The 226750-nt window shown below is 64.9% G+C and carries 202 protein-coding genes and 1 tRNA gene (1 of these 203 cut by a window edge); 111 read left to right on the top strand and 92 right to left on the bottom strand.

Features of this window, described 5'->3' with window-relative positions:
• Positions 1–217 carry the 3' end of a 3-oxoadipyl-CoA thiolase gene (pcaF, locus tag ACOIX3_RS01605; protein ID WP_420968096.1) on the top strand. 992 nt of this gene lie to the left of the window's left edge, so the window shows 217 of its 1209 coding nt (coding positions 993–1209); the start codon falls outside the window, past its left edge; the stop codon is at positions 215–217.
• A 22-nt stretch (positions 218–239) separates the two neighbouring features.
• On the opposite strand, the gene ACOIX3_RS01610 is transcribed toward pcaF, so the two are convergent.
• Both ACOIX3_RS01610 and ACOIX3_RS01615 read right to left on the bottom strand, forming a co-directional pair.
• Complete coding sequence (locus ACOIX3_RS01610; RefSeq protein ID WP_420968097.1) at positions 240–1538, bottom strand: MFS transporter; 1299 nt, start codon at positions 1536–1538, stop codon at positions 240–242.
• A 347-nt stretch (positions 1539–1885) separates the two neighbouring features.
• Positions 1886–3013, bottom strand: coding sequence for a LysR family transcriptional regulator (locus ACOIX3_RS01615; RefSeq protein ID WP_420968098.1), 1128 nt, complete (start codon positions 3011–3013; stop codon positions 1886–1888).
• Between the two features lie 29 nt (positions 3014–3042).
• Between ACOIX3_RS01615 and pcaH the strand changes: the two genes are divergently transcribed.
• The 5 genes from pcaH (at position 3043) to ACOIX3_RS01640 (ending at position 6169) form a co-directional block, all read left to right on the top strand.
• On the top strand, positions 3043–3744 hold the full coding sequence (pcaH, locus tag ACOIX3_RS01620; protein ID WP_420968099.1) for a protocatechuate 3,4-dioxygenase subunit beta: 702 nt from the start codon (positions 3043–3045) through the stop codon (positions 3742–3744).
• Positions 3745–4347 carry a protocatechuate 3,4-dioxygenase subunit alpha gene (pcaG, locus tag ACOIX3_RS01625; RefSeq protein WP_420968100.1) on the top strand — a complete coding sequence of 201 codons (603 nt, stop codon included), beginning with the start codon at positions 3745–3747 and terminating at the stop codon, positions 4345–4347.
• Between the two features lie 147 nt (positions 4348–4494).
• The gene (locus ACOIX3_RS01630) at positions 4495–4818 is read left to right on the top strand and encodes an ArsR/SmtB family transcription factor (protein ID WP_420968101.1); all 324 of its coding nucleotides are present in this window, start codon (positions 4495–4497) and stop codon (positions 4816–4818) included.
• 10 nt (positions 4819–4828) lie between these two features.
• Positions 4829–5293 (top strand): SRPBCC domain-containing protein, encoded by a 465-nt coding sequence (locus ACOIX3_RS01635; RefSeq protein ID WP_420968102.1) that lies wholly within the window; start codon positions 4829–4831, stop codon positions 5291–5293.
• A 21-nt stretch (positions 5294–5314) separates the two neighbouring features.
• Positions 5315–6169, top strand: a complete 855-nt coding sequence (locus tag ACOIX3_RS01640) for a shikimate dehydrogenase (RefSeq protein WP_420968103.1) — start codon at positions 5315–5317, stop codon at positions 6167–6169.
• Here the strand turns inward: ACOIX3_RS01640 and ACOIX3_RS01645 are convergent.
• Positions 6148–7056 (bottom strand): LysR family transcriptional regulator, encoded by a 909-nt coding sequence (locus ACOIX3_RS01645; RefSeq protein WP_420968104.1) that lies wholly within the window; start codon positions 7054–7056, stop codon positions 6148–6150. The genes ACOIX3_RS01640 and ACOIX3_RS01645 overlap by 22 nt on opposite strands.
• A 99-nt stretch (positions 7057–7155) precedes the next feature.
• On the opposite strand from ACOIX3_RS01645, the gene ACOIX3_RS01650 reads away from it, so the two are divergent.
• The 4 genes from ACOIX3_RS01650 (at position 7156) to ACOIX3_RS01665 (ending at position 10383) form a co-directional block, all read left to right on the top strand.
• The gene (locus ACOIX3_RS01650; protein ID WP_420968105.1) at positions 7156–8181 is read left to right on the top strand and encodes a polysaccharide deacetylase family protein; all 1026 of its coding nucleotides are present in this window, start codon (positions 7156–7158) and stop codon (positions 8179–8181) included.
• Positions 8182–8196: 15 nt separating this feature from the next.
• Entirely contained in the window at positions 8197–8586 is a 390-nt protein-coding gene (locus ACOIX3_RS01655) for a VOC family protein (protein ID WP_420968106.1), read from the top strand.
• Entirely contained in the window at positions 8579–9112 is a 534-nt protein-coding gene (locus ACOIX3_RS01660) for an ester cyclase (protein WP_420968107.1), read from the top strand. Before ACOIX3_RS01655 ends, ACOIX3_RS01660 begins: the two co-directional genes overlap by 8 nt.
• A gap of 101 nt (positions 9113–9213) precedes the next feature.
• Complete coding sequence (locus tag ACOIX3_RS01665; protein WP_420968108.1) at positions 9214–10383, top strand: Gfo/Idh/MocA family protein; 1170 nt, start codon at positions 9214–9216, stop codon at positions 10381–10383.
• Between the two features lie 205 nt (positions 10384–10588).
• Here ACOIX3_RS01665 and ACOIX3_RS01670 read toward each other — a convergent pair whose 3' ends face one another.
• From ACOIX3_RS01670 to ACOIX3_RS01685, 4 genes are all read right to left on the bottom strand, one after another.
• On the bottom strand, positions 10589–11899 hold the full coding sequence (locus ACOIX3_RS01670; protein WP_420968109.1) for an ABC transporter substrate-binding protein: 1311 nt from the start codon (positions 11897–11899) through the stop codon (positions 10589–10591).
• A 275-nt stretch (positions 11900–12174) separates the two neighbouring features.
• Positions 12175–13731, bottom strand: coding sequence for an MDR family MFS transporter (locus ACOIX3_RS01675; RefSeq protein ID WP_420968110.1), 1557 nt, complete (start codon positions 13729–13731; stop codon positions 12175–12177).
• A 6-nt stretch (positions 13732–13737) separates the two neighbouring features.
• Entirely contained in the window at positions 13738–14913 is a 1176-nt protein-coding gene (locus tag ACOIX3_RS01680) for an HlyD family secretion protein (RefSeq protein ID WP_420968111.1), read from the bottom strand.
• Complete coding sequence (locus ACOIX3_RS01685) at positions 14906–15388, bottom strand: MarR family winged helix-turn-helix transcriptional regulator (protein WP_420968112.1); 483 nt, start codon at positions 15386–15388, stop codon at positions 14906–14908. The genes ACOIX3_RS01680 and ACOIX3_RS01685 overlap by 8 nt, the downstream gene beginning before the upstream one ends.
• Positions 15389–15586: 198 nt before the next feature.
• Between ACOIX3_RS01685 and ACOIX3_RS01690 the strand changes: the two genes are divergently transcribed.
• Positions 15587–16072 (top strand): Fur family transcriptional regulator, encoded by a 486-nt coding sequence (locus ACOIX3_RS01690; protein WP_028338147.1) that lies wholly within the window; start codon positions 15587–15589, stop codon positions 16070–16072.
• Between the two features lie 314 nt (positions 16073–16386).
• On the top strand, positions 16387–17343 hold the full coding sequence (locus ACOIX3_RS01695; protein WP_420968113.1) for a DMT family transporter: 957 nt from the start codon (positions 16387–16389) through the stop codon (positions 17341–17343).
• Positions 17344–17722: 379 nt separating this feature from the next.
• On the opposite strand, the gene ACOIX3_RS01700 is transcribed toward ACOIX3_RS01695, so the two are convergent.
• A complete protein-coding gene (locus ACOIX3_RS01700; protein WP_420968114.1) occupies positions 17723–18598 on the bottom strand; it encodes a sulfurtransferase in 876 nt (291 codons plus the stop codon).
• A 318-nt stretch (positions 18599–18916) separates the two neighbouring features.
• On the opposite strand from ACOIX3_RS01700, the gene ispG reads away from it, so the two are divergent.
• The 7 genes from ispG (at position 18917) to ACOIX3_RS01735 (ending at position 27488) form a co-directional block, all read left to right on the top strand.
• The gene (ispG, locus tag ACOIX3_RS01705; RefSeq protein WP_420968115.1) at positions 18917–20206 is read left to right on the top strand and encodes a flavodoxin-dependent (E)-4-hydroxy-3-methylbut-2-enyl-diphosphate synthase; all 1290 of its coding nucleotides are present in this window, start codon (positions 18917–18919) and stop codon (positions 20204–20206) included.
• Positions 20207–20448: 242 nt separating this feature from the next.
• Positions 20449–21342 carry a TauD/TfdA dioxygenase family protein gene (locus ACOIX3_RS01710; protein WP_420968116.1) on the top strand — a complete coding sequence of 298 codons (894 nt, stop codon included), beginning with the start codon at positions 20449–20451 and terminating at the stop codon, positions 21340–21342.
• 142 nt (positions 21343–21484) lie between these two features.
• Positions 21485–23605, top strand: coding sequence for a hypothetical protein (locus ACOIX3_RS01715; protein WP_420968117.1), 2121 nt, complete (start codon positions 21485–21487; stop codon positions 23603–23605).
• A gap of 62 nt (positions 23606–23667) precedes the next feature.
• The gene (locus tag ACOIX3_RS01720) at positions 23668–24708 is read left to right on the top strand and encodes a TAXI family TRAP transporter solute-binding subunit (protein WP_420968118.1); all 1041 of its coding nucleotides are present in this window, start codon (positions 23668–23670) and stop codon (positions 24706–24708) included.
• Positions 24705–25328, top strand: coding sequence for a hypothetical protein (locus tag ACOIX3_RS01725; RefSeq protein ID WP_420968119.1), 624 nt, complete (start codon positions 24705–24707; stop codon positions 25326–25328). Before ACOIX3_RS01720 ends, ACOIX3_RS01725 begins: the two co-directional genes overlap by 4 nt.
• Positions 25325–25966 carry a hypothetical protein gene (locus ACOIX3_RS01730; RefSeq protein ID WP_420968120.1) on the top strand — a complete coding sequence of 214 codons (642 nt, stop codon included), beginning with the start codon at positions 25325–25327 and terminating at the stop codon, positions 25964–25966. Before ACOIX3_RS01725 ends, ACOIX3_RS01730 begins: the two co-directional genes overlap by 4 nt.
• A 181-nt stretch (positions 25967–26147) precedes the next feature.
• Positions 26148–27488, top strand: a complete 1341-nt coding sequence (locus ACOIX3_RS01735; protein ID WP_420968121.1) for a Rieske 2Fe-2S domain-containing protein — start codon at positions 26148–26150, stop codon at positions 27486–27488.
• 165 nt (positions 27489–27653) lie between these two features.
• On the opposite strand, the gene ACOIX3_RS01740 is transcribed toward ACOIX3_RS01735, so the two are convergent.
• Together ACOIX3_RS01740 and ACOIX3_RS01745 are read right to left on the bottom strand one after the other, a co-directional pair.
• Positions 27654–29261: a Na+/H+ antiporter gene (locus ACOIX3_RS01740; RefSeq protein WP_420968122.1), complete on the bottom strand. Its 1608-nt coding sequence runs from the start codon at positions 29259–29261 to the stop codon at positions 27654–27656.
• 108 nt (positions 29262–29369) lie between these two features.
• On the bottom strand, positions 29370–29744 hold the full coding sequence (locus tag ACOIX3_RS01745; protein ID WP_212311980.1) for a nuclear transport factor 2 family protein: 375 nt from the start codon (positions 29742–29744) through the stop codon (positions 29370–29372).
• 202 nt (positions 29745–29946) lie between these two features.
• Between ACOIX3_RS01745 and ACOIX3_RS01750 the strand changes: the two genes are divergently transcribed.
• Positions 29947–30393, top strand: coding sequence for a GFA family protein (locus tag ACOIX3_RS01750; RefSeq protein WP_420968123.1), 447 nt, complete (start codon positions 29947–29949; stop codon positions 30391–30393).
• A 6-nt stretch (positions 30394–30399) separates the two neighbouring features.
• Here ACOIX3_RS01750 and ACOIX3_RS01755 read toward each other — a convergent pair whose 3' ends face one another.
• Positions 30400–30858 carry a hypothetical protein gene (locus ACOIX3_RS01755; RefSeq protein ID WP_420968124.1) on the bottom strand — a complete coding sequence of 153 codons (459 nt, stop codon included), beginning with the start codon at positions 30856–30858 and terminating at the stop codon, positions 30400–30402.
• 258 nt (positions 30859–31116) lie between these two features.
• Here ACOIX3_RS01755 and ACOIX3_RS01760 point away from each other — a divergent pair, with 258 nt between their 5' ends.
• Positions 31117–33015: a caspase family protein gene (locus tag ACOIX3_RS01760; RefSeq protein ID WP_420968125.1), complete on the top strand. Its 1899-nt coding sequence runs from the start codon at positions 31117–31119 to the stop codon at positions 33013–33015.
• Between the two features lie 155 nt (positions 33016–33170).
• On the opposite strand, the gene ACOIX3_RS01765 is transcribed toward ACOIX3_RS01760, so the two are convergent.
• Positions 33171–33851 (bottom strand): DUF1345 domain-containing protein, encoded by a 681-nt coding sequence (locus ACOIX3_RS01765; protein ID WP_420968126.1) that lies wholly within the window; start codon positions 33849–33851, stop codon positions 33171–33173.
• A gap of 18 nt (positions 33852–33869) precedes the next feature.
• Entirely contained in the window at positions 33870–34790 is a 921-nt protein-coding gene (locus ACOIX3_RS01770) for a polyprenyl synthetase family protein (protein ID WP_420968127.1), read from the bottom strand.
• 128 nt (positions 34791–34918) lie between these two features.
• Between ACOIX3_RS01770 and mtgA the strand changes: the two genes are divergently transcribed.
• The 4 genes from mtgA (at position 34919) to ACOIX3_RS01790 (ending at position 37361) form a co-directional block, all read left to right on the top strand.
• Positions 34919–35662 (top strand): monofunctional biosynthetic peptidoglycan transglycosylase, encoded by a 744-nt coding sequence (mtgA, locus tag ACOIX3_RS01775; RefSeq protein WP_420968128.1) that lies wholly within the window; start codon positions 34919–34921, stop codon positions 35660–35662.
• A 157-nt stretch (positions 35663–35819) separates the two neighbouring features.
• Positions 35820–36005 carry a 50S ribosomal protein L32 gene (gene rpmF / locus ACOIX3_RS01780; protein WP_021077536.1) on the top strand — a complete coding sequence of 62 codons (186 nt, stop codon included), beginning with the start codon at positions 35820–35822 and terminating at the stop codon, positions 36003–36005.
• Positions 36006–36232: 227 nt separating this feature from the next.
• Positions 36233–36871: a hypothetical protein gene (locus ACOIX3_RS01785; protein WP_420968129.1), complete on the top strand. Its 639-nt coding sequence runs from the start codon at positions 36233–36235 to the stop codon at positions 36869–36871.
• Between the two features lie 19 nt (positions 36872–36890).
• Positions 36891–37361, top strand: a complete 471-nt coding sequence (locus ACOIX3_RS01790; protein ID WP_420968130.1) for a YybH family protein — start codon at positions 36891–36893, stop codon at positions 37359–37361.
• A 15-nt stretch (positions 37362–37376) separates the two neighbouring features.
• Here the strand turns inward: ACOIX3_RS01790 and ACOIX3_RS01795 are convergent, their stop codons facing one another.
• The gene (locus tag ACOIX3_RS01795) at positions 37377–37673 is read right to left on the bottom strand and encodes a hypothetical protein (protein WP_420968131.1); all 297 of its coding nucleotides are present in this window, start codon (positions 37671–37673) and stop codon (positions 37377–37379) included.
• 220 nt (positions 37674–37893) lie between these two features.
• Here ACOIX3_RS01795 and ACOIX3_RS01800 point away from each other — a divergent pair, with 220 nt between their 5' ends.
• The 6 genes from ACOIX3_RS01800 (at position 37894) to ACOIX3_RS01825 (ending at position 46700) form a co-directional block, all read left to right on the top strand.
• Complete coding sequence (locus tag ACOIX3_RS01800) at positions 37894–39585, top strand: putative bifunctional diguanylate cyclase/phosphodiesterase (protein WP_420968132.1); 1692 nt, start codon at positions 37894–37896, stop codon at positions 39583–39585.
• 366 nt (positions 39586–39951) lie between these two features.
• Complete coding sequence (locus tag ACOIX3_RS01805; protein ID WP_420968133.1) at positions 39952–40845, top strand: ABC transporter substrate-binding protein; 894 nt, start codon at positions 39952–39954, stop codon at positions 40843–40845.
• A 31-nt stretch (positions 40846–40876) separates the two neighbouring features.
• The gene (locus tag ACOIX3_RS01810; protein ID WP_420968134.1) at positions 40877–42487 is read left to right on the top strand and encodes an amino acid ABC transporter permease/ATP-binding protein; all 1611 of its coding nucleotides are present in this window, start codon (positions 40877–40879) and stop codon (positions 42485–42487) included.
• 40 nt (positions 42488–42527) lie between these two features.
• Positions 42528–43769: an acetamidase/formamidase family protein gene (locus tag ACOIX3_RS01815; protein ID WP_420968135.1), complete on the top strand. Its 1242-nt coding sequence runs from the start codon at positions 42528–42530 to the stop codon at positions 43767–43769.
• Positions 43770–43851: 82 nt separating this feature from the next.
• Entirely contained in the window at positions 43852–46188 is a 2337-nt protein-coding gene (locus ACOIX3_RS01820) for an acetamidase/formamidase family protein (RefSeq protein WP_420968136.1), read from the top strand.
• A gap of 125 nt (positions 46189–46313) precedes the next feature.
• Entirely contained in the window at positions 46314–46700 is a 387-nt protein-coding gene (locus tag ACOIX3_RS01825; protein ID WP_420971950.1) for a RidA family protein, read from the top strand.
• Between the two features lie 167 nt (positions 46701–46867).
• Here ACOIX3_RS01825 and phaR read toward each other — a convergent pair whose 3' ends face one another.
• Positions 46868–47458 (bottom strand): polyhydroxyalkanoate synthesis repressor PhaR, encoded by a 591-nt coding sequence (gene phaR / locus ACOIX3_RS01830; protein ID WP_420968137.1) that lies wholly within the window; start codon positions 47456–47458, stop codon positions 46868–46870.
• A 313-nt stretch (positions 47459–47771) separates the two neighbouring features.
• Here phaR and ACOIX3_RS01835 point away from each other — a divergent pair, with 313 nt between their 5' ends.
• From ACOIX3_RS01835 to ACOIX3_RS01845, 3 genes are all read left to right on the top strand, one after another.
• Positions 47772–48950, top strand: a complete 1179-nt coding sequence (locus ACOIX3_RS01835; protein WP_342725180.1) for an acetyl-CoA C-acetyltransferase — start codon at positions 47772–47774, stop codon at positions 48948–48950.
• A 268-nt stretch (positions 48951–49218) separates the two neighbouring features.
• Positions 49219–49944 carry an acetoacetyl-CoA reductase gene (phbB, locus tag ACOIX3_RS01840; protein ID WP_420968138.1) on the top strand — a complete coding sequence of 242 codons (726 nt, stop codon included), beginning with the start codon at positions 49219–49221 and terminating at the stop codon, positions 49942–49944.
• Between the two features lie 137 nt (positions 49945–50081).
• Entirely contained in the window at positions 50082–50948 is an 867-nt protein-coding gene (locus tag ACOIX3_RS01845; protein ID WP_420968139.1) for a DMT family transporter, read from the top strand.
• Here the strand turns inward: ACOIX3_RS01845 and ACOIX3_RS01850 are convergent.
• From ACOIX3_RS01850 to gloB, 3 genes are all read right to left on the bottom strand, one after another.
• Positions 50945–51640, bottom strand: a complete 696-nt coding sequence (locus tag ACOIX3_RS01850; protein WP_420968141.1) for a flavin reductase family protein — start codon at positions 51638–51640, stop codon at positions 50945–50947. The genes ACOIX3_RS01845 and ACOIX3_RS01850 overlap by 4 nt on opposite strands.
• A gap of 75 nt (positions 51641–51715) precedes the next feature.
• Positions 51716–52150 carry a cupin domain-containing protein gene (locus ACOIX3_RS01855; RefSeq protein ID WP_420968142.1) on the bottom strand — a complete coding sequence of 145 codons (435 nt, stop codon included), beginning with the start codon at positions 52148–52150 and terminating at the stop codon, positions 51716–51718.
• Positions 52150–52917 (bottom strand): hydroxyacylglutathione hydrolase, encoded by a 768-nt coding sequence (gene gloB, locus ACOIX3_RS01860; RefSeq protein ID WP_420968143.1) that lies wholly within the window; start codon positions 52915–52917, stop codon positions 52150–52152. Before gloB ends, ACOIX3_RS01855 begins: the two co-directional genes overlap by 1 nt.
• Before the next feature lie 183 nt (positions 52918–53100).
• On the opposite strand from gloB, the gene ACOIX3_RS01865 reads away from it, so the two are divergent.
• Complete coding sequence (locus tag ACOIX3_RS01865; protein ID WP_420968144.1) at positions 53101–53853, top strand: class I SAM-dependent methyltransferase; 753 nt, start codon at positions 53101–53103, stop codon at positions 53851–53853.
• 233 nt (positions 53854–54086) lie between these two features.
• Here ACOIX3_RS01865 and ACOIX3_RS01870 read toward each other — a convergent pair whose 3' ends face one another.
• The 5 genes from ACOIX3_RS01870 to ACOIX3_RS01890 all read right to left on the bottom strand — a co-directional run bounded on the left by ACOIX3_RS01870 (position 54087) and on the right by ACOIX3_RS01890 (position 61601).
• Positions 54087–54869 (bottom strand): DUF4167 domain-containing protein, encoded by a 783-nt coding sequence (locus tag ACOIX3_RS01870; protein ID WP_420968145.1) that lies wholly within the window; start codon positions 54867–54869, stop codon positions 54087–54089.
• Positions 54870–55383: 514 nt separating this feature from the next.
• Complete coding sequence (prmC, locus tag ACOIX3_RS01875) at positions 55384–56265, bottom strand: peptide chain release factor N(5)-glutamine methyltransferase (protein ID WP_420968146.1); 882 nt, start codon at positions 56263–56265, stop codon at positions 55384–55386.
• A gap of 202 nt (positions 56266–56467) precedes the next feature.
• Positions 56468–57547, bottom strand: a complete 1080-nt coding sequence (gene prfA, locus ACOIX3_RS01880) for a peptide chain release factor 1 (RefSeq protein WP_420968147.1) — start codon at positions 57545–57547, stop codon at positions 56468–56470.
• 57 nt (positions 57548–57604) lie between these two features.
• Complete coding sequence (ptsP, locus tag ACOIX3_RS01885) at positions 57605–59872, bottom strand: phosphoenolpyruvate--protein phosphotransferase (RefSeq protein WP_420968148.1); 2268 nt, start codon at positions 59870–59872, stop codon at positions 57605–57607.
• Positions 59873–60344: 472 nt separating this feature from the next.
• Positions 60345–61601: an aspartate kinase gene (locus ACOIX3_RS01890; RefSeq protein WP_420968149.1), complete on the bottom strand. Its 1257-nt coding sequence runs from the start codon at positions 61599–61601 to the stop codon at positions 60345–60347.
• 210 nt (positions 61602–61811) lie between these two features.
• On the opposite strand from ACOIX3_RS01890, the gene ACOIX3_RS01895 reads away from it, so the two are divergent.
• The 4 genes from ACOIX3_RS01895 to ACOIX3_RS01910 all read left to right on the top strand — a co-directional run bounded on the left by ACOIX3_RS01895 (position 61812) and on the right by ACOIX3_RS01910 (position 64966).
• Complete coding sequence (locus ACOIX3_RS01895) at positions 61812–62279, top strand: PH domain-containing protein (protein WP_420968150.1); 468 nt, start codon at positions 61812–61814, stop codon at positions 62277–62279.
• A gap of 14 nt (positions 62280–62293) precedes the next feature.
• On the top strand, positions 62294–63046 hold the full coding sequence (gene ubiG / locus ACOIX3_RS01900) for a bifunctional 2-polyprenyl-6-hydroxyphenol methylase/3-demethylubiquinol 3-O-methyltransferase UbiG (RefSeq protein ID WP_420968151.1): 753 nt from the start codon (positions 62294–62296) through the stop codon (positions 63044–63046).
• 322 nt (positions 63047–63368) lie between these two features.
• Complete coding sequence (locus ACOIX3_RS01905) at positions 63369–63650, top strand: GIY-YIG nuclease family protein (RefSeq protein ID WP_420968152.1); 282 nt, start codon at positions 63369–63371, stop codon at positions 63648–63650.
• Between the two features lie 416 nt (positions 63651–64066).
• Complete coding sequence (locus ACOIX3_RS01910) at positions 64067–64966, top strand: EamA family transporter (RefSeq protein WP_420968153.1); 900 nt, start codon at positions 64067–64069, stop codon at positions 64964–64966.
• 59 nt (positions 64967–65025) lie between these two features.
• Here the strand turns inward: ACOIX3_RS01910 and ACOIX3_RS01915 are convergent, their stop codons facing one another.
• Genes ACOIX3_RS01915 through ACOIX3_RS01935 form a run of 5 tightly spaced genes read right to left on the bottom strand, consistent with a single transcriptional unit; the run spans position 65026 to position 67908 of the window.
• Entirely contained in the window at positions 65026–65454 is a 429-nt protein-coding gene (locus tag ACOIX3_RS01915; protein WP_212311952.1) for an EamA family transporter, read from the bottom strand.
• On the bottom strand, positions 65451–65921 hold the full coding sequence (locus ACOIX3_RS01920; protein WP_420968154.1) for a DUF1178 family protein: 471 nt from the start codon (positions 65919–65921) through the stop codon (positions 65451–65453). Before ACOIX3_RS01920 ends, ACOIX3_RS01915 begins: the two co-directional genes overlap by 4 nt.
• A complete protein-coding gene (locus tag ACOIX3_RS01925; protein ID WP_420968155.1) occupies positions 65918–66796 on the bottom strand; it encodes a carbon-nitrogen hydrolase family protein in 879 nt (292 codons plus the stop codon). Before ACOIX3_RS01925 ends, ACOIX3_RS01920 begins: the two co-directional genes overlap by 4 nt.
• Positions 66796–67068: a glutaredoxin 3 gene (gene grxC, locus ACOIX3_RS01930; protein WP_229167126.1), complete on the bottom strand. Its 273-nt coding sequence runs from the start codon at positions 67066–67068 to the stop codon at positions 66796–66798. The genes ACOIX3_RS01925 and grxC overlap by 1 nt, the downstream gene beginning before the upstream one ends.
• 30 nt (positions 67069–67098) lie before the next feature.
• On the bottom strand, positions 67099–67908 hold the full coding sequence (locus tag ACOIX3_RS01935; RefSeq protein WP_420968156.1) for a ComF family protein: 810 nt from the start codon (positions 67906–67908) through the stop codon (positions 67099–67101).
• A gap of 78 nt (positions 67909–67986) precedes the next feature.
• Between ACOIX3_RS01935 and ACOIX3_RS01940 the strand changes: the two genes are divergently transcribed.
• Positions 67987–68829, top strand: coding sequence for a methyltransferase domain-containing protein (locus ACOIX3_RS01940; protein ID WP_420968158.1), 843 nt, complete (start codon positions 67987–67989; stop codon positions 68827–68829).
• 370 nt (positions 68830–69199) lie between these two features.
• On the opposite strand, the gene ACOIX3_RS01945 is transcribed toward ACOIX3_RS01940, so the two are convergent.
• Positions 69200–69610 carry a (deoxy)nucleoside triphosphate pyrophosphohydrolase gene (locus ACOIX3_RS01945; RefSeq protein ID WP_420968159.1) on the bottom strand — a complete coding sequence of 137 codons (411 nt, stop codon included), beginning with the start codon at positions 69608–69610 and terminating at the stop codon, positions 69200–69202.
• Positions 69611–69787: 177 nt separating this feature from the next.
• Here ACOIX3_RS01945 and ACOIX3_RS01950 point away from each other — a divergent pair, with 177 nt between their 5' ends.
• Complete coding sequence (locus ACOIX3_RS01950) at positions 69788–71137, top strand: TadE/TadG family type IV pilus assembly protein (RefSeq protein ID WP_420968160.1); 1350 nt, start codon at positions 69788–69790, stop codon at positions 71135–71137.
• Between the two features lie 255 nt (positions 71138–71392).
• Here the strand turns inward: ACOIX3_RS01950 and argJ are convergent, their stop codons facing one another.
• Positions 71393–72634, bottom strand: coding sequence for a bifunctional glutamate N-acetyltransferase/amino-acid acetyltransferase ArgJ (argJ, locus tag ACOIX3_RS01955; protein WP_420968161.1), 1242 nt, complete (start codon positions 72632–72634; stop codon positions 71393–71395).
• 371 nt (positions 72635–73005) lie between these two features.
• Positions 73006–73944, bottom strand: a complete 939-nt coding sequence (locus tag ACOIX3_RS01960) for a peptidylprolyl isomerase (protein ID WP_212311945.1) — start codon at positions 73942–73944, stop codon at positions 73006–73008.
• Positions 73945–74336: 392 nt separating this feature from the next.
• Between ACOIX3_RS01960 and secA the strand changes: the two genes are divergently transcribed.
• Positions 74337–77201 carry a preprotein translocase subunit SecA gene (secA, locus tag ACOIX3_RS01965; protein ID WP_420968162.1) on the top strand — a complete coding sequence of 955 codons (2865 nt, stop codon included), beginning with the start codon at positions 74337–74339 and terminating at the stop codon, positions 77199–77201.
• 26 nt (positions 77202–77227) lie between these two features.
• Here secA and ACOIX3_RS01970 read toward each other — a convergent pair whose 3' ends face one another.
• Together ACOIX3_RS01970 and ACOIX3_RS01975 are read right to left on the bottom strand one after the other, a co-directional pair.
• Positions 77228–78439, bottom strand: a complete 1212-nt coding sequence (locus ACOIX3_RS01970; RefSeq protein ID WP_420968163.1) for an ABC transporter substrate-binding protein — start codon at positions 78437–78439, stop codon at positions 77228–77230.
• 294 nt (positions 78440–78733) lie between these two features.
• Positions 78734–79168 carry a VOC family protein gene (locus ACOIX3_RS01975; RefSeq protein ID WP_223972093.1) on the bottom strand — a complete coding sequence of 145 codons (435 nt, stop codon included), beginning with the start codon at positions 79166–79168 and terminating at the stop codon, positions 78734–78736.
• 350 nt (positions 79169–79518) lie between these two features.
• On the opposite strand from ACOIX3_RS01975, the gene ACOIX3_RS01980 reads away from it, so the two are divergent.
• On the top strand, positions 79519–81954 hold the full coding sequence (locus tag ACOIX3_RS01980) for a hypothetical protein (RefSeq protein ID WP_420968164.1): 2436 nt from the start codon (positions 79519–79521) through the stop codon (positions 81952–81954).
• A gap of 14 nt (positions 81955–81968) precedes the next feature.
• Here ACOIX3_RS01980 and ACOIX3_RS01985 read toward each other — a convergent pair whose 3' ends face one another.
• The gene (locus tag ACOIX3_RS01985) at positions 81969–82412 is read right to left on the bottom strand and encodes a MarR family winged helix-turn-helix transcriptional regulator (protein WP_038387042.1); all 444 of its coding nucleotides are present in this window, start codon (positions 82410–82412) and stop codon (positions 81969–81971) included.
• 178 nt (positions 82413–82590) lie between these two features.
• Here ACOIX3_RS01985 and ACOIX3_RS01990 point away from each other — a divergent pair, with 178 nt between their 5' ends.
• The 8 genes from ACOIX3_RS01990 to ACOIX3_RS02025 all read left to right on the top strand — a co-directional run bounded on the left by ACOIX3_RS01990 (position 82591) and on the right by ACOIX3_RS02025 (position 91601).
• Positions 82591–83772 (top strand): substrate-binding domain-containing protein, encoded by a 1182-nt coding sequence (locus ACOIX3_RS01990; protein ID WP_420968165.1) that lies wholly within the window; start codon positions 82591–82593, stop codon positions 83770–83772.
• A gap of 146 nt (positions 83773–83918) precedes the next feature.
• Positions 83919–85082 carry a substrate-binding domain-containing protein gene (locus ACOIX3_RS01995; RefSeq protein ID WP_420968166.1) on the top strand — a complete coding sequence of 388 codons (1164 nt, stop codon included), beginning with the start codon at positions 83919–83921 and terminating at the stop codon, positions 85080–85082.
• Positions 85083–85410: 328 nt separating this feature from the next.
• Positions 85411–86925, top strand: a complete 1515-nt coding sequence (locus tag ACOIX3_RS02000; RefSeq protein WP_420968167.1) for an amidase — start codon at positions 85411–85413, stop codon at positions 86923–86925.
• Positions 86926–86967: 42 nt separating this feature from the next.
• Complete coding sequence (locus ACOIX3_RS02005) at positions 86968–87825, top strand: branched-chain amino acid ABC transporter permease (protein ID WP_092120142.1); 858 nt, start codon at positions 86968–86970, stop codon at positions 87823–87825.
• Positions 87826–87830: 5 nt separating this feature from the next.
• Positions 87831–89051, top strand: coding sequence for a substrate-binding protein (locus tag ACOIX3_RS02010; RefSeq protein WP_212311940.1), 1221 nt, complete (start codon positions 87831–87833; stop codon positions 89049–89051).
• Between the two features lie 7 nt (positions 89052–89058).
• Positions 89059–90186 (top strand): branched-chain amino acid ABC transporter permease, encoded by a 1128-nt coding sequence (locus ACOIX3_RS02015; RefSeq protein ID WP_420968169.1) that lies wholly within the window; start codon positions 89059–89061, stop codon positions 90184–90186.
• Entirely contained in the window at positions 90173–90907 is a 735-nt protein-coding gene (locus ACOIX3_RS02020) for an ABC transporter ATP-binding protein (RefSeq protein ID WP_420968170.1), read from the top strand. Before ACOIX3_RS02015 ends, ACOIX3_RS02020 begins: the two co-directional genes overlap by 14 nt.
• Positions 90900–91601, top strand: coding sequence for an ABC transporter ATP-binding protein (locus tag ACOIX3_RS02025; protein ID WP_223972111.1), 702 nt, complete (start codon positions 90900–90902; stop codon positions 91599–91601). Before ACOIX3_RS02020 ends, ACOIX3_RS02025 begins: the two co-directional genes overlap by 8 nt.
• 11 nt (positions 91602–91612) lie before the next feature.
• On the opposite strand, the gene ACOIX3_RS02030 is transcribed toward ACOIX3_RS02025, so the two are convergent.
• Both ACOIX3_RS02030 and ACOIX3_RS02035 read right to left on the bottom strand, forming a co-directional pair.
• Positions 91613–92185 (bottom strand): cupin domain-containing protein, encoded by a 573-nt coding sequence (locus tag ACOIX3_RS02030; RefSeq protein WP_420968171.1) that lies wholly within the window; start codon positions 92183–92185, stop codon positions 91613–91615.
• Between the two features lie 44 nt (positions 92186–92229).
• On the bottom strand, positions 92230–93072 hold the full coding sequence (locus tag ACOIX3_RS02035; RefSeq protein WP_420968172.1) for a helix-turn-helix domain-containing protein: 843 nt from the start codon (positions 93070–93072) through the stop codon (positions 92230–92232).
• 237 nt (positions 93073–93309) lie between these two features.
• Between ACOIX3_RS02035 and ACOIX3_RS02040 the strand changes: the two genes are divergently transcribed.
• Positions 93310–93540: a hypothetical protein gene (locus tag ACOIX3_RS02040; RefSeq protein ID WP_420968173.1), complete on the top strand. Its 231-nt coding sequence runs from the start codon at positions 93310–93312 to the stop codon at positions 93538–93540.
• Positions 93541–93606: 66 nt separating this feature from the next.
• Here ACOIX3_RS02040 and ACOIX3_RS02045 read toward each other — a convergent pair whose 3' ends face one another.
• The 7 genes from ACOIX3_RS02045 to ACOIX3_RS02075 all read right to left on the bottom strand — a co-directional run bounded on the left by ACOIX3_RS02045 (position 93607) and on the right by ACOIX3_RS02075 (position 100770).
• On the bottom strand, positions 93607–94080 hold the full coding sequence (locus tag ACOIX3_RS02045; protein WP_420968174.1) for a c-type cytochrome: 474 nt from the start codon (positions 94078–94080) through the stop codon (positions 93607–93609).
• Between the two features lies 1 nt (position 94081).
• Positions 94082–95677 (bottom strand): flavin monoamine oxidase family protein, encoded by a 1596-nt coding sequence (locus ACOIX3_RS02050; protein WP_420968175.1) that lies wholly within the window; start codon positions 95675–95677, stop codon positions 94082–94084.
• A gap of 308 nt (positions 95678–95985) precedes the next feature.
• Positions 95986–96363, bottom strand: coding sequence for a nuclear transport factor 2 family protein (locus tag ACOIX3_RS02055; protein ID WP_420968176.1), 378 nt, complete (start codon positions 96361–96363; stop codon positions 95986–95988).
• Between the two features lie 345 nt (positions 96364–96708).
• On the bottom strand, positions 96709–98166 hold the full coding sequence (locus tag ACOIX3_RS02060) for a L,D-transpeptidase family protein (RefSeq protein ID WP_420968178.1): 1458 nt from the start codon (positions 98164–98166) through the stop codon (positions 96709–96711).
• 229 nt (positions 98167–98395) lie between these two features.
• Positions 98396–99358, bottom strand: a complete 963-nt coding sequence (locus tag ACOIX3_RS02065) for an acetyl-CoA carboxylase carboxyltransferase subunit alpha (RefSeq protein ID WP_420968179.1) — start codon at positions 99356–99358, stop codon at positions 98396–98398.
• Between the two features lie 265 nt (positions 99359–99623).
• Positions 99624–100607 carry a site-specific tyrosine recombinase XerD gene (gene xerD, locus ACOIX3_RS02070; protein WP_420968181.1) on the bottom strand — a complete coding sequence of 328 codons (984 nt, stop codon included), beginning with the start codon at positions 100605–100607 and terminating at the stop codon, positions 99624–99626.
• Positions 100608–100623: 16 nt separating this feature from the next.
• Positions 100624–100770 (bottom strand): hypothetical protein, encoded by a 147-nt coding sequence (locus tag ACOIX3_RS02075; protein WP_050405944.1) that lies wholly within the window; start codon positions 100768–100770, stop codon positions 100624–100626.
• Between the two features lie 145 nt (positions 100771–100915).
• Between ACOIX3_RS02075 and ACOIX3_RS02080 the strand changes: the two genes are divergently transcribed.
• From ACOIX3_RS02080 to ACOIX3_RS02090, 3 genes are all read left to right on the top strand, one after another.
• Positions 100916–101548: a shikimate kinase gene (locus tag ACOIX3_RS02080; protein ID WP_342725140.1), complete on the top strand. Its 633-nt coding sequence runs from the start codon at positions 100916–100918 to the stop codon at positions 101546–101548.
• Positions 101545–102687, top strand: coding sequence for a 3-dehydroquinate synthase (aroB, locus tag ACOIX3_RS02085; protein ID WP_420968182.1), 1143 nt, complete (start codon positions 101545–101547; stop codon positions 102685–102687). Before ACOIX3_RS02080 ends, aroB begins: the two co-directional genes overlap by 4 nt.
• A 117-nt stretch (positions 102688–102804) precedes the next feature.
• Positions 102805–104115: an HlyC/CorC family transporter gene (locus ACOIX3_RS02090; RefSeq protein ID WP_223972130.1), complete on the top strand. Its 1311-nt coding sequence runs from the start codon at positions 102805–102807 to the stop codon at positions 104113–104115.
• Positions 104116–104286: 171 nt separating this feature from the next.
• Here ACOIX3_RS02090 and ACOIX3_RS02095 read toward each other — a convergent pair whose 3' ends face one another.
• A complete protein-coding gene (locus ACOIX3_RS02095; protein WP_420968183.1) occupies positions 104287–104775 on the bottom strand; it encodes a hypothetical protein in 489 nt (162 codons plus the stop codon).
• A gap of 90 nt (positions 104776–104865) precedes the next feature.
• Positions 104866–105141 carry a BolA family protein gene (locus ACOIX3_RS02100; protein WP_028338206.1) on the bottom strand — a complete coding sequence of 92 codons (276 nt, stop codon included), beginning with the start codon at positions 105139–105141 and terminating at the stop codon, positions 104866–104868.
• A gap of 109 nt (positions 105142–105250) precedes the next feature.
• Between ACOIX3_RS02100 and ACOIX3_RS02105 the strand changes: the two genes are divergently transcribed.
• Positions 105251–105886: a J domain-containing protein gene (locus ACOIX3_RS02105; RefSeq protein WP_092120102.1), complete on the top strand. Its 636-nt coding sequence runs from the start codon at positions 105251–105253 to the stop codon at positions 105884–105886.
• Positions 105887–106163: 277 nt separating this feature from the next.
• On the opposite strand, the gene ACOIX3_RS02110 is transcribed toward ACOIX3_RS02105, so the two are convergent.
• Positions 106164–107258, bottom strand: coding sequence for a citrate synthase/methylcitrate synthase (locus ACOIX3_RS02110; protein ID WP_420968184.1), 1095 nt, complete (start codon positions 107256–107258; stop codon positions 106164–106166).
• Positions 107259–107334: 76 nt separating this feature from the next.
• Here ACOIX3_RS02110 and ACOIX3_RS02115 point away from each other — a divergent pair, with 76 nt between their 5' ends.
• On the top strand, positions 107335–108558 hold the full coding sequence (locus ACOIX3_RS02115; RefSeq protein ID WP_420968185.1) for a citrate/2-methylcitrate synthase: 1224 nt from the start codon (positions 107335–107337) through the stop codon (positions 108556–108558).
• On the opposite strand, the gene ACOIX3_RS02120 is transcribed toward ACOIX3_RS02115, so the two are convergent.
• Positions 108559–109221 (bottom strand): DedA family protein, encoded by a 663-nt coding sequence (locus tag ACOIX3_RS02120; protein ID WP_342725133.1) that lies wholly within the window; start codon positions 109219–109221, stop codon positions 108559–108561.
• Between the two features lie 291 nt (positions 109222–109512).
• Here ACOIX3_RS02120 and cobS point away from each other — a divergent pair, with 291 nt between their 5' ends.
• The 5 genes from cobS (at position 109513) to ACOIX3_RS02145 (ending at position 115347) form a co-directional block, all read left to right on the top strand.
• A complete protein-coding gene (gene cobS / locus ACOIX3_RS02125) occupies positions 109513–110511 on the top strand; it encodes a cobaltochelatase subunit CobS (RefSeq protein WP_050405952.1) in 999 nt (332 codons plus the stop codon).
• A gap of 3 nt (positions 110512–110514) precedes the next feature.
• Complete coding sequence (locus tag ACOIX3_RS02130) at positions 110515–110925, top strand: GNAT family N-acetyltransferase (RefSeq protein ID WP_095731654.1); 411 nt, start codon at positions 110515–110517, stop codon at positions 110923–110925.
• On the top strand, positions 110922–112820 hold the full coding sequence (gene cobT / locus ACOIX3_RS02135) for a cobaltochelatase subunit CobT (protein WP_229170842.1): 1899 nt from the start codon (positions 110922–110924) through the stop codon (positions 112818–112820). Before ACOIX3_RS02130 ends, cobT begins: the two co-directional genes overlap by 4 nt.
• Before the next feature lie 3 nt (positions 112821–112823).
• On the top strand, positions 112824–113930 hold the full coding sequence (locus tag ACOIX3_RS02140) for an esterase-like activity of phytase family protein (protein WP_420968186.1): 1107 nt from the start codon (positions 112824–112826) through the stop codon (positions 113928–113930).
• 304 nt (positions 113931–114234) lie between these two features.
• The gene (locus ACOIX3_RS02145) at positions 114235–115347 is read left to right on the top strand and encodes an NADH:flavin oxidoreductase/NADH oxidase (protein WP_420968187.1); all 1113 of its coding nucleotides are present in this window, start codon (positions 114235–114237) and stop codon (positions 115345–115347) included.
• A gap of 21 nt (positions 115348–115368) precedes the next feature.
• Here the strand turns inward: ACOIX3_RS02145 and ACOIX3_RS02150 are convergent, their stop codons facing one another.
• Complete coding sequence (locus ACOIX3_RS02150; RefSeq protein WP_420968188.1) at positions 115369–116880, bottom strand: FAD-dependent oxidoreductase; 1512 nt, start codon at positions 116878–116880, stop codon at positions 115369–115371.
• 55 nt (positions 116881–116935) lie between these two features.
• Here ACOIX3_RS02150 and ACOIX3_RS02155 point away from each other — a divergent pair, with 55 nt between their 5' ends.
• Both ACOIX3_RS02155 and ACOIX3_RS02160 read left to right on the top strand, forming a co-directional pair.
• On the top strand, positions 116936–117574 hold the full coding sequence (locus ACOIX3_RS02155) for a TetR/AcrR family transcriptional regulator (RefSeq protein WP_420968190.1): 639 nt from the start codon (positions 116936–116938) through the stop codon (positions 117572–117574).
• Between the two features lie 105 nt (positions 117575–117679).
• Entirely contained in the window at positions 117680–118780 is a 1101-nt protein-coding gene (locus ACOIX3_RS02160; RefSeq protein ID WP_097671068.1) for an LLM class flavin-dependent oxidoreductase, read from the top strand.
• Positions 118781–118842: 62 nt separating this feature from the next.
• Here ACOIX3_RS02160 and ACOIX3_RS02165 read toward each other — a convergent pair whose 3' ends face one another.
• Together ACOIX3_RS02165 and ACOIX3_RS02170 are read right to left on the bottom strand one after the other, a co-directional pair.
• Positions 118843–120525, bottom strand: coding sequence for a phospholipase D-like domain-containing protein (locus tag ACOIX3_RS02165; RefSeq protein WP_420968191.1), 1683 nt, complete (start codon positions 120523–120525; stop codon positions 118843–118845).
• Positions 120526–120739: 214 nt separating this feature from the next.
• A complete protein-coding gene (locus tag ACOIX3_RS02170) occupies positions 120740–123007 on the bottom strand; it encodes a DUF2235 domain-containing protein (protein WP_420968192.1) in 2268 nt (755 codons plus the stop codon).
• 222 nt (positions 123008–123229) lie between these two features.
• Between ACOIX3_RS02170 and ACOIX3_RS02175 the strand changes: the two genes are divergently transcribed.
• On the top strand, positions 123230–123649 hold the full coding sequence (locus ACOIX3_RS02175; protein ID WP_342725124.1) for a hypothetical protein: 420 nt from the start codon (positions 123230–123232) through the stop codon (positions 123647–123649).
• A gap of 43 nt (positions 123650–123692) precedes the next feature.
• Here ACOIX3_RS02175 and ACOIX3_RS02180 read toward each other — a convergent pair whose 3' ends face one another.
• Positions 123693–124871: an ABC transporter substrate-binding protein gene (locus tag ACOIX3_RS02180; RefSeq protein ID WP_420968193.1), complete on the bottom strand. Its 1179-nt coding sequence runs from the start codon at positions 124869–124871 to the stop codon at positions 123693–123695.
• A 151-nt stretch (positions 124872–125022) separates the two neighbouring features.
• Between ACOIX3_RS02180 and ACOIX3_RS02185 the strand changes: the two genes are divergently transcribed.
• Positions 125023–126021 (top strand): winged helix-turn-helix domain-containing protein, encoded by a 999-nt coding sequence (locus tag ACOIX3_RS02185; protein ID WP_420968194.1) that lies wholly within the window; start codon positions 125023–125025, stop codon positions 126019–126021.
• On the opposite strand, the gene ACOIX3_RS02190 is transcribed toward ACOIX3_RS02185, so the two are convergent.
• Entirely contained in the window at positions 126012–126638 is a 627-nt protein-coding gene (locus tag ACOIX3_RS02190) for a TetR/AcrR family transcriptional regulator (protein ID WP_420971951.1), read from the bottom strand. The two genes, ACOIX3_RS02185 and ACOIX3_RS02190, sit on opposite strands and share 10 nt — an antisense overlap.
• Positions 126639–126690: 52 nt before the next feature.
• On the opposite strand from ACOIX3_RS02190, the gene ACOIX3_RS02195 reads away from it, so the two are divergent.
• The 4 genes from ACOIX3_RS02195 to ACOIX3_RS02210 all read left to right on the top strand — a co-directional run bounded on the left by ACOIX3_RS02195 (position 126691) and on the right by ACOIX3_RS02210 (position 133528).
• The gene (locus ACOIX3_RS02195) at positions 126691–126948 is read left to right on the top strand and encodes a hypothetical protein (protein ID WP_420968195.1); all 258 of its coding nucleotides are present in this window, start codon (positions 126691–126693) and stop codon (positions 126946–126948) included.
• Positions 126949–127232: 284 nt separating this feature from the next.
• Positions 127233–130685, top strand: coding sequence for an acyl-[ACP]--phospholipid O-acyltransferase (locus tag ACOIX3_RS02200; protein ID WP_420968196.1), 3453 nt, complete (start codon positions 127233–127235; stop codon positions 130683–130685).
• A gap of 75 nt (positions 130686–130760) precedes the next feature.
• Positions 130761–132536, top strand: coding sequence for a flavin-containing monooxygenase (locus ACOIX3_RS02205; RefSeq protein WP_420968197.1), 1776 nt, complete (start codon positions 130761–130763; stop codon positions 132534–132536).
• Positions 132537–132565: 29 nt separating this feature from the next.
• A complete protein-coding gene (locus ACOIX3_RS02210) occupies positions 132566–133528 on the top strand; it encodes an alpha/beta hydrolase (RefSeq protein WP_420968198.1) in 963 nt (320 codons plus the stop codon).
• A gap of 158 nt (positions 133529–133686) precedes the next feature.
• On the opposite strand, the gene ACOIX3_RS02215 is transcribed toward ACOIX3_RS02210, so the two are convergent.
• The 3 genes from ACOIX3_RS02215 to ACOIX3_RS02225 all read right to left on the bottom strand — a co-directional run bounded on the left by ACOIX3_RS02215 (position 133687) and on the right by ACOIX3_RS02225 (position 136390).
• On the bottom strand, positions 133687–134892 hold the full coding sequence (locus ACOIX3_RS02215) for an ABC transporter substrate-binding protein (protein ID WP_420968199.1): 1206 nt from the start codon (positions 134890–134892) through the stop codon (positions 133687–133689).
• Positions 134893–135176: 284 nt separating this feature from the next.
• Complete coding sequence (locus tag ACOIX3_RS02220) at positions 135177–135404, bottom strand: hypothetical protein (protein WP_420968200.1); 228 nt, start codon at positions 135402–135404, stop codon at positions 135177–135179.
• 542 nt (positions 135405–135946) lie between these two features.
• Positions 135947–136390 (bottom strand): hypothetical protein, encoded by a 444-nt coding sequence (locus ACOIX3_RS02225; protein WP_420968201.1) that lies wholly within the window; start codon positions 136388–136390, stop codon positions 135947–135949.
• Between the two features lie 214 nt (positions 136391–136604).
• Here ACOIX3_RS02225 and ACOIX3_RS02230 point away from each other — a divergent pair, with 214 nt between their 5' ends.
• Complete coding sequence (locus ACOIX3_RS02230) at positions 136605–136802, top strand: hypothetical protein (RefSeq protein ID WP_420968202.1); 198 nt, start codon at positions 136605–136607, stop codon at positions 136800–136802.
• A gap of 247 nt (positions 136803–137049) precedes the next feature.
• Here ACOIX3_RS02230 and ACOIX3_RS02235 read toward each other — a convergent pair whose 3' ends face one another.
• From ACOIX3_RS02235 to rpmB, 3 genes are all read right to left on the bottom strand, one after another.
• Positions 137050–137766, bottom strand: a complete 717-nt coding sequence (locus ACOIX3_RS02235) for a methyltransferase domain-containing protein (RefSeq protein WP_420968203.1) — start codon at positions 137764–137766, stop codon at positions 137050–137052.
• Between the two features lie 101 nt (positions 137767–137867).
• On the bottom strand, positions 137868–138473 hold the full coding sequence (locus ACOIX3_RS02240; protein ID WP_420968204.1) for a DEAD/DEAH box helicase family protein: 606 nt from the start codon (positions 138471–138473) through the stop codon (positions 137868–137870).
• Between the two features lie 179 nt (positions 138474–138652).
• Positions 138653–138961 (bottom strand): 50S ribosomal protein L28, encoded by a 309-nt coding sequence (gene rpmB, locus ACOIX3_RS02245; protein ID WP_092120029.1) that lies wholly within the window; start codon positions 138959–138961, stop codon positions 138653–138655.
• Positions 138962–139312: 351 nt separating this feature from the next.
• Here rpmB and ACOIX3_RS02250 point away from each other — a divergent pair, with 351 nt between their 5' ends.
• From ACOIX3_RS02250 to ACOIX3_RS02270, 5 genes are all read left to right on the top strand, one after another.
• The gene (locus ACOIX3_RS02250) at positions 139313–140143 is read left to right on the top strand and encodes a DUF3108 domain-containing protein (RefSeq protein WP_420971952.1); all 831 of its coding nucleotides are present in this window, start codon (positions 139313–139315) and stop codon (positions 140141–140143) included.
• A gap of 623 nt (positions 140144–140766) precedes the next feature.
• Positions 140767–144294, top strand: coding sequence for a helicase-related protein (locus ACOIX3_RS02255; protein ID WP_420968205.1), 3528 nt, complete (start codon positions 140767–140769; stop codon positions 144292–144294).
• A gap of 21 nt (positions 144295–144315) precedes the next feature.
• Positions 144316–144600 (top strand): RNA-binding S4 domain-containing protein, encoded by a 285-nt coding sequence (locus ACOIX3_RS02260; protein ID WP_092120020.1) that lies wholly within the window; start codon positions 144316–144318, stop codon positions 144598–144600.
• A 137-nt stretch (positions 144601–144737) separates the two neighbouring features.
• Positions 144738–145076 (top strand): ferredoxin FdxA, encoded by a 339-nt coding sequence (fdxA, locus tag ACOIX3_RS02265; RefSeq protein WP_092120017.1) that lies wholly within the window; start codon positions 144738–144740, stop codon positions 145074–145076.
• A 430-nt stretch (positions 145077–145506) separates the two neighbouring features.
• The gene (locus ACOIX3_RS02270) at positions 145507–146301 is read left to right on the top strand and encodes a CarD family transcriptional regulator (RefSeq protein WP_420968206.1); all 795 of its coding nucleotides are present in this window, start codon (positions 145507–145509) and stop codon (positions 146299–146301) included.
• 556 nt (positions 146302–146857) lie between these two features.
• Here ACOIX3_RS02270 and ACOIX3_RS02275 read toward each other — a convergent pair.
• Genes ACOIX3_RS02275 through cyoA form a run of 7 tightly spaced genes read right to left on the bottom strand, consistent with a single transcriptional unit; the run spans position 146858 to position 153766 of the window.
• A complete protein-coding gene (locus ACOIX3_RS02275) occupies positions 146858–147394 on the bottom strand; it encodes a response regulator transcription factor (protein WP_173640164.1) in 537 nt (178 codons plus the stop codon).
• Entirely contained in the window at positions 147384–148766 is a 1383-nt protein-coding gene (locus ACOIX3_RS02280; RefSeq protein ID WP_420968207.1) for an ATP-binding protein, read from the bottom strand. Before ACOIX3_RS02280 ends, ACOIX3_RS02275 begins: the two co-directional genes overlap by 11 nt.
• Positions 148738–149568 (bottom strand): SURF1 family protein, encoded by an 831-nt coding sequence (locus ACOIX3_RS02285; RefSeq protein ID WP_420971953.1) that lies wholly within the window; start codon positions 149566–149568, stop codon positions 148738–148740. The genes ACOIX3_RS02280 and ACOIX3_RS02285 overlap by 29 nt, the downstream gene beginning before the upstream one ends.
• A 2-nt stretch (positions 149569–149570) precedes the next feature.
• The gene (cyoD, locus tag ACOIX3_RS02290; RefSeq protein ID WP_420968208.1) at positions 149571–149963 is read right to left on the bottom strand and encodes a cytochrome o ubiquinol oxidase subunit IV; all 393 of its coding nucleotides are present in this window, start codon (positions 149961–149963) and stop codon (positions 149571–149573) included.
• A complete protein-coding gene (gene cyoC / locus ACOIX3_RS02295) occupies positions 149960–150589 on the bottom strand; it encodes a cytochrome o ubiquinol oxidase subunit III (protein ID WP_420968209.1) in 630 nt (209 codons plus the stop codon). Before cyoC ends, cyoD begins: the two co-directional genes overlap by 4 nt.
• Entirely contained in the window at positions 150586–152589 is a 2004-nt protein-coding gene (cyoB, locus tag ACOIX3_RS02300; protein ID WP_420968210.1) for a cytochrome o ubiquinol oxidase subunit I, read from the bottom strand. Before cyoB ends, cyoC begins: the two co-directional genes overlap by 4 nt.
• A 10-nt stretch (positions 152590–152599) precedes the next feature.
• Complete coding sequence (gene cyoA / locus ACOIX3_RS02305) at positions 152600–153766, bottom strand: ubiquinol oxidase subunit II (RefSeq protein ID WP_420968211.1); 1167 nt, start codon at positions 153764–153766, stop codon at positions 152600–152602.
• A gap of 244 nt (positions 153767–154010) precedes the next feature.
• Here cyoA and ACOIX3_RS02310 point away from each other — a divergent pair, with 244 nt between their 5' ends.
• The gene (locus tag ACOIX3_RS02310; RefSeq protein ID WP_420968212.1) at positions 154011–155303 is read left to right on the top strand and encodes an MFS transporter; all 1293 of its coding nucleotides are present in this window, start codon (positions 154011–154013) and stop codon (positions 155301–155303) included.
• A gap of 131 nt (positions 155304–155434) precedes the next feature.
• Here the strand turns inward: ACOIX3_RS02310 and ACOIX3_RS02315 are convergent, their stop codons facing one another.
• Positions 155435–156244, bottom strand: coding sequence for a transporter (locus tag ACOIX3_RS02315; protein ID WP_420968213.1), 810 nt, complete (start codon positions 156242–156244; stop codon positions 155435–155437).
• A 221-nt stretch (positions 156245–156465) separates the two neighbouring features.
• Between ACOIX3_RS02315 and ACOIX3_RS02320 the strand changes: the two genes are divergently transcribed.
• Positions 156466–156867, top strand: coding sequence for a c-type cytochrome (locus tag ACOIX3_RS02320; RefSeq protein WP_420968214.1), 402 nt, complete (start codon positions 156466–156468; stop codon positions 156865–156867).
• Between the two features lie 172 nt (positions 156868–157039).
• On the opposite strand, the gene ACOIX3_RS02325 is transcribed toward ACOIX3_RS02320, so the two are convergent.
• Positions 157040–158533 carry a M48 family metalloprotease gene (locus ACOIX3_RS02325; RefSeq protein WP_420968215.1) on the bottom strand — a complete coding sequence of 498 codons (1494 nt, stop codon included), beginning with the start codon at positions 158531–158533 and terminating at the stop codon, positions 157040–157042.
• A gap of 54 nt (positions 158534–158587) precedes the next feature.
• Positions 158588–159337: a thermonuclease family protein gene (locus ACOIX3_RS02330; RefSeq protein WP_420968216.1), complete on the bottom strand. Its 750-nt coding sequence runs from the start codon at positions 159335–159337 to the stop codon at positions 158588–158590.
• 481 nt (positions 159338–159818) lie between these two features.
• On the opposite strand from ACOIX3_RS02330, the gene ACOIX3_RS02335 reads away from it, so the two are divergent.
• From ACOIX3_RS02335 to ACOIX3_RS02355, 5 genes are all read left to right on the top strand, one after another.
• On the top strand, positions 159819–167306 hold the full coding sequence (locus tag ACOIX3_RS02335; protein ID WP_420968217.1) for an Ig-like domain-containing protein: 7488 nt from the start codon (positions 159819–159821) through the stop codon (positions 167304–167306).
• Positions 167307–167464: 158 nt separating this feature from the next.
• The gene (locus ACOIX3_RS02340) at positions 167465–168670 is read left to right on the top strand and encodes an ABC transporter substrate-binding protein (RefSeq protein ID WP_342725103.1); all 1206 of its coding nucleotides are present in this window, start codon (positions 167465–167467) and stop codon (positions 168668–168670) included.
• A 124-nt stretch (positions 168671–168794) separates the two neighbouring features.
• Entirely contained in the window at positions 168795–169589 is a 795-nt protein-coding gene (locus tag ACOIX3_RS02345; protein WP_095731620.1) for an enoyl-CoA hydratase, read from the top strand.
• 15 nt (positions 169590–169604) lie between these two features.
• Positions 169605–170360 (top strand): hypothetical protein, encoded by a 756-nt coding sequence (locus tag ACOIX3_RS02350; RefSeq protein ID WP_420971954.1) that lies wholly within the window; start codon positions 169605–169607, stop codon positions 170358–170360.
• A gap of 277 nt (positions 170361–170637) precedes the next feature.
• Complete coding sequence (locus ACOIX3_RS02355; RefSeq protein WP_420968218.1) at positions 170638–172752, top strand: acetate--CoA ligase family protein; 2115 nt, start codon at positions 170638–170640, stop codon at positions 172750–172752.
• A 161-nt stretch (positions 172753–172913) separates the two neighbouring features.
• On the opposite strand, the gene ACOIX3_RS02360 is transcribed toward ACOIX3_RS02355, so the two are convergent.
• From ACOIX3_RS02360 to ACOIX3_RS02370, 3 genes are read right to left on the bottom strand one after another with little or no spacing between them, the layout of a single operon-like run.
• Complete coding sequence (locus ACOIX3_RS02360) at positions 172914–173714, bottom strand: enoyl-CoA hydratase/isomerase family protein (RefSeq protein ID WP_420968219.1); 801 nt, start codon at positions 173712–173714, stop codon at positions 172914–172916.
• A gap of 41 nt (positions 173715–173755) precedes the next feature.
• Positions 173756–174916, bottom strand: a complete 1161-nt coding sequence (locus ACOIX3_RS02365) for an acyl-CoA dehydrogenase family protein (protein WP_420968220.1) — start codon at positions 174914–174916, stop codon at positions 173756–173758.
• Positions 174917–174946: 30 nt separating this feature from the next.
• A complete protein-coding gene (locus tag ACOIX3_RS02370; RefSeq protein ID WP_420968221.1) occupies positions 174947–176014 on the bottom strand; it encodes an acyl-CoA dehydrogenase family protein in 1068 nt (355 codons plus the stop codon).
• Between the two features lie 382 nt (positions 176015–176396).
• Here ACOIX3_RS02370 and ACOIX3_RS02375 point away from each other — a divergent pair, with 382 nt between their 5' ends.
• A complete protein-coding gene (locus ACOIX3_RS02375) occupies positions 176397–177158 on the top strand; it encodes an N-acyl homoserine lactonase family protein (RefSeq protein ID WP_420968222.1) in 762 nt (253 codons plus the stop codon).
• A gap of 104 nt (positions 177159–177262) precedes the next feature.
• On the top strand, positions 177263–178045 hold the full coding sequence (locus tag ACOIX3_RS02380) for an SDR family NAD(P)-dependent oxidoreductase (RefSeq protein ID WP_420968223.1): 783 nt from the start codon (positions 177263–177265) through the stop codon (positions 178043–178045).
• 198 nt (positions 178046–178243) lie between these two features.
• Here the strand turns inward: ACOIX3_RS02380 and ACOIX3_RS02385 are convergent, their stop codons facing one another.
• Together ACOIX3_RS02385 and ACOIX3_RS02390 are read right to left on the bottom strand one after the other, a co-directional pair.
• Positions 178244–178522, bottom strand: a complete 279-nt coding sequence (locus ACOIX3_RS02385) for a GlsB/YeaQ/YmgE family stress response membrane protein (protein ID WP_229171179.1) — start codon at positions 178520–178522, stop codon at positions 178244–178246.
• A gap of 36 nt (positions 178523–178558) precedes the next feature.
• On the bottom strand, positions 178559–179167 hold the full coding sequence (locus ACOIX3_RS02390) for a YidB family protein (protein WP_420968224.1): 609 nt from the start codon (positions 179165–179167) through the stop codon (positions 178559–178561).
• Positions 179168–179333: 166 nt separating this feature from the next.
• Here ACOIX3_RS02390 and ACOIX3_RS02395 point away from each other — a divergent pair, with 166 nt between their 5' ends.
• From ACOIX3_RS02395 to ACOIX3_RS02405, 3 genes are read left to right on the top strand one after another with little or no spacing between them, the layout of a single operon-like run.
• Entirely contained in the window at positions 179334–180341 is a 1008-nt protein-coding gene (locus ACOIX3_RS02395) for a 2-dehydropantoate 2-reductase (protein WP_420968225.1), read from the top strand.
• Positions 180342–180397: 56 nt separating this feature from the next.
• Positions 180398–180601, top strand: a complete 204-nt coding sequence (locus tag ACOIX3_RS02400; RefSeq protein ID WP_420968226.1) for a hypothetical protein — start codon at positions 180398–180400, stop codon at positions 180599–180601.
• 22 nt (positions 180602–180623) lie between these two features.
• Entirely contained in the window at positions 180624–181046 is a 423-nt protein-coding gene (locus ACOIX3_RS02405) for a CAP domain-containing protein (protein WP_420968227.1), read from the top strand.
• A 106-nt stretch (positions 181047–181152) separates the two neighbouring features.
• Here the strand turns inward: ACOIX3_RS02405 and ACOIX3_RS02410 are convergent, their stop codons facing one another.
• The 3 genes from ACOIX3_RS02410 to ACOIX3_RS02420 all read right to left on the bottom strand — a co-directional run bounded on the left by ACOIX3_RS02410 (position 181153) and on the right by ACOIX3_RS02420 (position 183964).
• A complete protein-coding gene (locus ACOIX3_RS02410) occupies positions 181153–181809 on the bottom strand; it encodes a hypothetical protein (RefSeq protein WP_420971955.1) in 657 nt (218 codons plus the stop codon).
• A 213-nt stretch (positions 181810–182022) separates the two neighbouring features.
• Positions 182023–183120, bottom strand: a complete 1098-nt coding sequence (locus ACOIX3_RS02415) for a helix-turn-helix transcriptional regulator (RefSeq protein ID WP_420968228.1) — start codon at positions 183118–183120, stop codon at positions 182023–182025.
• A gap of 193 nt (positions 183121–183313) precedes the next feature.
• A complete protein-coding gene (locus ACOIX3_RS02420; protein ID WP_420968229.1) occupies positions 183314–183964 on the bottom strand; it encodes a TetR/AcrR family transcriptional regulator in 651 nt (216 codons plus the stop codon).
• An 85-nt stretch (positions 183965–184049) separates the two neighbouring features.
• Between ACOIX3_RS02420 and ACOIX3_RS02425 the strand changes: the two genes are divergently transcribed.
• The 5 genes from ACOIX3_RS02425 (at position 184050) to ACOIX3_RS02445 (ending at position 189470) form a co-directional block, all read left to right on the top strand.
• Positions 184050–185555, top strand: coding sequence for a flavin-containing monooxygenase (locus tag ACOIX3_RS02425; RefSeq protein ID WP_420968230.1), 1506 nt, complete (start codon positions 184050–184052; stop codon positions 185553–185555).
• 121 nt (positions 185556–185676) lie between these two features.
• Positions 185677–185753 (top strand) — tRNA-Arg (locus ACOIX3_RS02430).
• A gap of 173 nt (positions 185754–185926) precedes the next feature.
• On the top strand, positions 185927–187336 hold the full coding sequence (locus ACOIX3_RS02435) for a UbiA family prenyltransferase (protein WP_420968231.1): 1410 nt from the start codon (positions 185927–185929) through the stop codon (positions 187334–187336).
• 32 nt (positions 187337–187368) lie between these two features.
• On the top strand, positions 187369–188724 hold the full coding sequence (locus tag ACOIX3_RS02440) for an FAD-binding protein (RefSeq protein ID WP_420968232.1): 1356 nt from the start codon (positions 187369–187371) through the stop codon (positions 188722–188724).
• Positions 188724–189470: an SDR family oxidoreductase gene (locus tag ACOIX3_RS02445; protein WP_420968233.1), complete on the top strand. Its 747-nt coding sequence runs from the start codon at positions 188724–188726 to the stop codon at positions 189468–189470. The genes ACOIX3_RS02440 and ACOIX3_RS02445 overlap by 1 nt, the downstream gene beginning before the upstream one ends.
• Here the strand turns inward: ACOIX3_RS02445 and ACOIX3_RS02450 are convergent.
• The gene (locus ACOIX3_RS02450; RefSeq protein ID WP_420968234.1) at positions 189451–190704 is read right to left on the bottom strand and encodes a glycosyltransferase family 87 protein; all 1254 of its coding nucleotides are present in this window, start codon (positions 190702–190704) and stop codon (positions 189451–189453) included. The genes ACOIX3_RS02445 and ACOIX3_RS02450 overlap by 20 nt on opposite strands.
• Positions 190705–191005: 301 nt before the next feature.
• On the opposite strand from ACOIX3_RS02450, the gene ACOIX3_RS02455 reads away from it, so the two are divergent.
• The gene (locus ACOIX3_RS02455; RefSeq protein WP_420971956.1) at positions 191006–191764 is read left to right on the top strand and encodes a tetratricopeptide repeat protein; all 759 of its coding nucleotides are present in this window, start codon (positions 191006–191008) and stop codon (positions 191762–191764) included.
• A gap of 530 nt (positions 191765–192294) precedes the next feature.
• On the opposite strand, the gene ACOIX3_RS02460 is transcribed toward ACOIX3_RS02455, so the two are convergent.
• A complete protein-coding gene (locus ACOIX3_RS02460) occupies positions 192295–193008 on the bottom strand; it encodes a hypothetical protein (protein ID WP_420968235.1) in 714 nt (237 codons plus the stop codon).
• A gap of 322 nt (positions 193009–193330) precedes the next feature.
• Between ACOIX3_RS02460 and ACOIX3_RS02465 the strand changes: the two genes are divergently transcribed.
• The 3 genes from ACOIX3_RS02465 to ACOIX3_RS02475 all read left to right on the top strand — a co-directional run bounded on the left by ACOIX3_RS02465 (position 193331) and on the right by ACOIX3_RS02475 (position 197642).
• Positions 193331–194875 (top strand): aspartate ammonia-lyase, encoded by a 1545-nt coding sequence (locus ACOIX3_RS02465; protein ID WP_420968236.1) that lies wholly within the window; start codon positions 193331–193333, stop codon positions 194873–194875.
• Between the two features lie 199 nt (positions 194876–195074).
• Positions 195075–196163, top strand: coding sequence for an FAD-dependent oxidoreductase (locus ACOIX3_RS02470; RefSeq protein WP_420968237.1), 1089 nt, complete (start codon positions 195075–195077; stop codon positions 196161–196163).
• A 9-nt stretch (positions 196164–196172) separates the two neighbouring features.
• A complete protein-coding gene (locus tag ACOIX3_RS02475) occupies positions 196173–197642 on the top strand; it encodes an FAD-binding oxidoreductase (RefSeq protein WP_420968238.1) in 1470 nt (489 codons plus the stop codon).
• 15 nt (positions 197643–197657) lie between these two features.
• Here the strand turns inward: ACOIX3_RS02475 and ACOIX3_RS02480 are convergent, their stop codons facing one another.
• On the bottom strand, positions 197658–199493 hold the full coding sequence (locus tag ACOIX3_RS02480) for a di-heme-cytochrome C peroxidase (RefSeq protein ID WP_420968239.1): 1836 nt from the start codon (positions 199491–199493) through the stop codon (positions 197658–197660).
• Between the two features lie 261 nt (positions 199494–199754).
• On the opposite strand from ACOIX3_RS02480, the gene ACOIX3_RS02485 reads away from it, so the two are divergent.
• The gene (locus ACOIX3_RS02485) at positions 199755–200435 is read left to right on the top strand and encodes an alpha/beta family hydrolase (RefSeq protein ID WP_420968240.1); all 681 of its coding nucleotides are present in this window, start codon (positions 199755–199757) and stop codon (positions 200433–200435) included.
• Positions 200436–200445: 10 nt separating this feature from the next.
• Complete coding sequence (locus ACOIX3_RS02490; protein WP_420968241.1) at positions 200446–201180, top strand: aspartate/glutamate racemase family protein; 735 nt, start codon at positions 200446–200448, stop codon at positions 201178–201180.
• Between the two features lie 95 nt (positions 201181–201275).
• Here ACOIX3_RS02490 and ACOIX3_RS02495 read toward each other — a convergent pair whose 3' ends face one another.
• The gene (locus ACOIX3_RS02495) at positions 201276–202058 is read right to left on the bottom strand and encodes an SDR family oxidoreductase (protein ID WP_420968242.1); all 783 of its coding nucleotides are present in this window, start codon (positions 202056–202058) and stop codon (positions 201276–201278) included.
• A 40-nt stretch (positions 202059–202098) separates the two neighbouring features.
• Positions 202099–203073 carry a ketopantoate reductase family protein gene (locus ACOIX3_RS02500; RefSeq protein WP_420968243.1) on the bottom strand — a complete coding sequence of 325 codons (975 nt, stop codon included), beginning with the start codon at positions 203071–203073 and terminating at the stop codon, positions 202099–202101.
• A 179-nt stretch (positions 203074–203252) separates the two neighbouring features.
• On the opposite strand from ACOIX3_RS02500, the gene ACOIX3_RS02505 reads away from it, so the two are divergent.
• On the top strand, positions 203253–204053 hold the full coding sequence (locus ACOIX3_RS02505; RefSeq protein WP_420968244.1) for an enoyl-CoA hydratase-related protein: 801 nt from the start codon (positions 203253–203255) through the stop codon (positions 204051–204053).
• 7 nt (positions 204054–204060) lie between these two features.
• On the opposite strand, the gene ACOIX3_RS02510 is transcribed toward ACOIX3_RS02505, so the two are convergent.
• Positions 204061–204312 carry a hypothetical protein gene (locus ACOIX3_RS02510; RefSeq protein ID WP_420968245.1) on the bottom strand — a complete coding sequence of 84 codons (252 nt, stop codon included), beginning with the start codon at positions 204310–204312 and terminating at the stop codon, positions 204061–204063.
• A gap of 74 nt (positions 204313–204386) precedes the next feature.
• Positions 204387–205271 carry a LysR family transcriptional regulator gene (locus ACOIX3_RS02515; protein ID WP_420968246.1) on the bottom strand — a complete coding sequence of 295 codons (885 nt, stop codon included), beginning with the start codon at positions 205269–205271 and terminating at the stop codon, positions 204387–204389.
• A 118-nt stretch (positions 205272–205389) separates the two neighbouring features.
• Here ACOIX3_RS02515 and ACOIX3_RS02520 point away from each other — a divergent pair, with 118 nt between their 5' ends.
• The 4 genes from ACOIX3_RS02520 (at position 205390) to ACOIX3_RS02535 (ending at position 209522) form a co-directional block, all read left to right on the top strand.
• A complete protein-coding gene (locus tag ACOIX3_RS02520) occupies positions 205390–206766 on the top strand; it encodes an FAD-dependent oxidoreductase (RefSeq protein WP_420968247.1) in 1377 nt (458 codons plus the stop codon).
• The gene (locus ACOIX3_RS02525; RefSeq protein ID WP_420968248.1) at positions 206763–207767 is read left to right on the top strand and encodes an ABC transporter substrate-binding protein; all 1005 of its coding nucleotides are present in this window, start codon (positions 206763–206765) and stop codon (positions 207765–207767) included. Before ACOIX3_RS02520 ends, ACOIX3_RS02525 begins: the two co-directional genes overlap by 4 nt.
• 161 nt (positions 207768–207928) lie before the next feature.
• On the top strand, positions 207929–208702 hold the full coding sequence (locus ACOIX3_RS02530) for an ABC transporter ATP-binding protein (RefSeq protein WP_420968249.1): 774 nt from the start codon (positions 207929–207931) through the stop codon (positions 208700–208702).
• Positions 208695–209522 carry an ABC transporter permease gene (locus ACOIX3_RS02535; protein WP_420968250.1) on the top strand — a complete coding sequence of 276 codons (828 nt, stop codon included), beginning with the start codon at positions 208695–208697 and terminating at the stop codon, positions 209520–209522. Before ACOIX3_RS02530 ends, ACOIX3_RS02535 begins: the two co-directional genes overlap by 8 nt.
• 181 nt (positions 209523–209703) lie before the next feature.
• On the opposite strand, the gene gtdA is transcribed toward ACOIX3_RS02535, so the two are convergent.
• Positions 209704–210744 (bottom strand): gentisate 1,2-dioxygenase, encoded by a 1041-nt coding sequence (gene gtdA, locus ACOIX3_RS02540; protein ID WP_420968251.1) that lies wholly within the window; start codon positions 210742–210744, stop codon positions 209704–209706.
• Positions 210745–210852: 108 nt separating this feature from the next.
• Between gtdA and maiA the strand changes: the two genes are divergently transcribed.
• Genes maiA through ACOIX3_RS02555 form a run of 3 tightly spaced genes read left to right on the top strand, consistent with a single transcriptional unit; the run spans position 210853 to position 213171 of the window.
• Positions 210853–211485, top strand: a complete 633-nt coding sequence (maiA, locus tag ACOIX3_RS02545) for a maleylacetoacetate isomerase (RefSeq protein WP_420968252.1) — start codon at positions 210853–210855, stop codon at positions 211483–211485.
• Positions 211475–211987, top strand: a complete 513-nt coding sequence (locus ACOIX3_RS02550) for a MarR family winged helix-turn-helix transcriptional regulator (RefSeq protein WP_420968253.1) — start codon at positions 211475–211477, stop codon at positions 211985–211987. The genes maiA and ACOIX3_RS02550 overlap by 11 nt, the downstream gene beginning before the upstream one ends.
• The gene (locus ACOIX3_RS02555; protein ID WP_420968254.1) at positions 211987–213171 is read left to right on the top strand and encodes a 3-hydroxybenzoate 6-monooxygenase; all 1185 of its coding nucleotides are present in this window, start codon (positions 211987–211989) and stop codon (positions 213169–213171) included. Before ACOIX3_RS02550 ends, ACOIX3_RS02555 begins: the two co-directional genes overlap by 1 nt.
• 362 nt (positions 213172–213533) lie before the next feature.
• On the opposite strand, the gene ACOIX3_RS02560 is transcribed toward ACOIX3_RS02555, so the two are convergent.
• From ACOIX3_RS02560 to ACOIX3_RS02580, 5 genes are all read right to left on the bottom strand, one after another.
• Complete coding sequence (locus tag ACOIX3_RS02560; RefSeq protein ID WP_420968255.1) at positions 213534–215144, bottom strand: benzoate-CoA ligase family protein; 1611 nt, start codon at positions 215142–215144, stop codon at positions 213534–213536.
• On the bottom strand, positions 215141–216271 hold the full coding sequence (locus ACOIX3_RS02565; protein WP_420968256.1) for an FAD-dependent monooxygenase: 1131 nt from the start codon (positions 216269–216271) through the stop codon (positions 215141–215143). The genes ACOIX3_RS02560 and ACOIX3_RS02565 overlap by 4 nt, the downstream gene beginning before the upstream one ends.
• Positions 216272–216386: 115 nt before the next feature.
• Positions 216387–216599, bottom strand: coding sequence for a hypothetical protein (locus ACOIX3_RS02570; RefSeq protein ID WP_229169023.1), 213 nt, complete (start codon positions 216597–216599; stop codon positions 216387–216389).
• 109 nt (positions 216600–216708) lie between these two features.
• A complete protein-coding gene (locus ACOIX3_RS02575) occupies positions 216709–216930 on the bottom strand; it encodes a cysteine rich repeat-containing protein (protein WP_420968257.1) in 222 nt (73 codons plus the stop codon).
• A 39-nt stretch (positions 216931–216969) separates the two neighbouring features.
• Positions 216970–217731: a cysteine rich repeat-containing protein gene (locus tag ACOIX3_RS02580; protein ID WP_420968258.1), complete on the bottom strand. Its 762-nt coding sequence runs from the start codon at positions 217729–217731 to the stop codon at positions 216970–216972.
• Positions 217732–217980: 249 nt separating this feature from the next.
• On the opposite strand from ACOIX3_RS02580, the gene ACOIX3_RS02585 reads away from it, so the two are divergent.
• Both ACOIX3_RS02585 and ACOIX3_RS02590 read left to right on the top strand, forming a co-directional pair.
• On the top strand, positions 217981–219138 hold the full coding sequence (locus ACOIX3_RS02585; RefSeq protein WP_420968260.1) for an efflux RND transporter periplasmic adaptor subunit: 1158 nt from the start codon (positions 217981–217983) through the stop codon (positions 219136–219138).
• A gap of 10 nt (positions 219139–219148) precedes the next feature.
• Positions 219149–222319, top strand: coding sequence for an efflux RND transporter permease subunit (locus ACOIX3_RS02590; protein ID WP_420968261.1), 3171 nt, complete (start codon positions 219149–219151; stop codon positions 222317–222319).
• Positions 222320–222472: 153 nt separating this feature from the next.
• On the opposite strand, the gene ACOIX3_RS02595 is transcribed toward ACOIX3_RS02590, so the two are convergent.
• A complete protein-coding gene (locus ACOIX3_RS02595) occupies positions 222473–223474 on the bottom strand; it encodes an NADP-dependent oxidoreductase (protein WP_420968263.1) in 1002 nt (333 codons plus the stop codon).
• A 240-nt stretch (positions 223475–223714) separates the two neighbouring features.
• Between ACOIX3_RS02595 and ACOIX3_RS02600 the strand changes: the two genes are divergently transcribed.
• Both ACOIX3_RS02600 and ACOIX3_RS02605 read left to right on the top strand, forming a co-directional pair.
• Entirely contained in the window at positions 223715–225004 is a 1290-nt protein-coding gene (locus tag ACOIX3_RS02600) for a dicarboxylate/amino acid:cation symporter (RefSeq protein ID WP_342725060.1), read from the top strand.
• 57 nt (positions 225005–225061) lie between these two features.
• Positions 225062–225973: an amino acid ABC transporter substrate-binding protein gene (locus ACOIX3_RS02605; protein WP_420968264.1), complete on the top strand. Its 912-nt coding sequence runs from the start codon at positions 225062–225064 to the stop codon at positions 225971–225973.
• Positions 225974–226085: 112 nt separating this feature from the next.
• On the opposite strand, the gene ACOIX3_RS02610 is transcribed toward ACOIX3_RS02605, so the two are convergent.
• On the bottom strand, positions 226086–226313 hold the full coding sequence (locus ACOIX3_RS02610) for a hypothetical protein (protein ID WP_420968265.1): 228 nt from the start codon (positions 226311–226313) through the stop codon (positions 226086–226088).
• A 71-nt stretch (positions 226314–226384) separates the two neighbouring features.
• Positions 226385–226531, bottom strand: a complete 147-nt coding sequence (locus ACOIX3_RS02615) for a hypothetical protein (protein ID WP_420968266.1) — start codon at positions 226529–226531, stop codon at positions 226385–226387.
• Between the last annotated feature and the right edge of the window lie 219 nt (positions 226532–226750).

Genomic DNA, 226750 nt, shown 5'->3' on the forward strand with positions numbered 1-226750 from the left:
CGCGTGCCTGCGTCAGCTCGGCGTCAAGGAAGATGCCGATTTCGTCAATCCGCATGGCGGCGCGATCGCGCTCGGCCATCCGCTCGGCATGAGCGGCGCGCGGCTGGTTCTGACCGCCGTGCACGGGATGGAGAAGCGGGGCGGCAAGCTTGCCTTGGCGACGATGTGCGTCGGGGTCGGCCAAGGCGTTGCGGTCGCGATCGAAAAGCTGAACTAAGACGCGAAGCAGGTGGGCGCTCTCAGGCGCCCACCTTGACCAGGCCCGACTTCGGGACGTCGCGCGCGACGAAGTCCGAGTAGGACGACAATTCGCGCCCCTTGGTTTCCGGAAGCAGCAGCGCGGCGAGCAGGACGACCCCGTAGGCGCCTGCGGCAAAGATGCCGATTGCGTTGCCCAGACCCAGGGCCGATGCGGCCATCCCGACAACCATCGGGAAGAAGGCGGCGAGCCCGCGGCCGACATTGTAGCAGAAGCCTTGCCCGGCAGCCCGCACCTCGGTCGGATACATCTCGGTCAGCAACGGACCCATGCCGCTGAAGATCCCTGACGAGAAGAAGCCGAGCGGAAAGCCCAGCACCATCATCATCGCATCCGACACCGGAAGGTGCGTGTAGGTGTAGACGACGACGCCGGAGCCGATCGCGAATGCGATGAATCCGATCCGCCGGCCGAGCGCGTCATTGAGGTAGGCGCTGACGATGTAGCCGAAGAAGCTCCCGATCACGACGACCAGCAGATAGCTGAAGCTGCCGATGACAGTGATATGGCGTTCCGCCTGCAGAAACGTCGGCAGCCATGTCGTGATCGCGTAGTAGCCTCCCTGCGCACCGAGGGCGAGCAACGAGCAGCGCAGTGTGGTCCACCAGAGATGGGGGCCAAAGATAGCCAGCGTGCCGGGGGTTGACCCAACGTCCTTCTGGACCTTGGTGAAGGCTTCCGGTTCGTCGACATGGCGTCGAATGAAGAACGTCGAGATGGCCGGCAGGATCCCGATCAGGAAAAGACAGCGCCAGGCATAGTCCTGGGGAAGGAAGGTCAGGATCAGCGTCGCCAGAACGACGGCCAGTCCCCAGCCGGCTGCCCAGGAGCCCTGGACGAAGCCCACCACCTTGCCGCGATTGCGGGCGCTGACGACTTCACCGATCAGCACGGCGCCGGCGGCCCATTCGCCGCCGAAGCCCAACCCTTGCAGGCCACGACAAACCAGCAATCCCCAGAAGCCGGTGGTCAGGCCGCACAGTGCAGTGAAGACGGCGAACCAAAGCACGGTGATCTGCAGCGTTCTCACCCGCCCGAGCCTGTCCGCCATGATGCCGGCCAGCCAGCCGCCGACGGCCGAAAGCACCAGCGTGCTGGTCGCGATGGTCCCGGCCTCGGCTTTCGTAATGAACGAGATGCCGATCAGAACGGGTATCGCCATGCTGTAGATTTGCACGTCGAGCGCATCCAGCGCGTAGCCGCCGAAGCAGGCCCAGAATGTGCGTCGTCCGTCCTTACCGAGATCGGAGTACCAATCGAACATATTGCCGTCCCCCATTGATGATTGATCCAAGAACGTGAAATTCGCGCTCGTCGGCCGGACGATCGCGTGGCGTCGGCGAACAAGGGATCAGCAGGCGTCGTCCGCGCTGAAAGCGACGCGTGGCCCGCAGGACGACAGGCCCGGATCTCGTCAGCGCGTACCGCGGTGCGGCCGGCCGTCGCTCATTTGCGCTGAATTCGGCAGCACGTCGTCGTGGTTCGAGCATGCCGACCCCATGGGACGGTCTCGCTTCGATCAGCCCGCTCGAGGTGCCCCTGGCCATGCCAAATCTCTCTGGTGCTGAGAGACATCATCATGACCGGCTCGTGAAAATGGAAATCGTCTTTATGGATCAGGGCTGATCAGCTTTGGTTATGACCCAGAATATCGCGGGCCAAAGCTGCGATCGCGCCAGGCAATCCCTCGCCGGGCGAGAGCCAGCAGGCAAGGAAGTTCAGTTTCGACAATCGTATGGTCGATGGCAGCAGTCGAAGCGTTCCGGATTCGATCTCACTGCGGATCACCACGGCTGGAATAGCGGCGATACCGATCCCGTGCTGCGCCAGGGAGACGATGGTTGCCAGCGAACTGTTGGGAAATATTCGCGCGACCGGCAGATGCGGATCAGCAAGCGCCGCAACCAGTTCGGCATAAGGCTGTGTATTGTGGGCGTAGGTCAGGATCGGCGTGGTTCCGATGCTGGCGCGCGTCAGCGCCGCGTCGCCGATCTCCAGGTGAGGCGACGCAGCCCATACCAGGTCGAGTGAGCAGATCGGTCGCTCCTGTGCACTGATTTCTCCACTCGGTCCAAGCATGAAGGCGAGGTCGATTTCGCCGCCGCGCAGCGCTTCGCGCAAATTGACCGATACATCGGTCTGCACATTCGGGGTCACCCCGGGATGCTCGACATGCAGACGGCGCAGCAGCTCCGGCAGCAGGATATGAACGATCGTCTCGGCGACGCCAATCCGTATCAGACCGCGCATGCCGCCCTGCTCGCTCAGCGTGGAGACGACATCGGCCTGCAGCGCCAGCATGCGCCGCGCCTGATCGAACAAGGCTGCCCCGACCGGCGTGAGCGCGGGCCGCAATCCGCGTTCGCGGACGAGCAGGCGGACGCCATACTCGGCCTCCAGCGTCGCAATCCGCGCGGATATCGCCGGCTGAGTCGTGTTCAATTTGGTCGCGGCGCGCCCGAAGCCGCCGAGCTGCGCCACCCAGTAGAGCGCCTCCAGCGTGCGGATATCGATCATGCGGGCAACACCCAATGCATTGCGGAATAGAACACCACGTTGTTCCGGCAACGCAACATCCGTTCCAGGGTGCGGGGGAAATTGCCGGAAGCTTGCCTTGGCAACTATTTGCCCCGGCGACGGACCAGCTGGCGCAAGTCGCGATCGAAAAGGTGAATTAAAACAGCCTCTTGGAGGCAATAAAAACAGCCCTTCCCCGAATTGGTTGTGTCCGATAATGATCTGATGTGAGCTCACGGGGCGCGTGGGCCGCGGAGGAATTCGCCATGACCCTGTTGTATCCGCTGCAATCGCTTGCGGCCCATCCGGCGCGGCTGTCGCCGGACTATCGCTCCACCGTGAAGCGCTCGCCGCAGAAGCCGTTGATCCCGATGCGGCACACGCTCTCGGAATTGACCGGGCCGGTCTATGGCCACGAGACGGTGCGCGAGCATGACAACGACCTCACCATCCAGGCCAAGGGCGAGCCGCTCGGCGAACGCATCATCGTGCATGGTCACGTGCGCGACGAGGACGGCCGCGGCGTGCCCAATACGCTGGTCGAACTGTGGCAGGCCAATGCCTGCGGCCGCTACATCCATGTCGTCGACCAGCATCCGGCGCCGCTCGATCCCAATTTCACCGGCGCCGGCCGGACGCAATCCGACGCTGCCGGCTACTACAGGTTCATCACCATCAAGCCCGGCGCCTATCCCTGGGGCAATCACCACAACGCCTGGCGGCCCGCGCATATCCACTTCTCGGTGTTCGGGCATTCCTTCATCTCGCGGCTGGTGACGCAGATGTATTTCCCCGGCGATCCCTTGTTCCCGTTCGACCCGATCTTCAACTCGGTCACCGACGAGAAGGCGCGGGCGCGGATGATCTCGTCGTTCGATCTCGAGAACACCCAACCGGAATGGGCGCTGTGCTACCGCTTCGATATCGTGCTGCGCGGCCAGAGCGCCACGCCGATGGAGACCAGGTAAGTGTCGAACCAGCGTCCTGATGGAATCACGCCCTCGCAGACCGTCGGCCCCTATTTCAAATACGGCCTGACGCCGAACGGCGAGTATGAGTGGAACGACGCCTTCACCAACAATCTGCTGACATCAGACGTCTCGGGCGAACGGATTCGCGTCGAAGGCAAGGTCTATGACGGCGACGGCGTCGTGATCCCGGACTGCATGCTGGAGATCTGGCAGGCTGACAGCCAGGGCCGCTTCTCCGATCCGCAGGATGCGCGCGCGCTGCCGAACTCCTCCTTCAAGGGTTTTGGCCGCTGCGGGACCGACAAGAGCGGTAGCTATTCGTTCGACACCATCAAGCCGGGCGTGGTGCCTGATGCCGACGGCAAGCCGCAGGCGCCGCACATCGTGCTCGCGGTGTTCGCGCGCGGCATGCTGCTGCATCTCTACAGCCGGATCTATTTCGACGACGAAGCCGGCAACGCCGGCGATCCTGTGCTCGCATTGGTGCCGGCCGAGCGCCGCGCCACGCTGATTGCGAAGCGCAAGGCCGGCGCGGGCAATACCTACACGTTCGATGTTCACCTGCAGGGCGACAACGAGACCGTGTTCTTCGACGTCTAGTTGGCTGGCCGCATCCGGCAGCGCGCAAGTCCAGCATTGAAAGAGACGACCCAAATCCGCTGCGCGCCCTCGCCGCAGCGGATTTTGCTTGACCATGCATGATTGGTTATATAGCAATACAGTTATATAACTGAGATGAGATCAAGCATGCCCAACCTCGACGCCGCCTTTTCCGCGCTTGCCGACCCGACCCGCCGGGCGATCCTGGCGCGCCTCGCGCTGGGTGAAGCGACTGTCATGGAGCTGGTCGAGCCGTTCGAGATGACCCAGCCCGCGATCTCCCGCCATCTCAAGGTGCTCGAAGCCGCGGGTCTGATCGTGCGGCGCGTTGAAGGCACCAAGCGGCCGTGCCGGCTGGCACCGACGGCGGTCGCCGAGATCGATCAATGGCTCGGCACGCTGCGGCGGGCGCTGGAAACCAATTACGACCGGCTGGACGGAGTGCTGGCCGCCATGAAGCCTGAAAAGTGAAGGGTATCCCATGAGCAAGTTGACGCTGAAGACCGAAGGCGACCGCTATATCGTTGTCACCAGGCGCTTCGTCGCGCCGCCCGAGGCGGTGTATCGCGCGCATACCGAGCCGGAGCTATTGCAGAAGTGGCTGCTCGGTCCGGAAGGCTGGACCATGCCGGTCTGCGTCAGCGAGCTCAGGCCCGGCGGCAAGATCCGCTACGAATGGACCGACGGCAAGGGCGGCGGCTTTCATCTGACCGGCGAATATCTCGAACTCGAACCGTTCAGCCGCATCGTGCATGTCGAGCGCATGCACCTGCCGGATCCGACGCCGGACAATTGTGTCGAGACACGGTTTGCGCCCGACGGCAGCGGCACCGTGATGACGATGCGGATGACATTGCCGGACGCCGAGACGCGCGCGGCGATGCTCGCGACCGGCATGGAGCACGGCATGGAAGACAGCTATGCTCGGCTCGACCGCATGAGCTGAGCACGACTGACGTGAGGGACAATGCGCGACCGTTTCCTGACCGGTCTGATTGGGTATCCGATCGCGCATTCGGCGGCGCCTGCGATGCACGAGCAGGCGGCCGCCGCGCTGCGCGTTCACGCTCACTACCAGCTCATCGAGGTGAAGGGCGCCGGGCGCGACGATCTGTGTGCGATGCTCGAGGGCGTCAGGCGGCTTGGCTTTGCCGGCGTCAATGTCACCTTTCCCTACAAGGAGGCGGTCGTCGATCTGCTCGATGACCTCGCGCCCGATGCGCGCGCGATCGGCGCGGTCAATACCATTGTCTCCGACGGCGGGCGTCTGATCGGGCACAACACCGATGCGACGGGCTTTGCGCGTGCGATCGCACCGCTGCTTGCGTCAACGCCGCGCGGCCCGATCGCGCTGATCGGTGCCGGCGGCGTCGGCAAGGCGATCGCCTTTGCGCTCGCCGGCCTCGGCGTCGCCGGGATCAGGATCTTCGACGCCGATGCTACCAAGGCCGCGCAGCTTGCGGCCCAGCTGCGGGATCGCGATGCGATCCATGCCGGCAGCGTCGCGATCGCGGCGGACGGCGCCACAGGTCTCGTCAATGCAACGCCGGTCGGCATGCTGCCGAGCCGCGACACGCCGGTGCCGGATGCACTGCTGCATCGCTCGATGTGGGTCGCCGACGCGGTCTACACGCCGCTCTGGACACCGCTGCTGACCGCAGCAAAAGCCAAAGGCGCCAGCGTCCTGACCGGCCGCGAGCTCGCGATCAACGCCTCGGCCGATGCGTTCAAGCTGTTCACGGGATTAACCCCGGCGTACGCTGCGATGGCAAATGCGTTCGATGCCGTGATGGCGCAACGCTACGCGCCGCCGGTTGCCTGAAACGCGGCCATCCGCTTCGAGATGGCGTCGAGGAACAGCCGCACGCGCGTCGGCATCTGGCGTCCCTGCGCGTACAGTGCGCAGACCGGTGCGGGATCGCTGCGCCACTCCGGCAGAACTTGCACCAGGCGTCCGGATGCGAGGTCGGGCGCGACATCGACCCAGCTCTTCATGATCAGGCCGGCGCCGTCGAGCGCCCAGTCATGCGCGACCTCGCCATTGTCGCAGCGCAGCCGCGACGACACCTCGATCTCGGCGGCGCGGCCGTCGCTGTGTACCAGCCGCCACCGTGCCTGCGCGCCTCTGTTGTAGAGCAGGCAGTTATGCAGCGTCACATCCTCGGGCGAAGCCGGCGCGCCGTGTTGCGCGAGATAGCCCGGCGACGCTGCGATGATGCGGTGATTGTCGATCAGCTTGCGCATGATCAGGTCGGAGTCGCGCGGCATGCCGATGCGGATCACGACGTCGATGCGCTCGTCGATCAGTTCGACGAGGCGGTCCGTGAGCATCAGTTCGACCGACATCTTCGGATAGGTCAGCGCGAGATCCCGGCAGACCGGACTGACATGAGCGCGACCGAGTGCGACCGTCGCGCTGACCCGCAGCACGCCCTGCGGCTCGACGCGGCCATGCGCCAGCGCGGCTTCCGCTTCGTCGACCTCGGCAAGGATGCGCTGTGCTCGGTCGAACAGCCTTTGTCCCTCCTCGGTGAGCGCGAGGTGGCGCGTGCTGCGCACGATCAGGCTGGTGTCGGTCCGCCTTTCCAGGGTCGCGAGCCGCTTGCTGACGACGCTGAGCGCGATGCCCATCTCGCGACCGGCGGCGGACAGGCTGCCGGTGGCGACGATCCTCACGAAGGTCCGAAGCTCGGTGATGTCGTCCAACACAGTTTATTTCCAAAAAGTGGAGGGTGTATCGATTTTGCGAAGGATAATACTGATAATGGAAATAGAATAGGCTGATTTCCATCAACAAGGAGATCAGCCATGACCCAATCTTCCCCCACCAATCTCAGCCGCCGCAAAACCCTCCAGGCGGTTGGTGCCGCCGGCGCCCTAGCCGTCGCCGGGCTCAACGCCGCGGCCCAGCCGGCCAACGCCGCCTCGGACACGCAGACCTCGTCCAATGGCGGCTTCTGGCCGAACGGCGCGCGGCTCGCGGTCAGCCTGTCCTTGATGTTCGAGGGCGGCGGTCAGCCGATTTCCGGCGCCGGCGGCGTCATTCCCGATCCGATCGAGAAGGGCGTGCCTGATCTACCGACCAATGCGTTCTTCGCCTACGGCCATTACGAAGGCATCCCGCGCCTGCTCGATCTGATGGACAAGCACGGTATCAAGCTGTCGTCTTTCATGATCGGCAAGGCGGTCGAGACCTCGCCCGACATCGCCAGGGAAATCGTGCGCCGTGGTCATGAGGCGGCCGCGCATGGCCGGATCTGGAGCAACTCGTATCAGTTGCCGAAGGATCAGGAGAAGCGCTTCATCGCCGACAGCGTCGAGACGATCCAGAAGATCACGGGACAAACGCCGATCGGCTGGAACGCGTACTGGATGCGCAACTCGGTCCACATCCTGGAGACGCTGCAGGATCTCGGCTTCCTCTATCACATCGACGAGCCGAGCCATGACGAACCCTTCATCGTGCCGGTGCGCGGCAAGGATTTCGTCACCGTGCCCTACACGATGCACATGAACGACATCGTCTCCTTCCCGTTCCAGGGCTGGAATCCGGCCGCCTACGAGCAGGCGCTGAAGGACGAGTTCGACCAGCTCTATGAAGAAGGCGCGAAGCGGCGGCGGATGATGGTGATCAGCCTGCACGACCGCATCTCCGGCCACGCAGGACGCGCGCGGGTGCTCGATCGCTTCCTGTCCTATGCCAGGAGCAAGGGCGATGTCTGGTTCGCGCGCAAGGACGAGATCGCACGCTATGCGCTCGCCAACCGAGCCAATACGCCGGTGATCCAGCGCGGCGCGCCCGGCGTGACCGGCCTGCCCGGACCGACGGCCTGATCGCGGGAGGCATCAATGCTCGACCATGTCACCCTGCGCACCAGCGATCTGGAAGGCACCCGTGCCTTCCTCGAGAATCTCCTCGACGTGAAGCCGGGCTATCGCCCCGGCTTCGCCTTCCCCGGTTACTGGCTCTATGCCGACGGCGAACCCGTGGTGCATCTGATCCCGGGCGAGGGCACTCGCAACGATCCGCGCGGCGAAACCATCGACCATGTCGGCTTCCGGCTCGAAGGCTATGACGCCTATCGCCACAAGATCGAGATGCTCGCCATTCCCTATTCGACGATGGATCTGCCGGAGCTCGCCGAGCGCCGGTTGTTTGTCCGCACGCCGACGGGCATCCTGCTCGAACTGGTGTTTCGCGAGCGCGCGGCCGCAACGAGGAGCAACGACAATGCGTAATGTTCTGGCCGCCACAGCCTTGGCCATCGGCTTGCTGCTCGCAGCGCCCGCACGTGCCGACGCGGTGAAGATCGACGATCTCGTCGTCGCGACCACCGTCCCTGCAGCCGAACGCGATGCCACCGTCGCCGCAGCAAAGGCGTTCTACCAGTTCTGGAACAGCGGCGATGAGGCAGCGCTCAAGGCCGCGATCGCGGATAATTTCGTCGACCACACCTTGCCGGCCGGCCGTCCGCAGGGACCGCAAGGCCCGGCCTTCGCGTCGAAGAATTTCCGTGCCGCAGTGCCGGACCTCTCGGTTGAAGTGGTCAAGATGATCGTGGCCGGCGACTACGTCACCGTGCACATGCAGTTCCGCGGCCATTTCACCGGCAGCTTCGGCGCGACCAAGGGCAGCGGCCAGGCGATTGATTTCATCGCCACCGATCTGCTCAAGGTCACCGGCGGCCGCGTCACCGACAACTGGCATATCGAGGACAATCTGACCCTGCTCTCCAAGATGGGCGTCGCCAAGCTTGCGCAGTGATGGACGCGGCGGCAGACGCTTTTCTGCCGTCGGATGCATCGACCGGCCGTGCCGCTCCGCTATGATGGGTGCCTGTCCCCGCGACTTCAGAGGCATCCTTCATGACAAAAATCAGGATCGGTCTGGCCGGCTGCGGCTTCGTGTCCGAGCTGCATATGTACGCCTACAAGCGGGTCTATGGCGTCGATGTCGAGGTGAGGGCGGTTGCGGCGCGCGGCGATCATGTCAATGACTTTGCGCGCAAGCACGGAATCCCAAACGCCTATCGCAGCTTCGCCGAGCTGGTCGCCGACCGTGAGCTCGACGTCATCGACATCTGCACGCCGCCCAACCTTCATGCCGCGATGATCGTGGACGCCATGCAGGCCGGCAAGCACGTGATCTGCGAGAAGCCGTTCAGCGGCTATTTCGGGCGCGACGGCGACAAGGCGCCGATCGGCCGGCATGTCCCGAAGGCGCTGATGTACCAGCGCGTGATGGAGGAGATGGAGCAGACCCGCGCCGCGATCGAAAAGACCGGCAGGCTGTTCATGTATGCCGAGGATTGGATCTACGCACCCGCAGTGACCAAGACCGCAGAGATCATCCGCGCCACGGGCGACAAGATCCTGTTCATGAAGGGCGAAGAGAGCCACTCCGGCTCGCACGCGGCGCACGCCGCGGAGTGGGCGATGACCGGCGGCGGCTCGCTGATCCGGATGGGCTGCCATCCGCTGTCGGCCGTGCTCTATCTCAAGCAGGTCGAGGCCCGCGCGCGCGGTGAGGCGATCCACGTTGCCAGCGTCACCTGCGATGTCGGCAACGTCACCGCCGGTCTCAAGCCCGAGGAGCGCGCCTACATCAAGGCCAATCCGGTCGACGTCGAGGATTGGGGCACGCTGACCGCGACCTTCTCCGACGGCACCAAGGCGACGGTATTCTCCGGCGACATGATCCTGGGCGGCGTGCGCAATCTGATCGAGACCTATACCTCCGGCGGCTCATTGTTCGCCAACATCACGCCGAACACGCATCTCGTGAGCTACCAGACCTCGGAGGCGAAGCTCGCCTCCGTCTACATCACAGAGAAGGTCGATCGCAAAACCGGCTGGCAATATGTCTGCCTCGAGGAGGAATGGACCCGCGGCTATCTGCAGGAGATCCAGGACTTCATGGAATGCGTCGCAACCGGCCGCGCACCGCTCGCCGACCTCGCGCTGGCGTATGAGACGACGAGAGTGAACTACGCCGGCTATTGGGCGGCGGATGAGGGGCGGCGGGTGGTGGTCTAGCCGCGAGCGCCGCGCTTCCCTCTCCCCTTGTGGGAGAAGGTGGCGCGCAAAGCGCGCCGGATGAGGGGTTATCACCGCGAATTCATTGCGAGAGATCATTCGCGGAGAGAAACCCCTCACCCGGCTTCGATGCTACGCATCGAAGCCACCCTCTCCCACAAGGGGAGAGGGTGCACCGCCGCCGCGGTCAAAATCACGCTATCGCCTACGCCCCGTACACCGATCCCTTCGGCAGCGGGAATACCGGGTCCTGCGTCCTGATGTTGGTCGGCCACACCACGGTGATGCGCTCGCCGGCGTTCTGCATCACGACCGGCGTCGAGCGCTCGTTCTGGCCGGACATAGGCGTGCCCGGCGGATAGAATTTTACGCCATAGCCCTGGATGGTGCCGCCCGGCGGGATGTCGACATCAAGCGCTGCCTTGCGGATCGCCTCGGGGTCGAAGCCGCCATATTTCTCCTTGGCGACCGGCAGCACATTGTTGAGCAGCACCCAGGTCTGGTTGAAGCCCATCGAGCAGTGCGGCGGCACTTCGGTGGCGCTGGTCTTCTCGCGGTAGCGCGCGACCATCACCTTGGTGAGGTCGCCGACCCCCGGCGCCAGCTTGGCGGGATCGAGCAGCTGCGCCGGGACGGGGTCGATGTTGCAGAAATTGTCGATGTCGGCGCCGAACGTCGTGCGCAACTTGTCGAGCTGGCTGTAGCCGGCGCCGGCGCCGAACAGCATCTTGAACTTCAGCCCGCTCTCGCGCGCCTGGCGCAGGAACAGCGTGATGTCGGGGTTGTAGCCGGCATGCGAGATGATGTCGGCCTTGGCGCGCTTCAATTTGGTCACCAGCACCGAGAGATCGGGCGCGGAGGCCGAATAGCCTTCCTTGAGCACGACCTGCAGCCCGGCTTCCTTCGCGAACATTTCGTCCGCGGCGGCAACGCCGACGCCGTAGGGACCGTCCTCATGGATCAGCGCAACCTTGACGTCCTTCGGCTCCATGCCGAGCCTGGCCTTGGCGTGCTCGCCGAGGAAGCCGCCGAAGGCCTGGCCGTACTGGTCGGAATGGATCTGGGCGCGGAACACGTATTGCAGGTTCTTGTCCTTGAACACGGCGGTCGAGACCGCGGTCGTGATCCAGAGGATCCGCTTCTGCTGCTCGACCTTGGCGGCGAGCGGCACCGCGTGCGAGCTCGCGAACACGCCGTTGAGGATATCGACCTTCTCCTGGTCGATCAGGCGATTGGCCTCGTTGATCGCGACATCCGGCTTGCTCTGGGAATCGACATTGACCGGCGCGATCTTGTACTTGCCGCCGATGCCGCCCTTCTCATTGACGAGATCGATCGCGATCTGGGTGCCGATCGAGGAGGCGACCGAGCCGCCGGCCGCAAACGGGCCGGTCAGGTCGTAGATCACACCGATCCGAACTGTCTCGGCCTGCGCCTGCGCGCGGGTCCAATCGAAGCTGAAAGCAGCGGCGGCAGCCGCTGAGGTCTTCAGCAGCGTCCTGCGTGAAGTCGGCATCGCGTCCTCCCCTGAAGCCGTCATTTGCGACGGACCTTTGTTTTTTGCGAAGTATTGGGAGGCGAGGTCGGAAAGTCAACGCGATTGCGGCTGCGGCGTGTTGCGCTTTCGGAGGGGGCGCTTGGCTTCCTACGTCGTCCCGGCGAAGGCCGGGACCCATTACCCCAAATGTAAATCGTTGCGCGACGCTGGGGCTGCAATCCCTCTTACAACACGACCCTGTGGTTATGGGTCCCGGCTTTCGCCGGGACGACGATGGTGGTGGTCGCGCAAACCTACTCCATCACCGCGGCATGATCCGGCGGCGCCGACTGCGCGCGCAGTGTGGCCTTGGTCGAGCCGATCATCAGCGCGAGCGGGATCGAGACCAGGATGAACAGCATCACCAGCTGGTAGTCGTGCGAGAACGCGATGATCTGCGACTGCGCCGCCACCATCCTGTCGGCCATCGCGCGGCCGGCATCGGTGTTGAGGTTGATCATGCCGGCGACGTCGGGCATCTGCAGCGCGTGGTTGAACGGATTGATCTGCTCCGACAGCTTTGCGTAGATCCGCCGCCCGCCCTCGGTGAGCTGTGCGATCACGATCGAGATGCCGACCGAGCTCGCGACGTTGCGGAACAGCGTCAGCATCGAGGTGCCGTCGGTGCGCAGCTGGTTGGGCAGCGTCAGGAACGCCACCGTCGACAGCGGCACGAACACGAGGCCGAAGCCAAAACCCTGGATCACGCTGACGATGATGATCTCGCTTGCCTGGGTCATGTCGGTCCAGCCGGTCATCTGGAACAGCGATGCCGCGGTCAGCGCAAGGCCGGAGACGATCAGCGTGCGCGCCTCGATGTAGCGCATCAGGCGGCCGACCAGCATCATCGCCACGAAGGTGCCGGCGCCGCGGGTCGCCAGCAACAGGCCGGCGGTGATGATCGGATAGCCGACCACGTTCTGCAGGTACGGCGAGGACAGCGCCATGGTCGAATACAGCACGAGGCCCATCACCGTCATGAATACGACGCCGCCGAGAAAATTGCGGTCCTTGAAGATCGCGAACTGGATGAACGGCTTGTCGGTGGTCAGTGAATGGGCGAAGAAGAAGTAGGCGCCGACCGCCGCCACAATGAACTCGATCATGATTTCGTTGGATTCCAGCCAGCCGAGCTGCTCGCCGCGGTCCAGCGCGAGCTGCAGCGCGCCGATCGCCACCGCGAGCGCACCGAAGCCGAACCAGTCGAAGCGCAGCGCGTGGTCCTGCCTGGTCTCGTCCATGAACACCGCGAGGCCGAGCACGGTGAAGGCGCCGAACGGCAGATTGACGAAGAACACCCAGTGCCACGAATAGGTCTCGGTCAGCCAGGCACCGAGCGAGGGGCCCATGATCGGACCCATCATCACGCCCATGCCCCAGATCGACATCGCCTTGGCGCGCTCATGCAGCGCGTAGGAATCGAGCATTACCGCCTGCGACAGCGGCACCAGCGCCGCGCCGAACACGCCCTGCAACAGGCGGAACAGCACCATCTGGTTGATGTCCTGCGCCAGGCCGCAGAACACCGAGGCGACGGTGAAGCCGGCCGAGCAGATGATGAAGATGCGCTTGCGGCCGAAGCGGTTGGCGATCCAGCCCACCGGCGCGGTCATGATCGCGGCCGCGACGATGTAGGAGGTCAGCACCCAGTTGATCTGGTCCTGCGAGGCCGACAGCGAGCCCTGCATATAGGGCAGCGCGACGTTGGCGATCGTGGTGTCGAGCGCCTGCATGATCGTCGCGGTCATCGCGCAGATCGTCACCATGTTCCGGCGCATGCCGGGCACGGCGGATGGTGACGGTGCATTCATCGCGTCTTAGTCCTGGTGGTCCGGGTGCGCGGAGGCTGAGCGCAGCCCGAGCAGGCCGGCCAGCGTGCGGCGGTGGTTGGTGTCGATCGTCGCGTAGACGCTCATGCCGGCCTTCAGCTTCTTCACGAACGGATCGTTCTCGTCGAAGTAGATCCGCACCGGCACGCGCTGCACCACCTTGACGAAGTTGCCGGTGGCGTTCTGCGGCGGCAGGATCGCGAACTGCGCGCCGGTACCGGGCGACAGCGAGCCGATCTTGCCCTTGAATTCGTGGTTCGGGAACGCGTCGACGTCGAGCGTCACCGGCTGGCCGACTGCGACATAGGTGAAGTCGCTTTCCTTCGGATTGGCGTCGACCCAGGGATGGTCGACATCGATCACCGAGAACACCGGCGCGCCCGCGGCGACGAAGCGGCCGAGCTGGATCTGGTCGACCTGGGTCGCCACGCCGTCCATCGGCGCGCGCAGCACGGTGTGATCGAGGTTGCGCTGGGCGTCGTCGAGCTTGGCCTTGGCCTGGGCGTAGGCCGGGAATCGCTCGATCGGCAAATCGACATCGCCGAGCAATTGCGTCTTGGCGTTGGAGATCTGCTGCCTGATGTATTGCGCCAGGCTCTCGGCCGTGACCTGCGCGTTGGCCGCGTTGTCGAGGTCGAGCTGCGAGCCGAAATTCTGCTTGGCGAGCGTCGATTTGCGATCGACGTCCTTCTTCTTCAGCTCGATGCTCTGCTGGGCGAATTCGAGCATCCTGGTGTTGATCTTGATGTTGTCGACCAGATTGTCATAGGTGGTCCTGGTCTGGTCGAGCGCCGCCTTGGCCTGGTCGACCGCGAGGCGGAACGGCACCGGGTCGATCTCGAACAGCTCGTCGCCCTTCCTGACGTGCTGGCCTTCCTTCACGACGATCTTGTCGATCTTGCCGGAGATTTCCGGCGTGATCAGCACCTTCTGCGCGCCGACATAGGCGTCGTCGGTGCCGACATAGCGGCCGCCATTGAGATAGAACACGCCGCCGCCGATCACCGCCACGATCGGCAGCACGACGAGCAGCAGCACCCGGCGATAGCGCCGCATGCCCGCCATCAGACGGCGGCGCGGCGCGCGGCTGGCCTTGCCCGACGGTGCCGATACGCCCGGATTGCTCTTCTGCTCGGGGGCCAGCTTGAGGACGGGTTCAGCCATAGCGTTGTTCCTTTCGGGAGGGCTCGCCGGCTGGGTTTTGGATGGCATTGCGAACGTTTTCCTTGATCGATTCCAATTGAGTGAGCAGGCGGTGCGCGTCAGCGGGGCTGATGCCCTCGAGCGCGGTCGCGGTGAGTTCGGAGCGCAGGCCGGCCAGCTTCCCGAGCAGCGGGCGCGCGGCTTTTTTCAGATAGAGGCGGTTGACGCGGCGATCGTTCTCGTCGCTGCGGCGCTCGATCCAGTCATTGTCGCAGAGCTTGTCGATCAGCCGCGTCAGGGTGATCGGCTGCATCTCGAGCAGTTCGGCGAGCTCGGTCTGTTTCAGCCCTTCCTGGCGTTCCACCTTCGACAGCACGGCCCATTGCGCACGGGTAATGCCGTAGCGCGCGGCCTCCTTGTCTGCGTAGACGCGGATCAGCCGGAACAATTCGCCCAGCGTAAACAGGAAGTTCGCGTCCACGGAACTGCGCATCAATGCTGTCTCCATAAGCTTGCAATATAATAAGCTTGCTTATGAATTCTGCATGCCGGGTTAACGGGAGGCTGCCCCGCATTCCGCACATGGCTGCAAGGCGGTGAGGGACTGGCTTCGGTACCGGCTTGGGTATTGGGCTTCGGTATTGGCTTGGGCCGGGCTATGGGAACCGGCGCAGAAATGCTACATATCCAGGCAATGAGCCTCGCCAAGCCGACATTTCCTGCCCCCGACCACGATCACGGCCGTTGCGCCGCGGACGCGATGGCGCATGCCGAGCAGGTCTGTGCGCGCCGCGGCCAGAAATTCACCCCGATCCGCCGTCAGGTGCTGCAGGCGCTGCTGTCGAGCCATCGGCCGCTCGGCGCCTATGAGGTGATCGACGAGCTGGCCAAGACGATGCCGCGCCCGGCACCGATTACCGTCTACCGCGCGCTCGACTTCCTGATGGAGAACGGCCTCGTTCACCGCATCGAGAGCCGCAACGCTTTCCTCGCCTGCGCGCACGATCATGACGAGACCTCGATGGTGGCGTTTTTGATCTGCGACCATTGCGGCTCGGTCGGCGAGATCCCCGCCGCCCCCGTCGCGCAAAGCCTGACCGCAGCGGCGCGGGCCTCGGGCTTCATCCCGAAACTCTCCGTGGTCGAGATCGCCGGCACCTGCGCGCATTGCCAGAAATGATCGTGCAAGACCCTTCCCAGTCATTGCGAGGAGCGAAGCGACGAAGCAATCAGCTCGCAATGATGTTGGGGGCAAGCTCTTCCTTACACCCTCCCCTGGAGGGGGAGGGTCGACACACGTTGAGCGCAGCGAAACGTGTGTCGGGGTGGGGTGACGGTCTATCGTATCGCCTCCCGTGAGGAGAGATCACCCCACCCCGGTGCACATTTCGCTGCGCTCCATGCGCACCGACCCTCCCCCTCCAGGGGAGGGTCGGCAGCAATGAGTATCCGTTAAAGCAACAACAACGGCAGCAAGCCGGCCCGCGAGGAAACATGACCACCCAAGCGATCTCCGCCAGCGTCACGAGGCCGGTCAGCGTCGGCCATGGGCTGCCGCCCGGCGCCATCGCATTGATGCTGATGCTGTGCGTGAGCTGGGGCTTCAACCAGCTCGCGGTCAAGCTCGCGCTGCCCGACGTGCCGCCGATGCTGCAGGCGCTGATCCGCTCCTCCGGCGCGCTGCCGGTGATGCTGATCGTCGGCCGGCTGCGCGGCGTCAAATTCTTCGAGCGCGACAGCACGCTCGTCCCTGGCGTGATCGCCGGGCTGATGTTCGGTTGCGAGTTCGTGCTGATCTTCACCGGCCTCACCTTCACCTCGGCGTCCCGCGCCTCTGTGTTCCTCTACACCGCGCCGTTCTTCGTCGCGCTCGGCTCGCATCAATTCCTCGGCGAGCGTCTCTCGACCGTGCAGTGGAGCGGGCTTGCGCTGAGTTTTGCCGGCGTCGCGCTCGCGATCGGCGTGCCGCAGCCGAATGTCGATGCCAAGGTGCTGCTCGGCGACCTCATGGTGGTCGGCGGCGGCGCGCTGTGGGCGGCGACCACGCTGGTCGCCAAGGGCACGCAGCTGCGCAAGGCCGCGCCGGAAAAGGCGCTCGGCTACCAGGTCGCGATCTCGATTCCGATCCTCGGGTTCGCCGCCTGGATCGCCGGCGAGCGCATCGAGCACGTGCCGAGCGCGCTGTCGATCTCGCTGCTCGCCTATCAGGCGGTCTGGGTGGTGGGCTGCACCTTTGTCATTTGGTTTGCGATGGTGAAGACCTATTCGGCGAGCAAACTGTCGGCCTTCACCTTCGTCACGCCGCTGTTCGGCGTGGTCGCGGCCTATTTCATCATGCACGACAGCCTGACGGCGGTGTTCGGCGTCGCCGCGCTGCTGGTGATCGCCGGCCTCTATCTCGTCAACAAGCCCGACCCGAAGGTGACGCCGGACCCGAATGTGCCGGCGTGAGGGTATACCTCCCGTTCCAGTAATCTCTCCACTCGTCATTCCGGGGCTCGCGAAGCGAGAGCCCGGAATCCATTAAGCCGCATAACGCGCGGAGGAATGGATTCCGGGCTCGTGCTTCGCACGCCCCGGAATGACGACGGGGAGAGAGTGACGCCCTGCGATGGATCATCCCGACGTGCAACTATGACTCGTCAGCGCGCCAAACACTCACTGTCGTCCCTGCCTAGTGCGAAATTGCGCACGGGAGCAGGGACCCATAACCACGAATGGTTATTGGTGAGCGATGGTGGAGTGACGAGTCCCGTTCACAACATTCGCTGCGGCGTATGGGTCCCTGCTTTCGCAGGGACGACCCGTGGAGAGAGTTCCGCCTCGCTCACTACCCCACTTCGATCGGCAAGGACTCATCCTTCGCCCATTCGCCCATCGAGCCGTCATAGAGGGTGAGATTGTCGTAGCCGAGCCGATGTAGCTGGAACAGGTCGATGGTCGCGGAGATGCCGCCGCCGCAATAGGCGACGACGCGCTTGTCCTTGCTGATGCCTTGCGCGGCGAAGGTCGCTTCCGCCTCCGCAAGCGGCACGAAGGTCTTGCCCTTGGGGTCGATCAGGGTTGCCGCCGGCACGCTGACGCTGCCGGGGATGCGGCCGGGCCTGCCGTAGCGGCTCGGCTCCAGTCCCTTGTAGAATTGCGGGCCGAGCGCATTGACGATCACGGTGTCGCGCTCCGTGGTCGCGGCGAGCACGTCGCGCTTGTCGACGAACATGTCGTCCTTCGGCCGCGCCGAGAACGTGGCCTGCGGATAGCCGCCGGCAAGCTCGGTCTCGATGTCGCGTCCCTCGGCGGTCCATTTGTCGATGCCGCCGTCGAGCACCGCGGCGCCGTCGAAGCCGAGCGAATGCAGCATCCACCAGAACCGCGTCGCCCACATCGCCGTGCCGATCGAATAGAGCACCACGCGGCTATTGGCCGAAATGCCGTGCCGGCCGAACGCGGCCTCGAGCTGGGCCGTCGGCGGCATCATGAAGCGCAGCTCGGTGCGGGGATCGGAGAACTCGGCCTGCAAATCGAGGAAATTGGCGCCAGGGAGGTGGCCGGCCTCGAACGTCTGGCGGCCCGAGACGACAATATAGGGAACGCCGCTGCCGGCCGGAGCCGGCTCCAGATAGGTCGTGCAGTCGAACAGGCGCAGTTCGGGGCGGGTCAGGATGTCGGCGAGTTCCGCCGTGGTGATCAGCTCGCTATGGCCGGCCATGTCGCGCCCTCCCGGAATGATCTTAAGGGGATGCTAGAGCATGATCCGAAAAAGGGGGTACCGGTTTTTCGCAAAGATCATGCTCAAACCGGAAGGAGGCCGCCGGATCACACGAAAAGCTGTCACTTTGCCCTTTGATTCACCCCAATTCGGCCCAATATAGCTGTCCATGCAGGACGCCGCTGCATGGCTTGCCTTTGGCCTCAATCGGCGCCATAAGCTGTTGAATTCACTCCGAAACATCACCGTTTGGCCCGCCGCGCGCGAGGCCCATCGCCCCCTTGGTGAATGTCACCGAAACCTGATATTCGAGATGCCATGAACAAGCCCGAGATTTTGCCGCAAGACGACATCGCCGGTCCCGCACCGCGGCACCACACCACGCAGGTCATGGTCGGCAACGTCGCCGTCGGCGGCGGCGCGCCGATCGTCGTGCAGTCGATGACCAACACCGACACTGCCGATATCGAGGGCACCATCGCCCAGGTCGCCGCGCTCTCGCGCGCCGGCTCCGAGATGGTGCGCATCACGGTCGACCGCGAGGAAGCCGCAGCCGCCGTGCCGCACATTCGTGACGGCCTGCGCAAGATGGGCGTCACCACGCCCTTGATCGGCGACTTCCACTATATCGGCCACAAGCTGCTCGCCGAGTATCCGGCCTGCGCCGAGGCGCTCGACAAGTACCGCATCAATCCCGGCAATGTCGGCTTCAAGAACAAGCGCGACACCCAGTTCGCCGACATCATCGAGATCGCCAACAAGAACAACAAGCCGGTGCGCATCGGCGCCAATTGGGGCTCGCTCGACCAGGAGCTGCTCACCAAGCTGATGGATGAGAACACGGCGTCGGCCAATCCGCGCGATGCCCGCGCGGTGACCCGCGAGGCGATGGTGCAGTCGGCGTTGCTGTCGGCGGCCCGCGCCCAAGAGCTCGGCATGCCGAAGAACCGGATCATCCTGTCGGCGAAGGTCTCGGCCGTGCAGGATCTGATCGCGGTCTATCAGGAAGTCGTGCGCCGCTCGGATTACGCGATCCATCTCGGCCTCACCGAGGCCGGCATGGGCTCGAAGGGCATCGTGGCCTCGTCGGCCGCGCTCGGCATTCTGCTGCAGCAGGGCATTGGCGACACCATCCGCATCTCGCTGACGCCGGAGCCCGGCGGCGACCGCACGCTGGAAGTACAGGTCGCGCAGGAATTGCTGCAGACCATGGGCTTCCGCACCTTCGTGCCGCTGGTTGCGGCGTGCCCGGGTTGCGGCCGCACCACCTCGACCACGTTCCAGGAGCTGGCGCGCTCGATCCAGGATTTCATCCGCGACGAGATGCCGGCCTGGAAGACCAGGTATCCGGGCGTCGAGGAGCTCAACGTCGCGGTCATGGGCTGCATCGTCAACGGCCCCGGCGAATCCAAGCACGCCAATATCGGCATCTCGTTGCCCGGCACCGGCGAAGCGCCGGCCGCGCCTGTCTTCGTCGACGGCAAGAAGTTCCGCACCCTGCGCGGTCCGGGCATCGCCGCCGACTTCAAGGCGCTGGTGATCGACTATATCGACCAGAAGTATGGCGCCGGCGCCAAGGTCCCCGAGCCCGCAGGCGCCGCGGAGTAATTTCGCCCCGTTCGTCACCCACATTCAATCGTCGTCCCTGCGAAAGCAGGGACCCATAACCCCAGGCGGTGGTTATGGCGCGAGATGTGGGTTACCAGCCTTCGCAAAATACAATCCTGTGGTTATGGGTCCCGGATCTGCGCTCCGCTTGTCCGGGACGACAGATATGTTTGTGGTGCGGATTGCGCTTCCATCGATGCGCGGTACCATGCTCCCAATCAAGAACCATCGGGAGAACGCCCATGAGCTCGCTGTCCGGCAAGCAGGGTCCGCGCTACCGCCACCTCGCCGATCAATCCGAGCCCTATGAGACCATTGGCGTCGAGAAGCTGACGCCGATCATCGGTGCGGAAATCTCTGGCGTCGATATTGGCAGACTGGTCGGCGACGATGCGCGCTCCAACCGCCAGATGGACGAGATCCATCGCGCGCTCGCCGAAAACCTCGTCATCTTCTTCCGCGATCAGCACATCAGCCCCGACCAGCATCTCGCCTTCGGCCGCAAGTTCGGCGAGCTGCACGTCCACCCGGCCGCGCCCAATGAGGGCGATCCGGCGCTGATGAAGATCTATGCCGACAAGGATTCTCCGCGTGCCAATGGCGAGGGTTGGCACACCGACGTGTCCTGCGACCTCGAGCCGCCGATGGGTTCGATCCTCTACATCAAGCAGTGCCCGCCGCGCGGCGGCGACACGCTGTTCGCCAACATGTACGCCGCCTATGAGGCGCTGTCGGACCGCATGAAAGCCTATCTCGACGGGCTGACCGCGCTGCATGACGGCGAGCAGACCTATCGTGGGCTGTACGCCAATTACGGCGTCGCCGACAAACGGGAATATCCCCGCGCCGAGCATCCGGTGGTCCGCACCCACCCGGTGACCGGCAAGAAATCGCTCTACGTCAATCGCGGCTTCACCCGCTTCATCGTCGGCATCCCGCGCGACGAGAGCGACGCCATGCTGGCCTATCTCTACCAGCATGCGGAGAACCCGCTGTTCCAGTGCCGCTTCCGCTGGTCCGAGAACGCGATCGCGTTCTGGGACAATCGCTGCGCCCAACACCGCGCGATGTGGGATTACTGGCCGCACACCCGCTCCGGCACCCGCGTCACCGTGAAGGGTGAGCGGCCGGTGTGAGCACAGCGCTGCCCTTGCGCCGTCGCGCCGGCCGCGGCTGAGCTCGATGCTTCAGCCTCGCCCAAAGCTGCGCGGTTAACAGGGGTAATCCTTGCGGGTCATAGTATCCGTGAGCCGGTGAGCCCTATGATGCCGCATCATAATGGGCGATATCACCATGCGGCGGGTGATACTGGACGCGCGCGGACATGAGAGCATCGTCATTTGCGTTGACGGGAACTCAACTTGTGAACGTGCCGGCTCGCGCGTCAGATCGGATCGAGCGCCATTTGCTCCGAGGATGATGCGCCGGGCGGCGCCGCTATGGTTCGCAGCAACCCTCGCGGTGACGTGTCTTTCGGATGTGCCGGGTTCCGGCGGCGCGTACGCGCAGTCCAACGGCATCGCCGGCAATTCCCCGCAACTTGCACAAGCCAAGACGAGCCCTGCGGGCGACGCGGGTCCAGCGGCGGAACAACCGCAAAGCGCGGATGCGCTCGCCCGCGAACTCGCGACAGCGCGGAAAGATATCGAATTGCTGCAGGGCTTGCTGACCAAGGAACGCGAAAATTCGGTTCATGTCGAAAATGCTCTGCAGAGCGAAGCCGAAAAGCTGAAAAAATCGCTGAAGGCCATGCCGCAAGGCGACGTGGCGGACTTGCAGAGATCGTTGCGCGAGGAGCGTGGGCGAACCGCGCAGCGGGAACAGGAACTGGAGGCGGCTCGTCTTGATCTGGACAAGTTGGCTGCACTGCTGGTCAAGGCAAACGACGAGACGGCGAAGCTGAAGCAGGCTTCGCAAAGCGGCGCAGCGGACTTGCAGAAGCCCCTGGCGGAGGAGCACGAGCGGGCCGCGCGGTTGGAGAAGGACCTGGCGGCAGCGCGCCGTGACGTGGAAACGCAAGCCGCGCTGGCGGCCAAGGCAAGCGATGAAGCGGCCCGGCTGAAGGCGGCCTCGCAAAGCGGCGCAGCGGACGTGCAGAAGCCGTTGGCGCAGGAGCGCGAGCGTGCCGCGCGACTGGAGAAGGAGCTTACGGCGGCGCGTCGAGACGTGGAAACGCAATCAGCGCTGGCGGCCAAGGCAAGCGATGAAGCGGCTAAGCTGAAGGCTGCCTCGCAAAGCGGAGCGGCGGACCTGCAGAAGTCGCTGGGACAGGAGCGCGACCGGGCCGCACGGTTGGAGAAGGACCTTGCGGCGGCTCGCCGTGACGTGGAAACGCAGACCGCGCTGGCGGCCAAGGCGAGCGATGAAGCGGGCCGGCTGAAGAAGGCCTCCGAAGGCGGTGCGGCGGACTTGCAGAAGTCGCTGGGGCAAGAGCACGAGCGGGCCGCGCGGATGGAACTGGACCTCGCGGCGGCGCGTCGTGATGTGGAAATGCAATCAGCGGCGGCGTCCAAGGCGCGCGATGAACTGGCCAGGCTGAAGCTGACAACGGAAGCCGGCGCCGCTGAACAGCGCCGGTCGATGCAGAAGGAGCACGAGAGGGCCGACGCTCTGGCGCAGGATCTCGCGACAGCGCGCAGCAAAGTCTACGCCTACGAGGCTCAGGCGGCCAAAGCCAGCGACGAGGCAGCGCAGCACAAACAGGCGGAATCAAGCGATACCGCCGAGTTGCGACAATCGCTCCAGCGCGAGCGGCAGCGGGCGGAACAACTGACGCGTGATCTTGCAACCAAGAGCCGCGAACTCGATGCACAGGCCGAGCGGGCGGCCGCAGCGAACACGCAAGCCGTCGGAGCGAAGCAAGCCGCCGAGCAGGCTGTGGCTGAGCAGCGCAGCCTGCTGCAGAAGGAGCGTGGCAGGGCCGAGCAATTGGAGCGGGATCTTGCATCGGCGCGCCGCGACGTCGGTACGCTCGCCGCGAAAGTGCCGCCCGCCGCATCTCAGGTCGCCACCACCGGCAACGCTGGCCGGGCCATGCAGGAGGAACCGGCGGGCGCAGCGGTGGCATCAATCGAGAACCGGGTCGTGGCAACGCGAACCGGAGGCAATGTCGAGGCCGCCCCTGACGACAGTGCGCAGGAGGCGAGACTGATGGCGCGGGCGCGCCTGCTGCTGGAACAGGGTGACATCGGTGCCGCGCGGATCGTGCTGGAACGCGTCGCCGAGACGGGCAGCGCCCAGGCAAGCTTCGCGCTCGCGGAAACTTACGATCCGCTGACCCTGTCGACCTGGGGAACCTATGGAACGCGCGGCGATGCGACCAAGGCCCGCGATCTCTACGCCAAGGCCGAGGCCGGTGGAATCAAGGAGGCAAAGGCGCGATTCGAGGCGCTGCGCTGATCGAGCGATCCTTGCAGCAAGGCCGAACGCGCCGACGGGATGTCGTGCAAAGGAGCTGGCCGATGAAAAGATCTACCGGATTGCGTCCGCTGTTCCTGCTTGCGACCCTGGTGTCGTTGCTCGTTGTGCCGCAGCCGCCCGCGGCGGATGCGCGGCCGCAACATGGTCAGCCTCACAAGGCTCGCCTGATCCGGGCCGAATCGTCCCAGGTCAGGCCCGAAGTTCTGGCCATGAATGCCTGGGTGGTTGGTCTCGCCGGCGGCCTGCTCGAGGGCGCGCCGATCCGCCTGGCCGCGGAGATGGCCCGCGTGACCGATGACGGCGACAATCTGCACGTGCTGCCGGTGGTGACGCGAGGCGCCGTGGAGAATCTGAACTCGCTGCTGTATTTGCGCGGTATTGATGCTGCGATCATCAATTCCGATGCCCTCGAGGAATACAAGAGCCAGGTGCCGGACATCCAGCGACGGATCGCCTATGTCCTGAACCTGTTTCCGTCCGAGCTGCATATCTTCGTTCGGCCGGAGATTCGGAGCCTGAGCGACCTCGCCGGCAAGAAGGTGAACTTCAACAACCAGGGTACCGCCGCAGCCTATTCGGGTCCGCTGATCTTCAGTCGCCTCGGCATCGAGGTCGAGAAGACGTTCATTCCGCACCAGGTCGCGCTCGAGCAGATGCGGAAAGGCGAAATGGCGGCCGTCGTCTTCATTACCTCGAAGCCGGTCGATGCATTTGTGAAAGGCCGGTTTGAATCCGGCTTCAAGTTCCTGCCCGTCCCCTATGACAGCAAGTTCGAGGACTATTATCTGCCGGCAACTCTCGATGCCGCCGATTACCCAAATCTGATCAAGTCGGGTGATCGCATCGCCACGATCGCCGTGCCGACCGCCCTCGTTGCCTTCAATTGGCCGGCCAGCACCAACCGTTTTGAGCGTGTTGCACGCTTCGTCGATCATCTGTTCTCGCGTATCGACCGGCTGCAAGGACCGGGCTTCGACCCGAAGTGGAAATCGATCAACCTCGGAGCGACGGTGCCCGGTCTCACGCGCTTTCCTGCCGCGCAGGCGTGGCTCGATCGTCAGTCGGCAAGGGCATCGCAATGACCAGGCTCGCCGTCCCACTGCTTGCCGCAACCGCCGCCGTCAACGGCGTTGCCCTGGCGCAGGGGATGGAAGACCCCATGGCTCAGCTGCGCGCCTGTTCCCAGCTGCAACGTGAAGCGCGTCTGGAGTGCCTCGACAAGCTGTCGCACGCCACTGCGCCGCCCCGCCGCGACGCGTCGAGAGCCGGCAATTGGACGATCAGCGAGACGACGTCGCCCGTCGATTATTCACCGATCGCCACTGCGACGATCTACGACTCCGTCGAATCGTCGATGAAGCTGTCGATCCGGTGTCGCGGCGGGCGGACCGAATTGTCCTTCGCGGGGCCCGCGATCTCGGGCCGCGGCGACGGCTATGCGATCTCCTATCGCATCAACGACGGTCAGCCGGCGCAGGTCGCGGCAACCGTGCCGTCGTTTGGATCCGGCGTCGCCGTCGCGGGCGATGCCGTTCGCTTGTTGCAATCGCTTCCCGACAACGCGGTCCTTGCTGTCCACCTCTCACCCGGCGCCGGGGCCGCCCATGACGCAACATTCTCGCTCGCGGGGCTGGACGCGATGCGAGCGAGGATGGCCGCGATCTGCAAATGGCCCCTCGCTGTCGCAAGGCCCAGCAATTGAGAAGTGTGTTCGCCGATCTTTCGAGATGGAGATGCTTGATGCGCAATTTTGAATCTGTTGCGAAATTCATTGCGATGGGTGCCATCGCTGTGCTGGCTTCCGCGTCCTTGGCGGTGGCGGAGCAAGGTGGGAAATATTGGGTTCCGAACGCGCAGTCCGCGGCTGCTCCGGCGAGCGACGCTCGGAAGTCTGAAACGCCGCGAGCCACCGCCGAAACACGCAAGCGCGCCGCACTTGCGCGCATGCACGATCCGGCGGCGCCGAAAGGCAAGGAGCATCATCTGGTCCTGCAGGTGAACAGCAACGACCCTGCCGCCATGAATCTCTCGCTCAACAACGCAACGAACGTGGCCGAGTACTACAAGGGCCTTGGCGAAAAGGTGAAGATCGAGGTGGTCACGTTCGGCCCGGGCCTGCACATGCTCCGCGAGGATACGTCGCCGGTGAAGGCTCGCATCGAGGAAATGGCCCTCAGTTCACCCGAGGTGTCGTTCAAGGCCTGCGGCAACACCCAGGAGAAGATGCAGAAGGCCGAGAACAAGTCCATCCCGATCATCAAGCAGGCGGAAGTCGTGAAGTCCGGCGTCGTGCGCGTGATGGAACTGCAGGAGAAGGGGTGGGCTTACGTGAAGCCTTGAGCTGGAGGGCCAGCTTGCCTTGAACCCCTTTGCGCGGGTGCGGACCGGCCGGCGCAGAGAACGGGTGTAAATCCATCAGCGCGCGGGGCAGGGTTGCCGGCCGCGCAGCCAATCGCATTGACGCCGCGCATCCGCTACGCCAAGCTCCGGGAAAATCAAAAACAACTCCCGGGGAAACGTCATGCTCCGCGCCGAAGACAACAAATTTCTCACCGAATCCGGTGCCGGAACGGGAATGGGCGAATTGCTGCGCCGGTTCTGGATTCCGGTGCTGCTGTCGGAAGAGCTGCCGGAGCCGGACAGCGACCCGAAGAAGATCGTGGTCATGGGCGAGGATCTGCTGGCCTTCCGCGACTCGCGGGGTGTGGTCGGAATCATCGATCAGTATTGCCCGCACCGCGGCGCCAATCTTTGGCTCGGCCGCAACGAGGAATGCGGCATCCGCTGCGTCTATCACGGCTGGAAGTTCGACACCGACGGCCGTTGCGTCGACATGCCGACCTCCTATCCGGACCTCAACGCCAAGGACCTGATCCGCATCAAGTCCTATCCGGTGCGCGAATGGGGCGAGATGATCTGGGCCTATATGGGCCCCGCCGATCAGATGCCCGAATTGCCGGCGCTGGAGATGGCGCTGCTGCCGGCCTCGCATCGCTTCGTCACCAAGAAGTGGCAGGACTGCAATTGGGTGCAGGCGGTGGAGGGCTCGATCGACACCGCGCATTTCACCTTCGCGCATCTCTCCTTCGAGAAGGAGGAGAACGAGATCCTCGACATCAAGAAGCATTTCGTCAACCCGCTGACGCGGGTCGCGACCGACCACATGCGCTGGATCGCCGAGGATCCGCGGCCGGTAATCAAGATCAATCCGCATGAGGCCGGCCTGACGGTTGCAGGCGGACGGCTCACCGGCAGCGACAACATCTATTGGCGCATCGCCCAGTTCCTGATGCCGTTCCATAGCTATGCGCCGAGCTCGATGCCGGGCGAGAACATGTTCGGCCAGACCTTCGTGCCGGTCAGCGACACCAATTGCTGGATCTACACCTATGCGTGGAATCCCGACCGGCCGCTGACCGATGCCGAACGCGACGGCTATGCCAATGGCAACGGCGTGATGGCTGTGGTCGACGAGAACTATGTGCCGCTACGCAACAAGGCGAACGATTATCTGATCGACCGCCAGTTGCAGCGGACCAAGAGCTACACCGGGATCAAGGGCGTCTCCGAGCAGGACGCCGCGGTGCAGGACAGCCAGGGCCCGATCGCCGACCGCGCCCGCGAGCATCTCGGACCGACCGATCTCGGCATCATGCATTTCCGCAAGCTGGTGATGGAGGCCGCCCGCGCGCTGCAAAAGGGTGAGGCGCCGCCGCACGCCAAGCACCAGGATCGCTACACGGTGCGCTCCGGCGCCTGCGTCACCAGCAAGACCAAGGATCTTGCGGCCGTGATGATCGAACGGTTCGGCGATCCCGCGGGCTTCGTCGGCGGCCCCGGGCAGAACGCCGCGGCGGAGTGACCCTCGCTGTCGTCCCTGCGAAAGCAGGGACCCATAACCACCGTTGGAACTTGTTGAGATGCGCTGTGGCCGCAGCCTTCGCCAAACCGTCAACGGTGGTTATGGGTCCCGGGTCGCGCTTCGCTTGCCCGGGACGACGTGGGGAGGGATACCGCGCTACACGCGCTACAACGGAATCCTGCGATACTCGCGGTTGGAGAGGCTCGCCTCCTCCAGGTCGAGATCGCGTTCGATGCGCCGTCTGGTCTCGTCGGTGATCTTGCCGTCGCGCAGCAGCATGTGGATGAACTTGCGCTCGGATGAGATCAGCTCCCGCGTCAGCGCGGTGCCGGCGGCGGAGACGTCGTGCTTGTCGGGATCGAGCGTATCAGGCAGCTGGTTGATGCGGATTTCGTGGCGCGACCGCAGCAGCTTGATCACCTCGTCGGAGAGCTCGCGGTCGTCGGTGATGGCGTCGAGCGATTTCAGCGCGGCGTTCAGCGCCTCGCGCCGCGCCTCGATTTCCTGCTCGTGCTCGGCGATATGCTCGCTGCGTCCGTCCTTGGCGAGGCCGAGCAGGCGCACCACCGGCGGCAATCCGAGGCCGAGCCCGACCAGGGTCACGAAGATCACGCCGAAGGCGACGAACAGGATCAGGTCGCGATACGGGAAGGCCTCGCCGCCAGGCAATGTCAGCGGCAGCGCCAGTGCCGCGGCGAGCGAGACCGCGCCACGCACGCCGGTGAAGGCGACCACGAACACCGCCCGCCACGACGGCAGCGGATCGCGCTCGCGCACGCGGCGGCTGATCCAGCGCGGCAGATAGGTGCCGGGAAACACCCAGAGGAAGCGCGCGACGATCACGATGACGGCGACCAGCGCGGTGGCGGTCAAGATGTCGTACAGCGGGAACGCCTTCGACTTCTCGTACAGCGAGCGCATCTGGAAGCCGGTCAGGAGGAACAGCAGGCCCTCGATCAGATAGATGATCAAGTCCCAGAAGAAGATGCCCTGCAGGCGCGTCGCAGCCGAGATCAGCAGCGGTCCGTTCCAGCTCATATAGAGGCCGCAGGCGACGGTTGAGATCACGCCGCTGCCGCCGAAATGCTCCGGGATCCAGTAGGCGAGATAGGGCGTGATCAGCGACAGCGTGATCTCGACCTGCGGATCCCTGGCGCGGCGGCGGGCGCGCAGGCTGAGCCAGCCGACCGCCGTGCCGAACGCGATCTCGCCGGCAACGATGACGAGGAACGTGCCGGTCGCCTTCGGCAGCGAGAACAGCCCGGTCGTGATGGCGGCCAGCGCGAAGCGGTAGAGGATCAGCGCGGTCGCGTCATTGGCGAGCCCTTCGCCCTCGAGCACCACAAGGATGCGGCGGGGCATGCCGAGCTTGCGCGCGATCGCCAGCGGCGCGACCACGTCCGGCGGCGCGACGATCGCGCCTAACAGGAAGCCGATGCTCCAGGGCAGCCCGATCAGATAGTGGGTCGCGGCCGCGACCATGAAGGCGGTGAAGATCACGCAGCCGACCGACAGCAGGATGATCGGCCGCAGATTGGCCTTGAACTCGCGCCAGCTCATCGCGACGCTCGCCGAATAGATCAGCGGCGGCAGCACCACCAGAAGCACGAGCTCGGGCGGCAGTTCCAGCGACGGCATGCCCGGCACGAAGGCGAGCACGATGCCGACCAGCAGCAGCAGGATCGCCGGCGCGATGTCGGTCCGCCGTGCAACCAGGGCGGTTCCCGCCAGCACGCCGAGCAGAGTGAGAAAGATCTGAAACTTGGCTTCCATAATGGGCTCAATTCGCCCGGAAACCAGCGCCAGTCAATGCGGTCCGGCCGGAGCCGGACCGTTGGGGCCTGTCATAAAGCCGTCGCAGGGATGCGTGGGGCCGCCCGGTCAGTCCCGCTGATCGTAGCGGTAGGACTTCGAGACGATCTGCCAGCCGTCGGCGAGCTTCATTGCGACGAGGTAGTCGGTGAAATAGCGCGGCGGCAGCTGGCAACGCACCTTGATGAAGGCGGTGTTGTCGTCGGAGCGGTCGATGGTGACGATGAAGTCCTCGCGCGGCTTACCTTCGGCCTTCGCCGACGGCCGCTTGCGCACCAAAGCGAGCCAGTCCGGCACGCTGAGGACCTTCAGCTCGCCCTTGTCCACCCAGCGCAGGTCGGCGCTGGGATGAAAGGCCGTCGCGAGCTTGTCGGCATTGCTCTCGTAGAGGCCGTCGAAATAGGTTTGCACGACGCTTTCGACGCTGGATCGTTCTTGACTCATTGGTTAGTCCTCCCGGCAGGATTTGAACTACTAGAGCGTTTTCGAGCGAAGTGGGTACCGGTTCGCGTGAAGAAAACGCGTCAAAACGAGAATCTAGAGCCCCAGTTCCGATTCAATCGGAACGGAAAGGGCTCTAGGATTTAGCCATGAACCGCCGGATTGCGCCATGGCCGGCGACAAAATTCCGCGTGAGGAGTGAGTTGTGACCGCATCTGCAAATTCGAACGCAAGTTCGAGCGAAACGATCCTGACCGGCGAATGCTTCTGCCGCGACGTGCGCTATGAGGTGGCCGACGCGTTCACCTATGCGCTGAATTGTCACTGCTCGAACTGCCGGCGCACCACGGGATCGGCGTTCAAGCCGTTCGCGGGCATCGTGCGCGAAAAATTCACCGTCACTAGCGGCGCCGAGGATCTCCTGATCTACGGCGATGAAGTGACCCACGACGCGCATTGCGGCCGCTGCGGGTCGCTGCTCTATTCGCGCGTCCGTAACGGCGCCTATGTCCATGTCACGATGGGCACGTTGCGCGATGCGCCGACGATCCGGCCGACCGCGCATATCTTCGTCGGCTCCAAGGCGCCGTGGTACGAGATACTGGACGGCCTGCCGCAATATCAGGAACATGTGACGCAGAGCGGGGAATAAGTCCGCTCAAGGCAGGTTCTTGCCCTGAGTTTGGTCCGCTTGTACCGCTGGCGTCTCGGACGGCCCCAGCGAGAACGCGAGCACGACGTCGTCGGCGCGCTGCTTGAACTCCTTGCCGACCGCGGCGCGCGCGGCGTCGGCAAGTTCATGCAGTGGCTTGTCCTGTAGCAGGCTGGGGAACGTGACGGTGACCGACGTGAGCCGGCCATTGTGCCAGTTGAACCCGACCGCCGGTTTGACCCCGACCATCGCAACCAGATCGTTCTCCACGGCCTTGGCGTGCTTGAAGCCATCGAACACGGCGTCGACCAGGCCGCAGCCCGCGGCGCAGCCGGCCAACAGCGCGAGCGCGAGGAGGGTTTTTGCCATGCTGCGGACCTTGCCGGCTCTGGCGGGTGGAACCGCCGCGCTTGTGCCCTGCATCATGTCCTCCGTGGCTCTGTTCTTGTTGGCGCGATCGTGCACGAAATCTCCCGACCAGCCAAATCCGAACCCGCGGTCTGTTTCGTCGACTAACAGTCAGGATGGCATGGTCCACGCCGTCGCGGATCGTGAGGCGGCTCACAAAGCACCCCGCTTGCTTCTGGTAAACGGACCTGCATGCTAGAGCGTTTTCGAGCGAAGTGGATACCGGTTCGCGTGAAGAAAACGCGTCAATAAGAAACTAGAGCCTCGTTCCGATTCAATCGGAACGGCGCTCTGGAAAACGGCCAGAGTGTCGCCATGAACGGGTCTGGGCTCTTGAACTTGAAGCGGTTGCTGCTCGCCGTCGCGGCCTTGCTGCTGATCGTCTGCCAGCCCGCCTACGCCGAGAAGCGCGTGGCGCTGGTGCTTGGCAACTCGGCCTATCGGAACACTGCGCCGCTGGCCAACCCGGTCAACGACGCCTCGGTGATGGCCGCGACGTTGAAGAATGCCGGCTTCGACGTGGTCGACTTCCGCAAGGACCTCCCGGCCGTCGAAACCCGCCGCGCGCTGCGCGAGTTCGCCGACCTCGCCCGCGAGGCCGATATCGCGCTGGTCTACTACGCCGGTCACGGCATCGAGGTCGACGGCGCCAATTATCTGATCCCGGTCGACGCCCGGCTGGAGCGCGATACCGACGTCTATGACGAGGCGTTTTCGCTCGACCGCATCCTGGTCGCGATCGAGCCGGCGCGGAAGCTGCGGCTGGTGATCCTCGATGCCTGCCGCGACAATCCGTTCGCCAAGACCATGAAGCGGACGCTGGCGACCCGGGCGATCGGGCAGGGGCTCGCCAAGGTCGAGCCGACCAGTCCGAATGTGCTGATCGCCTATTCGGCGAAGGCCGGCTCGACCGCGGCCGACGGCGACGGCAAGAACAGCCCGTTCACGATCGCGCTGTCGAAGTTCCTGCCGACCCCCGGTCTCGATGTCCGCCGCGCCTTCGGCTATGTCCGCGACGAGGTGCTGAAGACCACCAACAACCGCCAGGAACCGTTCGTCTATGGCTCGCTCGGCGGCGAGGACGTGCCGCTGGTGCCGGCACCGGCGAAACCGGCGGCCGCCGCCGCTGTTGCCGCGCCCACAGCGCCGGCACCGACGCCGCAGTCGGAGGCCCGGCGCGATTACGAGCTGGCGCTGCAGATCGGCAACAAGAGCGCGATGAACGCCTTCCTCGCCCAATATCCGAGCGGCTATTACGCCAACCTTGCCAGGTTGCAGTTGGAGAAGTTCAGCGCCGAGGACGCGCGCGTGGCCGCCACCGAGAAGGCGCGTCTGGCCGAGCAGGAGCGCGCCCGGCTCGCCGCCGAGGGCGCGCAGAAGGCGCAGCAGGTCAAGGCCGAGGCCGACGCGAAGGCTGCCGAAGCGGCGCGTCTTGCCGCGGAACGGGCCAAGCAGGTTGCGCAGGAACAGGCCTCGGCCGCCGAGCAGAAGCGCCAGGCCGATGCCGCGCTGGCCGATCGCGCCGCGACGAACAAGGCGGTTCCCGATCAAGCGGCAACGCAGGCCGCAGCCGCATCGCCTGCTCCGCCGGCTGCTTCCGAGAAGACCACGGCCGTGGCCGCATTGGCCACGGGGTCGCCCGAGGTTGATGTGGTCAAATCGGTGCAGACCGAATTGCGCCGCGTCGGCTGCCTGACCGGTACCGTCGATGGCGACTGGAACGCAGCCTCGCAGCGCTCGCTGACGCTGTTCAACCGCTATGCCGGCACCAAGCTCGACATCAAGACCGCGAGCGTCGATACCCTCGATGCCGTCAAGCTGAAGCAATCGCGGGTCTGCCCGCTGGTCTGCGAGCACGGCTACAAGGCTGACGGCGATCGCTGCAGCAGGATCGTGTGCGCCGAGGGCTCGTTCCTCAACGACGACAATGAATGCGAGAAGCGGCGTGAGCGGAAGCCGGTCGCCAAGCGCGACAGCGACGAGCGCCCGTCGCGCCGTGACCGCGAACGCGCCTTCCGTCCGCAGCGCGAGCCGCAGGTCCCGTCCGCGGACATTCCGCGCCCGCAGGGCCGTGCGAGGGCGGAAGGCGGCGGCAGCGGTCAGATCATGTGCGATGCCTATCTGTGCCGTCCGGTCAGGCATGGCTGCCATCTCGAGTACCGCGGCGGCGGCGGCCCCGGCGGCAACGTCGGCAATGTCGAGGTCTGCAACTAGCCTCTCGGTGGTCTGAGGCACGGGATGTTACCTCACGTCATGGCCGGGCTTGTCCCGGCCATCCACGTCTTCTTATCCGCGCGACCGCGAGACGTGGATGCCCGGGACAAGCCCGGGCATGACGAGACTGTGGGACGGCCAATTGGATGGATCAGCTAGATCGCGCTCGCTGCGATATTCACCATCAAAGCCAGCAGCGCGGTGTTGAACACGAACGAGATGATGCCGTGCACGGTCGCGGTGCGGCGGATGATCTTGTCGGTGATGCCGACGTCGGAGACCTGCGCGGTCATGCCGATCACGAACGAGAAATAGACGAAGTCCCAGTAATCCGCGTCGGCATGCGCATCGCCGCTCGGGAACTGCAATCCGCCGGGCGTCTTGCCGCGGTAGAACTCGTGGGCGTAGTGCAGCGCGAACGCTGTGTGGACCGCCGTCCATGACAGCGTGATGGTGACGATCGCCACCGCCAATCCGGCCGGGCTGCCCTTGGATGCGCCGAGCTCAAATACGATGGCCAGGAGGCTTGCCAACGCGCCGAACGCGGTCAGCAGCAGGATCAGGAAACGGCCATCGTCCTGCAATATGGCGCTGCGCTTGATGTGGGCGACGCCACAGCGCAGCATCATCACATAGGCGAGCACGAGATAGAGCGCGGCGAAGGCGTCCCAGCCGGCGAGCATGCGCGTGACGAGGCGCATCGAGCCGGGGATCAGCAGCGCGACGGCGATGCCGACCGCGATCGAAACGAAGGTGCGCGGCCGGCCCACCACCACGCGGACCGGCATCGGCAGCTTGCGGAAACGAACAAGGCGATCGTCGGACTCCTTGCTCATTTCGCGTTGTGCTTTCGGCTAATTCTTGCGCTCGGCGACGAAGCGGGCGGCGGCCCGCAGCACGTCGCCGCGATCGCCGAACACCGACAGCGCGGCGTCGGCGCGCGCCAGCAGGTCGCGCACGCGCTGCTTGGCGCCGTCGATGCCGAGCTGGGTGACGAACGTGGTCTTGCCGAGCACGGCGTCGGCGCCGGCCGGCTTGCCGAGTGCGGCGGCATCGCCCTCGACGTCGAGCAGATCGTCCGCGATCTGGAAGGCTTCGCCGAGCGCTTTGCCGTAATCGTCGAGCGCCTGGTATTCCTTCTGCGAGGCCTGGCCGAGGATCGCGCCGGCGATGCAGCCGAAGCGGAGCAATGCGCCGGTCTTCATCTGCTGCACGCGGGCGACGTCGACCGGCTCGCGGTCGCCGAACCGGCCTTCGCCGGCGAGGTCGAGGATCTGGCCGCCGGCCATGCCGCCGACGCCGGAGGCGCGCGCCAGCGCGCGAGTCAACAGCAGGCGCACCTGGGCGTCCTTGTGGATCGCATCGCGGGTGATGATGTCGAAGGCAATCGTGAGCAGCGCGTCGCCGGCGAGGATCGCGGTGGCGTCGTCATAGGCCTTGTGCAGGGTCGGGCGGCCGCGGCGCAGATCGGAATTGTCCATCGCCGGCAGATCGTCATGGATCAGCGAGTAGCAGTGGATGCATTCAAGCGCGGCGCCCACCAGCAGGGCGGATTCGCGCGGGATGCCGAACACCGCGGCGCTCTCGACCGCGAGGAACGGCCGCAGCCGCTTGCCGCCGCCGAGGCTCGAGTAGCGCATGGCCTCGATCAGCCGCTTCGGGCGCACGATCTCGTCGCTCTCGGCCGCATCGGACAGCAGTTTGGCGAGCAGGGCTTCGGTATCCTCCGCGGTCTGGTCCAGCCGCTTGGAAAACTCTGCAGTACCGGTCGTCATTAAGAATTGCTCCAGATCGATTTTCGGCCGGACAATCGTTGATGACATCGGCTTCGTCAATTCCCGCCCTGCGACGGATTGCGCCTTAAAAGTGCTGGAAAAACCGTGAATTATCCCATTGACGTCTGATGACGCCGGCCGTGTTCTGGCTGAAGGCTCCAAAATCCTCCCTGGAAAGGTCCTCCCCGGAAACCCCAGCTTTGCGCATTGTCCGGATTTTATTGCTGCTTTTGCTGGCCCTGCTGTTGCTGCCCTATCTGGTGACGCCGTTCTACCGCACCGGTCAGCCAGTTTCGGCCCTGATGGCGTGGCGGACCCTGCGAGGGGCCCCGGTGACGCGGCATTGGGTCGATTTCGGCGCGATGTCGCCCTCACTGCCGCGGTCCGTGGTCGGCTCGGAGGATGCCCATTTCTGCAAGCACCGGGGGGTCGATTGGGGTGCGCTGCGCGAGGTGATTGACGACGCCGGGGATGGCGAGGCAGCCCGCGGCGGCTCGACCATCACCCAGCAGGTGGCCAAGAACCTGTTCCTGTGGCCCGGCCGCAGCATGATCCGTAAAGGATTGGAGCTGCCGCTGGCGCTCTGGATCGATTTCGTGCTGCCCAAGCAGCGGATCCTCGAAATCTACCTCAACATCGCGGAAATGGGGCCGTCCGGGCAGTTTGGCGCCGAGGCCGGTGCCCAATATGCCTTTGGCCGGCCGGCGGCAGAGCTGTCACCCCGGGAGGCGGCGCTTTTGGCGGCGATCCTGCCGAATCCGGTCAAAAGGAGTGCCCGGAACCCGGGTCCGGGGGTCCGCAGGCTGTCTGGCACCTACATGGCCCGGGCCAACACCGTGACGCGCTGCTGGCGCGAAAATCGCGGCTCTTGAGCCCGATTTCGGGCGGATTTTGCTGTCTCCGGGCCTAGATTTACGCGGTCCCTTCCTCTATAAGCGCGGCCTTACCGGCATCGCAGCTTGCGCTTCGAAGCGCTGAGCCCGTCCGCATTTCGGACGATGCCTCCGCAACACCCTAGAGGACACCGTCATGGCCGTTCCCAGAAGAAAAACCTCGCCGTCGCGCCGTGGCATGCGCCGTTCGGCCGATGCGATCAAGACCCCGACCTATGTCGAGGACAAGGACTCCGGCGAACTGCGCCGTCCGCACCACCTCGACCTGAAGACCGGCATGTACAAGGGCCGTCAGGTCCTGAAGGCCAAGAAAGAGTCCTGATCGGACCTTCGGCTTTCGCGCCGCAGGCGGGAGCATGATCCGGAAAAGCGCGTAGCGGTTTTCCCTCGCGACAAACGCCAAAGGCGTTTGCGCGGAGATCATCCTCCAAACAAGACGGCGCTGCGCCTGAATTCGGCCAACGAGTGCGGCCAAGACGGGCGCGTCGGCGGCGAGGCCAATGAGCATCGCCGCATTGCTGGTTCTCCCTGAATAAGGCGCAAGCCCCGATGGTCGGTTTTCCGCTGCTGCTCGTTCCGCTCGCGGTCTACAACATCATCGCCTTCCTGATGCCCGGCGTGTCCTTCACGGACCCGCTGATCAGGCTGACATTGCTGTCGGGCGAGCAGTGGCAGATCACGCTCAGTGACATGCTGCTTGCTGCCGGCGTGCTGTTGTTGCTGCTCGAGGTCATCAAGGGCGCGCGCCCCGGCGCGAAATATCTCACTGACCATCTGCTGTCGCTGATCGTGTTCGGCGCGGCGGCCGCCGAATTCGTGCTCTGGCCGAAATTCGGCAACTCGACCTATTGCCTGCTGACGCTGCTGGCGCTGGTCGATTTCATTTCCGGAATTGCGCTGCGCACCCGCCGCCGTGCGGTGGTCGCGGCCGCGGCACCGGCGCCGGCGCCGGTCAGCAAGTCACAGCCCGCCGCGGTCGAGACGCCACGGGCCGCGCCTGCGGTGGAGCCTGCCCCGCCACGGCCCGAGCCGGCACCTGTCGTCACGCCGGCGCCCGCCGCGCCGGTCCCTCCAGCGACGTCAGTTGCGGAATCCGTGCTGCTCGATCAGGCGGCGCCGAAGCCCACGGTCAATTCGCCGGATTTGCAGCCCGGCAGCCAGCCATCGCCGGACACGCCGCAGCGCTAGACCCCTTTCGAGGACGATCATGAGCGGAGAAACGGCCCTTCCGATCGCCGATTCGACGACCACTCAATCGATCTTCGACTGGCTCGAACGGTTCGCCGCCTGCGTCAGGGCGGTCGACTATGCTGCTGCCCGTCCGTTCTGGCATTCGGACATCATCTCGTTCGGCACCTATCAGGAACTGATCCAGGGCCGTGCGCGCTGGACCGAGATGCAATGGGACAATGTCTGGCCCCGCACCGCGGATTTCGCCTTCGATCTCGCGCATACGCAGGTGCTGATCAGCGCCGACGGCGGCATAGCGACGGTGATCACGCCCTGGACCAGCACCGGCTTCCATGCGGACGGCAGCCGCTTCGATCGGCCGGGACGGGCGACGATCATTCTCGCGCGTCAGGCCGACGGGCGCTGGCTCGGCATCCATTCCCACATGTCGCTGCGCCGCGGCGTGCCGCAGGACAGCCACGGCAACCGGCCCGTCAAGGCCCATTGATCGCGAGATGATTAGCTAGATGATTTGCCTGGTCCGCCGCGCGACGCTGCGGCGTTCGTCGAGATGCGGGCCGTAGGCGCTCTGCGCGTCGGCCATTGACCCACGCCGCTGTCCGCGCGTTTGCGGCTCGTGGGCGGCGGTGGCGATCAGATGGGCCACAAACGACGGATCGGCATGCGCCAGCGGGATCTTGGGCGCCCAATGGGTGGTCGCGGCCAGCGGCACCAGAGCCGTGCCGGTCGGCCCGGCAGTGTCTGTGAACTCGCCGTCCAAGATCCCTGATTGGACTTCTGATTGATCGATATCGAGCATCGCCTGCGACCCGTTGGAGCGTCATCATTTGGGACGTTGCGTCCCTCTGCAATACCCTCATGGCAAGGGTCATGCCCGCCATCCCCAGTTCGTTCCGCGGCAGTCGAAAACGTGGTTTCCAGATTATTTATCAAGTTCTCCTAGCGTTGGATTCGCCGGAACCACTATCTTGAGAGTGTAATAGAATCACCGGGTGCCGTCCCAAATCGAGACATGTTCGATGCTCCCTGTCCCACCAGCTGCCAGCATCCTCGCCTCGCTCGGCCAAGCGACATTCGCCTGGGACCTGGCGAGCGATGCGATTGCCTGGAGCGACAATGTGGCGACGGTCTTCCCGGACATTCCGGTCGCTGCGCTTGCGAGCGGCGGCGAGCTTGCAAAGCTGATCGAGCCCATGCGCTCGGTTCGATCAGATGCGCTCGGCCAGACTGGAACGGCGCGGAGCGGGGAGGGCGTTCCCTACCGGATCGAATACGGCGTGCGGGCCGTCACCTCAGCGCCGTTGATCTGGATCGAGGAGACCGGCTGCTGGTTTGCCGGCGCCGACGGCAGGCCGGCGCGCGTGCAGGGCGTCGTCCGCATCAACAATGAGCGGCACGCCCGCGACGAGCAGCTCGTGAAGCTGTCGCGGCACGATCCGCTGACCAACGAGCTCAACCGCACCCATCTGATCGCCTCGCTCGCCGAGTCCATCGAGGAGTGCGCGCGCTTCCGCACCTCCTGCGCCTTCATGCTGATCGGCATCGATCATCTGGCGCGGGTCAACGATGCCTTCGGCTTCGACGTCGCGGACGCCGTCATCGCCGAGGTGGCAAAACGGATTCGGGCCCGGCTGCGCAGCGGCGACATGCTCGGCCGCTTCTCCGGCAACAAGTTCGGGCTGATCCTGCGCAACTGCACCGTCGACGACACCAACGTCGCCGCCGAGCGCTTCCTTGCCGCGGTGCGCGACGAGGTGGTGCCGACCAGGTCCGGCCCGGTGTCGGTGACGGTCTCGATCGGCGCCGTCACCATCCCGCGCCATGCGAAGTCGGCGGAGGAGGCGGTCAATCGCGCCCAGGAGACACTGGACGCCGCCAAGAGCCGCCGCGCCGGATCGTTCGCGCTGTGGAAGCCGAATGTCGAGCGCGATGCCCAGCGCCGCGTCAACATCCGCGTCACCGACGAGATCGTCACCGCGCTGAACGAGCGCCGCATCGTGATCGGCTTCGAGCCGGTGGTCGATGCGCGCTCGCGGCAGCCTTCGTTCTACGAGTGCCTGGTCCGCATGGAGCAGGAAGACGGCCGCGCGCTGCTCGCGCCCGATATCGTGCCGGTCGCCGAGCGGCTCGGCCTGATCCGGATGGTCGATCATCGCGTGCTGGAGCTTGCGATCGCCGAGCTCGCCTCGGCCCCTGGCGTCCAGCTCAGCCTCAACATCTCGCCCGACACCACGATGGATCCGGACTGGTGGGCCACCATCGAATCGCTGATGCACGCGCATCCCGGCGTCGGCGAGCGGCTGATCGTCGAGATCACCGAGACGGTCGCGATCCAGGATATCGACGACGTCCGCGGCTTCGTCACGCGGCTGAAGAATTTCGGCAGCCGGATCGCGATCGACGATTTCGGCGCCGGCTACACCTCGTTCCGCAATCTGCGCAAGCTCGGCGTCGATATTGTCAAAATCGATGGCGCCTTCGTGCAGAACATCGTGCGTTCGGCCGACGACCGCGCCTTCGTGCAGACGCTGATCGATCTCGCGCGCCGTCTTGAAATCAAGACGGTCGCCGAATGGGTGCAGGACGAAGAAGCCGCCGTGATGCTGCGCGAATGGGGCTGCGATTTCATCCAGGGCCGCCTGATCGGCCTCGCCTCACCGGACCGGCCGTGGAACGCGACGGCGGAGAAGGTTGTGCCGGCCGCGGGCTGATTCACTGACGCTGGCCAAGCTAACGGTGTCGTCCCTGCGAAAGCAGGGACCCATACGCCGCGGCTTCTCGATGAGGCGATCTGGCAGACGCCTCGTTCAAACAACCGACATTTGTGGTTATCGGCCCCGGCTGTCGCCGGGGCGACGTTGGCTCAATTGCGCCGCGAAGTCTCAACCGTCCTTCTCGTGGACCGCTTCGCCCCCGGCAGGCGCTGCTCAAAATATGAGCGCGTCGTGCCCAAGGTTTGGCGGGAGTTCGTCCAATTTATTGTGCGTTCCCAGACAAGTTTTCCGGCGGAGACCGCCGTTTACTTCTTCGAGGTTTGGACCGTGGCTTGCGCCATGACAACGTCGAAAGAGGATCGAATGGTCACGTTATCTTTTCCGCGCACGTACAAACTCATGCATATCGCAGCGCTAGGGGCACTGCTGGTCGTGGGCGTCGGTGCTCCAACCGGCGCCAGGGCAGCTGCGCCGGCCGCCTGTGCGGAGCTCCAGGCAAAATATCCGGACTGGAAGGGCAAGACCCTCGTCAACGCCATCAATCCGCATACGCCAGGCTACGAGGCGATCGATCCGAAGGACCCGAACAAATATGTCGGCTTCGACATTGATCTCGGCGAGCAGATTGGCGAATGCCTCGGCTTCAAGCTGACCTACAAGGCGGTTACCTTCGCCGCACTGCTGACCACGCTGGCCAGTGGTCAGGCCGACATTGTGATCTCTGACATCTACGCCACGGAAGAGCGTGCCAAGGCGGCCGACTTCATCACCTATTCGAAGGTGTTCGACGGCGTACTGGTCGCCAAGGGCAATCCGAAGAAGATCTCCGGCATCAATACCTCGATGTGCGGCGCGGCGGCGGCCGAGAACACAGGCTACGTTGAAGTTCCGCTGATCCAGGCGCTCGTGCCGGAGTGCAAGAAGGAGGGCAAGCCTGAGCCGACCATTCAGCTCTACGACAACAACGCCAACTGCATTCAGGCGATCCTGGCCGGACGCGCCGACACCTATGTCAACGACGTCAACACCGTCGACAATGCGGTGAAGGCCTACCCGGACAAGCTCGAAAAAGCTGTCGCGGTGACAATCCCGTACAAGGTCGGCATCGGCGTACCCAAGGACAAGCCGGCCTTCCGCGATGCCGTGAAGGCGGCGCTGACCGAAATCTACAAATCGGGCGATCAGCTCGCGCTGCTGAAGAAGTGGAATCTCGATCCGGAGAACCTGATGGAGCCTGGTCTGCTGACGGTCAAGTAGGTCCAGCACCGGCACAAGGACGACATGCTCCATGGAGCTGTTCCTCCACTATTTGACCATGCCGTATATGATCGAGGGCATTCAGGCGACCTTGCAGGTCACTGCCCTCGGTCTACTCGGCGGCCTGGTCCTCGGTGTGATCCTGGCGTGGATGCAACTCAGCCGCTTTAAAGCGCTGGCGTCATTCGCCCGGGTCTACACCGTGATATTTCGCGGCACGCCGCTGATCCTGCAGATGGTGTTCGCCTATAACGCCCTGCCGCAGATCGGCATCAAGCTCCCTGCCATTCTCGCCGCCGGCCTCGCGCTGGCCTGCAACGAAGCTCCGTTCATCGCCGAGATGCTGCGCTCCGGCGTACTCGGCGTCGATCGCGGCCAGGTGCTGGCCGGGCAGGCGCTCGGCATGACGCCCGGCGTCCTGATGCGCCGGATCATCGCGCCGCAGGCGATCCGCTCGATGATCCCCGCGTTCGGCAACGAGACCGTCAGCGCGCTGAAGAATTCGTCGCTGGCGTCGGTGATCGCCGTACAGGAGCTGACGTTGCGTTCGACGCAGATGGCGTCGGCAACTTTCGATTTCTTCTCGATCTTCTTCGCCTCCGGCCTGATCTATCTGTTCCTCACTGCGGCGATCGCCGGCATCCAGCTGTTCCTCGAATGGCTGTTCGATCTCGACCGCGCATCGAGGCAGATCAAACTGATGCGGATGATGCCGTGGTATCGCGCGCAGGGCCTCGATGATCCGCTGACTGCGGCGGAGGTTGCGCCGCCTGAGATATTGCCCGATGCCGGTGTCGCCGAACTGCCGCCGCCGCGGGCGCAGCCCGGGCGTGGCGACCGCGCCAAACGCAACGAGATCCTGAAGCGGAACAATGTGGCGGTCGATGTCGCCGCGCTGCGCAAGAATTATGACAAGCAGGTGGTGCTCGCCGGCGTCGATCTCACGGTGCGGATCGGCGAGGTGATCGCGCTGCTCGGGCCGTCCGGCTCCGGCAAGAGCACGCTGCTCCGCTGTATCAACAATCTCGAACTCTGGAACGAAGGCAGCATCAAGGTCGGCGGTCGCCGGCTCGGCTTCAGCGATCGCGGCAAGGCGCTGTCGCCGCGACTGTTGGCGCAGGCGCGCGCCGAGGTCGGTGTTGGTATGGTGTTTCAGCAGTTCAACCTGTTCGGCCACCTCACCGCGAAGGAGAATATCGCCGGGCCGCTGCGCTGGGTGCATGGCATGTCGCGCATCGATGCGGATCGCCGGGCGAGCGAACTGCTCGGGCGCGTCGGCCTCAGCCACCGCGCCGACGCGCTGCCGCGGCATCTCTCCGGCGGCCAGCAGCAGCGCGTCGCCATCGCCCGTGCGATCGCGCCGAATCCCAGCGTGCTGTTGCTGGATGAACCGACCTCCGCGCTCGATCCCGAGCTCGTCAATGAGGTCCTCGAAGTGATCCGTCGTCTCGCGGTGGAAGACGGCCTCACCATGATCATTTCAACCCATCAACTGCGCTTCGCCAGTGAGGTCGCCGATCGTGTGGTGCTGCTGGCTGATGGCGCGATCGTCGAGGAGGGCCCGGCCGATGAGGTGCTGAGCAATCCGCGCAATCCGGTCGCGCAGCGTTTCCTCAATGCCATGGAGGCCGAGGTCGCATGAATAGAAATCATTCCGTTTCCACCCGCGTGAGGGCCTCTGCGTGAAGCATCATCTGTTGCCGGTATCTGCCAAGACTGTGCATTGGGGTTATTTCAGCAAGGTCGTGGCGCCGGCGTTGACGCTGAAGTCCGGCGACCGCGCCACCATCGAGACGCTGACCCATCACGCCAATGACGATTACGAGCGCATGATCGAGGGCGATCCGGGTGCCGAGAGCGTGTTCAGATGGACGCGCGAGCACAAGGCGGTGGCGCGGCGCGGTTCGGGGCCCATCGAAGGGCCGTTCATCCGCGGCTCCGGCGAAGGCGTCGGCGTGCATCTGCTCACCGGTCCGGTGGCGATCGAGGGCGCCGAGCCCGGCGACGTGCTGGAGGTTCGCATTCTCGACGTGCGTCCAAGGCCGGCTTGCAAGGCCTGCCATGCCGGAAAATGCTTCGGGTCCAACGTCGCGGCCAATTGGGGCTTTCACTATCACGACTTGATCGAAGAGCCGAAGCCGCGCGAGGTGGTGACGATCTTCGAGCTCGACACGTCAGGCGAGCCTTTCGCCAGGGCGGTCTATAATTATGTCTGGACGCCGCAGACCGATCCCGATGGCATTGTGCACCCGACCATCGACTATCCCGGCGTGCGCGTCGATCACGCCACCGTCGTCAAGCGCGAGAACGTGCTGAGCAAGGTCCGCGTGCCCGCTCGGCTCCATTTCGGCACCATGGGCCTCGCGCCGTCGGAGGCGGATTTCGTCTCCTCGATTCCGCCGAGCTATACTGGCGGCAATATCGACGACTGGCGCGTCGGCAAGGGTGCCAAGATGTTCTATCCGGTTGCGGTGCCCGGCGCGTTCTTTTCGGTCGGTGATCCACATGCCGCGCAGGGCGACAGCGAGCTCGGCGGCACGGCGATCGAGACCTCGCTCACCGGCGATTTCGAATTCATCCTGCACAAGCATCGCGATCTCGGCGGCACGCAGCTCGAAGGCCTGACCCATCCGATGCTGGAAACCCCCGACGCCTGGTCGGTCTACGGCTTCACCTACCCGAACTATCTCGCCGAGCTCGGCGCTCATGCGCAGCTCGAAATCGCCAATCACTCCAGCCTCGACCGCGCGATGCGCGACGCCTTTCGCAAGATGCGGCGCTTCCTGATGACGGTGCACAAACTCAGCGAGGACGAGGCGATCTCGCTGATGTCGGTGGGAACGGATTTCGGCGTGACGCAGGTGGTCGATGCCAATTGGGGCGTGCACGGGACCATCCGCAAGAACGTGTTCCGGTGTGACTGATCACGCGTGGGCCACTGAGCAGGACGTGTCATTCCCGGGGATGGCACGGAGATTGCTTCGCTTCGACCATAAAGGTCGATGCATGAGGTTGCGTCCGTTCACGAGTGAATCCTACTCCGAAGGCGATCGCCCTGAGGCGTGGCGGGACGTCCTGGCGTCGGTCGGCCTGCAGCCGACGGTCGCCACGAGCACCGATGCCGGCCATGCCAACGCGGTGCGGCGCAGGTTTCAGGGCGTGACGCTGGCCAGGCTTTCGGCAGGGCCACAATCGGTGTCGCCGCGCACTGATGTTGTGGCCGATCATCCCCTGGTGCTTCTGCCGCTCGAAGACGGGGTGGCGCTGAAGACTGCGGCCGGTTATCAGATCGTCGCGGCGCGGCATCTTCTCCTGCTGCCGCGCGCCGGGGACTGGAGCGTGTCGTTCCAGCGCGAAATGCGCGCGGTGGTGCTGTCGGTGACGTCAGAACCGGCACATCGCCATCGCGCCACGTTGCAAGGCGGCGAGGTGCGGGTGCTCCAGCCGGGTGGCTTTGGCAGCGTATTCGCGCAGATGATGGAACTCGCCGCGCACGATCTCGACGCGCTGTCCGAGGCCGAATGGACCGCGCTCGCGCGAAGTCTCGCCGATCTCCTGCCGACCTTCATGCGTCAGCACAGCGAGACGGCAAGCGATCGCGGCGGCGGCAGCGCTTCCAAGGCAGCAACGCTGCATCGCCTGTGCCAGACCGTCGAACGCAGCCTCGATGATCCCGATCTGACGCCAGTGAAAATCGCCAGCGCCGAGGGCATCTCCGAACGCTACCTGCAAAAGCTGTTCGAGGGGACCGGCACCAGTTTCACGCATTACCTGCGCGAACGGCGGCTGCAGCGCACCTGGGCCGATCTGTCGAATCCCGCCGAGGCGCATCGTTCGATTTCCGAGATCGCGTTTCGCGTCGGCTTCAACGACTCTGCCCATTTCAGCCGCGCGTTTCGCCAGCGCTTCGGTCTATCGCCGCGCGAATTCCGCCAGCATGAAGCCGAGCGGCAGACCGCATCCGAAGCCACGGTGCAACGCGGCTGGCCTCAACAAGCACTGGCGCAACTGTGCAGCCGGCGCGCAGCCTTGGTGCGCAAGACGGCTGCGCCATTCGACGCGCATGACGTGGAGATCCCGAACGCGCCGCGCCATCACCATCTCGCCGCGGACGCCTCGCGCGTGCATTGGGGCTATTTCAGCCATTCGTTGCCGCCGCAGCTCGAGATCGGCTCCGGCGACACCATCACCATTGAGACGCTGACCCAGCACGCCTCCGACGATCCCGAGCGCATGATCAAGGGTGATCCAGGCGCCGAGAGCGTGTTCCACTGGACGCGCGATCGGAAGAACGTCGATCGCCGCGGCGCCGGCCCGCTCGACGCCTCGATCTATGGCCGCGGCGCCGGCGAGGGATTCGGCGTGCACATTTGCACCGGGCCGGTGGCCGTGAAGGACGCGGAGCCGGGCGACGTACTGGAAATCCGCATCCTCGACATCGTGCCGCGGGCGAGCCGCAATCCGGACTTCGAGGGCCGCGTGTTCGGCAGCAGCGTCGCGGCCTGGTGGGGATATCACTACAAGGAGTTCCTCGCCGAGCAGAACGCCCATGAGGCGGTGACTATCTACGAGATCGTCGACGGCGATGACGCGCCGTATGCGCGTGCGCTGTATTCCTATCGCTGGGAGCCGCAGACCGATCCTTTCGGGACGCTGCACAAGACTTACGACTATCCGGGCATTCCGATCCTGCCGTCATCGGTTCGGCGCCGCCACGACGTGCTCGACGGCATCCGCATTCCGCTGCGTCCGCATTTCGGAGTCATCGCGCTCGCGCCGCGCGAGGCCGAACTTGTCGATTCCGTCCCGCCCGCATATTTCGGCGGCAATCTCGACAACTGGCGGCTCGGCAAGGGCTCGACGGTCTATCTGCCGGTGTCGGTGCCGGGCGCGCTGCTGTCGGTCGGCGATCCCCATGCTGCACAGGGCGACGGCGAGCTCGGCGGCACCGCCATCGAGTGTTCGATGACCGGCACATTCCAGGTCATCCTGCACAAAAGGAGCGAGTTTACCAATCAGCCCTTCGCCGATCTTACCTATCCACTGATCGAGACCGAAGCCGACTGGGTGCTGATGGGCTTCAGTCATCCCAACTATCTCGCCGAATTCGGCGCCAAGGGGCAAAGCGAGGTCTATGCTACTTCGTCGCTCGATCTCGCGATGAAGGATGCGTTCCGCAAGATGCGCCGCTTCCTGATGAACATCAAAGGCTTTACCGAGGACGAGGCGATTGCGCTGATGTCGGTGGCGGTGGACTTCGGCGTGACGCAGGTGGTGGACGGCAATTGGGGCGTCCATGCCATTCTCAGTAAGCGCGTCTTCGATCACGCGCCGCAAAACTAGAGCATGATCCGGAAAAGTGAAGACCGGTTTTCCGAAAAGATCATGCTCAAACAAGGACATGAGATCATGATGCGATTCCGTAGAAGCGCATCATGATCCATCAAAGAGCAGGCGAGGAGACGTCGTTGCAGTTTCACATGATATCCGGCGGCCCGAAGCCGGTCGCGCCGTTCAGCCACGCGGTCGAGACCGACGGCTTCGTCTTCGTCACCGGCCAGATGCCGGATACGCCGGCCGCACCTGGCGTATTGCCAGAGGGCATTGTGGCGCAGACCCGCGCGGTCATGGAGAACTTGCGCGTGGTGCTGGCGGGCCTGGACCTCGGCCTCGAGCATATCGTGATGTCGCGCATCTATCTGGCGCGCTTCAAGGAAGATTATGCGGCGATGAACGAGACCTATCGCAGCTACTTCCGGTCCGACCGGTTGCCGGCCCGCACCTGCGTCGGCGTCACCGGTCTGGCCTATGACGCGTTGATCGAAATCGATCTTGTCTGCCGCCGGCCTGCATAGGCGCGTCCGCAAGAGCATGCTTGGCGAGGCCGGCCACGCCTGACGCCGGCCAGCGCGGCCGTCGTCGGGATTTTGAGACGCGATGACGGCCGGTGCGGCCGCCCGATCGGCCAAGGGGACCTACAAGGGGACCTACAAGAGGACCTGCAAGAAGACCTCGACGAGACCTACTCGTCCTTCTTCGCCGGCTGCGACATGCGCTCGAGGCGTTCCTGCATGTCCTTCATCTGGCGGCGAAGGTCGTCGATGTTGCCGTCGTCGGCCGCGGGCTCGGGCACCTTCTCGGCTTCAGCGCCGCCGCGCGGCGGCACGAACGGCTTGAACATCGAGAAGGTCTGCTGGAACAGCTCCATGTTGCGGCGGACCTGTTCTTCCAGGGGGGCAAACGGCGTCCCGCTCAGGGCGCCCGCGATCTGCTTGCGGAATCTCTCCTGTTCCCGGGTCAGCGTATCGATCGACTGCTCGAGATATTTCGGCACCACCATCTGCATGCTGTCGCCGTAGAACCGGATCAGCTGGCGCAGGAAGGTGGTCGGCAGCAGGTTCTGCCCGGCCTTGTTCTCCTGCTCGAAGATGATCTGCGCGAGCACGGAGCGGGTGATGTCATCGCCGGTCTTGGCGTCATAGACGAGGAAATCCTCGCCTTCCTTCACCATCGCCGCGAGATCCTCGAGCGTCACATAGGTGCTCGTACCGGTATTATAGAGCCGCCGGTTCGCGTATTTCTTGATCGTGGTCGGTTGTTCAGATTTTGCCATGGGCTCACACTTCAACACCGAAGGACCTGGAACCCGGCAGCATCGCCGCTGGGCTAAATGCAACGCATCGCAGCAAAGGTAAGCATTTTCAAAGCCGTTCGGCTACCGTTTTGTGCTGCACGGTTAATCCCAAAGCAAAGGTATTGCTCAGGAAAGTGCCAAGAGCGTCATTTTGAGTGCGTCGCGGCGCAATTTGCGCCTCAGCGCGATTGACATGTCTCGATGAGGTTTACAGGATAGTCATCAAGAGACAGGCCCGCCAAACCGGCCGCCCGCCGTCGAGAAACCCAGCTACAACCCATAGGAGATGTCCATGTCAGACGATGTCGTCATCGTCAGCGCCGCCCGCACCCCCGTCGGTAGCTTCAACGGCGCGTTCGCCACCACGCCCGCCCACGACCTCGGCGCGATCGCCATCAAGGCGGCGCTGGAGCGTGCCGGCGTCGAGGGTGGTCAGGTCTCCGAAGTCATCATGGGCCAGATCCTCACGGCGGCGCAGGGCCAGAACCCCGCTCGCCAGGCCTCGATCGCGGCCGGCATTCCGGTGGAAAGCCCGGCCTGGGGCGTCAACCAGCTCTGCGGCTCGGGCCTGCGCACGGTGGCGCTCGGCTACCAGGCGCTGCTCAACGGCGATTCCTCGATCGTGGTCGCGGGCGGCCAGGAATCGATGAGCATGGCCCCGCACGCGCAATATCTGCGCGGCGGCGTCAAGATGGGTGACCTTCAGCTGATCGACACCATGATCAAGGACGGCCTGTGGGATGCCTTCAACGGCTACCACATGGGCAACACCGCCGAGAACGTCGCCAAGCAGTACCAGATCACCCGCTCGCAGCAGGACGAGTTCGCGGTCGGTTCGCAGAACAAGGCCGAGGCGGCACAGAAGGCCGGCAGGTTCAAGGACGAGATCGTCCCGGTCACCATCAAGTCCCGCAAGGGCGATATCGTGGTCGACGCCGACGAGTATCCGCGCCATGGCGCCACGATCGATGCGATGGCCAAGCTCCGCGCCGCCTTCGAGAAGGACGGCACCGTGACCGCCGGCAACGCCTCGGGCATCAATGACGGCGCCGCCGCCGTCGTGCTGATGACCGCCAAGGAAGCCGCCAAGCAGGGCAAGAAGGTGCTCGCCCGCATCGTCTCGTGGGGCCAGGCCGGCGTCGATCCCAAGATCATGGGCACCGGGCCGATCCCCGCCTCGCGCACCGCGTTGAAGAAGGCCGGCTGGAACATCGCCGACCTCGACCTGATCGAGGCCAACGAGGCGTTCGCGGCGCAGGCCTGCGCCGTCAACAAGGACCTCGGCTGGGATCCGGCCAAGGTCAACGTCAATGGCGGCGCGATCGCGATCGGCCATCCGGTCGGTGCGTCGGGCGCCCGCGTCCTGGTGACGCTGCTGCACGAGATGCAGAAGCGCGATGCCAAGAAGGGCCTCGCGACGCTCTGCATCGGCGGCGGCATGGGCATCGCTATGTGCGTTGCACGCGACTGAACAAAAGGCAGCGAGGTCGGTTAGGTGATGAAAAGATCATCTGTCAACCACGGCGCGAGCTGATAGAAAAGATGCCCGGCTTTGTGCCGGGCATTTTTGTTTCGAGAGCATGATCCGGAAAAGTGTGAAGCGGTTTTCCGAAAGGATCATGCTCAAAAAAGGGAGCTAAAGCGCGATGACGATTGAGCCTAATCTCGTCGCGCTTTGTCGAGTGAGTGCGAAGACTGGAGTGATCCGGTTATAAAAGACGGCCAAGGAGGAGACGGACATGGCACGTGTTGCATTGGTGACGGGCGGAACGCGGGGCATTGGAGCTGCAATCAGCAAGGCGCTGAAAGCGGCGGGCTACAAGGTGGCGGCGAGCTACGCCGGCAACGACGCCGCGGCGGAGAAGTTCAAGGCGGAGAGCGGCATCCCGGTCTACAAGTGGGACGTTGCATCGTTCGACGCCTGCGCGGCCGGCGTGAAGCAGGTCGAGGCTGATCTCGGCCCGGTCGACGTGCTCGTCAACAATGCCGGTATCACCAAGGATACCGCATTCCACAAGATGACGCTGGAGCAGTGGACTGCCGTGATCAACACCAATCTCGGCTCGCTGTTCAACATGACGCGCCCGGTGATCGAGGGCATGCGCGCCCGCAAGTTCGGCCGCGTCATCTCGATCTCCTCGATCAACGGCCAGAAGGGCCAGTTCGGCCAGGTCAACTACTCCGCGGCAAAGGCCGGCGACATCGGCTTCACCAAGGCACTCGCGCTGGAGAACGCCAAGGGCGGCATCACCGTCAATGTGATCTGCCCGGGCTACATCAACACCGAGATGGTGCAGGCGGTGCCAAAGGACGTGCTCGAGAAGAACGTGATCCCGCAGATTCCGGTCAACCGGCTCGGCGAACCCGAGGAGATCGCGCGTGCCGTGGTCTTCCTCGCGGCTGACGAGGCGGGCTTCATTACCGGCTCGACGCTGACCATCAACGGCGGCCAGTATCACGCCTGACGCGAGAAGCGTCGTCGCGTCGCGGACGTTCCCAATCAAGTCGTGATGCCCGGCCTTGTGCCGGGCATTTTCGTCGTTACAACCGCGAGGCGCGAAGCAGAGACGTGGCCGGCCCGGCCACGACGGATTGAATTCAGATGACGACCCGAACTGCCACCCTTGTCGGACTGACCGCCATCCTGATGTGGTCGCTGCTGTCGGTCATGACGGTCGCGACCGGGAAGATCCCGGCGTTCCAGCTCGCCGCCATGACGTTTGCGATCGGCGCCGCGGTCGCGTTCGCAAGCTTTCTGTTCCGTCCCGCAGCGTTCAGCGCACTGAAGCAGTCGCCGATTGCCTGGCTCGTCGGCGTCGGCGGCCTGTTCGGCTATCACGCGCTGTATTTCCTGGCGCTGCGCTTCGCACCCCCGGCCGAGGCCGGCCTGCTCAACTATCTCTGGCCGCTGTTGATCGTGCTGTTCTCGTCGCTGCTGCCGGGCGAGCGGCTGGCGGTCCATCACATCGTCGGCGCGCTGCTTGGCCTTGCCGGCACCGTGCTGCTGTTCGCCGGCAACACCGGCGTCTTCACACGAGCGCAGATTCCAGGCTTCGCGGCGGCCTTCGTCGCGGCGTTCGTCTGGGCCGCCTATTCGGTGATGTCGCGCCGGCTCAAGGCGGTGCCGACCGATGCGGTGGCGGGCTTCTGCCTGGCCACCGCCGTGCTTGCCGCGCTGGTGCACATGATGGTGGAAACCACGGTGTGGCCCGCGACACCGCTGCAATGGCTCGCAGTGATCGCGCTCGGCATTGGTCCGGTGGGGGCTGCGTTCTTTGCCTGGGACATCGGCATGAAGCGCGGCGACATCCGCGTGCTCGGCGCCGCATCCTATGCCACGCCGTTGCTCTCGACCGCGTTCCTGATTGCAGCAGGCTTTGCCAAGCCCAGCGCCAACATCGCCATCGCCGCGATCCTGATCGCTGGTGGCGGCCTGATCGCGGCGAAAGACATGGTCTGGAAACACTAGGCGGCTGGCCGCCAGCCTGTCGGTTTGTAAGCGGCTTCCGGAATTTGCCCGAGCACGGAATGCTTCAGCTTCTGGGGCGACAGGCCGTAGAACTGCTGAAAACTCATGATCAGCGGTCGCCATTTGTCGGGATCGATGCGGTCGGTGTGGCCGTCCATCAAGATTCCCGGATGCGCGTGCACGCGGGTCACGCGCACCTCGATTGCCATGAGATTGCCGCGCCAGACCTCGTCCTCCTGCGCCATCTTGTGGACGTGGGCGACCTTCGCCTCAATCTGTACCGGGCACTCGGCGGCGCGCGGGGCGGCGACGGTCTCGCCGTACAGTCGCGTCAAGCCGCTGATGTCGAACTTGTCCCGTTCGTGCCGATAACCGCGCTTGATCTTTCCTGCCGGCACTGGGTTCGAGCCGGTGGTGCGCGCCAGAGCATTGACGGCATCGACAAGATCGACCGATGGGAGATTGAGCACGCATTCGCCGGTGCGGATCATGTTCTCGGTGGTCTTGGAATTGCTTGCGAGGCCAAGCATGCATCGCCAGCCAACCCACCACGCCGACGACATCGGCGCCAGATTGGGCGAGCCGTCTTCATTGGTCGAACCAATCAGAACGACGGGTGTCCCGAAGTAGAGTATGGCCGGCTCAATGCTCCGCGATTCCGCAGTGCCGGTGATATCGATGGTGCTGAGCATGCTGGCTTCCTCATGTGAAGCCTAGAGCTAATGGCTTGGCGGCCGCTTACCCACCCGATTCCCGAATACCTTCTTTCAGTTGCCGGGGAACCAATCGGGCTTTGCCAGCTCGAACTTCGCAAACTCAAATCCCGGCGCCACGGTGCAGCCGACCAGCGTCCAGTCGCCGCTGCTTTCCGCGGCCTGCCAGGCGCCGGCCGGCACGATCGCCTGGGGCTGTTCGCCGTGCGCGACGTCAGGTCCGAGCGTGATCGCATGCGGCGGGGCGCCGTCCTGCGCAATCTGCAGCGTCAGCGGCGCGCCCGCGTAATAGTGCCACATCTCCACCGCGTCGATGCGATGCCAGTGCGAGCGCTCGCCGCGCGCGAGGAGGAAGTAGATCGCGGTCGAATGCGCCCGTCCACCGGCGTCGCAGCGTTCGTCGCGAAACGTCTCGCGGTAATGCCCGCCTTCCGGATGCGGCTTTAGCGCAAGCCGCGCGATGATGTCGGCAGCAGAGAGCTGTGACATCAGGACTTGTTCTTGCGCTCGCGGAGCTCGCCGAACACCAGCGCCGGGTCGGCGCCCTTCATGTGCAGCTTGGCTGCGACCGAAGGCTCGTCGGCGCGCAGGAACACGTTGGCCTTCTTCTCGTCACCCAGCAGCACGGGGATCGTCGGCTTGTTCTCGGCGCGCAGCTTCGTCACTTCCTCGGCGCGGGCCTGCAAATGCGGATTGTCGCCCTCGATGGTGAGCGCGAACTTCACGTTGGAGGCGGTGTATTCATGGCCGCAATAGAGACGAAAATCGTCCGGCAACGAACGCAGCTTCAGGAGCGAATCCCACATCATGGGATAGGTGCCTTCGAACACCCGGCCGCATCCGATCGAGAACAGCGTGTCGGCGGCGAACACCGCCTTCTCGCCGTCGAACACATAGGAGATGTGGTCGAGCGTATGGCCGGGAGTTTCAACCACACGGGCCAAGAGGCTGCCGACCTTGATGACGTCGGCATTGGCGGCGCGCAGATCGACATTGGCGATCTTGGCCGACTGGTCGTGCGGGGCGACGACGCGGCAGCCGTATTTCTGCTTCAGCTCGGCGACGCCGCCGACATGGTCGCCATGGTGATGGGTGATCAGGATGTCGGTCAGCGTCCAGCCTTCGTGCTCCAGCGCCTTGATGATCGGGCCGGCCTCCGGCGCGTCGATCGATGCCGTCGCCTTGGTGGCGGGATCGTGGATCAGGTACCCGAAATTGTCGGTGAGGCAGCTGAAGGTGCGAATTTCGGCGGTCATGATATCTCCACGAACAAACGGGACGGACATTTCAGAACATGGTCGTTTCGAAAAGCCGGCGTCGCCGTTTCCGGATCATGCTCTTACCGCGCCCAATATAGGGGTGAAATATGGCGTTAACGCTCCGGCGGCAACGCAAATTTCGGCGCTCCCCGGCTGCAGGGGGCATGTTAGGCTGGGATCATGGACGTCATCGACCTCCGCGACTTCTATTCGCAGCGCCTCGGCATCGTGGCGCGGCAGCTGATCAACCGTGGCATCCGTGCGCGATGGCCGAACGCGGAAGGCCAGCGCGTGCTCGGGCTCGGCTACCCGACACCCTATCTCGGCCTGTTCCGTGATACCTGCGAGCGCTGCATCGCCTTCATGCCGGCGGCCCAGGGCGTGCTGAAATGGCCGACCGGCCGGCCTGCGCTGGCGACGCTGATCGACGAATTCTCGATGCCGCTGCCGGATGCCGCGGTCGACCGCGTGCTGCTGGTGCATGCGCTGGAGATGTCCGACGATCCCGAGCGGCTGCTGCGCGAGGTGTGGCGGGTGCTGTCGCCGTCGGGGCGGCTGATCGCGATCATCCCGAACCGGCGCGGCGTCTGGACCCGCACCGATGCCACGCCGTTCGGCCATGGCCGGCCCTATTCGCGGGCGCAGATCACCCAGCTATTGCGACAGACCTGGTTCACGCCGGCGTCATGGGGCGAGGCGCTGTTCATGCCGCCGGTGCAGGGCAGCTGGTTCTTGCGCTCGGCGATGGCGTGGGAGCGGGTCGGTGCGGCGCTGTCGATGCCGTTCGCCGGTGTGCATATCGTGGAAGCGAGCAAGCAGGTCTATCGCGCGATCCCGGCGCGCCGCGAGCGCACACAGCTGATCCCGTCATTGCGTCCGGTGCTGGTGCCGTCCTCGACGGCGACGCGCAAATCCAGTCACGCGGAGCCGTAGACGACGCTGAGCCGTGGCACGGATTAGCCACCCTCCCCTGGAGGGGTCGAGACGAGCGAAGCTCGCTCTGGGGTCGCTGAGCATGTAGCGAAGCGGAATGCACAGCGGGGTGGGGTGATCTCTCCATTCGGGCGCTGCCCGTGTTGAGAGATCACCCCACCCCGTCTCACATTTCGCTGCGCTTCATGTGAGCCGACCCTCCCCCTCCAGGGGAGGGTGGCCGCACAGTTGCGTTACTCGTTGCCCGGATTGAAATCGTCGCTCGGCGTCGGCTGTGCCGCCATGTCGGGGCGCGGGCCATGCGGACGGCGGCGACGGCGCGGAAAGCGCTCGCTCCGTTCGCCGCGTTCTGCACCGCCATTGCCGGCTTCATAGGCGCCACCGTTGACCTGCGGCTGCGCGCCGCCGGTGATGAACGAGGGCAGGCGATCGACGCCGCCGGCATCGGCCAGCACCGGCTGCGGCTGGTTCTGCGGTAGCGGCTGATATTGCGGCTGCGGACGATGTTCGCGTTCGCGGTGCTCACGCGGCGGCTGCTGCTCGCGCGGCTGCTGGTCACGCTCGCGATGCTCCCTCGGCTGCTGGTAGGGCTGCTGGCCGTTGTCGCGCATGAATGGCTGTTGCTGCTGCGGCACGAAGCCCGGCTCCTGGCCGAAGCTCGAATAGCCGTCGCTGTCGTCGTCGCCGTCTTCGGTCTGCGTCACCTCGGCGTCGGGGCGCGGCTGCTGCTGATTCTGCCGGAATTGCTCCTGCGCGGTCGCGATGATCCGGTAGTAGTGCTCGGCGTGCTGGTAGTAGTTCTCGGCTGCCACCGGATCGCCGGAGGAGCGTGCATCGCGCGCAAGCTGGACGTATTTCTCGGCCACATGGGAGGCCGTGCCGCGGATCTTGATGTCGGGTCCGTTCGATTCGTACACCCGTGTCAGGGGATTCTGGCCGCGCCGGTTATTATTGTTGTTGTTATTGTTGTTGTTATTCCGGTTGCGCATCCGCTTGTTGTTCTGACCGTTTCTCATCTGTCGCCTTTTATTCCAGCCCTGAAGTTATTGCAGTCCACAGTCTGATTTCTCAGAAGTCCGAATTCTCAGAAGTCCGATTCCCAGATTCCAATTCCCAGAGTCCAATTCGGCGCGCGGCTAGGCGCACGGAATCGCAATACCATTCGAAGTGGCATCGATGTCGCCGACCATCTCGTTCAGCAAAGTCGCGTTCAGCAAAGACGCGTTCCCCAACCGCCGCCGGCCAAACACGCCAGCGACAAAATCATTCCGCCCGTTGAGACAGGCCCAGTTCTCGTGCGTAAGTGTTCAAGCGCAATAACAGGCTTTCGTTCGCTTGGCGGTCGAGAGCAGCACAGCTTCGGCTATTGCGCTCAATGAGACCTGCGTTCCTGGAACCTTTCGATCGGCGGGCTCTGCTGAACCCTGGTCATCACCCGTAACGGTTACGGGGCCAGCACCGATGTTGTGGCCGGAACGTAGTCGTTCCCGGGGGATATTCCAAGAGGTTTTTTTGCGTTCCAATAGGACTTTATCGGGGCGGCCGGCGGGCTGAAACGGCCCTCGGAACGCCCCCGAGATCGGCCTTGGGCGGCCCCGTTGGGGATAACCCGGAAGCCGTCATCAGCGCTTCAACGTCGCCGCTCTGGCCCTGTCCGACTTCCACAACCAGAAATCCACCTGAGGTCAAAAGACCCGCAGATTGCGAAATCAGCGCGCGGTAGGCGTCGAGCCCGTCGGCCCCGCCGTCGAGCGCCGCGCGCGGGTCGTGCGCGCGCACCTCGATGTCGAGACCGGCGATGTCGGCCGAGGGGATGTAGGGCGGATTGGACACGATCAGGTCGAATGCGCCGGTCAGGGCGCTGCCATAGTCGCACGCGATCCATGTCGCGCGCCGGCCAAGTCCGAGCTCGGCCGCGTTCCGGCTCGCCGTCTGCAGCGCCTCCGCCGAGGTGTCGGTGGCGAAGCCATGCGCGTTCGGCAGTTCCGAGAGCAGCGCCAGCAGGATCGCGCCCGAACCGGTGCCGAGATCGGCGATCCGCAGCGCACGCTCGGCCGCGCCGTCGGCCCGCAGCAGCTCGAGCGCGCGCTCGACCACGGTCTCGGTGTCGGGACGCGGCACCAGCGTCGCGGCGGTCAGATGCAGCGGCAGCCCCCAAAACTCCTTGATGCCGAGAATCCGCGCGACCGGTTCGCCGGCGAGGCGGCGCCGCGCGAGGTCTTCGAGGCGATCCGCTTCGTCCCGGGTCAGCATACGTTTCGCTGCCGTGACCATGCCGGTCAGATCGAGCCCAAGCGCGGCGCCGACCAGCAGCCGTGCATCGAGCTCGGCGGAGTCGTTGCCGGCCGATTGCAGCCGCGCAGCCAGTGCGCGGCGGGCCGTCTCGACTGTTGCGTTGACCACAGGCGCCATCACGCGGTGTCCTCGCGCAACACCAACCGCCCGTCGTCTCCGCGAAAGCGGGGAGCGATACGCCGTGGCCCTTCGATCTGGGCGGTCGGGGTCGATATCGGGATCAACAATCACGCCCTGTGGTTATGGGTCCCTGCTTTCGTGCGCAATTGCGCACCAGGCAGGGACGACGACGATCAATGGAGCCAGTAGCCGGATCGGTTCATGCCGCCGCGCCCTGCGCCGCGAGCTGCGCGGCCTGGTGCTCGGTGGTCAGCGCATCGATCAGTTCGCCGAGCGCCTCGCCCGCGATCACCTGCGGCAGCTTGTAGAGCGTCAGGTTGATGCGGTGGTCGGTCACTCTCCCTTGCGGGAAATTGTAGGTGCGGATGCGCTCCGAGCGATCGCCGGAGCCGACCTTCTCCTTGCGGTCGGCGGAGCGCGCAGCGTCGACGCGCTGGCGCTCGGCATCATAGATGCGCGAGCGCAGGATGTTCATCGCCGACGCCCGGTTTTTGTGCTGCGAGCGGCTGTCCTGCATCATCACCACGATGCCGGTCGGCAGATGGGTGATGCGGATCGCGGATTCGGTCTTGTTGACGTGCTGGCCGCCGGCGCCGCCGGCGCGCATGGTCTCGATCCGCAAATCCGTATCCTTGATGTCGACGTCGACGTCCTCGACCTCGGGCAGCACGGCGACCGTGGCGGCCGAGGTGTGGATGCGGCCTTGCGTCTCGGTGTCGGGCACGCGCTGCACGCGGTGCACGCCGGACTCGAATTTCAGCTTGGCGAAGGCGCCGCGGCCCTGCACCTCGGCGATGATTTCCTTGTAGCCGCCGACGGTGCCTTCGCTCGCCGAGATCACCTCGACCTTCCAGCCCTGCAAGGCTGCGAAGCGCTCATACATCCGGAACAGGTCGCCGGCGAACAGCGAGGCCTCGTCGCCGCCGGTGCCGGCGCGGATTTCCAGCACCACGTTGCGGTCGTCCATCGCGTCCTTCGGCAGCAGCGCGATCCGGATCTTCTGCTCGAGATCGCCGATACGCGCCTGCAGCGACTCCAGCTCGGCTTCCGCCATGCTGCGCATTTCGGCGTCGGTGCCCGCATCGGCCAGCAACGCCTCGGTGTCGGCGAGTTCCGACCGGGCGACGCGATATAGCTTCACCGCATCGATCAGCGGATTGAGTTCGGCAAGCTCGCGCGTGATCGCAACATAGCGCTCGGAGTTGACCTGGCCGAGCAGCTCGGCCTCGAGCGAGGCGTGATGGGCGAGCAGGACGTCGAGTTTGGCTTCGGGTAGCATGGCGGAGTCTCGAATTGCTGAAAGCGCGAAGGGGTGGCGGAGGCGACGGCAGCGTCGCTACAAGGCCAGCCCCTCGGTTTCCGCAAACTTCGTCAGCGCCGCGCGGATCGAGACGCTGCCGACCGGCGCGTCCAGCAGCGGATTGATCATCGCCTCGGCCTTCTTGGCGTCGAGGTCGAGGATCAAGGCCTTGACCGGGCCGTGCGCGGTCGCCGACAGCGACAGCGAGCGATAGCCGAGCGCAATCAGCGCCAGCGCGCCGATCGGCTTCGACGCCATCTCACCGCACAGCGAGGCGGCTTTCTTCGCGATCTTGGCCTTGCGCACGATGTCGCGCAGCGCGCGCAGGATCGGCGCCGACAGGGTGTCGAAGCGTTCCGAGACCTTGGCATTGCCGCGATCGACCGCGAACAGGAACTGGAACAGGTCGTTGGAGCCGACCGAGACGAAGTCGACCTTCTTCAGCAGTTCGTCGAGCTGGTAGAGCAGGGCCGGCACCTCGACCATGGTGCCGATATCGATCCGCTCGGGCAGCGAATGGCCGTGCTGGCGCAGATAGGTCAGCTCGCGCTCGACGATCGCCTTGGCCTGGTCGAACTCGGCGATATCCGAGATCATCGGGAACATGATCTTCAGGGCACGGCCGCCGCCGGCGCGCAGCAGCGCGCGGATCTGGCCGCGCAGCAGGCCGGGGCGGTCGAGGCCGAGCCGGATCGCGCGCCAGCCGAGCGCGGGATTTTCCTCGACCACGGTTTCCATGTAGGGCAGCGCCTTGTCGCCGCCGATGTCGAGCGTGCGGAAGGTGACGGGCTTGGCGCCGGCGGCATCGAGCACGGTGCGGTACAGCGCGAGCTGGTCGCTCGAACGGGGCAGGCTCGGGCTCACCATGAACTGCAATTCGGTGCGGAATAGGCCGATGCCGGCGCTGCCGGTGTCCTCGATATGCGGCAGGTCGATGGTCAGGCCGGCATTGATCAGGAGCTCGATCGGCTGGCCGTCCTTGGTCACGCAAGGCTTGTCGCGCAGCGCCGAATATTGCGCCTGCCGCCGCGCCCGGAACCGGACGCGCTCGGCATAGGCGGATTCGATCTCGGCGGAGGGACGGACATAGATCTCGCCGGAGATGCCGTCGACGATGATGGCATCGCCCGGATCGGCAATGCCCGGCGCGTTCGGCACCTCGCCGACCGCGGGAATGCCGAGCGCGCGCGCCACGATCGAGACGTGGGAATTCGCGGTGCCTTCCTCCAGCACCAAGCCGCGCAGCCGCTTGCGGTCATAGTCGAGCAGCGCCGCGGGGCCCATCGCGCGGGCGATCAGGATGGCGTTGTCGGGCAGCTGTTCGCGCGTCGGCGCATGGTCCTGGCCGACCAGTTGCCGCATCAGGCGATGGCCGAGATCCTCGAGATCGTGCAGGCGGTCGCGCAGATAGGGATCGGTCGAGCGCAGCATGCGCGCGCGGGTGTCGGACTGCACGCGCTCGACGGCGGCTTCCGCGGTGAGGCCGGTGGCGACCGCCTCATGCAGCTTGTGCGACCAGCCCTGGTCGTTGGCGAACATGCGGTAGGCTTCCAGCACATCGCGATGCTCGCCGCCTTCGGCGACGTCGCCGCGCTCCAGCATGCGGTCGAGATCGGCGCGCAGATTGGCGAGCGCGGTGTCGAGCCGCTTGATCTCCTTCGGCAGGTCCTCGGCGATATAGTTGGTGATGACGACGCGCGGCTCGTGCAGCACGACGTGGCCGAGCGCGATGCCGTCGGAGAGCACCGCGCCGGTCTTGTGCAGCGAGTGCCGCGCAGCGGGCTCGGCGCCGGGCTGCGCCAGCGCGGCAAGCTCGCCCGAGGCGATCATCTCCGCCAGCACCATGGCGGTGGTCTGCAGCGCCTCGACCTCTTCCTCGACATAGGTGCGCTTGGCGCGGTTCTGCACCACGAGCACGCCGAGCGTATTGCCCGCGCGCAGGATCGGCACGCCGAGGAACGAGTGGTAGATCTCTTCGCCGGTTTCCGGGCGGTAGGCGAAGGCGGGGTGGCTTTGCGCGTCGGAGAGATTGAGCGGCGTCGCCTCGCTGGCAACGAGGCCGACCAGGCCCTCATGCGCGCTCAGCACGGTGCGGTGCACGGCGTCGCGGTTCAGACCTTCGGTGGCGTAGAGCTCGAGCGTATTGTCGATGCGCAGCACGTAGCAGGAGCAGACCTCGGCCACCATGTTGGCCGCGATCAGCACCACGATCTTGTCGAGGCGTTCCTGGGCGGAGACTTGCTCCGCCATGGTTTCGCGGAGCCGTCTCAACAGGACGCGGGGGCCTCCCGACGCGCTCCGCATGTGCTTCAGTCCCTCCCCGCGAGGCCGGCGCAGCGGGCCGGCCGGCCGTTGGCGCAAAACTCGTCAAAAACAACAATTTTAGCCATTCGGCGTCGCCGCTCGCGCCAGTTCCCGCCGATTCGGGATCGCACAAACTGTGCCACAGTTTGCGACAGCCCACCTGACTGGCCGTATAGCCAATCGAGGCTCGCTTTGCCAAGCAAAACGCCTGCCAGTAGCAAATAACGTCTGCGTCAGCCCGATGCTGCGCCCGCTAAGAGAAATTCTAACTCCGGGATGTGGGTACCGGAGGACGGCCAATGCTCCGCCTCGTCATTCCCCGGTGCGCAATTGCGCACCTGAGGGCTCGCGAAGCGAGAGCCCGGAATCCATTCATCCACGGAACCTGTGGGCCGATGGATTCCGGGCTCGTGCTCCGCACGCCCCGGAATGACGGTGGAGAGAGCCCACCTGCCTCTCGGGCGCCGCTAACCTACGCCTGGTCCAGCCCGTACAGCGTGTGCAGCGTGCGCACCGCGAGTTCGGTGTAGGCGGCGTCGATCAGGACCGAGAACTTGATCTCGGAGGTGGTGATGGCGCGGATGTTGATGTTGCGGTCGGCCAGTGCCTTGAACGCCTTCGCCGCGACGCCGGCATGGCTGCGCATGCCGCTGCCGATCACCGAGACCTTGGCGACGTCGGTCGCGGTGTCGAGCCTGGCGTAGCCGATCTTGGCCTTGGCGGAGGTAATGGTGTCCTTGGCGCGGTTGTAGTCGGTGGCCGGCACCGTGAAGGTGAGGTCGGTGGTCTTGCCGTCCTCCGACACGTTCTGCACGATCATGTCGACGTTGATGTTGGCATCCGCGAGCGGTCCGAAGATCGCCGCGGCGACGCCGGGCTTGTCCTCGATCTGGCGCACGGAAATCTGGGCTTCGTCCTTGGAGAAGGCGATGCCGGTGACGACGTGCATTTCCATGATTTCCTCCTCGCTGCAGATCAGCGTGCCCGGCGGCTGGTTGGCGTGCGGGTCGATATCCTCTGGCTTGTCGAAGCTGGAGCGCACGAAGATCGGCATGTTGTGCACCATGCCGAGTTCCACCGAGCGAACCTGCAGCACTTTGGCGCCCTGCGAGGCCAGCTCCAGCATGTCCTCGAACGCGATCTTGTCGAGCCGGCGCGCCTTCGGCACCACGCGCGGGTCGGTGGTGTAGACGCCGTCGACATCGGTGTAGATGTCGCAGCGGTCGGCCTTCAGCGCAGCCGCGATCGCCACCGCCGAGGTGTCCGAACCGCCGCGGCCGAGCGTGGTGATGCGGCCGGTCTGCGGGTTGATGCCCTGGAAGCCGGCGATCACAGCGACCTCCTTGCGTTCCTTGAAGCGGTCGATGATCTCGCTGCCGTCGATATCGAGGATGCGTGCCGAGGCATGCGCCTCCGAGGTCTTGATCGGGATCTGCCAGCCCTGCCACGAGCGCGCCTGGATGCCGATGCCCTGCAGCACGATCGCGAGCAGGCCCGAGGTGACCTGTTCGCCGGAGGCGACCACCGCGTCATATTCGCGCGCGTCGTGCATCGGCGAGGCCTCGGTGCACCAGCCCACCAGCTCGTTGGTCTTGCCGGACATCGCGGAGACGACGACGGCGACCTGGTGGCCCGCGTCGACCTCGCGCTTCACGTGCTGGGCGACGTTGCGGATACGATCGATATTGGCGACGGACGTACCGCCGAATTTCATCACGAGGCGGCCCATGACGACGCGTCTATTCCTTTAAGAGGATAAGTAGGTTAACCCACGCCGAAAACCGCAAGCGCGGGCACCGAAAGGCGCGTATACATAGCGCCGCGCCCGGGGGCAAGCCGGTTGGTAGGGGTCGGCCCAGGGTCTTTTGGGGGTGTTTTGCCGGTTGCGGGCGGGCTGTGGCGCAACGGTGACTCGCGGGCAACTCGAAGGCGGGATTGGATGGGACGCTATATCGACGAAATCCTGCAGCCCGGCGAGAAGGTGCTGTATTCCACCAATGCGCACTGGATGTTCTATCTGCCGGCGATCGCGGCCTGGATCGTGGTGCTGGCGCTGCTGATCCTGTCCCGGATGACGACGGTCGACGCCCTGGTGCTGGCCTGCCTGGCGGCCGCCGCCGTGGTCGCGGTCGCGGCGCTGTACTGGACCGGCGCGGCCTGGTTCCATCGCTGGACCACGGAAACCGACGTCACCAATTTCCGCGTGGTGCACAAGAGCGGCTTCATCAAGCGACGCACCTTCGAGATGAGCCTCGACAAGGTCGAGAGCGTCGACGTCAACCAGAGCATCATGGGACGCCTGCTCAATTATGGCGACGTCACCATCCGCGGCGTCGGCGAGGGCATCGAGACCATCAAGACCATCGCCTCGCCGCTGTCGTTTCGCAATTCGATCACCGCGCGATAGGGGCGCGCGCAATCATGGCCACAACGCTTTCCAATTCCACCGCCGCCTCGGTCGATCCGGCCGAAATCGCGAAGTTTTCAAAACTGTCGGATGAATGGTGGGATCCGCGCGGCAAGATGGCGCCGCTGCACAAGATCAATCCGCTGCGCCTGACCTATATCCGCGACGCCGCCTGTCGCAAGTTCGAGCGCAACGCCAAGAGCCTGAGCTGCCTGTCCGGCCTGCGCCTGCTCGACATCGGCTGCGGCGCCGGGCTGCTGTGCGAGCCGTTCACCCGGCTCGGCGCCCAGGTGATCGGGATCGATCCCTCCGCCACCAACATCGCTGCCGCGAAGCTGCATGCCGACAAGGGCCATCTGTCGATCGACTACCGCTGCACCACGGTGGAGGAGATGGACGCGCGCGAGCGCTTCGACATCGTGCTGGCGATGGAGGTGGTCGAGCATGTCGTCGATGTCGGCGCCTTCATCAAGCGCTGCGCGACGATGCTCAAGCCCGGCGGGCTGATGGTGGTCTCGACCTTGAACCGCAACTGGAAGAGCTTTGCGCTGGCGATCGTCGGCGCCGAATACGTGCTGCGCTGGCTGCCGCGCGGCACCCATGACTGGAGCAAGTTCGTCACCCCCGCCGAGCTCGAGCGCTATCTCGGCGACGTCAACCTCGCCGTCACCGAACAGGCCGGCGTGGTCTACAACCCGCTCGCCGACAAATGGGCCGTCTCGTCCGACATGGACGTGAACTACATGGTGGTGGCGGAGGAGGTGTAGGGTTGTTGGTATCCACATAACCGCTGTCGTCCCTGCGAAAGCAGGGACCCATAACCACCGGCCCCGGTTATTGAGTGCGATCTCAGCTCAGGACCTGCTTCGGAATCCGATCGACACCATCCGTCTCATCGCCCGTTCAACCATCGTGCCGCAAACCACTCCCTGTGGTTATGGGTCCCTGCTTCCGCAGGGACGACAGCGAGATTGTGGCGTGAATCGCGGCGATGTGAGACGCTATTGCCTCCCGACAGGTGTCGTCCCTGCGAAAGCAGGGACCCATAACCACCAGCCCAAATAATTGGGCGAGATCCGCGTTCCGAGCATGTACTACGTCTACATCCTCGCTAGCCGGCGCCATGGCACGCTGTATATCGGCGTGACGAATTCCGTGCAGAAGCGGCTGGATGAGCACAAGGCCGGTAAAGGCTCACTGTTCGTCAAAACCTACGCCGTTTATCGCCTGGTCCACGTTGAATCATATGAGCGTGCCGAGGAAGCCATTACGCGTGAGAAGCAGCTCAAGAAGTGGAAGCGTGACTGGAAGATCGAGCTGATCGAGCGCGAAAACCCTGAGTGGCGTGACCTCAGCGACTTGCTTGTCTGACCGGTGTGCCACGAACCGCTTCCTGTGGTTATGGGTCCCTGCTTCCGCAGGGACGACGGGGAGTTTCGGTATCGGCGTGCCCTTTGCTGGCGGCTTAACGTCTGCAAAGTCAGCACAGCTTTCGCCGATACACCGGTGTCGTCCCTGCGAAAGCAGGGACCCATAGCCACCGGCCGATATTGTTGAGCGCGATCTGAGTTCGGGACGTGTTCTGCCAACTTGACCGGGGTTATGGCCCGTTCAACCATCATGTCCCAAACCTCTTCCTGTGGTTATGGGTCCCTGCTTTCGCAGGGACGACAATGAGTTTGCGGCTCGATCGCAATCCAGTCATGCGCCGTTTCGGTTGACCGCGTCGGCGGCAATCGGCACGTTGTGCGCGTACTCCCGCCCCGGCGCACTTTCCTTATCCCGCAATGTTCACAATCGCCTCGCTCTGGATCCCCTTCACCATCGTCGCTGCGTTCGGGCAGGTGGCGCGCAATGCGATGCAGCGGCATCTGACCGGGCCGCTCGGGACCTGGGGCGCGACCAATATCCGCTTCCTGTTCGGGCTGCCGTTCGCGGTGGTGTTCTTCGCGCTGGCGGTGCTGCTGACCGGCGACCCTGTGCCGTGGCCGGCGGCGTCATTCTGGCCGTGGCTGTTGTCCGGCGCGCTCAGCCAGATCGTCGGCACCGGCTTCATGCTGCTGGCGATGAACGACCGCTCCTTCGTGGTGACCACGGCCTACATGAAGACCGAGGCGATCCAGACCGCGATCTTCGGCTTCATCTTCCTCGGCGACCATCTGACGACGCCTAAGGTGATCGCGATCGTGATCGCCACGATCGGCGTCGTCGTCACCGCGCTGAGGCCGGGCGGGCAGAAGAGTTTTGCCGATCTGCGGCCGACCGTGCTCGGGCTCGGCGCCGCAGCGGTGTTCGCGATCTCGGCGGTGAGCTTTCGCGGCGCCATCATTGCCGTGCCCGGCGTCTCGTTTGTAACCGCGGCCTCCTACACGCTGATGTGGAGCCTGTTCGTCCAGACGCTGATCCTGTCGGTCTATCTGTTGCTGCGCGCGCCCGACGTGCTGCGAAAGATCCTCGGCCTGTGGCGGCCCTCGATGTTTGCGGGCTTCATGGGCGCGTTCTCCTCGCAATTCTGGTTCCTGGCGTTCGCGCTCACCGCGGCCGCCAACGTGCGGACGCTGGCGCTGATCGAGGTGCTGTTCGCGCAGGGCGTGGCGTATTTCTCGCTCAAGCAGCCGTTCTCGCTGCGTGAGGTGATCGGCATCGTCCTGATCGTGATCGGCGTCGCGCTGCTGATTGCCGCGTAAGACTTATGTTTGACGCGTTTTCTTCACGCGAACCGGTACCACTTCGCTCGAAAACGCCATTATCCTTTCACGGCGATCAGTACCGCGCCCGCCGAGATCAGCGCGATCCCGATCCAGCCATAGGGCGAGGGGCGCTCGCCGAGGAACACGGCGCCGAACAGCGCCACCAGCACCACGCTGAGCTTGTCGATCGGCGCGACCAGTGTGGCGGGGCCGAGCTTGAGTGCGCGGAAATAGCAGATCCACGACGCGCCGGTGCCGAGCCCGGACAGCAGCAGGAACAGCCAGCTCTTGCCCGAGATCGGCCCGGCCTGGGTGAATTGCCCGGTCGCGAACAGGATGGCCGACAGCGTGATCAGCACGACCACGGTGCGGATCAGGGTGGCGAGATCGGAGTTGATGCCCTCGACGCCGACCTTGGCGAAGATCGCGGTCAGCGCGGCGAAAATAGCCGAGAGAAACGCCCAGACCTGCCAGGTCGCGGTCAATTCCGGTCTTCCGGCAGCGTCGGCAGCGGCGAGACCTCGACGCCTTCGTCGATCAGCGCGCGCGCCTCCTCGGGCGAGGCCTCGCCATAGATCGGCCGGTGCTCGATATCGCCGTAATGCATCTTGCGCGCCTCGTTCGGGAAGCGGTCGCCGACATTGTCGGCGTTCTTCACGATGTGGTCGCGCAGTTCCTTCAGCTTGCTGCGCAGCTCGCGCTCCTGCGCCATCATCAGCGACGTCGATTCGGCAGGCGGTGCCTCGACGGGCGCGGCCGGCGCCGGCTGGGCCGGTTCGCGGCCCTTCTTGCTGACGATTTGCGGCGCCATGATCGCGCGCTCGATCTTGTCGGAGCCGCAGGACGGGCAATCGATCAGGTGACGCCGCTCCTGCGATTCATAGGCCGCGGAGCTCTGGAACCAGCTCTCGAACTGATGGCCGCGCTCGCAGCGCAGCGTGTAGCGGATCATGCCGAACCCCGGACGAGGTGCAGATGCTCCGGGCCGGCCTTGGGGTCGGCAATGCCGAAACGCCTGCCGTGCTGAAGTGAAGGGATGGTCTTGCGCGCGGTCTCGACCTTGGAGGGATCGATCTCGGCCAGGAACACGCCGGGCTCGACGCCGCCCTCGGCGAGAATCTCGCCCCAGGGGTCGATGATCAGCGAATGCCCGAAGGTCTCGCGCTTGTTCTCATGCAGGCCGGCCTGCGCTGCTGCGAACACGAAGCAGCCGGTCTCGATGGCGCGGGCGCGCAGCAGCGTGTGCCAATGCGCTTCGCCGGTCTTGCGGGTGAAGGCGGACGGCACGGTGAGGAACGACGCGCCGGCCTCGGCAAGCGCGCGATACAGCGCCGGGAAGCGCACGTCGTAGCAGATCGTCAATCCGATCCGGCCCCAGGGCAGGTCGGAGATCACGGCGGTCTCGCCGGGCTGGTAGTTGGCCGATTCGCGATAGCTCTCGCCGCCGGCCAGATCGATGTCGAACATGTGGATCTTGTCGTAGCTCGCGAGCACATTGCCCTCGGGCCCGATCAGGAACGAGCGGTTGACCGCCTTTTCCGGCGAGTAGCGCAGCGCCAGCGAGCCGATGTGCAGATGGATCTTCAACTCGGCGGCCAGCGCGCGATAGGCCTGCAGCGACTTGTCGTCCTCTTCGCTCGCCAGATGCTCGAACAGCGCCTTGCGGTTCAGCTGCATCATGTTGCTGACTTCGGGGGTCAGCACGTATTTGGCGCCCTGCGCCGCCGCTTCGCGGATCAGCCGCGTGCCCTGCTCGAGGCTCGGCTCGGGCAGCAATCCGGTGCGCATCTGCACCATGGCGGCGGTGAAAACGTTGTCCGTGCTCATCAGGCGCCGCCTCCGTTGCTGAGCAGGCCGTCGAGCTTGCCCTCGCGGTCGAGCGCGTAGAGCTCGTCGCAGCCGCCGACATGGGTCTTGTCGATGAAGATCTGCGGGAAAGTCGAGCCCGCGCCGGCGCGATCGTACATCTCGTCGCGGTAGGACGGGTTGCTGGCGACGCTCAATTCGGTGAACGCCGCGTTCTTGCGCGTCAAAAGCGATTTGGCCGCGGTGCAATAACCGCAGCCCGGGCGGGTATAGATTTCGATGGCAGCGGTCATGGTGTGCTCGGTTGAACCAGAAGTTACAGATTATATGGGAGCACGGTGGGTATCGACAACCCGGGCAAACACCAGCACGTCGACCTGTGCGGCTTTGGCGCGCAACAGCGCCCGCGCGCAGGCATCCACCGTAGCGCCCGAGGTCAGGACGTCGTCGACCAGGACCACGCGGCGGCCCTGGATGTCAGCCTTGCGTTCATCGGCGACCCCGAATGCGCCCTGCACATTGCTGGCGCGGTCCTTGCGCGACAGCCCGATCTGCTGCTCGGTGGCACGGGTGCGCCGCAGCGCCTCGGACACCATTTTGACGCCGCTCTGGCGCGCGATCACCTTGGCGAGCGCGCCGGACTGATTGTAGCGCCGGCTCCAGCCGCGTCGCCAATGCAGCGGAACCGGCACCAGCATGTCGGCGCCTTGTAGCAATTCCTTCCCGGCGCGCGCCATCCAGCGGCCCATTGTCGGCGCCAGATCGGTGCGATCCTGGTATTTCAATGCGTGCACCAGGGTGCGTGCGACGTCGTCATAGCGCACCGCGGCGCGGGCGCGCTGGTAGGATGGTGGATTGGCGATCGCCTCCATCGACAGCAGCTCGGGACCGGGATCGTAGACAAAGGGAATCCCGAGCCGGGGGCAGAACGGCGGCGCGATGAACGACAATTTGGCCCAGCAGGCCGCGCAGACGCCCTCGCCATGAACCGGCTCACGGCACGACACGCACAGCGTCGGCAGCGCGATGTCGAGCATAAGCCGCGCGGTATGCAGCCAAGCGCCGCCGACCACGCCGAGCGCGCGCTGGATGTGACCGGAAATGGAGCGTGTCGGTGATGCCTCGGCGTCCATGGCTGATGAGGCTAGCGTTTGAGCAACGCGGGCTCAAGGCGCATTGCCTGCGGCGGCGGTCCGGCGTAACCAGCCGGCATGGCAACGACCCCGGCGACCGCCCCCATCCTGTTCGATCGCGCATTGCTCGGCGCGCGGCTGGCGCGCGCGCAGGCCGCGGGGGCGGCGACGTTCCTGCTCGAGCGGGCCACCGAGGACATGGCGGACCGCTTGCTGGCGGTGTCGCGCAGCTTTTCTTCCGCGGCCGACGTCTGGACGCCGGGTGACGGGCTTGCCGACGCCCTGCGTGGGCGGGTCGGATCGGTCAACACGATCGGTTTCGTTGAGACGGAAGCGCTCGGCCTGCCGCCCGAGTCGCTCGACCTCGCGGTCTCTGCGCTCGCCTTCCAGTTCGTCAATGATCTGCCGGGCGTGCTGGCGCAGCTTCGCCGGGCGTTGAAGGGCGACGGGCTGCTGCTCGCCGCGATGCTCGGCGGCGATACGCTGACCGAGCTCAGGCAGAGCTTTGCCGCGGCGGAGGCGGAGTGCGAGGGTGGGGTGTCGCCGCGGGTGGCGCCGTTCGCTGACCTGCGGGACATCGGCGCGCTGTTGCAGCGGGCGGGCTTCGCGCTGCCGGTCACCGATGTCGACCGCGTCGTGGTGCGCTACGCCAGCGCGTTCGCACTGATGGCCGACCTCAGGCGGATGGGCGCGACCAATGTGCTGCGCGAGCGCCGTCACATCCCGACCCGCCGCGCCACCATGCTGCGCATGGCGCAGATTTATGCCGAACGTTTCGCCGACCCCGACGGCCGCATCCGCGCCACCTTCGACATCGTCTGGCTCTCCGGCTGGGCGCCGCATGAGAGCCAGCCGAAGCCGTTGCGGCCCGGCTCGGCCAAGGCGAGTCTGGAAGCTGCGGTGAAGCAGGTGAAGCGCTGAAGCGTGAGGTGAGCGTGACGCCCGGAACCGAGAACCAACCTCAGCGTCGTCCCTGCCTAGTGCGCAATTGCGCACGGGAGCAGGGACCCATAACCACAAATGCCAATTGTTGGGCGATGCTGGAACGACGAGTCCCTTCAACAAGGTCCGCCGCGGCGTATGGGTCCCTGCTTTCGCAGGGACGACGGGTTGGAGGGAGCCACAGACTCACATCACAATTTCGGAATAATGGAATTGTGCCCCTGAGTTGCCCGACGTGTCAAGCCGTCGTGCCGAACGCCGGCCGGCCGCCACCGGCTACTGTGCGTGGGGTTGTTTTCGATATTTTGGGTAGCCGCGCTTCCCCCGCAGGCGGGAGAGGCCAAGAAGATCACAGCAGCAGATCGATCAGATGCGGCAGCAGCGGAATATCCGCCGGCGGCATCGGGTAGTCGCGCAGCTTGCTGGCGCGGACCCAGGCGAGGTTCTGGCCCTCGCGCGCCACCGCTAGGCCCTCCCAGCGCCGGCAGATGTAGAGCGGCATCAGCAAATGGAAGGTCTCGTAGGCATGGCTGGCGAAGGTCAGCGGCGCGAGGCACGGCTCGCTCACGGTGATTCCGATCTCCTCGTGCAGCTCGCGGATCAGGGTCTGTTCCGGCCGCTCGCCGGGCTCGATCTTGCCGCCGGGGAATTCCCACAGGCCCGCCAGTGCCTTGCCTTCGGGACGCTGCGCCAGCAGCACGCGCTTGTCGGCGTCGACCAGCGCGCAGGCGACGACGAGGGTCAGCTTGATGTCAGCCATGCGGCTCGAATGTTCCTTGTTGTCTTGCAAGCTTTCATTAACCAGCAACGCGCCGTCGGCCAAACGATTTGTGCCGGTGCGCTTTTTCTGCATTCGCGATAAGCGGGCCTTAATTCGCGGCAGGCAGGGTGAAGGTCCTGATTTATCAGCCCATCAATTTCTCTGCCGATATAACCCATGCGCACCTTGCTCCGGACCGTCAGCCGTTTCCGCCGCGATCGCTCCGGCAACATCGCGATGATCTTTGGCCTGGCCCTGCTGCCGATCCTCGTCGCGGTCGGATGCGCGGTCGACTATTCCCGCGCCAACCAGATCCGCAGCAAGCTGATCTCCGCCGCCGACGCGGCGAGCGTCGGGTCGGTCGCGAAGGCATCGCCCGGCTTCATCGCGGCCGGCGCCATGACTTCGGACGGCGAGATTTCGGCCGGCGAGGCCGACGCGAAGAAGATCTTCAACGGCAACATCTTCAACCAGAACGGCTTCACGCTGACCAACGTGACGCCGACCATGACCAAGAGCGGCAGCACCATCACCTCGACGGTCCAATTCACCGCCGATGTCCCGACCATGTTCCTCGGCGTGTTGGGGCGGAGCAAAGTGTCGGTGTCGGGCACCTCGACCTCGACCGCGAATATGCCGCTCTATGTCGATTTCTATCTGCTGCTCGACAATTCGCCGTCGATGGGGGTCGGCGCGACGCCGACGGACGTCGCCAAGCTGGTCACGGCCACCACCGGCAACAGCTTCAAGCCGAACGACCAATGCGCCTTCGCTTGCCACGACTACAACGACCCCAACAACTACTACAATCTGGCGAAATCGCTTGGCGTCACGACGCGGATCGACGTGCTGCGCAGCGCGACCCAGCAATTGATGGATACCGCGGCGGCGACCCAGACCTATTCGAGCCAGTTCCGCATGGCGATCTACGACTTCGGCGCGTCCTCGGCGACCTACGGCTTGCGAAGCCTGTTTTCGCTGTCGTCGAGCCTGTCGAGTGCAAAGTCGGCGGCCGGCAACATCGATCTGATGGGCGTCTACGGCAACAACGATTCCTACACCGCGGACAAGGACAGCCAGTTCACCGCGATCTTCCCCCAGATCAACAATGCGATCGCAAACCCGGGCGCAGGCACCTCGTCGGCGCCGCTCAAATATCTGTTCTTCGTATCCGACGGGGTCGCCGACGAGCCGAATACAAGCTGCCTGAAGCCGATCACCGGCAGCAATCGCTGCCAGTCGCCGATCAATCCGGCGCTCTGCGATGCGATCAAGAAGCGCAACATCAAGATCGCGGTGCTCTACACCACATATCTGCAGCTGCCGACCAATAACTGGTACATGAACTGGATCGATCCGTTCAATCAGGGTCCGTTCGGCCCATCGCCGAACAGCCAGATCGCGCAGAACATGCAGGCCTGTGCGTCGCCGGGCTTCTATTTCGAGGTCAGCCCGACCCAAGGCATCGCGGACGCGATGAACGCGCTGTTCAAGAAGGCCGTCGCCGACGCGCGGATCTCGAGCTAGCGAAGGCTCACGCTCTCTCCGTCACCCTGAGGAGGCCGCGCAGCGGCCGTCTCGAAGGGTCGACGGCCCGGCTTTTACCTCATGGCGACATCGGGGCCGTGCATCCTTCGAGACGCCGCTTCGCGGCTCCTCAGGATGAGGGGAATCACCGTCATTGCGAGCGTAGCGAAGCAATCCATCTGTCCGCATGCTCTGACGGATGGATTGCTTCGTCGCTTCGCTCCTCGCAATGACGGAGGCGATTGGGGAAAGCGATTACGACCTGTAATCGCCGTTGATCGCGACATATTCCTTGGTGAGGTCGCAGGTCAGCACGCGGTCCTTCGCCTTGCCGAGGCCGAGCGCGACCTTGATCTGGATCTTCGGCGCCTTCATCGCCTCCGACACCTCTTTCTCATTGTAGGACGGATCGCGCGCGCCGCTCTTGGCAACGCGGATGCCGTTGAAGGAGATCGAGAGCTTGTCGCGGTTGGCGGGTTCGCCGGCCTTGCCGACCGCCATCACCACGCGGCCCCAATTGGCGTCCTCACCGGCGATCGCGGTCTTCACCAGCGGCGAATTGGCGATCGACATCGCGATCTTGCGCGCCGACGGCTTCGTCGTCGCGCCCTCGACCACGACCTCGACCAGCTTGCGGGCGCCCTCGCCGTCGCGCGCCACCTGCTCGGACAGATTGGCGAGGATCTGCTGGAATGCCTTGGTGAAGGCCTTCAGCCGCGGGTCGCTGGCGCGCGAAATCTTCGGCGCGCCATTGGCGGCCGCAGCACCGGTCGCAAACGCCAGCAGCGTGTCCGAGGTCGAGGTGTCGCCGTCGATGGTCAGCGCATTGAAAGTGTCCTCGACGCCGGCCTTGAGCAGCGATTGCAGCACGCCAGCCGACAGCGGCGCGTCGGTGAAGACGAAGGACAGCATGGTCGCCATGTCGGGCATGATCATGCCGGCGCCCTTGGCCATGCCGTTGATCGTCACCTTGGCCTTGCCGAGCTTCACGGTCGCGGTGGCGACCTTCGGGAAGGTATCGGTGGTCATGATCGCCTTGGCCGCGTCCATCCACTGATCGGGGGTCGCGGTCTCCGCGAGCTGCGCCAGCACGCCGTCGAACTTGGTGGCGTCGAGCGGCTCGCCGATCACGCCGGTGGAGGCAAGGAATACGTCCGACGTCGAGCAGCCGACCGCCTTCGCCGCGATCTGCGCGGTCAGCGCGGTGGACGACTTGCCGGTTTTGCCGGTGAAGGCATTGGCGTTGCCGGAATTGACCACCAGCGCGCGCGCGGCCCCGCCCTTCAGCTTGGCGCGGCACCATTCGACCGGCGCCGACGGGCATTTCGACTTGGTGAAGACACCGGCCACCGTGGTGCCCTTGTCCAGCAGCGCGAGCAGCACGTCGGTGCGGCCCTTGTAGCGGATGCCGGCGGCAGCGGTCGCAAGCCGCACACCCGCGATCACGGGCATCTCGGGAACGTCGGGCGGGGCGAGGGGGGAGACGGCGGTGGACATGGGAGGCTTCCGGCTACGGGGAGGGAAGCGCTGCATAACATCTCGCCGGCTGAAGCGGGAGAGGGCTCGAGGTGCGAACGTGCTGTCATCAATTGTTCAAGAAGCCTGTAGCCCGGTCGATTGATTGCAGGACGGACGGAGTCATGAGCGGGGCAACATCCTCGTTGTCGTCCCTGCGAAAGCAGGGACCCATAACCACAGAAGCCGATTGTTGCGCGGCTCCGGAACGACGAGGCCCGTTCACAACACCGGCCGCGGCGTATGGGTCCCTGCTTTCGCAGGGACGACGGTTACAGGTGTGGCCGTGGCGGTGCCCAAAAAGCAAATGGCCGGGACATGCCCGGCCATCGCAACTGCTTTCGCTTCGAAGCTTACTTCTTCGCCGGCGCCATCTTGTTGTCGGCGGGCTTCGGCGCGTCCTTGGCGGCATCGGCCGGCGCGGTCGCGTCCTTGGCCGTCTCGGCCGGCTTGTCCAGGCGCTCGACCTTGGCGGCCTCGCGCAGCTTGGCGACATAGTCGGCCTGGGCCTTGCGGGTCACGTAGGTCTCGATCTGGGCCTTCACCTGCTCGAAGTCGGGCGCCTTGCGGTTGCGCTTTTCCTCGACCTTGATGATGTGCCAGCCGAACTGCGACTTGACCGGATCGGAGATCTTGCCCGGCTCGAGCGTGAAGGCGACCGCGGAGAATTCCGGCACCATCTGCTCCTTGGTGAAGAAGCCGAGGTCGCCGCCGTCGGAGGCGCCGGGATCCTTGGACTTCTTCTTGGCGAGTTCGGCGAAGTCCGCGCCCTTGTCGAGCTCGGCCTTGATCGCCTTCGCCTCATCCTCGGTCTCGACCAGGATGTGGCGGGCGCGCACCTCCTGCTCGCCGGTGATCTGCTTGGAGGCCTCTTCATAGACCTTCTTCATGGCGTCGTCGGTGGTCGCGGCCTTGCCCTCGCTGGCAAGCAGGCTGTCCATCAACAGGCGGTTGCGGGTGAAGGCGAGCCGCTTCTTGAAGTCGTCATTGTTCTCGATCTTCTTGTCCTCGGCGGCCTTGGACACGATCTTCATGTCGATCAGGAAGGACAGCACATTGTCCTTGCGGGTCGAGGGGTCCATCTGCTGCAGGCTAGGGCCGAGTTCCTCCTCGGCGAGCGCCACGTCGCTGGCATGGATCTCGGAACCGTTCACCTTCGCCAGCACCGGGTCGGATTCCGCGGCGCGGACCGGGAGGCCGGCAGCCAGCACTGCGACAAGACAGCCCGTGGCGGCCAGGGTGGCGAGGCCGAGGCGCAGGCCGGTTTTGGTTTCCGGAGGCGAGGTGGTCATGCAAAATCCTTGTCTCAAAGGGGGGGAGCTCGAGCGGGGCGGACACTCGCCCAATCGTGTTACATTGGCAACGCGAAAGTCTTGTCAAAATGATGAATTCCTTGACATCTTGGCGGCGTTGACAACCCCCCGACCGGGCCATATCTCTGGCCGACCGTGTCAGTGGTGAGAGCGCTTATTTTGCTGCGTTTTTCGCCGTTGAACCCAGGATGGCCTGTTTCCCACTCAATTGGCGGAGGAGCTCCGGGTCGGGGCTCGAACCGTAGCGCGTCACGGTGAGTTGATAGGCAATCCGGCGGACCATCTCAGGCTGTATTCCAAGACTGAAATTCAAGACTGAAATTCAAAACCGAACCAAGACCGAACTCGAGACCGAAGAACAGGAATTTCGCATGATCGGCGCGCTCGCCCGCAAGTTTTTCGGCTCCTCCAACGACCGCCGGGTCAAGGGGTATCAGTCCCGCGTCAGCGCCATCAACGCCCTGGAGGGCGAGCTCGTCAAACTGACGGACGACGAGCTCAAGGCCCGCACCGCCGAGTTCAAGCAGCAGCTCGCCGCCGGCAAGACGCTCGACGACCTGCTGGTTCCGGCCTTCGCCACGGTGCGCGAGGCGGCCAAGCGGACGCTCGGCCAGCGTCATTTCGACGTCCAGCTGATCGGCGGCATGGTGCTGCACGAGGGCGACATCGCCGAGATGAAGACCGGCGAAGGCAAGACGCTGGTTGCGACGCTCGCGGTCTACCTCAACGCGCTCGCCGGCAAGGGCGTCCATGTCGTCACCGTCAACGACTACCTCGCCCGCCGCGACTCCGGCTGGATGGGCCAGATCTATTCGTTCCTGGGGCTGACCACCGGCGTGATCGTGCACGGCCTCGACGACGCCGAGCGCAAGGCCGCCTATGCCTGCGACATCACCTACGGCACCAACAACGAATACGGCTTCGACTATCTGCGCGACAACATGAAGTACCGCCTGGAGGACATGGTCCAGCGCGAGCATTTCTACGCGATCGTCGACGAAGTGGACTCGATCCTGATCGACGAAGCGCGCACGCCGCTGATCATCTCCGGCCCGCTCGACGACCGTTCGGATTTCTACAACACCATCGACACCTTCATGCCGAAGCTCGCCAAGAAGGACGACTTCGAGGTCGACGAGAAGCAGCGCACGGTGACGCTGACCGAAGGCGGCATGGAGAAGCTCGAGAACCTGCTGCGCGACGCCGGCCAGCTCAAGGGCGAGTCGCTGTACGACGTCGAGAACGTCTCCGTCGTGCATCACGTCAACCAGGCGCTGCGCGCGCACACGCTGTTCACGCGCGACAAGGACTACATCGTCCGCGACGACGAGGTCATCATCATCGACGAGTTCACCGGACGCATGATGCAGGGCCGGCGCTATTCGGAAGGCCTGCACCAGGCGCTGGAAGCCAAGGAGCACGTCACGGTCCAGCCCGAGAACCAGACGCTGGCCTCGATCACCTTCCAGAACTATTTCCGGATGTACCAGAAGCTGTCCGGCATGACCGGCACGGCGCTGACCGAAGCCGACGAACTGTTCGACATCTACAAGCTCGAGGTCGTGGAGATCCCGACCAACCTGCCGGTGGCGCGCCTCGACGAAGACGACGAGGTCTACCGCACCCAGAACGAGAAGTACGCCGCGATCCTTGCCGAGATCGAGCGCGCCAACAAGCGGCTGCAGCCGGTGCTGGTCGGCACGGCGTCGATCGAGAAGTCGGAAGTGCTGGCCGAGTACCTCAAGAAGCACGGCTACAAGCAGATCGATTTCGGCTCCGAGTCCGGCATGGACAAGCTTTATGCGGCGGCCCGCGCGGGCAAGCCGGCAAAACTGTTCGCGGTGCTGAACGCGCGCTTCCACGAGCAGGAAGCCTATATCGTCGCGGAAGCCGGCGTGCCGGGCGCGATCACGATCGCGACCAACATGGCCGGCCGCGGTACCGACATCAAGCTCGGCGGCTCGCTCGAGATGCGGATCCAGCAGGAGACCGCCGCGATCACCGACGAAGCCGAGAAGGCGAAGAAGATCGAGCTGATCAAGGCCGACATCGAACGCTTCCGCGAACTGGTGCTGAAGGCGGAAGAGGATTTCGAGGTCGAGCCCGCCAAGGGCAACAAGCCCGCCAAGACGGTGAAGAAGCCGGGCGGCCTCTACATCATCGGCTCCGAGCGCCACGAATCCCGCCGCATCGACAACCAGCTGCGCGGCCGTTCCGGCCGTCAGGGCGACCCCGGCCGCTCGAAATTCTTCCTGTCGCTGGAAGACGATCTGATGCGCATCTTCGGCTCCGACCGGCTCGACAGCATGCTGCAGCGGCTCGGCTTGCAGGAAGGCGAAGCCATCATCCATCCCTGGATCAACAAGGCGCTCGAGAAGGCGCAGCAGAAGGTCGAGGCGCGCAACTTCGACATCCGCAAGAACCTCTTGAAGTTCGACAACGTCCAGAACGACCAGCGCAAGGTGATCTTCGACCAGCGCATCGACCTGATGAAGGACGACAGCGTCGTCGAGACCGTGACCGACATGCGTCATGCCTTCGTCGAGGACGTGGTCACCAAGCACATCCCCGAGCACGCCTATGCCGAGCAGTGGGACACCGCGGGCCTCAAGGAAGAGCTGAAGCGCGTGCTCGACGTCGATTTGCCGGTCGACGAATGGGCCAAGGAAGAGGGCATCGCCGACGAGGAGCTGCTCAACCGCATCGAGAATCATGTCGACGAGCGCATGGCGGCGAAGGTCGCGCAGTGGGGCCCCGACGTGATGCGTTACGTCGAGAAGACCATCCTGTTGCAGACGCTCGACCATCTCTGGCGCGAGCACCTGATCATGCTCGATCATCTGCGCCAGGTGATCGGCCTGCGCGGCTACGGCCAGCGCGATCCGTTGCAGGAGTACAAGACCGAAGCCTTCAATCTCTTCCAGGAGATGAGCGCGCATCTGCGCGAGGCCGTCACCGCGCAACTGATGCGGGTCGAGATCGTGCCGCCGGATGAGCCTGCGATGCCGCTGCCGCCGATGGAAGCGCACAAGCTCGATCCCCACACCGGCGAGGACGAGTTCGCCCAGGCCCGCCTGACCGAGGCCACCTACGCCCAGGCCTCGCTGGCGCCGGGCATGCCCGCCGCCGACCGCAATCCGAATGACCCGGCAAGCTGGGGCAAGGTCGGCCGTAACGAGGACTGCCCCTGCGGGTCAGGCAAGAAGTACAAGCACTGCCACGGGCGGTACGCGTAACGCCATTTAACCGGTGAGTTCGGCCATCATCGCTTGACGAGAGGACATCCATCCTCGCCCGCCGGGCGAAACGCCTGATCGCCTGGGATCGTCGCAATGATCTTGTAGTAGTCCCAAGGGCCACTCGATTCATCGGGTGTCTTTACCTGCACGAAATACATGTCGTGCAGGAGCCTTCCGTCTTCCCTGAGCTTGCCGGCTTTCGTGTAAAAATCGTTGACTGGAATCTCGCGCATTTTGGCCATCACCGTTTTCGGCTCATCGGTGCCGGCGGCCTCGATTGCGCGAAGATAGTGACGGACTGCTGAATAAACCGACGCCTGCGCTGAGGTCGGCATACGTCCATGCCGTTCGAAAAAGCGCTTGGACCAGGCGCGCGTTTCGTCGTTGCGATCCCAGTAAAACCCTGTGACAAATCGCAAGCCTTGCGCCGCTCGAAGTCCGAGACTGTTAATGTCGGTTATGAAAGCAAGAAGCGAGACGAGCGTCTGACCACCGCGTGACAGTCCAAACTCGGCTGCCTGCTTGGTGGCGTTGATCATGTCTCCGCCGGCATTTGCCAGCGCAACGACCTTCGCGCCCGAGGCCTGCGCCTGCAGCAGGTAAGAACTGAAATCCGCGCTGTTGATTGGGTGGCGCACGCTTCCCAGCACCTTGCCGCCACTGGCCAGAACGGCGCTGCTCGCATCGGCCTCCATCGAATAGCCAAAAGCGTAATCTGCGGTGATGAAGAACCAGGTGTCCCCGCCGCTGCGGACCATTGATCGAGCAAGTGTGTTGGTTAGTGCATATGAATCTTGGAGCCACGAGGCCTCGTTTGGAGTGCAGTTCTTTCCCGTGAACGCAGTCGTTCCGACGGCCCCGGCGATGGCGATGCGATTCTTCTGGAGTGCGACTTGTTCGACTGCGAGCGCGACGGATGAGTTGTCGAATCCGACCGCCATGTCGACGTTATCGACGTCGAACCAGTGACGCGCAATTGTGGCGCCGATGTCGGCTTTGCTTTGATGGTCGCCAACCACGAGATTGATGGGCTTGTTCAGCACTTTGCCGCCGAAATCCTCCACCGCCATGCGTGCGGCGATGACCGAGCCCGGCCCGCCAAAATCAGCGTACACACCAGACTGATCGTTCAATATCCCGATCCGTACGACATCGTCCGAAATCTGTGCGGTGGCTGTCCCGCTATAGGGGGATGCCAGACAGCCCAAAAGCACCGCGAGATGTAGCGACCGCATGGGTGCACCTCGGTGTCGGAGTGGACGGCGCCGATCCTACTTGTTCTTCATCTAATGGGCGAGTGGGAGAATGCCGAGGTGCTTGCTGACCTTCGGAGGTACTGTGAATGGATGATGGTTGCAATCTTGCGTCTACGGCGTCGGCGGAGACGGCGTCGTCGCGTGCATCGACTTCGGCATCGAAACCCTGATGGAGCTCGTCAGGATGACGAAGAAAACCCCGGACTGCTCCGTTGTTGATATCAAGGCCGTGACGCGGCGGGCGATGCGCCCGCCGTCGAGGCTACATCGCCGTCAGCCGGCGAAGGCCTTGTCGAGGTCGGCGATGATGATCTTCTGCATCTTCAGCATCGCCTGCATCGCGCGGTCGGCTGCCTTGCGGTCGGGATCGCCGAGATAGCGGCTCAGCGCCGTCGGGATCACCTGCCAGGACAGGCCGAAGCGGTCCTTGAGCCAGCCGCAGCGCGATTCCTGGCCGCCGTCGGTGAGTTTGCTCCAGAAATAGTCCACCTGCTCCTGGGTCTCGACGCTGAGGAAGAACGACACCGCCTCGTTGAATTTGTGCTGCGGTCCGCCATTGAGCGCGTAGAACCGCTGCCCCTCGAGCTCGAAGCTCGCCATGAAGTCGCTGACGGTCTCGATCTCGGCGTTCGGGAACACCGACTTGTAGAAGGCGACGGCGTCGCGGACGTTGTTGTCGAGCCAGAGGAACGGCGTGATCGAAGTCATGACGGGGAATCCTTGTGATCGATGAGGAGGATGAGCCGGAACCGCGCGCACAGCGTTCGCGCATCCGGAGGACGAGCCCGCGACCGGCACTCCGACATAGTGACCGGACTTTTTGTTGGGGCCTCCCGGCACGGCTGTCTGCCCGTGAGGCGGTATTTTCGCGATTTGGGTTCCCGGGTAACCCCGCGCTAAGCCCGCAGAGGGTTCGGCCACTGCCCAAAGTCGGAGTTGGTTCGTCCAATCAATCACTTGTTAGTGCTCTGTGCTTCAATATTGCCGGGCGCGTCGGGTGAGCCGCCAACGCGCATCAAAGGGTCTCTTTGATCAAGGCTCGATCAGGAGGCCGCGCCTTGCAGACCGCGACGACTATGCCCGGCCGCTACTATCCGGCGATCTTCGTGCTGGCGTCGGCCACGCTGGCCTATCAGATCATCATCACCCGCTTCTTCAGCGTGATGGTGCATTACCACTTCGCTTTCGGGGCCATCGCCCTTGCGATGTTCGGGCTGACGCGCGGCGCAATGAAGGTCTATGAGGATTCCACCCGCTATGCGCCGGAGCGTGTGGCGCCGGAATTTGCCCGTCATGCCGCGCGGTTCGCGATCAGCGGCGCCGCCGTCATGTGTGCCTTTCTGTATGCGCCGCTGGTTGTGCCCGACGCATATGCCATGTCTGCGCTCGCCGTGGTGGCGCTGGCTTTCACCATTCCGTTTGCCGAGGGCGGCATTTGCATCACGCTTCTCCTGACCCGGCTGCCCAATGTCGGGGGCTGGCTTTACGCTGCCGATCTGGTCGGCGCCGCGGTCGGATGCCTCGGCATCATCTTCGTGCTGCTGGTGATCGATCCGGTCAGCGCAACGCTGTGGATCGGCGCCTGCGCCGCGGCCGTCGGCTGGTTCGTGGTCCGTCACGACGAAGGCCGAAGCGATGTGCGCCTGAGCCGCAACGCCGCGCTTGGTCTCGCCGCGCTCGCCGCCGTTCACACCGCGCTGGCCGCAACCGGCAGCAGCCATCTTGGCGTGATCTGGGCCAAGGGCACCCAGCAGACCGGAACGTTGTTCGAGCGCTGGAACACCTATTCGCGCGTCCGCGTGACCGATCTCGGGCTCACGATTCCGTTCGGCTGGTCCTTCGCGCGCACCCCGGACACCAGGATCGAGCAGCTCTATCTCGACATCGATGCCGACGCGGCGACGCCGATCACCCGCTTCTCCGGCGATCTGACCAAGGTTTCCTATCTCAAGGACGACGTCATCAACGCGCCCTATCTGGTGCAGCAACGGCCGGACGACGTGGCCGTGGTCGGCGTCGGCGGCGGCCGCGACATCCTCTCCGGCCTCTATTTCGGCGCGCAGCGCATTCACGGCATCGAAATCAATCCCGCGATCTTCGAGGTGCTGACGGACAAGTTCGCCGACTATTCGGGCCATCTCGATCGCCAGCCCGGCGTGTCGCTGGTCAATGCCGAAGCGCGCAGTTACATCAACCACTCGCCCGATCGCTACGACCTGATCCAGATCTCGCTGATCGACACCTGGGCCGCCACTGCAGCCGGCGGGCTGACGCTGACCGAGAACCGGCTCTACACCGTGGAGGCGTGGGACGATTTCTTCCGCGCATTGAAGCCGGGCGGCATGCTCTCGGTGTCGCGCTGGTACGAACCGACGGCCTATCGCGGCGAGTTCTATCGCCTGATTGCGATCGCGGCCGAGGCGCTGCAGCATCAGGGCGTGCCGATGACCGAATTGTCGCGGCATGTGATTGCGGCGAATGTCGGCAGCGTCGTCACGGTCATGACCCGGCCCGAGGCGTTCACGGCGGTGCAATGGCGGGGCGCGCGCGACCGGCTGGAAGCACAGGGATTCAAGCTGCTGCTCGGGCCGGATATCGCCTATGACAACGTCACCTCGGCCCTTCTATCGGGCAAGGCCGACCAGGGCTTCCTTGATTCACTGCCGGTAAACATCGCGGCCTCGACCGACGACAAGCCATTCTTCTTCTATACCGCGCGACTTGCCGATCTGTTCCTCAAGAACGGCTTCGAGGCGCAGAACAACGCAGCGCTCGGCATCATCAAATGGGTGCTCGTCTTCCAGCTCGGCATCTGCATCTTCTACATCGGCATTCCCTTCGCGCGCCTGATGCGGCGGATGCCGGTGGCCACACTGGTGCCGCCGGTGGCCTATTTCGCCGCGATCGGCATGGGCTTCATGCTGATCGAGATTTCGCAGATGCAACGGCTGATGGTGTTCCTCGGCCACCCGGTCTACGGGCTCAGCGTCGTGCTGTTCACGATCCTGCTGTTCGGCGGTATCGGCAGCGCCACGGTGGGGGCCGCGCCGTCGCGGCCGGCCATGTTGATCGCTCGCCTCGTCGCGCTGGGCGCAACGCTGGTGGCCGCAGGCCTGCTGACGCCGGCCGTCACCGCTTGGGCGCGCTCCGCGCCGACCGACATCCGCATCCTGGCGTCGGTCGCGCTGCTGGCACCGCCGGCTTTCTGCATGGGCATGATGTTCCCGCTGGGCCTCGGCATCTGGCGGCGGCACGACGGGCTGCTGCCGTTCTTCTGGAGCACCAACGGCATCACCTCGATGCTTGCTTCCGTGCTCGGCATGGCGCTGTCGATCCAGTTCGGCATCACCACGACATTCGCACTCGGCGTCTGCTGCTATGTGGTGTGCGCGATCATGATCGTCGGCAACCGGCTGGCCCATCCGGTCGCTGATACCGCCCTCAAGCCGGTGCGGCCGGCCGGCCTTGTGGCGCAGGACGAGGTGGCGTCGTAGCGGAGGCTGTTGCCTCAGTTGGCGCTGCCGATCAGGCTTTCCAGCAGCCGCTTGAGCTCGGTGGTCGACTTGTCGCCATAGCTCTCGACGATGTGCTCCTCTTGGCTCACCGCCAGCGAGTTCAGCCGGCGGCACAGTGCCTTGCCGCGGTCGGAGACGAACATCAGCACCTTGCGGCGATCCTTGGGATCCTGGACGCGATAGACGAGGGCGTCCGACACCATCCGGTCGATCATCTTGGTCAGCGTCGGATGGTTGAGCAGCACGGCGTCGGCAAGCTCGCCCATCGAGTGGCCGTTGCCGTCGGACAGCACTTTGAGGATGCGCCACTGCTCGACCGGCACGCCTTCCTTGGCCAGCCGCGTCTCCAACTGCCGGTTGATCTCCCGGTTGGCTTGCGCGAGCAGGTAGGTGAGGTGTTCGGTGATCGGGGAATTTTCTTTCGGCGGTTTAGCCACGGCGTGAGACCTGGTTCCTGACCCGGTGAATGAATGTCCGGCAACTCATGCCATTTCTATATGCACTTCAATTGTTGAATATTCAATATTTTCCCCTAGGATATTCCCCCAACCAAGGGGCGGATGCCGCGACCGCCCGCTGGCTGCGTTGCGTACTGCTTCCCAGACAGGAGTTGGCGTGCTCTCGACGGTCTCCTTCCAGGCGTATGGCGGCATGCCCGTCGCGCCGCCGCACCTGTTTCGAAATCCGTCGTCCTGCGCGGCCGATCTCGCTTTGACCGTCAAGCCGGGCTCCTCGCGCCGTGGCGGCACCGACAGCAAGCTTAGGATCGGCAATTTCATCACCTTCTCCGGCGCGCCCGGGATCTGGGGGCCGATCTCGGCCAACAGCGTCATGCTGGCTGTCGCCGAGATCAACCGACGCGGCGGCATCCGCGGCCGCGAGGTCGAATTGTCGATGTACGACGCCGGCGGGCCGATCGAGGAGGTGGTGCGCCGCGCCGAGCGGGCGATCGCCTTCGACGAGATCGACGTGATCATGGGCTCGCATATCTCGGCGGTCCGCCTCGCGCTGCGCAAGGTCACGGCCGGCCGCATCCCCTATGTCTACACGCCGGTCTATGAGGGCGGTGAGCGGACGCCCGGCGTGATGGCGATCGGCGAGACGCCGCGCGCCGAAAGCCGCCCGGCGATCCACTGGCTCACCGAGGTCAAGAAGGCGCAGCGCTGGTACCTGATCGGCAGCGACTATGTCTGGCCCTGGCAATCGCATCGCGCGGTGAAGCGCTACATCAAGGAGGCCGGTGGCCAGGTGGTCGGCGAGGAATTCGTCCCGCTCGGCGAGGACGATCACGAGCCGCATCTGGCGCGGATCCGCGCAGCCCAGCCCGATGTCGTGCTGATCACCCTGATCGGGACCGACAGCATCACCTTCAACCGCGCCTTCGCCGACGCAGGGCTCGCCACCACCACGCTACGCTATGCCGGCGCGATGGACGAGACCGTGCTGCTCGGCATCGGGCCCGACGCGACCGAGAACCTGTTCTGCGCCTCCGGCTATTTCGGCTGCGTCGATTCGCGCGCCAATGACGAGTTCCAGATCAGCTACCGCGCGATGTTCGGGGCGCACGCGCCGCCGATCGGCTCGGTCGGGCAGTCCAACTACGAGGGGATGCGCTTTCTCGAAGCGGCGGCCAACCGGGCCCGCTCGCTGTCGACGGGCCCGTTGTCCGCTGCGGCGCGCAACCTCGTCTACAGCGGCGCCCGCGGCACCGTGACCATTCGCGACGGCCGTGCCGAAATGCCGATCTATCTTGCCGAGGCCGACGGTCTCGACTTCAATGTGATCAAGACGATCTAGAAGCGTTCTCGAGCGAAGTGGGTACCGGTTCGCGTGAAGAGAACGCGCCAAAACAGGAGCTAATGGCACCGTCGCCCGCGAGGGCGATGCCGTGAGCGGCGGGCCGGTGCCGGACAGGAGCAGGTGTGCATTCGACGCCCAACCTCATGGCAAGAAACCTCCCGTTCCCGCCATCCCTGCTGTTCAGGAACCTGGCGACGGCGGCGTCGGATCGGCTGCTTGCGCCGATGGATCGTGGCGGGTTCGGTCCGCGCGGCGCGCGCAACCGGGTGCGGATCGGCGGTTTCGTCTGTTGCTCCGGTTCGCCCGGGATGTGGGGGCCGGCCGCGACGTCGACCGCGCAGCTCGCCGTTGCCGAGATCAACCGGCGTGGCGGCATCCTCGGCCGGGAGATCGAGTTCTCGGTCTACGACGCCGGCGGCCCAATCGACGAGGTGATCGACCGCGCCGAGCAGGCGATCGCCTCCGACGAGGTCGATCTCATCATGGGGATGCACACCAGCGCGGTGCGTGTTGCACTGCGCAATCTCATCACCCGCAGCAAGATCCCCTACATCTACACGCCGGTCTATGAAGGCGGCGAGCGGACGCCGGGCGTCATTGCGATCGGCGAGACGCCGCGCTGGCAGAACCGGCCGTCGATCCACTGGCTGGCCGAGGCGAAGCGCGCCAGGCGCTGGTACCTGATCGGCAGCGATTATGTCTGGCCCTGGCAGTCGCACCGCGCGGTGAAGCGCTACATCAAGGAAACCGGCGGCCTCGTGGTCGGCGAGGAGTTCGTGCCGGTCGGCGAGGACGATCACGCGGCGCATCTGGAGCGGATCCGTGCGGCGAAGCCCGATGTCGTGCTGATCTCGCTGATCGGCACCGACAGCGTGACCTTCAACCGCGCCTTCGCCGATGCCGGGCTTGCCGCCACCACGCTGCGCTTTGCCGGCTGTTTCGACGAAACGGCGCTGCTTGGCGTCGGCGCCGACAAGACCGAGAACCTGTTCTGCGCCTCCGGTTATTTCCCCTCGGTCGGCTCGCAGCCCGGTGACGATTTCAGGGACCGCTATCGCGCGATGTTCGGGGCGTTCGCGCCGCCGGTCGGATCGTGCGGCGAGTCCGCCTATGAAGGCTTCTGCCTGTTAGAGGCTGCCGCCAACCGTGCCGGCACGCTGGACTTGCGGCCGCTGCTCGCAGCTGCGGATAATCTCGTCTATCGCGGCCCGCGCGGTCCGGTCACGGTGCGCAATGGCCACGCCAGGATGCCGATGTATCTCGCCGAAGCCGATGGCCTCGACTTCACGGTGATCAAGGCGATCTGAGAGGCTGTGATGCTTTGCATCACCGTCATTGCGAGGAGCGACAGCGACGAAGCAATCCATCGTCCCGTTATGCCGAGCTATGGATTGCTTCGCTTCGCTCGCAATGACGGGGACAGGGCTGTGCGCACCGGTTGTCCGAAGGCGCGTCCCGGCAGCCTTAGTCAGCGGTTTTGTGAAATAATGCTTGAAAAGGAAAATATTTCCGTTTTCAATACAACAACGGGGTGAGCGGTTCGCGCGGGGCAAACGCGCCGCCGCTGCTTCGTGCCCAAGGATGTCCAAGGGATCCGATCCAGGAATCAAAGATCAAAAGCTTCAGGAGAGCGCCGTGACCGTCGTCCTTCCCACGCCAACGCAACTTCGCGCCGTCGCCGAGCAGTGCGGCCTGTCCCTGACCGATGAGGACGTGGCCTCGTTCCGCGGCCTGATGCAGGGCTCGGTCGATGCCTACAACCTCGTCGCCCAGATGCCGGACGAATTGCCCGAAGTGAAATATCCGCGCACCCCTGGCCATCGTCCAGCATCGGAAGACAACAAGCACAACGCCTGGTACCGCAAGTCGACGGTGAAGGGCGCAGCCTCCGGCAAGCTCAAGGGCAAGACGGTGGCGCTGAAGGACAACATCATGCTGGCCGGCGTGCCGATGACCAACGGCTCGTCGACGCTGGAAGGCTATATCCCCGATTTCGACGCCACCATCGTCACGCGCATGCTGGATGCCGGCGCCGAGATCGCCGGCAAGACGCACTGCGAGCATTTCTGCCTGTCCGGCGGCAGCCACACCGGGTCCTATGGGCCAGTGCACAATCCGCACAAGATGGGGTACTCGGCCGGCGGCTCGTCGTCGGGCTCCGGCGTCGTGGTTGCGCTCGGCGAGGTCGACATGGCGATCGGCGGCGACCAGGGCGGCTCGATCCGCATGCCATCCTCGTTCTGCGGCACCTACGGCATGAAGCCGACCTGGGGCCTCGTGCCCTACACCGGCATCATGCCGATCGAGATCTACGTCGACCACACCGGCCCGATGACCGCGACCGTTGAAGACAACGCGCTGCTGCTGGAAGTGCTGGCCGGCGACGACGGCTATGATCCCCGGATCAAAGCGCCGAAGGTCGACGACTACACCAAGGCGCTCGGCAAAGGCGTCAAGGGCATGAAGATCGGCATCGTCAAGGAAGGTTTTGAGCAGCCGACCGCGGAGGCCGCGGTGAATGAGAGCGTGCATGAGGCGGCCAAGCGCTTCAAGGACCTCGGCGCCAGCGTCGAGACGGTGTCGATCCCGATGCACATGCTCGGCGGCGCGATCTGGACGCCGATCGGTACCGAAGGCCTGACCCAGACCATGATGTTCGGCGACGGCTACGGCCTCAGCCGCGGCGACCTCTATTCGACCTCGCTGATGGATTTCCACCGCGGCTGGCGCCGTCAGGCGGATTCGCTGTCCGAGACCACGAAGCTGTTCATGATGCTCGGCACTTACATCAACAACACCTTCGGTCCGCGCTTCTACGGTAAGGCGCTCAACATCTCCCGCCGGCTGGCCGCGGCTTACGACAAGGCCTTCAAGGACTACGATCTGCTGCTGATGCCGACCACGCCGATGAAGGCGACGAAGTTGCCCGAGGCCAATGCCAGCCGCGAGGAATACGTCGCCCGCGCGCTGGAGATGATCTCCAACACCGCGCCGTTCGACATCACCCATCATCCGGCGATGTCGCTGCCCTGCGGCATGGTCGACGGCCTGCCGGTCGGCCTGATGCTGGTCGGCCGGATGTTCGAGGAATCCACCATCTACCGTGCCGCGCACGCCTTCGAGCAGGCCGGCGACTGGAAGAAGATGTGAGGCGCCGCTTGTCGCAGAAACAGGCCGAACGGATCGGGCACCATGGCTAGCACCTTCGCCGCGGTGTTCGAGATCGTGAGCTTCGGCGCGATCATCGTGCTGGTCGTGCTCGGGCTCGGCATCATCGCCAGCATGATGGGCATCTTCAACTTCGCGCAGGGCGAATTCGTCCTGCTCGGGGCCTATGTCACCTATCTGGCTTACGCTCATGGCGCGCCGGTCTGGGTCGGCATGGTCGCCGCACCCTTTGTGGTCGGCGCGCTCGGCTTCGTGCTGGAGGCGCTGATCATCAGGCGGTTCTACGCCGCGCCGATCGTGGCGATGCTCGGCACCTATGCGCTCGGGCTAATCATCCGCGAAAGCGTCCGCGGCCTGATCGGCGGCTTCTATCTCACGGTGCCGGAGCCGATCGGCGGTTCGATCGACCTCGGCTCCGTCCACATCTCGGCCTGGCGCTTCACCATCATCGTGATCACGCTCTTGGTGATGGGCGGCTGCTATCTGCTGCTGGCGCGCACGAGCTTCGGGCTTCGGGTCCGCGCCACGCTGGAGAATCCGGCGCTGGCGCGTGCGTCGGGCATCTCGACGCCGTTGATCTACGGTGCGACCTTTGCGTTCGGCGCGGCGCTGGCCGGGCTTGCCGGCGCGCTGATCGTGCCGGTGTTCAGCCTGTTTGCCGATCTCGGCATCCGCTTCCTGATCCAGGGCTTCGTCGCCGTGATGGTCGGCGGGGTCGGCTCCTTCATCGGTCCGGTCGCCGGCGCCGGCGTGATCGGCACGCTCAGCGCGGCGCTGCCATGGGTCATGTCTCCCGTCGTCGCCGACGTCCTCGTCTTCGTGCTCGCCATCGCCTTCATCAAATTCCGGCCGCAAGGCCTCATTGCTGGGAAAGGGGTCTAATCACCATGTCGATTGAACGCATGAATCTCACGCGCCGCCGCTTCATGAGCAATTTCGCCTTCGCGACCGGCGCGCTCGCGACCGGGGTCGGCAGCTGGGTGGTGAGGCCCGATTGGGCCAACGCCGCCGAGGGTCCGATCAAGGTCGGCATCGCGACCGACCTGACCGGCCCGATCGCCTATGCCGGCAATGCCGACGCCAACGTCGCCAAGATGGTGATCAAGGAGATCAATGCCGGCGGCGGCCTGCTCGGTCGGCCGCTCGAGCTCTATATCGAGGACACCGCCTCGAACGAATCGGTCGCGGTCGGCAATGTCCGCAAGCTGATCCAGCGCGACAAGGTCGACATGGTGCTGGGCGGCATCACCTCGTCGATGCGCAACGCGATCAAGGACCCGATCGTGGCGCGCGGCAAGACGCTGTACATCTATCCGCAGCTCTACGAGGGCAAGGAGTGCACGCCCTATCTGTTCTGCACCGGGCCGACCCCGGCGCAGCAATGCGACGAGTTCATTCCGTGGCTGATCAAGAACGGCGGCAAGAAGTTCGCGCTGCCGAGCGCCAACTATGTCTGGCCGCATACGCTCAACGTCTACGCCCGCAAGGTGATCGAGGACAATGGCGGCGAGGTCGTGTTCGAGGAGTATTACCCGCTCGACCAGGTCGATTTCTCGTCGACCGTCAACCGCATCATCTCCAACAAGGTCGACGTGGTCTTCAACACCGTGATCCCGCCGGGCGTCGGCCCATTCTTCAAGCAGCTCTATGAAGCCGGCTTCCTCAAGAACGGCGGGCGGCTCGCCTGCGTCTACTATGACGAGAACACGCTCAACATCAATCAGGCCAGCGAGATCGAGGGGCTGGCGAGCTGCCTCGATTACTTCAAGGTGCTGACCAAGGAGGATCCGTTCAACGCCAAGATCCAGGCGGCCTATGAGAAGGATTTCCCGGGCAACTTCCTGTTCGCGGCCGGCAGCGCCGCCACTGGAACCTATCGCGGTCTCAAGTTGTGGGAAGCCGCGGTCAAGGAAGCCGGCAAGGTCGACCGTGACTCGGTTGCGGCCGCGCTCGATCACGCCAAGATCGCCGAAGGACCCGGCGGCCCCGCCGAAATGGTTCCCGGCAAGCGTCACTGCAAGATGAAGATGTACACCGCTGTTGCCAAAGGCGGGAACTATGAGATCGTGGCGCGCAGCGCCGGTCTCGTCGATCCCAAGGAATGCTGAGCAATCCATGGGTGGAGCAGAGCAGGCCGTCGCACGCATCGGTGAGGAACCGGATGTCGTGACAGGTGAGGGTGCACCGGCCGCGCGCGCGCCGGCGGGACAGGCATCGGCAGGATGGAAGGTCCTGCCGATCGTGGAAGGGCTGGTGCTCTTGATCGCACTGGTCCTGCCATGGGTGCTGCAGGATTATCTCACGGTGTTCGCCACCCGCGTGGTGATCCTCGCGCTGTTCGCGCTGTCGTTCGACCTGGTGTGGGGCTATGCCGGCATCATGAGCTTCGGCCAGGCGCTGTTCTTCGGCGCCGCCGGCTACGGCGTGGCGCTGATGGCGCGCGACCTCAACGTCACCTCGATCCTTCTGATCCTGCCAGCCGGCATGCTGATCGGCCTCACCGCGGCGCTGCTGCTCGGCGGCTTCCTGCTGCTCGGGCGCTATCCCTCGAGCGTGATCTTCGTCTCGCTCGGCACCCTGACCGGTTCCTATGCGGCGGATCGGCTGGCGCGCGGCTGGTATTATCTCGGCGGCCAGAACGGCATCCCGTCGATCCCGCCGCTCACGCTCGGCAGCTACGAGTTCGAGGAAGGGCCGGTCTACTACTACATGGTGCTCGGCATCCTCGTGGTGGTCTATCTGCTCTGCCGCTTCCTGGTCCGCTCGCAATTCGGCCTCGCCCTTGCGGGCCTGCGCGAGAACGAGCAGCGCATCGCCTTTTTCGGCTACAAGGCGCAGCATCTGAAGGCGATCATCTTCGCGGTCGGCGGCACCATCGCCGGTCTCGCCGGCAGCCTCTACGCCTTCCACGAAGGCTTCGTCTGGCCCAACATGCTGGGCGTCGTGTTCTCGACCCAGGTCGTGCTCTATGTGTTGTTCGGCGGCTCCGGCACGCTGATCGGCGCCGTGATCGGCACCGTGATCATCGAGGGCGTCAGCTTCTGGCTGTCGGACAATTACCGCGATGTCTGGCCGATCATCCTCGGCGTGCTGCTGCTGCTCGTGATCATGTTCCGCCCGCTCGGGCTGGTCTCCTTCGTGCTCGGCGAGCGCGAGCGCGTCGGCAGCTTCGGCAAGGGACCAAACAAGAAGGCACCAAACAAGGCGCCAAAGCCCAAGGAGGCCGGCAATGCCGCTCCTTGAGGCGTCAGGCATCAGCAAGGTGTACGGCAAGCTCACCGCGCTCGACGGTGCGGCGCTGACCGTCGGCGAGAACGAGTTTCATGGCCTGATCGGCCCCAACGGCTCGGGCAAGAGCACGCTGATGAAATGCGTCGCCGGCGCCGAGGTGCCGACCACGGGCAAGGTCGCGTTCGTCAACACCGACATCACCGCATTCACGCCGACCGAGCGCGCCCGCGCCGGCATGAGCCTGAAATTCCAGATCACCTCCGTGCTGCCGACGCTGACGCTGTACGACAACATCCTGCTGGCGTTGCAGGCGCATTCGTCGCTGTTCGATCTCGTGCTCTCGCGCACCCGCAACCGACTGCACGATCAGGTCATGACGATGCTGACCCAGTTCCGTCTCGCCGATCGCGCGCATGATGCCGCAGCCGCATTGTCGCACGGCCAGCAGCAATGGCTCGAGATCGCGATGGCGCTCGCCGGCAAGCCGCGGCTGTTGCTGCTGGACGAGCCGACCGGCGGCATGAGCCTCGAGGAGCGCCGCGTCACCGGCGAGCTGTTGCAGCCGATCAAGCAGCATTGCTCGCTCGTCATCGTCGAACACGACCTCGATTTCATCCGCGACATCTGCGACCGCCTCACCGTGCTCGACCAGGGCAAGGTGCTGGCGTCGGGGACGGTCGCGGAAATCCAGGCCAACAAGAGTGTCCAGGAGATTTATCTTCGCCGTGCCTGACCAGTCCTTCCTCGATATAAGGCATCTCGATGCCGGTTATGGCCGCAGCCAGGTCCTGTTCGATGTCAACATCGGCATTCCCTGGCGCGGCGGCGTCGCCGTGCTCGGCCGCAACGGCGCCGGCAAGACCACGCTGATGAAGACCATCGTCGGCGAGCTTGCGAGCACAACGGGAGAGCTGTTCTTCGACGGCCGCGACATCACCCGCCGCCGCACCGAGGAGCGCGTACGCTCCGGCATCGGCTATGTGCCGCAGGAGCATTCGGTGTTCGCCCGGCTCTCGGTGCGCGACAACCTCGCCGTCGGCTCGCTGACCAATTCCGATACGAGCGCGGTCGATCGCGTGCTCGAGATCTTCCCCAAGCTCGGCCAGCGTCTCGACCAGCCGGCCGGCACGCTGTCCGGCGGCGAGCGCAAGATGCTGGCGATCGGCCGCGCCATGCTCGGCAATCCGAAGCTGCTGCTATTGGACGAGCCGACCGAAGGCGTCTGGATCGGCGTGATCGAGGAGATCACCGAGCGGCTGATCGAGCTCGCCAAGAGCATCTCGGTCGTGATCGTCGAGCAGCATCTCGACCTCGCACTGCGCGTCGCCGACTACGCCTATGTGCTGGACCGCGGCCGCGTCGCGCTGCAGGGCGGCGCAAGCGAGGTGCGCAACGATCCTGAACTGCTGCGGTATCTGGCGCCGTAGCAGGGGCGGCGTCAGCCGGCCGGGTCGATTTCCATGCGGTACCCCTTGAGCCGGGCAAGCGGCGCCAGGATCCGAAACAGGATTTTCTGCAGCAGGATTGGCGGGCCGGCGAGGTAGAGGTGATTGCGATAGGTATGCAGGAGCAGCGCGATCAGGAGAAAGTGCGGGTCGCCTTGCTTGGAGAACCAGTGCGTCCGCTTTGCCGCGATGCTGGCAAAATTCGCAAAGAACCGCAGGTGCTGCTGAGCCGGGGTGAACTCGACGGTGAACTCGGCGGGTTCTTCACCGGCGTTGGCGAAGAAATGCGGCTGCCCACGCGGCACGACAGCGCGCTCACCCGGCCCGATCGATTGTTCCTTGCCCGATATCACGACCTTGATGCGTCCCTTTCTGACCAAAAAATGCTCGTCCGCGCCTGGATGGACGTGCACCAGGGCATTGCCGCCGCCGGAGCCGCCCTGCTCGAGACGCAGATCGAAACGCGCGGTCGTTGGATCGTCCAGCGGCCCCGAAAAGATGAAGGTTTCCTTGTTGAAGGCGTTGACGAGCGTGAGACCTCGCTCGATGGACATGGTGAGAGTCATTGATCGATCCGGCGCTAGGTAACGGGAGTCGAAAGGCTCGCCGATCAGGCCACGAACGTATTGTAGAAATCGGACGTGGCGAGCGAGGCGTTGAGCCTCTGATGTTCCGGCGTCGCCGCTGCGCGGAAGAAGGCTCCGGGCGGCTTGCCCGTCATTGACTTGAACTCGTTGACAAGATGGGCCTGATCGTTGAACCCGCACGCATAGGCGATGTCCGCCCAGGCTCCTCCGAAGCGTCGCGACCCGATGACGTTCCCCATGCGCACGACGCGCGCGAATTGCTTCGGGTTGGTACCGACCAGTAGCTTGAAGCGGCGAGACAGCTGGCGCTCGCTGATATCAAGCTGGGACGCCAGTTGTCGCACCGACACTCGGGGGTCACCGAGCAGGTCAAGAACGGCGCGACGCACGAGCGGATCGGGGGCTCGGTCGCGCATCTGCCCGGTCAGAAAGTCCTCGAGCACCTCGGCCCGCGCGCCTGCGCCGCGAGCCTCGGCCAATGCCTCCCCCAGCAGCGACACTCTTGTGGTGCCGAAGACGTCGCTGAGCGGAATATTGACGTCCGTGAATTCATGGAGGGTTTCACCGAACAGAAGCGAGGCCGCCTCCGGCCTGAGGCGCACGAGGGCGGCTCCGATGGAGCCCAATGGGCGGATGGTGATGGCGCGGCTTTGGACCCCCGTCACAACTTGTCGATAATGGCCGGACTTGCCCAGCCTGTCCGACACCATCGGATCTCGGTAGTGGACGACCAGGAGGGGAAATACGGTCGGCAGCACTCTGACCGTCAGGGCTGTTGCCTCGGCGGCGGGGACATCGACGTCCCAGATTGCCTCAACGGCACTGGCGAGCTTGGGAGCAGGCCGTATGAATGTCGATCCAACCATGCTGCACGGCCGGATCTAGTCCCTGCGGGTTTCCGTTTCAACCCCTCGGCGTCTCATGCAGCCCGACATCACAAGTCGATGATCGCTCCGGGGCATTCGCGGCCGCAGATCGTGGAAGTGACGCGGATTGGGTCAGGGAGCTTGCCTGCCAGCTCATCCATTGCCGAAGGAGAGGAACCCCGGTTCCACAGGAACGAACAACGCCGGCTGCCGTTGGGCCGCAGGAGGAATTCACCAATGCGTTATCTTTCGATCATAACCCTTTGTGCTGTTGCCGTGATGAGCAGCGGTGCCGCGCTGGCACAGCATTCCGGCACCAAGTCGGAACAATCCGCGTGCTCGCGCGATGCGCAGCGCTTCTGCCGCAAGGATCTCGGCAATGACGGCGCCGTGCAGAGCTGCCTTCAGATGAAGCGGGCCAGCCTGAGCTCAAGCTGCAAGAAGGTCTTTGAGAGCCACGGCATGTAACCGTCACCAGCCGGCGCTGCGTAATGGGCCCGGGCGACGGCGGTCGGCGCCATCCGGCAGGTTGCGTCAGTCCAGCGTCGAGTAGATGGCGTTCGGCTGACGGCTCGACTTCACGTCATCGCTGGAGGCCTTGTCGGTGTAGCTATTGCCCAAATTGCTGCGGACATAGTTCACGACGGCTGCGACCTGGTCGTCATCCAGGAAGCCGCCAAAGCCAGGCATGGCCTTTTGCCCGTAGAGAACGAGATAGATCGGATAGCCTGCGCTCTCGAGGTTCTTGTTGCCGGCGAGCGCGGGATAGGCACCTGCGCCAACCGCGCCCTTGCCGTCGGGCATGTGGCAGCCCTGGCAGATGGTCGCATAGAGCGTCTTGCCGTCCCTGGCTGCGAAGGTATTGGCGCCGACCACGCCCGCCGAATCCGCAAAGCCAATCCGCGCAGGAAAGCTGATCGCCGCCATCGCCATCAGGCCGATCGCGAGGCATCGGGACGCGCGCCGTGCGCCGGGGACACCGCGAAATGAAATGCTGCTGCCGATCATGTCAGTTTCCTCCAACCGCGCGCTTGTGCAGCCGCTCAATAGCGGAGAGCGAAGACAGGATGGCGCCCTCCTGCCAGGCGTTGACATAGGAGCAATGCTCGCCGGCGAGGACGACGCGGCCGTCGATGGCGCACAGGTTCTTGTAGTGATCGCGCCGCGTATCCTGCTTCCACATGCCGAAGCAACCCAGCGTCCAGGGCACGCGGTGCCAGGACACGGCGATGCCGTTGTCGAATTCTTTCATCATCTGCGGATGCAGCTTGCTGCCATGTTCGAGGGCGCGCTTGACGCGGTCTTCCGGCGCCAGCGCGGTGAACTCGACCCCGGCGACGCCAAAGACATAAGCGCCGAGCAGCACGCCCTTGCCGGGGCTCAGATAATCCGTGCTGGGGTAGGATATCTGCCCGATCGGAAGGTCGGTGAAGCTGATGCCGCCATAGATCGCCTCGTCCTGTTCCCAGAATCGGCGCTTGAACTGCAGGCCGACCTTGGTCGACGGCGCGTATGGCACGGCCTCGATGGCGGCCTGCATGCTGGAGGAGAAGTTGGCCTTGATCTGGCTGAGAACCGACAGCGGAATCGTGCAGACGCACCAATCCGCCTTGAGCTGCTGCGTCGGTCCGTCGCCTTTTGCATTAGAATAGCTGATGGTGACGCCGTCATTGCCCTGGGCAATCTCGGTGACCTTGACGTTGAACGTGATGAGATGGTTGACCTTGGCCGCAAAGGCTTCCGCAATCCTTTCCATGCCGCCGACAGGCTGAAACAGGGTTTGCCCATATTCGTAGGTGAGCGGGAAGTTCAGATAGCTCCACAGCCGGGAATGCAGGATATCCTCGCGCGAGATCGGGGTGGACGGCGTCGGTGCGCCGTCGGGACCGCCGCCGGGATCCTTGTCACTGCCGCGCAGGGCGCTTGCTGTGGCCGCGCTGTATTTATAGTTCTTGTCGAGCGCGCCCCAGGTGCGCAGGGATTCGAGCAGGATCTCCCGATCCTCCTTGCTCACGGGCTCGTCGAGCTTGTCGGCATTGGTCGCCTTCGCCAGCAGCTCCGATACATAGCCGTTGTAGTCGGACATGATATGGCGCCAGCGCTGCGGCTTGCCGCCAAAGGCGTTGCTGTGATGCAGATAGGCGTTGACGTTGTGTTCGACGAACGCCTCCAGCTTCACGCCAAGCTGTCCGCAGTAATAGAGCAGGGCGCGGTGATGATAGGGAATGCGCCATGGCCCGGGATTGATATAGAGCCCCTTGTCGAAGTTGCAGGTCTGCGTGAAGCCGCCGAGCTCGGTGTAGGTGTCGCCGCCGCGCAGCGTCCACGAGCGGCCGCCGGCGCGCTCGCGATATTCGAGCACGGTCACCTTGTAGCCCGCCTTGCTCAATTCGAGCGCGGCCGTCATGCCGGCAAGGCCGGCGCCAAGCACTGCGACCGATGCGCCTTTCGGCGCGCCTTCAAGTTTTATCGGATCGGTAAAGTCGGACTCCGCGGCATGCCCGAGGCTGCTCATGGCCTGATAGAGCACCGCCGCGCTCGTGGTCGCCCCTATCATCGACAACAAATTTCTGCGCGTGAAGGAGGATGAATTCTGATCGTTCATTTGTGACCCTCCGGATTCTTCAGGCCAGCTACGCACCCCGTCTCGTAACTGTCGCAAATCCCGGTGACGTGCAGAGCGTCAGGGAACTTCGCGGTACCCTTGGTTGCATCGTTGAGTATCACACTGGCGACGATTCCTGGCAATCAGTTCAAGCGTTCCAAATCTGTCGCCTGAAATGTTCATCGTCGTGTCATGTGGGATTGGCGCGACCGTCATCGCGCGGGATCACGTGCCGCGATGATCGGCAGTGGCATCCATAATGCATTGGCATTGAGCAGGTCTCGCGAGGAACGTCGTGAGGTCTGCTCTTATCCGCGCTCGACAAGATGCGCGCGCGACGGCGCCGGCTCAAACCGGTCGGCGAAGTACTGCGTTTCGTGCGCGACCTGACCGTCGCGGAACTCCATGATGCTCACCACGTAAGACGGTTTGTCGTCATAGGTGAGAATGTACTCGGTGATCCACAGATCGCCGCTGCCGATCATGCGCCGGATCGTGAAGCGCTTCTTGTTCGGCTGCACCGTCCGGCTCTGCTGAATGTTGCGCCGGCCGCGGATCCGCTCGCCCGATTGCGGATAGTCGAGCACCGCATCCTCGCGATAGATATCATGCTCACGCTCGAAATCGCTCGCGTCGGAAGCGTCCCAATGGCGCTGCAGCGTCGCCCGCACGGCTTGATCGTCCATCGCAATCTCCCGGCTGTGCCCCGCGTGCATGATCTGGCGATCATCTACGCGTGGTTGGCAAGAGGAATGTGGTGGCGAAGGGCGGCTATGATCGAGAGGGCATGTCGCGAGAATGCTGCGACCCACTGGCCGAGCAACACATTCGGTGTCGTCCCGGCCTTGAGCCGGGACCCATAACCACCAATGCCAATTGTCTTGAAAAGCTGTGGCCACAGCGCGCTTCAACAACATGGCGCTGTGGTTATGGGTTCCCTGCTTTCGCCAGGACGACGGTTGGAGATAGTTTGCGCTACAGCAGTATTGCGACTCGCGGCAGCGACCTGTCTGTGCGCAAGCCGACCGCGCTTACTTCACCGCGGAGAAGCGGGTGTCGAACGAGTTCGTCTGCACGACCGGCGCGGAGCCGGCGAGTTGGGTCGACGATGCCGCGGGGGCCGGCGCGGCGGCGGCGGTGCTGGTCACCTGCGGCTTCGGCGCGGGCTTGGCGGCCTGCTTCGGTTCAGCCTTCGGGGCGACGCGAACCACCGATTGCGGCTTGGCCTCGGCGACCTTCGGCTTGGCCGGTGCGGCAGCGACCGGAGCCGGCGGCGGCGCGGTGGTCTTGCTGGCGTCGGCGGTGCCGCCGATGCCGACCTTCTGGGCAAAGCTGGAGAAGAAACCTTCGGACTTGTCGGACGTGTTGGCCGAGGCAACGCGGGCGGTCGACGACGTCGTCGCGACCACGGGCTCTTCCTGCTGGACCGCGAGATTGGGCCTGGGCGGATTGACCGTGCCGGGGATCGTGCCGGGCGCGCGCGCCAGCGACATCGACTGCAGCGCCTGGCTGTCGCCGCCTTCGGACAGACCGGTGTTTCCTTCGGGAATCTTCGAGGCGAAGATCGCGTTCATGCCGCCGTCGATGCCGGTGTTGAGGCGCGCCACGGGCGTGCCCTTGGAAACCAGCTTGGCGGTCTCGGCGGCGTCCTGCTGCTCCTTCTCGCGCACGGCGCTCACGATCTCCTCGGGGATCACGTAGGCCGGGCACTTCGCGGAGGCGTCGAACACCGGATCGCGCGTTGCGTTCGGCGCCTTGACCGCGTCGAACACGTACTTCTTCTCGCAGAAGTCGACCCTCGGCTCCTGCTTCGTCACCTCGAAATGATCATAGCCTTCCTTGATCATCTTCCAGAAAGGCATGTTCGGATTGTTGCGGTGCTTGGCCATGTTCACCGGCGTCATCCGGAACGGATAGGCCTGCAGTTGGAACGCCTTCTGGCCGCCGAAGAACGACTCGCGGCCGAGCGAATAGATTTCCGCGATCTGCTCGTCGGTCATTGCGTAGCAGCCGCGCGAGGAGCAGTCGCCATGCACCATCAGCTGCGAGCCGGTGCGGCCGAGCGCCTTGTCGAACGCGTTGGGATAGCCGGTGTTGAACGACAAATAGTAGGCCGACTGCGGGTTCATCTGGCTGGGGTTGATCGAGTAGAATCCCTCGGGCGCCTGGCGGTCGCCTTCGCGGACCTTCGGGCCGAGATCGCCCGACCAGCGGCAGATCGGATAGGTCTTGAGCAGTGCGAACTGGCCGGAGCGGGTCTGCTTCCAGACCTCGAGCTCGGCCTCCTGCTTGAACAGCCGCACCAGGATCGGCGACTGCATGTCCATGTCCTTCTCGGTCATGGCAGCGACGAGCTTTGGCGGGACCGGCTGGTTGGCCTTGGCGTTCTGGGCGAGCGAGATCTGGTCGCTGTCACAGCCGGCGAGCATGACACCCGCGGCGAGAACCGCCGAAGTCAGAAGCGCGCGTACGAGCGTGCGATGAGTCAAGTCCGAGCTCCACACCCACCGGGCGATTTTCGCGACCCCAACACGGCGAATATGCCCTGAAGCCATTGTGTAAAATATTAGCCTTCGACCACCCCTGCTCGCAACCTGAACCGAGGCTGACAGCCTTCACGGTAGCAGGCATGGTTCAAGGAACGTTAAAGACCCGGCTCGGGGCCCAATTACGGCAAAATCCGCCGATTTGGTCGAAAAATCCGCCCGTTTGGGCAGCTCAGCCCAGCTTGCGGCCGATATCCAGGAACTTCTGGCGCCGCTGTTTGCGAATCGCGTCCGGATCAAGATTTCGTAGGTCGTTGAACGCCTGGGCGATGGCATCGCCCGTGGTCGTGATCATCGCGGCGGGGTCGCGATGAGCGCCGCCGGAGGGTTCTTTCAGGATCTGGTCGATCACGCCGAAGCGCAGCATGTCCTGGGCGGTGATCTTCATGCTGTTGGCGGCTTCCTGCGCCTTGGTGCCGTCGCGCCACAGGATCGAGGACGCCGCCTCCGGCGAGATCACGCTGTAGATCGCGTGCTCCATCATCAGGACGCGGTTGGCGGTGGTGATGGCAATGGCGCCGCCCGACATGCCTTCGCCGGTGACGATCGCGACGTTGGGCACGCCCAGCGACAGGCAGGCGTCGATCGAGCGCGCGATCGCCTCGGCCTGGCCGCGCTCCTCGGCGCCGATCCCGGGATAGGCGCCGGCGGAATCGACGATCGACAGCACCGGGACGCCGAACCGGTCGGCCATCTCCATCAGGCGCACCGCCTTGCGGTAGCCTTCGGGGCGCGCCATGCCGAAATTGTGCTTGATGCGGCTGTCGGTGGTGGCGCCCTTCTCCTGGCCGACCACGCAGATGCTCTCGCCGCGGAAGCGGCCGAAGCCGCCGATCAGGGCCTCGTCGTCGGCAAATTTGCGGTCGCCGGCCATCGGGGTGAATTCGGTGATCAGGCCGCCGATGAAATCGGTGAAGTGCGGCCGCTGCGGATGCCGCGCCACCAGCGTCTTCTGCCACGGCGTCAGATTGGCATAGAGGTCGGTGAGGGCCTGCGCCGCCTTGTCCTCGATCCGCGCGACCTCGTCGCCGATGTCGCTGCCGCTTGCGGCAAGCGCACGCAACTCGTCGATCTTGGATTCAAGCTCGGCGACGGGTTTTTCGAAGTCGAGATAGCTGCGCATCGGGTCGGGCATCAACTCAATATAGGGAGGAACAATGCGAGGGGCGAAGCGGTTTTGGCGGTGGCAAGAGAAGTTTTGTAACTTCAATCGGTTAACGCGCATTCGGGCGGAATGCACGCTTCGGGATCGCAGGCAGGTGACGCTCTTTCTGCGGAGACGACGCGGAAGTCAAGGTGGATTGCTCGTAGCCCGGGTGGAGCGAAGCGTAATCCGGGGAGCTCGATTGGCGGAAATACCCTTCCCGGATTTCGCTGCGCTCCATCCGGGCTACGGACCGTTACGATTTCTCCGCCAGCGGATGCAGGTCGCGGACCAGGCTCTTCAGCCGCTCCTCGACCACATGGGTGTAGATCTGGGTGGTCGAGATATCGGTATGGCCGAGCAGGGTCTGCACGATGCGCAGGTCCGCGCCATTGTGCAGCAGGTGGCTGGCGAAGGCGTGGCGCAGCACGTGCGGGGAGACCAGCCGCGGCGCGAGGCCGGAGGCGGCCGCGAGCTCCTTCAGGTCGCGGGCGAAGTGCTGCCGGGTCAAATGGCCGCTCTCGCCGGAGGAGGGAAACAGCCATTTCGATGGCGCTGCTTTCTTCGCCTTCGGCTGCATCACCTCCAGCGCGGCGAGGTAATCCGCCATCGCCTGGCGCGAGGCATCGTTCAGCGGCACCAGCCGCTCCTTGTTGCCCTTGCCGCGCACCACGATCATCCGCGCATCGCGCCGCGCCGCGGAGACCGGCAGCGATACCAGCTCGGAGACGCGCAGCCCGGTGGCGTAGAGCACCTCGAGCAGGCAATACAGCCGCAGCGCGCGCAGCCGCTGGGCCGGCGAGACGTCGGTCTGGGTCAGCTCCTTGGCGCGGGTCAGCATGCGGTCGACGTCGGCAATCGACAGCACCTTGGGCAGGCCGCGGCCGCGCTTCGGGCCGGACAGGATCGCGGCCGGATCGTCGCTACGGATACGTTCGTTGAGCAGGAAACGGTAGAGATGCCGCATCGCCGACAGCCGCCGCGCCACGCTGGTCGACTTGAAGCCGCGCGTGTCGAGGTCAGCGAGGTAGCCGCGCAGCGCCTCGGTGTCGGCGGTGGTGAAATCGGCGCCGGCATGGGCGAGGTAATCGGAGAAATCGGTGAGGTCGCGCCGGTAGGCGTCGAGCGTGTTGCGGCCTGCGCCCTGTTCCGCGGCGAGCATGTCGAGGAACAACGCGGTCAGCTTGGCGTCGGAGGACTTGGTTTTGGTCTTGGCGGGAGCTTTGGCAGCAGCGGGCATGCCAGAATCATAGCGCCTATTTCTTGAGGAACTTATCCGGCGGGATGGTCACGCTCATTTCCCGCGGTTTCGGGTGCACGAAATTGGCCAGCGCGAAGACGATGCCGTAGCCGATCCCGAAAATCACGGCGACGACCGTCAGGAAGCGGAACAGGCTGGGCATGGAGGCGACTCAGGCGGCGAATTAACCAATGAAATCATCCAACATGTTCCCCGCGCCGTTGCAAGAGTCGCTGGTAACGGTGTCGCCGGGGGTAGTATAGGTGGCTCGAATTCTGAACAAATCGTCCCAATATCCGAGCTTTTTGATGTCCGACGCAGCCGTCCCGGCGCCCACCCACCCGACCCTGGAGGCCGATATCACGGCCGCCCTGGGGACGCGGTCGATCGTGCTGGTGGGCATGATGGGGGCCGGCAAGTCGACCATCGGCCGGCGGATGGCGGTGCGGCTCAAGCTGGCATTCACCGACGCGGACACCGAGATCGAGGCGGCGGCGGACATGACGATCCCGGAGATTTTCGAGACCCATGGCGAGGCTTATTTCCGCGACGGCGAGGCGCGGGTGATTGCCCGCATCCTCGACAGCGGCCCGATCGTGTTGGCGACCGGTGGCGGCGCCTTCATGCGTGAGGAAACCCGCAAACGGATCAGCGACAAGGCGATCTCGATTTGGCTCAAGGCCGACAGTGATATCATCATGCGCCGGGTCCGCCGCCGCGCCGATCGTCCGCTGTTGCAGACCGCCGATCCCGAGGCGACCGTGAACCGGCTGCTCAGCGAGCGCGAGCCGGTCTACCAGAACGCCGATCTGACGATCGCCTCGCGCGACGTGCCGCACGACCGCATTGTCGACGAATGCCTTGAGGCCCTGCACGCGCATCTGTGCGGCGTGCGTCCGGCCGGCGAGCCACCATCTGATGGATTGAACGCGACCTCATGACTGCGCCCTTGAAACACTCCGCTTCCGTTACCGTCGACGTCGCGCTCGGCGACCGCGCCTATGACATCGTCATCGGCCGCGACGTGTTGACCTCGCTGGGCGAGCGGGTCGCGGCGCTGCGGCCCGGCGTGCGCACCGCCATCGTCACCGATCGCACAGTCGCCAAACACTGGCTGGAGCCGGCCGAGGCGTCGCTGGCGGCCGCGGGCGTGCCGACCTCCCGGATCGTCGTCGAGGAGGGCGAGGGCTCAAAGAGCTACGCCACCCTGACGCAGGTCAGCGAGGCGCTGATCGCGGCGAAGATCGAGCGCAACGATCTGGTGATCGCGCTCGGCGGCGGCGTGGTCGGCGATCTCGCCGGCTTCGCGGCCGCGATCCTGCGCCGCGGCGTCGATTTCGTGCAGGTGCCGACCTCGCTGCTGGCGCAGGTCGATTCCTCCGTCGGCGGCAAGACCGGCATCAACTCGCCGCAGGGCAAGAACCTGATCGGCGCATTCCACCAGCCGGTGCTTGTCATCGCCGACACCTCGGTGCTCGACACGCTGTCACAGCGCCAGTTCCGCGCCGGCTACGCCGAGGTCGCGAAATACGGTATCCTCGGTGACGCGGCCTTCTTCGCCTGGCTCGAGAAGAACCATGCCGACATCTTCTCGGGCGGCGCGGGGCGCGAGCACGCGATCGCAACCTCCTGCCGCGCCAAGGCCGCCATCGTCTCCCGCGACGAGCGCGAGACCGGCGAGCGCGCGCTGCTCAATCTCGGTCACACCTTCGGCCATGCGCTGGAAGCCGCGACCGGCTTCTCCGACCGCCTGTTCCATGGCGAGGGTGTCTCGGTCGGCATGGTGCTCGCGGCGGAATTCTCCGCGCAGCTCGGCATGATTTCATCCGACGATGCGGCCCGCATCGCGCGTCATCTTTCCGCGGTAGGATTGCCGACGCGCCTGCAGGATATCGCAGGCTTCACGCAGGAAGGGCTTGCCGATGCCGACGCTCTGTTGGCGCTGATGGCGCAGGACAAGAAGGTCAAGCGCGGCAAGCTCACCTTCATCCTGCTGGAGGCGGTCGGCCGCGCCGTGATTGCCAACAATGTCGAGCCTCAGCCGGTGCGCGACTTCCTGCAAGCCAAGCTGAAGGCTTAGAGCGGGATGACTCTTCTTCGAATCGTCATCCCACTCTATCTCTTTGATTTGAGCATGATCTTTTCGGAAAACCGCTACACACTTTTCCGGATCATGCTCTAGCCACGGATCAACTCAGTGGGCTGGTTAACCTTCTCGATCGTGCTGCTCTGTCTGCTCGTCTCCGCCTTCTTCTCGGCGAGTGAGACGGCGCTGACCGGCGCCTCGCGCGCCAGCATGCTGCGGCTCTCAAAGCAGGGCAACAGCGACGCCACGGTGGTCTCGAGCCTGATGGCGATGCGCGAGCGGATGATCGGCGCGCTGCTGCTCGGCAACAATATCGCCAATATCGGCGCCTCCGCGCTCGCCACCGGCATCTTCACCGCCTGGTTCGGCGATGTCGGCGTGCTTTATGCCACCGGTGTGATGACGGTGCTGGTGGTGATCTTCGCGGAAGTGCTGCCCAAGACCGTCGCCATCAATGCGCCGGACCGCGTGTCGCTGCTGGTGGCCCGGCCGATGCGGCTGACGGTGTTCGTGCTCGGGCCGCTTCTCACCATCATTGAAGGGATCGTCCGCGCCCTGATGCGGCTGCTTGGCATCAAGATCGGCGCGCATCAGGCCATCCTGTCGCCGACCGAACGCCTGCGCGGTGCGGTCGATCTGCTGCATCACGAAGGCAAGGTCGAGAAGCAGGACCGCGACATGCTCGGCGGGTTGCTGGACCTCAGCGAGCTGCAGGTCTCCGACGTGATGGTCCACCGCACCGAGATGACCATGGTCAATGCCGACCTGCCGCCCGAGGAACTGGTACGCGAGGTGCTGGCGAGCGAATACACCCGCATCCCGCTGTGGCGGGAGAAGCCGGAGAACATCGTCGGCGTGCTCCACGCCAAGGATCTGCTGCGCGCGATGCGTGCCAATGAGGGCGACATGTCGGCGATCGATGCCTCGGCGATCGCGCTGCCGCCCTGGTTCGTGCCGGAGATGCGCCCGGTCTCCGAACAGCTGAAGGCGTTCCGCCGCCGCAAGACCCACTTCGCCCTGGTGGTCGACGAGTATGGCGAGGTCGAAGGCATGGTGACGCTGGAGGACATCCTGGAGGAGATCGTCGGCGACATCTCCGACGAGCACGATGTCGTCGTCGCCGGCGTGCGCGCCCAGCCGGACGGCTCGGTCGTGGTCGACGGCTCGGTGCCGATCCGCGACCTCAACCGCGCGATGGACTGGCGCCTGCCGGACGAGGAGGCAACCACGGTCGCCGGCCTCGTGATCCACGAGGCGCGGTCGATTCCCGATCGCGGCCAGAGCTTCACCTTCCACGGCTTCCGCTTCCGCGTGCTCCGTCGCGAGCGCAACCGCATCACCGCGCTGCGCATCGTCGCCGTCCCGCGCGAGGCCGCCGAACTCGACGAGAAGAAACCGAAGCGGGCGGGGACGGCGTTCTAGTTCGCGTAGGCAGTCTGCATGCACCGTCACCCTGAGGAGCCGCGAAGCGGCGTCTCGAAGGGTCGACGGCCACCAGCCGGGCCGTGCATCCTTCGAGACGCGCTACGCGCTCCTCCAGCGACAAAGGCGAAGCCTTTGCGCGGGGATGATGGGTTAGGGAGTGGCGCTAGCCTACTCGATATCGATCGTGATGCCCGACAGCTTCCACGCGCCGTCGGAGGGGATGAAGCCGAGCTGATACTTCACCTGCTTCGGCGTGGTGTCGAAATGGCCTTTCAGCCGCAACACGCCCTTGTCGTCGATCTTGGCGTCCTCATCGAGGACGATCGGCTTGGCGACCACGGCGTCGAACACCGCGTGCTTGTCGACCAGATCCTTGAAGATCGTCTTCAGCTTGTCCGGCGAAAACTGGTCGCGGAACGGCTTTGAGATCTTGGCGTGGAACACGGTGAAATTGTTCGCGGCCACCGCATCGTTGAGCGAGACCAGGATGCTCTTGATCAGCACCTCCTGGACGAACGGGCTCGGCATATCCAGCGCCGCGGCCGGGCGGATCGCGCAGATCAGGAGCAGGCCGGCGGCGGCGACCATCGACCGGAAACGTGGCCAGCAAGCGATCATCAATGGCCCCATATCAAGCGTGGCGATGCGGTCCGTCATTTGCCTGCTCAGACATGGAGCGGGTCCATCGCCGGGAGTCTTGTTCTCAATAACGGAAAACCACTGCTTCGTCTTGAGCCAAGCGCGGAGTTAGCGCGGCTTTTCCCCGGGGCCGTGGGCATGGATCGCCAGCGCGTGCACCGAGCCGGCGAGTTCCTGCGCCAGCGTCGCATTTATCATGCGATGGCGTTCGATCCGGCTCTTCCCTTCGAAGGCCGGAGACACAATATATACCCTGAAATGCGTCTCGCCGCCTGGCCTGTGGCCGGCGTGGCCCTCATGCAGATGTGACTCATCGACCACGTCGAGGCTTTCGGGCAAGAAAGCTTCACGCAACTTGTTTATGATAGCGTCTTTGGTGCTCATGGCGGCGGAGTTAGGTCCGCGACGGCTTTTCGTCAATGGTGCAAGCGGGAAACGAGGTCTGCGCAATGTCAAGACTTGAAGATTTGTGCATTGCGTAGTCAAAGAGAACATGCCGATCGATTCATCAAAATTCTTCGACTCCATTCGCATCAAGCCGACCAAGGTGAGTGCGAAGCGCCAGGCGCAAGCCGGTGAGCAGGCCGTTGCCTGCGAGTGGGCGGGTTGCCAGAACAAGGGCGCGCACCGCGCCCCGAAGGGCCGCGAGAATTCGCGCGAGTATTGGCACTTCTGTCTCGATCACGTCCGCGAGTACAACCAGTCCTACAATTTCTTCCAGGGCATGAATCCTGACGACGTCGCGCGCTACCAGAAGGACGCGCTGACCGGCCACCGGCCGACCTGGAAGATGGGCGCCAACAACGGCAAGAAGGAGAGCGGTCTCGACGCCGCCTCCGATCCGTTCCACGTGTTCTCCGAGCTCAACGGCCGCGGCCGCTGGCGCCCCGGTCCGGGTGGCGCGGAGCCCAAGCCCGAGACCCGCAAGGTCATGAACGCCGAGCGCAAGGCGCTGCTGGTGATGGGGCTCGGCGCCGGCGCGACACTCGAAGACGTCAAGTCGAAGTACAAGGCGCTGGTGAAGCAGCACCATCCCGACGCCAATGGCGGCGACCGCTCCACCGAGGATCGCCTGATCGAGATCATCAAGGCGTATAATTATCTGAAGACCGTGGTGCGTGAGGCCTGATCTCTCGCCTCCGTCGCCCCTGCGAAAGCAGGGGCCCATAACCACCGGCGGTCATTGTTCTATCCAGATGTCGAGCCGATCGCGCCATTGATGGGCCGCGGCGTATGGGTCCCTGCTTTCGCAGGGACGACGGCGGAGTTTGTGGCTTCGTCATCGTCCAACGGTGCGGTTTCGTAGCCCGGATGAAGCGTAGCGCAATCCGGGGCTCTTCCATCCGCGGTCACACCGTTCCCGGATTTCGCGGCGCTCCATCCGGGCTACGGTTCGCGGTTAGCTCTCAACCCTTCGGCACTGCCCCGACATAGGACGAGCTCGGCCGGATCAACCGTCCGGTGCGCCGCTGTTCCAGCGCGTGTGCGGTCCAGCCGGCGGCGCGGGCGGTGGCGAAGATCGGCGTGAACGCCTGCCGCGGGATTTCCAGCCCATCGAGCAGGATCGCGGTGAAGAACTCGACATTGGTCTCGAGCGGCCGCTCCGGGTTCTTCTTGCGAAGCGCTGCGCGGATATAGGCCTCGACCTCGCCGGCAAACGGCAGGTCGGCGCCGCTGGCCTCCAGGCGCTCAATCGCGACCTTGAGCACGTCGGCGCGCGGGTCGCGCACGCGATAGACGCGGTGGCCGAACCCCATCAACCGTTCGCCATGCGCCAGCGCGCCGTCGACCCAGGGTTGGATGCGCTCGCGGGTGCCGATGGCGTCCAGCATCTCCAGCACCGGCTCCGGCGCGCCGCCATGCAGCGGGCCGGTCAGCGCGCAATAGCCGCCGGTGATCGCCGCGAACAGATCGGCCTGGGTCGAGGCGATCACTCGCGTCGTGAAGGTCGATGCATTCATGCCGTGGTCGCAGACGGTGACGAAATAGGCGTCGAGCGCCGCAACCTCGCGCGGCTCGGCCTTGCGCCCCCGCAGCATCCGCAGCGTGTCGGCGGCGTGGCTGGCATTCGGGTCCGGCGCGATCGGGGCATGTCCCTTGGCGTGCTGGACCAGGGCGCCCGCGATCACCGGGAAGGCGCCGACGATGGTTGCCTCGTGCTCCAGCCCGTTCTCGCCGCGGAGGCCTGCGATCGCGGCCCGGAAGCCGTCGACAACAGACATGCCGCGCGTCGCCGGCAGCAGGTCCGGCAGCCGCGCGAAGGCGCGTTCGCGGGCGGCGCCGAGGCTGGCGCGGACATTGGCTTCGCTCAGCGACTTGCCGGTGGCGCCGTTCCACAGCCGTGCCGTGACGCCCTCGAAGCTCGACTTGTCTGCGAGGTTGGCGACGTGCTCGCCGGCGATGATCAGTTCGCCGCGCTCGCCGTCGACATGGCTCAACACGGTCTCGGCGGCGGGGACGCCGTCCAGACCGATCTGGCTCTTGGTGAGAATCATGTTCATGGCCCGATCTCCTTGCTTCACCCCTTCAAGGTCGGGCCTCTCGACGAGTTGATCAATCTTGATTATATAAATCAATATGAAAAAATCCGCCGAGCTCTACCTCTCCGCCCGGGAGGCCGCCGCCGAGCTCGCGATCTCGCCGGCAACCCTCTACGCCTATGTCAGCCGCGGCCTGATCCGCTCCGAGCCGTCGCCGGATTCGCGCAGCCACCGCTACCGCGCCGAGGACATCAGGGGGTTGAAGGAGCGCCGCGTACCGTCGCCGGAGCCGCGCGGCTTTCGCAATTTCGATGCGGACCTGCCGGTGATGGATTCGGCGATCGCAACCATCACCGAGCAAGGCCCGATCTATCGCGGCGTGAACTGCGTCGATCTCGCCCAACGCGACACGCTGGAGCATACCGCGACGCTGCTGTGGGACGTCACCGGCGTCGATCCGTTCGCGCCGGACAATTGTCCGCATGTCTCCGATGAGATGCGCGCGATCGCCGAGGCCGCGCGCCGCGCCCAGCCGATCGACCGCACCGTCGCCGTGCTGGCGCTGGCGGCGAGTGCCGATCCCGGCGCCTTCACCCGCGCGCCCGATGGCCGCGCGATGGTCGGCGGGCGCATCCTGCGGCTGCTGGTTGCGACCATGCTGAATGCCGTGCCATCGGCCGAGCCGCTGCATGAGCAGGTGGCGCGGGTCTGGACGCCGGACAACAAGCACGCGCCCGATCTGATTCGCCGTGCGCTGGTGCTGCTCGCCGATCACGAACTGAATGCCTCGACCTTCACGGCGCGCTGCGCGGCATCGACCGGCCTCAATCTCTACGACTCCGTCATCGCGGGTCTCGTCGCGCTGAAGGGGCCGATGCATGGCGGCGCCGGCGTGCTCGCCTCGCGCCTGGTCAGGACCATGATCGACAACGACGTTGCACCTGTGGTCCGCGAGCGGGTCGCGCTCGGCGAGCGCTTCGCCGGCTTCGGGCACGGCGTCTACAAGAAGGGCGATCCGCGCGCGATCTCGCTGCTCGAGGCGCTGACGCGGGCCGGCGCGCCGCGCAAATTCACCAGGGAAGTGCCGGAGCGGATCGCGGAAGCAACCGGCGAGTTCGTCAACATCGATTACGCGCTGGCGGTGCTGGTGCATGCGCTACGGATGCCCGCAGGCAGCGAGCTCGCGCTGTTCGCGATGGCGCGCAGCGTCGGCTGGATCGCGCATGCGAGCGAGCAGCTTCAGCTAGGCAAGCTGATCAGGCCTCGCGCGCGTTATGTCGGCCCGGCACCGGGGCGGGCCGACATAACCAACAGCATTTAGCTATTTCGCCGGCTTGGCCGGTTCGATCAGGCCGCCGCCATGCCGGCGGCGGATGGTCCAGATCGCCAGCGACAGGATGACGGCGGCGCCCGCGACCGCGAACATCCACAGGTGCTTGCCGACATGCTGATGATGCGGCAGGCCGGCATAGTCGTGCAGCGCGGTGACGGCGAGCACGCCGGGCAACACATGCGCCGGTGCCCAGAGCAGGATCGCGGGGATGTTGATCGCGTAGAAGCGTGCCGGCGGCATGTCGAGCGCACCGGCGGTGATAGGCACGAAGGCGCGAATCGGCGGCACGAAGCGGGCGAAGAACACCGCAAGCACGCCCCAGCGGTTGAAGAAGGCCTCGCTCTGCGCGACCACCCGCGGGTAATTGGAGAGCGGCCAGGCCGACAGGATCTCGCGCTGGCTGCGGTGACCGATCAGATAGGCCGTGCCGTCGCCGAGCATCGCGCCGGCGGCCGCGGCGGCGAGCACCGGCACGAGCTTCAATTCGCCGCCCGGGACCAGCGCGCTCAGCGCCAGGATGATGGTCGAACCCGGCACCAGCGAGCCGACCACCGGGACAGCTTCCAGCAGGGCGGCCAGAAACAACGTCAGATAGGCGAGCCAGGCATGGGCCGAAACGAACGCGATCAAAGGGTCAAGGAATGAAGTCACTGAATTCCTGGGTGGTGATGAAACAGGTCCGAGAGCTAACAACTCCCCGCCGGGCTGAAAAGTGCCTGCGGACAAGCCGCCGTGGCGCTGCGGCGAAAGTACGGCGGGATTTGCAGAGCAGCCTTCCAAAAACCGAGTTTCGCGCCTATCTTTATGATACAACAACGGAACTTTGATTTGCCCGTGGGCTTCTGCCGGCCGATGCTCTCTGCTAGGCTTGTGCGTAGCACCCCATCCGCAGCCAAATGACCTAAATCTGGTTTCGGGAATGCCCGGGACCTCGGAGGATGAATGACGACGGCCGTCCAGACCAAAGCGCAAGAACCCGTCGGGTTGCCCGACATGAAGGTGTCGGTTCGGCAGGTCTTCGGGATCGATAGCGATCTGGAAGTTCCCGCCTATTCCGAAGTCGATCCGCATGTGCCGGAAGTCGATAGCGACTATCGCTTCGACCGCGCCACCACGCTCGCGATCCTCGCCGGCTTTGCCAAGAACCGCCGCGTGATGGTCACGGGCTATCACGGCACCGGCAAGTCGACCCACATCGAGCAGGTTGCGGCCCGCCTCAACTGGCCCTGCGTGCGCGTCAACCTCGACAGCCATATCAGCCGTATCGATCTCGTCGGCAAGGACGCCATCGTGGTCAAGGAAGGCAAGCAGGTCACGGAATTCCGCGACGGCATCCTGCCCTGGGCGCTGCAGCACAACATCGCGCTGGTGTTCGACGAATATGATGCCGGCCGCCCGGACGTGATGTTCGTGATTCAGCGCGTGCTGGAAGTCTCCGGCCGCCTGACGCTGCTCGACCAGAACAAGGTGATCAAGCCGCATCCGGCGTTCCGCCTGTTCTCGACCGCCAACACGGTCGGCCTCGGCGACACCTCGGGCCTCTATCACGGCACCCAGCAGATCAACCAGGGCCAGATGGACCGCTGGTCGATCGTCACCACGCTGAACTACCTCGCCCATGACGAGGAAGTTGAGATCGTGCTGGCGAAGGCGAAGCACTATCGCACCCAGGAAGGCCGCGACATCGTCAACAAGATGGTGCGGCTGGCCGATCTCACCCGCAATGCGTTCGCCAATGGCGACCTGTCGACGGTGATGAGCCCGCGCACGGTGATCACCTGGGCCGAGAACGCCGACATCTTCAACGATATCGGCTTCGCGTTCCGCGTCACCTTCCTCAACAAGTGTGACGAGCTGGAGCGGCCGCTGGTCGCCGAGTTCTACCAGCGCTGCTTCAACGTCGAGTTGCCGGAATCCTCGGTCAACGTGGCGCTCAGCTAGTCCATGCCGAAAATCTCCGTCGAGCGCACAGTCACACAGACGAAGAAAGCGGTGCTCGGCGGATTGCTCCGCTACAACAACGAGAAGATGGGGAAGCAGAAGTACAAGCGCTTCGCCATCTCGCTGCGGCAAGGCGACGAGATCGTCGGCGGCATCGTCGGCGAGGTCTGGACCGCGGTGTTGTTCATCCAGCTGTTCTGGATGGAGCAGAAGTTTCGCAACAAGGGTTTTGGCGCGAAGCTGATCAAGGCGATCGAAGACGAGGCGCGGCGCTTCGGAGCCACGCAATCCTATCTGGATACGATGAGCTTCCAGGCGCCGGGTTTCTACCGCGCCAATGGATATAAAGAGTTCGGTTCGATTGAGGGGTATCCCGGCGGCGTCACGCGCCACTGGTTTACGAAATCGCTATGACAACCTCCAATATCAAATTCCGTCCCGGATCGAAGGAAGCGCCGACCGAGCCGTTCAAGCGCTCGGTGTCGGCGTGCCTGAAGGCGATCGCCAAGAAGCCGGAGCTCGAGGTCAGCTTCGCTGCCGAGCGGCCGGGGCTTGCGCCCGGCAAGGCGCGGCTGCCGGAGCCGGCGCGCAAGATGACCAAGCGCGATGCGGCGATCGTGCGCGGCCATGCCGATTCGATCGCGCTCAAGATCGCCTGTCACGATCCCAAGGTGCATCGCAAGCTGATGCCGGGCAATCCGCAGGCGCGCGGCGTGTTCGAGGCGGTCGAGCAGGCGCGCGTCGAGGCGATCGGCTCGCGGCGGATGGCCGGCGTTGCGAAGAACCTCACCGCGATGCTCGACGATCATTTCCACCGCGGCAAGTATGACGAGATCACCGACCGCGCCGATGCGCCGCTGTCGGATGCGCTGGCGATGCTGGTGCGCGAACGCCTGACCGGCATGGCGCCGCCCGCGGCCGCCAAGAAGATGGTCGATCTCTGGCGTCCGACGCTGGAGGACAAGATCGGCTCGCGGCTCGACCAGCTCAGCCGTTTCACTGAGGACCAGGCGAGGTTCGGTGACATGGTCCACGATCTGCTGTCGGCGCTCGATCTCGGCGACGACCGCAACATGGATTCCGACGACGACGAGGACCAGGACGAGAACCAGGACGGCGAGAACGATCAGTCCGGCGCCGAGGGCTCGCCCGATTCCGACGCCGCGCAGGAGATGAGCGCCGACCAGGCCCAGACGAGCGCGGAAGAGATGAGCGAAAGCGCGATGGAGAGCGCGCAGGCCTCCACGTCAGACACGTTCGACGACGGCGAACTCGGCGACGACGAGACGCCGGGCGAGGCGACCCGGCCGAATTCCCGCGGCCAGAACGAGCCGCGTGGTCCCGAATACCATGCGTTTGCGCCGAAGTTCGACGAGGTAATTGCCGCGGAAGATCTCTGCGACCACGACGAGCTCGAGCGGCTGCGCTCCTATCTCGACAAGCAGCTCGCGCATTTGCAGGGCATCGTGGCGCGGCTCGCCAACCGCCTGCAACGCCGCCTGATGGCGCAGCAGAACCGCGCCTGGGACTTCGATCTCGAGGAAGGCATCCTCGATCCGGCGCGGCTGTCGCGCGTCGTCACCGATCCCTATCATCCGCTGTCCTTCATGCACGAGAAGGAGGCGACCTTCCGCGACACCGTGGTGACGCTGCTGCTCGACAATTCAGGTTCGATGCGCGGTCGTCCAATCACGGTTGCCGCGACTTGCGCCGACATCCTGGCGCGCACGCTGGAGCGTTGCGGCGTCAAGGTCGAAATCCTGGGCTTCACGACCCGCGCCTGGAAGGGCGGGCAGTCGCGCGAGGCGTGGCTTGCGGCCGGCAAGCCGGCCAATCCGGGCCGCCTCAACGACCTGCGTCACATCATCTACAAGTCGGCCGACGCACCGTGGCGTCGTGCGCGCAAGAATCTCGGCCTGATGATGCGCGAGGGCCTGCTCAAGGAGAACATCGACGGCGAGGCGCTCGACTGGGCGCACAAGCGTCTGCTTGCGCGTCCCGAGCAGCGCCGCATCCTGATGATGATCTCCGACGGCGCGCCGGTCGACGATTCCACGCTGTCGGTCAATCCCGGCAACTATCTCGAGCGGCATCTGCGCCACATCATCGAGGAGATCGAGACCCGCTCGCCGGTCGAGCTGATCGCGATCGGCATCGGTCATGACGTGACGCGCTACTATCGCCGCGCGGTCACCATCGTGGATGCCGAAGAGCTTGGCGGCGCCATCACCGAAAAGCTCGCCGAGCTGTTCAGCGAGACCCACGGCTCGGCACCCGCACCGGGCACGCGGCGCCGCCTCCACTCGTGAGACATGCGCTCTCACGTTAGCCGCCGCCATGTCCTGCACGGGATGGCGGCGGGGCTGTCGACCGCGGCATTGCCGCGTCTCGCGCAGGCACAGGGCGCGAGCCAGCCGGCACTGACGCCGGGACCGCCCGGCCGGCCGGGCCGTCACCGCGTCGACGAACCCGCCGCGGTCGAGGTCAACGCGCGGCCGCTGCCGTCGTTCGATATCCGCGATCGTGCGCGGGTGCGGTTCGGCGCGCTGGAATATCGCAGCGGCCTGATCCTGACCTCGTCATTCGCCGGCTTTGGCGGCCTGTCCGCGCTGCGGCTCGATGCCAAGGGCGAACGCTTCATCGCGGTCAGCGACCAGGGCACCTGGTTCACCGGCCGCATCGTCTATCGCGGCCGGGAGATCGCCGGGCTCGACGATGTCGAGGCGGCGCCGCTGCTCGATGCCCACGGCAAACCGATCACCGCGACCCGCGGCTGGTACGATTCGGAATCGCTCGCGCTCGACGGCTCGATTGCCTATGTCGGGCTCGAGCGGGTCAACCAGGTGCTGCGCTACGATTTCGCCAAGGGCTTCACCCGTGCGCGCGGCGAGGTGGTGCCGCTGCCCGCGGCGGCGCGCAAGCTACCCATCAACAAGGGGCTCGAGGCGCTCGTCTTCGTGCCCAAGGTCATGCCCAAAGCCACACCGGCGAGCCCGCCGCTGGCCGGTACGCTGATCGCGCTCTCCGAACGCGGGCTCGATGCCGGCGGCAACCTGATCGCCTTCCTGGTCGGCGGCAAGACGCCGGGCCAGTTCAGCGTCCGCCGTACCGAGAATTTCGACATCAGCGACGCGGTCCTGCTGCCGTCGGGCGATCTGTTGATCCTGGAGCGGAAATTCTCCTGGCTCGGCGGCGCCGGCATTCGCATCCGCCGCCTCGCTTTGTCCGACATCGCGCCCGGCGCCGTCGTCGATGGTCCGGCGATCTTCAATGCCGACCTCGGCAACGAGATCGACAACATGGAAGGCATCGACGCCCATGTCACTGACGAGGGCGAGACCGTGCTGACCATGGTTTCCGACGACAATTTCTCCCTGATCCAGCGCAATTTGCTGCTGCAATTCACGCTGGTGGACTGAGGCTTCTCTTCACCCTCCCCTGGAGGGGGAGGGTCGGCTCACATGGAGCGCAGCGAAATGTGAGCCGGGGTGGGGTGATCTCTCAACACGGACAGTTATCGGGTGGAGGTACTGTCACCCCACCCCGTATCGCATCTCGCTGCGCGCGATGCGATACGACCCTCCCCCTCCAGGGGAGGGTGAACGGAACGGCGCTATCGCATTGCTGATCTGCCCCGGCCCGTTCGGCGACGGCGACGGTTGGTGATCGCGGCGACCGCCTCTATCTTGTGGTGGCCCTTTCCCCGATCCTGGATGTCCCCGCATGAGCACCCTGTTTTCCCCGATCGAACTGCGCGGCCTCAAGCTCTCCAATCGGATCATGGTCTCGCCGATGTGCCAGTACTCGGCCGACGACGGCTCCGCCAATGATTGGCACTTCACCCATATCAACATGCTGGCGCTGTCGGGCGCCGCGATGTTCTGCATCGAGGCCACCCATGTCGAGGATATCGGGCGGATCACGCCGGGCTGCCTCGGACTCTACAGCGATGCCAACGAGGCGGCGCTGAAGCCGATCCTGGCCTCGGTGCGCAAGCATTCGAAGGCGGCGGTCGCGATGCAGCTTGCCCATGCCGGCCGCAAGGCCTCGAGCCAGCGTCCATGGGAGGGCGGGCAGCTGATCCCGATCGCCGAAGGCGGCTGGCAGACGGTTGGGCCGTCGGCTGTCCCGCACAAGGAAAGCGAGGCGCCGCCGCTGGCGCTCGACGACGCCGGCCTGAAGCGCATTCGCGATGCCTTTGTCGCGTCAGCGAAGCGCGCCGACCGGCTCGGCATCGATGCGCTCGAGCTGCACGGCGCGCATGGTTATCTGCTGCACCAGTTCCTGTCGCCGATCGCCAACAAGCGGACCGACCGCTATGGCGGTTCGCTCGAAAATCGCATGCGTTTCCCGCTGGAAGTGTTCGACGCGGTGCGCGCCGTATTCCCGGATCACAAGCCGATCGGCATGCGGGTGTCGGCGACCGACTGGGTCGAGGGGGCCTGGGACCTCGCGCAGACCATCGAATTCGCCAAGGAGCTGAAGAAGCGTGGCGTCGACTGGATGGATGTCTCCTCCGGCGGCGTGTCGCCGCTGCAGAAGATTCCGCTCGGGCCGGGCTACCAGGTGCCGGCGGCGCAGGCGGTGAAGGAGGCGACCGGCGTCACCACGATGGCGGTCGGCCTGATCACGGAAGCGAAGCAGGCGGAGGAGATCGTTACCTCAGGCAAGGCCGACATGATCGCGCTCGCCCGCGGCATGCTCTACGACCCGCGCTGGGGCTGGCACGCCGCCGCCGAGCTTGGCGGCGAGGTCAGCGCGCCGCCGCAATACTGGCGCTCGCAGCCCTCGACGCAGAAGGCGCTGTTCGGCAAAACCACGTTCGGGACACGCTGACGCAGCGTCTCGCCTGCGAGGTCACTGCATGGCCGGTCCGAACCACCGCGTGAGCGCGGCGTCGAGGCCCGCCAAGTCCTCGCCGTCGGCGGCCCAGGCGATGCAGGCATCGGGGCGGATCAGCAGCGACGGGCCGGTGCGCCTTGATACGCATCGTACGAACATGTCCCAGCGTGCCGCGATTGCTGACGCAGCTCCATCAGTCGCATCGACCAGCACGGCCCTGCCGTCCTCCATCTGATCGAACAGCGTTGTTGTCGCGCCGTCGTCGCCGAGCGCGAAATTGCCGGAGAGCCGGCCGACCGATGCATGCTTGTCGCCGAGCTCGTAACGGATCTTGATGCCGCTGATCATCTCGCCGAAGTAGCGGGTGCCCTCGTCGCCGCTCATCAGGTCGGCGACGATGTCACGCAGGGCGTCCGTCATGACGTCAGGCCGCATCAATGCGACCTGGGCGCGGGTGTTGGCGAGCACCCTTGCCGCGATCGGATGCCGTTCTGCCGTGTAGCTGTCGAGCAGGCTTTCCGGCATGCGATCGCACACGACCGCCGCGAGCTTCCAGCCGAGATTGACCGCATCGAGCAGGCCGAGATTCAAGCCTTGCCCGCCGAACGGCGAATGCACATGCGCGGCGTCGCCCGCCAGCAGCACGCGGCCCCTGCGATAGCTATCTGCCTGCCGCGCATTGTCGGTGAAGCGGGTGGCGGTCTTGACGGCCGTGACACGAACGTCGGCGCCGCTGATCCGGCGCAGGGTGGTCTCGATCTCGTCGCGCGTCACCGGCGCGCTGCGATCGGCCGGCGGTCCGTCGAACTCGGCCATGAACACCCGGCCGGGAATCGGTCCATAAGCCATCATGCCGACCGGCGTCCGCCGCCAGCCGACCGGCAGAAGGCGATCCGGATGATCGAGGTCGACGATGGCCTGGTGTCCGGTGAGGGTCGGTTCGGTGCCAGGAAAATCGAAGCCCGCGCGCTTGCGCACCGGGCTACGTCCGCCGTCGCAGCCGACAAGATACGCGGCGTGCAGCTCGACATCGCCGGACGCGCCCCTTGCTCTCGTCAGGACGCTGTCTCCGGTATCCTCGAAATCGATCAGCTCGCAGCCGCGCCTGATCGCGATGCCGAGTGCGTGGGCGCGCTCGCCGAGCATTTTCTCCAGGGCTTGCTGGTTCACGCCGCGCAACCGCCGGTCCGGCTCGCGCTGACGCGTCTGGTCGATCCCGAAGATGCCGGAGAAGTGACCGCCGAATTTCTTGAACGGCAGCTCCGACCCGCCGTCCGCACTCTTCAGGAGCCTGGACATGCTGTCCGCCATGCTGCGTTCGACCGCATCCATCGCCTCACTGAGGCCGCGGCGCTCCAGCGCTTCGCCGGCGAGGGCGCCGATCGCGCCGGCCTTGATGGTCTGGTCAGGCTCCGCCAGCCGCTCGATCACGATCACGTCGGCGCCGCCCAGGGTCAGTTCGATCGCCAGCAACAATCCGGTCGGCCCGGCGCCGACCACAACCACATCCGTCCGTTCACGCGTCACGCCATCACCATAAATTTGTACTCAGTATAATATTTTGTATGGTACAAATTCTTCCATGTCAAATCGGGACGGATTGCGGGAGCGGAAGAAGGAGGCGACGCGCCAGGCGATCTCGGATGTCGCCACCGAGCTGTTCGTGGCGCGCGGCTTCGACAATGTCTCGGTGGCCGAAATTGCCGAGGCCGCCGAGGTCTCCCGGATGACGGTGTTCAATTACTTTCCGCGCAAGGAAGATCTGTTCTTCGACCGTGAGGAGGAAAGCCGCCAGCTTCTGAAGGCCGCCTTTGCCGAGCGGCCGCCCGGCGAAGCGCCGCTGATGACGCTGCGCAAGCTGGTGCAGAGCTTGGCGGATCGGGCGCATCCGTTCGCGAAATTCACCGATGCAACGGCAAAATTCTGGCGCACCGTCGCCGAGAGCCCGGCGCTTTCGGCGCGGGCGCGCGAGATGCGCGACGAGTTGATCGATGATCTTGCAACCGTGCTGGCGGGCGCCATCAAGCGGCCGCTCGCCGATGCCGACGCCCGGCTCGCCGCGTCGATGGTGGTCACCGCTGTGACCGTCGCCTATGCGGAAGGGCTTCGCGAGCACAAGGCGCGCCGATCAGCGGCCTCGACACGCGAGGCCTTCCTGCAGATCATGGAGCGCAGCTTTTCGGGTATCGCGGTCATACTGAAGGGGACGCCTTACGCGTAATTCCCGCCGGGCGGCATGCGACAAAGCCATTGTTCTGCCGTAGCCGGGACAGGTACTCTCCGGTGCGCGTGCGGAAGACACGCATCGAGCAAAGAGAGGAAACCCATGGAACTCGGATACTTCGCGATGCCGTCGCATCCGCCGGAGTGCGGACTGAAAGAGGGCCACGACTGGGACCTGCAGGTGCTGCGATGGCTGGACGAGCTCGGCTACCAGGAAGCCTGGATCGGCGAGCACCACACCGCGCCCTGGGAGCCGCATCCGTCGCCGGATCTGTTGATCGCGCAGGCGCTGCTGCAGACCAAGAACATCCGGATCGGACCCGGCGGCTTCCTCTTGCCGTATCATCATCCGGCCGAGCTCGCGAACCGCGTCGCGATGCTCGATCACCTCTCGAACGGGCGGCTCAATTTCGGTGTCGCTGCCTCCGGCCTGCCGAGCGACTGGGCGATGTTCAATGTCGACGGCATGTCGGGCCAGAACCGCGACATGACCCGCGAGGCGCTCGAGATCATCCTGAAGATGTGGACCGAGCCGGCTCCGTGGACCCACAAGGGCAAGTTCTGGACGGTGACCAAGCCGGACACGATGTTCGATTTCCTCAAGCCCCACATCAAGCCGCAGCAAGCACCGCATCCGCCGATCGGTGTGGCCGGCCTGTCGAAGAATTCCGACACGCTCAAGCTCGCGGGCGAGCGCGGCTTCATTCCGATGAGCCTCAACCTCAACCCGGCCTATGTCGGCAGCCACTGGGACTCGGTGGAAGCCGGCGCCGCCAAGACCGGCCGCAAGCCGAGCCGCAAGGACTGGCGGATGGTGCGCGAAGTCTTCGTCGCTGACACCGACGCGGAGGCATGGAAGCTCTCGACCGGCGACATGATGGGCCGGATGATGGGCGAGTATTTCCTGCCGCTGCTCGGCCACTTTGGTTTCAAGGACTATTTGAAGGCGTCGCCCGACGTGCCCGACAGCGACGTCACGGTCGAATATTGCGCCCGCAACAACTGGATCGTCGGCTCGCCCGCGACCGTCACCGAGAAGATCGAGAAGATCTATCAGGAGGTCGGCGGCTTCGGCGTGCTGCTGGTGTTTGGTTTCGACTACAAGCACAAGCCCGAAGCCTGGCACAATTCGCTGCGGCTGCTGAAGCAGGAGGTCTTGCCGAAGCTGAAGCATCTCGACGCCTCGGTCGGCCGCGCGGCGTAGGCTAGAGGAAAAGTGCGGGGCAGCGGTAACGCTGCCCCGTCTGTCGTGACGGATCGCCGGCCTCAGGCGGTGCCGAGCCAGAACCGGGTTTCGATTTGCGCCCAGCCCTTGCCGATGCGGCTGCTCAGCCAGGTGTCGCTGCGCTTCAGACCCTTGTCCTTCTGGCCTTCCGGCGTGTTGCGCCAGGCCTGCCAGCGATACTGGCCGTAGATGCTGACGATGCGCGCGGCGTAGGTCAGCGCCAGCTGTGAATCGCCTCTGATGATGACGAGGTTGTCGTCGTTCTTGGTGCTGGCGCGGTCGGAGAAATTGTGCGAGCCGGTCATGACCACCGGGTTCTTGCCGGCCGGATCCAGCACGATCACCTTGCTGTGCACGGCGATCATGAACTTTCCGGTGTTCTTGATCTCGTGCTGCCACCAGTCGGCGGTCTTGTCGATGCCGGCGGGCCGGATCACGTCGGCAATCTGCTTGCCCTTGAAGACCTGCTGCTGACCGCCGCCGGCCAGCAGTTGCAGCTGGTCCTTCGGACTGTCCTTGCCCTGCGCCGGGAAATTGTTGAGCACCCCGCGCACATAGAGCTTCTTGTCCTGCGCCTTCTCCAGGATCGGGCCGAGCAGGCCCTTGTTGCCGGGATTGAGCATCAGGCACACCGCGCCATGCTCGGCATCCTCGATCATATTGGTCGCTTCCTTGAGATCGCCGCTCTTGGTGGTCGGCGTGAACCAGACGCTGATATTCGAGTTGCCGATCGTGAACGGCCATTGGTGATCGCCGGCCACGGCCAGCGCCTTCGGCGACTTGCTGCCGTCGGCGTAGATCGCCTTCCAATGCTCGTGATAGGCCGCCGCGATCTTGTCGTCGGTGATCTCGAGCCCATTGTTGTTCTGGGTGCACAATCCGGTCCGGGTCCAGTTGGTGCTCCCGGTCCAGACCACTTTCGGTGTCTCGGCGCCGTCGCAGAACACCGCGAACTTGTTGTGGGCGTAGCGGCTCGGTGCGATCTTGCGGCGGACGATGTCGACGCCCGCCTTCTTCAGCACGCCGGCGTTCTTCTCGGTCTCCTTTGCGGTCGCGTCGGACTTGCCGGTGCTGTTGCCGAGCACGACGTGGGCCTTGCCCTTCAGCGCAATCAGCGCGGCGATCAATTCGGGATCGTTGAGCTCGTAGAGCGCGACATAGACGTCGACTTTATCCTTCTTGGCCCCGGCCAGCAGGGCAAAGAGGCGCGCGCCAAGCTCGCCCTTGAGGAAGTCGCGGATCTTGTTGCCCTTGGTGGAGATCGCCTTCTCCAGCGTCTGGGAGGCTTTCGGCGTGGTACCGATCGCGCGCGACAGCCATTGTGCCGAGATCGTGCCGCGGTTGAACCATGGCTTCAGCGGGCCCGACGGCGCGGCCGAGACGTAGTCGGTCCATGTCGCCGGCGCACTGTAGGCAGGCTTCACCTTGGTGGCGCCGTCCTTGAGCACCGGAACGACGCCGTAGCGGACCGGCGCATCGGCCGGGGCCAGGAAATCGGTCCAGTTCGTTTTCTGCACCGGCCATTCGGTGCTCGGACGATGATCTCCCGCCTTGTGGCCCTGCACCTGATCCTCGAACCCGACCCAGGTGTCGACGACGGTCGCGCTCTTGCCTTGCTGCTGACGATAGAGCGCAAAGCCGAGGCAGTCTGGGATCATTGCCGCGACCTCCCAAACCACGAAGATGCCGTCGGTGGTTGGAAACGCCTGAATTGTGGAAATCATGGTGATGCCTCCAAATCACTGATGAGAAATATCCGCTCGATATGAACCTGGCGCGTCAGCGCCGCAGGAGATCCGAGGTGCCGCGTCGGATCGTTCCGGGCGCCTGGCAGCTCGTCTAGCAAGGAGAGTATGGAGTATAATATGCAACCGAAACTATCGGCTGGATCACAGATGGATCACGCCGTGCGGACCGGTCCGCCGCGATTGCGGCTGCCTAAAGCAACTTCACCGTGACCTTCGCCGTGCCCTTGTGATCGCCGTAGAACCATTTGTAGATCCAGGGCAGGCCGATGACGGCCTGGTTGACGTAGAGGAAGATCTCGCCGCTGCGATCGGCGGTGAACCTCGCCTTGTAGACCTGCGGATCGGTGTTCGGCGCCGGCAAAGGATCGAGGAAATACTCGTCGACGCCGGTTTCTCCGACCCGTGCGATCAGCCTGAACCAGGGCCGGAACAGGATGCGCCGCAGGAAGATCGTGGCATATCCACGCCAGCGTTTTGCACCCTCGATGGTCGAGGTCCGGTATCCGATCGGCGTGACCGCGCGTCCGGCGTCTTCCCATGGCTCCGACATCGTGATCGCGATCTCGTACTTGAAGCCGGTGCGGACCTTGAGCCCGGTCGGCGCACAGATCGCGCTGGTGTCGAAGTCGGCCGCATCTTGCGGGATGCCCTTGTCGACGGCGACGAGCTTGTCGGCCGCGCTCCCCTTGCAGAAAGCGCCCATCGAGTCCACGGCATTGAACAGGAAATGGCTGAGCAGCGTCGCGCTGAACCAGACCAGCAAGGCCGTGAGCAGGAACGGCACGACATGCCGCTTCCCGACATTGAGGATCCACTGATAGATCGTGCTGGTCCGGAACCGATAGATCGCATCGTGCATGAGGCCCGAGAGCGGCGTCGGGTTCGCGCGGTTGCGCCAGATGATCCGCATCCTGTCGCTGATCGTTGCGCTGAGCGAACTGCCCACCGCCATCAGCACGAAAACGGCGATGATGCCGCCGGCGAACCATTCCGGGTTGCCGGCGTACCAATCGGTCCACCAATGAAACGAAGCGGGCAGGAACGATTCGATGAAGCGCACCAGCTCCGAAATCATCCTGAACCAGGAGCTGAATTCGTGCTCCTTGTGTTGGTTGTGGAACAGCCAGAACGCCGCCAAATGCAGCGACGCCGCCAAGGTGGCGAAGTAGGCGATCCGCCGCATCCAGACGAAATTCCACAGCTTCTCCTGCGCGGCATAACGCGCCGGCGCACCGACAGGCGTTTCATACGTAGTGGAGCCCAGCGGGGTCACCTTGCCGCTGCGGGACACCACCACATAGTTCGGCGGAAGCCCGATCGGGGCGTAGGCATTGGCGCCGCTGCCGATCCGCTCGAACACGCTTTCGTGGATCTTCGGCACCGGCACGCTGACGCCGGCATAGGGGTCGTTGCAGAGATCGGCGACCTTGCGGGGACCGTACCGGTAATAGGAGCCGAGGCCGGCCCGCGAATCGTAGAGGCGGCCATCCTTGTCCTCGGAAGACTTGATCGCCTTGATCGCATCGGGATCGGCGATCGGCGCGCTCTTGAACACGAGTCCGCGCTTGACGGCTTCGTCGACCAGCCAGGCCAGCGGCACGAAGGCGACGGCATCGTCCGGATAGCCGCCGCCGACATTGGCATGCATGCCGACGAACCAGACCTGGACGAGACGCTCGCCATCGATCGTTGCCGGCACGGCCGGTGCGGGCTGTCCCGGCTCTTGCTCCGTCCAGAGCACCGGATGAAAGGTCGTGCGCTCGTCGTCGAGCGCCAGCGCATGCCGTGCCCACTTGACCTTCGGGCTGAGAAGCCGGTTCGGCAGCTCGAGCGGCCACACCCAGTTGGAGATGCCGCGTGTCATCTCGTCGATCGGCAGGCCATAGGCCGCGACGGTGTCCCAGATGCCGATGAACTCGATCGCCGGCACCGGCTTCCGTGCGATCTCCGCGTAAGGCTTGTTGCGCTGAAGGCGGTCCCGCACCGGCACAACGATGTAGTCGCGCAGCGCGCGGAACAGCACCTCGACGCGCCAGATCGAGTGGTAGCCCGCCGCCCGGTACGCGCGATAGGCCTTCACCGCGCCGTCGTGCAGTTCGGCTTCGGTGCCGGCGACGATCAGGCCCTGATCGAGGATGAGTGCGGCGAGCGTGCGCACCGTGAATGCGCCACGGCTGAACCCGAACAGGTAGATCTGCGAATCGTTCTGGTGGTCGTAGTTGCGGCAGATGAACTTATAGGCATCGAGGATATTGCGCTTGAGGCCGTAGCCGAAGGCGCCGCCGAGCAGCGCCAGCGGAACGAAGGACGACGTGCCGACGCCGTCATCATACTTGGCGGCCTGCGTATTGCCCTGCAGATCCAGCGACTGGAATATCCGCCAGACATTGGTGCGCCAGACGCTGGAGGCGGCGTTGCCGGTGCCGTCGGACAGGATAATGATCTTCGGGCTCGGCATCGAAAAACGCTCGCTGAAATGACTGAAGCGGACGGCGCAGCGTAGTGGTAGCGGATTCGATTGCTACCTTGGATCGATATTTAGTCATTCTGTGCCACGACAGATGTGAACTGACGCACAAAAGCGTCACGTGGTCGCGGCCATTTGAGGCGAGACGACTTTCGCGGCGTAACGAAAAGGCCTAGCTTGACCGATGGCGCAATTCATTGATGAGGCACAGCAATGCGCAGCCGCGTCAGAAAATTTGCCCATGTCCTGGAACGCTTCGGCCTTGCCCTGGCGGGGGCTGCAAGCGGTCTGTTCGTCGCCATCCATGTCGGCTCGAGCGTGTCGGCGCTGACCTCGCAGGCGTTCCTGTTGATCATGATGCTGGGTGGCGCGATCGGCTTCTATGTGGGCATCGATACGCCGCCAAAACTGTTCCATCCGAAGGACGGCAGTTCGACGCGCAAGATCGACGCGGCGGAGCTGCTGAGCGCGATCGGCACCTTCCTCGCGACCATGGTCGCGTTCTTCTCGGTCGGTGTCGTTGTGCTGCGCAGCGAGCCGGATATTGCCTGGACCGCGGCGATCATGGCGGGCTGGGTGCTCGGCGTCGCAATGCAGATCGTCGCCGGCACGATCGCCCGCACGCGCGTCTGACGCGTCGGAGCGGCGCCAGGCCCGACCGGCTTTGCCGCCTGGCTTACTTGTTCGCGATCTTGGCGGGGTCCTTGATCTCCTTGAAGGTCTCGTGCTCGACGCTGTAGAGCTCGCCGCCGACCCTCTCGACCTTGCGAATGTAGATGTCGTGGACCACGTCGCGCGTCTTCGGATCGATCGACATCGGGCCGCGCGGGCTTTCCCAAGCCATGCCCTTCATGGCTTCGATCAGTGCGTCGCCATTGGTCTTGCCGCCGGTCGCCTTCAGCGCCTCGTAGATCAGATGCATACCATCATAGCCGCTGACGCTGATGAAGTTCGGGCGGACGTTGGCATTGGCCTTACGGAACGCTGCGACATAGGCGCGGTTCAGGTCGGATGGATGAGCGGCGGAGTAGAATCCGGCCGTGATCATGCCGATCATGGCATCGCTCATCCCCGGCAGGTCCTCGTCGTCGGCGATGTCACCGGGGCCGATCAGCTTGATCCCGCTCTTGTCCAGCCCACGCTCGACAAATTGCTTGGCCAGGATGGCGGCCTGGCTTGCCGGCACGAAAATGAACAGGGTATCCGGATTGCCGTCCCGCGCGCGCTGCAGGAACGGCGCGAAGTCGGGATTGGCCAGAGGCACTTTCAGCGCCTCGACGATCGATCCGCCCGCCGCGGTGAAGCTCGCCGAAAATACGCCGGCGGCTTCATGCCCGGGTGCCCAGTCGGACGCGATGACGGTGGCCCGTTTCGATCCGTTCCGCGCCGCCCAATCCGCCAGCACGCTGGCCTGCTGCGCGTGCGTCCAGCTGGTGCGGACGAAGTAGGGCGATCGTTCGGTCACGATCGATGTGCCCGACACCATGACGACGGTCGCCGTCTTGCTCTCATTGACCAGCGGCGCGAGCGCCAGCACGCTCGGCGTCACTCCGCCGCCGAGGATCGCGACCTTGTCGTTGACGATCAGCTCCTGAGCGATGCGCTTGGCATTGTCGGGCACGCTGGCGTCGTCCCGGACGATCAATTCGATCTTGCGACCGGCGACCATATCGCCGTGCTGCGCCATGTAGAGCCGTGCCCCGGCGACCGCCTGCTTGCCGACCGGCCCCAGAACGCCGGTCAATGGCATCACCAGCCCGACCCTTACGACGTCCTGCGCCCGGGCCTGTCCCGATTGCACCGCCGAAAGCGCCAGAACGGCCCCGACCAACACGGCAAACGGCCTCCTCGACATGGTCAACCTCCCGCGGGCCCGGAAATGATGCAGGGCCGGCTCGCGACTATCGGCTTCGCCGCAGGGAAGTCCTGATCAAGAAGTGACAGAACGGCGAATTTCCTGCTAAATTTCTCCAATTGACGCCGTCTGTGGGCATGGAGTGACCTCTATGGACCCGACGACTGAATCCGTTTTGATATTTGATTCCTTTGTGCTCGATCTCGCCCGCGGTGTCGCGCTCGTGGATGGTGTCGAGCTTGAGCTCAGGCCGAAGTCGTTCGCCGTCCTCCGCCATCTCGCTGGCAATGCCGGGCGGTTGCTGTCCAAGCAGGATCTGCACGCGGCGGTCTGGGGCAATGTCGCGGTCTCGGACGATTCGCTCGTCCAATGCATCCGCGAGCTGCGAATGAAGCTGCACGATGACGACCACCGCATCATCAAGACGCTGTCTCGCCGAGGCTACCGGCTCGATGCCGCACCGATTCCGCCATCGCACGATCATGGACCGAAGAGTGTCCCGCGCAGCACGTCTGCTCGCCGTGTCGTTGCAGCCCGCTTGGCCCGGCTTCCCCGCTGGTTGCTGCTCGCCGGCCTGTCGGTGATCGCCTTCGCGGCTCTTGCATCTGCGCCGCCGATTGCCAACGGGATGTGGCACCCTCTGGCCGAATTGGCGAACTGGCTTGCGCCGCAGGATCACGGCATCGTGCCGGATCAGGATGTCGAGCGGATCGCCGCGCTGGCCGCGGAGAAGCAGTTGCCGCTTCCAGCCTTTCGCATTCGCGCGCCGGCAAACGACGTGCCGGACAATGTCCGCCGTTTTCTCGGCGTGTGGGTGAGCCACGAAGGATGGATCAACTCGCATCGCCAATTCATGATGATCGTCACCAATGTCGATCGCGACGGTGCTGCCACCGGCTATCTCGTGAACGGACCGGCCATGCCGCACAGCCGCACGCCTGGACCCGGCTTTTCTGGCGGCTTCACCGGGTCTGTCCTCGACGACGTCTTGCGATATGACGGCAACGCGGGTCTGCACTCCGCCTCCATCACCGCGGACGGACGGATCGAGTTCAAGCTGATCTTCCGCGAGGGAGGCACCGGGGTGGTGTTTCTTGAACCGCTCTGGACGCTCGCCCACCCAGGCCGCGTCGCACGCAATCAAACCTGATCGCTGCGCGAAACGCCGAGCCCTGCGAGATGCGTGTCGACGAACTGCGCGAGGCGCTCGCGCAACTGCTCCGGCGGCACCGCGACCATGCGCTCCTCGAGGCCCAGCGAGATGATGCCGTGCACCGCGGAGAACATCATCCGCGACAGCAGCGCGACGTCGTCGGGATCGCGATCGGGCAACAGCCGCACCAGCGGTGCATGCATCAGCGCGAAGGCATCCATCACCATCGCCAGGATATCTTCCGGAAACGGCCGGTCGTCCTCCATCCGGTGCTCGAACAGCGAGCGCAGCAGATTGGCGTGCTCGGTGGCGAAGCTGAGATAGGCGTCCGCAAGCCCGTGCAGCTGGCGCAGGGGATCGTCGGCCGGGACCGCCTTGAGCCGTGCGGTCAGGGCCTGAACGGTCTCCCGGTTCACGGTCAGGATCAGGCCGTCGAAGTCGCCGAACTCATTATAGACGCTGCCGATGGAGCAGCCTGCGGCCTCGGCGGCATCACGAACTTTCAATGATCTCAAGCCTTTAGTGGCAATATACCGGCGTGCGATCTCGATCAGCAGACCTCGCCGCTGAAGTTTTTTTCGGTCGCGTCGCGATTCTTCTTGAACAATGTTCATTTTCAAGCTACTAATTTGAGCGTTGCTCAAGTTGGCATAGGAGGCCACTCACATGCAGACCCTAGCACTTCAATTGACCACCACCTTTGTCGATGACGCGATCGAGCTCGTGACGGGCTTTGGCCGCGCGATCTTCGCACTGGTGACCGCCCCGATCGAGCGGATCGCCCGCGCCTGCGACGTCGCAAGCGTGCTGGAGCAGCGGCGCGCCGATCGGCGCGCGCCGCGCCCGGCGGCCCAGCATGGTGGCCGGCGCAAGTCACGCAACTGCCGCTGGTCGCCGTTCCGCGGCCTGAGCGATCTGACCTGACGCGCCACCCGCAATTGTCGCCGAAACCTCAACAAAGTGCTCACCATGTCCCTCGCGAGCCCGTTTCGAAGTCGATCGATTACAACCCTGGATAAGGTCTCGTACATTTCTGCCGGGCATTGTCGCGGCGCCCGGCGCGGCCGATCCGCGATGGTTCGAACCGATACGTTGCGGAAAAGACTAAAGGCTGCGGGATCTTCGTCATTTTCACCACGCTCTCCATTCTCTGCCACCCGAATTCGCAGACCTGCCAGCGCCGTGCGCGCTAACCCAAGGAACCGGTCATGATCAAGGAATTGATGACGTCCCGCCGCTTCGCGCCGCTGTTCTGGTCGCAGTTCTGCTCGGCGTTGAACGACAACGTGCTGAAGAACGCGCTGGTCATCATGCTGCTGTATGGCATCGCCAACGAGCAGGGGCCGGCGCTGGTCCAGCTCGCGGGTGCGGTGTTCATCTTGCCGTTCTTCGTGCTGTCGGCACTCGGCGGCGAGCTCGCCGACCGCTACATCAAGTCCGTCGTGGCGCGCCGGCTGAAGTTCTTCGAGATCTTCGCCGCGGCCTTTGCCGCGGCCGGCTTCTTCACCCATTCGGTCCCGCTGCTGTTCATCGCACTGGCGCTGTTCGGCATCGTCGCCGCGCTGTTTGGCCCGGTGAAATATGCCGTGCTGCCCGATCAGCTGTCGGTTTCCGAGCTCGCGACCGGCAACGCGCTGGTCGAAGGCGCGACCTTCATGGCGATCCTGATCGGCACCATCGCGGGCGGCATGTTCGTCGCCGGTGCCAGCCACATGGGCTGGATCTGCGCAGCCGTCGTGGGTCTGTCGGTGCTGTCCTGGGGATTTGCCTCGCGCATTCCGGTGACGCAGCCGTCCGCGCCCGATCTGCCGATCACCAAGAATCCCTGGACCTCGACCGTGCGCCTGTTGAAGTCGCTCTACGCCGAACAGCGGCTGTGGGACGGCATGGTGATCGTGTCCTGGTTCTGGATGGTCGGCGCGATCGTGCTGTCGCTGCTGCCCGCGCTGATCAAGGAGGGCGTCGGCGGCACCGAGGGCGTCGTCACGCTGTGCCTCGCCGTGTTCGCGATCGGTATCGCCGCCGGCTCGCTGTTCGCTGCCCAGCTGAGCCATGTCCGCCCGAATCTCGCACTGGTGCCGATCGGCGCCATCGTGATGGGCGTGATCGGCCTCGACCTCGCCTGGGCGATCGCCACCACCTCGCTCGGCAAGGACGTCACCGCGGCGGCGTTCGCGGCCTCGTTCGGCGGCTTCCGCATGCTGGCCGATTTCTTCCTGTTCGCCTTCGGCGGCGGCCTGTTCGTGGTGCCGTCGTTTGCCGCCGTGCAGGCCTGGACCGCGCCGTCCGAGCGCGCCCGCATCATCGCTGCCGGCAATATCCTGCAGGCAGGCTTCATGGTTGCCGGCGCGGTGTTCGTCGGCGCGCTGCAAGCTGCCGGCCTGCCGATCGCCTGGATCTTCTTCGGCCTTGCGATCGCGAGCTTCGGCACCGTCTGGTTCGTGCTGAACAAGTGGGGCAAGGAAGGCGTGCGCGATTTCGGCGCGCTGCTGTTCCGGGCGCTGTTCCGGCTCGAGGTGCGCGGCATGGAGAATCTGCCCCCGGCCGGCACGCGGATGCTGATCGCGCCCAACCATGTCAGCCTGGTCGACGGCCCGCTGCTGCACGCCATGCTGCCGATCGACGCGAGCTTCGCCGTCGACACCGGCATCGCCAAGGCGTGGTGGGCCAAGCCGTTCCTGAAGATGATCAAGCACTACACGATGGACCCGTCCAAGCCGCTGGCCGCGCGCGACCTGATCAAGCTGGTCGCCGCCGGCGAGCCGGTCGTGATCTTCCCGGAAGGGCGCATCACGGTCTCCGGTTCGCTGATGAAGGTCTATGACGGCACCGCGATGATCGCCGACAAGGCCGATGCGGTCGTCGTTCCGGTCCGCATCGAGGGCGCGCAGCGTTCGCATCTCAGCTATCTCAAGAATGGCGAGATCAAGCGCTCCTGGTTCCCCAAGGTGACGATCTCGATCCTGCCGCCGGTCAAGCTGCCGATCGACCAGTCGTTGAAGGGCAAGGCGCGCCGCAACGCCGCCGGCGCCGCGCTGCAGGATGTCATGATCAACGCCATGGTCCAGAACGCGATGCTCGACCAGACGCTGTTCGAGGGTCTCGGCCATGCCTATCGCGACCGCGACACCGGCAAGCCGATCATTGAGGACGCGCTCGGCACCAAGCTGACCTATCGCAAGCTGATCCTCGGCGCGCAGGTGTTGAGCCGCAAGCTCGAGCAGGGCACTGCCGTCGGCGAGAATGTCGGCGTGTTGTTGCCGAACTCGGCGGGCGTCGCCGTCGTGTTCATGGCGCTGCAGACCATCGGCCGCGTGCCGGCGATGCTCAACTTCTCGGCAGGTCCAGTCAATGTGCTGGCCGCGATGAAGGCGGCGCAGGTGAAGACCGTGCTGACCTCGCAGGCCTTCATCGAGAAGGGCAAGCTCGACAAGCTGATCACGGCGATGGCCGGCCAGGCGCGCGTCGTCTATCTCGAGGACGTCAGGGCCGACATCGGGCTCGCCGACAAGATCACAGGCTTCCGCGCCGGCATCGCGCCGCGCGTCGCCCGCGAGGCCAACGATCCCGCGGTCATCCTGTTCACCTCGGGTTCGGAAGGCACCCCGAAGGGCGTCGTGCTGTCCCACCGCAACATCCTCGCCAACGCGGCGCAGGCGCTCGCGCGGGTCGATGCCAATGCCAACGACAAGGTGTTCAACGTCCTGCCGGTGTTCCACTCGTTCGGCTTGACCGGCGGCATGATGATGCCGCTGCTCGGCGGCATCCCGATCTTCATGTATCCGTCGCCGCTGCACTACCGGATCGTGCCCGAGCTGATCTACCAGACCGGCGCCACCATCCTGTTCGGCACCGACACCTTCCTCACCGGTTACGCCCGCTCGGCGCATGCCTATGATTTCCGCACACTGCGGCTCGTCATTGCTGGCGCCGAAGCGGTGAAGGAGCGCACGCGGCAGATCTACATGGAACGCTACGGCATCCGCATCCTCGAGGGCTATGGCGTCACCGAGACCGCGCCGGTGCTGGCAATGAACACGCCGATGGCGAACCGCCAGGGCACCGTCGGCCGTATTTCGCCGCTGATGCAGTATCGTCTCGATCCGGTCCCCGGCATCGAAGAAGGCGGGCGGCTGTCGGTGAAGGGCCCGAACGTGATGCTCGGCTACCTCCGCGCCGAGAATCCCGGCGTGCTCGAGCCGCTGCCTGAAGGCTGGCACGACACCGGCGACATCGTCACGGTCGACGCGCAGGGCTTCATCGCGATCAAGGGCCGCGCCAAGCGCTTCGCCAAGATCGCGGGCGAGATGGTCTCGCTGTCGGCGGTGGAGACGATGGCATCCGCGCTGTGGCCGCAGGCGATGTCGGTCGCGGTCTCGATCCCCGACGCGCGCAAGGGCGAACGCATCGTGCTGCTCACCACCGAGAGGAATGCCGATCGCGCCGCGATGCAGCGCCAGGCCAAGAGCGTCGGCGCCTCCGAGCTCGCGGTGCCCGCCGACATCCGCGTCGTCGACAAGGTGCCGCTGCTCGGCACCGGCAAGACCGACTATGTCGGTGCTACTGCGCTTGCGAAGGAACTCGCCGCCGCGCCTGCGGCACAGGCCGAACCCGCCGGCGACGAGGCCGAGCCGGACTCGCTGCAGCAACACGTTGCATGAGTCTTGGCATGATGGTTGTGCTTTTCGGGAGCATGTTGTCAGATAGTCGGCAACTGCTCCCGAGAAAGCACGATCATGCTGGACAAACTGAACCCGGCTACAGAGGACGCGCCTGAACTGTTAGCCGAGCGATGGATCGGCGCGCTGGATGCGGCGCTCGCCAGCCGCTCCCTTGACGCTCTTTCCGCGCTGTTCGCGCCCGACAGCCACTGGCGCAACATCTTCGGCATCTCCTGGCATTTTGCGACGTTCAGCGGGCGGTCGAGTGTCGTTGCCGAGTTGCTGCAGCGTGCTGCCGCGGTGAACGCGCGGGGATTTCGTCTCGACGACCGTGCCTTGATACCGCGGCGCGCCGTGATGGCCGGACAAGAGGTGATCGAGGCGGTCTTCACCTTCGACACGTCGAACGGCCCCGGCACCGGCGCGGTCCGCCTGTTGCGCGGCACGGACGGAAATTCCGCGGCGTGGACGTTCTCCACGATGCCTGACTTCGACCGCATCTGCGACGCGCGCGCCGCGCGCGCCACCGAGCAATCCCACGCGCGCGATTTCGCCGCACCCGACTGGCTGGAGCAGCGGCAGGCCTCGCACGCCTATGCCGACCGCGAGCCCGATGTCCTGATCGTCGGTGGCGGCCATGCCGGCATCGCGGCCGCCGTCGAGTGCAAGCGGATCGGGCTCGATGCCCTGATCGTCGATCGCCAGCAGCGCATCGGCGACAATTGGCGGCTGCGCTATCGCGGCCTCAAGCTGCACAACAAGACGCCGGTCAATCTGTTTCGCTACTTGCCGTTCCCACTGAGCTTTCCGGACTACATCCCGAAGGACAAGATCGCGAACTGGCTGGAAAGCTATGTCGACATCATGGAACTCGATTTCTGGACCGAGACCTCATTCGAAGGCGCGCGCTACGACGACGCGACGCAACGTTGGACCGTGACGCTGCAACGGACCGATGGTTCGCGCACGCTGCATCCGAAACACATCGTGCTCGCGACCAGTGTCAGCGGCACGCCGAACATTCCCGTCATCCCCGGCATTGAGCAGTTCGGCGGCAAGGTGCTGCATTCCAGCGCGTTCGCGGCAGGACGCGAATGGGCCGGGCGGTCGGTCGTCGTGTTCGGCACCGGCACCAGCGCGCATGACATCTGCCAGGAGCTGCACGCTGCGGGCGCCGATGTCACGATGGTTCAACGCAGCCCGACCATGGTAGTCAATGTCGAGCCCGCGCAGCTCTACGACAAGACCTATCTCGGCGAGGGCCCGCCGATCGAGGTGCGCGACATCCTCAATTCCGGCGTGCCGCTGCCGGTCATGAAGATCGCGTACCGGATCATCACCGACGAGGTGAAGCGGCTCGATGCGCCCTTGCTGTCGCGGCTGGAGCGCGCCGGCTTCCGGCTCGAATTCGGCGAGGACGGCACCGGCTGGCCGCTGAAATTCCGCTCCCGCGGCGGCGGCTACTATTTCAATGTCGGCTGCTCCGAGCTGATCGCCGACGGCAATATCCACCTGATCCAGGCCGCCGACATCGCGGATTACACCGCCACCGGCCTCGCGCTGAAGGACGGCACGTCGCTGAACGCCGAGCTGTTCGTGCTCGCCACCGGCTACAATGGCCCGGACCATCTCGTCGGCAGGCTGTTCGGCGAGGATGTCGCAGCGCGCGTCGGCCGCGTCTGGGGCTTTGACGATGCGACGCAGGAGTTGCGCAACATGTGGAGGCGCACGGGCCAGCCCGGCCTCTGGTTCACCGGCGGCGCGTTCTCGCAGGCCCGTATCTACAGCCGCTTCATCGCGCTGCAGATCGCCGCGATCGAGGCCGGCACGCTTTCCAAGCACCTGACCTGAACCTGAACTGCAAGCACTGAAGGACTCCCATGCCGCTTCCGCTCGATCCCGTCATTGAGACGATCATCCCACAGCTGCCGCTGCGCGATCCCACAACCATGACGCCGCAGAGCTGCCGCGATTCGCTGCGGGCGCTGGCCGATGCCCGCAAGGCGGTGTCGCCGCCGCCGGTCGACGTGGCGCGTGATATCGAAGTCGCGGGCGCCGCGGGCAAGCTCGGCGCGCGGCTCTATCGCAACGGCCGCGGCACGGCGCCGACCGTGATCTTCTTCCATGGCGGCGGCTGGGTTGCCGGCGATCTCGAGACCCATGATCGCCAGGCCCGCAACCTCGTGATCGAGACCGGCGCTATCGTGATCTCGGTCGATTACCGCCGCCCGCCGGAGACGCGGTTTCCCGGCGCGTTCGAGGATGCATTTGCCGCAATACGCGATGTGATCGCGCGTATCGCCGAATTCGGCGGCGATCTCTCCCGCATCGGCGTCGCCGGCGATTCCGCGGGCGGCAATCTCGCCGCCACCACGGCGCTGGCCTGCCGCGATGCCGGCATCAGGCTCGCCGGGCAGCTGCTGGTCTATCCCGTCACCGACGTGGTCGGCAATTTTGCCGATCCCACCGAGAACGCGAAGTTTCCGTCGCGCGCCGAGAATGCCGAGGGCTATTTCCTGACGCGTGCGACGATGCAGTGGTTCGCGGGACATTATCTCGCAGATCCCGCGCAGGGTTCTGACTGGCGCGTCTCGCCGTTGCGCGCGAAGTCTCTCGCCGGTGTCGCACCGGCTGTCGTCACCACCGCCTGGTTCGACCCGCTGCGCGACGAGGGCCATGCTTATGCCAAGGCGTTGCAGGCGGCCGGCGTGCAGGTCGCGTATCACTCCGGCGAGGGCCTGATTCACGGCTACTTTGGTCTTGGCGATGCCTCTGAGGCCGCGCGTGCCGAGGCGCAGCGGGCGCGGGCGGATTTTCGGGTGTTGCTGGAGCGGGGAGTCTAACCTCCTCGTCGTCCCGGCGAAGGCCGGGACCCATAACCACCGTAGCCAGTTGTTGCACCGGGCTGCGGCCCCAGCGTCCGCCCAAACGTCCAGTCGGGGTAATGGGTCCCGGCCTTCGCCGGGACGACGCTGGGGATAGTTTGCGTTCGACAACCCCCTCAATCATTCCCGATCGTGTCGCCGAACAGCTGCCAGGTCTCGCCGTTGAACTTCTGCAGCCGCATCGCTTCGACCGGGAAGTAGTCGGTCGGCGAGGTCTTCACCTTGATGCCGGGCAGGAACATCGGCAGCGCGATGTCGAGATTGGCGGCCTGCTTCATGATGTTCTCATGGGTGAGGTCGTCGCCGCATTGCCTGAGCACCTGCACCGTTGCCTCCGCCACCACATAGCCGTAGACGATCAGCTGGTCCTGCAGATTGCCGTCCGGGAAGTACTTCTTCATGAAGTCCTGCCAGGCGATCACGTCCGGATCCGCCTTCCACTGCGGATCATTCGGATCCTTCAGCGAGTACGACGAGATGATGTCCTTGGAATGTTCGAAGCCGGCGGGCTTCAGCACCGAGGACACCGAGGTCGAGGTCGCCGCGAGGAAGAACAGGTCCGGCTTCCAGCCGATCTCGCCGATCTTCTTGATCGCCTGCGCCGCCTGCTTGGGGATCGCGTGCATGAACAGCACATTGGCGCCTGACGATTTCAGCTTCACGATCTGGCTGTCGACCGTGGGGTCGGTCGATTCATAGGTCGTCTCCGCCACCACCATCCTGGCGGTGTTCTCTGCGCCCAGCCCCTTCTTGAAGCCGTTGCCGTAATCCTTGCCGGCGTCGTCGTTCTGGTAGAACAGCGCGATTCTAGCGTCCGGCTTGTTGGTCAGCACATATTTGGCGTAGACCGCGGTCTCGGCCTGGTACGACGGCTGGAAGCCGATCGACCACGGATAATGCTGATAGTCGCCCCACAGCGTGGCGCCGGCGCCGACGAACAGCTGCGGCACTTTCTTGTCGTTGAGATATTTGCGCACGGCAAGGCCGGTCGGCGTGCCCAGCGGATTGAGGATCGCGGCGACCTCCTCCTGCTCGACCAGCTTGCGGGTCTGCTCCACCGTCTTCGGCGGCGAGTAGCCGTCGTCGAGCGTGATCAGGTTGATCTTGCGCCCGTTCACGCCGCCCTGGTCGTTGATCATCTTGAAGTAGGCGGCCTGCACCTTCGCGATCACGCTGTAGGCCGACGCCGCGCCGGAGAATGGCGAGGTCTGTCCGAGCTTGATCTCGGTGTCGCTGGTACCCGCGCCGTATTTCTTCTCGGCGGCGTGCGCCTGTGTCGCGAGCGCAAGCGCGAGTGCTGCCGTGATGGCCTTCCAGATCATCGTGAGCCTCCCTGTGGCGTTCTTATTGTTCGCGAGGGAGAGCTTACGCAGGTCGAGGGAGGCGGGCTTGCGACGAGACGCCGGGGCAGGGATGCGAAAATGCGGCCGGGGTGCGATTATTACCGTCGTCCCGGCTATTACCGTCGTCCCGGCGAAAGCCGGGACCCATAACCACTAACGTTTGCCGTTACGCCGACTGTTTCCCCAGCATCGCACCAAACTGACAGCCGGGGTAATGGGTCCCGGCTTTCGCCGGGACGACGATGATGAGATAGCGACGCCCCTCAGCGGTAGCGCACACTGCCGGTGGTGACCGGATCGGTCGGCAGCACGGTGGCGCCGGCGCGGCTGGCGGCGGCGGAGGTGATCATGCCGGGCTCGGCCGCGGCCTGCACATTGCGGGGCGGGTTGAATTCGAGGATGACGAGGACTGCCGTGGCCAGCACCGCCACGGCGGCGGTTGCGAGCGCAGGCACCAGTCTTCCGCGCGTCTCGGCTGCGCGAACTTGCATTGACCAATTCCTTTATTGGGGTCGTTCTTTGGACGTGATGTAAGAACGGCCAGGCTTCTTCCCAAGAGTGCGGCGCACATGCCTCACAATCAGTTGTGCCGGCCGTGATGTCCCTCACGGTGCTCGAGCCGCGTGGCGTTCGCCGCGTCGAATCGCATTCGTGTCGGACGGCTTGTTTGCACACCATGAGTTGGAAGAGATCGTGGCGTTTTGCATGCGCCTCATGCGCTCGTGATTGATCGCGTGAGGTTGTGATTAATGCCGCTGCGACAAGCCGTTTTTGCCGTGATTTAGAGGCTTTCTTCGTCGTGCGCGGCGCGCGCGTTAAGCCTTTCTTCACGCGCTTTCAACGCATCTCGCAGAGATTCGTGTGATGTGCGCGTGATGGAAGCGATGACACCGCTGCCATTGGCAGCAGCTGTCAGCGGACTTGCCATAAACTTGGAGCCGACCTCATCGCGAGGCCTGTCGCGCCGTCTTGTCCGCCGAAGCCTTGGCGAAGGCGGAAGCTTTAACGAAGGCGGAAAGCAATCCATCTCTCCTCACGCGACGCGATGGATGATTTTACTTCGCGCGTTATTGCGCAAAGAAGAATCCACCTCGCCAGCGCGCCGCGCCTGCACGCGCACCGGTCGGATCGATTCACCTGTCAGACAGCGGGAAGAGGGCCACTGGGCGTCAGGACCACACGCTGTCACCGTCCGCGACGCGGTGCGCTCGTCGCCCGCGCTTCTCGCGGCCACCGCATTCCGCGCCCAACGTCCGTGACGATCGCGATACGCCCCTCTCAGAGGAGGCGGGACGCGCTGCTCGTAATGTTGAGTTGGGGTCTCGGGGAAGAGGAATATTTTCTTCGCGAGGACTGGACAGGCGGTGTCGCCTTGAATTTGCTGGTGAAATTCGCCTTCTGGCGCACCGTTGTCGCAGCCGTGGAACAAGCGCTGCGGCATCGACTTGATGCAGCGGGCTGGATTGCCGGCCTGCACGGCCCTGCAATTCCCCTGCCCCCAAAGCCAGGGCCGTGCACTTCCCGGGAGACGCAGCTCCCTTCAGTCGATTTCCTTCGCTGTGTTCACTAGTGCACCGTCCAGCCACGTTCCGCAGGCGTAGGCTCGGTCCATCACCGCGCGAATATCCGGCATGGCCGGTGACCGAGAACGCCAGTTGCGCTCCCGCCTTCGGATGGAATGGAGCAGCGTGATGCAGAACAGCCTTCCCAACCCGCGCAGGTCCCCGGAGCAACGCCTTGCTGACGAATCGATCCGCCTCCGCGGCGAAGCCCGCGTCATGCCTCCCGGCGTCGCACGCGACCGCCTGATCCGCATGGCCCGTCAGGCCGAGACCGCCTCGCACATCGACGCGTGGGTGATGTCGCCGGGGTTGCGGTCACCGAAGTGAGACGCGCGATGGCGCGATCCATCCTGTCCTCGCGACGCGCTACGATCTGGAGCGCGTGATCCGGCAGCGGCCGGTCGTTCGATGCAGATTTAGCATGCTGCGAGGTGACCGCGTGCGTTTGAGCGGCGCGATAGGCCCAGGTCGTGCGGCAGCTTGATCTTTGTTCGTGATGCAGAGCGCCCATGGAGCGTCCGCGAGACTGGGCTTGGTTGTCACCGCTCATCGCGAACGGTGAAAGCGGATTTTCCTAGCCAGGCTTAGAAAATGACAAAATTACCTCCCGCCGCATGCGCCCATCGAGCGACTCTTGGCCGTTCCCAACGGATGGAGGAGGCAGGTAGCGACGGTTGGCTGGCAGGAGCCTAACGCGTCTTGTTTCATTTTTTAGTCCTGCTCTTTCCGCGACCGCAGATACAATTTTTGCGTTTGGAATGAACGTCCCGCGAACCGTATTTTCTCCCACCACATAAATGGCTCTGCCACCTGGCTTGAGAACGCGCGCCGCCTCTGCAACAGCTTGGCGCATGTCCTCAATATAATGAGCAAGTACGGCCTCATGTCTCGGGGATAGAGGAGGGCTCAATTTGAGACCCGACATGATGTTCTTGATTACGTCATCCTTGTGAGCATCTTTGTCGCTCGTCTCATTCCCAACACTCTCCGCTCGGATGTTCGTGAGCTCCTTAATATTGTGGCCCATCCAAACTAGCGAAAACTTGCTGCAGCGCATGTAGTCAATTGCGTTCAGGTAGGGTGGGGAGGTTAGAACAAGATCGATAGCTCCGCTGGCGATCGCTAATGATCGTGCATCGCCAAGTGCAGTCTGTGTCGCGGGACTGTCGTGAGCTTGATCTTGTCGAATGCAATTCTTGAGAACGTGACCTGTTGCCCTAAGAAACTTCCCAAACGGTTTCACCGGGGCGGTTTCGAAAACCTTGTGCGGGCGGCTGTGCGAAAGATCCATCGCAAGAGACGCGCCGGCTTGTTTCGTGATGATAAGACGCGAGAAAGCGCACCAAAGTACATCTCTCGTACGGTTGTCTTGGACCCTAAGAATAGCCTCCGCTAGAGCCGCCAGCTGACGACGCGCATACGGATCGAACCAGTATCGAATGAACTTTCGTGTCTCGTCGTCAGCGTGGCGCGGATCCGCGTTACGTCGCCCTTGTTGATGAGCGCGTTCGGTGTCGCGAAGTCGGCTTCGTCGTCGATTACGACCTTCTCGCGCACGCGTTCTAGCTTTTGATTCAGCTTTGCGAGGTCGCTAGCATTCTTCTTGCAGAAGATGACATGGAATCCCGTCGCGAAGGAGTACTCGGGATCAATGACGTCAGAGAAGTTACGCGCGGCTGGCGACAGATTTGATCGCTGAAATCTATCAAGATTCTGCTGGAGCAGCTGAACGCTGTCGTTCAACAAGTGAATGATAATTCGGTTTCCATCGTCGAGTAATTTTGCGGTAAGGCAGATCATCATTTCCGTCTTGCCGCTTTGTGGCTCGCCGTAGATCACGAACGAACTCGTGCCCGCGCGCAAAGTCTCGCAGGCGCTGGAAACCGCAGCCTCCACGCAGGATGTCTGTTTGTTGAGTTTCTTTAGGCGATTGAGTTGACCCAAGTAACGTTCGCGCTGGGCCGCGATCCCCCTCAGCTCTTCGACATTGACGGCCAACAGTCACCCCTTCCCTATCGCAGTTGAGCGTTCTCGTTCCTGCGATCATAGCGGGTGGTTTGTCGGCGGCATAGGGTTCGCTTACTTCTCCGATGGTCGAATTGTCGCAAAACAAAAACGGCCGGGTCATCGACCCGGCCGTTCAAAACTCTCTCCGCGTATTCCGCGTTTGGTTGAGCTCAGCTCGCCTTCTTCACGAACACCGGCTTGCCGACCTTCTTCTCGATCGCGCGCTTGAGATCGAGGGCGCGGGGCGACAGCACCTCGGCCTTGGCCTTGATCAGGTAGGCGTCGAGGCCGCCATTGTGGTCGACGCTCTTCAGCGCATTGGTCGAGACACGCAGCCGCACGTTGCGGCCGAGCGCATCCGAGATGAAGGTCACGTTGGCCAGGTTCGGCAGGAAGCGCCGCTTGGTCTTGATGTTGGAGTGGCTCACCTTGTGGCCCGTCTGGGGGCCCTTGGCCGTCAGTTCGCAGCGCCGGGACATTACCAAAATCCTTATTGCGTCCCCGCTTCCGGCGGCACGTGCGATCACGCGGCCCGCGCGGGGGTTTTGAATTCGCGTCCATTTTCCAGGAACCGCGGGTGTATAGGGGGAGAATACCCAAGCGTCAAGATTATATCGCCGCATAACCGTACCGGGAAATGGCGGTTCATAAGCGCTACCAGCCACTTAACGGCGGATATAGCAACCATATAAAGGGCGTATTCGGCTGCAAGTCTTGGTTCCATAACAGATGCGCGCGTTGTCCGGCCGAATTGAACGTCCAATTGGATGACGAAAGAGCGCCGATAGCAGGACCGTCAGGTAGGTTAAGTGACCACCGCCATTGCCCTTTTGCCCCCGCTCGGCCGGCTCATCGGCCTCTGCGCTGGTGCCCTCTTGCTGTTTTGCGCCGAGCGCGCCAGCGCGCAAGGGCGGCTCGACGCCCATTATGAGGCGACATTGGCCGGTATCCCGGTCGGCAAGGGTACCTGGACCATCGAAATCGGCGACGACACCTTCTCGGCCTCGGCCCAGGGCGGCACCGCGGGCCTCCTGAAGGCGTTCTCCGGCGGCAGCGGCGCGGGCGCTTCGCAGGGCCGCGTCGTCAACGGCGCGCTGGTCGCCTCCTCCTACACCGCGACCACCACCACCTCGAAGAAATCCGAGACCATCCGGATGGTGCTGGCGGGTGGCGGCATCAAGGAATCCACCATCGAGCCGGAGCCGCCGGTCGATGCCGACCGCCTGCCGGTCTCCGACGCGCAGAAGAAGAACGTGTTCGATCCGATGACCGGCTCGTTCCTGCGCGCGCCCGGCAATGCCGAACTGATGAGCCCGGATGTCTGCCGCACCGGCGCCGGCGTGTTCGACGGCCGCATGCGCTACGACCTCAAGCTCGATTTCAAGCGGGTCGAGATCGTGAAAGCCGAGCGCGGCTATCACGGCCCGGCGCTGGTGTGCGCGCTCTATTTCGTGCCGGTTTCGGGCTACATCCCGGATCGCCCTGTCATCAAATATCTCGCCGCCCAGCGCAACATCGAGATCGCCTTCGTGCCGATCGCGGGCACCCGCCTCTTGGTGCCGTTCCGCATGACGATCCCGACCCCGCTCGGCCAGGCCATGCTGGAAGCCACCTCGTTCGTCACCACCGCCGCGCCGCCGCGCGTGGCGAAGACGCAGTAGGGGATCGATCCGCCGGCTACGCTGTCCGACCGTCATCCTGAGGAGCGCGCAGCGCGTCTCGAAGGATGCACGGCCCGGCCGGTGGCCGTCGATCCTTCGAGACGCGCGCAAAAGCGCGCTCCTCCAGCGACAAAGGCGAAGCCTTTGCGCGGGGATGACGGGTCAGGGAGGGCGACTTGTCAGGGAATGCAACAAACGTCACCGGAATCCAGTTGACTCTTGCCCGCTTCTGATTCGACTCGCGCGCCTCTGGAATTTAAGGAATTCAGTCCGCATATCCTGTGCTTGTGGAGCCCTCTCAAACTTGATCTAGTGCCGCCGCCGTCAGCCTGCCCGAGATGTTGCGGTGAACGTTTCAGGTCTGGAATGGAGTCACCGATTCGGGCGCGATTCGTTCTAGACTCGTTCCGAAGTTTAAGGGCGGCGCAGAAGGCGTCGCATTGTGAGACAGATTCGCCTCAGATGATGCCCATGATCGATCAGTTTCCGGATTTCCGCGTCATTGCGAGGAGCGCAGCGACGAAGCAATCCATCGTGCCGACGCGCACGCGAAATGGATTGCTTCGCTTCGCTCGCAATGACGGCTGACAGCCGCCGGACAATAGAAGAAACACCTGCAAAATATGGCTTTCTCAACTTCGTTCGGAAATGACCGCGTGCCCGGCGCAGGCGTCACTGCGGTGCTGGGGCCGACCAACACCGGCAAGACGCATCTGGCCATCGAGCGCATGCTGGCGCATTCGTCCGGCCTGATCGGGTTGCCGCTGCGGCTGCTCGCGCGCGAGGTCTACAACAAGGTCGCGGCCCGCGCCGGCGTCGACAATGTCGCGCTGATCACCGGCGAGGAGAAGATCAAGCCGAAGGCGCCGCGCTTCTGGGTCTCGACCGTGGAAGCAATGCCGCGCGATCTCGATGTCTCCTTTCTCGCCGTCGACGAGATCCAGATCGCCGCCGATCTCGAGCGTGGTCACGTGTTCACCGATCGCATGCTGAACCGCCGCGGCCGCGACGAGACGCTGCTGCTCGGCGCCGCGACAATGCGGCCGATCATCGAGCGGCTGTTGCCGGGCGCCTCGATCGTCACGCGGCCGAGGCTGTCGCAGCTCGAATTCGCCGGCGACCGCAAGATCACGCGGCAGCCACGTAGAACCGCAATCGTCGCGTTCTCCGCCGATGAGGTCTACGCGATCGCCGAGTTGATCCGCCGCCAGCATGGCGGCGCGGCCGTGGTGCTGGGCTCGCTCTCGCCCCGCACACGCAATGCGCAGGTCGAGATGTTCCAGAACGGCGATGTTGATTACCTCGTCGCCACCGACGCGGTCGGCATGGGCCTCAATCTCGACGTCGATCACGTCGCCTTCGCCTCCGACCGCAAATATGACGGCTATCAGTTCCGCCGGCTGACGCCGGCCGAATTCGCGCAGATCGCCGGCCGCGCCGGGCGTGCCACGCGCAACGGCACCTTCGGCACCACGGGCCGCTGCGCGCCGTTCGAGCCGGAGCTCGTCAACGCGCTGCAGAACCACACTTTCGACAGCGTCAAGATGCTGCAATGGCGCAACGCCAGGCTGGATTTCGCCTCGCTCGGCGCCTTGCAGGTGTCGCTGGCGCTGTCGCCCAATCATGAGGCACTGACGCGGGCCCCGGTGGCCGAAGACCTCCGCGTGCTCGAACATGTCGCGCGCGACGCCGAGGTGCGCGAATGGGCGCATGGGGCTAAAGCGGTGGAGCGGCTGTGGGAGGCCTGCCAGGTTCCGGACTACCGAAAGCTGGCGCCGGCCGCCCATGCCGAACTCGTGACCACGCTGTATGGCTTCCTGATGCAAAAGGGTCGTATCCCTGACGCATGGTTTGGCGCTCAGGTCGACCAGGCCAACCGGACCGATGGCGATATCGACACGCTATCGGGCCGGATCGCGCAGATCCGGACCTGGACCTTCGTTGCCAACCGGCCCGACTGGCTCTACGACCCGGACCACTGGCAGGGGATCACGCGCGATCTCGAAAATAAATTATCCGATGCGCTGCATGAACGGCTCACGGAGCGTTTCGTTGACAGGCGGACCAGTGTATTGATGCGCCGCCTGCGGGAGAACTCAGTTTTGAATACGGAAATTGGCAAGACCGGTGAAGTGATCGTGGAAGGCCACGTGATCGGCCGGCTCGATGGTTTCACCTTCGCACCTGATGCGGCCGAGGCCGGCAGCGACGCCAAGGCGCTGCAAGCCGCCGCCCAGCAAGTGCTGGCGCGCGAGATCGATACGCGTGCCGAGAAACTGGGCGCCGCCCCCGACGAGCAGTTCGTGCTGACCTCCGACGGCACCATCCGCTGGACCGGCGATGCGGTGGCCAAGCTGGTGGCCGCCGACGACGCGCTGCATCCGCGGTTGCGCATCATTTCCGACGAGCGGCTGACCGGCGCCTCGCGCGAGGCCGTGCAGACCCGACTCGATCTCTGGCTCAAGACGCATATCGAAAAGCTGCTCGGGCCGCTGTTCGAACTGTCCAAGGCCGAGGATATCCAGGGCATCGCCCGCGGCATCGCCTTCCAGCTCGTCGAGGCGCTCGGCGTGCTCGAGCGCAGCAAGATCGCCGCCGAGATGAAGGATCTCGACCAGCCCTCGCGCGCGGCGCTGCGCAAATACGGCGTGCGCTTCGGCGCCTACCACATCTACTTCCCGCAGCTCTTGAAGCCTGCGGCGCGCTCGCTGGCCTCGCTGCTATGGGCCGAGAAGCAGAGCAATGTCGACATGGGCGCGCTGTCGAATGTGCAGCATCTCGCCTCCAGCGGCCGCACCTCGTTCCCGGTCGACAAGGCCCTGCCGCGCGACGGCTATCGCGTGCTCGGCTATCGCCAGTGCGGCGAGCGCGCGGTGCGCGTCGATATTCTCGAGCGGCTCGCCGATCTGATCCGCCCGGCGCTGGCCTGGCGCGAGACCTCGCCGGGCGAGAAGCCCGCTGGCGCGTTCGATGGCCGCGGCTTTGTCGTCACCCAGGCGATGACCTCGCTGACCGGCTCCGCCGGTGAGGATTTTGCCTCGATCCTGCGCGCGCTCGGCTACCGCATGGACCGCCGTCCGCCGCTGCCGCCGAAGGCTGTCGAGATTGCGCCTGCCGAGGCCACCGAGACCGTCGCTGCGGAGACGCCGTCGGCCGAGGCGATATCCGATGTCGCCGCAGACGCGCCGGTCGATGCCGCCGCTGAGGTGGTGGCCGATGCGCCGGAGGCCGCCGCTGCGCCCGAGGCCGAAGCTGCCGTCGAGCAGCCGGTATCGGGCGATCCCGCGCCGTCCGCCGCGCTGCTGCCCGATGTCGGATTCGCCGAGGTGGTTTCGAGCGAGGCGACGCCGGTTGTCATCGAGGCCCAGCCCGAGCCCGCGGCCGAGGTTGCCGCAGAGCCTGCCGCTGTCGCCGAAGAACCCGCGCCTGAGGCGCCCGCTGCTGAAGTTGCGGCAGAGCCCGCACCTGCCGTGGAAGCCGCTGCGGAGACGCCGACTGAGGCGGTTGCCGCAGAGACGCCGTCAGAGTCCGCCGCCGATGCGCCCGCAGAGATCGCGAGCGCTGACGCTGTGCCCGCCGAGGCCGCTCCCGCCGCCGCGGAGACACCGGCCGAGCCGCAAATGGTCGAAGTCTGGCGGCCCGGCGGCCGCTCCGACGAGCGCCGTCCGCATCATCGCGGTCACGACCGCAACCGCGGCCGCCACCAGAACAAGCCCGCCGAGGGCGCACAGGCCGCGGAGGGCGGCGGCGAGGGCGAGAAGCGCGAGCATCATCGCCGGCCGCGCCGTCACCAGGATTTCCGTGTTCCGCGCCCAGCGGCGCCCGCTGACGGCGCTGCGCCGGTCGCTGCCGCGCCTGCCGATGGCGCGCCGCGCGAGGACAAAGGCCAGCGCCGCGAGCGCTTCGAGGGCAAGGGTCGCGATGAGCGTCGCCGCGACAACAAGTTCGGCGGCGGCGATCGCAAGGGCGGCGATCGTGACCGCGGCGGCCGCGATTTCGGCAAGGGTGGCCGCGACAAGCGCGAAGGCGGCCCGTCGCATCGGCCCTACGCGTCGAGCGCGCCGCGCGAGCGCGACCGTCCGATCGATCCGAACTCGCCATTCGCCAAGCTCGCTGCCCTGAAAGAGCAGCTCGCCGGCCGGAAGGAATAATCCAACCCCTTGGTCTGATGCTTGGACAGACAGCGGCTCGACAAATGGCTGTGGCACGCGCGCCTGGTGAAGGCTCGCACTAGCGCGGCTGAACTCGTCGCATCAGGTCATGTCCGCATCAACGGCACGCGCGAGAAATCGCCGGGCCATGCCGTGAAGGCGGGCGACGTCATCACCGTCGCCCTCGACAACAGCGTCCGTGTGCTGAAGGTAACAGGCTTTGCCGAGCGGCGCGGCGATGCCAGTTCGGCGCGCGTGCTGTATGAGGATTTGCAGGCCGGCAATTTGCAAGCAGGCAAGGAGTAGTTATCTAGCGGTTGCTATCTCAATTTGGGGTGGCAGGCGCGTGAGAATACTGGCGTTTTTCAGGTGCGGCTTCTCTTGCGGCCCCGGTATTCCTGCGCTACGCAACCCCAGAAAAATCGATCGTTCCGGAGTTTTGGATGACCTACGTCGTCACTGAAGCCTGCATCAAGTGCAAATATACCGACTGCGTCGAGGTCTGCCCCGTCGATTGCTTCTACGAGGGCGAGAACATGCTGGTCATCCATCCTGACGAATGCATCGATTGCGGCGTGTGCGAGCCCGAATGCCCGGCTGACGCCATCAAGCCGGACACCGAGCCGGGGCTGGAGAAGTGGCTCGAGGTGAACACCGAGTATGCCAAGAGCTGGCCGAACATCACCCAGAAGAAGGACTCGCCCGAGGACGCCAAGGAGTGGGAAGGCAAGGAAGGCAAGTTCGAGAAATATTTTTCTCCGAATCCGGGCAGCGGCGACTGATTCGCTAGCGTTTGCCCAATAACCGTCGGACTACCCCGATAGGGGCGAGACTGGACCCGCGGCGGCCTCCGTTCGGCCGCCGATTTAACCCTAATGACGGACATATGACCTGAGGATGCCCTGTTATGCCCGGAATCGGGCGTAAACCATTGATTTTTGCGGAAAATGTGCTATATCTGCACCATTACAGGCCAAGAACCCCCTGCCATGCGTACCTTGTGGCTTCGAGGTTCCCGCAAACATCGAACAGGGGCGTGGCAGTTTCCGCGCGCAGGCTGTGTCACAGAAAACGCGTAAAAAGAGTGCTTCAAAGACGACAAAGAAAGCCGCTGTCGTTGCTCGCAGCGCAACCAAGGGCCGTGCCAAGGCGCCCGTGAAGGGGGCCAAGAAGGCGGCGGCTGCAAAGTCCTCAAAGAACAAAAGAAGCGTGATGCCAGAAAAGACTGCCAAGACTGCCGCGAAAGCGGCAGCTGCGAAGCCCGCTGCTGCGAAGGTCGCCCCCAAGACTGCTGCTGTCGCGCCGAAGCCGGCCGCCCCGAAGACTGCCGTCCCCGCCGCTGCTCCGAAGGTTGCCGCCAAGCCGGCCGCCGCGCCGCGCGTCGAGGAGCCGAAGAAGGTCGTGACCCAGCGCCAGGGCTTCAAGGCCAACGAATTCGTCGTCTATCCCGCTCACGGCGTCGGCCAGATCCTGGCGATCGAGGAGCAGGAGATCGCGGGCGCCAAGCTCGAGCTGTTCGTGATCAATTTCATGAAGGACAAGATGACGCTGCGCGTCCCGACGGCGAAGGTCGCCAATGTCGGCATGCGCAAGCTGTCGGAGCCGGCGCTGGTCAAGAAGGCGCTGGAGACGCTGAAGGGCCGCGCCCGCGTCAAGCGCACCATGTGGTCGCGCCGCGCCCAGGAGTACGAAGCGAAGATCAATTCGGGCGACATCGTCGCGATCGCCGAGGTGGTCCGCGACCTCTATCGTTCGGAATCGCAGCCCGAGCAGTCCTACTCTGAACGCCAGCTCTATGAAGCGGCGCTCGACCGCCTGTCGCGCGAAATCGCGGTTGTCCAGCACTCGACCGAGACCGAGGCGATCAAGGAGATCGAAGGCCAGCTCGCCAAGAGCCCGCGCCGCGGCGCCAAGGCCGAAGCCGAGGGTGAAGGCGAGGGCGATGCCGACGGTGAGGATGCCGATACCGATGGCGACGATACCGCCGTCGAAGACGAAGCCGCCTAAGCAGCGTTGCAAGATTTCGAAAGGCCCGGTCGAGAGACCGGGCTTTTTGTTTTTGGACGAAATGTCGCGCGCGCCGCTGCACCTCTCCCCCTGTGGGAGAGGTCGGATTGCATCGTCAGATGCAATCCGGGTGAGGGGTGAGGTCTATCCGTCGACGGCAGTCCCTCGAGAGACCACGACCCCTCACCCGGAGCGCATTCCGCTGCGCTGCATGCGCTCCGGCCTCTCCCACAAGGGGAGAGGCGGTCGCAATATGCGGACGGCGCCGCGCGACCTTGCATATCGCCCCGTCGCAATCGCCCCTTGGCTGATCGCCGCGACTCATGACGTGCTGCGCCACGCTGGCGGCGAGATCGCGGAACCGGCGAGGGGCGCGGCATGCTTGCAGGACGGTCGCTGGGGCGTGGTTACGACTGGCTGTGGACGGCGTTCGCGGTCTCGACGTTCGGCACCTGGGTCGCCTTCGACGCCTTCCCCTGAGACACCGTTCTCGTCGCTGGTTCCAAGGTAGCATTCGTAGTCCGGATTGCACTCCGCTCCATCAGGGCTCCAGCAGCTACTTCACCCGCTGCTTCTCGAGCTTGCGCGCTAGCGTCCGGCGGTGCATGCCGAGGCGGCGCGCGGCTTCGGAGATGTTGAAATCGGTCTCCATCAGGGTCTGGTGAATGCGCTCCCATTCCAGCGTCTTGATCGAGGTCGGCCGCGCCCCGACCTCGATGGCGGCGTTGCCTTGCGCTTTCAGGAACGCGGCCTCGATGTCGTCGGTGTTCGACGGTTTTGCCAGATAGTGGCAGGCGCCGAGCTTGATCGCCTCCACCGCGGTCGCGATGCTGGCAAATCCGGTCAGCACCACGATCAGCATGTCCGGATCATGCGCGTGCAGCGCTTCGACGCAGGCGAGGCCCGATGCGCCGCCGGCGAGCTTCAGGTCGACGACGGCATAGCCGGGCGATTGCTGCTCGAGCAGCTCGCGGACCTCGTCGAGCGAGGCCGATACCGCGACGCCGTAGCCGCGGCGCTCGAACGAGCGCTTCAGCGTGCGGGCAAAGCCCGCATCATCCTCGACGATCAGGAGCTGGCGTTCATCCGTCAAGAGGGTCTCCGATCGCAAGCGTCGAGAGCGGCAGCTCGAGCCTGACCGCGGCGCCGATATCCGGCCGGTTGCGCGCCGTCACCACGCCGCCCAGCTTGCGCACGACATTGACGACCAGGAACAGGCCGAGGCCGCTGCCGGAGCTGCCTTTGGTCGATTGATACGGCTTGCCGACATGCGCCAGCATCTCGCGCGAGAAGCCCGGACCGCGATCGGTCACCGACAGCACCAGTCTGTCGGCATTGCGTTCGGCCATCAGCTCGATCCAGTCACGCGAGACCTCGGCGGCATTGTCGAGCACGTTGAAGATCGCCTGCTTGAGCGCGATATCGGAGACGATCGCAAGATCCGTGCCGAAAGCGTTACGGAAATACAGTGTCGCCGACGGCCGCGTCGTCCGCCATTCCTCCACCAGCGCGGTCAGGAACGCCGCGACCGTGGTCGGCGAGGAGCCTTCGCCGCGGGCTTCGCCGGCCGACAGCAGGATGCCGGTGACGATCGACTTGCAGCGCTGCACCGAGATCTCCATCTCGCCGAGGTCTTGCGACAGCTCGGGATCGGAGGCGAGCGCCGGCATCCGGCGCCAGTCGCCCAGGATGACCGAGAGCGAGGCGAGCGGCGTGCCGAGCTCATGCGCGGCGCCGGACGCCAGCAGGCCCATCTGCACGATGTGGTCCTGCTCGGCGGCGTGCTGGCGCAGCGCCGCGAGGCGGAGGTCGCGGTCGCGCAGGTTGCGGTTGATCCGGGTCATGAACACCACGAGCAGCACGGCGTCGAGCACGAGCCCGATGAACGTGCCGGCGATATAGAGATTGAAGGCCTCGGCAAAGCCCTGCGGTAGCTCCAGTGGCCGGTAGTAGCTGGTCAGCCAGGCGAAGTTCATGCAGACCAGCGCCACCAGCGACCAGGTCGAGGGCGCATCGAGCAGCACCGCGCCGAGCGTCACCTGCAGCAGATAGAGCGACGTGAAGGGATTGGTGGCGCCGCCGCTGAGATAGAGCAGGGCGGTCAATGCCGCAACGTCGAGCGCCAGCGCGACCAGCAACTCGCGGTTGTTGATGTCGGCGCGGTAGCGCAGCCACAGCAGGCTCACGAGGTTGAGCGCCACGAGCCCGAAGATCACGGCCGCCATCGGCAGTAGCGGCAGCGCAACGCCCATCCAGAACTGCACGAAGCCGATGGTAGCGATCTGCCCGATCACGGCGATCCAGCGCAGCTGGACCAGCAGGGCCATGTTCTTGCGATTGGTCGCGAGGTCGGCGGGCGCTGAGAGGTCGAACGGCATGCCGGCAGCCGCGCGCACGGCGGACGGCATCACGGCCGTCCCGGTCGCGGTGTTGTCCTCATGCAGATCCGATGTGCGCTCGAGCATCTGGGCCTGTGTCGCGAGACAGATTGCGGGCTGCGCCGATCAGGCGGCGCACGGCGGCGCGCCTTGAACTCCACCTTGGATCGGAGGCGCCGGCGCGGCCCCTGCCGCTGATGACGCGCAGGAGCGCGCCGGCCAGCATAAAGGCCAGCGCGAACCATGTCAGCGCGTAAATCAGGTGGTTGTTCGGAAACCGCACGATCGTGAGCCCGCCGACGGGAGTGCCGCCCGGATTTGGCGTCGCATCCGCGTCGACGAAGAAGGGAGCTACCTGCGACAACCCATGCGTGGCGGCGATCGCGGCGACGTCGCGCGAATACCAGCGGCCCGCCGCGGGGGCATTGTTGCGCAGGAAACCGCCCTTCGGCTCCGAGATCCGCAGCAGCCCGGTCACGCCGACGACGCCCTGCGGCTCGCCGTCGCGCCGCGTCGCGGGATCGCGCCGATCGGGCGGAACGAAGCCGCGATTGACCAGCACGGTGGTTCCGTCGGTCATACGCAGCGGGGTTAGCACCCAGAATCCGGGACCATCTGCCGTCACGGCCTGCACCAGCGTCTCGTCGGCGTTGAGGAAGGTGCCGCGCAAGGTGACGCGGCGATATTCGTCGCTCGCGGCCGTAACCGCCGGCCATGACGAGGGAGGCGGCGTCGCTGTCGGCGCCGCATGCATGCGCTCCTCCACCCGCTCGATCAGCGCCAGCTTCCAGGTCCTGCGTTCGATCTGCCAGATACCGAGCGCGCTCAGCAGCACCACGCCCAGCATGCCGAGCGTGAGCAGCACAAGCGATGGTCTGGCAGAGCGCATCGTCACGGCATCTGGCTCATGTCATGGATCGGCATCATGTTGACGTTGAGATGATGCATGACCCACAGCGAGCCGGTCAGCGCGATCACCACCATGATCACGGTGAAGATCATCGCCATCATGGTCCAGCCGTTCTCGGACCGCGTGTTCATGTGCAAGAAGTAAATCATGTGCACGACGATCTGCACCGCGGCGAGCACCAGCACGATCAGCGCGGTGACCTGCTTGTCGGCGATGGTGCCGGTCATCACCAGCCAGAACGGCACCGCGGTGAGGACGACCGAGAGGCCGAAGCCGATCAGATAGGTCTTCAGCGAGCCGTGGGCGGCGCCGCCATGGTCATCATGGCCGTGACCGCCGGCATTGGCTTCGAGAGTGCGGGCTTCTGTTGTCATCGCAGCATTCCCAGGAAATAGACGAAGGTGAAGACGCCGATCCAGACCACGTCGAGGAAGTGCCAGAACATCGAGAGGCACATCAGCCGGCGCCGGTTGGCTTCGGTGAGGCCGAAGCGCGCGGTCTGCACCATCAGCGTCACCAGCCAGACCAGACCGAAGGTGACGTGCAGGCCGTGGGTGCCGACCAGCGTGAAGAACGACGACAGGAAGGCGCTGCGCTGCGGCGTCGCGCCCTCATGGATCATGTGGGCGAACTCAGTGAGCTCGATGCCGAGGAAGGCGAGGCCGAACAGCCCGGTGATGGCGAGCCAGGCCTGAGTCGCGCCGATCTTCGATTTCTCCATCGTCAGCATGGCAAAGCCATACGTGATCGAGGAGAGCAGCAGCATCGTGGTGTTGAGCGCGACCAGCTTGAGGTCGAACAGGTCCTTCGGCGCCGGGCCGGCGGCATAGTTGCCGCCGAGCACGCCGTAGGTCGCAAACAGCATCGCGAAGATGAGGCAGTCGCTCATCAGGTAGATCCAGAAGCCCAGCATGGTGCTGGCGCCTTCCGGATGCGCGTGCTCGTCGATGACGTGGAAGACCGGTTCGGAGCTTTGTGTGGAGACGGTAGCAACGGTCATGTTTGGGCTCCTGCGGCGAGAACGCGCGTCCGCGCGTCTTCGGTCCGCACCACCTCATCCGCCGGGATGTGGAAGTCGCGGTGATAGTTGAAGGTGTGGCCGATCGCGACCGCGAGCAGCGCAACGAAGCTGACGGCGGCAAGCCACCAGATGTACCAGATCAGGCCGAACCCCATCACCGTCGCGAGGCCGGCGAGGATGACGCCGGTGCCGGTGTTGGAAGGCATGTGGATCGGCTTGAAGCCGGTCAGCGGCCGGCTGTAGCCGCGGCGCTTCATGTCCCACCAGGCGTCGTTGTCGTAGACCACCGGCGTGAAGGCGAAGTTGTAGTCCGGCGGTGGCGAGGAGGTGGCCCATTCCAGCGTGCGCGCGTCCCAGGGATCGCCGGTGGTGTCCTTCAGCTCTTCGCGGCGCAGGATGCTCACCGCGAACTGCACCAGCATCGCACCGATGCCGAGCAGGATCAGGAAAGCGCCGAAGGCCGCGATGACGAACCAGATCTGCAGGCTGGGATCGTCGAACACGCGAAGCCGGCGGGTCACGCCCATCAGGCCGAGCACGTAGAGCGGCATGAAGGCGAAGTAGAAACCCGAGACCCAGAACCAGAACGACAGCTTGCCCCAGAACGGATCGAGCTTGAAGCCGAACGCCTTCGGGAACCAGTAGTTGATGCCGGCGAACAGGCCGAACAGCACGCCGCCGATGATCACGTTGTGGAAATGCGCGATCAGGAACAGGCTGTTATGCAGCACGAAATCGGCCGGCGGCACCGCGAGCAGCACGCCGGTCATGCCGCCGATCACGAAGGTCAGCATGAACGCCACCGTCCACATCATCGGCAGCTCGAAGCGGATGCGGCCGCGATACATCGTGAACAGCCAGTTGAACATCTTCGCGCCCGTCGGGATCGAGATGATCATGGTGGTGATGCCGAAGAACGAGTTGACGCTGGCGCCGGAGCCCATCGTGAAGAAGTGATGCAGCCAGACCAGGTAGGACAGGATGGTGATGACGACGGTGGCGTAGACCATCGAGGTGTAGCCGAACAGCCGCTTGCCGGAGAACGTCGCGGTCACCTCCGAGAAGATGCCGAACGCCGGCAGCACCAGGATGTAGACCTCGGGGTGGCCCCAGATCCAGATCAGGTTCACGTACATCATCGGGTTGCCGCCGAAGTCGTTCGTGAAGAAGTTGGTGCCGACGTAGCGGTCGAGCGACAGCAGCGCCAGCACCGCCGTGAGGACCGGGAAGGAGGCGACGATCAGGACGTTGGTGCAGAGCGAGGTCCAGGTGAACACCGGCATCTTCATCATCGTCATGCCCGGCGCGCGCAGCTTGACGATGGTGCAGACCAGGTTGATGCCCGATAGCGTGGTGCCGACGCCGGCGACCTGTAGTCCCCATATGTAATAGTCGACGCCGACGTCAGGACTGTAGCCGATGTTCGACAGCGGCGGGTAGGCGAGCCAGCCGGTGCGGGCGAATTCGCCGACGAACAGCGACATCATCACCAGCACGGCGCCGCCGACCGTCATCCAGAAGCTGAAATTGTTGAGGAAGGGGAAGGAGACGTCGCGGGCGCCGATCTGCAGCGGCACCACGTAGTTCATCAGGCCGGTGACCAGCGGCATCGCTACGAAGAAGATCATGATCACGCCGTGGGCGGTGAAGACCTGGTCGTAGTGATGGGCCGGGAGATAGCCGTCCGAGCCGTTGAAGGCGATCGCCTGCTGCAGGCGCATCATCAGCGCGTCGGCGAAGCCGCGCAGCAGCATCACGATGCCGAGGATCATGTACATGATGCCGATGCGCTTGTGGTCGACGGTGGTGAACCACTCGCGCCACAGATAGGTCCAGAGCCGGAAGTAGGTGACGATGGCGAACAGCGCGAGCCCGCCGGTCGCGACCACCGCGAAGGTGCCGACCAGGATCGGCTCGTGCAGCGGCAGCGCGTCCAGATTGAGGCGGCCGAAGATCATCTTGATGAGATCGGGATTCATGCGGCGCTCCTCAGGAGTCTGATTTTGGGCGCTGGCCGAGCAGCAAGGATGTCGATGACGGATGGGCGGGAGAGAACGGCGGGCGCTTCAGCCCGACACCACGCAGCGGCGTCAGGTCGAGCGGCGCGAGAACGTCGCGCGACGGGGCGTCCTTGATCTCGTCCATCGCGCAGATGCCGGCGACGAAGGTCGGCTCAGAGCCGAGCGGCGCGCCGCGGCGGGCGTATTTGTCGTAAGTCAGCGGCAGCGTGTTGTTGAGGCCTTCGCGGCCGAGGCCGCCCTTGGCGTCGATCGCCATCATCTCGCTCATGCACATCTTGCCGGGCTCGACGCACATGTTGAGGATCGCCTTGTAGAGATCGCGATCGACCGAGCGATAGAGCCGCACCGGATCGTTCTGGCTCGGACGCTCGAGCTGCAGATAGTCGGTGCGGCCGAGCATGCTGCCGCTGGCCCTGGCGGTGCCGATCCACTTGTCGAAATCGGCGCTTGACACGCTCTTGAACTCGAAGTGCATGCCGGAGAAGCCGGCGCCGCTGTAATTGGCGGAGAAGCCTCTGTAAGTGCCTTCCTTGTTGGAGACCGCGTGCAGCTTGGTCTCCATGCCGGGCATCGCGTAGATCTGGCCGGCAAGGGCGGGGATGTAGAACGAGTTCATCACGGAAGAGGCCGTGATGCGGAAGCGGATCGGGCGGTCGACCGGAGCTGCGAGCTCGTTGACGGCGGCGACGCCATAGTCCGGGTAGATGAACAGCCACTTCCAGTCGAGCGCGACCACCTCGACATTGAGCGGGGCGTCCTTGCTCTCGATCGGCTTGTCGGCGGCGATGCGCCCGAGCGAGCGGTAGGGATCGAGCAGATGCGTGCCCATCCAGGTCAGCGCGCCGAGGCAGATGATGATCAGAAGCGGCGCCGACCAGATCACGAGTTCGAGCTGGGTGGAGTGATCCCACTCGGGCTCATAGGGCGCCGCGGTGTTGGACTGACGGTAGCGCCAGGCGAAGAAGATGGTCAGCGCCATCACCGGAAGCACGATGATGAGCATCAGGACGGTGGAGATCACGACGAGGTCGCGCTGCTGGATTGCGACGTCGCCGGCAGGGGCCAGGACGACGAAATCGCACCCGCCAAGGAGCGCCGCGAACGGCAATAAGGCCAATAATTTCAAGGCGCGCACGGCTCACCCCACTGGAATTTTATGAGTTCCGCCAAGGGGTAGCTGCGATGCAGCAAGGTTGACATTGGACAATTTGTCCAATGTTGCACTGCGGGATGGGCCGTCACAAGATGAGGTGGACCGCGTGGCAAAGGCTGCCCGTGGCCTCATCTAGCTTGAGCATGATCGGTTCGGAAAACCGGTTTCCACTTTTCCGGATCACGCTCCAAAGGACGGTTCTCCGGCGATGGCACAGGCCCCAGCAATGGCTCACGGCACCCCGACGGCATCAGGTCACGGGCAGGCGAAACCCGGCGAAATCGCCATCGGCGTCATCATCGGGCGCACGTCGGAATTCTTCGACTTCTTCGTCTACGCGATCGCCTCGGTGATCGTGTTCCCGAAGCTGGTGTTTCCGTTCGTCAATGAACTGACCGGCACGCTCTATTCATTCGGCATCTTCGCGCTGGCCTTTGCCGCGCGGCCGCTTGGTACCGTCATCTTCATGGCGGTCGACCGCCGCCACGGCAAGGGCGCCAAGCTCGTCATCGCGCTGTTCCTGCTCGGCACCGCCACGGTGGCGCTCGCGTTTCTGCCCGGCTACGACACGATCGGCGCGGCGGCGATCTGGCTGCTCGCGGCCGCGCGCGTCGTGCAAGGTATCGCCTGGGGCGGCGCGTGGGATGGCCTCGCCTCGCTGCTCGCGATGAATTCGCCCGCGAACAAGCGCGGCTGGTACGCAATGGTGCCGCAGCTCGGCGCGCCGCTCGGGCTGATCGTGGCGAGCGCGCTGTTCGCGTTCTTCGCCGGCAACCTCTCGGCGGATGATTTCTTCGATTGGGGCTGGCGCTATCCGTTCTTCGTCGCCTTCGCGATCAACGTGGTGGCGCTGTTCGCGCGGCTGCGCATGGTGGCGACCGACGAATACTCAGAGCTGTTCGAAAGCCGCGATCTGGAGCCGGCGCGGGTCGGCGAGACCATCGCGCAGGAGGGCCGCAACATCCTGCTCGGCGCCTTCGCGCCGCTGGCGAGCTTTGCGCTGTTCCACATGGTCACGGTGTTTCCGTTGTCGTGGGTGTTCCTGTTCACCAAGGAAAGCCCGGTGCGCTTCCTCATCATCGAGATGATCGGCGCCATGGTTGGCGTCGCCGCCATCGTCGCCTCCGGCATGATCGCCGACCGCGTCGGGCGCAAGCCGCTGCTGCTGGGGTCGGCGGTCGCGATCGCGGTCTATAGCGGCTTTGCCCCGCAACTGCTCGATGCCGGGGCGTTCGGCGAGACGATCTACATGGTGCTCGGCTTCGTGCTGCTCGGCCTGTCGTTCGGCCAGTCGTCCGGCGCGATCGCCTCGAACTTCGCGCGGACCTATCGCTACACCGCCTCGGCGCTGACCTCGGATTTCGCCTGGCTGTTCGGTGCCGGCTTCGCGCCGCTCGCCGCGCTGCTGCTGGCGACCCATTTCGGCCTGATCTCGGCCGGCGCGTATCTGTTGTCGGGTGCGGTGTGGACGCTGCTCGCGCTCTGGCTGAGCGGCCTGCGCGAAGCGGAAGTCAATTAGTCACGCGGCCCGTCTCGTTCTGCTTGTAGCCCGGATGCAGCGAAGCGAAATCCGGGACCGCTCTCACCGCGGATGGTTCTGCCCCGGATTGCGCTGCGCTCCATCCGGGCTACGCAGCGTAATCGGTTCGACTAGCGAAACAGCCCGTCGACACGGAACGAATAGCCGAGACCTACGATGTAGTTTGGCGAGTTGCGGTTGAGCCCGAACGCGACGTGGAGGTCGAGCTGCTGGGTCGGCGTGAGCCGGTACAGGCCGCCGGAATTGATCAGCTGGATCGGCCGCGCGCCGTCGGGATAGTCGCCGACATATTCGGTGAACACGCTGATCCGCTCGGTCAATTTCTTCTCGATCACGAAGGTCGCTTCCGACATGTGCTGGCCGGTCAGCTCGGCGGGGCGGAAGAATTCCGTGAACATGCCGCTGACGCCCCAGCCGTCATGCAGCTCCCATGACCATGGCAGCTGGATGTAGGGCTGCGCGCCGCGCCCGGCGATGGCGGCCGCGCCGGTCGGCAGCGCGACGCCGGCGGTGATCGACAGGTCGACCTTTCCCGGCACCGGGCTGATCTGCCATTTCAGTCCGGGAGCGACGTCAGAGAAGCCCGCGGCGCCCGGCGATCTCACAGTGCCGGTATAGCTCGGCAGGTCGATCAGGACCTCGAGGCAGGGCGCGATGCCGAGCCGCCAGCGGCTGTTGCTGCCGTCGATGCTGCGGCCACTGTTGCGGCCGGTCAGGTTGATGCCGTTCTCGCTCTGCAGGCTCCCGACCGGCACGACGATACTCGAATTGGTGACGTCGGGCCGGTCGGTCGCAATTTCGTCGCTCGGCTTGGGACAACCGTCCGCGCGCGCAGCGGTGGCTGCTGCGAGGGTGAGCGCAGCAAGCACGCACCCGAGTTCGGCAAGTCGAGCGACGGCGCCGAACCGATTGTGAAACACTGGGGATGCTCCAAAAACCCGGCGCCGCTGCGGAGGTGGCAGCTAGGATCGTGATCGGCTGATGACGCGGATATTCCTCGTCGGAGGCAAAAAAACTTCAACAACAAGCGCCATTCTTGGCGATCGATGCGGCTGGTGTCCAGCGGGGCGGGCGAAATTTCAGGGAATAGAATGGCGGCCTGACTGCTCCTGTTGTGGTGGCAAAACAGGAGACCCCCGGAATGACCATTCGTTCGATCGCAGGCACGCTGGCGCCGCGGCACGCCAAAATTGCCGCGATGGCGGCCATCGCGATCCTGCTGGCGCTGAACAGCGCCCGTGCGGCGGGCGATGCGTCACGCGGGGCCACGCTGTACCAGGGCTGCGGCGATTGTCATTCGATCGAGAAGAACGACGTCGGTCCGATGCACAAGGGAGTGGTGGGCCGCCTTGCCGGCTCGGTCGCGGGCTACAATTACTCGCCGGCGCTGAAGGACTCGAAGATCGTATGGACGGAGGCCAATCTCGACAAATGGCTCACCGGTCCGGACGCGATGGTTCCGGGCACCAAGATGTTCTACGAGGTTCAGGATCCGAAGGACCGCGCCGACATCATCGCCTTCCTCAAGGAGAAGGCGAAGTAGGGTGTTCTCTCTACGTCGTCCCTGCGGAAGCAGGGACCCATAACCACAGGAACAAGTTGTTGGGCCGCGCTGTGGCCCCAGCTTGTTCAATCCATCGATAGCTGTGGTTATGGGTCCCGACCTTCGCCGGGACGACAGCGGTAGCGAGACGCGAGCGCGACGCTTCGCAGCCTCAATCCACCACGATCTTGACGCGGTCGCGCGGCTTGATCTGGGCGTGGGCGTCGAGGCCGTTGAGCACGCGGAAGCGCTCGGTCGGATGATCGACGCCGGCCATGCGATGCGACAGCGATTCCACGGTGTCGCCGGGCTGCACGTTGATGACCTTGATGCGCAGCGGGCGCGCGGCCTGGATCTCGTCGAGGGTCAGGCGACGGAATGAATTGACGGTCTCGCGCGCGTTGCGCTCGCTCTCGGTGGATTTCTGCTTGGCGGCGAAGATGAAGCGGTAGACGTCGCTGCCGAAGCGCAGCGCGTAGACCTTGAACTGCCACTGGTCGCCATGCGCGGTGGCCGACGCCGCCGGAAAGCCGTTGATGTTGAGGTCCTCGGTCGAGGACTTCTCGACGCCTTCCATCCAGCCGGAATTCAGGTAGTCGCCGAGCGACTGCTCGGCCGGCACCCGCACCACGTCGAAGCGCATCGCCTGGCTGCCGCCCTCGCGCACGCCGATCACCGCCTGCGCGGTGTTGTCGAGCGTGAAATTCTCGGGCGCGGTGAAGGTGAAGCCGAGCTTGGGATGCAGGAAGCGGCGGCCGCGCACAAAGCCTTCGCTGGGATCCTCGCCATAGACGATGTTGTCGATCGCGGCGAGATAGGTCTCGCGGTCGCGCTCGTTGCTCTCGGGCGATGAGTATTGCCGCGCGGTGGTCTGCGCATTGGAGATGCGCTCCGGCGTTGCCGGATGCGACGAGGTGAAGTCCTGCGCACGCGGATCGAGCGCGGTCTTGCCGATCTTGAGCGCGGCATTGCGCTCCATCGCGGTCAGGAAGCGCGCCGCGCCGTAGGGATCGAAATGCGCGCGCGCGGCGATCCCGACGCCGATGCCGTCGGCCTCGAACTCCTGCTGCCGCGAGAAGCTCGCCATCGTCAGCTTGGTCTTGGCGAGCGCCAGCGCGGTGAGATCGGGATCGGTGCTCATGTCGGTGACGACGCGCGTCACCACCGCCGCCTGGCGCGCTTGGTCCTCGCGCATCGCGGCGTGCTTGGCCAGCACATGCGCCATCTCGTGGCTCAGCACCGAGGAGAGCTCGGAGGTGTCGCTGGCGAGCGCGATCAGGCCGCGCGTGACGTAGAGCTGGCCGGTCGGCAACGCGAAGGCGTTCACAGCGCCTGAATTGAGGATCGTCACCTTGTAGGCCTGGTCGGGCCGTTCGGACGCGGCGACCAGCCGGTCGACGGTCTTGCCGATCAGCGCCTCGAGCTTCGGGTCGTCATAGGCGCCGCCATAGGACGACAGGATGCGCTCATGCTCGCGCTCGCTGTTGGGCGTCTGCTGCACCACCCGGTTCGGCTTCACCGGCGCCGCCGCCGCGGTCGGCGCGACCTGCTCGAAGCGGCCGACATTGCCGCAGGCCGACAGCGTCAGGGCCGCGCATACGAGCGCCAGCGCAGCCGAAAGCCGGCGGCCAGTTCCATCTTCACGCGGTCCAGCGTGTTCAATCACGTCAAAAACCCACAAACTGTCCCGTAATCGGCCAGGCCGTGGCCTGTGGGGCCCCTAGTTCCCGCCGAGCACTTCAATCTGCCCCACCCGGAGCAATTCGATTCGCGGCCCACGTCGTGCTTCCACCCAGCCTCGCACACGAATCCTACGATTTTCCAGAGACTTGGGCGCAAGCCCGGCTGCCTCAAACGCAGGGACTATGCGCCTTGAAATAGTCAGAGCAAAGTCCCGTGTCCAGTTTCGGCCGAAATTCAGGTAGGTCATCGCCCCCGCCTGGCGGACCGACAAAACCCGGCCCTCAACCACCGTAAAGCGCCCGATCCCGGCCAAAATATCGTCCGGACTTTCGGCGTTTTTTATGACCGTGGCCTCGGCCCAGGTTCCCGATCGGGCGCCCCGCGCCTCGGCCTCCGCCGCCATTAGCGCCGTGGCGCAGTCCTTGTCGGCGATCTCGGACGATACCAGCGCGAGGCCCTGGCGCAGCAGCTCGCTTTGCACGGGATGCTCGCTGCCTTCGACGAAGGCGTAAGCCGGCTGCCGGCCGTAGCGGTCCGGCGTGTCGTCCTGTCCGCGCAGCGTCACCTCGCGGCCGACCAGCAGCGCCGACAGCATCGACGTGGCCTTCGCCCGGTCCGCCACCTCGATGCCGGCGAGCTTGACCTCGCGGCCGTCATCCAGCCGCAGGCTGCGCGCATCGACCACAGCCGCAACGCGACCTTCGCCCTGAATCTCGAAATTGCATCCGGCCGCTTCGGCGCGTCCGATGCAGGCGCCGATCGCAAGCGCGCACGCCGTCATCGTCATCGCCCGCGGGTGGCATTGCCATGCTCTATCGCGTGGAGGCGTCATGCTGCGCTCGTCACTCCGGCGTGCTCCGTTCGGCGCGTGGTCGCCGACGAGGACAGTTTGACGGAAACATCGCCGCTGAGCCACATGCGAAGCGAGGCCGCATCGGCGGGGCCGATCGTGATTCGGCGACGCATCGCCGATCAATTCCTTGCAGTGCTTCTCATCGCGCGCAGGCACGAGATCCCAGTTTCACATCAATGCACGGCCGCTGCGGGACGAATGTGTCTCGTATGTCGCCTGTCGTGACGAAGATTGGCGTTTGAGCCCGCGCAACGCGGTCCTCGCGGGCGTCAAGCTTACCCATTGAGCATCTCAACTCCGTGCGCGGAATGAGAATTCATTATTGTTGCCAATGACTTGCGGCGCAAGTTAATTAATCGGCAATTTTTGAAACAGCGACCGATCGCGGTCGCCCATTGATATTGCCGAGGGCTTTGTGTCGGACCCCGTTGTTCTCACGCTGTCGATCAGCAATACGCTCGACGAGTATCTCCAGCTCTATGGTGCGATCCACGCCATCAGCGTCGGCGGAAGTTTCGCTGCTGCCAACACCGACTACATCATCAATTTCTCGCTCACGTCGGGCCCGCGCACGGTGGCGCTGCTGGATGATCTGCCGGCCATCAACCTGATGAGCGGCTCGACGCTCACCTTCGACGGCAACAACGACTACTCCAATCATTTGGGCGGCCAGGAATATTCCAACGTCATCGACGCGCACGGCTTTCAAGGCTTCGTCGTCACGTCCGGCAAGGTGACGTTCAAGAACCTCACCATCGTCAACGCGGCGGCCAGCGGCGGCAGTGGCGGGACAGGTGGCGGCGGTGGCGGAGCGGGTCTTGGCGGCGGCCTGTTCGTCGGACAGAACGCCGACGTCACGCTGAACAACGTCAACTTCGGCAGCAATACCGCCAAGGGCGGCAACGGTGGCGCGGTCGATCCAGCCGGCGGTGGCGGCGGTGGCGGCGGCATCGGCGCCGACGGCGGCAGCGGTAATGGCGGCGGCGGTGGCGGCGGCGGCTTCGGCGGCCACGACTACTACGGCTACCACGGCATTGGCGGCAACGGGTACAGCGAGGCCGGCTACGACTCGCAACATCCTTCGCCCGGCGCGCAGACGTCCGGCGGCACACCGGCGACCGTTGTCGGTCCGGGCGGCGGGCAGAGCGCCGATAATTACGGCGGTATCGGTTTCGGCGCGCACGCCGCCGGCGGCGCGGACGGTGGCGGTGGCGCTGGTGGTGTCGGTGGTGGTGGCGGTGGCATCGGCGGTGGCAATTCGGTGGGCGGAGGCCCCTCGGGTACACTCGTCGGCTTCGGCGGCGCCGGTGGTATGGGCGGCGGTGGCGGCGGCGGCATTTTTGGTGGCGGCAGCGGCGGTTTCGCCGGCGGCGGTGGCGGCTCCGGCACCGGCAGCGGATACGCGCACACCGGCGGCAATGGCGGCTTCGGCGGTGGTGGCGGCGGTTCGAACGGCACGCCCGGCACCGGCGGCTTCGGTGCCGGCAGCGGTTCGCTCGGCGGTGGCGGTGGCCTCGGCGCCGGCGGAGACATCTTCGTTCAGCAAGGCGGCAAGCTGACCGTCATCGGCGGCACCCTGATGGATGCCACGGAAACCGGCGGTACCGGCGCCAATGGCGCGGGCAACGGCTCCGGCTATGGCGACATCTTCATCCAAGGCACGTTGGTCGTTACGCCGACGCACGCCGGTTCCGATATCTTCGGAAACCCACTGACAATCACGACCCTCACGATCGGCGACAGCATCGCCGACGAGCGTGGCCTCAGCGGCAGCGGCACCACGGGAAAACTGGTCGTGTCCGGCGGCGGCACGCTGACGCTGACCGGTGCGAGCAGCTTTGTCGGCGGCACGCAGATTGACGGTGGCAACGTCCTCTCGATCACGGCCGACAACAACATCGGCGGGTCGGCCGGCGCGCTGATCCTCAATGGCGGCATGCTGACCACGACCGGTGGCTATACCTTCACGCACGACATTCAGGTCACCGCCAATGGCGGCACGTTCGATATTTCGTCCGGCACGATCGCCGACACCGGCTCGATCAGCGGCGCTGGCACGTTCATCCTGTCCGGCACCGGGACATTGCAGCTCGGGATGGGTCAGCTCGCCGGGCTGACGGGGACGTTCGGTCTGAGCAGCGCGCATCTCTCGCTGACGTCGAGCGGCACTTTCGACGACACGCTCTCGGTCAGCGGCAATTCGATCCTGGCGATTGCGAATGGGTCAACCGTCACCGACACTGCCCTCGTCACCGGCAGCGGCAATCTCGGCATCGACGGCGGCGGCACGTTGGTGCTCGGCCATGCCGCTAACAGCTACGGCAACACGACGATCTATTCCGGCACGGTGTGGCTCACCGCGGCCGGCGCCGCCGGGACCGGCAACATCTCGTTTACCTCAGGCATTGTCGGTACGCTGAAGATCGACAACGCCGCGCTGAGCGGTAATGCGTTCAGCAACACGATCGCGAACTTCAATCCCGGCCAGTTCATCGACCTGACCGGGCTGCAATACAACACCCAGAATCCGTCGCTCAACACCGTCAGCCTGTCCGGCAACGCGCTCTCGGTCTCCAACGGCACCACGACCGATACGCTGACCCTTGCCGGGGTCGGCGCCGGAACCAGTTTCCAGCTCTCGCAGGATGCGAACGGTGGAACGATCGTGCAGGTCGTGTCGACCCGCGTCTTCAATGTCTCCAACGTCGCCCAGCTCAATGCGGCCATCCTGCAGATGGATTCCGGCGGGGCGAACGCCGCGCCAAATGCCAATTACACGATCAACATCACTGCCAACTTCAGCCTGACGTCGGAGCTGTACGCGCTCAATCTCTTGAGCGGATCGAGCGTCACGATCAATGGCAGCGACGGTCACGGCGGCACCCATACGATCGACGGCCTCAACGCCCAGCGCGGCTTCTTCGTTTATTCGGGCAGCGTCAATCTCGAGAACCTGACCATCCAGAACACGCTGGCTGCCGGCGGCGGCGTCATCCAGGGCGGCGGCGGCGGTGGCGCCGGGCTCGGCGGCGCGCTGTTCGTCTCGTCGAACGGCAGCGTCACGATCGACAATGTCGTGTTTCACAACAGTGCCGCGATCGGCGGTAAGGGCGGAACCGGTAGTACCGCGAGCAACGCCAACATCGACGGCTTCGGCGGCGGTGGCGGCATGGGGGGCCAAGGCGGAAACAGCAGCGGTGGCGGCATCGGTCTTCACGCGCAGGGTGCGAACTCCGCCGCATTTCAGAACGGGTCCGCTGGCATCGTCCCCGGCGCCCCGGGGGGTGGCAAGGGAGTCGACGGCTACCTGATCCCATACGGAAGCGGGACCCTTCTTTACTGGTATGGCGGAACGGGCGGCGCCAATGGCGGCGGCGGCGGCGCGGGTGGTTTCTTCGGCAACAATAACCGCGCACACGGCACCGGCGGCGGCGTCGGCGGCGGCAACGCAATCGACGGCGGCAATGGTGGCTACGGTGGTGGCGGCGGGGCGTTCGGCAATGGTGGTTTCGGTGGTGGCGGCGGCTATGGCGGCAATGGCGGCTTCGGCGGCGGTGGTGGCGTCAGCGGGCTCGGCGGCTTCGGCGGTGGTGATGGCACGGCGGGCGGCGGCGGCGGGCTTGGCGCGGGCGGCACCGTCTTCGTTCAGCAAGGCGGCTCGCTGACCATCAAGGGCGGCTCGCTCTCCAACGATTCCGGCTTCAACGCCGTCAAGGGCGGCACCAATGGCATCGGCCAGGCGAGCGGTTCGGGCATCGGCTCCGGCATCTTCATCCAGGGCAACAGCAATCTCAGCTTCGCGCCGGCCAGCGGCCAGACGCTGACCGTCGCCAACGACATCGCAGACCAGAGCGGCAATGGCGGCACCGGTGCCAATGCCGGCGTCGGCGGCCTCGTCATCAGCGGTGGCGGCACCGTGATTCTCGGCGGCAACAACAGCTATACGGGCAACACCGCTGTCAGCGGCGCCGGCACGAGGGTATCGATCTCCGCCAACGTCAATCTCGGCGCGGTCACCAACATGCTGACGCTGGGCGACGGCACCGGCATCAGCTTCACCGACGGCTTCACGCACACCCGCAACATCGCGGTCTCGGGCGATCCGGTCTTCAATGTCGCAGCCGGCGAGACCGTCACCCAGAGCGGCGTGATCTCCGATGGCGCGACGCCGGGCGATGTCGAGGTGACCGGCGGCGGCAGGCTGGTGCTGTCTGCGCACAATACCTATTCGGGCGGCACGGTTATCAAGGGCTCGATCCTCGAACTCGCGGCGAGCGGCGCGGCGGGAACGGGCGCGATCGCCTTCACCGACGGCAGCACCGAGAAGCTCGTGCTCGATGCCGCTGCATTCTCCGGGGCGTCGTTCGGCACATCGATCACAGGCTTTTCCGGCGGCGATACGATCGACTTCGGCAACATCGCCTATGATGCGACCGCTACGCTGTCCTATGCGAACGGCGTGCTCTTGGTGAAGAGCAGCGGCGGGACCACGCTCGCCTCGCTGCATCTGAGCTTTGGCGCGGGCGCCACGGCCGGCTCGTTGAGCCTTGGCTCCGACGGCTCGGCCTCGCCGCATCTCGAGCTCAGGTCACAGGCGAGCATCGCCTCGGTCACGGCTGACACTACCGGTCATCTCACGACGCTGAACACCGGCAAGGTCGTCACCATATCAGTGAATTTCAGCAACACGGTGAGCGTGACCGGTGTACCGGAGCTGCTGCTCAACGACGGCAAGGCCGCGAGCTATGTCAGCGGCAGCGGCTCGCAGGCACTGGTGTTCAGCTACACCGTGCAGGCCGGCGACAGCACGTCGGACCTTCAAGTGCAGAGCCTCTCGCTCAATGGCGGCACGATCAAGGATCCCGGCGGCCAGGACGCCGACGTCACCCATGCGGCGACCGATCTGCATCTCGTGATCGACGGGGTCGCGCCGACCGTGTCGGTTGCCGCGACCCCGGCCTCGCTGCTGGCCGGACAGGCCTCGACCGTCACCTTCACCTTCTCCGAGGCGGTCACGGGCTTCGCGCTGACGGATACGACCGTGAGCGGCGGCGCGCTGGGCAACCTCGTCCATGTCGGCTTCAACGCTGCGCACCAGGACGTCTATACGGCGACCTTCACGCCCGACGTGACCAACTCCGAGGCAGGCTCGGTGCAGGTCAACGTATCGAGCTATACCGACATTGCCGGGAATGCCGGCGCGGCGAGCAGCGCGATCACCTTCACCGGCGACACCAAGGCGCCGACGGTTCAGGTGACCGCCGATCACACCGCGCTGATCGCCGGCGATGCCGCGCTCGTCACCTTCACCTTCTCAGAAGCTGTCGCCGGCTTCGGGCTGGGCGATGTCACCGTCAGCGGCGGTACGCTGGGTAACCTCACGCATGTCGGCGTCGACGGCTCCGGCCATGATGTCTACACCGCGACCTTCACGCCCGACGTCAGCAACACTGAAGCGGGCTCGGTCCAGGTCAACGCGTCGAGCTATACCGACGTCGCCGGCAATTTCGGCTCGTCGAGCAACACGATCGCCTTCTCCGGCGACACCAAGGCGCCGACGGTGTCGGTTTCGGCCGACCACGGCCCGCTGCTCGCAGGTCAGACCTCCACCGTCACCTTCACCTTCTCCGAGGCCGTCGCGAGCTTCGCGCTCGGCGATGTCAGCGTCAGCGGCGGCACGCTGGGCGGCCTTGTCCACCTCGGCGTCAACGGCGCCGGCCAGGATATCTACACCGCGACCTTCACGCCTGATGTCACCAACGCCGAAGCAGGCTCGGTGCAGGTCAGCGCGTCCGGTTATAGCGATACGGCCGGCAATGCGGGCGCGGCCAGCAATACGGTGACCTTCGCCGGCGATACGCTGGCGCCAACCGTCTCCGTCACGCTCAATCCGGACGCGGTGCTGGCCGGCGACCTCTCGGTTGCGACCTTCACCTTCTCGGAGGCCGTCGCGGGCTTCACCCTTGTCGGCACCAGCGTCCATGGCGGCGCGCTGAGCAACCTCGTGCATGTCGGGCTCAACAGCTCCGGTCACGATGTCTACACCGCGACGTTCACGCCTGATGTCAGCGACACCGAGACCGGCTCGGTGAAAGTCAATGCGTCCAGCTACAGCGATCTGGCCGGCAATGCCGGTGCGGCGAGCAACATCGCCACGATCGGCGGCGATACGCTGGCGCCGACGGTGTCGATCGCGGCGGACCGCAACGCGCTGCTGGCGGGGCAGACCGCCCTGGTGACGTTCACCTTCTCCGAACAGATTGCGAGCTTTGCGCTCGCTGACGTCACCGTGCAGGGCGGGGCGCTGGGTCACCTGGTCCATGTCGGCGTCAACGCTTCGGGTCAGGACGTCTACACTGCAATCTTCACGCCGGACGAGAGCAACGCCGAGGCGGGCTCGGTGCAGGTCACGGCATGGAGCTACACCGACGTCGCCGGCAACGCCGGTGCGGCAAGCAGCACCATCAGTTTCACCGGCGATACCAAGGCGCCGACGGTATCGGTCGCGGCGAGCCCGAGCACGCTGCTGGCCGGTCAGAACTCGGTTGTCACCTTCACCTTCTCCGAGCACGTCGCGAGCTTTGCGCTCACGGATACCGTCGTCGCCGGTGGTGCGCTAACCAATCTGGTCCATGTCGGGCTCAATGTGTCAGGCCAGGACGTCTACATCGCGACCTTCGCGCCCGACATCAACGATGTCCTGGCGGGTTCGATCCGGGTCTCGGGCTCGAGCTATACCGACGACGCCGGCAATGCCGGCGCGGCTGGTAATACCGCCACGATCGGTGGCGACACGCATTCGCCGACGGTGTCGGTCGCGGCCGACCATACCCTGTTGCACGCGGGCGACGCGGCGTTGATGACGTTCACCTTCTCCGAGGCGGTCGCGGGCTTCGGGCTCGGCGATATCGCGGTCCATGGCGGACTGCTCGGCAGCCTCGTCCATGTCGGCGTCAACGGCGCCGGCCATGATATCTACACCGCGGTCTTCACGGCCGACGTCACCGACCATCTGTCGGCCGATCTGTCCGTCACTGCGTCGAGTTACACCGACGTTGCCGGCAATGCCGGTGGTGCAAGCAACGCGGTCAACTTCACCGGCGACACCAAGCCGCCGGCGGCGCCGGGGCTGGCACTGCACCAGGACACCGGCTTCTCGGGGGCCGACCACATCACCAATAATCCGCTGATCGACTACGCCAGGTCGGATGTCGCCGACACGCTGCGCTTCAAGGCCGACGGCGCGTCGAGCTTCTCGACGGTGGCGCCGGTCTTCAAAACTGATGGCGTGCACACCGTGACGGTGCAGGAGGTCGACGCCGCCGGCAATGTCAGCACGTCATCGAGCCTGACCTTTACCCTCGACACCGTTGCGCCCCATCTCACCGGAATCACAGCAACCCCGTCCGGCGGTGTTGCGGCGACGGGCTCGCTGGTGCAGTTGACGGTCGGCTTCAACGAGGCGGTTCACGTCGTCAGCGCCACGCCGAGCCTGATGCTGAACGACGGCGGCAGCGCGATCTACGATGCTGCGGCAACCGCGCTGCTCGGCGATCCCTCGAAGCTGGTGTTCGACCACATCGTGTCGTCGACGAATCGTGCCGCATCGCTCTCCGTGACCGGCTTCGCCGCCAACGGCTCAAGCGTCGTCGACCTGGCCGGCAATGCGGCCTCGCTGTCGGCGGTGTCCGCCGCCTTCGACGCGCTGCACATCAACGAAACCATCGCGCCGGCTTACACGTTCGGGCCGATCACCCGCCCGGAACTGCATCTGGATCTCGGTGGTCACGTCATCATGGACACTGTGGCGTCGGCGTTCGCCGGACAATATGGCATGCAGTACCTGTTCCTCGGGCTGCCGGCTGGAACGCCCTATCAGACGGTTTCCGACTTTCATCTCTGATCGTATCGCGCTGAGGCGGGCCGGCGCGGCGCGTCATTCCGCTTAGCGGAAAACAGATTGCTGTCGCTGCGGCTTGCTGCAGTGCGGGCCATGCGGCATGATCCGGCCCTCGACACGGACCTGATGGAATGAGGTCCGTTCTTCAAGGGAGGATCTGAATGAGACGGGTTTTGGCCGGCGTGTTGGCCTGTGTGTTTGCGATCTCGGCGAATGCGTCGCTGGCGCAGGACAAGCCTCCGCTGAAGCTCGGCGGCATCCTCGATATGTCGAGCCTCTACGCCGATATCACCGGTTCGGGCAGCGAAACCGCCGCCAAGATGGCGGTGGAGGATTTCGGCGGCACGGTGCTCGGCCGCAAGGTCGAGATCGTGGTCGGCGACCACCTCAACAAGGCCGATCTTGCCGCCAACATCGCCCGCGACATGATCGATAACCAGGGCGTCGAGATGATCTTCGACGTTGCGGCGTCCGCGACGGCGCTCGCTGCCGGCGAGATCGCCAAGGCCCGCGGCAAGATCATCATGTTCAACGGCCCGGGTTCGATCCGCCTCTCCAACGAGGCCTGCGGCCCCTATACCGTGCACTACGTGTTCGACACTTTCGCGCAGGCCAATGTGACCGGCCTTGCCGCGGTGAAATCCGGCCTCGACACCTGGTTCTTCCTGACTGCGGACTACGCGTTCGGCCAGGACCTGGAAAAGGACACCAGCAATGTCGTGGTGAAGTCGGGCGGCAAGGTGCTCGGCAGCGTGCGGCATCCGATCAACACCTCGGACTTCTCCTCCTTCCTGCTGCAGGCGCAGGCCTCCAAGGCCAAGGTGATCGGGCTCGCCAACGCCGGCGGCGACACCATCAACGCGATCAAGCAGGGCGCCGAGTTCGGCATCACCAAGGGCGGCCAGAAGATCTCGCCGCTGCTGGCCTTCGTGACCGATATCGACAGCGTCGGGCTCGAGACCGCGCAGGGGCTGCTGCTCGCGGAAGCCTTCTACTGGGATCTCAATGATGACACCCGCGCCTTCACCAAGCGCTTCATGGAGCGGACCAAGCGAGTGCCGACCTCGGCCCAGGCCGGCGTCTACTCCTCCGTGACGCATTATCTGCAGGCGGTGAAAGCCGCCGGCACCACCGACGCAGCCGCCGTCATGAAGGTGATGAAGGAGACCCCGATCAACGACATGTTCGCCAAGAACGGCCGGATTCGTGAGGACGGCCGCATGGTGCACGACATGTATCTGTTCGAGGTCAAGAAGCCCTCGGAATCCAAAGGCCGCTGGGACGACTACAAGCTACTTGCGACCGTGCCGGGCGACCAGGCGTTCCAGCCGCTGTCGGAATCGCGCTGCCCACTGGTGAAGAAGTGACGCGAAGCGTCATTCCGGAGCGATGCGCAGCATCGAATCCGGAATCTCGAGATTCCGGGCCTGATTCTTCGGACCATCCCGGAATGACGCTGAGACAACCAACAACAACGAAAGGCAAAACGCCATGAGCGATAATCAGATGGTTCTCCAATCCCTCGACAAGGGCCTGCTCACCATCACCATGAACCGTCCGGATCGGCGCAATGCGCTCAATCCCGACATGACGCGCGGCCTCGTCGAGGCGGCGCGGCGGGCGCAGGACGATACCGAGGTGCGTGCGGTGCTGATCCGCGGCGCCGGCGGCACCTTCTGCGTCGGCGGCGACGTCAAGTCGATGGCGGAAGGCCGTGCACCGCTGCCGTTCGAGGCCAAGATGGCGAACCTACGCCGCGGCATGGAGGTCTCGCGCATCCTGCACACGATGCCGAAGCCCGTGGTGGCGCAGCTCGACGGTGCGGCGGCCGGCGCCGGGCTCTCGATCGCGCTGTCCTGCGATCTGCGCGTCGCCAGCGCCTCCTGCAAGATCACTACGGCCTTTGCCAAGGTCGGCTTCTCCGGCGATTACGGCGGAACGTATTTCCTGACCAAGATGCTCGGCAGCGCCAAGGCGCGCGAGCTCTACATGATGTCGCCGGTGCTGTCGGCGCAGGAAGCCTACAACCTCGGCATGGTCTCCAAGGTGGTGCCCGACGCCGATGTCGAGGCCGAGACGCTGGAGCTGGCGCGGTCGTTGGCACAGGGCCCGTCGGTGGCGCTCGGCTACATCAAGCGCAACATCAACAATGCCGAGACCATGACGCTGGAGGCCTGCTTCGACGGCGAGGCGATCCACCACACCCGCGCCGGCGAGACCACCGACCACAAGGAAGCGGCCAAGGCCTTCGTCGAGAAGCGCAAGCCCACTTTCCAGGGTCAGTAAGCCGTGACCAATTCCATGGCCGACTACATGCGGCTGCGGCAGATCTGCCTGGTGGCGCCGCAGCTTGCGCCCGTGATCGCTGATATCTCCGCGATCATGGGCCTCGATGTATGCTACCGCGACGGCAACGTCGCCAAATACGGCCTCGAGAACGCACTGCTGCCGGTCGATACCATCCTGCTGGAAGTGGTCGCGCCGTTCCAGCCGGGTCCGGGCACGGCGGCCGGCCGCTTCATGGAAAAGACCGGCGGCCGCGGCGGCTACATGGCGATCTTCTGCTGCGAGGATCCCGACGCGCGCGGCGCCAAGGCCAATGCGATCGGCGTGCGGACCGCGAACGTGATCACGCACGCGCCCTATTACGGCGTGCAGCTGCACCCGCGCGACTGCCGCGCCGCCTTCATCGAGTTCAACCACACCGACGGCAGCGACGACGTGCGGGGGCCATACCCGCCGGCCGGCCCCGACTGGCAGAAGTCGATCCGCAAGGACACGACCCTGGCGCTCACCGAGGTCGAGATGCAGAGCCCCGAGCCCGAGGGGTTGGCGGCGCATTGGGGGAAGATCGTCGGTATTCCCGCTGACGGCGCCGTGGTGAAGCTGCCGAACGCGACCTTCCGCTTCGTCAAGGGCGACAGCGAGATCATGAGCGGCTTGACGTTCAAGGTTGCCGACAAGGCCAAGGTGCTGGACGTCGCGAAAGCGAGGGGCTGCGCGGTGAAGGGCGATGAATTCCAGCTTTGCGGCGTGACGTTTAAGCTGACGGACTGATTTCGTAGCCCGGATGCAGCGAAGCGAAATCCGGGGCCGCGCTGTCCGCGGACGGACCGCCCCGGATTGCGTTGCGCTCCATCCGGGTTACACAGTGTCAATTCCGTCATCCTGAGGAGCGCGTAGCGCGTCTCGAAGGATGCACGGCCACCGACCGGGCCGATTCATCCTTCGAGACGGCCGCGATGCGGCCTCCTCAGGATGACGGGGAAAGATTGAGCCCGCGGCCTCGATCCAATATCGTTGAGCGCAACAAGAACAATTGGAACACGCCCCCATGCCGCATCCGCTCGATTCCTTCTTCGCCCCAAAGAGCATCGCGCTGATCGGCGCCTCGCGCGATCACGAGAAGATTCCCGGGCGGTTGCTCGCGATGCTGCGCAAGAACGGCTATCCCGGCCGGCTCTATCCGATCAATCCGAACTATGACGAGATCGACGGCTTGAAATGCTTCAAGTCGATCGCCGAGATCGGCGCGCCGATCGATCTTGCCGTCATCGTCATTCCGGCGCGTGCGGTCGTGCCGGCGCTGGAGCAATGCGCTTCCGCCGGCGTCAAGAACGCGGTCATCATCTCGTCCGGCTTTGCCGAGGAGGGCGGCGACAGCGCAGCGATGCAGGATGCGATCGTGGCGCTGGCGAAGCGAACGGGCATGCGGATATCCGGTCCGAATGCGGAAGGGTTTTACAGCCAGGTGCAGAAGGTCGCCGCGACCTTCAGCCCGACCGTCGACGTCAAGCCGGATGCGCCGACACTGGTCGCAAGCCAACGGCGGATCGGCATTGTCGCGCAGAGCGGCGGCATCGGCTTTGCGATCTATCATCGCGCCAAGGCGCTTGGTGTCGCGCTCAGCTACGTCGTCAGCGCCGGCAATGAGAGCGATCTCGGCGCCGGCGAGTTCCTCGACTACATGGTGCAGGACCCTTCGACCGACGTGATCCTGCTGTTCATCGAGGGCATCCGCGACGTCGACAAGTTCCTGGCGGCGGCGAAGCGCGCGGCGGAGCTCAGGAAGCCCGTCATCGTCACTAAAGTGGGCCGCTCCGGCGCCGGCGAGCGGGCAGCAGCCTCGCACACCGCGAGCATGGCGGGCTGGTCGGCGGCCTATGACGCGGTGTTCGCGAAATATGGCTTCATCGTCTCCAACGATCTCGACGAGGCCGTGACGATTGCTGCCGTTCTGACCACCAATCCGCTGCCGAAGGGCGACCGTGTCGCGGTGCTGACGGTGTCCGGCGGCGCCGGCATCTGGGGCGCCGACACGGTGTCGATGCAGGGCCTGCGCGTGCCGGAGCTCTCAGTCGCGATCCAGAGCCAGATCAAGCAATGGATGCCGTCCTATGGCGCGGCAGGCAATCCGGTCGACGTCACCGCGCAGGGCGTCTCCTCTGGCGGCCTGCAGAAGAGCATCGAGCTGTTCGACGCGTCAGATGAAGTGGATGCGACGCTGGTCGTGCTGTCGCTGTCGAGCGAGACGCGGATGCCGTTCAAGGAGGCCGAGCTGAAGCCGGTGATCGCGGCGCAGAACAAGCCGGTGGTGTTCTATTCCTACACGCTACCGTCGCAATTCGCGCGGCAGGAACTCGCGAAGTCGGGCGTGGTGGTGCTCTCGGGGCTGACCCATGTCGGCGTCGCGATGCGGCGGCTGGCGGACTATGCAGCCTTCAAGCCCACGCCGGAGATGGCGGCATCGGCGTCGCCGACGCGCGATCTTTCCGTGCATCTCACGGCGAAGACGTTGTCCGAACATGACAGCAAGACCTTGCTGCGTGCGGCCGGGATCGCTTTGCCGGACGAAGTGCTGGTGACCGACCGCGACGGGCTGGATGCCGCGATCGAGCGGGCCGGATTTCCACTTGTCATGAAGATCCAGTCGCCTGACATCGCGCATAAGAGCGAGGTTGGCGGCGTCCGCGTCAACATCGCCGCCAAGGGCGCGGCGTTCACGGCCTATCGCGACATGCTGGAGAGCGTGCAGAAGGCGCGGCCGGATGCTGCAATCCAGGGCGTGCTGGTCGGGCCGATGGCCAGGAAGGGCGTCGAGATCATCGTCGGCACCATGACGGACGCAACGTTCGGGCCGATGGTGATGGTGGGGCTCGGCGGCATCACGACCGAGCTGTTCAAGGATGTGATCTATCGTCCGGCGCCGGTGAGCCCGGCTGAGGCGACCACGATGCTGGCGACGCTGAAAGCCGCGCCGCTGCTGCACGGCTTCCGTGGAGCGCCGAAGTCCGATGTCGCGGCGCTCGCGCAATTGATCTCGCAGATTTCAGTGCTGGCGGCGCAGCACCGCAGCGAGATCGCCGAGATCGAGGTCAATCCGGTGTTGGTGCACCCGGAGGGGCAGGGCGTGACGATCGTCGATGCGCTGGTGGTGCGGAGAAGTTAGCGAGCCACCTCCCCACCGTCGTCCCGGGCTTGACCCGGGACCCATACGCCGCGGCCCGCGGAAAGGGCACAAGGGGAGACGGCTTGTCTCCCCACTGGCATCTGTGGTTATGGGTCCCGGCTTTCGCCGGGACGACCGTGTTGAGAGAGCAGCGCTCGCGGCTACCGCCCCTTGAAGTTCGCGACGCGGCGCTCGGCGGTGGCCTTGACGCCTTCCTTGAAGTCTTCGGTCGCGCGCAGCTTGGTCTGCTCTTCCAGCTCATGGTTGGTCGCGGCGAGCACGCGGTCGGCGAGGCCGGCGCGCATGGTGGCGCGGGTCGAGACCAGGCCGAGCGGCGAGCATTCGGCGATCTCCTGCGCGAGCTTCATCGCCTCGGCCCGCACCTGGTCCTGCGGCACCAGCACGTTGGCAAGGCCCCAGCGATAGGCCTCTTCGCCGGTGACGCGGCGGCTGGTGTAGAACATCAGCTCCGCATTGTTCTTGCCGATCAGTTCGGGCAGCGTGGTGGTGAGGCCGAAACCCGGATGGAAACCGAGCTTGGTGAAGTTCGCCGCGAAACGCGCCTCGGGGCAGGCGACGCGGAAGTCGGCGGAGACCGCAAGGCCAAGGCCGCCGCCGATCGCGGCGCCGTGGATCGCCGCGACGATCGGCTTCTTGTTGCGGAAGATGCGCACCGCCTGAACATAGAGATGATTGATCGGCAGGTTCGAGGCCGGATCGCTCTTGGACCGCTCCTCCTGCTCCTGTCGGGCCGGATCGCCGAAATTGGCACCGGCGCAGAACGCCTTGCCTTGGGCTGCGAGCACCGAGGCGCGGATCTCGATATTGTTGTCGAACTCCTCCAGCGCGTCGGCGATCTGGTTGATCAGCGCGACGTCAAAGAAGTTCAGCGGCGGCTTGCGGATCTCGATCAGGCCGACATGGCCGTGGGTCTCGACGCCGATATCCGTGTATTTGGTCATTGATCTGTCCTCGTTGAATTTGTGCAAGCGAGCCCGCGCGGTCAGCGCAAGCCCAAGCCGCGGGCGATGATGCCGCGCAGCACTTCGGTGGTGCCGCCCTGGATCGTCAGCTTGGGCGCGGTCTTGATGGCGAAATCGAGCTGCTTTTCCAGCGTCTCGCGATTGGTCGCGGTCTCCTCGACGAATGCCGCGAGGTCGCGGACGCGATGCGGCAGCTGCTGCTCCCACACCGTGCCGATGTCCTTGACGATCGAGGCCTCCACCACCGGCTCCTTGCCGGCCTGCAGCATGCCCGCGACCGACACCGACATGCGGCGCATGGTATGAACTTGCGCGACCAGCCGGCCGATGCCCTCGGCGCTGCGGGTGTCCGGGTTCTTGCCGACGGCACGCACCAGCTCGGTGAGCACATAGTACGTTTCGAGGAAGCGCTCGGGGCCGGAGCGTTCATAGGCGAGCTCGGACGTCGCCTGCTTCCAGGCGCCGTCGACCTCGCCCAGCACGTGATCGTCGGGCACGAAGTAGTCGGTGAACACCACCTCGTTGAACTCGAACTGGCCGGTGATCTGGCCGATCGGATTCACCTGGATGCCCGGCTGCTTCATCTTGACCAGGAATTGGGTCAGGCCGTGGCGGCGGTTTTCCTTGGTCGGCGGCGAGGTGCGGAAGATCGCGATCATGTAGTCGGCGATGTGCGCCGACGAGGTCCAGATCTTGGTGCCGTTGATCAGATAGCCGCCGTCGGTCTTGGTGGCGCGGGTCTTCGCCGCGAACAGGTCGGAGCCGGAGTTCGGCTCGCTCATCCCGATGGCAAAGCAGATCTCGCCGCGGCAGATGCGCGGCAGGATGTCCATCTTGATGTGCTCGGGCGCGTATTTCAGAAGCACCGGCCCGCTCTGGCGGTCGGCGACGAAGAAGCGCCGGGTCGGCGCGTTCGCCACCCGCATCTCCTCGGTCACCACGTAACGTTCGAGGAACGAGCGTTCCTGGCCGCCATATTTCTTCGGCCAGGTCATGCCGAGCCAGCCCTTGGCGCCGACGCGGCGGGAGAATTCCGGCGCGTCATTGTCCTCGCGGTTCGGCGCGTAAGGATCGAAGGTGCCGGCGGCGATTTCCTCGGCGAGGAAGGCGCGCACTTCCTTGCGGAGCTGCTCGCACTTTTCCGGCAGGCGGATCGGATCGAAACGAAGGGCTGCGGTCATGATGTCCAGTCCTGATCTTTCTGCCTGATCTCAGCGCGAAGCCACCAGCGGCCACAATTCGTCGGCGCCACGCTCGGCGACGAGCTTGCCGAGCTCGACTGCCCAGTAGCTCTCCGAGCCGAAATCGTCACGCCACGCCAATGCGCGCAGCGAATAGCGGTGCAGAATGTGCTCGTTGGTGAAGCCGATCGCGCCATGTACCTGATGGGCGATGCCGCTGCCTTTCTCGGCCGCTTCCGAGCAACGGATTTTTGCCGCCGCAGCTTCGAGGAACACCGCGTCATTGTCGAACGACTTGGCGCTGGCGATGGTGTCGGCCGCCGAGGTCGCGGCGGCCAGCGCCGCGGCGGACTCGCCGGCGAGGCGGGCGAGGTTGTGCTGCACCGCCTGGAACTTGGAGATCTTCTTCTCGAAGGCGACGCGTTCGTTGGAATAGCGCACCGAGATGTCGAGCATCGCTTCCAGGGAGCCAGCGATCTGGAGCGAGCGCACCACGCCGCCCATCAGCATCAGTGTGGTCTGGTCAAAACCATCAGGCGCCGATTTGGTCGCGACCGGCTGCACCTTGTCGAGCGTGACGGTGTCGTTGTGGTCGCCGCCGAGCCCGATGCCGGATTCGATCCGGCACTTCGTGGCGTCGACCAGCGCGATCGAGATGCCGTCCTTGCTGCTCGCCAGCACCGCGAAATGTTTTGCGTCCTTGGCAAACGGCACGCCGCGGGCACGGCCGGAGAGCGATCCGTCGGCGCCAACCGTGACGCGGTCCTTCGGGCTCGCGGGGACAACCGTCATCTCGCCTTCCGGGGAGCTGATCTTGCCTTGCGTCAGCAGCCAGCCGGCCAGCATTGTTTCGGCCAGCGGAACAGCGATCGCATGCCGCCCGGCGACGTTGAGGACGCTGAAACCTTCCGCGAGACTGGCTCCGGAACCGCCGAGATCGTCGGGCACCCAGGACAGCGGCAGGCCGGCTTCGGTCAGCGCCCGCCACAGCGGCGCCTTCCATGCGCCCTGCTTGTCGTGATTGATGGTTTGGGCATCCGCGAGATCGGCGAAAATCTTTTCCGCGGTCTCGGCGACGATGTTCTCACTCTCCGCCACAGCGTTCCTCGTGTTGATTGGCTTGGGGCTCGCCGTTCGGCCGGCCCTGCTTGCGATGATGTCTTGCGCTCAATGATGCGGAAAAGCCATAGCCGTGACAAGCGTTGCCCGCAGGGCCACTTGCACGGATGGCATGAAGCCGGACCGGGCGCATGAATTCCGCATAGTGAACTTTCGACCGCCTCGGTTTGTATGCCACGCGCGGAAGCAAATTGGGCGGCGACATGCGTTCAGTCCGCCAGATGAAACTCGATCGCCCACTGCGATCGGCGGCAGGTTCGGGCCGACGACGCCCGCGCCCGGCGTGACCGGGTCGAGCGAGAAGCATATGAGTTCTGATGAACTCATGCTTAGCTTGAGGCCGGGATCGGAGGTGGCTTGCATGAAGATGCATATGTTGTCGGGCGGACGTCTGCGGATGTCGAGGCGGACCTATCTGCCTGATGCGGCACGCGGCGAGATGATCGATCTGCCGGTGTCCTGCGTGCTGTTGCGGCACACGCAGGGCAATGTGCTGTTCGACACCGGATGCCATCCCGATGTCGCGACCGATCCCGAAGGGCGGCTCGGCACGCTCGCCAAATACATGCAGCCGATCATGCCGGCAGACGATCATGTACTGACGAGCCTGAAGGCGGTTGGCCTTGGCCCCGACGATATCGACGTGGTGATCTGCTCTCACCTGCACACCGATCATTGCGGCTGCAACGCCTTCTTCAAGATGGCGACGATCTTCGTTCACGCGCTCGAGGTCGAGGCCGCGAACGCGGATAACGCGCTCGATCGCGGATACATCAAGGCGGATTGGGATCATCCGCTGAAGATGGAAATCTTCGACCGGCAGATGGATGTGTTCGGGGATGGCAAGCTGACGCTGGTGCCGCTGCCGGGACATTCGAAGGGGACGACCGGCGCGCTGGTCAAGCTGGATCAGAGCGGCGAATATTTGCTCGCGTCCGACGCGCTCAGCGTGCGCGCCAATCTCGATCAGCGGACCTCACCGAGGAACAGCCTCGACGTCGACCAGTTCCTGCACTCGCTCGACGAGATCGCGAGGCTCGAGGCATCCGGCGTCAAGATCATCTGCGGTCATGACGATGCACAATGGGCCGGCCTGCAAAAGGGCCCGAACGCGTATATGTGAGGCCCTGTCCGTGAGGTCTTGGCGCGGTTTGCAGATGGCATCCCGCGCGATATGGTATGCCGCCGCCGGAGTTCATCTGGCTCACAACAACAAGGAAAATGCAGATGTCCAAGGATGGTTTGTGCGCGATCGTGACGGGATCGGCATCGGGCCTCGGCGCCGCCACCGCGCAAATCCTCGCCACGCGGGGCGCGCGCCTCATCATCAACTATTCCAACAGCAAGGCGGAAGCCGAGGCGACCGCGGAAGCCTGCCGCAAGCAGGGTGCCGAGGTGCTGGTGGTGCAGGGCGACGTCTCGCGCGATGAGGACTGCAAGAAGATCGCAGCCGCCGCGCAGGGCTGGGGCCGCCTCGACGTGCTGGTCAACAATGCCGGCACCACCAAGCATGTGCCGCATCACGATCTCGACGGCCTGACGGCGGAGGATTTCCAGCGCATCTATGCCGTCAACACCATCGGCCCGTTCCAGATGGTCCGTGCCGCGCGTGCGCTGCTCGAAGCCGGCGCGAAGGCATCCGGTCTTCCGTCGGCGGTGGTGAACATTTCCTCGGTCGCCGGCATTTCCGGCGGCGGTTCGTCGGTCGCCTATGCCGCGAGCAAGGGCGCGCTCAACACCATGACGCAGTCGCTGGCGCGCGCGCTGGCGCCCTTGATCCGCGTCAACACGGTGTGTCCGGGCTATATCGATACGCCCTGGTTCACCAAGGGTCGTGGCGAGGCGGGCGCCAAGCAGGTGCGTGATACCGTGGTCGCGCGCGTGCCGCTGAAGGTCGCGTCAACGGCCGAGGATATCGCCAACCTGGTCTGCTTCCTGGCGAGCCCGGCGTCGAGCAACATGACCGGCGAATTCGTCCGCATGGACGCCGGCATGCATCTCATTCAGTGAGCTAGCCGCCCACGTCGTCGGAGTGATTGCAGAAACGAAAATGCCCGGGCATGGCCCGGGCATTTTCATGTTGATACAGCTTTGTGCTTATTCCGTCATTCCGGGGCGATGCGCAAGCATCGAACCTCAGGTGCGCAATTGCGCGCCGGGGAATCTCGAGATCCCGGATTCGATGCTTCGCATCGCTCCGGGATGGCGTCACTTGTTTCCTAAATCCGGGATCACGCGCGCCGCGACCAGCCGGTTCCAGATGAACAGCACCACCAGTGCGCCGATCGTGGCGGTGATGAAGCCGGCGCCCTGTTCAGGACCGTAATGGCCGATGGCCTGGCCGATGAAGGTCGCGAGAAACGCGCCGGCGATGCCGAGCACGGTGGTGAGAATAAAGCCGCTTGGATTATTCGGTCCCGGCGACAGGAGCCGCGCGATGATCCCCGCGACAAAACCGACGATGATGACCCAGATGATGCCGCCCATGACTGTCGTCCTCCTCAGATGGAATCAACGCTGGCGCTAAAGCCGGCCGTTCAGCTCGTCGCCGCTCGGCAGCCGGCCGTCCGGCGTCAGATGATTGATCGCGTCGGGCAGATACTGGCTCAGGCCCTGCAGCAATTGGTCGCGCGACATGCCGCTCTGCGACGCCAGCGAGTCGATCTGGTCGGCGCCGAGCGCATTGGCGAGATCGCCGGGCGCGATCTGCTTGTTGGGGCCGTTGCTGACCCAGGAATTGGCCGTGTCGCCATGGCCCTTCTGCTGCAATTGGCTGAGCAGATCGCCGAGGCCGCCGCTGAGCACGGTGCCGGCTGCGCCGCCGGCGAGCAGGCCGCCAAGGCCGCCCTTGAGCAGATCACCGAGCCCGCCACCACCGGCGCCGCCGGGCAGGCTCGCGGTGACGTTGCCGGGGAGCGACGGCGCCTGCGCCGGTGTCGGCTGAGGCGCGGTCGCGCCCGGTTGGCCGCCGGAGAAATGCTTGACCGCCTTCCAGGCCAGCAACGCCAGGATGGCCATCGTCATCGGCGACATGCCGCTGCCGCCGCCGCTTGAGCTGTCGGATGGGGTGCTTGGCGCGCTTGGACCGCGGGGGCCGTTCTGCATGCCGTTGAGTACGTCGAGTAAACCCATGATCGTCTCCTGCCGCAACTGTGCCCCGAGCCGGAAACATAGCTTCCGGCCATGACGGTTACAAGGCGGGCCACCCGGGCGGCGGCGCGTGGAAATAGGCAGGCAACCCCAGGTCTGCTATCGAGGTCTGCTATCGAGCCATGATGATGAACGGACGTTTAGCCAGATGAGCGCGGACCGGCCGATCGGCATCGCGGGCGCCGGAAGCATCGGTTGCTTCGTCGGCGGCATGCTGGCTGCGTCCGGCCGCCGCGTCGCGCTGCTGGCGCGGCCGCGGCTGATCCAGGAGATCGCAGGCAACGGCTTGCGGGTCAGCAGTTTCGACGGCTCGGAGCGGATGGTATCCGCGGACCGGCTCGTTCTGTCCGACGATCCGTCGATCCTGCGCGACGTCGAGACAGTGCTGGTGACGGTGAAGAGCGCCGATACAGCCGAGATCGCCGAACTGATCGCACGCCACGCGGCTGCCGATGCCGCCGTGATCAGCCTGCAGAACGGCGTCGGCAATGTGCCGCTGCTGCGCGATCGCCTGCCGGGCCGCAAGGTGCTCGGCGGCATGGTGCCGTTCAATGTGGTCGCGCTCGGCGACGGCCGCTTCCATCGCTCGACCTCGGGCGACATCGTGATCGCGCAGGACGATGCCGGCACCGCGGAACGGCTCTCGGTGCCGGGCCTTGCGATGAAGGCGACCTCCAACATCGATGGCGTGCAGTGGGGCAAGCTGATCGTCAATCTCAACAACGCGCTCAATGCGCTGTCCAATGTTCCGCTGCGGCAGCAGCTCGCACAGCGCGGCTGGCGACAACTGTTCGCCGATCAAATGGTCGAGGGTTTGGCCGCGATTCGCGCCGAAGGGATTGTGCCGGTGTCGCCGACGCCGCTGCCTTCGAGCTGGATGCCGGCATTGTTGCGGCTGCCGGACGCGCTGTTCGACATGCTGCTCGGCCGCACCATGAAGATCGATCCCGAAGCGCGCTCGTCGATGTGGGAGGATCTGCAGCGTGGCCGGCGCACCGAGATCGACTATCTGCAGGGCGTGATTACCGCGATCGCGGATCGCCGCGGCCTCGAGGCCCCGCTGTCGCGCCGCGTCATCGCGCTGATCCGCAAGGCGGAGGCCGACGGCAAGGGCTCGCCGGGGCTGACGCCGGAGCAGGTTCGCGATGGGCGCTGACCGTGAGCGCCGACGATCGTCTGGCATAGCGTTCGGATAACCGAGGAGGTGACATCATGAAACGATCCTGCATCATGCTGCTCACGCTTGTTGCCCTTGGCTTCGGCCCGGTGCGCGCGGCGCCGCCGACCGTGACACCTTCGCCGGGCTATGACGCGCGTTTGCAGGAGCAGCGCGCGGCGGCGGCGTCGAGCCAATCGGTCAGGCCTGCGCGCAAACCGGTTACGCATCGACACCACAAGCGCGATCGCGCGCACTGATCCATTGCAGAGAAGACCTCAGATGAAGTTGCTGTTCCTCGCGCTCGCCGTCGTGCTCGGCATCACGACGGCTGCCGACGCCGCCGACTATGCCGGTTCGATCAGTGCCTACCGGCGCGCCAACCATATGCCCGCGGTGAAGCTCGACGCGAAGCTGAATGCGATGGCGCTGAAGCAGGCGCAGGCGATGTCGGCGACCGGATCGGTCAGCCACTCCGCGGGCGGCAGCTTCTTCACCCGCATCGCGCCGCTGAAGAAGCAGCGCGCCGCAGAAAATATCGGCGCCGGCTTCATCGCCTTCGCCGAGATGCTGAAGCAGTGGGAGAACTCGGCGGGGCATCGCGAGAATCTCTTGATGCCGGGCGCGAAACGCGTCGGTGTGGCCTTCGTCGACAATCCCAAGTCGCCGTACCGCCGGTTCTGGGCGATGGTGATTACCGATTGACCATAGCGTTTTCGAGCGAACTGGACGCCAGTTCGAAGAAAACGCGTCAAAACAAGAATCCAGAGCGCTTCGGTTCTGATTCAATCAGAACCGAAGTGCTCTAGCGTCAGTTTCGCTTCGCGAGCTTGGTCGGCGGCGGCGATGCCGGCGTAAACAGCTTCTTCAGATCGTTCAGTCCGTCGGAGAGCCGCGGCCAGTCGCAGGAGAACGTACCCTTCACGCAACTCGCCGCCTGCGGCCGTACCCTGGGAAGAGGGGCTGCAGCACCCCGCGGCTTGACCGGCCGTGCGACCGGGGCCGGGACTTTCTCCGGCTCGTTGTGCACTGGCTCGCTGTGCAGCGACGCCTGCTGAAGCTGTGGCGGCCGCACCTGCTGCTTTTCCTGCCGCTCGAGCTGCTTGGCATTGAACGCCGCGACGATGCTGGAGCGGCGCTCTTTCTCGAGATAGCCGGTATATTCCTGGTCGATCTTCCTCTGCTCGTCCGGCGTCGGATTGGGGCCGGCGATGTCGAAGCTGCGGTCCTGCATGAAGTCGTAATAGGTGTAGCCGCCGCCGGGCTTGCGGCGTCCGGCAAACTTGGCATTGCAGTCGGCGAGTTGCGCGGTCTTGTCTTCTTTGGACTTCGCCTTCTCGGCGAGGTCGGCGCAATCCTCAAAATCCTTCGGCGCGCTCCGCCACCATTGCGCGTGCGCGCTCAACGGCGCCAGCGCGAACGCGGCGACAAAAGCGGCAACAGCCAACGTCGATGATCGTGATGGCATCACGGACATTGCAACCAAATCCGAACGACACAGAGTAGTCAGATTGTCGCCATTTTAGTGACGCTTGTCACCCAGGAACCCGACGATTTCCCTGACTTGTGGAATGACGCTCATGGCGCTGTGTCTGATGGAACACAGCCGTGCGGTATTGGAATATCTATCGAATTCTCATTCGAGCGCGACTGAACATCCGAACAATTCGCCTCGAATCGTTCATTTCACCCGGTGCAGCAATGCGACGAGTTCCGCCTGCCGATGCGTGCCGGTCTTCTGGAAAATCGTCTTGAGCTGATTGCGCGCGGTGGCAAGGGCAATGCCGGCTTCCTGTGCGGCCGCCTCGACCGAATCGCCGCGCGCAAGTCGCGTGGCGAGGCGCGCCTGGGCCGGCGTCAGCTCGAACGCCGCCGCCAGCAGCGCCTGATCGAATGCGGCATTGCCCTCGAGATCGCGGATCAACAGGATCGCGCGCGCGCCCAGGAACGGTGAGCGTGCGGCGGGAGGCACCGGCTGCATCTGGATCACGATCGGCCGCTTGTCGATCCTGCGCACCACGATCGGCGATGTCGGGAGCGGATGCAGGTCCGAGCTGTGGGCCAGCAGATCGATCAGCCTGGTCAGGTCGGTATTGGCCTGCCGGTCGAGCAGGGTGAGGCGGTTGTTGCGGATCGCAAGGTCATGGCCGAGGCAGGCTTCCGCCTGGCTGTTCATGCCGATGACGGCGCCGAAGCGGCCGACGGCAATCGCCGCGACCTGGATCAGGTCGAGCGCACTGGTGATGCCGGAGATCGCGGAGCGGCCGACGACGGTGGAGAGCGTCGCGGCTTCGGTGAGCCGCGCCGACACGCGCGAGAGCGCCTTGACCTCGTCGGTGTCGAACATGCCTTCCTTTGGCGTGCGCTGGATACTCAGCGCCCACAATGCCGGGCCGGCGCGGAAGCCGATCCCCGCGAACCATTTCAGCCCGAACTCGCCGAGCGTGGCATAGAGCGGGTCGCGCAGCATCTCGGTTTCGCCGCCGAACAGGTCGGCGTCGGTGATGACGTTGGTGCCGGCCAGCATCAGCGGCACGCCGCGTGCCGCGCGAATGTCGGTGAGATGAAAATTCTGCGGGAAGTAGGTCTTGGTGAAATAGTCGGTGATCGATTGCGTGCGCGGAATGTCTTCGGTGCGGATATCGCTCTGAAGCATCGCAGCCCCGGTCGCGCCGACGGCCGCGCAGACCTCGTCCATGAAGGACGGCCAGGTCGCGGGATCGAGAACCACGTCGCCAAGGCGCGCGGTTACGTCGTCCAGCCGGTGCACGTCGACCAAAGGCTCAGCTCCGCCTGATGTTGATTTTGTTGTTTCACAGGACGAAACAGGTCGAACCTGTTGCTCCCGGTACCGTGCATAAGAAAGCCCGGACCGCCAGATATGCAAGTTAAATCAGCGGCGCGGCCGAAGGCCGGGCCCGCAAACCCGGACGAAACATGATCGAAAATCGGCGAGGGGTGCGAGCCCGCCGCTACAGCAAATGCAGATCCCGGCGGCGATCGGCCTCGGTCAATGCCACGCGGCAGAAGCCGGCGGCGATCGCGACGACGTCCTCGACGGCTTGCGGATATTGCTTCGAGACCCAGCGCAGCGCGATCGAGATGACCGCGCCGACCATGCCGATCGAGAGCAGCGTGGCGGCCGCGGCCTTGTCGCCGTGTTTGGGATCAAGCGTCGGCGGCACCAGGATGTCGCTGAAGACGCGCAGGGCGTCGAGCTTGACGGCATCGACCGCCGGACTGATTCCGGAAATCTCGAGCAGGAAGACCCGCGCGGGCTTCGGGTGCTCCTTCAAACGGGTGAAATACAGCGTCAGCGCGGCGCGCAGCCTCATCTCGGCATCGCCGCCGGCGGCCGCCGCGGCCGCCGTCATCTCCTCGTGGAGGTGGCCGACGACGTGGTTGTAGGCGGCGATCAGCAGGGCTTCGCTGTTGGCAAAGGATTCGTAGAAATAGCGTTCGGTGAGCTCGGCCGCCTCGCAGATCGCCTTCACGGTGGCGCCGCGATAGCCGACCTCGCCATAGACCTCGATCGCCGCATCGATCAGCTTCAGCCGCCGCTCGGCGCGGCGTTCCTCGGCATCCATACCGCCATAGAGGCGGGCTTTCCGGCTGCTTGCCATGAAATGTGTATTGACACGAGCCATTGTCAGATGTCAAGTTATCTGACAATAAGGATTGTCAATTCTGCCGCGGGAGGGTCAGGGCATGTCTGCTCATTTCGACGTGTTGATCGTGGGTGCCGGGCTGTCGGGCATCGGTGCCGGCTATCATCTGCAGACCAACTGCCCGGACCGCAGCTACGCCATTCTCGAAGGGCGCGATTGCATCGGCGGGACCTGGGACCTGTTTCGCTATCCCGGCATCCGCTCCGACTCCGACATGTACACGCTCGGCTACTCGTTCCGGCCGTGGACCGAACCGAAAGCGATCGCCGACGGTCCGTCGATCCTGAATTATGTGCGCGAGACCGCGCGCATGTACGGCATCGACAAGAACATCCGCTTCGACCACCGCGTCGTGCGTGCCGACTGGTCGTCGGCCGACTCGCAATGGACGGTCGAAGTCGAGCGCGGGCCGGAGAAGACGATCGAGCGGCTCACGTGCAGCTTCCTGTTCATGTGCAGCGGCTACTACAAATATGAGCACGGCTACACGCCTGACTTCCCCGGCATCGCCGATTTCGCCGGCCGCGTCGTCCATCCGCAGAAGTGGACCGATGACATCGACTATGCCGGCAAGAAGGTGGTGGTGATCGGCAGCGGCGCGACCGCGGTGACGCTGGTGCCGGAAATGGCCAAGACCGCAGCCCATGTCACGATGCTGCAGCGTTCGCCGACTTATGTCGTGGCGCGGCCCGACGAGGACAAGGTCGCCGACTGGCTGCGGGCGCGGTTGCCGGCCAAGCTCGCTTACGGCCTCACGCGCTGGAAGAACGTGCTGTTCGGCATGTATTTCTACCGGCTCTGCAAGCGCGATCCGGAGCGCGTGAAGAAGCTGATCCTCGGCGGCGTGCGCCACGCGCTCGGCCCCGATTACGACGTCGCCACCCATTTCACGCCGAGCTACAATCCGTGGGACCAGCGGCTCTGCCTGGTGCCGAACGGCGATCTCTTTCAATCGCTGCGCAGTGGCGGCTCGTCTGTCGTGACCGACCAGATTGAGAGCTTCACGCGTGGGGGCATCAAGCTCAAGAGCGGCAATGTGCTCGACGCTGACGTCGTGGTGACCGCGACCGGCCTCGATCTGCAGGTGCTCGGCGGGCTCGAGATCAAGGTCGACGGCGTGCCGGTCGATCTGTCGAAGACCATGAACTACAAGGGGCTGATGTATTCGGGCGTGCCGAACCTCGCCGCCGCCTTCGGTTACACCAACGCGTCCTGGACGCTGAAATGCGACCTGAGCTGCGAATATGTCTGCCGCATGCTCAACCACATGAAGGCGAATGGCTACGCGCAAGTGACGCCGCGGCGGAACGATCCGACGGTGACCGAACTGCCCTGGGTGGATTTCTCCTCGGGCTATATCCAGCGCGCCGCCGCCAGGTTCCCCAAGCAGGGCTCGCGTCGGCCGTGGCGGCTTTACCAGAACTATGCGCTCGATATCGTGACGCTGCGTTTCGGTTCGCTGAAGGATGAGGCGATCGAGTTTCTGCCGCCGCGCCGGGCCGGCGCGGCGAATGCCGCCGCGAATCCGGCCCGGCAGGTGGCGTAGCGCGCGCAGCGCCGAGGTCAGCGCAACTTCGCGCACGCCCGATATGGCGCGGGCTGGCGATCATTCGGCACCTCTGCTATGGGGATGGAGACGCCCGCATGTTTCGGCTTACGGGCGGTGCGGTCCCGTAGCTCAGCCGGATAGAGCGACGGTTTCCTAAACCGTAGGTCGGAAGTTCGAGTCTTCCCGGGATCGCCATTTTTCGCCTGGCTGCGCCTGCGCCATGGGCGCCCTCTTCACCTCTCATCGAAGCCGCAACGGCCTCTGCGCAACGGGCCCCGGCCCGGCCTGCGGGCGTCAGCCGCCTCAGTTCACCCCAAATTAGGGAAAGCCCGGGACAATGGGGAGGGGGCCACCGGAAGACCGCGCGCATGCGAGCCAGCGTTCCAGAACGGGTTGAAGAGGGCGGCAGCGACGCCGTTCGCGATCCGCTGCGCTCGAAGGGCCGGCCGCTTGTCGTCGATGTCGACGAGGTGATGATTCCCGGAAGCTCCTTCCCGGCGGATATCGCTTCCGAGATCACAAGCCGCTTTCGCGCCGTCACCACGGCGATTGCCACCGCTTTCGGACTGGCAGCGCGTATTGCCGATACATCGGGCGTGAATCCATCCCGCGCGCGGTTCGAGCACGACGCTGTGACCTTTCTCTTGCAGGTGCTGGGCGAAGGCCGCCCGGTCTATCTCTGTTCGGAAACCCATCCCGAGCCGTTCGTCAGCGCCGTTGCCCAGCATCTCGGCGTCTTCACGGCCTGGGCTGCCGCTTCGGGCGGCCGTTCGCCGGCTTCGCGGAGCGACGACCTGCCGCCGGTGCTCCGGCAGGGCTTCGACTACATCGGCAGCGAAGCGGTTGCGCTGCCCGGCTTCGCGTCACGCGTGGCGCGCCCCGGTCGAGCCGCCCCGGCTGCACCCGCGCCGGCCGGTGTGCGCAGCTGGCTGAAGCTGCTTCGGGTGCATCAATATGCGAAGAACGCCCTCGTGCTGGTGCCGCTGCTGACCGCGCATAAATTTGCACCGGGGTCGGCGGCGACGTCGCTGTTTGCGGTGATCGCATTCTCGCTCTGTGCGTCGGCCGCCTACATCCTGAACGACATTATCGACATCAAGGCCGACCGCGCCCATCCGGCCAAGCGCAGCCGTCCGATCGCAAGCGGCGCCATCGCGGCGACGCAAGCTGCGGGTGCGATGGCCCCCGCGCTGGTCGCCGCGTTTGCGATCGCATTGTGCATATCGGTCGCCTTCGCCGGCGTCCTGCTCGGCTATTTCGCGCTGACCACCTCCTATTCGCTGTGGCTCAAGCGCATCGCGATCGTCGATGTCGTCGTGCTGGCGACGCTTTACACCGTCCGCGTGATCGGCGGCGCGGTCGCGATCAGCGTGCCGATGTCGGAATGGCTGCTGGCGTTCTCGCTGTTCATCTTCATGTCGCTGGCGCTGGTGAAGCGCCACATCGAGCTCGCGAGCCAGCCGGACGGCGCGGTGCTGGCGGCGCGCGGTTACCGGATCGAAGACAAGTCGATGGTCGCGATCCTCGCGGCCGCGTCGGGCTTCAACGCCGTCGTGATCTTCACGCTCTACATCTCGTCCGATACGGTTCGCGCGCTCTACAGCCATCCGCAGCTGCTCTGGGTCTGCTGTCCGATCCTGATGTACTGGATCGGCCGCGTGATGCTGTTCGCGCAGCGCGGATTGATCGATGATGACCCGGTGATGTTCGCGCTCCGGGATCGCGCCAGCTGGGTCGCGCTTGGCGCGATCGGCGTCATCATGCTCGCCGCCATCTAGCGATGCCGGTGGCTGCCTTGCCAGGACGCGTGATGGCGACCTCCGATCCGGGCGGAATTCGGCTCTCCGGCTGGGGCAACTATCCCAAGGTATCGACCGAACTGCTGGCGCCGCCGACGCCTGCGGCCGCACGCGATGATCTGCTCGGGCGGTCCGGTGTCATCGCGCGCGGAGCGGGACGCGCCTATGGCGATGCCGCGATCGGCACGCAAGCCACGATCTCGTCGCGCGGCCTGAACCGGATGCGAAGCTTCGATGCCGCAACGGCCCAATTAACGGTCGAAGCCGGCGTGACCATCGCCGACATCCTTGCCGCGTTCGAGCCGCGCGGCTTCTTCCTGAAAGTCGTGCCCGGCACGAAATTCGTGACGGTCGGGGGCGCGATCGCAGCCGACGTTCATGGCAAGAACCACCATCGCGACGGCGGCTTCGGCACCATGGTCGATTCATTTCGCCTCGCGCTGCCGGGCGGTGAGATCGTTTCCTGCTCGAGGTCGGGAAACGCTGCGCTGTTCGCGGCGACGCTGGGCGGCATGGGCCTGACCGGCATGATCCTCGACGCGACACTGCAGCTGCTCCCGATCGAGACGGCCTGGCTGCGGCAAGACACGCGCGTCGCCGGCAATCTCGACGCGGCGATCGATCAGTTGGAGGGCAGCGCGTCCTCGACCTATTCGGTCGCGTGGATCGATTGCCTTGCCCGCGGCGCGGCGCTCGGACGCTCGCTGGTCTATCTGGCCGAGCACGCGACGCGCCGCGACATGGAGATGCTGGGGCCCGGCCTCGCGCCGTTCCCCAGCCCTCGCACCCAGCGTCTGTCGGTGCCGGAGCTGTTTCCCGGATGGCTGCTCAATCGCACATCGATGCGGGTGTTCAACGAGCTGTATTTCCGCCGCGGCGCGGCGCATCAGGGCGAGCCGCGGCTCGTGCATTGGGATCCCTACTTCTTCCCGCTCGATGCGATCTCCGATTGGAACAGGATCTACGGCCGGCGCGGCTTCGTGCAGTATCAATGCGTGATCCCGCTCGAGCATGCCCGCCGCGTGCTTGCCGACATCCTCGATAGGGTATCCCGGCGCGGCGATGCGTCGTTTCTTGCCGTGCTCAAGCAGCTCGGCGATGGCGGCGGGCCGATGTCGTTTCCGCTGCGCGGCTACACCCTGACGATGGACTTTCCCGTCAGCGACACGCTGTTCGCGTTTCTTGACCAGCTCGACGCGCTGGTGGTCGATGCCGGCGGCCGGCTCTACCTCGCCAAGGACGCGCGGCAATCCCGCGCGACATTCGAATCCGGATATCCCGGCCTTGCGGCCCTGCGGGACATCCGCCAGCAGACCGGGGCGACCACGCGCCTTGTGTCGCATCTTTCAGCACGGCTTGGAATTTGATGACCGGCACAAAATCAATTCTGGTGATTGGCGGCAGCTCGGATATCGGGCACGCAACCGCGCTGCGTTATGCAAAGGAGGGGTGGCGCGTGACGCTCGCCGCCCGCGATCTTGCGGCCGCGCAGCGCAACGCCGACGATATCAGGACGCGAGCTGGCGTCGAAACGACGGTTCTACCGCTCGACGTGCTGCAGACCGGGCAGCTTGCCGGCTTCGTCGCAGGCCTTTCCGTGCTTCCGGACACCGTCGTGTGCGTTGTCGGAGAGCTCGGCGATCAGCTGCGGGCCCAGACCGATCCCGAGCTTGCGACGACAATCCTGCGGACCAATTTCGAGGCACCGAGCCTGCTGCTCGAACGGTTTGCGCAAGCCTTCGCGGCGCGCGGCTCGGGAACGATCGTCGGGGTCAGCTCGGTCGCCGGCGATCGCGGGCGGGCGTCGAACTACTACTACGGCGCGGCCAAGGCCGGCTTCACGCAATTCCTGTCCGGCCTGCGCAACCGACTGGCGCTCGCGGGCAAGGTCCGCGTCGTCACCGTCAAGCCCGGATTCGTGCGCACCAAGATGACGGCGCATATGAAGCTGCCGGCGCCCCTGACCGTGCAGCCGGAGCGGGTTGCGGAGGATATCTACCGGGCCGACGTGACGAGGCCGCGGGACGTGATCTATGTGGCCAGACGATTTTGGCTGGTGATGACGATCATCTGCGCGCTGCCGGAGGCGATCTTCAAGCGGATGCGCATCTGACGGTCGATCCACTGACCGCTTCCGTCCCTGAGCTGCGCAGCAGCACAATTCCGACAACGAGCGCGATCAGCGGAACGATCGCGAAGCCACCGATCGAGAGCGTGCCGAGCGACGGCTCGCCCGGGTGAGCGGTCGTCATCTGTGTCGCTTGCAGGTAGCCAAACGCTCCGATCGGAATCGGCAAGGCGTAGATGATGCCCCGTTCCCATTCACGCGCGCTCGCCAGCAGCGCCGGCAACAGCAGCGCCAGGCCGACACTGAAGATCAGAAAGTCGTAATCGTAAGCGTAAGGGCTGATGCAGACCGACACGATCGCGACGAGGCCGAGGCGCTCGCGCGCGGGCATCGCCCGGAAGGCGGCGATGAGAACGACGGCAAGCGCCAGGACCGCAACAGTGCCTTGGGCAACAAACGCCGCCGACGCGGACATCCCTGCCGTTCGCAACGCGGCATAGATCGAGATCATGCGATGCATCGGGTAATTTCCTTGCTCAAGGAACACCGACGAGTCGCGTACGCTCTGCAGGAACGCGCTCCAGATCTCCACGCCGAAAACCGCCGTGCAGATCGCTGAGCTGATCAGCACGACGGCGGCCGCAGTTATCACCACGATCCAGGACCGCCGCAGCACGGCGTAGACCGCGAACGCGATCGCGAGATGCGGCTTGATGATCATCAGACCGAGGGCGGCCCCGGCGAGGGCCGGCCGCTCTTCAATAAACAGGCAGACCATTCCGATCAGCGCGGCGGTCAGCAGGCCGTTCTGTCCGCAGGCCAGCGTGATCCCGATGGTCGGAAAGAACACGATGAGCACGAGCACAAAGTTCTCGCCTGCGAGGCGGCGCAGCACGGCAAGGTAGAGCGTCAGCGTCGAGGCGGCGAACAGCAAATAGGCAATCCCGACCGGGATCAGCGCGAACGGCGCCAGCAGCAGGCTGAACTGCGGCGGGTAGGTCCACGACATGAAACCTTCGTGCCCGCCCGATGCCTCCCTCTGGATGACGATGAGCTTCGCGAACTGATAGGCCTCATCCACGGTGCCCAGCCACACCAGCTTTGCGGTGATGTAGAAGGCGGCAAAGTCGACGAGCTCGCGGCCATGCCCGAGCCCGACTTGAGCGAGCCACACCGCCTTGAAGACGATAGCGACGGCCAGGAGCGCGAGGATTCCGCGGATATAAGCGGTCCGCTTCGACGTGGTCGACCGAATGGCTTCGAGGGTAGTTGCGAACATCAAGCCGGGCCCTGTTTCGGCCGTTCAGGCTAGGTCGAATAGGTTAAACAGTCGAAAAATCGGGCGGGAGAGCGTTGTTGGGCCTAGCCGCAGGAAGGCATCACATCGGCCCGTGCGGGCGTTGCCGGAGCCGGGCGGTATCTCGGTGCAGGGGTGCGACTTTCGCTGGAGCTCCGTCGGCCGCAGTGATAACGGCTGGGAAAACCATCTCATGACGGGCCGCATGCCGAAACCTCCGCCTCCTTCCCATCGCGGGCCCAGCCCACCCCCGGCTCTGCAACGCGCCATGGTCGCGTTGCAGATGGGGCAAGTCGTCGAAGCCGAGCGGCTGGCGGCGGAGGTGTTGAAGGCAAACCGGACCGATGTCGGCGCGGCCACGATCCTGGCACGGGCGCTGATGGCCCAGAGGCGCAACGAGGAGGCGATCGCGCCGCTCGAGCGTGCCACGCGCCGTGTCGAGGATCCCGGCCTCGAAACCCTGCTCGGCGCGGCACTCGGCGGCGCCGGTCGCCGCAGCGAGGCGATCGATCTGTTGCGGCGGACCATCGCGCGGCGGCCGCCGTTCCTTCCCGCATTTCAGGAGTTGGCAGGGCAATTGGCCGCGGCCGGCCGCTTCGACGAGACGGTTGCCGTCATCGATGGCGCGCTTGCTCTCGCGCCCGCGAGCCTCGAATTGCAGCTTTTGCTCGCGCAGATCCTGCCCCATCGCAATGAGCGCGGCCGCGCGCGCGAGATTCTGGAGAAGCTCCGCACCGTGGCGCCGGGCCATCCCGATATTCTGGCCGCGCTCGCGCGCGTGCTGCTGCTCGATGGCGAATACGCGGCTGCGGCGGATCTCTACCGCCAGGTGCTGGCGCAGCGCCCCGACGATCCGCTGACACGGACCAGCTTCTCCGCCTGTCTTCTGGAAATGGGCGACCGCGCTGCCGGCGAAGCCAATCTACGTTTGGCGTTGCGCGGCCGGCCGCAAATGATCGGCCGCACCACGTCCGCGCTGGCCATGGCATCGCACGGCCGCTTCTTCTTCCGTCCGAGCGCAGCTGCGAAGTTTCTGAGCTAGGCAAAGCTCGGGCAAATCATGTCGCGAGACTGTGGGTGTATCGCTCACAAGCGGCGCAACACACCCGGTGTCGTCCCTGCGAAAGCAGGGACCCATAACCACCGTTAGTCGTTGTTGTGCGATCGTGGAATGACGAGTCCCGTTCACAATTCGGGCCGCGGAGTATGGGTCCCTGCTTTCGCAGGGACGACGCGTGGGAAGAGAATTGCGTCTTCACTCCGGCGTCATTGCCCCGCAGAAAGCGGGCGATCCAGTACGCCGCGGCTTCTCGATCAAGCTGCGCCGCCTCTGGAATACTGGATCAGCCGCTTGCGCTTGCGCGGGTGATGACACCGAACTTGCTCAGGACCGCGGCACACACTCGACGTCGTCCCTGCGAAAGCAGGGACCCATAACCACAGCTAGTCGTTGTTGTGCGATCGTGGAATGACGGGTCCCGTTCACAATGCGGGCCGCGGAGTATGGGTCCCTGCTTTCGCAGGGACGACGAGTGGAGGGAGGCGCGCCGCAGCGCGTCTCTTGCGCCCGCGCTACGTCCGAAACTGGCGGCGATAGAGTCCGGGCTCGCGGGCCATCCGGTTGGACAGTTCCTGTGCGCGCGATGTTTCATCCGGCGTCATCGCCGCGGTCTGCGCGACCCAGTTTTCGCGCTTCACCGGGAAGCATTGCGCAACCGGCGTGCCCTTGGGCAAGGTGCCGCTGAAATTGGTGTCGTGCCAGCGCGCCGGGAAATGAATCCAGCTGTCGTGAAACTGATCGCAATCGACCATGCCGGTCAGCGTGGTGAACGGCAGGTCGAACCGATTGACCGGATGCGTGAAGAACAGCGAATAGCCCGCCGGCGCCTCGATGGTCCACAGATTGACGAACTTGATCACGAAGCGGTCCTGTTCGAACAGCGGTGAGCCGATCACCTGGCTTTCGTCGTGGAATCCGACCGGCGAGCGCGGGAATTCGAGCACGCCTCCGGACGGCAGGTCGTTGTCCCATGTCATCTCGCCATTCTCGATTTTGAGATCGCAGATCAGCGGCATCAGGAAACCCGACGTCATCGCATCGATGAATGGCGGGCAGCGCTTGACGGTATCCTCCTCGCGATTGCTCATCGCATTGAAGGCCTGCGTCGGCATCGCCTTGAGCCATCCGGGAAGACCCAATGACGCAGGCACCGGCGGCGGAATCTTGCCCTCGAGCTCCGCTGGGCAGCGGAATTTGATGGTCATCGCTTCGTTGTTGCTGGACACGGCTTTGGCCCTTGGTTCGTTCGGTATCGGCAGCGCCCTTGCGCCAGTCGATGCTGATCTAGCACGCGATGACGGGGCGGAGAAAGCAGCCGCATCGCGCGCGGGGCGAGGTGCGGCCCTGAGCTATAAGTTGTTGTTATCATGACGGATAAGGTAACCCCTCAATTTCGCGTGTCGCGCGCAGGCCGATCCCGTTTTGATGCGTCTTTCCATTCGTCGATGTGCAAGACTTTGCCGACAGGCATTGGCTTTCGATGCCTGTCGGGCGCATCATGGCTGGTGTCGCTGACGACGAGATTTGCAGCAGGTAACGGAGGGACTGATGGCCGAATCGAAGGTTGAGACCGCCAACACTGCGGGCGCCGCGCCACCCTCCGGCGACAGCGGCGGCGTCAGCGAGCTCGCGATCGCGACCGTCCGCACCGTGCCGATCGAGCAGGCGCAGTCCCGCACCGAGCACGATCTGCTCGGCGACGACGATGTGCCGGCCAATGCGCTGTGGGGCATCCACACCAAGCGCGCGGTGGTGAACTTTCCGATCACCGGCGTGCCGGTCGGCCATTTCCCGGAATTCGTCCGCGCGCTGGCGCTGGTGAAGCAAGCGGCCGCCCGCGCCAATAAGCGCCTGGGCTATCTTTCGCCGGAAAAGGCCGATGCGATCGACAAGGCCTGCATCCAGATCGCGACCGACAAGGTCTATGCCGAGTCCTTCGTCGTCGATGCGATCCAGGGCGGCGCCGGGACCTCGACCAACATGAACGCCAACGAGGTGATCGCCAACGTCGCGCTCAAGCTGATGGGCAAGAAGCCCGGCGATTATCACACGCTGCATCCGAACGACGACGTCAACATGGCGCAGTCGACCAACGACGCCTATCCGACCGCGTTGCGGCTCGCGGTGATCTTCGCCACCCAGCCGCTGGTGCGTGCACTCGATGACCTTGCCTATGCCTTCAAGGGCAAGGCGGTGGAGTTCGCCGATGTCCTGAAGATGGGCCGCACTCAGCTTCAGGATGCGGTGCCGATGACACTCGGCCAGGAGTTCGACGCCTTCCACGCCACTGTGAAGGAGGACGTCGCCCGGTTGAACGAGATTTCAGGCCTGTTCCGCGAGGTCAATCTCGGCGCCACTGCGATCGGGACCGGCATCAATGCCGATCCGCGTTATGCAGCGCTTGCGGTCGAGGAGCTGTCGCGGCTGTCGGGCCAGCCGATGGTGCTGGCCTCGAACCTGATCGAGGCGACCTCCGACCTTGGCGCCTTCGTGCTGTTCTCCGGCGTCTTGAAACGCGTCGCGGTGAAGGTGTCGAAGATCTGCAACGACCTCCGCCTGCTGTCGTCGGGGCCGCGTACCGGCATCGGCGAGATCCGGCTGCCTGCGGTGCAGGCCGGCTCGTCGATCATGCCCGGCAAGGTCAACCCGGTGATCCCCGAGGTGGTCAACCAGGTCGCCTTCCTCGTGATCGGGCACGATCTCACGGTGACGATGTGCGCCGAGGGCGGCCAGCTCCAGCTCAATGCGTTCGAGCCGACCATCGGCTATTGCGTGCTGAGCTCGCTGCGCATGCTGACGGCGGCGATCGATACGCTGACCAAGCGCTGCGTCGACGGCATCGAGGCCGACCGCGAGCGTTGCCGCAGCCTGGTGCAGGGCTCGATCGGCCTGATCACGGCGCTGGCGCCGGCGCTCGGCTATGAGGCCTCATCGCGCGTGGCGCGCCGCGCGCTGAAGGAGAACCGCTCGGTCGCCGACATCGTGCTGGAGGAGAAGCTGCTGACCGAGGAGCAGCTCAACCAGCTGCTCGAGCTCGAAGCCATGACCCGTCCCGCGCGCCGCCAGCCCGTGCCCAAGTTGAAGGAAAGTTGAGAGCAGGCGTTACGGAGCCCGCCCGGCGAACATCCATTTGACCTTTGCAGGACGGACGCGCCGGCCGCATGCCGACGCGTCCGCGATGGCGCGCTTTTGTGAAGCCGGTCACACGTGCATTGGAGATGCATGATACGATGAAGCAACTTTAGATAATCGATTTACCGCGCTCGCGGCATAGGGAATTGCGAGGTTTGCCATGGCCACGCCTAACCTGCCGACGCCAGATTTCGCCTTCGATCCCGATCAGCCCGGCGCCTGCATTGCCGGCGTGCGGCCTTATCGCAACGGATCGTACCGGCTCGATGCCGAAACCATCTCGCAGAGCTTCATCGTGCATAATTACGGCCATGGCGGCGCCGGCATCACGCTGAGTTTCGGCTGCGCCGCGAAGGTCCGCGACATCGTCAGGGATCATCTGGCCGCAAGCCGTGGGGTCACCGAAGCCGCCGTGCTCGGCGCCGGCGTGATGGGTCTGACCGCCGCGACATTGCTGCTCGATCTCGGGCTCAAGGTCACAGTCTATTCCGATCGCGCGCCGCTCGAGACCACCTCCGCCAAAGCCGGCGGCCAGTGGGCCGTCTCGGTGGTGGAATTCGCCGGCAAGGAGCGCGAACTCACCGACATCATCAAGAGCGCCTATCGTGCGTTCAAGGATCGGATCGGGCAGGGGTTCGGCGTGTTCGAGCGGCCGAACTACACCGCGACGCGCGCGCACAATCTCGACATCGTGCTGCAACTTGCGCCCGGCCTGCCCCCGCCGCGGCAGCCGCTGCAGCGCTTGCCGTTCGCGCACCACACCAGGGCCGGCTTCGTCTATCAGACCCTGCTGATTGAGCCGCCGGTCCTGCTCGCCAGGCTGAAGGCCGACCTCGACCAGCGCGGCGTCAGCTTCGTGTCGAAGCGGTTCGTCAACCGTTCCGATATCCTGGCCAGCGTGCCGCAGCCGATCATCGTCAACTGCACCGGGCTCGGATCGATGACGCTGTGGAGCGACACCAAGATGATGCCGATCAAGGGACAGCTTGCGCTGCTGCGGCCGCAGCCGGCGCTGCAATATCTCTACGGCCAGAACGGCTACCTGTTCCCGCGCAGCGACCACGTCGTGATCGGCGGCACCTTCGAGCCCGGCGTCAACAACGAGACTCCGGACAAGGCGGTGTGCCAGGGCCTCGTCGATCACATCGCCTCGCTGTTCGGCAAGGCACCGGCGAGGCCGCTGCCCGACATCCATATCCACAACCCCGTCCACGCGCCGATCGTCAACCCGGCGATTCCCGAGGTCTGAGGGGTCGCCATGGAACATCCGCTTCGCGTCGGCGAGTTCTTGCCCTCCGATGCGCCGGTTGCCGCCGCCGACGCCGAGATCGCCGCGCCGCCGGCGGAGGCCGCGGCACCGCTGCCGCCATTGCCGAACCTGCCGGCGACCGACGTTCAGTTCCTGCGGCCGCAGGACGCGCACTATGCGGATTACCTGCCTGCCGCGAGCAAGCGCAAGCAATTGGCGCCGGCGCTGCGTGCGATCTGCAAGACCGAGCACGCGGTTGCCGTGATGGTCGACTGGGTGCGCAGCAACGGATTGAGCTTCGCCGTTCGCTGCGGCGGGCATTCCTATGAAGGCCTGTCGCAATCGTCCGGGGTTGCGATCGACGTGCGCGGATTGCAGCAGATTGTGGTCGACAAGGCCTCGAACCTCGTCACGGCAGGCTCCGGCGTATCGCTGTACGCGCTCTATTCCGCGTTGGCCGCCCAGGGCCTCGCGCTGCAGGCAGGGAGTTGCCCAACCGTCGGCATCTCCGGCCATCTCACCGGCAGCGGCCACGGCCTGCTCTTGCGCTCGCATGGACTGACCTGCGACGGCCTGCTGCAGGCGAATGTCGTCGACGCCCAGGCGCGTGTGCTGCAGGCCAATGCGACATCGGAGCCGGACCTCTGGTGGGCTTGCCGCGGCGGCGGTGGTGGCAGCTTCGGCATCGCGACCAAGTTCAGCATCGAGGTGTTCCCCTTGAAGACGACGCGGGTGTTCGGCGTCTCCTGGAAACTGTCGCAGGCCCACGCCGTGCAATTGTTCGCCGCCTGGCAGGACTGGGCGCCGAATGCGCCGTCGAACATCACCTCGATCATGAAGGTCGGCCCGGCCGGCCACGGCCTGATCACGATGCGCTGCATTGGCCAGTCGGTCGGCAGCGACAGCGAGCTGCGCAGCGAACTCCGGCGATTGACGGCGGTGCGGCCGCCGTCATCGGCGCTGTCGGTGCAATCGCTCGCCTTCCTCGATGCGGTCAAGCACTTTGCCGGGCCGCTCGCCTACGAGTCGGTGCTGATGAAGGCGAAGTCGGACTATGTGCTGACGCCGCTCGCCTCCGACGGCATCGAAGCCATGATGGCGGCGGTCGCGCCGATCGTGCCGGGCGGCATCGTGCTGCTGTGCGATTCCTATGGCGGTCGGATCGCCGATGTTGCCGCCGACGCCACCGCATTCCCGCGCCGTGCCGGCACGCAGTACTGTATCCAGTATTTCTCGAGCTGGAGCCGATCCGCCGACACCGCGGCGCATCTCGCTGACGTCGCGAGGGTCTATGCGGCGATGCGCCCTTTCATGCCGGGCGCGTCCTACGTCAATTATTGCGATCTCGACCTCGACGACTATGCGTCAGCCTATTGGGGCGACAACCTCGCCCGCCTGGTCGCGGTGAAGCAGCAATATGATCCCGATGATTTGTTTCACCACGCCCAAAGCGTGCCGCTCAGCGTCCCGACGGCATGAGGAGCAGGCCGAAGCTCAAAGCGTCTTGACGAACTCGATCAAGGCGCGGCGCTCGTCTTCCTTCAGCTCCGGCCCGATCACGCCGAGGCGCTTCTCGTTCGAGAATTCGTGCCCGGAATTGTTGTTGCCGCGCTTGCTGGTGTCGAGCACGAAGGCGTTCTTGATGTTGTCCTTCCAGACATGGCCGAGATCCTTGGGGTCATACTCCCGGTTGCCGAGATAGAAGGTCGAGGGACGATCCTTCACCGGCGACAGCAGCGCGTAGATGGACGGCACCGATCCGTTGTGCAGATAGGGCGGGGTCGCCCAGATGCCGTTGAGCGGCCGGACCTTGTAGGCGAGTGGCGCCTGGATCTCGTTCGGCCGGTAGCCATTGATGCGCTTGCGGTCCTCCGGCGGGGTCTTGTTCTGGTCGTACCAAGTGTCGACGGTCTTCTCGACCAATTCGCCGAGCGCCGGTCCGAAACCACCGTCCTTGATCTTCAGATTGGCGGGCGTCTCGACGGTGCGGCTCGCAAGGCCTTCGGCCTGCGCGCTGTCGGTACCGATATGGCTGATCGGAATCATCTCGACGTCGAGCAGCGGCTGGCCGGCGTCGTTCTTGATCCAGCGCTTCTTGTCCTTGAACAGCGCAAAGGCTTCGCCGGCAGGCAGCGCCTTGCTGTCGATCGCCGGGCCGTGGCAGCCCTGACAGTGCGTCTTGTAGAGCTCGCCGCCCTTCTTCGCGAGATCCATGTTGATCTGCCCCAGGATGCTCTCCGGCCATTTCGGCGACGCCAGGCCGCCAAAGCCCTTGTCCTCGCTGGGCGGCTCGCCGGCGATCATCCGCTCCATCTCGTGCAGCACGTCGATCCGCGCGCTCGATCTGAACAGGCCCCTGGACTCGTCGAGCAGATTGAGCTCGGCGCTGACGCCGAGCGCCTCGCCGGCATTGCGCACCATCGGCTGCATGATCGAGCCGTCATACTGCACCCAGCTGAACCACGGCGCGTTCCAGATCCGCGGGAAATGCACCGGCGCCGAATGCGCGGCGTAGTTGTTCGGATTGTTCAGGTCGATCGAGAACACCTGGTTGCCGATCCGGTTCAGCGCATCGAGCCGCGCATAGCCTTCCTCGACGCTGTTGGCGGCGACCTTGGTCTCCAGTGAATTGATGTTGGCGTATTGCTTCAGCACGAGATCGAGCTGGCCGCGCAGCGCCATGCGCTCGTCGAGGCTGGCATCCTTGCCGAGGATCTCGTCGGCGAAGCGCGAGAAGCGGCCCGGCCAGAACCGGGTCAGCAGCAGCGAGACGCCGACGCTCTTCTGGAACTCGAACAGATTGGTGTTGGCGGGCCCGCCGTCGATCACGATCTCGGTGCCGCGATAGCTGAAGCTTCCGGTGTGGCAGGCGGAGCAGGTCAGCCCGACCCCGTTCATGTCGGCCTTGCTATGCGGGTTGCGCCAGGGCGCGCCGTTGGCGTCGGCCATCGGGCCGCTCGGCGCAAAGCCGATCGGCAGCGCATCGGGGCTCCCCGGAATCACGGTGTCGGGAATAAAGCCGAAGCGGCCGAGATAATTGGTCTCGCTGAGCCGCGGTGCCGCTGTGAGCAGTGGCCAGACCGTCGGCTGCTCCAGCGCCATGAACCACTCAAGGGGAATGCCGAAAGTCCGCGTGCCCTGGTCGGCGTGATAGAACCAGCGCAGCCGTTCGGCGCTGACATTCTGATCCAGCCACACCGTCTTTGCCGGCGGCTGGTAGTCGACGACCTTGACGCGGAAGCCGCTCGCCACGGTCTCGATATCGTCCTTGAGGTAGAGGACGCCGGCGACAATCAGCAGCCCGATGAAGAAGATCGTCTTGCGAGGCATGCCCCATTCCCCAATTCGCGGTACCCGCGCGTCATATTGATGAGATATTAAAAATCGCCGAAACAGGTTCGCGTTAAGCGTGTGATGCGCTGTGCGCCATCCTACAGTAGCGGCGCTGGGTCTACCAACGGAAATGTTGCAAAAGGAAATGTTGATCGGCTGTGAGCCGGTTCACTTACGGCGTGTTCTTCTCGGCGGCATTTGCGCGCATGGCGGCCTGCGGCTAGAAATGACGGAGCAACAATTCCTTGAGATGTCATCTTGAACGCGCCAAGTGCACAACCGCTCACGATCACGGTCTCGGACGATCACGCGGTGTCCGCATTGCTGCTGCGCCCGGCGCAGGCCCGTAGCGCCTATGTGCTTGCCCATGGCGCCGGCGCCGGCATGACGCATGCCTCGATGGAGACGATTGCGGTCGGCCTCGCCGAGCGCGGCATCGCGACCTTGCGCTATCAATTTCCCTACATGGAGAAGGGCAGCAAGCGACCCGATCCGCCCGCCGTCGCGCAGGCGACGGTGCGTGCCGCGGTCGCGGAGGCCGCGCGCCGTTGCGGCGAACTGCCGCTGTTCGCCGGCGGCAAGTCGTTCGGCGGACGCATGACCTCGCAGGCGCAGGCGAAAGCGCCGCTCGCCGGCGTGCGCGGGCTGGTGTTCCTCGGCTTTCCCCTGCACCCCGCCGGCCAGCCGTCGAGCGAGCGGGCCAAACATCTCGCCGAGGTCAAGATCCCGATGCTGTTCCTGCAGGGCACGCGCGATGCACTGGCCGAGCTCGACCTGCTCGAGCCTGTGGTGAAGGGGCTGGGCGCGCGCGCCACGTTGCAGTTGGTGCAGGAGGCGGATCACTCCTTCCATGTCCTGAAGCGCTCCGGCCGCAACGACCGCGAGGTGATGGTCGAGGTGCTCGATGGCTTCGCGGCCTGGGTCGCGAAGCATGCGTGAGTCGAAACCCATGACCAAGATCCTGATCGTCAATCCCAACACCACCGCGTCGATGACTGCGACCATTGCCACTGCGGCCCAGGCGGTTGCCGCTGATGGCACCGAGATCGTCGCCGTCACGTCGTCGATGGGGCCCGCCTCAATCGAGGGCTTCTATGACGAGGCGTTTGCCGTTCCCGGGCTGATCGACGCATTGCTGAAGACGGCCGACGCCGATGCCGGCATCATCGCCTGCTTCGACGACACCGGGCTCGATGCCGCGCGGTCGGTGGCGCGCTATCCGGTGGTCGGCATCTGCGAGGCGGCGCTGGTCACGGCCGGACAGATCGCAAAACGCATCGGCATCGTCACCACGCTGCCGCGCTCGATCGTGCCGCTCGAGGAACTGGTTCGCCGCTACGGCTTTGCCGACCGCGCCACGGTCACCGCCTGCGACGTCGCGGTGCTCGATCTGGAGAAACCGGGTTCGGGTGCGAGGGAGAAGCTGGAGGCGGAGATCGCCCGCGCACTGGAGAAAGGCGCCGACGCCATCGTGCTCGGCTGCGCCGGCATGGCTGATCTCGCCCATGAACTGTCGGTGCAATTCGGCGCGCCTGTCGTCGACGGCGTGACCGCCGCGGTGAAGCAGGCGGAAGCGCTCGCCGGCCTCAAGCTCACGACCTCACGCCGCGGCGCCTACGCTTCGCCTGGGACGAAAAGATACTCAGGGTTGCTCGAAGGATTTGCGCCAGCCTCAAAGGAGTAAGTCCCGTCATTGCGAGCGAAGCGAAGCAATCCATGGCGCCGCATGCCGAGACATGGATTGCTTCGTCGCTATCGCTCCTCGCAATGACGGCAATTTCACTGCGACGCCGCGCCGCCGTAGATACGGTCGCGCAGGCGGCGCATGCCGGACAGCCAGCGCTCGCGATTGGTGGCCTTGCGCTGCATGTATTCCTGCACCTGGGGATGCGAGAGAATCAGGAAACGCTCTTCGGCCATCGCCTCGATCACCATCCGTGCCACTTCGCCGGGCTGCAGCACGCCGTCGACGCGCGCCGCGCTCGGGCCCGGCGTGGTCATCCCCGTCTGCACCGATTGCGGGCAGAGCACGGAGACGCGGATGCCGCGATCGCCATACTGGATGGCGAGATGTTCGGCGAGCGCAACTGCGGCGTTCTTGGTCACGCCATAAGGCATCGAGTTCAGCGAGGCCAGCAGCCCCGCCGCGGACGCCGTATTGAGCAGATAGCCGGAGCCGCGCGCGAGCATGCCGGGCACCAGCGCGCGCGCCGCGAACACGTGGCTCATCACATGCACGCGCCAGCTCACATCCCAGTCGGCATCGGACGCTGATTCCTGTCCCTTGCGCGACAGCCCGGCATTGGAGAAGAACACGTCGACCGGGCCGTACTTGTCCTCGGCCGCGGCGATCAGCGCCTTGACGTCCTCCTCGAGCCCGACATCTGCGGTGACCGCGAGCCCGTCGATGTCGCCGGCAACGCTGGCGAGCCGGTCGCGCGAGGTCTTGAGATCGGCGACCACGACGCCGCGGGCGCCGGCCTCCGCATAGGCCCGCGCCACCGCTTCGCCGATCCCGCTGGCGCCGCCGGTGACGATGCAGACCTTGTCCTTGACTTGCATGGTTCGATATCCCTGCTTGTTGGCGTCGTGGGGCGGATTGTCAGCTCTGATGGAGCCCCTTGTCACGCGCCTTCTGGATCGCGAGCGCGGCCATCAGGTCGAGCATCGGGGTCGGAAGGCCGGCCGCGCGCGCAAACGCCGCCGGTGCGCGCACCAGCACGTCGATCTCCATGGCGCGGCCGAGCTCGTAGTCCTGCAGGATCGACGGCTTGTGGTCCGGCGCCGGCCCTGAGCGGGTGACGCGCTTGACCTCGGCAATGTAGTGGGTCGCCACCGCATTGGCCTCGTCGAGCACGCGCGGGATCACGTCCTGCATCGCTGGATCGTCGCGGACGCCGCGTGCGGTCAGGCCCGTCAACAGGCAGAGCACCGACATCGACATGTTGGTCAAGAGCTTCGACCAGATCGTCTCGCGGATCTCCTTGACCTCGGGCGATTCGATCGCGGCGTCATTGAGCGCCGCACGCAAAGTGGCGATGCGCTCGCTGCGGCGATCGTCGCACTCGCCGATCAAAAGGCGGTTGCGGTCCGGCGACAGGTTCGCCGCTACGCCGGGTGCGATCACTTCGTTGGAGGAAAAGATCACGCCGCCGATGATCCGCTCTTTCGGGATCGCGCCGCGCAGGCGTCCGCCAGGATCGAGGAAGCCGAGATCGGGGATCGCGGGATGCCGCGGCGGCAGGCCGAGATCGTACCACCAGGGAATGCCGTTCTGCGCGAACACGATTGCTGTGTCGCGTTCAAGCAGCGGCGGAAGCCCCGTTGCGAGCGCGGCGATGCCGGTCGCTTTCAGCGTGCTAATGACGAAATCCTGCGGCCCCAGCTCGGCAGGATCGGCCGACGCCTTTACCTGCGCGGTGACGCTGCTGTCGCCGATCTTCAGCGTCAAGCCGTTGGACCGGACTGCGTCGAGATGCGGGCCGCGCATCACGCAGGACACATCGTGGCCGGCGCGTGCCAGCCGGACCGCGAAATGGCTGCCGACGGCGCCCGCGCCGAAAATGCAAATACGCATGGGTGGAACATTTCCTCGCAACGTGCTGCGTCAGTTTCCACAAGCAGGGGGCATTGCGCAACCCGCCATGCATGCGGCGCGGCCGCGCGCGCTCGAAAGTGATGGATCAAGGCAGCGCCTCTCGCCATAGTGCAAGGTTAGTACAAGCCAAGAGCAATGCCGAACGAGGGAGAACGTTCATGTCGGCCAGCCCAGTCCTGTGGAGCCTCGATGCGCGCGGGGTCGCGACCGTCACGTTGAATCGCCCCGAGGTCAACAATGCCTATGACGGCGCGCTGATCGCCGGCGTGCTGGCCGCGATCGACGATCTCTCGACCAAGCCGGTGCGCGTCGTCGTGCTGAACGGCAACGGCAAGCATTTCCAGGCCGGCGCCGACCTGAAATGGATCAACGGCGTGCGGCCGAAATCTTCGGAGGAGAACGAGGCGGCGTCGCGCGCCACCTTCGAGGCGGTGCAGCGCCTCAACACGCTGCCGGTGCCGACCGTGGCGCTGGTGCAGGGCGGCTGTTTTGGCGGCGGCACCGGCGTGATCGCAGCCTGCGATATCGTGATCGCGGCCGACAACGCGCTGTTCTCGATCACCGAGGTGCGCTGGGGCCTGACCGCTGCGATCATCATCCCGCAGCTTTGCGACGCGATCGGCGTCCGCCAGGTGCGCCGCTACGCGCTGACCGGCGAACGGTTCGGCGCCGAGGACGCCCGCCGCATCGGCCTCGTCCACGAGGTGGTGCCGCTTGCCGATCTCGAAAGCGCCGGCGCCAAGGTCGTGGAGCAGCTGCTCGGCAATGCCCCGGATGCGCTGGCCGAGACCAAGAAGCTCGCGATGGAGAGCTCGTTCGGCGGCATGGCCGTCGACGATGAAGCCTACAAGCGCCTCGTACATCTGCACTCGGCCAAGCGGCAGACCGCCGAGGCCGCCGAAGGGCTCGCGTCCTTTGCCGAGAAGCGCGCGGGCCGCTGGGGTGGCGGCGGGGCATAGGCATTCATCAGCAGCCGCGGCAGATGCCGCGCATGCTGCGATAGACCTCTTCGTCGTCGCGGCGCATCTGCTGCAACTGATCGAAGGTCTTCGATTCGCTCGACTGCGTGATCGGCGGCTCGGGCTTGCGCTTGGCCGCAAGCTCCTGCTCCTGGCGATGGTAGCAGGCCTCGCGCTCCGGCTTGGCCTCGATGAACCGGCAGGTCTCGATCGCCGCCGCGGGCCCAGCGGCGATGATGAGACCAAGCGACACTGACATCAGGAGTTTCAAGCGGGCGATCCTTATCCGTCCTTGTCTCAGGTCGGCGTGCAGGGGGCAAGACCGCCGCCATGTCAAAGCGATTGCGCCAGCGACTTTTTCAATGTCTTCAGCAGCGCCTGCACCGCGGCGGCATTGACGCGGCGTTCGGGAACGGCGGCCTTCACCCACAGTTCCGGGATCGGAAACTCGGCGAGGATCGGCAGCAAGGCACCGTCGCGCAGCGCATCCGCGACGAGATAATGCGAGAGCAGCGCGATGCCGTTGCCGGCGATCGCGCTTTGGGTCAGCACGCGGCCCTCGTTCGAGGAGAGAATCGGGCGGACCTGGATATTGATGCGGCCGCGCGGTCCCTCGAACGGCCATTCCGGCCCGGTCGGCAGGAAGCTGAGGCAGCGATGATCGACCAGGTCGCGTGGATGCTTCGGCGTGCCGTGCTTCTTCAGATACGCGGATGAGGCGCACAACAGTCGCGGCAGCCGGCATAGCGGCTCGTCGACGACGCCGCCGAAGGAATGCGGGAAGGCGCCGATCGCGATGTCAAAACCTTCGGTCACCGGATCGACCGGGCGGTCGATCATCACGATCTCGAGCTTCACGCTTCGGTTCTGCTTCTGGAACACCGTGAAGGCATCGGCGAGCCGCGCCACCGTCAGCGAGGTCGGCGCCTTGACGCGCAGATGATCGGTGAGATCGCGCTGCTTCTCGCCCATCCGCGACAGGAGATCGCCGACATCGGCAACCACGCCGCGGGCGCGATGGACATATTGCTGCCCGGCCTCGGTCAGCCGCAATTGGCGGGTCGAGCGGTGGAACAGCGCGGTGCCGATCCGCTCCTCGAGCTGGGTGACGCGCTTGGCGATAACAGACGTTGCGACGTTGAACTTGCGCGCCGCGGCAGAGAAGCCGCCGGCGTCGGCGGTGGCGAGGAAGGCTTCGAGGTTGACCAGCGTATCCATCTGCTCTTCCGAACGGCCTTTCTCGATTCGCGAAAGCTGATTACATAATTTGGTGGATTGTACTGCAATCCGCATCAATTCATAGTTGGCCCAATCAACTTTGTTCAGGGCGGAAATGATGCTGATGAGCACGATCGAAGAACCTGCGCGGCAGGTCCCCCTCTATGGCGAATATGACGTGGTGGTGCTCGGCGGCGGTCCGGCCGGCATCGCGGCAGCGGTCGGCGCGGCGCGTGCCGGACGGCGGACGCTCTTGATCGAGCGTTACGGCTTTCTCGGCGGCATGGGCACCGCGGCGGGCGTGACGAACTTCTGCGGCCTGCACGCCAACATCTTCGGCGAGATGCACCGCGTGGTGCAGGGCATCGCCTCCGATCTCTTGGCGCGGATCGACCGGCTCGGCGGGTTGAACGCGCCGCATCTGATCCTCGGCAAGATCCTGGCGCAGGCCTATGACACCGCGGCCTACAAGATCGCGGCGGACGATCTCTTGGCGTATCACAAGGTCGACATCCTGTTCCACGCGCTCGGCGCAGGCGTCGTGATGGACGGTTCGCACATCCGCGCGCTGATGGTGGAGACCAAGGCGGGCCGGCAGGCGGTGCGCGCCGGCATTTTCATCGACTGCTCCGGTGACGGCGACCTCGCGGTGTGGGCCGGCGCGCCCTATGAGGTCGGCGACAACAAGGGCGGCATGCTCTACCCCTCGATGATGTTCCGCCTCAACGGCATCGATCCGGCGAAAGCCGGCGACGCCTGGCGGACCATCCCGGCGCTGATGGCGCAGGCCGAGGCCGCCGGCACGCATAAATTCCCGCGCAAGTCGGCGATCGTCCGGCCGCAGAAATCGCAGATCGAATGGCGGGTGAATTTCACCCAGGTGACACGCAGCGATGGCGGCGCCATTTCCGGTATTGATCCCGATGACATGACGCGCGGCGAGATCGAGGGCCGCCGTCAGGCGGTCGAGGCCTTCAAGTTCCTGCGCACGGTGCCCGGCTTCGAGAATTCCTACATCGTCGATCTGCCGCCGCAACTCGGCATCCGCGAGACGCGGCGCGTGATCGGCGGCTACATGCTCTCCGGCGAGGACGTGCTGGGCTGCGCCTCGTTCGAGGACTCGATCGGCGTCAATGGATGGCCGAAGGAATCCCACGTGCCGGGCGACGTGATCTTCGAGTTTCCGCCGATCCCGGAAAGCCGCGGCTACAACGAGTTGCCGTACCGCATGCTGGTGCCCGATGGTGTCGACAATCTGCTGGTCGCCGGCCGCTGCGCCTCGATGACCCATGAAGGGCAATCGGCGGCGCGCGTCTCCGGTGCCTGTTTCGTGATGGGCGAGGCGGCGGGAACCGCCGCGGCGCTGGCGCTGTCGGGCAATACGATTCCGCGCGACATTTCCGTCGAAAAGTTGCAACAACAGCTTGGCAAGCAGGGCGCGTTCATCGGCCGCGATCAGGCCGTGCCTGAAGGATTAGAGTGGAGACGGCAATGAGAGGTTGGGCGCGGCTCGCACTCGCGGGTCTCCTGGTGTGGGCCGCGAGCGGCATCGCGCGGGCCGATGATCTGCTGAAGGCGAAGGTCGGCGTGCTGCGGCTGTCGTCCTCGGCGCCGGTGTTCATCGCGCAGGACAAGGGCTATTTCCGCGACGCCGGGCTCGATGTCGAGCTGAAGTTCTTTGACGCGGCACAGCCGATCGCGGTCGCGACCACGTCGGGCGATGTCGATTTCGGCATCACCGCGTTCACCGCGGGGCTCTACAATCTCGCCGGCAAGGGCACGCTGAAGGTGATCGGCGGCATGAGCCGCGAGAAAGCCGGCTATCCGCTGATCGGCTATTTCGCCAGCAACAATGCCTATGCGGCCGGTCTCAAGACCCCGAAGGATCTCGCCGGCAAGCGCGTCGCGGTGACCCAGGTCGGCTCGAGCTTCCACTATTCGCTCGGCCTGCTCGCCGACAAATACGGCTTCAAGCTGTCCGACGTGAAGATCGTGCCGCTGCAATCGCTGTCGAACGCGGCCGCGGCACTGAAGGGTGAAACCGTCGACGCCGCGCTGCTGCCGATCTCGACCGCGCGAACATTGATGGATTCCAACGGCGCGAAATTCCTCGGCTGGGTCGGCGACGAGACGCCGTGGCAGTTGGGCGCCATCTTCGCTTCGCCGAAGACGCTGACCAACGCACAGCTGGTGACCAGGCTGCTCACCGCGCTGACCCGCGCCGACCACGAATACCACGACGTGGTCCTGACCGCGATCAAGGATGGCGTGGTGCCGATCAACGAGAAAACAAAACCGCTGCTCGAGATCATCGCCAAGTACACCAATCTGCCGGTCGAGCAGGTGGTGGGGAATTGCGCCTACGTCGATCCCGACGGCAAGCTCGACGTGAAGAACGTCGACAACCAGATCAAATGGCTGCAAGGGCAGGGTTTCGTCGACAAGGGCTTTGACGCCGGCACGATCATCGCCAAGGATTATGTGAAGGCGGATTGATGTCGGGCTGTATACGCTACTCTATCCCCGTCATCCTGAGGAGCGCGCCCTTGCGCGCGTCTCGAAGGATGCACGGCCGAGCTACTGCATCCGGGCCGTCGACCCTTCGAGACGCCGCTACGCGGCTCCTCAGGGTGACGGATCAGATAGTGAGCTGCTAGATGGATCTGATCGCCGACCATATCAGCCATCGCTTCGGCGCGCTCGACGTGCTCGACGATGTCTCCTTCCAGGTCTCGGCCGGCGAGATCGTCGCCATCGTCGGGCCGTCCGGCTGCGGCAAGAGCACGCTGCTGTCGATCCTCGGCGGCCTGCTGCGGCCGGCTGCCGGCGCCGCCGAGCTGCGCGGCGCGCCGCCGGCCGGCAGCCTCAATCCGCTGACCTTCGTGTTCCAGGACTTTGCGTTGCTGCCATGGAACACGGTTGAGGAGAACGTCGCCTTTCCGCTGCTGCACGCGGCCTTGAGCGCCGGCGAGCGCCGCGTCGTGATCGACGACGCGCTGCGCCGCACCGGGTTGTCGGACTTTCGCGCGGCCTATCCGAAGCAGCTGTCCGGCGGCATGCGCCAGCGCGTCGGCATCGCGCGTGCGCTGGCGGTGCGCCCGGCGATCCTGTTGATGGACGAGCCGCTGTCGGCGCTGGATTCGCAGACTCGCGAGCTCCTGATGGAGGATTTCGTCGGCCTGCTCGCCGACGGTGCGATGGGCGCGGTCTATGTCACGCATAACCTCGAGGAAGCGGTGCGGCTGGCCGACCGCGTCGTGGTGCTGTCGCGCCGACCCGGCCGCATCAGGGAGATCGTGACCATCCCGATGACGCGTGCCGCGCGCGGCGCACCGGATGCCCGCGCGCAGTTGGCCGCCTTGCAGGGCGAATTGTGGTCGCTGATCCGGAAAGAAGCGATCGATGCCGAGCGCGAGGTCCAGCATGCTTGACCGCTCCCCGCAGGAGACGAACGACCAATCGGCGCAAGCGACGCGGCCGGTCGCGTTTCGCGGCGCCGGCTTCACGCCCGGCGGCAGCCGCTATGCTGGCTGGATCGCGCTCGCGCTCGTCATCGCGATCTGGCAGCTCGCCGGCAGCGCAGGATTGGTCAACCCGCTGTTCCTGCCGGCGCCGTCGGCGATCGCGGTTGCGATCTACAAGCTCGCGATGTCGGGGGCGCTGTGGCAGCATTTGTCGTGGTCGATCATGCGGATCGGCACCGGCTGGATCATCGGCACGGCAGCGGGCGTCATCGTCGGCTTCGCGATCGGGCTGTCGACCATGGCGCGCGGCGTCGGCATCACCTTCATCTCGGCGCTATTCCCGATTCCGAAGATCGCGCTGCTGCCGCTGCTCATCCTCTGGCTCGGGATCGGCGAGGAGCCGAAGATCGCGACCATTGCGCTCGGGGTGTTCTTCTCGACCGCGATCTCGGTCTATAGCGGCGTCGATGCGGTGCCGCGCAATCTGATCCGGATGGCGCAGAGCTTCAACGTGCCGTTCCACGCCATCGTGCGCCGCGTGATCTGGCCGGGCGCGTTGCCCTCAATCCTCGCCGGCTTCCGCATCACCGCGTCGGTCGCGCTGTTGCTGGTCGTCAGCGCCGAGATGATCGGCGCGCAATACGGCATCGGCGCCTTCGTGCTGCAGGCCGGCAATCTGATGCAGACCGATCAGCTGCTCGCCGGTGTCGTGATCCTGTCGCTGTTCGGGCTTGTGGTGGGGAGACTGATCAACCTGCTGGAGACGCGGCTGCTGCACTGGCGGTGAAAGCCATGCTGTTCGCCACAACCCCTCCGTCGTCCCTGCGAAAGCAGGGACCCATAACCACAGGGTGTCGTTGTTAGAAAAGGCTGGGGCCCCAGCACCTCGAACAACAAAACCCTGTGGTTATGGGTCCCGGGTCGCGCTTCGCTTGCCCGGGACGACAGCATTCCATTTGCTGTGCCTCTTACGCATTCCCCCTGTCCTCGCGGAACAGGTCGAGCTTCTGCTGCACCGGGCGGTCGGAGAACGAGAACAGCACGGAGTCGGCATCGGCCTCATGGGTGACCCAATGCCAGCTCGGCACCACGAACAAATCGCGCGGTCCCCACTCGAAGGTCTGGTCGCCGACCCGGGTGCGGCCCTTGCCCTCGATCGCGGCGAACACGGTCGCATCGGTTGACCGATAGCGCGCGGTCTTGAAGCCCTTTGGCAGCAACTGGATGAAGGTGCCGATGGTCGGCATCGCGAAATCGCCGGTCTCGGGGTTGGAGAATTTCAGCTTCAAGCCGTGGCAGGCGTCCCACTCGTCGCCGGCCCTGGCCTTCTCCAGCGCCTCGCGGGTGTATTCATAGGGATAGTTGAAGATCGGCGAGGTCTTCGAGGTTCGCTTCTGGTCGATCGGCAGCAGGTTGTGGCCGTAGCGCGCGAAGCTGGCGCCGGCCGGCTTGGAGATCGACTGCTGATCCTCCTTGGCGCCCTCGGCGAATGAGCAATCGAAGAACTGCACCATCGGGATGTCGAGCCCGTCGAGCCAGAACATCGGCTCACTGGTTTCGTTGGAATGGTCATGCCAGGTCATCGACGGCGTGATGACGAAGTCGCCTGGCGCCATCGCGGTGCGCTCGCCGTCGACGGCAGTGAAGGCGCCCTTGCCCTCGAGCACGAAGCGCAGCGCCGACTGGGCGTGACGATGCGCGGGCGCGATGTCGCCCGGCACCACCATCTGCACACCGGCGAACAGCGAGGTCGTGATCTTGGACTGGCCGCGCAGGCCGGGATTTTCCAGCACCAGCACGCGGCGCTCGGCTTCCTTGGCCGTGATCAGCCTGCCGGCCTCGTTCATGTAGTCGCGGATCTGGTCGAACTTCCACAGGTGCGGACGGCAGGCGCTCTTCGGCTCCGGCGTGATCAGATCGTTCATCACGTTCCACAGCGCCGAGAGGTTCTGGCCGTCGATCTTCTTGTAGAACGCTTCGCGCTCGGGGGTCTTCTGCACGGCTTCCATGGCAAGCCTCCCATCATCATTCTTGTCGGTTCAATTAATTGACAGTATACTTACAATATGGCTAGCGTCAATCAAACAAGCCAATCACGAAATGCAAGGGAGGTTCCGATGAAGCTGCATGGCTATTTTCGGAGCAGCGCGTCCTACCGGGTCCGGATCGCCCTCAATCTGAAGGGGCTGACATCAGAGCATCTGCCGCATCATTTGCGCAAGGGCGAGCAATGCGCGCCGGCCTATCTCGCGATCAATCCGCAGGGGCTGGTGCCGACGCTGGAGAGCGACGCCGGCGCGATCCTCACCCAGTCACTCGCCATCATCGAATGGCTTGACGAGACCAATCCTAATCCGCCGCTGCTGCCGAAGGATCCGATGCGGCGCGCCAAGGTGCGCGCGTTCGCGCAGGCGATCGCCTGCGATACCCACCCGGTGCAGAATTTGAAGGTGCTGGCGCGGCTGCGCAGGCTCGGCCTGCCCGAGGAGCAGGTGACGGAATGGGCAGCCTGGGCCAATCGCGAAGGCCTTGCGGCTTGCGAAACCCTGATCGCTGAGGAGGCCGGGCCGTTCTGCTTCGGCGATGCGCCGACGCTTGCCGACCTCTGCCTGGTGCCGCAGCTCGCCAATGCGCGGCGGTTCGGCGTCGACGTCTCGGCCTATCCGCGCCTGCTCAAGGCCGAGGCTGCGGCAAAACAAGTCAAGGCGTTCGCCGACGCCGCCCCGGACAAGCAGCCCGATGCCGAATAGCAAGCCAACACCCGTCACGATGGATGCGGTCTACACCGCGCCCGGCTATCTGTTTCGGCGGATGCAGCAGATCGCGGTCGCGCTGTTCATCGAGGAGTGCAGGGCGTTCGACCTGACGCCGGTGCAATACGCCGCGCTGGTCACGATCTCGACCCATCCCGGCATCGACGCCACAAGGCTCTCCGCGGTGATCGCGTTCGACCGCTCGACGCTCGGCAATGTGATCGAGCGTCTGCAGGCCAAGGACTACATCGTCCGCAAGCCGGCGCCCGAGGACAAGCGCGTCAAGCTGCTCTACCTCACCAAGGCCGGCGCCGCGGTGCTCAACGACATCATGCCCTCGGTCGACAAGGCGCAGGCGCGGATGCTGCAGCCACTGAAGCCGGCCGATCGCAAGACGCTTCTCTCGCTCTTGACCCAACTTGTCGACCTCAACAACGAGGCCTCGCGCGTACCGCTGCGCGCCGAGGATGCGCTCGAACATCTCGGGAGGTCGGGCTGATGGCCGAGGGCAAGCCGGTCCTGATCGCGGGCGGCGGCATCGGCGGCCTCGCCGTCGCGCTCGGCCTCGCGCAGAAGGGCATCCGCTCGATCCTGCTGGAGAAGGCTTCAGCGCTCGGCGAGATCGGCGCCGGCATCCAGCTTGGGCCGAACGCGTTCCACGCCTTCGACTATCTCGGCGTCGGCGAAGCCGCACGCAACATGGCGGTCTATATCGACCAGCTCCGGCTGATGGATGCGCTCACCGCCGATGAGATCACCCATATCGATCTCGGCGAGGCCTTTCGCACGCGGTTCGGCAATCCCTATGCCGTCGTGCATCGCGGCGATCTGCATGGCGTGTTCCTGCGCGCCTGCCAGAGCCACGAGCTGATCGAGCTGCGCGTGTCCAGCGAGGTGATAGGCTACGAGCAGGACGGTTCGTCGGTGACCGCAAAGCTCGCCAGTGGCGAGCGTATCACCGGACGTCTGTTGATTGGTGCCGACGGGTTGTGGTCCAACATCCGCAAGCAGGTGACGGCGGATGGTCCGCCGCGCGTCTCCGGTCACACCACCTATCGCTCGGTGATCCCGACCGAGCAGATGCCGGAAGATCTGCGCTGGAATGCGGCCACGCTGTGGGCCGGTCCGAAATGCCACATCGTGCATTATCCGCTGTCGGGCTGGAAGGTGTTCAACCTCGTCGTCACCTATCACAACGATGCGCCGGAGCCGGTCGCCGGCAAGCCGGTCTCCGAGGACGAGGTGATGCGGGGCTTTACCCACGTCCACGAGCGGGCGCAGAACATCATCCGCCACGGCACCAACTGGAAGCTCTGGGTGCTGTGCGACCGCGATCCCACCGAGCGCTGGGTCGACGGCCGCGTGGTGCTGCTCGGTGACGCCGCGCATCCAATGCTGCAATATTTCGCGCAGGGCGCCTGCCAGGCGATGGAGGACGCGGTGTGCCTGTCGCACATGCTGGCCAGCCACGACGACCAAGCGGCGGCGCTCGATGCCTATCGCGCGCGGCGCTTCCCGCGCACCGCCCGCGTGCAGCTGATGTCACGCGCGATCGGCGAGCACGTCTACCACCCCGCCGGCGACCACGCCCGCATCCGCAACGCGATCATGAGCGCGAAGTCGCAAGCCGAGTGGTGCGACGATATCGCGTGGCTGTATGGTGGGACGGGGCTGGGCGGTTAGCTGCTCGATGTGAGATGCGCGACACGCGCCACATTCCTGGTGTCGTCCCGGACAAGCGAAGCGCGATCCGGGACCCATAACCACCGATGGCTGTTGTTATGGCAGGCTGGGGCCCCAGCCGTCGCGCCACAAACATTTGTGGTTATGGGTCCCGGCCTTCGCCGGGACGACACCGAATGTATGGCTGATGGCGGGACAGCTAATTGCTCGTCGTCCCGGACAAGCGAGCGGAGCGAGCGCGATCCCGGACCCATAACCACGAATGGCTGTTGTTGTAGCAGGCTGAGGCCCCAGCCTTCGCGCCACCAATATTTGTGGTTATGGGTCCCGCTTTCGCAGGGACGACAGCGAGTATGTGGCTGTCACATCCGCATCACCGCTTGTCGGTCGATCTTCCCCGTTCCTGTTTTCGGCAACTCGTCGATGAATTTCACCTCGCGCGGATACTTATACGGAAGCAACTTCGTCTTGACGTAATCCTGCAACCGCCGCGTCGCCTCTTCGGTGTCGAAGCCGGCCTTGTTCATCACGACCACGGCCCGCAGCGTCATGCGGCGATCGGGCAGCTCAACGCCGTAGACGGCGCATTCGCGGACATCGGGGTGATCGGCAAGACACAGCTCGACCTCCAGTGGGTAGACCCACTGGCCGGAGATCTTGATCAGATCGTCGGCGCGGCCGCGGAAGAAGTGAAAACCGTCGCTGTCGCGCACAAAACGGTCGCCGGTGTAGATCCAGCCGTCCTCGCGTACGGTCTCGGCGGTCTTGTCCGGCCGGTTCCAGTAGAGTGGCGTCGCGGAATCGCCGCGCACCCACAAAATGCCTTCCTCATTGTCGCCGACCTCGCGGCCGTCGCTGTCGCGCAGCATGATCTCGTAGCCGGGCACGCGCAGGCCCGCGGCGCCGAGCTTCTTCTGCTCCGCGCGGTTGCTGAGATAGACGTGCAGCACCTCGGTCGAGCCGAGCCCTTCGATGATCTCGAGCCCGGTGAGCCGCTTCCAGCCGTTGAACACATCGGCCGACAGCACCTCGGCGGCCGAGACTGCCATCCGCAGCGAGGAGAAATCGGCTTGCTCGGCGCCTTCGGCCTTGGTCAGGGTGATGTAGAGCGTCGGCAGGCCGAAGAACACGGTTGGGCGATACTGGGCGATCGCCGCGAAGATCGCGGCCGGTTTGGGCTGGCCCGGCAGCAGCAGCGTCGCGGCGCCAACCGAGAAGGGAAACGTGATCGAATTGCCGAAGCCATAGGCGAAGAAGATCTTCGGCACCGAGAAGCAGATGTCGCCGGGCGAAAGCTTCAACACGTTGCGGGCGAACGCGAGCTCGCTATAGGCCATGTCGTGCTGCAGATGCACGATGCCTTTGGGGCGGCCGGTCGAGCCCGACGAATACATCCAGAACGCCATCTCGTTGCGGTGGGTGTCGGCCGCGTCGAGCTCAGTCGGAAACGTATGCAGCCAGTCGCCGGCGTTGCGCGTCTCCGCGACAGCATGTCCGGCGCCCGTGCCATTGACCACGACCAGCGTGCGCAGCGGCGTGTCCTTGCAGGCCTCCGCGTTGAAGCGCGAACAGAACTCGGCATCGGTGACGGCAACCTGCGCGCCGGCATCGGACAGATAGAATTGCAGCAGCTCCGGTGTCGTCAGCGTGTTGATGAGCAGCGGCACGAAGCCGGCGCGCACCGCGCCGAAGAACGCCGCCGGATAGGCCGGGGTGTCGTCGAGGAACAGCAGGACGCGGTCGCCGCGCTGCAAGCCAAGCGACTGGAAGGCGTGGCCCCAGCGTGCCGCATCAGTGCAGAGCTCGCGATAGGTTCGCGTGCCGGCCGGGCCGGTCAGCGCCAGGCGGTCGGCGTTGCCGTTGCCGAGATTGTCGAACAGGATGCGGCTCGCATTGTAGCGCTCGGGAAGCGCGAAGCCGATCTCGCGCGAACCGGGATTGTCCAGCGGAACCTGGTCGGCGATCCCGGTCATGGGCGTCCTTTTGCTGCTTCGTAACGGGCCATGAAGGCCGGCGACATCGCGCGCAGCCGCGCGTCGTCGATCCGGCCGGAGCGGGTGATGTAGCTGTAGGCGAAATCCATCAGGTCGCGCTTCATGTGCGCGCGGAAATGCTCGTACCAGTCGGCGCTGGTCCGCGCCGCGGTAACGAGCTTCTTCACGATCGGCTTGCGCTCGCTCTCGTAGCGGGCCAGCGCGGCGGCGATGCCGCTTTCGGACTCCAGCGCCTTGGTCAGCGCGATCGCGTCCTCGATTGCAAGCCGGGTGCCCGAGCCGATCGAGAAATGCGCCGAATGCAGCGCGTCGCCGATCAGCACCATGCTGCCGTGCGACCAGCGCTCGTTCCAGATCCACGGGAAATTGCGCCACACCGATTTGTTGGAGATCAGTCTGTGACCGTCCAACGTCGCGGCGAAGACGTCTTCGCAGATCGCCTGTGATTCCTCGATCGTCTTGTCGACAAAACCATAAGCCGCCCAGGTCGCCGCGTCGCACTCGACCAGGAAGGTGCTCATGTCCTTCGCATAGCGGTAATGATGGGCGTTGAAGCAGCCCACGTCGGTCGCCACAAAGGTCTGCGACAGTGTCGCGAAGGTCTTGGTGGTGCCGTACCAAGCGAATTTGTTGGTCGAATGCGAGACCGACGCGCCGAATGCGGCCTCAAAATCGCGGCGGACCATCGAGTTCAGCCCGTCGGCGGCGACGATCAGGTCGTAACCCCTCAGTTCGTCGACCGATTGCACCACGGTGTCGAAGCGCGGCGTGACACCGGTGCTGCGCACGCGCTCTTGCAGGATCGTCAGCAGCGCCAGCCGGCCGATCGAGGAGAACCCGACGCCGTCGATCTCGACGCTCTCGCCGCGCAGATTGAGGGTGATGTTCTTCCAACTCTCCATCCGCGGCGCGATGGCGTCGACCGTCTCGGGGTCATCGGCGCGCAGGAACTCCAGCGCCTGTTCGGAGAACACCACGCCGAAGCCCCAGGTGGCGCCGGCGGCGTTCTGCTCGAACAGATCGATCTCGGCGTCAGGATGACGCTTCTTCCAGAGATAGGCGAAATAGAGCCCGCCGGGCCCTCCGCCAATCACGGCGATCCGCAACGTTTGCCTCCCAGATTGACAGTGTACTTACAATTTGGGTCCAGCCTAATCGCCCTCTGGCGGGAACGCCAGAGGGAAAATGCGCGCGGCGACCAGAAGCGTGGCCGCGAACGGCTCAGTAGCAGCGGCGGACCTTGACCCCGCCGACCCATACCCAGCGGCAGCCGGCGACCACGGGCTTGCGGACGACGACCGCGCCGCGATGGCCGGCGCATCCGGCGCGATAGGGGCCGCGCCCGCACACGACGGCGTTGGCATCGGAGGACTCGAAGGTCATGGTCGCGGCAAAGGACAGCAGGGCCGCAGCGATCAGCAATAATGAGCGCATGATATTCCCTCTCCCGGGGTGAGGTTGGTTGGCCTGTTTGTGACAACAAGGTGCTGCGGCTCCGTGCCCGGCAAATCGCCGGGCACCTATCGTCTCACCGCCTGCGCGGCTATTTCTTTTCCGCTTCCGCCAGCACCTTCTTGCAGGCGGGCGTCAGCTTGTCGCTCTCCTTGGCAAGACAGGCGATGATGCGCCCGCCGCCGGGCGTCACGCTTTTGCAGAACTTCTGGTAGTCGCCCATGCAGGCGTCGCGTTGCGCTGATGTCAGCTCCTGGGCGTAGACGGCGGTTGCGCCGCAAAGCAGCGCGGCGGTCAGGACAAGACGCAGCATCGATCGCTCCCTTTTCCGATCAGTCGCGTGACAACAGGATCACCGCGCCGCGAACGGCGCCAGCACCTCGCGGCACGCCGGCGACAGCGAGCCGGCATTGGTTGCCAGACATTGTACGATCCGCCCGCCGCCCGGCTGGACGCCGCCGCAGATCGAGCGGACGTCGGCGCCGCAGGCCGAACGCAGCACGAAAATCTCTTCGCGCGGCCGCAGCGGCCGCAACGCGATCACCGCTGGAGCCGCGGCCGGTGCTGCCGTTGTCGCGGCACCCGCGGCGCCACCGCCGCCGGCGGCCGCCACGGCCTTCTCGCAGGCCGGCGAGAGCTTGTCCTTGTTCTTCTCGAGGCACTGCAGCGCCGGCGCGCCGCCGGTCGGCACGCCCGCGCAGACCTTGGGATAATCCGAGCGGCACGCGCTGCGGATCGCCGAGATTTGCGCGTTGCTTGGCTTTCCTGCGGCGGCCTTCGGGGCTGCCGTCTCCGCGGGCTTGGCCGCCGTCGCCGCCGGAGCCGCGTCGGTCTTGGCTGCTGCGGGCGCAGCGCTTGGAGCTTCCACGGCCTTCACGGCACTGGCGCAGCCAGGTCCGAGGCTTGCCATGTTCTTCTGCAGGCACTGCAGTGACGCTTCGCCGCCGGGCGGAACGCTGGAGCAGTGTGCGATGTAATCGTTGCGGCATTGCGACTTGATGGCGTCGCGCTGCGCCTGGCTCGGCGCCTGCGACAAGGCCGGTCCGGTGCTCATCAGTGCCGCAAGCGCGAGCCATGCGGAGAGCCTCGTTGCACGTGTCAACGCGTTGATCATTTGAATAAATCCTCTGGTCGCGCCGGAAGCCTCCGGCTCAACTGAACTGAGTCTGAAAAAGTTTTGCTCTAACAACCTTCGCGAGCGACATCATTTTCGCTTTCGAGTTCCGCTGCAAGCGGATTGTTGCTATGGAAGAGGCCGGCTGATTTTTTTGCTCGCTTCGACATCTTTGACTTAAGTCATTTGGATTGAGGCTCGGAAATGAGGCATGCGCGCGCGTCGGCACATTTCAGTCAGAGCGATTTTGTGCGGCTGCGAAATGCGCCGCTTCCGCGCATCGCCTTCGCCGTAACGGCCCTTGTCAGTTTAAGTGCCTGCGAGCAAAACAGTTTTGTTGCGCCGCCGCCGCCCAAGGTCGAAGTCGCGCCGCCGGTGCAGCGCGCCATCACGCGCTATCTGGACGCCACCGGAAACACCGCGCCGATCAAGACCGTCGATCTGGTCGCGCGCGTGCAGGGCTTTCTGCAGGCGATCAACTATCAGGACGGCTCGCCGGTGAAGCAGGGGACCACCCTGTTCACGATCGAGCCCGAGACCTACAAGCTGAAGCTGGAGCAGGCGCAGGCCGCGGAAGTGGGCGCGCAGGCGACGCTGAAGCAGGCCGAGGCCGACTTCAAGCGGCAAACCGATCTGGTGCAGCGCCAGGCGGTCTCGCAGTCGACGCTGGATAGCTCGACCTCGGCGCGGGACAACGCCCAGGCCAGCCTGCAGCAGGCCCAGGTCAACACCAAGATCGCCGCGGTCAATTACGGCTACACAAATGTGGCCGCACCGTTCGACGGCATCGTCAGCAATCATCTGGTCTCGGTCGGTGAACTGGTCGGCGTGGCCTCGCCCACCCAGCTTGCGACCATCGTGCAGCTCGACCCGATCTATGTGAATTTCAACGTCAACGAACAGGACGTGCAGCGGGTGCGGGATGAAGCGCGCCGTCGCGGCATGACGGTCAACGAGCTCAGGCAGTTGCCGGTCGAGGTCGGTTTGCAGACCGAAACCGGCTTTCCGCACAAGGGCAAGCTTGATTACATCTCGCCGACCGTCAATCAGTCGACCGGAACGCTTGCCGTCCGCGGCCTGGTGCCCAATCCGGATCGCGTACTGCTGCCCGGCTTCTATGTCCGCGTTCGGGTGCCGTTCGACAAGCAGGACAATGCGCTGCTGGTGCCTGACGTCGCGATCGGCAGCGACCAGGGCGGCCGCTACGTGCTGGTGGTCAATGCCGAGAACGTGGTCGAGCAGCGCAAGGTCACGACCGGACCGCTCGACGAGGGGCTGCGCGTCATCGAGAGCGGGCTGAAGGCCGATGATCGCGTGGTGACCGCCGGATTGTTGCGTGCGATCCCCGGGCAGAAGGTCGATCCGCAGATGCAGAAGGGCGACGCGACGCCGGCACCGGCCAAGTGAGGGGCGCGCCATGATCTCGAAATTCTTCATCGAGCGGCCGGTCCTTTCCAACGTCATCGCGATCCTGATGATCCTGATCGGCGGTGTCGCGCTGTTCAATCTTGCGGTCGCGCAATATCCCGACGTGGTGCCGCCGACGGTCCAGGTGACGACGCGCTATCCCGGCGCGTCGGCAAAAACCGTGATCGACACCGTGGCGCTGCCGATCGAGCAGCAGGTCAACGGCGTCGAGGACATGCTCTACATGCAGTCCTACAGCGGCGCCGACGGCACCTACACGCTGACGGTGACCTTCAAGATCGGCACCGACCTCAACTTCGCGCAGGTGCTGGTGCAGAACCGCGTCTCCTCGGCACTGTCGCAGCTGCCGACCGCGGTGCAGAACCAGGGCGTCACGGTGCAGAAGCGGTCGACCTCGATCCTGCTGTTCGTGACGCTGACCTCGCCGAACAAGACCTACGACAGCCTGTTCCTGTCGAACTATGCCACCATCAACATTCGCGACGAGCTGTCGCGCCTGCCGGGTGTCGGCAACGTCACGGTGTTCGGCGCCGGGCAGTATTCGATGCGGGTGTGGCTCGATCCGAACAAGCTGCAGGCGCGCGGGCTGATGCCGCAGGACGTCATCCAGGCGATCCAGCAGCAGAGCCAGCAGGTCACCGCGGGCCAGGTCGGCGCGCCGCCCGCGCCGCAGGGGCAGGCGTTCCAGTACACGCTGAACGTCAATGGCCGGCTCGACGATGCGAGCCAGTTCGAGAACATCATCGTCAAGACCGGCAATGTCGGCGACGTCATCCGCGTCCGCGATCTCGGCTCGGTCGAGCTCGGCGCGCAGACCTACAGCCAGGTGTTCTCGCTCAACCAGAAGCCGGCCACCGGCATCGGCGTATTCCTGTCGCCCGGCGCCAACGCGCTGCAGGTCGAGAAGGAAGTGCAGAAGAAGGTGGCGCAGCTCGCCAGGCAGTTCCCGCAGGACATCAAATACGACACGCCGTTCGACACCACCAAATTCGTCCAGGCCTCGATCGACGAGGTGTATCGGACGCTGATCGAGGCCGGCCTGCTGGTGCTGGTCGTGATCCTGGTGTTCCTGCAGGACTGGCGGGCGATGCTGGTGCCTGCGACCACGGTGCCGGTCACCATCATCGGCGCGTTCGCGGCGATGGCCGCGCTCGGCTTCACCATCAATCTGTCGACGCTGTTTGCGATCGTGCTGGCGATCGGCATCGTGGTCGACGACGCCATCGTGGTGGTCGAAGGCGCCGCGCACAATATCGAGCGCGGCATGTCCGGGCACGATGCCGCGATCAAGGCGATGGACGAATTGTTCGCGCCGATCGTCGGCATCACGCTGGTGCTGATCTCGGTGTTCCTGCCGGCGGCCTTCCTGCCGGGGCTGACCGGCCGGATGTACGCGCAATTCGCCCTGGTGATCGCGGCGACCGCGCTGCTCAGCGCCGTCAACGCCGCGACCTTGAAGCCAACGCAATGTGCGCTATGGCTGCGCCCGCCGGTGCCTCTGGCGCAGCGCAATGTCTTCTACCGCGGCTTCAACGCGGTCTATGACCGGGTGGAGCGGGGCTACACGCGGATGATCGGCGGCATTGCCGGCCACGCCAAGACCTCGGTCCTCGTCGCGCTGGTCCTGATCGGAATTGCCGGCTACGGGCTGTCGCGGGTGCCGACCGGCTTCATTCCGATCGAGGACCAGGGCTATCTGCTGGCCGCGGTGCAGTTGCCCGACGGCGCCGCGATCGATCGCACCCAGCGGGTGCTCGATCAGGTCACCGAGATCGCCCGCAAGACACCGGGTGTCGAGCAGGTGGTCGCCATCGCCGGCATCTCCGCGCTCGACAACTCGTCGAGCCTCGCCAATGCCGGCGTCGCCTATGTGATCCTGAAGGATTGGGGCTCGCGCGGCCCCGGCGAGGATCTGCGCTCGCTGGTCTACGGGCTCAACGACAAGCTTGCGGTCATTCCGGAGGCGCGGATTCTGGTGATCCCGCCGCCGCCGATCCAGGGCATCGGCAATGCCGCCGGCTTTGCCATGCAGGTGCAGCTCCGTGACGGCAACGCCGATTACGGCAAGCTGCAGGCGGTCACCGGCGCCGTCGTCGGCAATGCGCAAACGCAAAGCGCGCTGCAGCGGGTGCAGTCGTCGTTCCGCTCGATGGTGCCGCAGTTCGACGTCCAGGTCGACCGCGTCAAGACCGAGACGCTGCACGTCACCACCGACCAGATCTTCTCGACGCTGTCGTCCTATCTCGGCGCGAGCTACGTCAACCAGTTCACCAAGTTCGGCCGCACCTTCCAGGTCTACACCCAGGCCGATGCGCAATACCGCCTGACGCTGCGCGACATCCAGAACATGATGGTGCGCAACAGCAATGGCGACATGGTCCCGCTCGGCACGGTGGCGAACATCACCCCGTCGGTCGGACCGTCGCTGATCAGTCTCTATAACCTCTATCCGTCCGCGACCATCATCGGCCTGCCGTCGCAGGGCTACAGCTCCGGCCAGTCGATGACGCTGATGGAGGAGATCGCCGCCAAGACGCTGCCGCCGGGGACCGGCTATGAGTGGACGGCGATGTCGTACCAGGAGAAGGAGGTCGGCAGCCAAATCTACTTGGTGTTCGCGCTGGCGCTGCTGCTGGTCTATCTCGTGCTCGCCGGACAATATGAGAGCTGGTACGCGCCGATCTCGGTGATCCTGGCGGTGCCGCTGTCGCTGCTCGGGCCCATGCTGGTGCTGACGTCGCTTCGGATCGAGAACAATCTCTACACCCAGATCGGCACCATCCTCCTGATCGCGCTGTCGGCCAAGAACGCGATCCTGATCGTCGAGGTCGCGCTCGAGCATCACATCCGCGACGGCAAGCCGGTGCTGGAGTCGGCGATCGACGCGGCGCGCGCCCGGTTCCGGCCGATCCTGATGACGTCGTTCGCCTTCATCCTCGGCGTGCTGCCGCTGGTGCTCGCGACCGGCGCCGGCGCCAACGCCCGCAAATCGATCGGCATCACCGTGTTCTCCGGCATGATCGCCTCGACCTGCCTCGCGGTGCTGTTCGTGCCGGCGTTCTTCGTCGTGGTGCAGAATTTCGAGAACTGGCGCAAGGCGAAGACGGGCAAGGCGCCCGCGCCGCAAGCCGCCCCGCAGGCGTCGGGCACGGTGCATTAGACCTGCGCACTCCGCGCTCAAATCTCTCCCCGTCACCCTGAGGAGGCCGCGAAGCGGCCGTCTCGAAGGGTCGACGGCCACCAGCCGGGCCGTGCATCCTTCGAGGCGCGCAAGAGCGCGCACCTCAGGATGACGGTACTGATGGCTGTGACGCTACACCCTCACCATGCGCTTGCCGCGGTTCTCGCCGGCCAAGAGCCCGATCAGCGCCTGCGGGGTGTTCTCGATGCCGTCGATGACGTCTTCCTGGACCTTGAGCTTGCCCGAGGCGACCCAGGATTGCAGGTCGGCGAGCGCGGCATCGCGCTGGTCCATGTAGTCCATCACGATGAAGCCCTGCATGACCAGCCGCTTCACCACGATCAGGCCGGGCACGCCGCGCGGGCCGTGCGCGGAGGGCACGCCGTCATATTGCGAGATCGCGCCGCAACAGGCGATCCGGCCGCGGTTGTTCATCTGCGCCAAACAGGCTTCCAGGATGTCGCCACCGACATTGTCAAAATAGACGTCGATGCCCTTGGGCGCCGCTGCGCGCAGCGCCTTGTAGGTGGCGCCGTCCTTGTAATCGACCGCGGCGTCGAAGCCGAGCTCCGAGGTCAGCCAGTGGCACTTGTCCTTGCCGCCGGCGATGCCGATCACGCGGCAGCCCTTGATCTTGGCGATCTGGCCGACGATCGAGCCGACCGAGCCGGCGGCTGCCGACACCACCACGGTCTCGCCCTCCTTCGGCTTGCCGACGTGGAGCAGGCCGAAATAGGCGGTCAGGCCGGCGATACCATAGACGCTAAGCAGATGCGTCATCGGCTCGAGCTTCGGCATTTTGGCGAGGTGCTTGGCGGGCACGGCGGCATAGTCCTGCCAGCCGGTGTCGCCGAACACGATATCGCCCGGCTTCAGGCCGGGGTCATTCGACGACACCACCTCGGCGATGCCGCCGCCGGCCATCACGGTGTTGGCTTCCACCGCAGCGCGGTAGGTGGCGCCGTGCATCCAGGCGCGGTTGGCGGCGTCGAGCGAGATGTAGCGCGTCCGCACCAGCGCCTCGCCGTCCTTCGGCGCGGGGACCGTGCCCTTGGTCAGGCGAAAATGCTCGGGGCCGAGCTTGCCGGTCGGCTTTTCAACAAGCAGGATCTGGCGATTGACGGTGTCGTTCATTGGCGGTGTCTCCCCTCTTGGCTTCCCTTGACTTCCCTTGGCGTTGGTCGTTTCGCATGCAGTTTGACTGCACTGTGCGCAGCTCATTGCACAGATTGTGCGCTGCGTGAACGCTAGTCCCAGCGCTGGCATTCCACAACGGGAACAGATCGGCAAAGTCCCGCGCGGCGCGAAGCGTGTTGCGTAGCTGCGTAAATCTGCCACACTTGCCCTTCGCCGGGAACTTACGGGGGTAAGAGAATGTCGAACAGGTTTACGCAGTACATCCTGCTTGCGATGGTCCTTGGCATCGCAATGGGAACGATCGTCTTCAACTATTTTCCTGACAGCCGTGCCGAGATCGCAGCCGACGTCAACCTGATCGCAATGCTGTTCCTGCGCCTGATCAAGATGATCATCGCGCCGCTGGTGTTTGCAACCCTCGTCGGCGGCATCGCCCATATGGGAAGCGGCGCCAAGCTCGGGCGCATCTTCGCCAAGACCATGGGCTGGTTCGTCTCCGCCTCGTTCGTTTCGCTGCTGCTCGGCCTCGTGATGGTCAATTTGTTGCAGCCCGGCGCCAATTTCCCCGGCACGCTGCCCGACAAGGCCCAGTCGACCGGCCTGCCGGTCTCGGCCTTCTCGATCGAGAAATTCCTGACCCATCTGATCCCGACCTCGATCGCGGATGCGATGGCGCAGAACGAGATCCTGCAGATCGTGGTGTTCGCGGTGTTCTTCGCGGTGGCGCTCGGCGCCATGCCTGAGCGCGCCAAGCCGATCATGAGCCTGATCGACGATCTCGCCCACATCATGCTCAAGGTCACGAGCTATGTGATGCTGTTCGCGCCGATCGCGGTGTGGGCCGCGATCATGGCGACGGTCTCGAAGAACGGCCTCGGCGTGCTCTGGAAGCTGATCGTCTTCATGGGCGGCTTCTATCTGTCGCTGCTGATCCTGTGGGGCATCCTGGTGGCGGTCGGCTTCGTGGTGATCGGGCCGCGTTACAGCCATTTGCTACGGCTGATCCGCGAGCCGCTGATGATCGCGTTCTCGACTGCCTCCTCGGAGGCGGCCTATCCGAAGACGCTGGAAGGGCTGAACAGGTTCGGCGCCTCCTCGCGGATCTCGGCCTTCGTGCTGCCGCTCGGTTATTCCTTCAATCTCGACGGCACGATGATGTACTGCACCTTCGCGAGCATCTTCATCGCGCAGACCTACCACATCGAAATGTCGCTCGGCACGCAGTTCGCCATGCTGGCGACGTTGATGATCACCTCGAAGGGCGTGGCCGGCGTGCCGCGCGCGTCGCTGGTGGTGATCGCCTCGACGCTGTCGCAGTTCGGCATCCCGGAGGCCGGCCTGCTGATGATCATGGGCATCGACACCTTCCTCGACATGGGCCGCAGCGCCACCAACGTGATCGGCAACTCGCTGGCCACCGCCGTGGTCGCGAAGTGGGAAGGCGAGCTGAAGGCCGAGCACGAGCTCGGGCCCGACGACGCAGTGCCGCAGGATGCGGTGCCCGGCGCCGTGATGGCCGGTCATTGACGGGAGGGATGCATGCATCGCGCCCGCTGGAAGCCGATACGGGCTGAGGCGCCCTTAATGTCGACATGCCTGCTGTCAGCATGTCTGCTGGCGGCGAGCCTGCTGATCGGACCGGTGTCCGCACAGCCGGCAGGCGAGGGGCTCAGCCCCACGCTCGCCAACATCAAGGCCACGCACGCGGTGCGGATCGGCTATCGCGAAAGCTCGCCGCCGTTCTCGTTCCTCGACCACTCCAACCGGCCGATCGGCTACAGCCTCGAGCTGTGCGATGCGATCGTCGACGAGATCGCGGCCGAGGTCGACGACGCCAACCTCAAGATCGACTACGTCAAGGTCACCTCCGACGACCGCATTCAGGCGGTCGTCGACAAGAAGATCGATCTCGAATGCGGATCGACCACCGCGAATGCCGAGCGCGGCAAGCAGGTCGCATTCTCGCCGCTGATGTTCGTGGCCGGCACCAAGCTGATGGTGCCGAAGGCCTCCGGCGTCAACCAGGTCGCCGGCTTGAAGGGCAAGACGGTGGTGGTGACCAAGGGCACCACCAACGAGCAGGCGATGCACAATGTCGACGCCAAGCAACAGCTCGGCCTCAACATCGTGACCGCGCCCGACCACGAGCAGTCCTACCAGATGCTGATGGACGGCAAGGCGGATGCGTTCGCGACGGACGACATCCTGCTCTACGGCCTGATCGCGCGGCACAAGTCGCAGGACAAATTCCGCGTCACCGGCGACTATCTGTCCTACGATCCCTACGGCATCATGTACCGCAAGGGCGAGCCGCAGATGAAGGACGTGGTCGAGCGCGCCTTCCGCAAGCTCGCCTCGAACCGCGACATCATCCCGCTCTACAACAAGTGGTTCGTCGCCCGTCTGCCGACCGGCGAGAAGCTCAACGTCGCGCTGTCGCCGCAGCTCGAAGACGCCTTCAAGGCGCTCGACGATTCTGCGGGCGGAGCGAACTAGCCGCGAAGTCCGGCCTCTCTCGTTGCGGGAGAGGCCGGATTGCGTCGCAGACGCGATCCGGGTGAGGGCAACCGAAGCGTTCCCGAACTGTGCCGACGAAGCGCGACTTCGTTCATCGCCAATAGCGACGCGACAAATCCAGGCACTGCCGGACCCAGAATCCGTTCACATGGATCAACTGGCATGTGCTCGGCGGCGGCTCCTTGATGATCGGATATCCGTGGATGTCGATATTCGTCGGGGCCGTGACGCCGCGCCAGAACACGGCGTTGGCGGCCGGAGGATTGAAGGCGGCGACGAACGCCATGACGGCGAAGAGGCTCAAAAGGAGTTTGCGCATAATCTGGATCCGGATCGACTAATGCGCATCAGCGTACTCTCTTGGGCCGGATGAGCAAGCCGCTGAATCGGTCAAAGTGACGGAGTGAATTTCGCTGCAAGCTGCACCGCCGCACGCGCGTAGCCGCCGTGGACCGCCATGGAGGAGAGGGCAACGATGCCGACCGCCGCCAGAACAACCATGACCTGGAAGATCGCGCGTCCAAGGATCGCTCCCATCAAAACTCCATCGATTCCGGCGGGGATCTTGCTTCGAGTTTCCACGCCGCGATCTCTGGAGCATCATCGGCAGGCCAGATTCCGCTGTTGAAGTTCGCGAACTCGTCACTTCACCAGCTAGAGCGTTTTCGAGCGAAGTGGATACCGGTTCGCGTGAAGAAAACGCGTCAGAACTAGAGTCTAGAGCCCCGTTCCGGCTCAATCGGAACGGGATAGGCT

This window comes from Bradyrhizobium sp. B120, assembly GCF_049075665.1.
Taxonomy (GTDB): Bacteria; Pseudomonadota; Alphaproteobacteria; order Rhizobiales; family Xanthobacteraceae; genus Bradyrhizobium.

What these genes read in the sequence shown, in the direction of transcription:
- ACOIX3_RS01610 (WP_420968097.1), bottom strand. Translation starts at nt 1,538, where the DNA reads ATGGGGGACGGCAATATGTTCGATTGGTACTCCGATCTCGGTAAGGAC.
- pcaH (WP_420968099.1), top strand. Translation starts at nt 3,043, where the DNA reads ATGACCCTGTTGTATCCGCTGCAATCGCTTGCGGCCCATCCGGCGCGG.
- ACOIX3_RS01630 (WP_420968101.1), top strand. Translation starts at nt 4,495, where the DNA reads ATGCCCAACCTCGACGCCGCCTTTTCCGCGCTTGCCGACCCGACCCGC.
- ACOIX3_RS01635 (WP_420968102.1), top strand. Translation starts at nt 4,829, where the DNA reads ATGAGCAAGTTGACGCTGAAGACCGAAGGCGACCGCTATATCGTTGTC.
- ACOIX3_RS01640 (WP_420968103.1), top strand. Translation starts at nt 5,315, where the DNA reads ATGCGCGACCGTTTCCTGACCGGTCTGATTGGGTATCCGATCGCGCAT.
- ACOIX3_RS01650 (WP_420968105.1), top strand. Translation starts at nt 7,156, where the DNA reads ATGACCCAATCTTCCCCCACCAATCTCAGCCGCCGCAAAACCCTCCAG.
- ACOIX3_RS01655 (WP_420968106.1), top strand. Translation starts at nt 8,197, where the DNA reads ATGCTCGACCATGTCACCCTGCGCACCAGCGATCTGGAAGGCACCCGT.
- ACOIX3_RS01660 (WP_420968107.1), top strand. Translation starts at nt 8,579, where the DNA reads ATGCGTAATGTTCTGGCCGCCACAGCCTTGGCCATCGGCTTGCTGCTC.
- ACOIX3_RS01665 (WP_420968108.1), top strand. Translation starts at nt 9,214, where the DNA reads ATGACAAAAATCAGGATCGGTCTGGCCGGCTGCGGCTTCGTGTCCGAG.
- ACOIX3_RS01670 (WP_420968109.1), bottom strand. Translation starts at nt 11,899, where the DNA reads ATGCCGACTTCACGCAGGACGCTGCTGAAGACCTCAGCGGCTGCCGCC.
- ACOIX3_RS01675 (WP_420968110.1), bottom strand. Translation starts at nt 13,731, where the DNA reads ATGAATGCACCGTCACCATCCGCCGTGCCCGGCATGCGCCGGAACATG.
- ACOIX3_RS01680 (WP_420968111.1), bottom strand. Translation starts at nt 14,913, where the DNA reads ATGGCTGAACCCGTCCTCAAGCTGGCCCCCGAGCAGAAGAGCAATCCG.
- ACOIX3_RS01690 (WP_028338147.1), top strand. Translation starts at nt 15,587, where the DNA reads ATGAGCCTCGCCAAGCCGACATTTCCTGCCCCCGACCACGATCACGGC.
- ACOIX3_RS01695 (WP_420968113.1), top strand. Translation starts at nt 16,387, where the DNA reads ATGACCACCCAAGCGATCTCCGCCAGCGTCACGAGGCCGGTCAGCGTC.
- ACOIX3_RS01700 (WP_420968114.1), bottom strand. Translation starts at nt 18,598, where the DNA reads ATGGCCGGCCATAGCGAGCTGATCACCACGGCGGAACTCGCCGACATC.
- ispG (WP_420968115.1), top strand. Translation starts at nt 18,917, where the DNA reads ATGAACAAGCCCGAGATTTTGCCGCAAGACGACATCGCCGGTCCCGCA.
- ACOIX3_RS01710 (WP_420968116.1), top strand. Translation starts at nt 20,449, where the DNA reads ATGAGCTCGCTGTCCGGCAAGCAGGGTCCGCGCTACCGCCACCTCGCC.
- ACOIX3_RS01715 (WP_420968117.1), top strand. Translation starts at nt 21,485, where the DNA reads ATGGGCGATATCACCATGCGGCGGGTGATACTGGACGCGCGCGGACAT.
- ACOIX3_RS01720 (WP_420968118.1), top strand. Translation starts at nt 23,668, where the DNA reads ATGAAAAGATCTACCGGATTGCGTCCGCTGTTCCTGCTTGCGACCCTG.
- ACOIX3_RS01725 (WP_420968119.1), top strand. Translation starts at nt 24,705, where the DNA reads ATGACCAGGCTCGCCGTCCCACTGCTTGCCGCAACCGCCGCCGTCAAC.
- ACOIX3_RS01735 (WP_420968121.1), top strand. Translation starts at nt 26,148, where the DNA reads ATGCTCCGCGCCGAAGACAACAAATTTCTCACCGAATCCGGTGCCGGA.
- ACOIX3_RS01740 (WP_420968122.1), bottom strand. Translation starts at nt 29,261, where the DNA reads ATGGAAGCCAAGTTTCAGATCTTTCTCACTCTGCTCGGCGTGCTGGCG.
- ACOIX3_RS01745 (WP_212311980.1), bottom strand. Translation starts at nt 29,744, where the DNA reads ATGAGTCAAGAACGATCCAGCGTCGAAAGCGTCGTGCAAACCTATTTC.
- ACOIX3_RS01760 (WP_420968125.1), top strand. Translation starts at nt 31,117, where the DNA reads ATGAACGGGTCTGGGCTCTTGAACTTGAAGCGGTTGCTGCTCGCCGTC.
- ACOIX3_RS01765 (WP_420968126.1), bottom strand. Translation starts at nt 33,851, where the DNA reads ATGAGCAAGGAGTCCGACGATCGCCTTGTTCGTTTCCGCAAGCTGCCG.
- ACOIX3_RS01770 (WP_420968127.1), bottom strand. Translation starts at nt 34,790, where the DNA reads ATGACGACCGGTACTGCAGAGTTTTCCAAGCGGCTGGACCAGACCGCG.
- mtgA (WP_420968128.1), top strand. Translation starts at nt 34,919, where the DNA reads ATGACGCCGGCCGTGTTCTGGCTGAAGGCTCCAAAATCCTCCCTGGAA.
- rpmF (WP_021077536.1), top strand. Translation starts at nt 35,820, where the DNA reads ATGGCCGTTCCCAGAAGAAAAACCTCGCCGTCGCGCCGTGGCATGCGC.
- ACOIX3_RS01785 (WP_420968129.1), top strand. Translation starts at nt 36,233, where the DNA reads ATGGTCGGTTTTCCGCTGCTGCTCGTTCCGCTCGCGGTCTACAACATC.
- ACOIX3_RS01790 (WP_420968130.1), top strand. Translation starts at nt 36,891, where the DNA reads ATGAGCGGAGAAACGGCCCTTCCGATCGCCGATTCGACGACCACTCAA.
- ACOIX3_RS01795 (WP_420968131.1), bottom strand. Translation starts at nt 37,673, where the DNA reads ATGCTCGATATCGATCAATCAGAAGTCCAATCAGGGATCTTGGACGGC.
- ACOIX3_RS01800 (WP_420968132.1), top strand. Translation starts at nt 37,894, where the DNA reads ATGCTCCCTGTCCCACCAGCTGCCAGCATCCTCGCCTCGCTCGGCCAA.
- ACOIX3_RS01805 (WP_420968133.1), top strand. Translation starts at nt 39,952, where the DNA reads ATGGTCACGTTATCTTTTCCGCGCACGTACAAACTCATGCATATCGCA.
- ACOIX3_RS01810 (WP_420968134.1), top strand. Translation starts at nt 40,877, where the DNA reads ATGGAGCTGTTCCTCCACTATTTGACCATGCCGTATATGATCGAGGGC.
- ACOIX3_RS01820 (WP_420968136.1), top strand. Translation starts at nt 43,852, where the DNA reads ATGAGGTTGCGTCCGTTCACGAGTGAATCCTACTCCGAAGGCGATCGC.
- phaR (WP_420968137.1), bottom strand. Translation starts at nt 47,458, where the DNA reads ATGGCAAAATCTGAACAACCGACCACGATCAAGAAATACGCGAACCGG.
- ACOIX3_RS01835 (WP_342725180.1), top strand. Translation starts at nt 47,772, where the DNA reads ATGTCAGACGATGTCGTCATCGTCAGCGCCGCCCGCACCCCCGTCGGT.
- phbB (WP_420968138.1), top strand. Translation starts at nt 49,219, where the DNA reads ATGGCACGTGTTGCATTGGTGACGGGCGGAACGCGGGGCATTGGAGCT.
- ACOIX3_RS01845 (WP_420968139.1), top strand. Translation starts at nt 50,082, where the DNA reads ATGACGACCCGAACTGCCACCCTTGTCGGACTGACCGCCATCCTGATG.
- ACOIX3_RS01850 (WP_420968141.1), bottom strand. Translation starts at nt 51,640, where the DNA reads ATGCTCAGCACCATCGATATCACCGGCACTGCGGAATCGCGGAGCATT.
- ACOIX3_RS01855 (WP_420968142.1), bottom strand. Translation starts at nt 52,150, where the DNA reads ATGTCACAGCTCTCTGCTGCCGACATCATCGCGCGGCTTGCGCTAAAG.
- gloB (WP_420968143.1), bottom strand. Translation starts at nt 52,917, where the DNA reads ATGACCGCCGAAATTCGCACCTTCAGCTGCCTCACCGACAATTTCGGG.
- ACOIX3_RS01865 (WP_420968144.1), top strand. Translation starts at nt 53,101, where the DNA reads ATGGACGTCATCGACCTCCGCGACTTCTATTCGCAGCGCCTCGGCATC.
- ACOIX3_RS01870 (WP_420968145.1), bottom strand. Translation starts at nt 54,869, where the DNA reads ATGAGAAACGGTCAGAACAACAAGCGGATGCGCAACCGGAATAACAAC.
- prmC (WP_420968146.1), bottom strand. Translation starts at nt 56,265, where the DNA reads ATGGCGCCTGTGGTCAACGCAACAGTCGAGACGGCCCGCCGCGCACTG.
- prfA (WP_420968147.1), bottom strand. Translation starts at nt 57,547, where the DNA reads ATGCTACCCGAAGCCAAACTCGACGTCCTGCTCGCCCATCACGCCTCG.
- ptsP (WP_420968148.1), bottom strand. Translation starts at nt 59,872, where the DNA reads ATGCGGAGCGCGTCGGGAGGCCCCCGCGTCCTGTTGAGACGGCTCCGC.
- ACOIX3_RS01890 (WP_420968149.1), bottom strand. Translation starts at nt 61,601, where the DNA reads ATGGGCCGCCTCGTGATGAAATTCGGCGGTACGTCCGTCGCCAATATC.
- ACOIX3_RS01895 (WP_420968150.1), top strand. Translation starts at nt 61,812, where the DNA reads ATGGGACGCTATATCGACGAAATCCTGCAGCCCGGCGAGAAGGTGCTG.
- ubiG (WP_420968151.1), top strand. Translation starts at nt 62,294, where the DNA reads ATGGCCACAACGCTTTCCAATTCCACCGCCGCCTCGGTCGATCCGGCC.
- ACOIX3_RS01905 (WP_420968152.1), top strand. Translation starts at nt 63,369, where the DNA reads ATGTACTACGTCTACATCCTCGCTAGCCGGCGCCATGGCACGCTGTAT.
- ACOIX3_RS01910 (WP_420968153.1), top strand. Translation starts at nt 64,067, where the DNA reads ATGTTCACAATCGCCTCGCTCTGGATCCCCTTCACCATCGTCGCTGCG.
- ACOIX3_RS01920 (WP_420968154.1), bottom strand. Translation starts at nt 65,921, where the DNA reads ATGATCCGCTACACGCTGCGCTGCGAGCGCGGCCATCAGTTCGAGAGC.
- ACOIX3_RS01925 (WP_420968155.1), bottom strand. Translation starts at nt 66,796, where the DNA reads ATGAGCACGGACAACGTTTTCACCGCCGCCATGGTGCAGATGCGCACC.
- grxC (WP_229167126.1), bottom strand. Translation starts at nt 67,068, where the DNA reads ATGACCGCTGCCATCGAAATCTATACCCGCCCGGGCTGCGGTTATTGC.
- ACOIX3_RS01935 (WP_420968156.1), bottom strand. Translation starts at nt 67,908, where the DNA reads ATGGACGCCGAGGCATCACCGACACGCTCCATTTCCGGTCACATCCAG.
- ACOIX3_RS01940 (WP_420968158.1), top strand. Translation starts at nt 67,987, where the DNA reads ATGGCAACGACCCCGGCGACCGCCCCCATCCTGTTCGATCGCGCATTG.
- ACOIX3_RS01945 (WP_420968159.1), bottom strand. Translation starts at nt 69,610, where the DNA reads ATGGCTGACATCAAGCTGACCCTCGTCGTCGCCTGCGCGCTGGTCGAC.
- ACOIX3_RS01950 (WP_420968160.1), top strand. Translation starts at nt 69,788, where the DNA reads ATGCGCACCTTGCTCCGGACCGTCAGCCGTTTCCGCCGCGATCGCTCC.
- argJ (WP_420968161.1), bottom strand. Translation starts at nt 72,634, where the DNA reads ATGTCCACCGCCGTCTCCCCCCTCGCCCCGCCCGACGTTCCCGAGATG.
- ACOIX3_RS01960 (WP_212311945.1), bottom strand. Translation starts at nt 73,944, where the DNA reads ATGACCACCTCGCCTCCGGAAACCAAAACCGGCCTGCGCCTCGGCCTC.
- secA (WP_420968162.1), top strand. Translation starts at nt 74,337, where the DNA reads ATGATCGGCGCGCTCGCCCGCAAGTTTTTCGGCTCCTCCAACGACCGC.
- ACOIX3_RS01970 (WP_420968163.1), bottom strand. Translation starts at nt 78,439, where the DNA reads ATGCGGTCGCTACATCTCGCGGTGCTTTTGGGCTGTCTGGCATCCCCC.
- ACOIX3_RS01975 (WP_223972093.1), bottom strand. Translation starts at nt 79,168, where the DNA reads ATGACTTCGATCACGCCGTTCCTCTGGCTCGACAACAACGTCCGCGAC.
- ACOIX3_RS01995 (WP_420968166.1), top strand. Translation starts at nt 83,919, where the DNA reads ATGGCAAGAAACCTCCCGTTCCCGCCATCCCTGCTGTTCAGGAACCTG.
- ACOIX3_RS02005 (WP_092120142.1), top strand. Translation starts at nt 86,968, where the DNA reads ATGGCTAGCACCTTCGCCGCGGTGTTCGAGATCGTGAGCTTCGGCGCG.
- ACOIX3_RS02010 (WP_212311940.1), top strand. Translation starts at nt 87,831, where the DNA reads ATGTCGATTGAACGCATGAATCTCACGCGCCGCCGCTTCATGAGCAAT.
- ACOIX3_RS02015 (WP_420968169.1), top strand. Translation starts at nt 89,059, where the DNA reads ATGGGTGGAGCAGAGCAGGCCGTCGCACGCATCGGTGAGGAACCGGAT.
- ACOIX3_RS02020 (WP_420968170.1), top strand. Translation starts at nt 90,173, where the DNA reads ATGCCGCTCCTTGAGGCGTCAGGCATCAGCAAGGTGTACGGCAAGCTC.
- ACOIX3_RS02030 (WP_420968171.1), bottom strand. Translation starts at nt 92,185, where the DNA reads ATGACTCTCACCATGTCCATCGAGCGAGGTCTCACGCTCGTCAACGCC.
- ACOIX3_RS02035 (WP_420968172.1), bottom strand. Translation starts at nt 93,072, where the DNA reads ATGGTTGGATCGACATTCATACGGCCTGCTCCCAAGCTCGCCAGTGCC.
- ACOIX3_RS02040 (WP_420968173.1), top strand. Translation starts at nt 93,310, where the DNA reads ATGCGTTATCTTTCGATCATAACCCTTTGTGCTGTTGCCGTGATGAGC.
- ACOIX3_RS02045 (WP_420968174.1), bottom strand. Translation starts at nt 94,080, where the DNA reads ATGATCGGCAGCAGCATTTCATTTCGCGGTGTCCCCGGCGCACGGCGC.
- ACOIX3_RS02050 (WP_420968175.1), bottom strand. Translation starts at nt 95,677, where the DNA reads ATGAACGATCAGAATTCATCCTCCTTCACGCGCAGAAATTTGTTGTCG.
- ACOIX3_RS02055 (WP_420968176.1), bottom strand. Translation starts at nt 96,363, where the DNA reads ATGGACGATCAAGCCGTGCGGGCGACGCTGCAGCGCCATTGGGACGCT.
- ACOIX3_RS02065 (WP_420968179.1), bottom strand. Translation starts at nt 99,358, where the DNA reads ATGCCCGACCCGATGCGCAGCTATCTCGACTTCGAAAAACCCGTCGCC.
- xerD (WP_420968181.1), bottom strand. Translation starts at nt 100,607, where the DNA reads ATGCCCGCTGCTGCCAAAGCTCCCGCCAAGACCAAAACCAAGTCCTCC.
- ACOIX3_RS02075 (WP_050405944.1), bottom strand. Translation starts at nt 100,770, where the DNA reads ATGCCCAGCCTGTTCCGCTTCCTGACGGTCGTCGCCGTGATTTTCGGG.
- ACOIX3_RS02080 (WP_342725140.1), top strand. Translation starts at nt 100,916, where the DNA reads ATGTCCGACGCAGCCGTCCCGGCGCCCACCCACCCGACCCTGGAGGCC.
- aroB (WP_420968182.1), top strand. Translation starts at nt 101,545, where the DNA reads ATGACTGCGCCCTTGAAACACTCCGCTTCCGTTACCGTCGACGTCGCG.
- ACOIX3_RS02095 (WP_420968183.1), bottom strand. Translation starts at nt 104,775, where the DNA reads ATGACGGACCGCATCGCCACGCTTGATATGGGGCCATTGATGATCGCT.
- ACOIX3_RS02100 (WP_028338206.1), bottom strand. Translation starts at nt 105,141, where the DNA reads ATGAGCACCAAAGACGCTATCATAAACAAGTTGCGTGAAGCTTTCTTG.
- ACOIX3_RS02105 (WP_092120102.1), top strand. Translation starts at nt 105,251, where the DNA reads ATGCCGATCGATTCATCAAAATTCTTCGACTCCATTCGCATCAAGCCG.
- ACOIX3_RS02110 (WP_420968184.1), bottom strand. Translation starts at nt 107,258, where the DNA reads ATGAACATGATTCTCACCAAGAGCCAGATCGGTCTGGACGGCGTCCCC.
- ACOIX3_RS02115 (WP_420968185.1), top strand. Translation starts at nt 107,335, where the DNA reads ATGAAAAAATCCGCCGAGCTCTACCTCTCCGCCCGGGAGGCCGCCGCC.
- cobS (WP_050405952.1), top strand. Translation starts at nt 109,513, where the DNA reads ATGACGACGGCCGTCCAGACCAAAGCGCAAGAACCCGTCGGGTTGCCC.
- ACOIX3_RS02130 (WP_095731654.1), top strand. Translation starts at nt 110,515, where the DNA reads ATGCCGAAAATCTCCGTCGAGCGCACAGTCACACAGACGAAGAAAGCG.
- cobT (WP_229170842.1), top strand. Translation starts at nt 110,922, where the DNA reads ATGACAACCTCCAATATCAAATTCCGTCCCGGATCGAAGGAAGCGCCG.
- ACOIX3_RS02140 (WP_420968186.1), top strand. Translation starts at nt 112,824, where the DNA reads ATGCGCTCTCACGTTAGCCGCCGCCATGTCCTGCACGGGATGGCGGCG.
- ACOIX3_RS02145 (WP_420968187.1), top strand. Translation starts at nt 114,235, where the DNA reads ATGAGCACCCTGTTTTCCCCGATCGAACTGCGCGGCCTCAAGCTCTCC.
- ACOIX3_RS02155 (WP_420968190.1), top strand. Translation starts at nt 116,936, where the DNA reads ATGTCAAATCGGGACGGATTGCGGGAGCGGAAGAAGGAGGCGACGCGC.
- ACOIX3_RS02160 (WP_097671068.1), top strand. Translation starts at nt 117,680, where the DNA reads ATGGAACTCGGATACTTCGCGATGCCGTCGCATCCGCCGGAGTGCGGA.
- ACOIX3_RS02165 (WP_420968191.1), bottom strand. Translation starts at nt 120,525, where the DNA reads ATGATTTCCACAATTCAGGCGTTTCCAACCACCGACGGCATCTTCGTG.
- ACOIX3_RS02170 (WP_420968192.1), bottom strand. Translation starts at nt 123,007, where the DNA reads ATGCCGAGCCCGAAGATCATTATCCTGTCCGACGGCACCGGCAACGCC.
- ACOIX3_RS02175 (WP_342725124.1), top strand. Translation starts at nt 123,230, where the DNA reads ATGCGCAGCCGCGTCAGAAAATTTGCCCATGTCCTGGAACGCTTCGGC.
- ACOIX3_RS02180 (WP_420968193.1), bottom strand. Translation starts at nt 124,871, where the DNA reads ATGTCGAGGAGGCCGTTTGCCGTGTTGGTCGGGGCCGTTCTGGCGCTT.
- ACOIX3_RS02185 (WP_420968194.1), top strand. Translation starts at nt 125,023, where the DNA reads ATGGACCCGACGACTGAATCCGTTTTGATATTTGATTCCTTTGTGCTC.
- ACOIX3_RS02190 (WP_420971951.1), bottom strand. Translation starts at nt 126,638, where the DNA reads ATGAACATTGTTCAAGAAGAATCGCGACGCGACCGAAAAAAACTTCAG.
- ACOIX3_RS02195 (WP_420968195.1), top strand. Translation starts at nt 126,691, where the DNA reads ATGCAGACCCTAGCACTTCAATTGACCACCACCTTTGTCGATGACGCG.
- ACOIX3_RS02200 (WP_420968196.1), top strand. Translation starts at nt 127,233, where the DNA reads ATGATCAAGGAATTGATGACGTCCCGCCGCTTCGCGCCGCTGTTCTGG.
- ACOIX3_RS02205 (WP_420968197.1), top strand. Translation starts at nt 130,761, where the DNA reads ATGCTGGACAAACTGAACCCGGCTACAGAGGACGCGCCTGAACTGTTA.
- ACOIX3_RS02210 (WP_420968198.1), top strand. Translation starts at nt 132,566, where the DNA reads ATGCCGCTTCCGCTCGATCCCGTCATTGAGACGATCATCCCACAGCTG.
- ACOIX3_RS02215 (WP_420968199.1), bottom strand. Translation starts at nt 134,892, where the DNA reads ATGATCTGGAAGGCCATCACGGCAGCACTCGCGCTTGCGCTCGCGACA.
- ACOIX3_RS02220 (WP_420968200.1), bottom strand. Translation starts at nt 135,404, where the DNA reads ATGCAAGTTCGCGCAGCCGAGACGCGCGGAAGACTGGTGCCTGCGCTC.
- ACOIX3_RS02230 (WP_420968202.1), top strand. Translation starts at nt 136,605, where the DNA reads ATGCAGAACAGCCTTCCCAACCCGCGCAGGTCCCCGGAGCAACGCCTT.
- ACOIX3_RS02235 (WP_420968203.1), bottom strand. Translation starts at nt 137,766, where the DNA reads ATGGATCTTTCGCACAGCCGCCCGCACAAGGTTTTCGAAACCGCCCCG.
- rpmB (WP_092120029.1), bottom strand. Translation starts at nt 138,961, where the DNA reads ATGTCCCGGCGCTGCGAACTGACGGCCAAGGGCCCCCAGACGGGCCAC.
- ACOIX3_RS02255 (WP_420968205.1), top strand. Translation starts at nt 140,767, where the DNA reads ATGGCTTTCTCAACTTCGTTCGGAAATGACCGCGTGCCCGGCGCAGGC.
- fdxA (WP_092120017.1), top strand. Translation starts at nt 144,738, where the DNA reads ATGACCTACGTCGTCACTGAAGCCTGCATCAAGTGCAAATATACCGAC.
- ACOIX3_RS02270 (WP_420968206.1), top strand. Translation starts at nt 145,507, where the DNA reads ATGCCAGAAAAGACTGCCAAGACTGCCGCGAAAGCGGCAGCTGCGAAG.
- ACOIX3_RS02280 (WP_420968207.1), bottom strand. Translation starts at nt 148,766, where the DNA reads ATGCTCGAGCGCACATCGGATCTGCATGAGGACAACACCGCGACCGGG.
- ACOIX3_RS02285 (WP_420971953.1), bottom strand. Translation starts at nt 149,568, where the DNA reads ATGCGCTCTGCCAGACCATCGCTTGTGCTGCTCACGCTCGGCATGCTG.
- cyoD (WP_420968208.1), bottom strand. Translation starts at nt 149,963, where the DNA reads ATGACAACAGAAGCCCGCACTCTCGAAGCCAATGCCGGCGGTCACGGC.
- cyoC (WP_420968209.1), bottom strand. Translation starts at nt 150,589, where the DNA reads ATGACCGTTGCTACCGTCTCCACACAAAGCTCCGAACCGGTCTTCCAC.
- cyoB (WP_420968210.1), bottom strand. Translation starts at nt 152,589, where the DNA reads ATGAATCCCGATCTCATCAAGATGATCTTCGGCCGCCTCAATCTGGAC.
- ACOIX3_RS02310 (WP_420968212.1), top strand. Translation starts at nt 154,011, where the DNA reads ATGGCTCACGGCACCCCGACGGCATCAGGTCACGGGCAGGCGAAACCC.
- ACOIX3_RS02320 (WP_420968214.1), top strand. Translation starts at nt 156,466, where the DNA reads ATGACCATTCGTTCGATCGCAGGCACGCTGGCGCCGCGGCACGCCAAA.
- ACOIX3_RS02330 (WP_420968216.1), bottom strand. Translation starts at nt 159,337, where the DNA reads ATGACGATGACGGCGTGCGCGCTTGCGATCGGCGCCTGCATCGGACGC.
- ACOIX3_RS02340 (WP_342725103.1), top strand. Translation starts at nt 167,465, where the DNA reads ATGAGACGGGTTTTGGCCGGCGTGTTGGCCTGTGTGTTTGCGATCTCG.
- ACOIX3_RS02345 (WP_095731620.1), top strand. Translation starts at nt 168,795, where the DNA reads ATGAGCGATAATCAGATGGTTCTCCAATCCCTCGACAAGGGCCTGCTC.
- ACOIX3_RS02350 (WP_420971954.1), top strand. Translation starts at nt 169,605, where the DNA reads ATGGCCGACTACATGCGGCTGCGGCAGATCTGCCTGGTGGCGCCGCAG.
- ACOIX3_RS02355 (WP_420968218.1), top strand. Translation starts at nt 170,638, where the DNA reads ATGCCGCATCCGCTCGATTCCTTCTTCGCCCCAAAGAGCATCGCGCTG.
- ACOIX3_RS02360 (WP_420968219.1), bottom strand. Translation starts at nt 173,714, where the DNA reads ATGACCAAATACACGGATATCGGCGTCGAGACCCACGGCCATGTCGGC.
- ACOIX3_RS02365 (WP_420968220.1), bottom strand. Translation starts at nt 174,916, where the DNA reads ATGACCGCAGCCCTTCGTTTCGATCCGATCCGCCTGCCGGAAAAGTGC.
- ACOIX3_RS02375 (WP_420968222.1), top strand. Translation starts at nt 176,397, where the DNA reads ATGAAGATGCATATGTTGTCGGGCGGACGTCTGCGGATGTCGAGGCGG.
- ACOIX3_RS02380 (WP_420968223.1), top strand. Translation starts at nt 177,263, where the DNA reads ATGTCCAAGGATGGTTTGTGCGCGATCGTGACGGGATCGGCATCGGGC.
- ACOIX3_RS02385 (WP_229171179.1), bottom strand. Translation starts at nt 178,522, where the DNA reads ATGGGCGGCATCATCTGGGTCATCATCGTCGGTTTTGTCGCGGGGATC.
- ACOIX3_RS02390 (WP_420968224.1), bottom strand. Translation starts at nt 179,167, where the DNA reads ATGGGTTTACTCGACGTACTCAACGGCATGCAGAACGGCCCCCGCGGT.
- ACOIX3_RS02395 (WP_420968225.1), top strand. Translation starts at nt 179,334, where the DNA reads ATGAGCGCGGACCGGCCGATCGGCATCGCGGGCGCCGGAAGCATCGGT.
- ACOIX3_RS02400 (WP_420968226.1), top strand. Translation starts at nt 180,398, where the DNA reads ATGAAACGATCCTGCATCATGCTGCTCACGCTTGTTGCCCTTGGCTTC.
- ACOIX3_RS02405 (WP_420968227.1), top strand. Translation starts at nt 180,624, where the DNA reads ATGAAGTTGCTGTTCCTCGCGCTCGCCGTCGTGCTCGGCATCACGACG.
- ACOIX3_RS02410 (WP_420971955.1), bottom strand. Translation starts at nt 181,809, where the DNA reads ATGCCATCACGATCATCGACGTTGGCTGTTGCCGCTTTTGTCGCCGCG.
- ACOIX3_RS02420 (WP_420968229.1), bottom strand. Translation starts at nt 183,964, where the DNA reads ATGGCAAGCAGCCGGAAAGCCCGCCTCTATGGCGGTATGGATGCCGAG.
- ACOIX3_RS02425 (WP_420968230.1), top strand. Translation starts at nt 184,050, where the DNA reads ATGTCTGCTCATTTCGACGTGTTGATCGTGGGTGCCGGGCTGTCGGGC.
- ACOIX3_RS02435 (WP_420968231.1), top strand. Translation starts at nt 185,927, where the DNA reads ATGCGAGCCAGCGTTCCAGAACGGGTTGAAGAGGGCGGCAGCGACGCC.
- ACOIX3_RS02440 (WP_420968232.1), top strand. Translation starts at nt 187,369, where the DNA reads ATGGCGACCTCCGATCCGGGCGGAATTCGGCTCTCCGGCTGGGGCAAC.
- ACOIX3_RS02445 (WP_420968233.1), top strand. Translation starts at nt 188,724, where the DNA reads ATGACCGGCACAAAATCAATTCTGGTGATTGGCGGCAGCTCGGATATC.
- ACOIX3_RS02450 (WP_420968234.1), bottom strand. Translation starts at nt 190,704, where the DNA reads ATGTTCGCAACTACCCTCGAAGCCATTCGGTCGACCACGTCGAAGCGG.
- ACOIX3_RS02455 (WP_420971956.1), top strand. Translation starts at nt 191,006, where the DNA reads ATGGGGCAAGTCGTCGAAGCCGAGCGGCTGGCGGCGGAGGTGTTGAAG.
- ACOIX3_RS02465 (WP_420968236.1), top strand. Translation starts at nt 193,331, where the DNA reads ATGGCCGAATCGAAGGTTGAGACCGCCAACACTGCGGGCGCCGCGCCA.
- ACOIX3_RS02470 (WP_420968237.1), top strand. Translation starts at nt 195,075, where the DNA reads ATGGCCACGCCTAACCTGCCGACGCCAGATTTCGCCTTCGATCCCGAT.
- ACOIX3_RS02475 (WP_420968238.1), top strand. Translation starts at nt 196,173, where the DNA reads ATGGAACATCCGCTTCGCGTCGGCGAGTTCTTGCCCTCCGATGCGCCG.
- ACOIX3_RS02480 (WP_420968239.1), bottom strand. Translation starts at nt 199,493, where the DNA reads ATGCCTCGCAAGACGATCTTCTTCATCGGGCTGCTGATTGTCGCCGGC.
- ACOIX3_RS02490 (WP_420968241.1), top strand. Translation starts at nt 200,446, where the DNA reads ATGACCAAGATCCTGATCGTCAATCCCAACACCACCGCGTCGATGACT.
- ACOIX3_RS02495 (WP_420968242.1), bottom strand. Translation starts at nt 202,058, where the DNA reads ATGCAAGTCAAGGACAAGGTCTGCATCGTCACCGGCGGCGCCAGCGGG.
- ACOIX3_RS02500 (WP_420968243.1), bottom strand. Translation starts at nt 203,073, where the DNA reads ATGCGTATTTGCATTTTCGGCGCGGGCGCCGTCGGCAGCCATTTCGCG.
- ACOIX3_RS02505 (WP_420968244.1), top strand. Translation starts at nt 203,253, where the DNA reads ATGTCGGCCAGCCCAGTCCTGTGGAGCCTCGATGCGCGCGGGGTCGCG.
- ACOIX3_RS02510 (WP_420968245.1), bottom strand. Translation starts at nt 204,312, where the DNA reads ATGTCAGTGTCGCTTGGTCTCATCATCGCCGCTGGGCCCGCGGCGGCG.
- ACOIX3_RS02515 (WP_420968246.1), bottom strand. Translation starts at nt 205,271, where the DNA reads ATGGATACGCTGGTCAACCTCGAAGCCTTCCTCGCCACCGCCGACGCC.
- ACOIX3_RS02520 (WP_420968247.1), top strand. Translation starts at nt 205,390, where the DNA reads ATGCTGATGAGCACGATCGAAGAACCTGCGCGGCAGGTCCCCCTCTAT.
- ACOIX3_RS02525 (WP_420968248.1), top strand. Translation starts at nt 206,763, where the DNA reads ATGAGAGGTTGGGCGCGGCTCGCACTCGCGGGTCTCCTGGTGTGGGCC.
- ACOIX3_RS02530 (WP_420968249.1), top strand. Translation starts at nt 207,929, where the DNA reads ATGGATCTGATCGCCGACCATATCAGCCATCGCTTCGGCGCGCTCGAC.
- ACOIX3_RS02535 (WP_420968250.1), top strand. Translation starts at nt 208,695, where the DNA reads ATGCTTGACCGCTCCCCGCAGGAGACGAACGACCAATCGGCGCAAGCG.
- gtdA (WP_420968251.1), bottom strand. Translation starts at nt 210,744, where the DNA reads ATGGAAGCCGTGCAGAAGACCCCCGAGCGCGAAGCGTTCTACAAGAAG.
- maiA (WP_420968252.1), top strand. Translation starts at nt 210,853, where the DNA reads ATGAAGCTGCATGGCTATTTTCGGAGCAGCGCGTCCTACCGGGTCCGG.
- ACOIX3_RS02550 (WP_420968253.1), top strand. Translation starts at nt 211,475, where the DNA reads ATGCCGAATAGCAAGCCAACACCCGTCACGATGGATGCGGTCTACACC.
- ACOIX3_RS02555 (WP_420968254.1), top strand. Translation starts at nt 211,987, where the DNA reads ATGGCCGAGGGCAAGCCGGTCCTGATCGCGGGCGGCGGCATCGGCGGC.
- ACOIX3_RS02560 (WP_420968255.1), bottom strand. Translation starts at nt 215,144, where the DNA reads ATGACCGGGATCGCCGACCAGGTTCCGCTGGACAATCCCGGTTCGCGC.
- ACOIX3_RS02570 (WP_229169023.1), bottom strand. Translation starts at nt 216,599, where the DNA reads ATGCGCTCATTATTGCTGATCGCTGCGGCCCTGCTGTCCTTTGCCGCG.
- ACOIX3_RS02575 (WP_420968257.1), bottom strand. Translation starts at nt 216,930, where the DNA reads ATGCTGCGTCTTGTCCTGACCGCCGCGCTGCTTTGCGGCGCAACCGCC.
- ACOIX3_RS02580 (WP_420968258.1), bottom strand. Translation starts at nt 217,731, where the DNA reads ATGATCAACGCGTTGACACGTGCAACGAGGCTCTCCGCATGGCTCGCG.
- ACOIX3_RS02590 (WP_420968261.1), top strand. Translation starts at nt 219,149, where the DNA reads ATGATCTCGAAATTCTTCATCGAGCGGCCGGTCCTTTCCAACGTCATC.
- ACOIX3_RS02595 (WP_420968263.1), bottom strand. Translation starts at nt 223,474, where the DNA reads ATGAACGACACCGTCAATCGCCAGATCCTGCTTGTTGAAAAGCCGACC.
- ACOIX3_RS02600 (WP_342725060.1), top strand. Translation starts at nt 223,715, where the DNA reads ATGTCGAACAGGTTTACGCAGTACATCCTGCTTGCGATGGTCCTTGGC.
- ACOIX3_RS02605 (WP_420968264.1), top strand. Translation starts at nt 225,062, where the DNA reads ATGTCGACATGCCTGCTGTCAGCATGTCTGCTGGCGGCGAGCCTGCTG.
- ACOIX3_RS02610 (WP_420968265.1), bottom strand. Translation starts at nt 226,313, where the DNA reads ATGCGCAAACTCCTTTTGAGCCTCTTCGCCGTCATGGCGTTCGTCGCC.
- ACOIX3_RS02615 (WP_420968266.1), bottom strand. Translation starts at nt 226,531, where the DNA reads ATGGGAGCGATCCTTGGACGCGCGATCTTCCAGGTCATGGTTGTTCTG.